At 73.7% G+C, this 205,209-nt stretch carries 171 protein-coding genes, 2 tRNA genes and 2 pseudogenes; 93 read left to right on the forward strand and 82 right to left on the reverse strand.

Annotated elements, in window-relative coordinates; translation table 11 throughout:
- The first annotated feature begins 151 nt into the window (after positions 1-151).
- The 4 genes from tal (at position 152) to pgl (ending at position 4,806) form a co-directional block, all read left to right on the forward strand.
- Positions 152-1,294 carry a transaldolase gene (gene tal / locus ACFVU7_RS18690; protein ID WP_074001674.1) on the forward strand — a complete coding sequence of 381 codons (1,143 nt, stop codon included), beginning with the start codon at positions 152-154 and terminating at the stop codon, positions 1,292-1,294.
- A 61-nt stretch (positions 1,295-1,355) separates the two neighbouring features.
- A complete protein-coding gene (zwf, locus tag ACFVU7_RS18695) occupies positions 1,356-2,912 on the forward strand; it encodes a glucose-6-phosphate dehydrogenase (protein ID WP_049649618.1) in 1,557 nt (518 codons plus the stop codon).
- Positions 2,909-4,021: a glucose-6-phosphate dehydrogenase assembly protein OpcA gene (gene opcA, locus ACFVU7_RS18700; RefSeq protein ID WP_049649617.1), complete on the forward strand. Its 1,113-nt coding sequence runs from the start codon at positions 2,909-2,911 to the stop codon at positions 4,019-4,021. Before zwf ends, opcA begins: the two co-directional genes overlap by 4 nt.
- Positions 4,018-4,806: a 6-phosphogluconolactonase gene (gene pgl, locus ACFVU7_RS18705; RefSeq protein WP_049649616.1), complete on the forward strand. Its 789-nt coding sequence runs from the start codon at positions 4,018-4,020 to the stop codon at positions 4,804-4,806. Before opcA ends, pgl begins: the two co-directional genes overlap by 4 nt.
- A gap of 96 nt (positions 4,807-4,902) precedes the next feature.
- On the opposite strand, the gene ACFVU7_RS18710 is transcribed toward pgl, so the two are convergent.
- The 11 genes from ACFVU7_RS18710 to uvrA form a co-directional block, all read right to left on the reverse strand.
- A complete protein-coding gene (locus ACFVU7_RS18710) occupies positions 4,903-5,190 on the reverse strand; it encodes an RNA polymerase-binding protein RbpA (protein WP_030238413.1) in 288 nt (95 codons plus the stop codon).
- Positions 5,191-5,395: 205 nt separating this feature from the next.
- Positions 5,396-5,632, reverse strand: coding sequence for a preprotein translocase subunit SecG (gene secG / locus ACFVU7_RS18715; protein ID WP_049649615.1), 237 nt, complete (start codon positions 5,630-5,632; stop codon positions 5,396-5,398).
- 87 nt (positions 5,633-5,719) lie between these two features.
- Positions 5,720-6,505, reverse strand: a complete 786-nt coding sequence (tpiA, locus tag ACFVU7_RS18720; protein ID WP_049649614.1) for a triose-phosphate isomerase — start codon at positions 6,503-6,505, stop codon at positions 5,720-5,722.
- Positions 6,506-6,511: 6 nt separating this feature from the next.
- Positions 6,512-7,723 (reverse strand): phosphoglycerate kinase, encoded by a 1,212-nt coding sequence (locus ACFVU7_RS18725; RefSeq protein WP_049649613.1) that lies wholly within the window; start codon positions 7,721-7,723, stop codon positions 6,512-6,514.
- 154 nt (positions 7,724-7,877) lie between these two features.
- On the reverse strand, positions 7,878-8,885 hold the full coding sequence (gene gap / locus ACFVU7_RS18730; RefSeq protein ID WP_049649612.1) for a type I glyceraldehyde-3-phosphate dehydrogenase: 1,008 nt from the start codon (positions 8,883-8,885) through the stop codon (positions 7,878-7,880).
- Positions 8,886-9,191: 306 nt separating this feature from the next.
- A complete protein-coding gene (gene whiA, locus ACFVU7_RS18735; RefSeq protein ID WP_049649611.1) occupies positions 9,192-10,172 on the reverse strand; it encodes a DNA-binding protein WhiA in 981 nt (326 codons plus the stop codon).
- Positions 10,163-11,260, reverse strand: coding sequence for a uridine diphosphate-N-acetylglucosamine-binding protein YvcK (gene yvcK, locus ACFVU7_RS18740; RefSeq protein ID WP_079271949.1), 1,098 nt, complete (start codon positions 11,258-11,260; stop codon positions 10,163-10,165). Before yvcK ends, whiA begins: the two co-directional genes overlap by 10 nt.
- 63 nt (positions 11,261-11,323) lie before the next feature.
- Positions 11,324-12,208, reverse strand: coding sequence for an RNase adapter RapZ (gene rapZ / locus ACFVU7_RS18745; RefSeq protein ID WP_234348205.1), 885 nt, complete (start codon positions 12,206-12,208; stop codon positions 11,324-11,326).
- Between the two features lie 118 nt (positions 12,209-12,326).
- Positions 12,327-14,366 (reverse strand): excinuclease ABC subunit UvrC, encoded by a 2,040-nt coding sequence (uvrC, locus tag ACFVU7_RS18750; RefSeq protein WP_049649609.1) that lies wholly within the window; start codon positions 14,364-14,366, stop codon positions 12,327-12,329.
- Between the two features lie 84 nt (positions 14,367-14,450).
- Positions 14,451-14,885 carry a Rieske (2Fe-2S) protein gene (locus ACFVU7_RS18755; protein WP_380744579.1) on the reverse strand — a complete coding sequence of 145 codons (435 nt, stop codon included), beginning with the start codon at positions 14,883-14,885 and terminating at the stop codon, positions 14,451-14,453.
- A gap of 107 nt (positions 14,886-14,992) precedes the next feature.
- Positions 14,993-17,905 carry an excinuclease ABC subunit UvrA gene (uvrA, locus tag ACFVU7_RS18760; RefSeq protein WP_049649607.1) on the reverse strand — a complete coding sequence of 971 codons (2,913 nt, stop codon included), beginning with the start codon at positions 17,903-17,905 and terminating at the stop codon, positions 14,993-14,995.
- 279 nt (positions 17,906-18,184) lie between these two features.
- Between uvrA and ACFVU7_RS18765 the strand changes: the two genes are divergently transcribed.
- Entirely contained in the window at positions 18,185-18,913 is a 729-nt protein-coding gene (locus tag ACFVU7_RS18765) for a maleylpyruvate isomerase family mycothiol-dependent enzyme (RefSeq protein ID WP_074001679.1), read from the forward strand.
- Between the two features lie 48 nt (positions 18,914-18,961).
- Positions 18,962-19,615: an MBL fold metallo-hydrolase gene (locus ACFVU7_RS18770; protein ID WP_388046006.1), complete on the forward strand. Its 654-nt coding sequence runs from the start codon at positions 18,962-18,964 to the stop codon at positions 19,613-19,615.
- Between the two features lie 110 nt (positions 19,616-19,725).
- Here the strand turns inward: ACFVU7_RS18770 and ACFVU7_RS18775 are convergent, their stop codons facing one another.
- The 4 genes from ACFVU7_RS18775 to zapE all read right to left on the reverse strand — a co-directional run bounded on the left by ACFVU7_RS18775 (position 19,726) and on the right by zapE (position 24,962).
- Positions 19,726-20,706 carry a TerC family protein gene (locus ACFVU7_RS18775; protein ID WP_049649604.1) on the reverse strand — a complete coding sequence of 327 codons (981 nt, stop codon included), beginning with the start codon at positions 20,704-20,706 and terminating at the stop codon, positions 19,726-19,728.
- Between the two features lie 226 nt (positions 20,707-20,932).
- Positions 20,933-21,511, reverse strand: a complete 579-nt coding sequence (locus ACFVU7_RS18780) for a TerD family protein (RefSeq protein WP_049649603.1) — start codon at positions 21,509-21,511, stop codon at positions 20,933-20,935.
- Between the two features lie 280 nt (positions 21,512-21,791).
- Positions 21,792-23,882 (reverse strand): excinuclease ABC subunit UvrB, encoded by a 2,091-nt coding sequence (uvrB, locus tag ACFVU7_RS18785; protein ID WP_049649602.1) that lies wholly within the window; start codon positions 23,880-23,882, stop codon positions 21,792-21,794.
- A 36-nt stretch (positions 23,883-23,918) separates the two neighbouring features.
- Positions 23,919-24,962, reverse strand: a complete 1,044-nt coding sequence (zapE, locus tag ACFVU7_RS18790) for a cell division protein ZapE (protein ID WP_380780948.1) — start codon at positions 24,960-24,962, stop codon at positions 23,919-23,921.
- A 148-nt stretch (positions 24,963-25,110) separates the two neighbouring features.
- Between zapE and ACFVU7_RS18795 the strand changes: the two genes are divergently transcribed.
- The 4 genes from ACFVU7_RS18795 to msrB all read left to right on the forward strand — a co-directional run bounded on the left by ACFVU7_RS18795 (position 25,111) and on the right by msrB (position 28,390).
- Complete coding sequence (locus tag ACFVU7_RS18795; RefSeq protein ID WP_074001682.1) at positions 25,111-25,896, forward strand: pyrimidine reductase family protein; 786 nt, start codon at positions 25,111-25,113, stop codon at positions 25,894-25,896.
- A 57-nt stretch (positions 25,897-25,953) separates the two neighbouring features.
- Positions 25,954-26,415 carry an indole-3-glycerol phosphate synthase gene (locus ACFVU7_RS18800; RefSeq protein ID WP_388046007.1) on the forward strand — a complete coding sequence of 154 codons (462 nt, stop codon included), beginning with the start codon at positions 25,954-25,956 and terminating at the stop codon, positions 26,413-26,415.
- Positions 26,416-26,535: 120 nt separating this feature from the next.
- Complete coding sequence (gene murC, locus ACFVU7_RS18805) at positions 26,536-27,945, forward strand: UDP-N-acetylmuramate--L-alanine ligase (protein ID WP_074001683.1); 1,410 nt, start codon at positions 26,536-26,538, stop codon at positions 27,943-27,945.
- 40 nt (positions 27,946-27,985) lie between these two features.
- Complete coding sequence (gene msrB, locus ACFVU7_RS18810; RefSeq protein ID WP_049649595.1) at positions 27,986-28,390, forward strand: peptide-methionine (R)-S-oxide reductase MsrB; 405 nt, start codon at positions 27,986-27,988, stop codon at positions 28,388-28,390.
- 72 nt (positions 28,391-28,462) lie between these two features.
- On the opposite strand, the gene ACFVU7_RS18815 is transcribed toward msrB, so the two are convergent.
- The 7 genes from ACFVU7_RS18815 to ACFVU7_RS18845 all read right to left on the reverse strand — a co-directional run bounded on the left by ACFVU7_RS18815 (position 28,463) and on the right by ACFVU7_RS18845 (position 35,342).
- Positions 28,463-29,656 carry a cytochrome P450 gene (locus ACFVU7_RS18815; protein WP_049649594.1) on the reverse strand — a complete coding sequence of 398 codons (1,194 nt, stop codon included), beginning with the start codon at positions 29,654-29,656 and terminating at the stop codon, positions 28,463-28,465.
- Complete coding sequence (locus ACFVU7_RS18820) at positions 29,653-30,285, reverse strand: ATP/GTP-binding protein (RefSeq protein ID WP_388046138.1); 633 nt, start codon at positions 30,283-30,285, stop codon at positions 29,653-29,655. Before ACFVU7_RS18820 ends, ACFVU7_RS18815 begins: the two co-directional genes overlap by 4 nt.
- A gap of 70 nt (positions 30,286-30,355) precedes the next feature.
- Positions 30,356-30,709 carry a DUF742 domain-containing protein gene (locus ACFVU7_RS18825; RefSeq protein WP_049649592.1) on the reverse strand — a complete coding sequence of 118 codons (354 nt, stop codon included), beginning with the start codon at positions 30,707-30,709 and terminating at the stop codon, positions 30,356-30,358.
- The gene (locus tag ACFVU7_RS18830; protein WP_049649591.1) at positions 30,706-31,137 is read right to left on the reverse strand and encodes a roadblock/LC7 domain-containing protein; all 432 of its coding nucleotides are present in this window, start codon (positions 31,135-31,137) and stop codon (positions 30,706-30,708) included. The genes ACFVU7_RS18825 and ACFVU7_RS18830 overlap by 4 nt, the downstream gene beginning before the upstream one ends.
- Entirely contained in the window at positions 31,134-33,044 is a 1,911-nt protein-coding gene (locus tag ACFVU7_RS18835) for an ATP-binding protein (RefSeq protein ID WP_388046009.1), read from the reverse strand. The genes ACFVU7_RS18830 and ACFVU7_RS18835 overlap by 4 nt, the downstream gene beginning before the upstream one ends.
- Before the next feature lie 107 nt (positions 33,045-33,151).
- Positions 33,152-34,162: an MBL fold metallo-hydrolase gene (locus ACFVU7_RS18840; RefSeq protein ID WP_380780175.1), complete on the reverse strand. Its 1,011-nt coding sequence runs from the start codon at positions 34,160-34,162 to the stop codon at positions 33,152-33,154.
- Between the two features lie 220 nt (positions 34,163-34,382).
- Positions 34,383-35,342 carry a GNAT family N-acetyltransferase gene (locus tag ACFVU7_RS18845; protein WP_388046012.1) on the reverse strand — a complete coding sequence of 320 codons (960 nt, stop codon included), beginning with the start codon at positions 35,340-35,342 and terminating at the stop codon, positions 34,383-34,385.
- A gap of 327 nt (positions 35,343-35,669) precedes the next feature.
- Here ACFVU7_RS18845 and ACFVU7_RS18850 point away from each other — a divergent pair.
- The 4 genes and pseudogenes from ACFVU7_RS18850 (at position 35,670) to ACFVU7_RS18865 (ending at position 39,673) form a co-directional block, all read left to right on the forward strand.
- Positions 35,670-36,958: pseudogene (locus tag ACFVU7_RS18850) on the forward strand (DUF692 domain-containing protein).
- 110 nt (positions 36,959-37,068) lie between these two features.
- Entirely contained in the window at positions 37,069-38,148 is a 1,080-nt protein-coding gene (locus ACFVU7_RS18855) for a TIGR04222 domain-containing membrane protein (protein ID WP_388046014.1), read from the forward strand.
- A gap of 89 nt (positions 38,149-38,237) precedes the next feature.
- Positions 38,238-39,020, forward strand: a complete 783-nt coding sequence (locus ACFVU7_RS18860; RefSeq protein ID WP_074001688.1) for a TIGR04222 domain-containing membrane protein — start codon at positions 38,238-38,240, stop codon at positions 39,018-39,020.
- Between the two features lie 65 nt (positions 39,021-39,085).
- The gene (locus ACFVU7_RS18865; RefSeq protein ID WP_388046016.1) at positions 39,086-39,673 is read left to right on the forward strand and encodes a hypothetical protein; all 588 of its coding nucleotides are present in this window, start codon (positions 39,086-39,088) and stop codon (positions 39,671-39,673) included.
- A gap of 66 nt (positions 39,674-39,739) precedes the next feature.
- On the opposite strand, the gene hemQ is transcribed toward ACFVU7_RS18865, so the two are convergent.
- The gene (gene hemQ / locus ACFVU7_RS18870) at positions 39,740-40,465 is read right to left on the reverse strand and encodes a hydrogen peroxide-dependent heme synthase (RefSeq protein ID WP_117489931.1); all 726 of its coding nucleotides are present in this window, start codon (positions 40,463-40,465) and stop codon (positions 39,740-39,742) included.
- A complete protein-coding gene (gene hemG, locus ACFVU7_RS18875) occupies positions 40,462-41,892 on the reverse strand; it encodes a protoporphyrinogen oxidase (protein WP_074001690.1) in 1,431 nt (476 codons plus the stop codon). The genes hemQ and hemG overlap by 4 nt, the downstream gene beginning before the upstream one ends.
- A gap of 113 nt (positions 41,893-42,005) precedes the next feature.
- Here hemG and ACFVU7_RS18880 point away from each other — a divergent pair, with 113 nt between their 5' ends.
- Together ACFVU7_RS18880 and ACFVU7_RS18885 are read left to right on the forward strand one after the other, a co-directional pair.
- Positions 42,006-42,341, forward strand: coding sequence for a hypothetical protein (locus tag ACFVU7_RS18880; protein WP_074005622.1), 336 nt, complete (start codon positions 42,006-42,008; stop codon positions 42,339-42,341).
- A gap of 24 nt (positions 42,342-42,365) precedes the next feature.
- Entirely contained in the window at positions 42,366-42,806 is a 441-nt protein-coding gene (locus ACFVU7_RS18885; protein ID WP_388046017.1) for a DUF523 domain-containing protein, read from the forward strand.
- A gap of 36 nt (positions 42,807-42,842) precedes the next feature.
- Here ACFVU7_RS18885 and hemE read toward each other — a convergent pair whose 3' ends face one another.
- Positions 42,843-43,856 (reverse strand): uroporphyrinogen decarboxylase, encoded by a 1,014-nt coding sequence (hemE, locus tag ACFVU7_RS18890; RefSeq protein ID WP_234348351.1) that lies wholly within the window; start codon positions 43,854-43,856, stop codon positions 42,843-42,845.
- A gap of 235 nt (positions 43,857-44,091) precedes the next feature.
- Between hemE and ACFVU7_RS18895 the strand changes: the two genes are divergently transcribed.
- From ACFVU7_RS18895 to ACFVU7_RS18915, 5 genes are all read left to right on the forward strand, one after another.
- Positions 44,092-44,754, forward strand: a complete 663-nt coding sequence (locus ACFVU7_RS18895; protein WP_074005620.1) for a DUF3000 domain-containing protein — start codon at positions 44,092-44,094, stop codon at positions 44,752-44,754.
- 320 nt (positions 44,755-45,074) lie between these two features.
- Positions 45,075-45,791, forward strand: coding sequence for a LuxR C-terminal-related transcriptional regulator (locus ACFVU7_RS18900; RefSeq protein ID WP_388046019.1), 717 nt, complete (start codon positions 45,075-45,077; stop codon positions 45,789-45,791).
- Positions 45,792-46,036: 245 nt separating this feature from the next.
- Positions 46,037-47,284, forward strand: coding sequence for a ribonuclease D (locus ACFVU7_RS18905; protein WP_388046021.1), 1,248 nt, complete (start codon positions 46,037-46,039; stop codon positions 47,282-47,284).
- Between the two features lie 299 nt (positions 47,285-47,583).
- Entirely contained in the window at positions 47,584-48,828 is a 1,245-nt protein-coding gene (locus tag ACFVU7_RS18910; protein ID WP_049651277.1) for an acetyl-CoA C-acyltransferase, read from the forward strand.
- 2 nt (positions 48,829-48,830) lie between these two features.
- Positions 48,831-50,978 carry a 3-hydroxyacyl-CoA dehydrogenase NAD-binding domain-containing protein gene (locus tag ACFVU7_RS18915; protein ID WP_375873232.1) on the forward strand — a complete coding sequence of 716 codons (2,148 nt, stop codon included), beginning with the start codon at positions 48,831-48,833 and terminating at the stop codon, positions 50,976-50,978.
- 179 nt (positions 50,979-51,157) lie between these two features.
- On the opposite strand, the gene ACFVU7_RS18920 is transcribed toward ACFVU7_RS18915, so the two are convergent.
- The 3 genes from ACFVU7_RS18920 to ACFVU7_RS18930 form a co-directional block, all read right to left on the reverse strand.
- Positions 51,158-52,684 (reverse strand): glycosyltransferase family 39 protein, encoded by a 1,527-nt coding sequence (locus tag ACFVU7_RS18920; RefSeq protein ID WP_234348350.1) that lies wholly within the window; start codon positions 52,682-52,684, stop codon positions 51,158-51,160.
- A gap of 150 nt (positions 52,685-52,834) precedes the next feature.
- Entirely contained in the window at positions 52,835-54,742 is a 1,908-nt protein-coding gene (gene dxs, locus ACFVU7_RS18925) for a 1-deoxy-D-xylulose-5-phosphate synthase (protein ID WP_388046022.1), read from the reverse strand.
- Positions 54,743-54,988: 246 nt separating this feature from the next.
- Positions 54,989-56,167: an ROK family transcriptional regulator gene (locus ACFVU7_RS18930; protein WP_049651274.1), complete on the reverse strand. Its 1,179-nt coding sequence runs from the start codon at positions 56,165-56,167 to the stop codon at positions 54,989-54,991.
- 472 nt (positions 56,168-56,639) lie between these two features.
- Here ACFVU7_RS18930 and ACFVU7_RS18935 point away from each other — a divergent pair, with 472 nt between their 5' ends.
- A complete protein-coding gene (locus ACFVU7_RS18935; RefSeq protein WP_388046024.1) occupies positions 56,640-58,319 on the forward strand; it encodes a PQQ-binding-like beta-propeller repeat protein in 1,680 nt (559 codons plus the stop codon).
- 185 nt (positions 58,320-58,504) lie between these two features.
- Positions 58,505-61,084 carry an aminopeptidase N gene (gene pepN, locus ACFVU7_RS18940; RefSeq protein ID WP_388046026.1) on the forward strand — a complete coding sequence of 860 codons (2,580 nt, stop codon included), beginning with the start codon at positions 58,505-58,507 and terminating at the stop codon, positions 61,082-61,084.
- A gap of 153 nt (positions 61,085-61,237) precedes the next feature.
- On the opposite strand, the gene ACFVU7_RS18945 is transcribed toward pepN, so the two are convergent.
- A complete protein-coding gene (locus ACFVU7_RS18945) occupies positions 61,238-61,465 on the reverse strand; it encodes a hypothetical protein (RefSeq protein WP_030238515.1) in 228 nt (75 codons plus the stop codon).
- A 9-nt stretch (positions 61,466-61,474) separates the two neighbouring features.
- Entirely contained in the window at positions 61,475-63,658 is a 2,184-nt protein-coding gene (gene malQ, locus ACFVU7_RS18950; protein ID WP_388046027.1) for a 4-alpha-glucanotransferase, read from the reverse strand.
- A 548-nt stretch (positions 63,659-64,206) separates the two neighbouring features.
- Between malQ and ACFVU7_RS18955 the strand changes: the two genes are divergently transcribed.
- Positions 64,207-68,115, forward strand: coding sequence for a beta-N-acetylglucosaminidase domain-containing protein (locus tag ACFVU7_RS18955; RefSeq protein ID WP_388046140.1), 3,909 nt, complete (start codon positions 64,207-64,209; stop codon positions 68,113-68,115).
- 284 nt (positions 68,116-68,399) lie between these two features.
- Here the strand turns inward: ACFVU7_RS18955 and ACFVU7_RS18960 are convergent.
- Positions 68,400-68,909, reverse strand: a pseudogene (locus ACFVU7_RS18960) (HNH endonuclease); the annotation flags it as partial.
- 494 nt (positions 68,910-69,403) lie between these two features.
- Between ACFVU7_RS18960 and ACFVU7_RS18965 the strand changes: the two are divergent.
- On the forward strand, positions 69,404-70,573 hold the full coding sequence (locus tag ACFVU7_RS18965; protein WP_388046029.1) for a mechanosensitive ion channel family protein: 1,170 nt from the start codon (positions 69,404-69,406) through the stop codon (positions 70,571-70,573).
- 239 nt (positions 70,574-70,812) lie between these two features.
- Positions 70,813-72,003 carry a glycosyltransferase gene (locus tag ACFVU7_RS18970; RefSeq protein ID WP_388046031.1) on the forward strand — a complete coding sequence of 397 codons (1,191 nt, stop codon included), beginning with the start codon at positions 70,813-70,815 and terminating at the stop codon, positions 72,001-72,003.
- Here ACFVU7_RS18970 and ACFVU7_RS18975 read toward each other — a convergent pair.
- Genes ACFVU7_RS18975 through ACFVU7_RS18990 form a run of 4 tightly spaced genes read right to left on the reverse strand, consistent with a single transcriptional unit; the run spans position 72,000 to position 75,655 of the window.
- A complete protein-coding gene (locus ACFVU7_RS18975) occupies positions 72,000-72,461 on the reverse strand; it encodes a low molecular weight phosphotyrosine protein phosphatase (protein ID WP_241853162.1) in 462 nt (153 codons plus the stop codon). The genes ACFVU7_RS18970 and ACFVU7_RS18975 overlap by 4 nt on opposite strands.
- Before the next feature lie 20 nt (positions 72,462-72,481).
- A complete protein-coding gene (locus tag ACFVU7_RS18980; RefSeq protein WP_380779337.1) occupies positions 72,482-73,624 on the reverse strand; it encodes a DegT/DnrJ/EryC1/StrS family aminotransferase in 1,143 nt (380 codons plus the stop codon).
- A 16-nt stretch (positions 73,625-73,640) separates the two neighbouring features.
- Positions 73,641-74,639, reverse strand: coding sequence for an ATP-grasp domain-containing protein (locus ACFVU7_RS18985; protein WP_388046034.1), 999 nt, complete (start codon positions 74,637-74,639; stop codon positions 73,641-73,643).
- Between the two features lie 11 nt (positions 74,640-74,650).
- Entirely contained in the window at positions 74,651-75,655 is a 1,005-nt protein-coding gene (locus ACFVU7_RS18990; protein ID WP_388046036.1) for a dTDP-glucose 4,6-dehydratase, read from the reverse strand.
- 51 nt (positions 75,656-75,706) lie between these two features.
- Between ACFVU7_RS18990 and ACFVU7_RS18995 the strand changes: the two genes are divergently transcribed.
- From ACFVU7_RS18995 to ACFVU7_RS19035, 9 genes are all read left to right on the forward strand, one after another.
- Complete coding sequence (locus tag ACFVU7_RS18995) at positions 75,707-76,291, forward strand: hypothetical protein (protein ID WP_388046037.1); 585 nt, start codon at positions 75,707-75,709, stop codon at positions 76,289-76,291.
- An 866-nt stretch (positions 76,292-77,157) separates the two neighbouring features.
- Complete coding sequence (locus tag ACFVU7_RS19000) at positions 77,158-78,348, forward strand: ROK family transcriptional regulator (RefSeq protein WP_049651468.1); 1,191 nt, start codon at positions 77,158-77,160, stop codon at positions 78,346-78,348.
- Positions 78,349-78,486: 138 nt separating this feature from the next.
- Complete coding sequence (locus ACFVU7_RS19005) at positions 78,487-79,842, forward strand: ABC transporter substrate-binding protein (RefSeq protein ID WP_380742134.1); 1,356 nt, start codon at positions 78,487-78,489, stop codon at positions 79,840-79,842.
- A 26-nt stretch (positions 79,843-79,868) separates the two neighbouring features.
- On the forward strand, positions 79,869-80,882 hold the full coding sequence (locus ACFVU7_RS19010) for a carbohydrate ABC transporter permease (RefSeq protein WP_082345686.1): 1,014 nt from the start codon (positions 79,869-79,871) through the stop codon (positions 80,880-80,882).
- Positions 80,883-80,902: 20 nt separating this feature from the next.
- Positions 80,903-81,811: a carbohydrate ABC transporter permease gene (locus ACFVU7_RS19015; protein WP_049651466.1), complete on the forward strand. Its 909-nt coding sequence runs from the start codon at positions 80,903-80,905 to the stop codon at positions 81,809-81,811.
- Positions 81,811-83,100: a 6-phospho-beta-glucosidase gene (locus ACFVU7_RS19020; RefSeq protein ID WP_388046039.1), complete on the forward strand. Its 1,290-nt coding sequence runs from the start codon at positions 81,811-81,813 to the stop codon at positions 83,098-83,100. Before ACFVU7_RS19015 ends, ACFVU7_RS19020 begins: the two co-directional genes overlap by 1 nt.
- A gap of 172 nt (positions 83,101-83,272) precedes the next feature.
- Positions 83,273-84,292: an N-acetylglucosamine kinase gene (locus ACFVU7_RS19025; protein WP_388046041.1), complete on the forward strand. Its 1,020-nt coding sequence runs from the start codon at positions 83,273-83,275 to the stop codon at positions 84,290-84,292.
- A gap of 168 nt (positions 84,293-84,460) precedes the next feature.
- On the forward strand, positions 84,461-85,162 hold the full coding sequence (locus tag ACFVU7_RS19030) for a hypothetical protein (RefSeq protein WP_388046042.1): 702 nt from the start codon (positions 84,461-84,463) through the stop codon (positions 85,160-85,162).
- Between the two features lie 358 nt (positions 85,163-85,520).
- Positions 85,521-86,621 carry a hypothetical protein gene (locus tag ACFVU7_RS19035; RefSeq protein WP_053112158.1) on the forward strand — a complete coding sequence of 367 codons (1,101 nt, stop codon included), beginning with the start codon at positions 85,521-85,523 and terminating at the stop codon, positions 86,619-86,621.
- Positions 86,622-86,743: 122 nt separating this feature from the next.
- On the opposite strand, the gene ACFVU7_RS19040 is transcribed toward ACFVU7_RS19035, so the two are convergent.
- Positions 86,744-87,406 (reverse strand): response regulator, encoded by a 663-nt coding sequence (locus ACFVU7_RS19040; RefSeq protein ID WP_380777551.1) that lies wholly within the window; start codon positions 87,404-87,406, stop codon positions 86,744-86,746.
- Positions 87,403-88,668 (reverse strand): sensor histidine kinase, encoded by a 1,266-nt coding sequence (locus ACFVU7_RS19045; protein WP_388046044.1) that lies wholly within the window; start codon positions 88,666-88,668, stop codon positions 87,403-87,405. The genes ACFVU7_RS19040 and ACFVU7_RS19045 overlap by 4 nt, the downstream gene beginning before the upstream one ends.
- A 134-nt stretch (positions 88,669-88,802) precedes the next feature.
- Here ACFVU7_RS19045 and ACFVU7_RS19050 point away from each other — a divergent pair, with 134 nt between their 5' ends.
- The gene (locus ACFVU7_RS19050; RefSeq protein WP_074005608.1) at positions 88,803-89,714 is read left to right on the forward strand and encodes an ABC transporter ATP-binding protein; all 912 of its coding nucleotides are present in this window, start codon (positions 88,803-88,805) and stop codon (positions 89,712-89,714) included.
- Entirely contained in the window at positions 89,711-90,610 is a 900-nt protein-coding gene (locus ACFVU7_RS19055; protein ID WP_388046047.1) for an ABC transporter permease, read from the forward strand. The genes ACFVU7_RS19050 and ACFVU7_RS19055 overlap by 4 nt, the downstream gene beginning before the upstream one ends.
- 61 nt (positions 90,611-90,671) lie before the next feature.
- On the opposite strand, the gene ACFVU7_RS19060 is transcribed toward ACFVU7_RS19055, so the two are convergent.
- The 3 genes from ACFVU7_RS19060 to ACFVU7_RS19070 form a co-directional block, all read right to left on the reverse strand.
- On the reverse strand, positions 90,672-91,235 hold the full coding sequence (locus ACFVU7_RS19060) for a DUF4291 domain-containing protein (RefSeq protein WP_117489895.1): 564 nt from the start codon (positions 91,233-91,235) through the stop codon (positions 90,672-90,674).
- 116 nt (positions 91,236-91,351) lie between these two features.
- Entirely contained in the window at positions 91,352-91,906 is a 555-nt protein-coding gene (locus tag ACFVU7_RS19065) for a hypothetical protein (protein ID WP_388046049.1), read from the reverse strand.
- A 38-nt stretch (positions 91,907-91,944) separates the two neighbouring features.
- Positions 91,945-92,703, reverse strand: coding sequence for a tyrosine-protein phosphatase (locus ACFVU7_RS19070; protein ID WP_388046052.1), 759 nt, complete (start codon positions 92,701-92,703; stop codon positions 91,945-91,947).
- A gap of 366 nt (positions 92,704-93,069) precedes the next feature.
- Between ACFVU7_RS19070 and ACFVU7_RS19075 the strand changes: the two genes are divergently transcribed.
- From ACFVU7_RS19075 to ACFVU7_RS19110, 8 genes are all read left to right on the forward strand, one after another.
- A complete protein-coding gene (locus ACFVU7_RS19075; RefSeq protein WP_074005604.1) occupies positions 93,070-93,846 on the forward strand; it encodes a GntR family transcriptional regulator in 777 nt (258 codons plus the stop codon).
- A gap of 144 nt (positions 93,847-93,990) precedes the next feature.
- Positions 93,991-95,112, forward strand: coding sequence for a CdaR family transcriptional regulator (locus ACFVU7_RS19080; protein ID WP_241853159.1), 1,122 nt, complete (start codon positions 93,991-93,993; stop codon positions 95,110-95,112).
- Positions 95,113-95,483: 371 nt separating this feature from the next.
- Positions 95,484-96,197: a hypothetical protein gene (locus tag ACFVU7_RS19085; RefSeq protein WP_388046054.1), complete on the forward strand. Its 714-nt coding sequence runs from the start codon at positions 95,484-95,486 to the stop codon at positions 96,195-96,197.
- Between the two features lie 124 nt (positions 96,198-96,321).
- Entirely contained in the window at positions 96,322-98,352 is a 2,031-nt protein-coding gene (locus ACFVU7_RS19090) for a flotillin family protein (RefSeq protein WP_388046056.1), read from the forward strand.
- Positions 98,353-98,445: 93 nt separating this feature from the next.
- Entirely contained in the window at positions 98,446-103,203 is a 4,758-nt protein-coding gene (locus tag ACFVU7_RS19095) for a DNA repair ATPase (RefSeq protein ID WP_388046058.1), read from the forward strand.
- Positions 103,204-103,237: 34 nt separating this feature from the next.
- Complete coding sequence (locus tag ACFVU7_RS19100) at positions 103,238-103,648, forward strand: PPOX class F420-dependent oxidoreductase (protein WP_074005601.1); 411 nt, start codon at positions 103,238-103,240, stop codon at positions 103,646-103,648.
- Positions 103,649-103,785: 137 nt separating this feature from the next.
- Positions 103,786-104,640 carry a class I SAM-dependent methyltransferase gene (locus ACFVU7_RS19105; RefSeq protein WP_388046060.1) on the forward strand — a complete coding sequence of 285 codons (855 nt, stop codon included), beginning with the start codon at positions 103,786-103,788 and terminating at the stop codon, positions 104,638-104,640.
- A 7-nt stretch (positions 104,641-104,647) separates the two neighbouring features.
- Entirely contained in the window at positions 104,648-105,700 is a 1,053-nt protein-coding gene (locus ACFVU7_RS19110; RefSeq protein ID WP_388046062.1) for an aromatic ring-hydroxylating dioxygenase subunit alpha, read from the forward strand.
- Between the two features lie 386 nt (positions 105,701-106,086).
- Here the strand turns inward: ACFVU7_RS19110 and ACFVU7_RS19115 are convergent, their stop codons facing one another.
- The 8 genes from ACFVU7_RS19115 to ACFVU7_RS19150 all read right to left on the reverse strand — a co-directional run bounded on the left by ACFVU7_RS19115 (position 106,087) and on the right by ACFVU7_RS19150 (position 115,315).
- Positions 106,087-107,781 carry a 4Fe-4S binding protein gene (locus tag ACFVU7_RS19115; RefSeq protein WP_388046064.1) on the reverse strand — a complete coding sequence of 565 codons (1,695 nt, stop codon included), beginning with the start codon at positions 107,779-107,781 and terminating at the stop codon, positions 106,087-106,089.
- 58 nt (positions 107,782-107,839) lie between these two features.
- Positions 107,840-108,751 carry a diiron oxygenase gene (locus ACFVU7_RS19120; RefSeq protein WP_049656586.1) on the reverse strand — a complete coding sequence of 304 codons (912 nt, stop codon included), beginning with the start codon at positions 108,749-108,751 and terminating at the stop codon, positions 107,840-107,842.
- Positions 108,752-109,060: 309 nt separating this feature from the next.
- Complete coding sequence (locus ACFVU7_RS19125) at positions 109,061-110,110, reverse strand: alpha/beta hydrolase (protein ID WP_388046066.1); 1,050 nt, start codon at positions 110,108-110,110, stop codon at positions 109,061-109,063.
- A 143-nt stretch (positions 110,111-110,253) separates the two neighbouring features.
- Positions 110,254-111,531, reverse strand: coding sequence for an RNA polymerase sigma factor (locus ACFVU7_RS19130; RefSeq protein WP_388046068.1), 1,278 nt, complete (start codon positions 111,529-111,531; stop codon positions 110,254-110,256).
- A complete protein-coding gene (locus ACFVU7_RS19135) occupies positions 111,528-111,905 on the reverse strand; it encodes a YciI family protein (RefSeq protein WP_049656579.1) in 378 nt (125 codons plus the stop codon). The genes ACFVU7_RS19130 and ACFVU7_RS19135 overlap by 4 nt, the downstream gene beginning before the upstream one ends.
- Positions 111,906-112,071: 166 nt before the next feature.
- The gene (locus tag ACFVU7_RS19140) at positions 112,072-113,097 is read right to left on the reverse strand and encodes an RNA ligase family protein (protein ID WP_388046069.1); all 1,026 of its coding nucleotides are present in this window, start codon (positions 113,095-113,097) and stop codon (positions 112,072-112,074) included.
- Between the two features lie 102 nt (positions 113,098-113,199).
- A complete protein-coding gene (aroA, locus tag ACFVU7_RS19145) occupies positions 113,200-114,447 on the reverse strand; it encodes a 3-phosphoshikimate 1-carboxyvinyltransferase (RefSeq protein WP_049656576.1) in 1,248 nt (415 codons plus the stop codon).
- Positions 114,448-114,607: 160 nt separating this feature from the next.
- A complete protein-coding gene (locus tag ACFVU7_RS19150) occupies positions 114,608-115,315 on the reverse strand; it encodes a TetR/AcrR family transcriptional regulator (RefSeq protein WP_388046072.1) in 708 nt (235 codons plus the stop codon).
- A 135-nt stretch (positions 115,316-115,450) separates the two neighbouring features.
- Between ACFVU7_RS19150 and ACFVU7_RS19155 the strand changes: the two genes are divergently transcribed.
- The gene (locus ACFVU7_RS19155) at positions 115,451-116,863 is read left to right on the forward strand and encodes an amidase (RefSeq protein WP_388046073.1); all 1,413 of its coding nucleotides are present in this window, start codon (positions 115,451-115,453) and stop codon (positions 116,861-116,863) included.
- A 110-nt stretch (positions 116,864-116,973) separates the two neighbouring features.
- Here ACFVU7_RS19155 and ACFVU7_RS19160 read toward each other — a convergent pair whose 3' ends face one another.
- Complete coding sequence (locus ACFVU7_RS19160) at positions 116,974-117,681, reverse strand: response regulator (RefSeq protein WP_380744044.1); 708 nt, start codon at positions 117,679-117,681, stop codon at positions 116,974-116,976.
- Entirely contained in the window at positions 117,678-118,892 is a 1,215-nt protein-coding gene (locus ACFVU7_RS19165; RefSeq protein WP_380778239.1) for a histidine kinase, read from the reverse strand. The genes ACFVU7_RS19160 and ACFVU7_RS19165 overlap by 4 nt, the downstream gene beginning before the upstream one ends.
- Before the next feature lie 310 nt (positions 118,893-119,202).
- On the opposite strand from ACFVU7_RS19165, the gene ACFVU7_RS19170 reads away from it, so the two are divergent.
- The 3 genes from ACFVU7_RS19170 (at position 119,203) to ACFVU7_RS19180 (ending at position 122,320) form a co-directional block, all read left to right on the forward strand.
- Positions 119,203-119,571, forward strand: a complete 369-nt coding sequence (locus ACFVU7_RS19170) for a hypothetical protein (RefSeq protein ID WP_388046075.1) — start codon at positions 119,203-119,205, stop codon at positions 119,569-119,571.
- Positions 119,572-119,849: 278 nt separating this feature from the next.
- Positions 119,850-121,058 carry a hypothetical protein gene (locus ACFVU7_RS19175; protein ID WP_388046076.1) on the forward strand — a complete coding sequence of 403 codons (1,209 nt, stop codon included), beginning with the start codon at positions 119,850-119,852 and terminating at the stop codon, positions 121,056-121,058.
- Positions 121,059-121,102: 44 nt separating this feature from the next.
- Positions 121,103-122,320, forward strand: a complete 1,218-nt coding sequence (locus ACFVU7_RS19180) for a hypothetical protein (RefSeq protein ID WP_380778233.1) — start codon at positions 121,103-121,105, stop codon at positions 122,318-122,320.
- Positions 122,321-122,376: 56 nt separating this feature from the next.
- On the opposite strand, the gene ACFVU7_RS19185 is transcribed toward ACFVU7_RS19180, so the two are convergent.
- Entirely contained in the window at positions 122,377-122,970 is a 594-nt protein-coding gene (locus ACFVU7_RS19185) for a LuxR C-terminal-related transcriptional regulator (RefSeq protein WP_380778231.1), read from the reverse strand.
- A 161-nt stretch (positions 122,971-123,131) separates the two neighbouring features.
- On the opposite strand from ACFVU7_RS19185, the gene ACFVU7_RS19190 reads away from it, so the two are divergent.
- The 5 genes from ACFVU7_RS19190 to ACFVU7_RS19210 all read left to right on the forward strand — a co-directional run bounded on the left by ACFVU7_RS19190 (position 123,132) and on the right by ACFVU7_RS19210 (position 126,241).
- Complete coding sequence (locus ACFVU7_RS19190) at positions 123,132-123,419, forward strand: hypothetical protein (protein ID WP_380778229.1); 288 nt, start codon at positions 123,132-123,134, stop codon at positions 123,417-123,419.
- 350 nt (positions 123,420-123,769) lie between these two features.
- Entirely contained in the window at positions 123,770-124,039 is a 270-nt protein-coding gene (locus ACFVU7_RS19195) for a hypothetical protein (protein WP_388046079.1), read from the forward strand.
- 133 nt (positions 124,040-124,172) lie between these two features.
- Positions 124,173-125,129, forward strand: a complete 957-nt coding sequence (locus tag ACFVU7_RS19200; RefSeq protein ID WP_388046080.1) for a hypothetical protein — start codon at positions 124,173-124,175, stop codon at positions 125,127-125,129.
- A gap of 133 nt (positions 125,130-125,262) precedes the next feature.
- Positions 125,263-125,721 carry a hypothetical protein gene (locus tag ACFVU7_RS19205; RefSeq protein WP_380745376.1) on the forward strand — a complete coding sequence of 153 codons (459 nt, stop codon included), beginning with the start codon at positions 125,263-125,265 and terminating at the stop codon, positions 125,719-125,721.
- 112 nt (positions 125,722-125,833) lie between these two features.
- Positions 125,834-126,241: a hypothetical protein gene (locus ACFVU7_RS19210; protein ID WP_380745374.1), complete on the forward strand. Its 408-nt coding sequence runs from the start codon at positions 125,834-125,836 to the stop codon at positions 126,239-126,241.
- A gap of 14 nt (positions 126,242-126,255) precedes the next feature.
- Here ACFVU7_RS19210 and ACFVU7_RS19215 read toward each other — a convergent pair whose 3' ends face one another.
- Both ACFVU7_RS19215 and ACFVU7_RS19220 read right to left on the reverse strand, forming a co-directional pair.
- Positions 126,256-126,612: a peptidase inhibitor family I36 protein gene (locus tag ACFVU7_RS19215; RefSeq protein ID WP_380782804.1), complete on the reverse strand. Its 357-nt coding sequence runs from the start codon at positions 126,610-126,612 to the stop codon at positions 126,256-126,258.
- 242 nt (positions 126,613-126,854) lie between these two features.
- On the reverse strand, positions 126,855-127,244 hold the full coding sequence (locus tag ACFVU7_RS19220) for a peptidoglycan-binding protein (RefSeq protein WP_049649394.1): 390 nt from the start codon (positions 127,242-127,244) through the stop codon (positions 126,855-126,857).
- 308 nt (positions 127,245-127,552) lie between these two features.
- Here ACFVU7_RS19220 and ACFVU7_RS19225 point away from each other — a divergent pair, with 308 nt between their 5' ends.
- Positions 127,553-131,062 (forward strand): hypothetical protein, encoded by a 3,510-nt coding sequence (locus ACFVU7_RS19225; RefSeq protein WP_388046083.1) that lies wholly within the window; start codon positions 127,553-127,555, stop codon positions 131,060-131,062.
- Positions 131,063-131,126: 64 nt separating this feature from the next.
- On the opposite strand, the gene ACFVU7_RS19230 is transcribed toward ACFVU7_RS19225, so the two are convergent.
- The 4 genes from ACFVU7_RS19230 to ACFVU7_RS19245 form a co-directional block, all read right to left on the reverse strand.
- Positions 131,127-131,210: transfer RNA gene (locus ACFVU7_RS19230), tRNA-Leu, on the reverse strand.
- Between the two features lie 312 nt (positions 131,211-131,522).
- On the reverse strand, positions 131,523-131,720 hold the full coding sequence (locus ACFVU7_RS19235) for a hypothetical protein (protein WP_049649391.1): 198 nt from the start codon (positions 131,718-131,720) through the stop codon (positions 131,523-131,525).
- Positions 131,721-132,023: 303 nt separating this feature from the next.
- The gene (locus ACFVU7_RS19240) at positions 132,024-133,025 is read right to left on the reverse strand and encodes an alpha/beta hydrolase (protein ID WP_387826078.1); all 1,002 of its coding nucleotides are present in this window, start codon (positions 133,023-133,025) and stop codon (positions 132,024-132,026) included.
- A gap of 24 nt (positions 133,026-133,049) precedes the next feature.
- Positions 133,050-134,117 (reverse strand): alcohol dehydrogenase catalytic domain-containing protein, encoded by a 1,068-nt coding sequence (locus ACFVU7_RS19245; protein WP_387826081.1) that lies wholly within the window; start codon positions 134,115-134,117, stop codon positions 133,050-133,052.
- Between the two features lie 97 nt (positions 134,118-134,214).
- Here ACFVU7_RS19245 and ACFVU7_RS19250 point away from each other — a divergent pair, with 97 nt between their 5' ends.
- A complete protein-coding gene (locus tag ACFVU7_RS19250) occupies positions 134,215-134,808 on the forward strand; it encodes a CGNR zinc finger domain-containing protein (RefSeq protein ID WP_388046084.1) in 594 nt (197 codons plus the stop codon).
- 74 nt (positions 134,809-134,882) lie between these two features.
- Here ACFVU7_RS19250 and ACFVU7_RS19255 read toward each other — a convergent pair whose 3' ends face one another.
- Both ACFVU7_RS19255 and ACFVU7_RS19260 read right to left on the reverse strand, forming a co-directional pair.
- Complete coding sequence (locus tag ACFVU7_RS19255) at positions 134,883-135,023, reverse strand: DUF397 domain-containing protein (protein ID WP_369808254.1); 141 nt, start codon at positions 135,021-135,023, stop codon at positions 134,883-134,885.
- Positions 134,983-135,936 (reverse strand): helix-turn-helix domain-containing protein, encoded by a 954-nt coding sequence (locus ACFVU7_RS19260; protein ID WP_380739186.1) that lies wholly within the window; start codon positions 135,934-135,936, stop codon positions 134,983-134,985. The genes ACFVU7_RS19255 and ACFVU7_RS19260 overlap by 41 nt, the downstream gene beginning before the upstream one ends.
- Positions 135,937-136,096: 160 nt before the next feature.
- Between ACFVU7_RS19260 and ACFVU7_RS19265 the strand changes: the two genes are divergently transcribed.
- The gene (locus ACFVU7_RS19265; protein ID WP_388046086.1) at positions 136,097-136,525 is read left to right on the forward strand and encodes an ATP-binding protein; all 429 of its coding nucleotides are present in this window, start codon (positions 136,097-136,099) and stop codon (positions 136,523-136,525) included.
- A 14-nt stretch (positions 136,526-136,539) separates the two neighbouring features.
- Complete coding sequence (locus ACFVU7_RS19270) at positions 136,540-137,091, forward strand: hypothetical protein (protein ID WP_388046088.1); 552 nt, start codon at positions 136,540-136,542, stop codon at positions 137,089-137,091.
- A 117-nt stretch (positions 137,092-137,208) separates the two neighbouring features.
- On the opposite strand, the gene ACFVU7_RS19275 is transcribed toward ACFVU7_RS19270, so the two are convergent.
- Together ACFVU7_RS19275 and ACFVU7_RS19280 are read right to left on the reverse strand one after the other, a co-directional pair.
- On the reverse strand, positions 137,209-137,775 hold the full coding sequence (locus ACFVU7_RS19275; RefSeq protein WP_049649385.1) for a LysM peptidoglycan-binding domain-containing protein: 567 nt from the start codon (positions 137,773-137,775) through the stop codon (positions 137,209-137,211).
- A gap of 308 nt (positions 137,776-138,083) precedes the next feature.
- Positions 138,084-139,448 (reverse strand): alpha/beta fold hydrolase, encoded by a 1,365-nt coding sequence (locus ACFVU7_RS19280; RefSeq protein WP_388046090.1) that lies wholly within the window; start codon positions 139,446-139,448, stop codon positions 138,084-138,086.
- Between the two features lie 68 nt (positions 139,449-139,516).
- Here ACFVU7_RS19280 and ACFVU7_RS19285 point away from each other — a divergent pair, with 68 nt between their 5' ends.
- From ACFVU7_RS19285 to ACFVU7_RS19300, 4 genes are all read left to right on the forward strand, one after another.
- Entirely contained in the window at positions 139,517-140,134 is a 618-nt protein-coding gene (locus ACFVU7_RS19285; protein WP_388046092.1) for a TetR-like C-terminal domain-containing protein, read from the forward strand.
- Between the two features lie 152 nt (positions 140,135-140,286).
- Positions 140,287-141,648: a tetratricopeptide repeat protein gene (locus ACFVU7_RS19290; protein WP_388046093.1), complete on the forward strand. Its 1,362-nt coding sequence runs from the start codon at positions 140,287-140,289 to the stop codon at positions 141,646-141,648.
- A 31-nt stretch (positions 141,649-141,679) separates the two neighbouring features.
- Entirely contained in the window at positions 141,680-142,711 is a 1,032-nt protein-coding gene (locus ACFVU7_RS19295) for an LD-carboxypeptidase (protein ID WP_388046095.1), read from the forward strand.
- Between the two features lie 105 nt (positions 142,712-142,816).
- On the forward strand, positions 142,817-144,031 hold the full coding sequence (locus tag ACFVU7_RS19300) for an alpha/beta hydrolase family protein (RefSeq protein ID WP_388046097.1): 1,215 nt from the start codon (positions 142,817-142,819) through the stop codon (positions 144,029-144,031).
- Between the two features lie 18 nt (positions 144,032-144,049).
- Here the strand turns inward: ACFVU7_RS19300 and ACFVU7_RS19305 are convergent, their stop codons facing one another.
- Positions 144,050-144,229: a hypothetical protein gene (locus ACFVU7_RS19305; RefSeq protein WP_143204706.1), complete on the reverse strand. Its 180-nt coding sequence runs from the start codon at positions 144,227-144,229 to the stop codon at positions 144,050-144,052.
- 216 nt (positions 144,230-144,445) lie between these two features.
- On the opposite strand from ACFVU7_RS19305, the gene ACFVU7_RS19310 reads away from it, so the two are divergent.
- Positions 144,446-145,645, forward strand: a complete 1,200-nt coding sequence (locus tag ACFVU7_RS19310; protein WP_388046099.1) for a pentapeptide repeat-containing protein — start codon at positions 144,446-144,448, stop codon at positions 145,643-145,645.
- Between the two features lie 60 nt (positions 145,646-145,705).
- On the opposite strand, the gene ACFVU7_RS19315 is transcribed toward ACFVU7_RS19310, so the two are convergent.
- On the reverse strand, positions 145,706-146,428 hold the full coding sequence (locus tag ACFVU7_RS19315) for an alpha/beta fold hydrolase (RefSeq protein ID WP_388046100.1): 723 nt from the start codon (positions 146,426-146,428) through the stop codon (positions 145,706-145,708).
- A gap of 165 nt (positions 146,429-146,593) precedes the next feature.
- A complete protein-coding gene (locus ACFVU7_RS19320) occupies positions 146,594-147,979 on the reverse strand; it encodes an aspartate aminotransferase family protein (RefSeq protein ID WP_388046101.1) in 1,386 nt (461 codons plus the stop codon).
- 118 nt (positions 147,980-148,097) lie between these two features.
- Here ACFVU7_RS19320 and ACFVU7_RS19325 point away from each other — a divergent pair, with 118 nt between their 5' ends.
- From ACFVU7_RS19325 to ACFVU7_RS19335, 3 genes are all read left to right on the forward strand, one after another.
- Positions 148,098-148,847, forward strand: coding sequence for an SDR family oxidoreductase (locus ACFVU7_RS19325; RefSeq protein WP_074005568.1), 750 nt, complete (start codon positions 148,098-148,100; stop codon positions 148,845-148,847).
- 304 nt (positions 148,848-149,151) lie between these two features.
- The gene (locus ACFVU7_RS19330; protein ID WP_147409167.1) at positions 149,152-149,679 is read left to right on the forward strand and encodes a hypothetical protein; all 528 of its coding nucleotides are present in this window, start codon (positions 149,152-149,154) and stop codon (positions 149,677-149,679) included.
- A 188-nt stretch (positions 149,680-149,867) separates the two neighbouring features.
- Positions 149,868-151,418: an AMP-binding protein gene (locus ACFVU7_RS19335; RefSeq protein WP_388046103.1), complete on the forward strand. Its 1,551-nt coding sequence runs from the start codon at positions 149,868-149,870 to the stop codon at positions 151,416-151,418.
- 228 nt (positions 151,419-151,646) lie between these two features.
- Here the strand turns inward: ACFVU7_RS19335 and ACFVU7_RS19340 are convergent, their stop codons facing one another.
- Positions 151,647-152,498, reverse strand: coding sequence for a helix-turn-helix domain-containing protein (locus tag ACFVU7_RS19340; RefSeq protein ID WP_388046104.1), 852 nt, complete (start codon positions 152,496-152,498; stop codon positions 151,647-151,649).
- Between the two features lie 162 nt (positions 152,499-152,660).
- Between ACFVU7_RS19340 and ACFVU7_RS19345 the strand changes: the two genes are divergently transcribed.
- Positions 152,661-153,869: an MFS transporter gene (locus tag ACFVU7_RS19345; RefSeq protein ID WP_388046106.1), complete on the forward strand. Its 1,209-nt coding sequence runs from the start codon at positions 152,661-152,663 to the stop codon at positions 153,867-153,869.
- Positions 153,870-153,898: 29 nt separating this feature from the next.
- Here the strand turns inward: ACFVU7_RS19345 and ACFVU7_RS19350 are convergent, their stop codons facing one another.
- Complete coding sequence (locus tag ACFVU7_RS19350; RefSeq protein ID WP_380739222.1) at positions 153,899-154,861, reverse strand: GlxA family transcriptional regulator; 963 nt, start codon at positions 154,859-154,861, stop codon at positions 153,899-153,901.
- A gap of 15 nt (positions 154,862-154,876) precedes the next feature.
- On the opposite strand from ACFVU7_RS19350, the gene ACFVU7_RS19355 reads away from it, so the two are divergent.
- A complete protein-coding gene (locus ACFVU7_RS19355; protein ID WP_338016376.1) occupies positions 154,877-155,527 on the forward strand; it encodes a cysteine hydrolase family protein in 651 nt (216 codons plus the stop codon).
- A 225-nt stretch (positions 155,528-155,752) separates the two neighbouring features.
- Here ACFVU7_RS19355 and ACFVU7_RS19360 read toward each other — a convergent pair whose 3' ends face one another.
- Complete coding sequence (locus ACFVU7_RS19360) at positions 155,753-156,535, reverse strand: SDR family oxidoreductase (RefSeq protein WP_074005562.1); 783 nt, start codon at positions 156,533-156,535, stop codon at positions 155,753-155,755.
- Between the two features lie 103 nt (positions 156,536-156,638).
- On the opposite strand from ACFVU7_RS19360, the gene ACFVU7_RS19365 reads away from it, so the two are divergent.
- The gene (locus ACFVU7_RS19365; RefSeq protein WP_388046108.1) at positions 156,639-157,571 is read left to right on the forward strand and encodes a sigma-70 family RNA polymerase sigma factor; all 933 of its coding nucleotides are present in this window, start codon (positions 156,639-156,641) and stop codon (positions 157,569-157,571) included.
- Positions 157,572-157,678: 107 nt separating this feature from the next.
- Here ACFVU7_RS19365 and ACFVU7_RS19370 read toward each other — a convergent pair whose 3' ends face one another.
- Positions 157,679-158,254 (reverse strand): nucleosidase, encoded by a 576-nt coding sequence (locus ACFVU7_RS19370; protein WP_049649370.1) that lies wholly within the window; start codon positions 158,252-158,254, stop codon positions 157,679-157,681.
- 370 nt (positions 158,255-158,624) lie between these two features.
- Here ACFVU7_RS19370 and ACFVU7_RS19375 point away from each other — a divergent pair, with 370 nt between their 5' ends.
- The 10 genes from ACFVU7_RS19375 (at position 158,625) to ACFVU7_RS19420 (ending at position 172,305) form a co-directional block, all read left to right on the forward strand.
- Positions 158,625-160,166 carry a hypothetical protein gene (locus tag ACFVU7_RS19375; protein WP_387826134.1) on the forward strand — a complete coding sequence of 514 codons (1,542 nt, stop codon included), beginning with the start codon at positions 158,625-158,627 and terminating at the stop codon, positions 160,164-160,166.
- A 22-nt stretch (positions 160,167-160,188) separates the two neighbouring features.
- Positions 160,189-161,184 carry a glutamate ABC transporter substrate-binding protein gene (locus ACFVU7_RS19380; protein ID WP_387826137.1) on the forward strand — a complete coding sequence of 332 codons (996 nt, stop codon included), beginning with the start codon at positions 160,189-160,191 and terminating at the stop codon, positions 161,182-161,184.
- Positions 161,185-161,477: 293 nt separating this feature from the next.
- Positions 161,478-162,839 (forward strand): hypothetical protein, encoded by a 1,362-nt coding sequence (locus ACFVU7_RS19385; RefSeq protein WP_234348701.1) that lies wholly within the window; start codon positions 161,478-161,480, stop codon positions 162,837-162,839.
- 5 nt (positions 162,840-162,844) lie between these two features.
- On the forward strand, positions 162,845-165,379 hold the full coding sequence (locus ACFVU7_RS19390; protein ID WP_387826140.1) for a tetratricopeptide repeat protein: 2,535 nt from the start codon (positions 162,845-162,847) through the stop codon (positions 165,377-165,379).
- Between the two features lie 3 nt (positions 165,380-165,382).
- Positions 165,383-166,693 carry a PP2C family serine/threonine-protein phosphatase gene (locus tag ACFVU7_RS19395; RefSeq protein WP_117489804.1) on the forward strand — a complete coding sequence of 437 codons (1,311 nt, stop codon included), beginning with the start codon at positions 165,383-165,385 and terminating at the stop codon, positions 166,691-166,693.
- Positions 166,694-166,803: 110 nt separating this feature from the next.
- Positions 166,804-168,159: a VWA domain-containing protein gene (locus ACFVU7_RS19400; protein WP_049660919.1), complete on the forward strand. Its 1,356-nt coding sequence runs from the start codon at positions 166,804-166,806 to the stop codon at positions 168,157-168,159.
- Between the two features lie 73 nt (positions 168,160-168,232).
- Complete coding sequence (locus ACFVU7_RS19405) at positions 168,233-169,540, forward strand: FHA domain-containing protein (protein ID WP_388046110.1); 1,308 nt, start codon at positions 168,233-168,235, stop codon at positions 169,538-169,540.
- A gap of 201 nt (positions 169,541-169,741) precedes the next feature.
- Complete coding sequence (locus ACFVU7_RS19410; RefSeq protein WP_049657872.1) at positions 169,742-170,659, forward strand: ABC transporter ATP-binding protein; 918 nt, start codon at positions 169,742-169,744, stop codon at positions 170,657-170,659.
- On the forward strand, positions 170,656-171,792 hold the full coding sequence (locus ACFVU7_RS19415) for an ABC transporter permease (RefSeq protein ID WP_079272765.1): 1,137 nt from the start codon (positions 170,656-170,658) through the stop codon (positions 171,790-171,792). Before ACFVU7_RS19410 ends, ACFVU7_RS19415 begins: the two co-directional genes overlap by 4 nt.
- 108 nt (positions 171,793-171,900) lie before the next feature.
- Positions 171,901-172,305: a globin gene (locus ACFVU7_RS19420; RefSeq protein ID WP_049657871.1), complete on the forward strand. Its 405-nt coding sequence runs from the start codon at positions 171,901-171,903 to the stop codon at positions 172,303-172,305.
- Between the two features lie 45 nt (positions 172,306-172,350).
- On the opposite strand, the gene ACFVU7_RS19425 is transcribed toward ACFVU7_RS19420, so the two are convergent.
- The 5 genes from ACFVU7_RS19425 to ACFVU7_RS19445 all read right to left on the reverse strand — a co-directional run bounded on the left by ACFVU7_RS19425 (position 172,351) and on the right by ACFVU7_RS19445 (position 178,099).
- The gene (locus tag ACFVU7_RS19425; protein WP_074005626.1) at positions 172,351-173,037 is read right to left on the reverse strand and encodes a hypothetical protein; all 687 of its coding nucleotides are present in this window, start codon (positions 173,035-173,037) and stop codon (positions 172,351-172,353) included.
- 35 nt (positions 173,038-173,072) lie between these two features.
- Positions 173,073-173,516 carry an acyl-CoA thioesterase gene (locus ACFVU7_RS19430; RefSeq protein ID WP_387974798.1) on the reverse strand — a complete coding sequence of 148 codons (444 nt, stop codon included), beginning with the start codon at positions 173,514-173,516 and terminating at the stop codon, positions 173,073-173,075.
- 128 nt (positions 173,517-173,644) lie between these two features.
- Positions 173,645-175,309, reverse strand: a complete 1,665-nt coding sequence (ettA, locus tag ACFVU7_RS19435; RefSeq protein ID WP_049657863.1) for an energy-dependent translational throttle protein EttA — start codon at positions 175,307-175,309, stop codon at positions 173,645-173,647.
- Positions 175,310-175,711: 402 nt separating this feature from the next.
- On the reverse strand, positions 175,712-177,148 hold the full coding sequence (locus ACFVU7_RS19440; RefSeq protein WP_181970694.1) for a Cys-Gln thioester bond-forming surface protein: 1,437 nt from the start codon (positions 177,146-177,148) through the stop codon (positions 175,712-175,714).
- A 354-nt stretch (positions 177,149-177,502) separates the two neighbouring features.
- Positions 177,503-178,099, reverse strand: a complete 597-nt coding sequence (locus ACFVU7_RS19445; protein WP_388046112.1) for a single-stranded DNA-binding protein — start codon at positions 178,097-178,099, stop codon at positions 177,503-177,505.
- A gap of 654 nt (positions 178,100-178,753) precedes the next feature.
- Here ACFVU7_RS19445 and ACFVU7_RS19450 point away from each other — a divergent pair.
- A tRNA-Arg gene (locus ACFVU7_RS19450) sits at positions 178,754-178,829 on the forward strand.
- A gap of 260 nt (positions 178,830-179,089) precedes the next feature.
- Here ACFVU7_RS19450 and ACFVU7_RS19455 read toward each other — a convergent pair.
- Complete coding sequence (locus tag ACFVU7_RS19455) at positions 179,090-179,707, reverse strand: TetR/AcrR family transcriptional regulator (protein ID WP_380739237.1); 618 nt, start codon at positions 179,705-179,707, stop codon at positions 179,090-179,092.
- Between the two features lie 75 nt (positions 179,708-179,782).
- Here ACFVU7_RS19455 and ACFVU7_RS19460 point away from each other — a divergent pair, with 75 nt between their 5' ends.
- Positions 179,783-180,331 carry a GNAT family N-acetyltransferase gene (locus ACFVU7_RS19460; RefSeq protein WP_388046114.1) on the forward strand — a complete coding sequence of 183 codons (549 nt, stop codon included), beginning with the start codon at positions 179,783-179,785 and terminating at the stop codon, positions 180,329-180,331.
- A 115-nt stretch (positions 180,332-180,446) separates the two neighbouring features.
- Here the strand turns inward: ACFVU7_RS19460 and ACFVU7_RS19465 are convergent, their stop codons facing one another.
- Complete coding sequence (locus ACFVU7_RS19465; protein WP_388046115.1) at positions 180,447-181,982, reverse strand: MFS transporter; 1,536 nt, start codon at positions 181,980-181,982, stop codon at positions 180,447-180,449.
- A gap of 152 nt (positions 181,983-182,134) precedes the next feature.
- On the opposite strand from ACFVU7_RS19465, the gene ACFVU7_RS19470 reads away from it, so the two are divergent.
- The 3 genes from ACFVU7_RS19470 to ACFVU7_RS19480 all read left to right on the forward strand — a co-directional run bounded on the left by ACFVU7_RS19470 (position 182,135) and on the right by ACFVU7_RS19480 (position 184,421).
- Positions 182,135-182,824, forward strand: a complete 690-nt coding sequence (locus tag ACFVU7_RS19470; protein ID WP_241853153.1) for a TetR family transcriptional regulator — start codon at positions 182,135-182,137, stop codon at positions 182,822-182,824.
- Positions 182,825-182,859: 35 nt separating this feature from the next.
- Positions 182,860-183,669 (forward strand): enoyl-CoA hydratase/isomerase family protein, encoded by an 810-nt coding sequence (locus ACFVU7_RS19475; protein ID WP_079272763.1) that lies wholly within the window; start codon positions 182,860-182,862, stop codon positions 183,667-183,669.
- A gap of 134 nt (positions 183,670-183,803) precedes the next feature.
- Entirely contained in the window at positions 183,804-184,421 is a 618-nt protein-coding gene (locus ACFVU7_RS19480; protein ID WP_388046116.1) for a hypothetical protein, read from the forward strand.
- A 52-nt stretch (positions 184,422-184,473) separates the two neighbouring features.
- Here ACFVU7_RS19480 and ACFVU7_RS19485 read toward each other — a convergent pair whose 3' ends face one another.
- Positions 184,474-185,700, reverse strand: coding sequence for an acyl-CoA dehydrogenase family protein (locus tag ACFVU7_RS19485; protein ID WP_049655719.1), 1,227 nt, complete (start codon positions 185,698-185,700; stop codon positions 184,474-184,476).
- Positions 185,701-185,825: 125 nt separating this feature from the next.
- Here ACFVU7_RS19485 and ACFVU7_RS19490 point away from each other — a divergent pair, with 125 nt between their 5' ends.
- On the forward strand, positions 185,826-186,449 hold the full coding sequence (locus ACFVU7_RS19490; RefSeq protein WP_049655722.1) for a TetR family transcriptional regulator: 624 nt from the start codon (positions 185,826-185,828) through the stop codon (positions 186,447-186,449).
- A gap of 88 nt (positions 186,450-186,537) precedes the next feature.
- Positions 186,538-187,995, forward strand: coding sequence for a cellulase family glycosylhydrolase (locus ACFVU7_RS19495; RefSeq protein WP_388046118.1), 1,458 nt, complete (start codon positions 186,538-186,540; stop codon positions 187,993-187,995).
- A gap of 9 nt (positions 187,996-188,004) precedes the next feature.
- Here the strand turns inward: ACFVU7_RS19495 and ACFVU7_RS19500 are convergent, their stop codons facing one another.
- Entirely contained in the window at positions 188,005-190,029 is a 2,025-nt protein-coding gene (locus ACFVU7_RS19500) for a M3 family metallopeptidase (protein ID WP_388046120.1), read from the reverse strand.
- Between the two features lie 206 nt (positions 190,030-190,235).
- Between ACFVU7_RS19500 and ACFVU7_RS19505 the strand changes: the two genes are divergently transcribed.
- Positions 190,236-191,948, forward strand: a complete 1,713-nt coding sequence (locus tag ACFVU7_RS19505; protein WP_074005551.1) for a bifunctional 3'-5' exonuclease/DNA polymerase — start codon at positions 190,236-190,238, stop codon at positions 191,946-191,948.
- Between the two features lie 39 nt (positions 191,949-191,987).
- Here ACFVU7_RS19505 and dhaM read toward each other — a convergent pair whose 3' ends face one another.
- Positions 191,988-192,380 (reverse strand): dihydroxyacetone kinase phosphoryl donor subunit DhaM, encoded by a 393-nt coding sequence (gene dhaM / locus ACFVU7_RS19510; protein ID WP_049659695.1) that lies wholly within the window; start codon positions 192,378-192,380, stop codon positions 191,988-191,990.
- A 166-nt stretch (positions 192,381-192,546) separates the two neighbouring features.
- On the opposite strand from dhaM, the gene dhaK reads away from it, so the two are divergent.
- Both dhaK and dhaL read left to right on the forward strand, forming a co-directional pair.
- A complete protein-coding gene (gene dhaK / locus ACFVU7_RS19515) occupies positions 192,547-193,542 on the forward strand; it encodes a dihydroxyacetone kinase subunit DhaK (RefSeq protein WP_049659693.1) in 996 nt (331 codons plus the stop codon).
- Between the two features lie 12 nt (positions 193,543-193,554).
- Positions 193,555-194,181 carry a dihydroxyacetone kinase subunit DhaL gene (gene dhaL, locus ACFVU7_RS19520; protein WP_375873161.1) on the forward strand — a complete coding sequence of 209 codons (627 nt, stop codon included), beginning with the start codon at positions 193,555-193,557 and terminating at the stop codon, positions 194,179-194,181.
- 350 nt (positions 194,182-194,531) lie between these two features.
- Here the strand turns inward: dhaL and ACFVU7_RS19525 are convergent, their stop codons facing one another.
- On the reverse strand, positions 194,532-195,704 hold the full coding sequence (locus ACFVU7_RS19525) for a PP2C family protein-serine/threonine phosphatase (protein ID WP_053112039.1): 1,173 nt from the start codon (positions 195,702-195,704) through the stop codon (positions 194,532-194,534).
- 193 nt (positions 195,705-195,897) lie between these two features.
- Here ACFVU7_RS19525 and ACFVU7_RS19530 point away from each other — a divergent pair, with 193 nt between their 5' ends.
- Together ACFVU7_RS19530 and ACFVU7_RS19535 are read left to right on the forward strand one after the other, a co-directional pair.
- Positions 195,898-196,116 (forward strand): heavy-metal-associated domain-containing protein, encoded by a 219-nt coding sequence (locus ACFVU7_RS19530; protein ID WP_049651134.1) that lies wholly within the window; start codon positions 195,898-195,900, stop codon positions 196,114-196,116.
- A 65-nt stretch (positions 196,117-196,181) separates the two neighbouring features.
- A complete protein-coding gene (locus ACFVU7_RS19535; protein WP_388046123.1) occupies positions 196,182-198,428 on the forward strand; it encodes a heavy metal translocating P-type ATPase in 2,247 nt (748 codons plus the stop codon).
- Between the two features lie 94 nt (positions 198,429-198,522).
- Here the strand turns inward: ACFVU7_RS19535 and ACFVU7_RS19540 are convergent, their stop codons facing one another.
- The 3 genes from ACFVU7_RS19540 to ACFVU7_RS19550 all read right to left on the reverse strand — a co-directional run bounded on the left by ACFVU7_RS19540 (position 198,523) and on the right by ACFVU7_RS19550 (position 203,551).
- Entirely contained in the window at positions 198,523-199,242 is a 720-nt protein-coding gene (locus ACFVU7_RS19540) for an SDR family NAD(P)-dependent oxidoreductase (protein WP_049651142.1), read from the reverse strand.
- Between the two features lie 556 nt (positions 199,243-199,798).
- Complete coding sequence (locus ACFVU7_RS19545) at positions 199,799-201,088, reverse strand: citrate synthase (RefSeq protein ID WP_049651143.1); 1,290 nt, start codon at positions 201,086-201,088, stop codon at positions 199,799-199,801.
- Between the two features lie 225 nt (positions 201,089-201,313).
- Complete coding sequence (locus tag ACFVU7_RS19550; RefSeq protein WP_388046125.1) at positions 201,314-203,551, reverse strand: ATP-dependent RecD-like DNA helicase; 2,238 nt, start codon at positions 203,549-203,551, stop codon at positions 201,314-201,316.
- A gap of 191 nt (positions 203,552-203,742) precedes the next feature.
- Between ACFVU7_RS19550 and ACFVU7_RS19555 the strand changes: the two genes are divergently transcribed.
- Positions 203,743-204,534 (forward strand): VOC family protein, encoded by a 792-nt coding sequence (locus ACFVU7_RS19555; protein ID WP_388046126.1) that lies wholly within the window; start codon positions 203,743-203,745, stop codon positions 204,532-204,534.
- Between the two features lie 99 nt (positions 204,535-204,633).
- Positions 204,634-205,095, forward strand: coding sequence for a GNAT family N-acetyltransferase (locus ACFVU7_RS19560; RefSeq protein WP_380745001.1), 462 nt, complete (start codon positions 204,634-204,636; stop codon positions 205,093-205,095).
- The last annotated feature ends 114 nt before the right edge of the window (positions 205,096-205,209 follow it).

Here is a 205,209-nt window from a genome sequence, read left to right on the forward strand (position 1 = left end):
CCCGACGGCTTGGGGCGCGGTGCCCACCACCCCCGGCCGACCCGGGGGGGCCGTAACGCGCCCGCGCCCCCGCGGCGGCGTGGCGGCCCCCGCTCGGCCCCGCGGCCCCTCCCGACCACCCCACGAAGCAAGAACAAGGGACTGAAGCACCATGACTGACGCACTGAAGCGCCTCAGCGACGAAGGCGTTGCGATCTGGCTGGACGACCTCAGCCGCAAGCGGCTGAACTCCGGCAACCTGGCCGAACTGGTGCAGAACAAGCACGTGGTGGGCGTGACCACCAACCCGACCATCTTCCAGAAGGCCATCGCCGGCTCCGGCGACGACTCCTACGACGGCCAGCTGCGCGACCTCGCCGTCCGCAAGGTCACCACCGACGAGGCGATCCGCATGATCACCACCTCGGACGTGCGCGACGCGGCCGACGTGCTGCGCCCGGTCTACGACGCCTCCAACGGCCGCGACGGCCGGGTGTCCATCGAGGTCGACCCGCGCCTGGCGCACGAGACCGCCACCACCGTGGCCGAGGCCAAGCAGCTGTGGTGGCTGGTCGACCGCCCGAACGTCTTCATCAAGATCCCCGCCACCAAGGCCGGCCTGCCCGCGATCGCCGAGGTCATCGGCAAGGGCATCAGCGTCAACGTCACGCTGATCTTCTCGCTGGAGCGCTACAAGGCCGTCATCGACGCCTACCTGACCGGCCTGGAGACCGCCAAGGCCAAGGGCCTGGACCTCTCCCAGATCGAGTCGGTCGCCTCCTTCTTCGTCTCCCGCGTGGACACCGAGATCGACAAGCGCCTGGACAAGATCGGCGGCGAGGCCAAGGACCTGCGCTCCAAGGCCGCGCTGGCCAACGCCCGCCTCGCCTACCAGGCGTACGAGGAGGTCTTCGGCAGCGTCGACGGCAAGACCGCCGGCAGCGCCCGCTGGGCCGCCCTGGAGGCCGCCGGCGCCAAGCCGCAGCGCCCGCTGTGGGCCTCCACCGGCGTCAAGGACCCGGCCCTGCCGGACACCCTGTACGTCACCGAGCTGGTCGCCCCCGGCACCGTCAACACGATGCCCGAGGCCACCCTGGAGGCCACCGGCGACCACGGCGTGGTCACCGGCAACACGATCGTCCCCAACTACGCCGACGCCAAGGCCGTGCTGGACGCGATCGCCGCCGCCGGCGTGGACTACGACGACGTCGTCCAGCTCCTGGAGGACGAGGGCGTCGAGAAGTTCGAGCAGTCCTGGAACGAGCTGCTCGACACCGTCACCGCCTCGCTCGCCTCCTTCGCCGACGAGAAGTGACCCCTGCTCACAGCCAGCGCACGAAAGCGGAGCCCATCAAGTGAGCACTGATTTCCCCGAGTTGACTCCGGAATCGGACGCGGACGACCTCCCGCCCGCCCCCGTCAACCCGCTTCGTGACCCCTCCGACCGACGGCTCCCGCGCATCGCGGGGCCGTCCGGTCTGGTCATCTTCGGGGTCACCGGCGACCTGTCCCGCAAGAAGCTGATGCCGGCCATCTACGACCTGGCCAATCGCGGTCTGCTTCCGCCGGGCTTCTCCCTCGTCGGCTTCGCCCGCCGCGAGTGGGACGACGAGGACTTCGCCAAGGAGGTCCACGACGCCGTCCGGGACCACGCCCGCACCCCGTTCCGGGAGGAGGTCTGGCAGCAGCTCGCCAAGGGCATGCGGTTCGTCCACGGAACCTTCGACGACGACGAGGCCTTCGACAAGCTGCGCGAGACCATCGAGGAACTGGACAAGGCCCAGGGCACCGGCGGCAACTTCGCCTTCTACCTGTCCGTCCCGCCGAAGTTCTTCCCCACCGTCGTCCAGCAGCTCAAGAAGCACGGCCTGGCCGACCCGCCGCAGGGCTCCTGGCGCCGCGCGGTCATCGAGAAGCCCTTCGGCCACGACCTGGAGAGCGCTCAGGAGCTCAACAAGGTCGTCCACGAGGTCTTCCCCCGGGACGAGGTCTTCCGGATCGACCACTACCTGGGCAAGGAGACGGTCCAGAACATCCTGGCGCTGCGCTTCGCCAACCAGATGTTCGAGCCGATCTGGAACCGGTCGTACGTCGACCACGTGCAGATCACCATGGCCGAGGACATCGGCATCGGCGGCCGGGCCGGCTACTACGACGGCATCGGCTCCGCCCGTGACGTGATCCAGAACCACCTGCTCCAGCTGATGGCGCTCACCGCCATCGAGGAGCCCGCCTCCTTCCACCCGAAGGCGCTGGTGGCCGAGAAGCTCAAGGTGCTCAGCGCCGTCAAGCTCCCGGCCGACCTCGGCCGGCACACCGTGCGCGGCCAGTACGCGGCCGGCTGGCAGGGCGGCGAGGAGGTCGTCGGCTACCTGGACGAGGACGGCATCGACCCCGACTCCAAGACCGACACCTACGCGGCCATCAAGCTGGAGATCAACAACCGCCGCTGGGCGGGCGTCCCGTTCTACCTGCGCACCGGCAAGCGCCTGGGCCGCCGGGTCACCGAGATCGCGGTCGTCTTCCAGCGCGCCCCGTACCTGCCCTTCGACTCCTACGCGACCGAGGAGCTGGGGCAGAACGCCCTGGTCATCCGGGTCCAGCCGGACGAGGGCGTGACGGTGCGGTTCGGCTCCAAGGTGCCGGGCACCTCCTTCGAGGTGCGGGACGTCACGATGGACTTCGCCTACGGCGAGTCCTTCACCGAGTCCAGCCCGGAGGCGTACGAGCGGCTCATCCTCGACGTGCTGCTCGGCGACGCCAACCTGTTCCCGCGCCACCAGGAGGTCGAGCTCTCCTGGCAGATCCTCGACCCGATCGAGAAGTACTGGGACACCCACGGCAAGCCCGCCCAGTACGCGGCGGGGACCTGGGGTCCCGTCGAGGCGGACGAGATGCTCGCACGAGACGGCAGGAGCTGGCGCCGGCCATGAAGATCGACCTCACCAACACGACGTCCAGCAAGATCAACGCCGCCCTGATGGAGGCGCGCCGGGCCCGCGGCTCGGGCGCCGCCGGCATGGTGCTCACCCTGGTGATCGTGACCGACGAGGGCAGCGCCTACGACGCCCTCAAGGCCGCCAACGACGCCTCCCGCGAGCACCCGATGCGCACCCTCGCGGTGATCAAGCGCGCCGGGCGCTCGCCCCGGGCCCGCGCCGAGACCCGGCTGGACGCCGAGATCCTGGTCGGCTCCGACGCCGGCTCCGGCGAGACGGTCGTCCTGCGGATGCACGGCGAACTCGCCGCGCACGCCCAGTCGGTGGTCCTGCCGCTGCTGCTGCCGGACGCCCCGACCGTGGTCTGGTGGCCGGACAACGCTCCGCACCACCCGGCGCAGGACCCGCTGGGCTCGATCGCCCAGCGCCGGATCACCGACGCCGTCACCGCCGAGTCCCCGGTCGGCCAGCTCGCCCAGCGCGCGCAGAGCTACACCCCGGGCGACACCGACCTGGCCTGGACCCGGGTCACCGGCTGGCGCTCGATGCTGGCCGCCGCACTGGACCAGCGGCCGTCCACGATCGTCTCCGCGGTGGTCGAGGGCGAGTCCTACAACCCCAGCGTCGAGCTGCTCGGCCTCTGGCTGACCAACCGGCTCCAGGTGCCCGTCGAGCGGGTCGTCACCAACGGCCCCGGCATCACCGCGGTGCACCTGCGCACCAAGGACGGGGACATCACCCTGGACCGCCCGGACGGCCTGCTGGGCACGCTCTCCATGCCCGGCTCGCCGGACCGCCAGGTGGCGCTCAAGCGGCGCGAGACCTCGGAGCTGATCGCCGAGGAGCTGCGCCGCCTGGACCCGGACGACATCTACGCGACGGCCGTGCGCACGCCCGTCGACCGGCTGCACGAGCCGTCCAACGCCGAGACCGCGGCGGCCGAGCAGGTCGCCCGCGAGGTCGCGGAGGAGGCCGTCGAGGAGGCCGCCGAGGCCGCCGTGGAGCAGGCCGTGGCCAACCCCGAGCGGGTGACCGCCGGGACGGCGGAGAAGAAGCCCGCCCGCAAGGCCGCCGGCAAGCGCACCGGCAAGGACGGCGCATGACCAACGCGACCCCGCAGCTGGTCGTCCACCGGGACAAGGAGCTGATGGCCCAGGCGGCCGCGGCCCGGCTGATCACCCGGATCGTGGACGCCCAGGCCGCCCGCGGCAGCGCCTCGGTGGTGCTCACCGGCGGGCGCAACGGCAACGCCCTGCTGGCCGCGATCGCCGCCTCCCCGGCGCGCGACGCGGTCGACTGGGGCCGGCTGGACCTCTGGTGGGGCGACGAGCGCTTCCTGCCCGCCGCCGACCCGGAGCGCAACGCCGTCCAGGCCCGCGCCGAGCTGCTGGACGCCGTCCCGCTCGACCCGGCGCGGGTGCACGAGATGCCCGCCTCGGACGGGGTGGACGGCTCGGACGTGGAGGCCGCCGCCGCCCGCTACGCCGAGGAGCTGGCGAAGGCGGCCGGGCCGGGCGACCGGCTCGGCGTCCCGGCCTTCGACGTGCTGCTGCTCGGCGTCGGCCCGGACACCCACGTCGCCTCGCTCTTCCCCGAGCACCCGGGCGTCCGGGAGACCGAGCTGACCGTGGTCGGCGTGCGCGGGGCCCCCAAGCCCCCGCCGACCCGGGTCTCGCTCACCCTCCCGGCGATCCGCACCGCCCGCGAGGTCTGGCTGCTGGCCGCCGGCGAGGACAAGGCGGGCGCGGTCGCGCTGGCCCTGTCCGGCCCCGGCGAGCTCCAGGCGCCCGCCTCCGGCGCGTACGGCCGCAGCCGCACCCTGTGGCTGCTGGACCGCGCCGCCGCGGAGCGGATCCCGCCGCAGCTCTACCCGCCGGCCTCGGCCTGACCGGATCCGGCAACGCCGAAGGGCGCCACCGTCACCGACGGGGGCGCCCTTCGCGCTGTTCTGTCCGGACCGCTGCGTTCCGCTCCGGCGCTCCGCTCAGATCTCGCCGCGGAGCTTCGCCAGCGCCTCGGCCAGGATCGCCTCGCCGTCGGCGTCGGTGCGCCGCTCGCGGACGTAGGCGAGGTGGGTCTTGTACGGCTCGTTGCGCGAGGGCGCCGGCGGGTTGTGCTGGTCCTGGCCGGCCGGGAAACCGCAGCGCGGGCAGTCCCAGGTGTCCGGGATCGCCGCTTCGGCCGCGAAGCTGGGACGGGTCTCGTGCTTGTTCGCGCACCAGAAGGAGATCCGGTTGCGCGGGGCGGACTCGCCGCGCTCCGCCTCGCCCATCGGGCCGGCCCCGACCCTGCTGCCACGGATGGCATTGCCACTTGCCACGGTCTGACTCCCTGCGTACTGGTGCGCCGACCCGCCGCGGTGCGCGTCGGTGGCGAAAGTCGTCCTAGTGTAAGCAGGAGTTAAGCCTCCGCCACCACCGCCTCCGCACCCGACCGTCCCAGGATAGGCGCTCGGGCGACGGGGCGTCAGGGTTACGTCAGACCGAGGACTTCATCAGCAGGCCGAGGACGATGATGGAGGCGAACCAGCCCAGGCCGACCACGATGGTGATGCGGTCCAGGTTGCGCTCGGCCACCGCCGAACCGCCGCCGGTGGACATCGAGCCACCGCCGAACATGTCGGACAGGCCGCCGCCCTTCCCCTTGTGCAGCAGCACCAGAAGGATCATCAGCAGACTGAAGATGATCAGGGCAATCGAGAACCCGAGAACCACGACGGGACCAACTCTCTCGTATCTTCGGCGAAGGGGCCGGGCCGCGTACGGCGGTCCGGCCCCAAAGCCTACGTTGCTGCGGCGGCGTTAGCCTACTGCCTGCTCACGGTAGCGCACGATCTTGACGAACTCGTCGGCGTCCAGCGAGGCACCGCCGACCAGGCCGCCGTCGATGTCGGGCTTGGCCATCAGGCCGGCCGCGCTCGACGACTTCACCGAACCGCCGTACAGCACCCGGACCTTGCCGGCCAGCTCGGCGTCGTACAGCTCGGCGATCCGCCCGCGGATGGCGGCGCAGACCTCCTGCGCGTCCTCCGGGGTGGCCACCTCGCCGGTGCCGATCGCCCAGACCGGCTCGTAGGCGACCACGATCGACTCGGCCTGGTGGGCCGGGACGTCGGCCAGGCCGCCGTCCAGCTGGGCCAGGGTGTACTCGACGTGGGTGCCGGCCTTGCGGATCTCCAGCGGCTCGCCGACGCACAGGATCGGGGTGACCCCGGCGCGGTAGGCGGCCTTCACCTTGGCGTTGACGATCTCCTCGTTCTCGCCGTGGTACTGGCGGCGCTCGGAGTGGCCGATCACCGCGTAGGTGCACTGGAGCTTGGCCAGCATCGGGCCGGAGACCTCGCCGGTGTAGGCCCCGCCGTCGTGCTGCGAGATGTCCTGCGAGCCGTACTTGATCTTCAGCTTGTCGCCGAAGACCAGGGTCTGCACCGAGCGCAGGTCGGTGAACGGCACCAGGACGGCGACCTCGACGGCCGCGTAGTCCTTGTCGGCCAGCGCGAAGGCCAGCTTCTGGGTGTGCTGGATGGCCTCAAGGTGGTTGAGGTTCATCTTCCAGTTGCCCGCCATCAGCGGGAGACGGTCGGTCATGTGCTGTCAGTCCTCCAGAGCGGCGAGACCGGGGAGGGTCTTGCCCTCCAGGTACTCGAGGCTGGCGCCGCCGCCGGTCGAAATGTGCCCGAACTTCGTCTCGTCGAAGCCCAGGATGCGGACGGCCGCGGCGGAGTCGCCGCCACCGACCACGGTGAACGCGTCGCTGTCGAGCAGGGCCTGCGCGACAGCCTTGGTGCCGTTCGCGTAGTCCGGGTGCTCGAAGACGCCCATCGGGCCGTTCCAGAACACGGTGCCCGCGTCGGCCAGCTTGGCCGCGTACAGCTCGCGGGTCCCGGGGCCGATGTCCAGGCCCTCCTGGTCGGCCGGGATGGCGTCCGCGGCGACGGTCGAGGGGTTCGCCGGGGCCTTGGTCTTGAGGTCCGGGAACTCGGCGGAGACCAGGACGTCGACCGGCAGCACGAACTCGACGCCGCGCGCCTCGGCCCGGGCCAGGTACTCCAGGACGGTCGGGATCTGGTCCGCCTGGAGCAGCGAGATGCCGACCTCGTGGCCCTTGGCCTTGAGGAAGGTGTACGCCATGCCGCCGCCGATCAGGATCCGGTCGGCCTTCTCCAGCAGGTTGTCGATCACGCCGAGCTTGTCGGAGACCTTGGCGCCGCCGAGCACCACCACGTACGGGCGGGCCACGTCCTCGGTGAGCTTCTTCAGCACGCCGACCTCGGTGGCGATCAGGTCGCCCGCGGCGTGCGGCAGCAGGGCCGGCAGGTCGAAGACCGAGGCGTGCTTGCGGTGCACGGCGCCGAAGCCGTCGCCCACGTACAGGTCGGCCAGCGCGGCCAGCTGCTCGGCGAAGGCCTTGCGCTCGGCGTCGTCCTTGCTGGTCTCGCCCGCGTTGAAGCGCAGGTTCTCCAGCAGCGCGACCTCGCCGTCCGCCAGCGCGGCGACGGTGGCCGCGGCGCTGTCACCGACGGTGTCGGTGGCGAAGGCGACGCCCTTGCCGAGGATCTCGCCGAGGCGCTCGGCCGCCGGGGCGAGCGAGAACTGCGGGTCCGGCGCGCCCTTGGGACGGCCGAGGTGCGAGGCGACGACCACCTTCGCGCCGGCCGCGGCCAGCTTGGCGATGGTCGGCGCGACGGCGCGGATGCGGCCGTCGTCGGTGATCGTGCGGCCGTCCAGCGGCACGTTCAGGTCGGCGCGCACGAAGACGCGCTTGCCTTCGACACCGGCTTCGATGAGCTCTTCGATGGTCTTCACGGGGATTCGGATTCTCCTGGGGAGATGGTTGATGCGCAGTGAGGCGGCACGGCGCAGGGGCCGCCTGAGAAGTCCTTGAGCGCGGAACGAGGGCCCGGTCGGCACCGTACGCCGACCAGGCCCTCGCCCCTACATCACGTCAGCTCCCGCGAGGTCAGAGCTGCCCGCCGACGAGGCCGACCAGGTCGACCACGCGGTTCGAGTAGCCCCACTCGTTGTCGTACCAGCCGAGCACCTTGACCTGGTTGCCCTGGACCATGGTCAGCTGCGAGTCGAAGATGCAGGAGTGCGGGTCGTTCACGATGTCCGAGGAGACGATCGGGTCCTCGGTGTAGGCCAGGATGCCCTTGAGCGGGCCCTCCTGGGCGGCCTTCTGGAAGGCCGCGTTGACCTCGTCCTTGGTGACCTCGCGCTCGAGGGTCACGACCAGGTCGGTGATGGAGCCGGTCGGGACCGGGACGCGCAGCGAGGTGCCGTCCAGCTTGCCCTTCAGCTCCGGCAGGACCAGGGCGGTCGCCTTGGCGGCACCGGTCGAGGTCGGGATGATGTTCTGCGAGGCCGCACGAGCACGGCGCAGGTCCTTGTGCGGGAAGTCCAGGGTCACCTGGTCGTTGGTGAACGCGTGGACGGTGGTCATCAGACCCTTGACGATGCCGAAGCTCTCGTTCAGGACCTTCGCCATCGGCGCCACGCAGTTGGTGGTGCACGAGGCGTTGGAGATGACGTGGTGGTTGGCGGCGTCGTACTTCTCGTCGTTGACACCCAGGACGATGGTGACGTCCTCGTCGGTGGCGGGCGCCGAGATGATGACCTTCTTCGCGCCGGCGGCGAGGTGCTTCTTCGCGGCCTCGGCCTTGGTGAAGATGCCGGTGGACTCGACGACGATGTCGGCGCCCAGGGCGGCCCACGGGAGGTTCGCGGGGTCACGCTCGGCGGTCACCTTGAAGGTGTGGCCGTCGACGGTGATGCTGTCCTCGGTGTGCGAGACCTCGGCCTGGAGGGTGCCCAGGGTGGTGTCGTACTTGAGCAGGTGAGCCAGGGTCTTCGTGTCGGTGAGGTCGTTGACACCGACGATCTCGATGTCCGCGCCCTGAGCCTTGACCGCGCGGAAGAAGTTGCGGCCGATGCGGCCGAAGCCGTTGATGCCTACCCGGATCGTCACGAACCGATCTCCTCGTTAGGTACGCCGGGCGCGAGGCCCGGCGGGGGTGAGATTTGGGAAGTCCCCGACCGCCTACGACCCTACCCCTCCGGGGCCTGGGACGGCACATCGCGCCGCCTGGTGAGACCGGGCGTGGCGTGCCCCAAACCCCATTTCAGGCCGTCCGGCCCTGGCCCGCCGGGCAGTTGGTCCCAGCTCAGTGGTCTCTACCAATTCGGGAGTGTCGCGGCTGTCCGGAAACGACCGCGGCCGGCGCCCGGGGGTCCGGGCGCCGGCCTTCGTGATCACGGGGTGTGACCGTGGGCGTCAGTTCATCGCCATCTCGTCGGTGAGGCTCGCCTCGGTGCTGGGCAGGCCCAGCTCGGAGGCCCGCTTGTCGGCCATCGCCAGCAGGCGGCGGATCCGGCCGGCCACCGCGTCCTTGGTCAGCGGCGGGTCGGCGAGCGCGCCCAGCTCCTCCAGCGAGGCCTGCTTGTGCTGCATCCGCAGCTGGCCGGCCGCGGCCAGGTGCTCGGGCACCTCGTCGCCGAGGATCTCCAGCGCGCGGGCCACCCGGGCGCCGGCCGCCACCGCGGCGCGGGCCGAGCGGCGCAGGTTGGCGTCGTCGAAGTTGGCCAGCCGGTTGGCGGTGGCGCGCACCTCGCGCCGCATCCGGCGCTCCTCCCAGGCGAGCACCGACTCGTGCGCGCCGAGCCGGGTCAGCAGGGCGCCGATCGCGTCGCCGTCGCGGATCACCACCCGGTCCACGCCGCGCACCTCGCGGGCCTTGGCCGGGATGCCGAGCCGGCGGGCGGCGCCGACCAGGGCGAGGGCGGCCTCGGAGCCGGGGCAGGTGATCTCCAGCGAGGAGGAGCGGCCCGGCTCGGTGAGCGAGCCGTGCGCCAGGAAGGCCCCGCGCCAGGCCGCCTCGGCGTCGCAGGTGGCCCCGGAGACGACTGCCGGGGGCAGGCCCCGGATCGGGCGTCCGCGGCCGTCCACGAGCCCGGTCTGGCGCGCGAGCAGCTCGCCGTCCTTGACGACCCTGACCACGAAGCGGCTGCCTCGGCGCAGCCCGCCGGGGGCCATCACCACCAGGTCGGAGGAGTGCCCGAAGATCTCCAGCAGGTCCTTGCGCAGCCGCCGTGCCGCCGCTCCGGTGTCGAGCTCCGCCTCGATCACGATGCGGCCGCTCACGATGTGCAGCCCGCCCGCGAACCGCAGGATCGCCGACACCTCCGCCTTGCGACAGCAGGCCCGGGTGACCGGGAGCCGGCTGATCTCGTCCTTCACCGCTGGAGTCATCGCCATGGCCCGATCCTTCCATGTGTCCGGAAAATCCGGTCGTACGCTGCCGCCAACAGCTCGGGGTCGTGTCGCGGCGTCCCGTCGGTGCGGGCCACCGAGCCGAGCACCAGAGCCGCGCCCATCCGTTCGGCGGCCTTCGCCAGGCCGTCCAGGTCGGCCTGGCCGAAGGCCCCGCCGGTGACGGCGCGCTCGTCCACCAGGATCGCATCCACCGCGAGGTTCGGAGCGTGGTCGGCGATGACCTCCAGGTGGCGCTGCGGGGTGAAGCCCTCGGTCTCCCCGGGCTGGGGGGCCAGGTTCAGGGTGAGCAGGCGGCGGGCGCGGGTCTCGGTGAGCGCCGCGGCCAGCTCGGGCACCAGCAGGTGCGGCAGCACGCTGGTGAACCAGGAGCCGGGGCCGAGCACCACCCAGTCCGCCTCCCGGACGGCGGTGACCGCCTCCGGGACGGCGGGCGGCTCGTCCGGCAGCAGCCGGATCGACTGCACGGTGCCCGGGGTGACCGCGACGTCGGCCTGGCCGCGGACGGCCGTGACCTCGCCGGGGCGCGCCGGGTCGTGGCCGCGGACGGTCGCCTCGATGTCCAGCGGCACCGCCGACATCGGCAGCACCCGGCCCTGCACGTTGAGCAGCCGGCCGACCCAGTCCAGCGCCGCGACCGGGTCGCCCAGCTTCTCCCAGAGCGCGACGATCAGCAGGTTGCCGACGGCGTGGCCGCCGAGCTCGCCGTTGCCGGTGAAGCGCTGCTGGATCACCTCGGACCAGGTGCGGCCCCAGTCGTCGTCCCCGCACAGCGCGGCCAGCGCCTTGCGCAGGTCGCCCGGAGGCAGCACGCCCAGCTCCTCGCGCAGCCGGCCGCTGGAGCCGCCGTCGTCGGCGACGGTGACCACGGCGGTGAGGTCGCTGGTGAGCCGGCGCAGCGCGGACAGCGAGGCCGACAGGCCCTGCCCGCCGCCGAGCGCGGTGATCCTCGGGGCCGGGTTGGCGCGGGCGGGACTGCTGCGCGGACGGCCCGGCGCCGTGGGCCGGGCCGGGCTGCCCGCCCGGTCACCGGTCCTGCTCTGCGGCTGCCGCCCGGGCACGTATCCCGCCACACTCACCTCGCGTTCCTCGGCCCGCCGACCACTCCGCCGGCGGGCCCGGCAGGGCGGCGGCGGTTACTCCCGTCCCATGTCACGGTGGACGAGCACCGTCTCGACTCCGTCGGCGATGAGACGCTTGGTCAGACGCTCGGACATGGCGACGCTTCGGTGCTTGCCACCGGTGCAGCCTACGGCAAGCGTCATGTAGCGCTTCCCCTCGCGGCGGTATCCCTCGGTGATGATGCGCAGCAGCTGGGCGTAGCCGTCCAGGAACTCGTTGGCTCCGGGCTGCTGGAAGACGTAGCCGGCGACGTCCGCGTCGGTGCCGGTACGGGCCCGCAGTTCGGGCACCCAGTGCGGGTTGGGCAGGAAGCGGCAGTCCACCACGAGGTCGGCGTCGACCGGCAGGCCGTACTTGAAGCCGAAGGACATCACGGTGGCGCGCAGCTCGGGCTCGTCGTGGTCGGCGAACTGGGCGTCCAGCTTGGCGCGCAGCTGGTGCACGTTGAGGTTGGAGGTGTCGATCACCAGGTCGGCCTCGCCGCGCAGGTCGCGCAGCAGGTCGCGCTCCAGGGCGATGCCGTCCACGATCCGGCCGTCGGCCTGCAGCGGGTGCGGGCGGCGGACGCTCTCGAAGCGGCGCACCAGCGCCTCGTCGGAGGAGTCCAGGAAGACGACCCGCAGCCGGACGCCGCGCTTCTCCAGCTCGTCCAGCGAGGTGAGCAGGTCGTCGAAGAACTGCCGGCCGCGGACGTCCACGACCACGCCGATCCGGGCGACGTTGCCCTGGGAACGGGCGCCCAGGTCGACCATGGTCGGGATCAGGGCCGGCGGCAGGTTGTCCACCACGAACCAGCCGAGGTCCTCCAGGCACTTGGCGGCGGTGGAGCGGCCGGCTCCGGACATACCGGAGATGATCACCAGCTCCGGCGCGTTCTCGGCCACGTCTGACACGGTCACTTCGGTTCCCCGCTCTCGGTCTTTCTGCTGGGGAGTACGCGTACGGCTCGGCCGCCCTTCCCCGGCCCGGGCAGGCGGGCGGGGCCGGGGCACACCGGCTGACGGGCGGCGTCGGCCGTCATGGCGTCTCCTGGGATGGTGCGGTCTGGGGTGCTGCGGCCACCGGCCCGGCGGCCTGCTCGGCCCCGTCCTCGATGATCTCGCCGGTCGCGGTGTTGACCGCGGGTGCGGCGGGTGTACGGGACGACAACGCCTCCGCAACAGTCTGCGCGGTGCGGCGTCCGATGCCGGGTACCTCGCAGAGCTCGTCCACGGTGGCGGCCCGGAGCTTCTTCAGCGAACCGAAGTGCTTGAGCAGCGCCCGGCGGCGAGTCTCGCCGAGGCCCGGGACGGAGTCCAGTTCCCCGGCGGTGAGTCGCTTGGAACGCTTGTTGCGCTGATAGCTGATCGCGAAGCGGTGCGCCTCGTCGCGGACCCGCTGGAGCAGGTAGAGGCCCTCGCTGGAGCGGGGCAGCACCACCGGGTCGTCCTCGCCGGGCAGCCAGACCTCCTCCAGGCGCTTGGCCAGGCCGCACAGCGCGACGTCGTCGATGCCGAGTTCGTCCAGGGCGCGCCTGGCGGCGGCGACCTGCGGCTGGCCGCCGTCGACGACCAGCAGCTGGGGCGGGTAGGCGAAGCGCTTGGGGCGGCCCTCCTCGTCCCGGGTGCCGCCGGCGCCGGTGTCGGGGTCGTCCTCCTCGGGGACGGCCCACTCGCCGGTCTGCTCGCGCTCCTGGAGGTAGCGGCGGAAGCGGCGGCTGATCACCTCGTGCATCGAGCGGACGTCGTCCTGGCCCTCGAAGCCCCTGATCTGGAAGCGCCGGTACTCGCTCTTGCGGGCCAGGCCGTCCTCGAAGACGACCATCGAGGCGACCACGTCCTCGCCCTGGAGGTGGGAGATGTCGTAGCACTCGATGCGCAGCGGGACGGAGTCCAGCTCCAGCGCGTCGGCGATCTCCTGGAGGGCGCGGCTGCGGGTGGTGAGGTCGGAGGCGCGCTTGGTCTTGTGCAGCGCCAGCGCCTGCTGGGCGTTGCGCTGCACGGTGGCCATCAGGTCCTTCTTGTCCCCGCGCTGGGGCACGCGCAGGTCGACCTGGCTGCCGCGCAGGCCGCCGAGCCACTCGCGGACCGGCTCCGCCGGCTCCGGCAGGGCCGGGACGAGCACCTCGCGCGGGACGGACTCGCCGCCGCCGTAGAGCTGCTGGAGGGCGTGCTCGACCAGGCCCGCGGTGTCGACGTCCTCGACCTTGTCGGTGACCCAGCCGCGCTGGCCGCGCACCCGGCCGCCGCGGACGTGGAAGATCTGCACGGCGGCCTCGAGTTCGTCCTCGGCCAGGGCCAGCAGGTCGGCGTCGGTGGCGTCGGCGAGCACGATGGCGTTCTTCTCCATCGCGCGCTTGAGGGCGCCGATGTCGTCCCGCAGCCGGGCCGCCTTCTCGTACTCCAGCTCGGCCGCGGCCTCCTGCATCTCGTCTTCCAGCCGGCGCAGGTAGTTGCCGGTGCGCCCGGCCATGAAGTCGCAGAAGTCCTCGGCCAGCGCGCGGTGTTCGTCCGCCGAGACCTTGCCGACGCAGGGCGCGGCGCACTTGCCGATGTAGCCGAGCAGGCAGGGCCGGCCGACCTGGCGGGCGCGCTTGAAGACGCCGTTGGAGCAGGTGCGGACGGGGAAGACGCGCAGCAGCAGGTCGACCGTCTCGCGGATCGCCCAGGCGTGCCCGTACGGGCCGAAGTAGCGCACGCCCTTCTTGTGCGCCCCGCGCATCACCTGGACCCGCGGGTACTCCTCGTTCAGGGTGACGGCGAGCTCCGGATAGCTCTTGTCGTCGCGGTACTTGACGTTGAACCGCGGGTCGTACTCCTTGATCCAGGAGTACTCCAGCTGGAGCGCCTCGACCTCGGTGGCGACCACCGTCCACTCCACCGAGGCGGCGGTGGTGACCATGGTCGCGGTGCGCGGGTGCAGGCCGGCCAGGTCCTGGAAGTAGGACGACAGGCGCGGCCGCAGGCTCTTGGCCTTGCCGACGTAGATGACCCGGCCGTGGGCGTCGCGGAACTTGTAGACGCCGGGGGAGGTCGGGATCGCACCGGGCGCCGGGCGGTAGGTGCTCGGGTCAGCCATGGGTCCACCGTACCGAGTGGGGCCGGGGCCGCGGGGCGGAGATCGTCAGGGGGGACCGTGGCGGTCGGGAGGCGCTCAACTCGGTCAGCTCGGGGTCACCTTGAGGTTGCCGGCCTCGACCGTGACGGTGTAGGCGGGCAGCGGGGAGGAGGCCGGTCCGTCCTGCACGGCGCCGTCGGTGATGGCGAACCGGCTCCCGTGGCAGGGGCACTGGATCTGGTTGTTCTTGACCTGGTCCACGAGGCAGCCGGCGTGGGTGCACCGGGCGTTGAACGCCTTGTACTGGCCGGCGGTGGGCTGGGTCACCACGATCTTCTGCTCGCGGAAGACCTTGCCGCCGCCCTCCGGCACGGCCGAGGCCGGGCCGAGGTCGACCGGGCCCTTGGGGGCGCTGCCACCGGAGGACGAGGAGCTGCACCCGGTGACCGCCACGGTGCCGCCGGCCGCCAGGACGGCCGCGGCCCCGCAGAGCACGGTGCGGCGGGAGGCGGTGGGGCTGGTCTCGGGGGCCTCGGACATCGGTGCGCTCCTACGGGTACGGCTGTTGCGGGGACCACGGAAGTCTATGTCGCGCCCACCCCGCCGCTCCCGGGAGTCCCCGGGTGCGGCGGGGTGGGCGGACGGGGCTACTTCTTCGCGGCGGCCGCGCGCTTGCGCGGCGCCTTCTTCGCCGGGGCGGCGGCCGGGGCGTCCGCGAAACCGGCCGGCAGGATGTCCCGCAGGAACTTGCCGGTGTGGCTCTCCGGGACGGCGGCGATCTGCTCCGGGGTGCCCTCGGCGACCACCGTGCCGCCGCCGGAGCCGCCCTCGGGGCCCATGTCGACGATCCAGTCGGCGGTCTTGATCACATCGAGGTTGTGCTCGATGACGATCACCGTGTTGCCCTTCTCCACCAGCCCGCTGAGCACCTTGATCAGCTTGCTGATGTCCTCGAAGTGCAGGCCGGTGGTGGGCTCGTCCAGCACGTAGACCGTCCGCCCGGTGGAGCGCTTCTGGAGCTCCGAGGCGAGCTTGACGCGCTGCGCCTCTCCGCCGGAGAGCGTCGGCGCCGACTGGCCGAGCCGGACGTAGCCGAGGCCGACGTCGTTGAGCGTCCGCAGGTGCCGGGCGATCGCCGGGACGGCCTCGAAGAAGCCCAGCGCCTCCTCGATCGGCATGTCCAGCACCTCGGCGATGGACTTGCCCTTGTAGTGGACCTCCAGCGTCTCCCGGTTGTACCGGGCGCCGTGGCAGACCTCGCACGGCACGTAGACGTCCGGCAGGAAGTTCATCTCGATCTTGATGGTGCCGTCGCCCGAGCAGTTCTCGCAGCGGCCGCCCTTGACGTTGAAGGAGAACCGGCCGGGCAGGTAGCCGCGGACCTTGGCCTCCTGCGTCTCCGCGAAGAGTCGGCGGACGTGGTCGAACACCCCGGTGTAGGTGGCCGGGTTGGAGCGCGGGGTGCGGCCGATCGGCGACTGGTCGACGTGCACCACCTTGTCCACCTGGTCGGTGCCGGTGATCCGGGTGTGCCGGCCGGGCACGCTGCGGGCGCCGTTCAGCTCCCGGGCGAGGTGGGTGTACAGGATGTCGTTGACCAGCGTCGACTTGCCGGAGCCGGAGACACCGGTGATCGCGGTGAAGGTGCCGAGCGGGAAGCCGACCGTGACGTCCTTGAGGTTGTGCTCGCGGGCGCCGTGGACCGTCAGCTGGCGCTTCTTGTCCCGCTCGCGGCGGGTGGCCGGGATCGGGATGGACCGCTTGCCGGAGAGGTACTGGCCGGTCAGCGACTCCTTGTTGGTGAGCAGCTGCTTCAGCGAACCGGAGTGCACCACCTTGCCGCCGTGCTCGCCGGCGCCCGGGCCGATGTCGACCACCCAGTCCGCCGTCTTGATGGTGTCCTCGTCGTGCTCGACGACGATCAGGGTGTTGCCGATGTCGCGCAGCCGCACCAGCGTCTCGATCAGCCGGTGGTTGTCCCGCTGGTGCAGGCCGATGGACGGCTCGTCCAGCACGTACAGCACGCCGACCAGGCCGGAGCCGATCTGGGTGGCCAGCCGGATGCGCTGGGCCTCGCCGCCGGACAGGGTGCCGGCCGCGCGGTCGAGCGAGAGGTAGTCCAGGCCGACGTCGACCAGGAAGCGCAGCCGCTCGTTGACCTCCTTGAGGACCCGCTCGGCGATCTGCTTGTCCCGGGCGTTGAGCCTCATCGCGCCGAGGAACTCGGAGCAGTCGCTGATCGACATCGAGGAGACGTCGGCGATCGACCTGCCCTCGACGGTGACCGCGAGGACGACCGGCTTGAGCCGGGTGCCCTGGCACGTCGGGCAGGGCACCTCGCGCATGTAGCCCTCGAAGCGCTCGCGGCTGCTGTCGCTCTCCGCCTCGGTGTGCCGGCGCTGGATGAACGGGATCGCGCCCTCGAAGCCGGTGCTGTACGAGCGCTCGCGGCCGAAGCGGTTGCGGTAGCGGACCTCCACCTGGTGCTTGTGCCCGTACAGCAGCGCCTTCTTCGCGCGGGCGGGCAGCCCGGCCCAGGGGATGTCGGTGCGGAAGCCGAGCTCCCCGGCCAGCGCGTCGATCAGGCGCTGGAAGTACTCCTTGGCGTGCCCGGCCGACCACGGGTGGATCGCGCCCTCGTCCAGCGAGCGCTCGACGTCGGGCACCACCAGCTCCGGGTCGACCTCCATCCGGTTGCCCAGGCCCGAGCAGTCCGGGCAGGCGCCGAACGGCGAGTTGAAGGAGAACGAGCGCGGCTCCAGCTCCTCGAACGACACGTCGTCGTACGGGCAGTAGAGGTGCTCGGAGTACATCCGCTCGCGCTCCGGGTCGTCCTCGGGGAGGTCGACGAAGTCGAGCACGACCATGCCGCCGGACAGCCGCAGGGCCGTCTCCACCGAGTCGGTGAGCCGCCGCTTGGCGCTGTCCTTCACGGTCAGGCGGTCGATGACCACCTCGATGGTGTGCTTCTCCTGCTTCTTGAGCTTGGGCGGCTCGGCGAGCTGGATCGTCCCGCCGTCGACCCGGGCGCGGGAGTAGCCCTTGGACTGGAGGTCGGCGAAGAGGTCGACGAACTCGCCCTTGCGCTCGCGCACCACCGGGCTGAGCACCTGGAACCGGGTGCCCTCGGCGAGCTCCAGCACCTTGTCCACGATCGCCTGCGGCGACTGCTTGGCGATCGGGCGGCCGCAGTGCGGACAGTGCGGCTTGCCGATCCGGGCGAACAGCAGGCGCAGGTAGTCGTAGACCTCGGTGATGGTGCCGACGGTCGAACGGGGGTTGCGGTTGGTGGACTTCTGGTCGATCGAGACGGCCGGGGAGAGGCCCTCGATGAAGTCCACGTCGGGCTTGTCCATCTGCCCGAGGAACTGACGGGCGTAGGAGGACAGCGACTCGACGTAGCGGCGCTGGCCCTCGGCGAAGATCGTGTCGAAGGCGAGCGAGGACTTGCCGGAGCCGGAGAGGCCCGTGAAGACGATGAGGGAGTCGCGGGGCAGGTCGAGCGAGACGTTCTTGAGGTTGTGCTCGCGAGCACCGCGGACGATGAGGCGGTCGGCCACTGCTTCTGGCGCCTTTCTCCGGGGCGAGAGGGCTTGCGTTGGGATGTGCTGCTTCTTCCAGGATGCGGCAGCCAGCCTATAGCTCAGACGTTCGAATATCGACCTTGTCCAGCCGGGACCACCCGAACGAGTGAGGCCACCCCCCGGGCCGTCCGTACCCGCACGGTGCGCGTACCCGAAAACCCCCTGCTCAGGGCCCGGATTCGGCGGTAGCGTCACCTGGTCAACGAGCGAAGCCCGCTCCGGGCAACGCCCCGTTCCGCACGGAAGGCAGATTCGATGACCGACCCGAGGTCCGCCGCCGACTCCTGGCTCGGCCAGGTCGAGGAGAGCACCGGGCGCCTGCTGCGCACCGTCGCCGGGCTGAAGCCCGACGCCGTCGCCGAGCCCTCCGCCCTCCCCGGCTGGACGAAGGGCCACGTGCTGGCCCACCTCGCCCGCAACGCCGACTCCCTGGTCAACCTGCTGACCGGCGCCCGCACCGGCACCGACGTCCCGCAGTACGCCAGCCACGAGGCCCGCGACCAGGACATCGAGCGCGACGCGCCCCGCCCGCTCGACGCCCACCTCGCCGACCTGCGCGCGTCCCACGAGCGCTTCCTGGCCGCCGCCGCGCAGCTGACCGACGACGCCTGGGCGGCGTCCGTCAAGCACCGCTTCGGCTACGTCTTCCCGGCCCACCAGATCCCGCACAAGCGCCTGCTGGAGCTGGAGTACCACCACGTCGACCTGGCCGCCGGCCACACCCCGGCGGACTGGCCGGAGGACTTCGCCGCCGCCCAGTTCCGCAAGCTCGCCGCCGGCCTGGCCGGGGAGGCCGGCCTGCCCGCCGTCGAGCTGGTCGCCGACGACACCGACGACCGCGCCGTCATCGGCACCGGCGAGCCCGCCCTCACCGTCCGGGGCCCCGTCCGCGCCCTCACCGCCTGGCTCTCCGGCCGCTCCGCCGGCGACGCCCTGCACCGCACCCCCGACACCGCCCTGCCCCCGCTTCCCCCCATGGGCTGACGGCGCGAGGATGATGCCAGGGAGATCCACACGACGAGGAGCAGACGGATGACGTACCACGGAGCGGTCAAGGTCGGCGGACCGCCGGACGTGCGGGAACTGGCCCACCTGATCATCACCAAGGTGGCCGTCGGCCCGTACGACAACAACGCCTACCTGCTGCGCTGCCGGGCCACCGACGAACAGCTCCTGATCGACGCGGCCGCCGACGCGCCGGTGCTGCTGGAGACCGTCGGGGACGACCTCGAGACGGTGGTCACCACCCACCGCCACCACGACCACTGGGGCGCGCTGGCCGAGGTGGTCGCCACCACCGGTGCCCGGACGGCCGCCGGCGAGCACGACGCCGAGGGCATCGACGTCCCCACCGAGCTGCTGCTCGCGGACGGCGACACGCTCCGGGTCGGCGAGGTGGGGCTCACCGTCCGGCACCTGGTCGGCCACACCCCGGGCGCCATCGTGCTCGTCTACGACGACCCGCAGGGCCACCAGCACGTCTTCACCGGCGACTGCCTCTTCCCGGGCGGCGTCGGCAATACCTGGGGCGACCCGGAGGCCTTCCGGACCCTCTACCGGGACGTCACCGAGAAGATCTTCGACGCCCTCCCCGACGAGGCCTGGGTCTACCCCGGCCACGGCTCCGACACCACCGTCGGCGCCGAGCGCCCGCACCTCGACGAGTGGCGCGAGCGCGGCTGGTAGCCCCTCCCCCGCCGCACGGCCGAGGCCCCCGTGACCGTCTCCGGTCGCGGGGGCCTCGGCGGTGCCCGGCGCCGTACGGCGCAGGAACGTCAGGCATCAGGCGTCAGGCGTCAGGCGTCGAGCTTCTCGTGCTCGGCGGACTCGGCCTTCTTCGCGGCCCGCAGGCTGGTGAAGGTGGTGACCGCCAGGACGACCACGATGAAGCCCAGCGAGAACGGGATGCCGATCTCCGGGGCCCAGGTCGCGCCCGCCTCGTGCGCGGCGTGCAGCACCAGCTTCACGCCGATGAAGCCGAGGATCACCGACAGGCCGTACGACAGGTGGACCAGCTTCTTCAGCAGGCCGCCGATCAGGAAGTACAGCTGGCGCAGCCCCATCAGGGCGAAGGCGTTGGCGGTGAAGACGATGTACGGGTCCTGGGTCAGGCCGAAGATCGCCGGGATCGAGTCCAGCGCGAACAGCACGTCGGTGGTGCCGATCGCCAGCATGACGACCAGCATCGGGGTGATCAGCCGGCGGCCGTTCTCCCGGACGAACAGCTTGGTGCCGCGGTAGTCCTCGGTGGCCGGGAAGCGGCGGGTGATCGACTTGAGGACGCGGTTCTCCTCGAACTCCTCGTCGCCCTCGTCCTCGGCGCGGGCTTCCTTGATCAGCTTCCAGGCCGTCCAGATCAGGAAGGCGCCGAAGATGAAGAACACCCAGGAGAACTCGGCGACCAGCGCGGCGCCGCCGGCGATGAACACCGCCCGGAGCACCAGCGCGATGATCACACCGAACATCAGCACGCGCTGCTGGTAGATCCTGGGCACCGCGAACTTGCCCATGATCAGGATGAACACGAAGAGGTTGTCGACACTGAGCGACTTCTCGGTGATGTAGCCGGCGAAGAACTCGCCCGCCGGCTCCCCACCGGAGTGCCACCAGAGGAAGCCGCCGAAGAGCACCGCCAGGGCGACCCAGACGGCCGTCCAGATCCCGGCCTCCTTGATCGAGACCTCGTGCGGCTTGCGCCCTCCGATGAAGAAGTCCGCCACGACCAGTGCGATCAGCACCAGGATCGTGGAAACCCACATGGTTACGGAAACGTCCACTACTGCTCCTCCGGCAGGTAGGCGAGACAGTCATCGTCACTGCCGGAGGTCTCTTCCGCCCGTCGGGCCAGCGCCCCGGGGTGCCACGACGGGCACCCGTGATGACGGGGTCGGCTGTCGAGGAATACTCCCCTCCGCTGCCAACGAGAGTAACAGCAATCCCAAGGGAAGGTAAAGAAGGTAAAGAATCGCGCGGAGCGGGCTACTGGAACGGCTACGCGGCCGGCTACAGGAACGGCTCGATCGCCGGCAGCAGGTCCTGGAAGGTGCGCCCCTTCGCCGGCGCGCCGATCGCCTGCATCTCCCAGCCGCCGTCGCCGTCCCGGACCACCTTGGCCATGATCTGCCCGGTGTGCGGCCCGCCGCCCGCCAGCTCGTAGCGGGCCAGCTCCAGCCCGGTGGCCTCGTCCACCAGCCGGCAGTGCGCCCGCTGCACCTCGGCGAAGGTCTGCCCGGTGTACGAGCTCACCGTGAACACCACCTGGGTGATGTTCACGGGCACGTGCACCAGGTCGACCAGGATCGCCTCGTCGTCCTCGGCCCCGGAGCCGCCCTCCAGGTTGTCGCCGGTGTGCCGCACGGAGCCGTCGTTGCTCTCCAGGTGTGAGAAGAACACCACGTCGGACGGGGTCCGCTCGGCGTACAGCAGCGCCGAGGCGTCCAGGTCGATCTTCCGGGTGCGGCTGCCGAACAGCCCGCGCTTGGGGGCGGCCTGCCAGCCGAGGCCCATCCGGACCACGGTCAGGGCGCCGCCCTGCCCCTTCTGGAGGCTGACCCGCTGCCCCTTGGCCAGGTTCACCGACACGACGTTGTCCTCTCTGCCGGCCGCGCGGTCACAGCCGAGCGGCTCCACGGTGGAACACCCCGTCGCCGTCCCCCGGCTGAGGCCCCCTCTGCGTACGGCCCGCAAACCCCGTCCCGAGGGCACGATGCCGCAGGCCAGCCTAGGGCCTGCGGCACCCCGGGCTCCCCCGGGTCTGCCCGTTTGTGGCAAGGCTGAGACACCCGCGGACTTGACCGGTGTCATTCCGGCCAGGCCCGGCGCCGTACGGGTGCGCCCCGCGGGTGCGCCCCCGCGGGTGCGGCTACGCCACTCCGGCCTCGCGCATCTGCCGCAGTTCCCGCTTCAGCTCCTTGACCTCGTCGCGCAGCCGGGCCGCGACCTCGAACTGGAGGTCGGCGGCGGCCGTGTGCATCCGGTCGGTCATCTCCTGGATCAGGTCCGCCAGTTCGGCGGCCGGCAGGGACTTGGCCGGCTTGCGCTCCGCCCCCAGCGCCGGGACCGGGGCCTTGCCCTTGCCCTGGTTCCGGTAGCCGGTGGAGAGCAGCTCGTCGGTGTCCACGTCCTCGCGGGCGAGGGTGTCCAGGATGTCGCCGATCTTCTTGCGCAGCGGCTGCGGGTCGATCCCGTGCTCCTTGTTGTAGGCCTGCTGCACGGCCCGGCGGCGGTTGGTCTCGTCGATGGCCTTCTCCATCGCGGGGGTGATCTTGTCCGCGTACATGTGGACCTGGCCGGAGACGTTGCGGGCCGCGCGGCCGATCGTCTGGATCAGCGAGGTACCGGAGCGCAGGAAGCCCTCCTTGTCGGCGTCCAGGATCGCCACCAGCGACACCTCGGGCAGGTCCAGGCCCTCGCGCAGCAGGTTGATGCCGACCAGCACGTCGTACCGGCCCGCCCGCAGCTCGCGCAGCAGCTCCACCCGGCGCAGGGTGTCCACGTCGCTGTGCAGGTACCGGACCCGGATGTCCAGGCCGAGCATGTAGTCGGTGAGGTCCTCGGCCATCTTCTTGGTCAGCGTGGTGACCAGGACGCGCTCGTCCCGCTCGACCCGCTTGCGGACCTCGTGCACCAGGTCGTCGATCTGGCCCTCGGTCGGCTTGACGATCACCTCGGGGTCGATCAGGCCGGTCGGGCGGATGATCTGCTCGACCTGGCCGTCCCCGCGCGACAGCTCGTACGGGCCGGGCGTCGCCGACAGGTAGACCGTCTGGTCCGTCCGCTCCAGGAACTCCTCCCACTTCAGCGGGCGGTTGTCCATCGCGGACGGCAGCCGGAAGCCGTGCTCGACCAGGGTGCGCTTGCGCGAGGCGTCGCCCTCGTACATCGCGCCGATCTGCGGGACGGTGACGTGCGACTCGTCGATGACCAGGAGGAAGTCCTCCGGGAAGTAGTCGAGCAGGGTGTTCGGCGGGGAGCCGGGCTCGCGGCCGTCGAAGTGCATCGAGTAGTTCTCGACGCCCGAGCAGGTGCCGATCTGGCGCAGCATCTCGATGTCGTAGGTGGTGCGCATCCGCAGCCGCTGGGCCTCCAGCAGCTTGCCCTGCTTCTCCAGCTTCGCGAGCGTCAGCGCCAGCTCCGCCTCGATGCCGTTGACCGCGCGCTCCATCCGCTCGGGGCCGGCCACGTAGTGCGAGGCGGGGAAGACGTGGACCGAGTCGTCCTGGCTGATGATCTCGCCGGTGAGCGGGTGCAGGGTGTACAGCGCCTCGATCTCGTCGCCGAACATCTCGATCCGGACGGCGAGCTCCTCATAGACCGGGAAGATCTCGATGGTGTCGCCGCGGACCCGGAAGGTGCCGCGGGTGAAGGCCACGTCGTTGCGGGCGTACTGGATGTCGACGAAGCGGCGCAGCAGCTCGTCCCGGTCGATCTCCTCGCCGACCTTGAGCCGCACCATCCGGTCCACGTACTCCTGCGGGGTGCCGAGGCCGTAGATGCAGGAGACCGAGGCCACCACCACCACGTCCCGGCGGGTGAGCAGCGAGTTCGTCGCCGAGTGGCGCAGCCGCTCGACCTCCTCGTTGATCGAGGAGTCCTTCTCGATGTAGGTGTCCGTCTGCGGGACGTACGCCTCGGGCTGGTAGTAGTCGTAGTACGAGACGAAGTACTCGACCGCGTTGTTCGGCAGCAGCTCGCGGAACTCGTTCGCCAGCTGCGCGGCCAGCGTCTTGTTCGGCGCCATCACCAGGGTGGGCCGCTGCAGCTTCTCGATCATCCAGGCCGTGGTGGCCGACTTGCCGGTGCCGGTGGCACCGAGCAGCACGACGTCCTTCTCCCCTCCCCTGATCCGCCGTTCCAGCTCGGCGATCGCCGCCGGCTGGTCACCGTTCGGCTGGAAGGGGCTGACGACCTCGAAAGGCGCCACGGACCGCTCAATACTCGTGATGGGACGCACCACTCAACGGTACGACCCACCACCGACAAGCGAGGCCTACTTGGCGCTGTCCCGGGCGAGGGCGACCAGGCGGGAGATGGCGCGCAGGTACTTCTTGCGGTAGCCGCCGCGCAGCATCTCCTCCGGGAAGACCTGGTCGAAGGGGAGGCCGGAGGCGGTGATCGGCAGCTCGCGGTCGTACATCCGGTCGGCCAGCACGACCAGGCGCAGCGCGGTGGACTGGTCGTCGATCTGGCGGACGCCGCGCAGGCAGACCGCGGCGACGTCGTCCAGCAGCGCGCCGTAGCGGCTGGGGTGGACGGCGGAGAGGTGGGCGAGCAGGGCGTCGAAGTCGTCCAGCGAGGCGCCGGGGGTGCGGGCCGCGGCGGCCGTGACGGCCTCGTCGGTGTACGGCGGCGGGGCGTCCGGCAGGCCGCGGTGGCGGTAGTCCTGGCCGTCGATCCGCATCGGGCGGAAGTGCGCGGACAGGCCCTGGATCTCGCGCAGGAAGTCGGCGGCGGCGAAGCGGCCCTCGCCGAGCTTCTCCGGCAGGGTGTTCGAGGTGGCGCACAGCTTCACGCCGTTGTCGACCAGCCGGCCGAGCAGGGTGGAGACCAGCACGGTGTCGCCCGGGTCGTCGAGCTCGAACTCGTCGATGCAGAGCAGCGTGTGTCCGGAGAGGGTCCGCACGGCCTGCTGGAAGCCGAGCGCGCCGACCAGGTTGGTCAGCTCGACGAAGGTGCCGAAGGCCTTGGGGCCGGGGGCGGCGTGCCAGAGCGAGGCGAGCAGGTGGGTCTTGCCGACGCCGTAGCCGCCGTCGAGGTAGACCCCGGCCGGGCCGGCGGGTGCGGGGGCGGAGCGGCGGAACCAGCTGCGCTTGGGCGCGGAACCGTTTCCTCCGCCGAGGGTCGCCGCGAACTGCTCCAGGACCTGGACGGCCTCGTACTGGCTCGGCTGGGTCGGGTCCGGAATGTACGTCCCGAAGCTCACGTCGGCGAACCGGGGCGGCGGGACCATCTCGGCGACCAGCCGCTCGGCGGGCACGACGGGTCGGCGGTCGGTGAGCGCGATCGGGGAGCCGGAGGCGTGTGCGGCTGCTATCGGCTCGGTCGCGGTTGCGGAGTGGGAGGCTGCGGGCACATCAGTAGAGGGTACGCCTGCCCCGTACGCCGTCCGAACGACCCGCGGCCCCGAGCCGGTCGGCCCGCGGCCCCGAACGGCCCACGGCCCGCGGTGGAAGACTGGGGACATGCAACAGTTGATCAGCCCGCTGGGCGGGCGGCTCGCCGATCCGGCCGCACTGGAATCGCTCGCCGCCGTCTACGCGTACCCCGAACAGGTGAATCAGGGGCGCCCCTGGCTGCGCGCCAACATGGTGTCCGGCCTGGACGGCGGGGCCAAGCTGGACGGGCTGTCCGAGGGTCTCTCCGGCGATGCCGACAAGCGGATCTTCGGGGTGCTGCGGGCACTGTCGGACGTGGTAGTGGTGGGCGCGGAGACGGTCCGCGCCGAGGGCTACCGGCCGGCCCGGGCCCGCAAGGAGTTCGCGGCGGCCCGGGCGGCGGCGGGGCAGGCGCCCGCCCCGGCGATCGCCGTGGTGAGCCGCTCGCTGGAGCTGGACCTGACCGCGCCGCTGTTCACCGAGCCGCTGGTCAGGACGGTGGTCGTCACCACCGAGGACGCCCCCGCGGAGCGCCGCCGGGCGGTCGCCGGGGTGGCCGACCTGGTGCTCGCCGGCACCGGTTCGGTGGACCTGCGGGCGGGCGTGGCGGCCCTGGCCGAACGGGGCTGGACCAGGCTGCTGACCGAGGGCGGCCCGCGCCTGCTGGGGCAGCTGGCGGCGGCCGGCCTGCTGGACGAGCTGTGCCTGTCGCTGGCTCCGCTGCTCACCGGCGGCGACGCGCCGCGCATCCTGCACGATGCCCGAATGCCGGACGTGCAGCGGATGCGGCTGGTCTCATTGATCGAGCAGAAAGGATTCCTCTTCACCCGCTACCTGCGTCACCCCGGTTCGGACAACCCCGTGACCCCCTGATCGTGATCCCGTTATGGGATGCCGGGGCCCGGGGGCCGGCCACTGGAAGGGACTCACGTGTTCAAGACGGTACTGATGATCGAAAAGGCTCTCTCCGACGCGGACGTGGAGCTCGTCACCACGCTCCACGGCGAGGAGAAGGTGTCCTTCGTCGTCCTGATGCAGCCGCGCGGCCGGCAGGACGAACTGCTGCGGGCGCTCGACGACGTCGCCCTCGGCCACCTCGACAAGGTGGTGCACGAGCACGACGAGTCCGAGAGCGGTCCGACCGTGGCCGGCGAGTCGCTGGAGCACAGCCTGCGCCACCTGCGCTCGGCCGGGGCCGAGGCGGTCGGCGAGCTGGTCGGGGAGAAGCCGCTGGAGCGGCTGCGCGCGGTCGTCGGGGAGCAGGGGGCGGACGAGGTCGTGGTGCTCACCTCACCGCACTTCGTGGAGGAGTTCTTCCACCGCGACTGGGCCTCCCAGGCCCGGCACAAGGTGGGCGTCCCCGTGCTCAGGCTCTTCGCCAGCGACTCCTGACCCGACCGGCCCGGCACGCCGGTGGTGCAGAATCGTCCTTGCGGTCCGCCCGCGAGGACGATTCCGTCTTCCCGACCCGTCCGCCCGCCCTGTCTGCCCCCGCCCCTACGGAGCCACGCCTTGAACGACGCCGCGCACGACCTGCACGCCCCGCACTTCATCGGCATCGGCGGCGCCGGGATGTCCGGCCTGGCGAAGATCCTCGCCGTGCGCGGGGCCAGCGTCTCGGGCAGCGACTCCAAGGAGTCCGAGACCGTCCTCGCGCTGCGCGCCCTCGGCGCCACCGTGCACGTCGGCCACGCCGCCGAGCACGTGCCGGACGGCACCAGCAGCGTGGTCGTCTCCAGCGCGATCCGGGCCGACAACCCGGAGCTGGTGGCCGCCCACGAGCGCGGCATCCCGGTGGTGCACCGCTCCGACGCGCTGGCGGCGCTGATGGGCGGGCGCCGGGCGCTGGCGGTGGCCGGCACCCACGGCAAGACCACCACCACCAGCATGCTCGCCGTCGCCCTCGGCGAGCTGGGCCTGGACCCGTCCTACGCGATCGGCGGCGACCTCGACGCGCCCGGCTCCAACGCCCACCACGGCACCGGCGAGATCTTCGTCGCCGAGGCGGACGAGAGCGACCGCAGCTTCCACAAGTACGCGCCCGAGGTGGCGATCGTGCTCAACGTGGAGCTGGACCACCACGCCAACTACGCCTCGATCGAGGAGATCTACGAGTCCTTCGAGACCTTCGTCGGCCGGATCGTCCCCGGCGGCACCCTGGTGGTCTCGGCCGACCACGACGGCGCCCGCGAGCTCACCTCCCGGGTGGCCGGCCGCGAGGGCCTGAACGTGGTGACGGTCGGCTCCGCCGAGGATGCCGACCTGCGGGTGCTCTCGGTGGTCGCCCACGGCATGACCAGCGAGGTCACCGTCCTGCTGGACGGCGCCGAGCTGAGCTTCACCGTCTCGGTGCCCGGCCGCCACTACGCCCACAACGCGGTGTCCGCGCTGGCCGCCGGCGTCGCGCTGGGCGTCCCGGCCGCCGACCTGGCCAAGGCGCTCGGCGCCTACACCGGCGTGCGCCGCCGCCTCCAGCTCAAGGGCGAGGCCGGCGGAGTCCAGGTGATCGACTCCTACGCCCACCACCCCACCGAGATGACCGCCGACCTGGAGGCCATCCGCGAGGGCCTGACCGGCGGGGGCCGGGTGCTGGTGGTCTTCCAGCCGCACCTGTTCAGCCGCACCCAGCAGCTCTCCGAGGAGATGGGCCAGGCGCTGGCGCTGGCCGACGCCTCGGTGGTGCTGGACATCTACCCGGCCCGCGAGGACCCGATCCCCGGCGTGACCAGCGAGCTGATCATCGACGCGGCCCGCCGGGCCGGCGCCGAGGTCACCGCGGAGCACTCCTTCGCCGCCGCCCCCGCCCTGCTGGCCGGCCTCGCCCGCCCGGGCGACCTGCTGCTCACCATGGGCGCCGGTGACGTCACCAACCTCGGCCCGGAAATCCTGCGGCACCTCGCGAACGTTGCTTCCAACGTCTGACGTACGTCCGTCCGACGTCCACCGCGACCGGGAGCCCGTGATGAGCTACGAGATCGAGAAGACCGAGGCCGAGTGGCGCGCCCAGCTCAGCCCCGAGGAGTACCACGTGCTCCGCGAGGCGGGCACCGAACGGCCGTTCACCGGTGAGTACACCGACTCCAAGACCGTCGGCGTCTACGGCTGCCGGGCCTGCGGGGCCGAACTGTTCAGCTCCGAGACCAAGTTCGACAGCCACTGCGGCTGGCCGTCCTACTACGCGCCGCTGGCCGGGGACCGGGTCCAGTACATCGAGGACACCTCGCTCGGCATGCGCCGGGTCGAGGTGCGCTGCGCCCGCTGCGGCGGGCACCTCGGGCACGTCTTCGAGGGCGAGGGCTACGGCACGCCGACGGACCAGCGGTACTGCATCAACAGCGTCTCGCTGACGCTGAAGCCGGCCGAGTAGGGCCGGACCCGCGCGCGGAGGCCCGGACACGTACGGTGTCCGGGCCTCCGCGCCGTCCGGGCCCGTCCGGGCCTACCCCTCGACCGGTGCGAAGCGGACCGGGAGGTGCGTCAGGGCCCGGTGGAACGGGCCCGGGCGCCAGAGCAGGTCCTCGGCGGGGGTGGACAGTTCGAGGTCGCTGAGGCGGCTGCCCAGCTGCTCGATGGCGGTGATCGCGATCAGCAGGGCCGGGTCCCGGGCCGGGCAGGCGTGCGGGCCGGCCGCCCAGGCCAGGTGGGCGCTCTCGCCGCTGCGCAGCCCGCCGCCGTCGGTGGGCGGCGCGGCCTGGGAGTTGGCGGCCGCGTACGAGACCAGCACCAGCGTGCCCGCCTTGATCTCGCGGCCGTGGAAGGTGATGTCGTACCGCGGGTAGTGGGCCGAGAGGTTGGCCATCGGCGGCTCGTGCCAGAGCACCTCGTCGATCGCCTGGTGGGCGGTCATCGCGCCGCCGAACAGCGAGCCGGCGTAGCGGGCGTCGGTGAGCAGGCGCAGCAGGGCGTTGCCGATCAGATTGGTGGTCGGCTCGTGCCCGGCGATCAGGGTCAGGGTGATCTGCCGGATCACCTCGTCGTCGTCCAGCCCGACCGGGTGGGTGACGTACATCGAGGTGAGGTCGTGCCGGGGGCGCTCGCGGCGCTCGGCGACCATCGCGGTGACCACCGCCAGGAGCTTCCCGTACGAGGCGCCGGCCCGGGCGGTGGACTCGATCAGCCCGGTGATCGCGTCCACCACCTCCTCGCGCTGCTCCTGCGGCACGCCGAACCAGGTGGTGAGCGCGAAGGCGGGCAGCCGGCGGGCGTACTCGGCGATCAGGTCGGCGTGCCCGACGGCGGCGAAGCGGTCGATCAGCCGGTGCGCGGTCTCGGCGACCTGGCGCTGGAGCCGGTGCGGTTCGAACAGCGCGAGGGCGTCGGTGATCACCGCCCGGTAGCGCGCGTGGGTCTCGCCGTCGCTGAACAGCGCGGTCGGGCGGTAGCCGAGCACCGGCAGCAGCGGGGAGTCCGGCGGGACGGTCCGCTGCCAGGCCCGGGAGTCCTTGGAGAAGGTGTCGGTGTCGCGCAGCAGGTCCAGCGCGGCCTGGTAGTCGGTGACCAGCAGGGCCTCGACGCCGGGCGCGATCTCCACCGGGGCGACCGCGCCGTGCCGCCGCAGCCGCTCGTAGACCAGCTGGGGGTCGGCGGCGAAGACCGGGCCGTGGATCGGGGTCGGGCGGGACTCGACGGTCACGGCTGCTCCGGGGTGGCGGGGTCCGAGGTGGCGGGGTCCGAGGTGGCTGGGTCCGGGCCGTCGGGGTCCGGGCCGGCGGGGTCCGGGCCGGCGGGGGCGGCGGGCAGGGCCTCCAGGACGTGCTCGGCCAGCGCGATCAGCGCGTCCAGGCTGCTGTCGCGCTCGCGCGCGTCGCAGAGCAGCAGCGGGGTGGCGGCGTGCAGGTCCAGGTGGGTGCGCAGCACCTCGACCGGGTGGTCCGGCGCGTCCGGGAAGCGGTTGACGGCGACGGCGTACGGCAGGCCCTGCTCCTCGACCATGTCCATGATCTCGAAGGAGTCGGCCAGCCGGCGGGTGTCGGCGAGCACCAGGGCGCCCACCGCGCCGCGGGCGATGTCCTGCCAGAGCGGGAAGAAGCGGCGCTGGCCGGGGGTGCCGAACATGTAGAGCACCACGTTGCCGGGCAGGGTGAGCCGGCCGAAGTCGACGGCGACGGTGGTGGTGGACTTCCCGGGTACGCCCGCCAGGTCGTCCACCGGGCGGCCGGTCTCGGTCATCGCCTCCTCGGTGTGCAGGGTGGCGATCTCGGAGAGGGTCCGGATGAGGGTGGTCTTGCCGACCCCGAACGGGCCGGCCACCACCAGTTTCATCAGCGTCTGGTCCTGGTCGGGCAGGTAGCCCACCCGGCTCTGGTCTTCCGGTTCCGGCCGGGCGGCCGGGTCACCGGAGCGCACGGAGTCCAACGAGGAGCCTCTCGACGATGGAGCGGTCGGTCTGCTGGGCGCGCGGGATCGGCGCGCGGGCGTGCAGGCAGCCCGCCTCGACCAGGTCCGCCGCGAGGAAGACGGTGGCGCTGACCGGCAGGCTCAGGTGCGCGGCGGCCTCCACCACGGTCAGCGCACCGGGGCGCAGCAGTTCCCAGAGCCGGCGGTGTTCGGGGTCGAGCGCCTCCGGCGGGTCCGCACGGTCGGCGAACAGCACGGTCAGCCGCTCGAAGCCCTTGGTGCCGGGGCGGCTGCGGCCGCCGGTGGCCAGGTAGGCGGGCACCATCCGCCTGCGGGGGACGGCGGTCATGACCGGACGTCGTCGTCCTGCCGCCGGGTCGGGCTCGCGAGCGCGCGACCGAGGGCGGCGACCTGCAGCTGCATCTGGTAGGCGACGTTGCCGAGTTGGGCGTCCGGCGAGGTGAAGACGGCGAGCGAGGTGTTCTCCCCGGCGGGCACCACGACGGCGTAGCCGAGGTCGGACTCCACCACGGTCTGGGCCAGCCGGGGCCGCTCGACGTCGGTGAACGCGGCGGTGAAGGCCCGGGCGGCGGCGTGCACGGTGGCGGTCATCGCGGCGACCCGCTCGGCCGAGGCGCGCTCCAGGCCGTCCGAGGCGCCCTCGACCAGGCCGTCCCCGGTGGCGATGACGGCGTGCAGCACCCCCGGGAGCTCCAGCAGCGGGGTCAGCACCCACGAGATCTCGTCGGTGGCGGTCGGGCTGGGCGTGCTGCTCACTGCTCGGCTCCTTCTGAGGTCGGACCGGTGCTCGGGTCACCGGGGTCGCGGTCGGCGGTGGTGTCGCCGGGGGTGGTGCCGGTCGTACCGGTGGTGCTGTCGCTGTTTCCGGGGGCGGTCCGGCCGGGGGCGGCCCCGGCGGCCTCCTCGCGCTCGGCCCGGGCCACGGCGGCCCGGCCGGAGTCGGTGCCCTGCTGCAGCGCCTGCCAGTGGGCGGCGGCCTGCTCGGGGGTGCGCGCGGCGGCGCGGGCGGGGGCGGGTTTCGCGGCGGCCGGCCGTACGGCGGCGGGCTGCTCGGCGGCCAGCGGACGGCGGCGGCGCCGGGTCGGCAGGCCGGTGCCGTCGTCGGCCGCGGACGCGTCCGTCGCGGAGGCGTCCGTCACGGGGGCGTCCGGACCGGGCTCGGCCGGGACGGACGCACCCGCCTGGCTCTCCCCCGCCGGGCCGTCCGCGACCGGGCCCTCCGCGACCGGGTCGGGCACCACGCGGATGGCCGGGGCCGGGTGCGGGCCCGGCTGGTTGTGGCGGTCGGCGAGCCGCGGGCCATCCTGCTCGTCCGCGTCGCGCATCGGCGGGACGGCCGCGACGGTGGGCGCCGGGGCCGGGCCGGAGCCGGCCCGCAGCGGCAGCGGGGTGAGCACCGACAGCGGCTGCTCGTCGTCCACGACGGTCACCAGCGCGGCCGGGATGCGCAGGATGGTCCGCATGCCGCCGTACGGCGAGGGCTCGATGTGACAGGAGAAGCCGTACTGGCGGGCCAGCTTGCCGATCACCGCGAAGCCGGTCTTGGGCGGGTTGCCGAGCTCGGTGAGCAGCATGTCGGGCGGGCCGGCCAGCAACCGGCGGGCGCGGCGCAGCTGGTCCTCGTCCATGCCGATGCCGCTGTCGTCGATGATCACCAGCGCGCCGCGGCCGCCCTGCTGGACGGTGACCGGGACGTCGGTCTCCGGGTGGGAGCAGGCGGTGGCGTTGGCGAGCAGTTCGGCGATGGTGACGGCGATCGGCTCGGCGGCCCGGGCGACCACGGCGAGGCGCTGCTCGCGCAGGTGGTTGGCGACCTTGATCCGGGCGTAGCCGGGCACCCGGGAGAGCGCGCCGACGACCACCTCGGCCAGCGGCGAGTCGGTGCGGGCCAGGCCCGGCCAGGCCTCGCAGAGCACCGCGATGGTCTGGATCCGGCGCAGCGCGACCTCGTTGCGGAAGTCGACCTCCAGCAGCCGGGGGTCGTCGTTCTCGTGCTGGAGCTGCTGGACCAGGCTCTGGATCTGGTACAGCAGGGTCTGGATCCGGGAGGTGGCGCCGCGCATGGCGGCACGGGCGGCGGCGTCCACCCGCTCGCGCTCGTCGGCGAGGGCGGCCTGGGCGGCGTCCAGGACGCCCTGCAGCGCCCGGACCGCCTCCGGGCCGACGGCCTGCGGGTCCAGCGGGCCGACCAGCGGGGCGTTGCCGTGGGTGAGCCGTACGGCGGTGGCGGCGACCCGCTCCTGGGCGAGGTGGCCGATCTCGGCGAGCAGCGCGGTGCCGCGCGCCTCGGCCTCGGCGAGCGCGCGCTCGGCCTGCTCGGCCCGGGCGGTCGCGGCGGAGCCCTGCTGCATGGCGTCCCGGACGGTGTCCTGCGCCTGCCGGGCCGCCTCCTGCGCCTCGCGGACGCTGTCCTCGGCGGCCCGGGTGCGCTCCTCAGCCCGCCGGGCCTCCTCGGCGGAGCGCCGGGCGGCCTCCTGCGCGTCGCGCTGCTGCTGCTCCGCGCGGGCGAGCCGGCCCTCGGCGGTCCGGGCGCGCTCCTCGCCCCGGCCGAGCGCGGTCTCGGCGGCCGTCGCCCGGGTGACGGCGACGGCCCGGCCGCGGGCGAGCACGGCCGCGGCCGCGGCGGCGACCAGCGCCAGGACGATCAGCGCGATCTGCGTCATCGAAGTCCTCGGGGGTGCTTGCGGGGTGGACCGGGTGGTGCGGCCGGGACGACCGGGCGACGGGGCCGGACGGGATCAGGATCGGGCGGTGCCGGGCCCTGGCGGGGTCAGGGCCGGGCGGTGCGCGGGCGCTGGGCGCGGGCCTCGTCCTCGGCCAGTTCCCGGGCCACCAGGGCGACCTGGCCCAGGGCCTCCAGGGCGCCGGGGGCCGCCGAGCCGTCCAGGTGCCGGTACTCGGCCGCGACGGTGATCACCAGCCGCTCGGGCAGGCCGAGTTCGGGGTGGCGCTGCTCGGCTATCACCCGCCGGGCGGCGTCCAGCGCGGGTATCCCGGCGGCGTGCAGGGCGTGGGCGCGCTCGCGCACGTAGGCGAGGTAGCCGATGTGCTCGCGGACGCCGTCGCGGTCGAGCACCGGGCCGTGGCCGGGGACGAAGATCTCCGCGCCGGTGGCCAGGGCCTGCTCGCAGGCGCCGATGACGTTCTCCAACGGTCCGGCCCAGTGCGAGGGGTGGTCGCCGGGCTGCTCGGGCGTCGAGGAGAAGATCACGTCGCCGGTGAACACCGCGCGCTGGTGCGGGAGGTGGACCAGCAGGTCGCCGCCGGTGTGGGCGGCGGGCAGGCTGGTGATCCGCACCGGGTAGCGGCCGACGGTCAGTTCCAGCTCGCCGGTGAAGACGGTGTCGGGGCGCACCGGCTCGGTGCCGGACCAGTCGAACTGCCCGAAGTGCTCCTTCAGGTAGCCGCCGAGCGGCGAGTCCGGGTCGCTGTTGGTGACCAGCGCGTGCTGCTGCTGCGGGGTGGGCTCCCAGTGGATGTGCTCCAGCGCCTCGCGGGTGGCGATCACCTCGGCGTCCGGCAGCACCCCGGCGCCCCACAGGTGGTCCCCGTTGGCGTGGGTGACGACCACCCGGTCGACCCCGACCCCGGCCGGCAGCAGCCGCCGGCTCGCGGCGAGGAACTCCCCGGCCATCGAGGGGTCGTACGGCGTGTCGATCCAGAGCGCGGTGGTCTCCGAGGCCAGCAGGCCGCAGTTGGCCAGGCCCCACCCCCGCTTCGGCGGGAGCCACACGTACAGGTCCTCGGCAATCGCGCTCACGTTCGCACGGCTGATCGTCATGTGCGCGATTATGCCCAGGTCGTGACAGGAGTGGAGCAAAACCATTACAGTTCAAGCCACTTCGCGCCCGAAGCAGCCCGGGCTGTCCCGATTCGTCCCACGTGGTCTGGACCACATCTGGCCGAAGTGGCCCGGCCCCCGCCACTGCGAAACCGGGGGCGAAACGGGCACGGCTACAGGTACGGGCGCGGGCCGCGTCCGGGGACGCGGCCCGGCGGCGTCAGGCGTCCTGCTCCGACGGCCGCCCCAGCCGCTTGATACCCTTGCGCTCCGCCGCGCAGCGCTCGTAGCCCAGCCAGGCGTTGATCGCCAACATCGGCCCGTTGGTCGTGTCGTTGCTGGTGTACGCGTGCCGGAGGCCCGCCTCGGCGGCGAGCCGCAGGGACTCCAGCTTGGCCGACTTGGTCAGCCCGCGGCCGCGGAACTCCCGGTGGCAGGCGGTGAACGCGGACCAGTAGCGGTCCACCCCGTCGGTCTGCGCCATGCTGAACGCGGCCGGCCGGCCGTCCACCACGGCGACGACGCTCAGGGCCAGGTCCCGGTCCGGCCGGTTCCAGTCGTCGCGCAGCCAGTCCTCGTACTCCAGGGCGTCCATCGGCACCTCGCTGCCGGGCTCGTCCAGGATGGCGTCCGCCTCGACCAGGAACACCGGATGCGGGTCGGCCGCCCAGTCCGCGGCCGGGCGCAGCTCGACGCCGGGCGGCAGTACGGGCGCCGGCGGCAGCGGCAGCGCCAGGTCCCGTCCGGCGAACTGCATGGTGCGCCCGAGCCGGTACCCCCGGGCGGTGGCGAAGGCCACCGAGGCGGGCTCGTCGTCCATCCAGGTGTGCAGTTCCGTCACCCCGTGCCCGACCAGGTGCCGTTCGGCCGCGGCCAGCAGCGCGGTGGCCGCGCCGCGCCGCCGGAACCCGGGCAGCACACTGCCGTTGGCGTAGCCGACACCCGCGACCGACGTCCCGAGCACCACCCCGCAGCGCACCGCGCCGACCACCCGGCCGTCCAGCTCGGCGACGAAGGTGCGGAAGTGCTCCTCGGGGCTCGGCCGGCCGTTCAGCCAGAGCAGGGTCTCGGCGGAGAGCACCAGGTGCTCGCGCCCGGCCCGGTGGGCCGCGGCCACGGCCTCGGCGTCCTCGGGGCGGAAGTCCCGGATCGTCAGGGGGGAGGAATTCGAAGAAGCCATGGATTCCCACGCTAGTCGCGCCCACCCGCCCGGCGCCTCCGATTTATCCGCCGGAGGGCACCCCCACCTGCGGGGGACGGCCCGGGCTCGGGACCCAAGTCCCTCACGACCGGAACGACATGCTCAAATAATGCTCTGAGAAGACCGGGTGAGGCTTGGCAGCCACCCCACCCGGGGACATCCTCAGCAACACGGCCGCACGGGTCCGGCGACGACGCCGCACCGGTCGACGGCCCTCCCACCCGGCCCTCCGAAGGGGGCGAACCGATGACTTCCCCTGCCCTGGCCACCGCACCCCGGGACACCGCGCCCCAGGACGCCGCACCGCTGGCGACCGCGCCCCGGGACACCGCCTCCCGGGACGCCGCGCCCCGCCTGGGCGTCGGCCTCGGCTGGCGCGGCGAGATCGACACCGTGGTCGAGCGCCAGCCCGGCCTGGACTGGGTCGAGGTGGTCGCCGAGAACATCTGCGCCGACCACCTGCCCGACTCCCTGACCGTCCTGCGCGGACGCGGCGTCACCGTCGTCCCGCACGGCGTCGGCCTCGGCCTCGGCGGCGCCGACCTGCCCGACCCCGCCCGGCTCGCCCGGCTCGCCGAGGCCGCGCTGGCGCTCGGCTCCCCGTTGGTCACCGAGCACCTGGCGTTCGTCCGGGCCGGCGGCCTGGAGGCCGGCCACCTGCTGCCCGCCCCCCGCACCCGGGACTCGCTGCGGGTGATCGCCGAGAACGTCCGGATCGCCCAGGACCAGCTGCCGGTACCGCTCGCCCTGGAGAACATCGCCGCCCAGCTCGCCTGGCCGGACGACGAGTTCACCGAGGGGCAGTTCCTCGCCGAGCTGGTCGAGCGCACCGGCGTCCGGCTGCTGATCGACGTCGCCAACCTGCACACCAACCGGGTCAACCTCGGCATCGACCCGGCCGCCGAGCTCGACCGCCTGCCGCTGGAGGCGCTCGCCTACGTCCACGTCGCGGGCGGCACCCTGGTCGACGGCGTCTGGCACGACACCCACGCCCACCCCGTCACCGAGCCGGTGCTGGAGGTGCTGGCCGAGCTGTGCGCGCGGACCGCCCCGCCCGGGGTCCTGCTGGAGCGGGACGCCAACTTCCCGCCGCCCAGCGAGCTGGCCGGTGAACTGGACGCCATCCGCCGGGTGCTGGAGGGGAGCACCCGGCGATGACCGACCTGACCGGGACCGCGCGGGACACCGCCGACCAGGACCTCGCCGCCGCCCGGCGGCGCCTGGCCCGGCGCCAGGAGGAGCTGCTGGCCGCCCTGGTGGCCGGCGGCCCCGTCCCGCCCGGCTTCGACGAACGCCAGGTCCGCGCCCAGTCCACCGGCCTGGCCGCCAAGCGGCGGGACACCACCGCCAAGGTGGCCCCCGACCTGCCCCGTACGCTCGGGGCGGGGTACGGGCCGCTCTTCCTCGACTACGCCCGCTCCCACCCGCAGACCGGCGGCTACCGGGCCGACGCCCGGGCCTTCGCGCAGTGGGTGCTCACCGACGGCGGCCCGCTCGCCGCCGACCACCGCCGGGCCCTGGAGCGGTGGCTCCACCCGGCCCCCGTACGACCGCCGGGCCCGCTCACCCGCCTGCGCCGGGCCCTGCGCCGGTAACCGGTAGCCGGCTGCCGGCAGCCGTCGACTGTCGGACACCGGGCCGGCCGTCGGCGACCGCGGGGCCACCGGGCCCTGACGAACCATCACCACCTCGGGGGGAACCGCCCATGTGGCACAACAGCTACTTCATCGTCCCGGCCGTCCTGCTGGCGGCCGCCGCGGTCCACGCGGTCCGGACCCGGCAGCGCATCGGCCAGGTCCAGTACGCCAAGGGCCTGCCCGGCCGCGGCCTGCCGCTGCTCGACACCGCGTTCCTGTCCGGCGGGCCGGCGCGGGTGTTCGACACCGCCCTGGTCCGGATGCACATGAGCGAGCAGGCCGTGGTCAGCCGCTCCGGCCTGGTCACGCTCACCGGCGCCAAGCCGTACGACGCCGTCGACAAGGCCGTCCAGGACGCCGTCGGACCGACCGGGAGCCGTCAGCTCGGCCCGCTGCGCCGCACCGTGATGCGCTCCACCGCCGTCCAGGAGATCGGCGACCGGCTCGCCGACCGCGGCCTGATGCGCCGCCCCGAGCGGCTGCGGCGGGCCCGCACTGCCCGCCGGCTGCTCTGGCTCGCGCTGCTCCTGGTGGCGGCCTCCATGGTGGCCGCCCCGCTGCTCGACGACGGCGCCGCCGGCCACGAGCGCCCGAAGCTCTGGATCCCGGTCATCCTGCTGATCGTGGGCGTCGTCTCGCTGCTCGTCACCCCGCTCGTCAAGAGCCGGATCACCCCGGCCGGTCAGCGCCAGCTGTCCCTGATGCAGGGGCCGTGGAAGCCCAATGCCGGGGTGTCGCCGCGGCTGGCCGGCGGCGCGCTGCTGGGCGCGCTCGCGCTCGGCGGCCTGGCCGCCGCCGGGCTGGGGGAGCCGGAGCTGGAGGCCGCGATGCTGGCCGCGTCGACCGACGACGAGGAGTTCTTCCGGCAGGCCACCGCCGCGAACGGCTCCGCGACCTCGTCCTCGTCCTCCTCGTCGTCCTCCTCCTGCTCCTCCGGCTCCGACGGCGGCTCCGCCGCCTGGTGCGGCTCCTCCGACTCCGGTTCCTCCGGCTCCTCCGGGTCCGGCTGCGGCTCGTCCGGCTGCGGGTCCTCCTCGGCGAGCTGCGGCTCCTCTTCCTCCAGCTGCGGCTCCAGCTCGTCGAGTTGCGGCTCCTCGTCGTCCTCCAGCTGCGGGTCGAGCTGCGGCGGTGGCGGCTGCGGCTCCTGACTCCGGCGGCACCCGGCGGATGTCACAGTTCGGTATCGCGAACCGGGAAGGCGTTCCGCGCGCAGTCGGCACAGGCATACAACAAGCCCATGTGGTTGCTGTTCCTCATACCGGCCTGTGTCGCGGCTGTCCTGTCCTGCGTCCGACTGGTCCGGATGACCGCCACCGCCGACGCCCTCGCCGACCAGAACGGCCTGCGGCCCCCCGAAGCCGTGGGCATCGGCCTGTACGAGACCGCCTACCTGGCCGGCGGCCCGGGCCGGGTGGTCGAACTCGCCCTCGTCCTGATGGCCGGCCGCGGACGGCTCCACCTGGCGCACACCGGCTGGACCACCGTGGTCGACCCCAGGGGCCGCAGCCGCCTGGAGCGGGCGGTCATCGCCACCGTCGGCCCCGAGGGCCAGTGCCGCACCGACGAGCTGCGCCAGGCGGTCGCCGAGCACCCCAACGTGCTGGAGATCGGCGCCCGGCTCGCCCTGGCCGGCCTGGCCACCCCGGCCCTGGTGCAGCGCAACACCGTGGTGGTGATCCGGCAGGTCCGGCACGCGCTGCTGCTGTCCCTGCTCCTGCTGGCCGCCTCGCTGGCCCTCGACGGCTTCACCGGCGGTGACACCCTCGCCCCGCTCGCCTGGTTCTCGCTGCCGCTGGTGCTCACCTCCGGCACCCTGCTGATGGCCCGCGTCGACGTCTACCCGTACACCCGCTGGGCCTCCCCGATCGGGCAGGAGGTGCTGCGCGAGGTCCGCCCGGCCCGCCAGCGCGGCCTGGCCGACGACGAGGAACGCGAACTGCTCACCGCCGTCGCCATGAACGGCCCCGCCGCCCTGCCCGACGCCCGGCTCCGCGCCGCCCTGCGCCCGCACCGCGGCTAGGGCGGCGGCCAACAGCCGGGAAAACCGGCTGCGCCGACCCCTCCCACCAGGGCAGACTCCCGCCCATGGACCAGCGCCACCACGCCGTACTCGACCGCGCCCGGGCCGAGGGCCGGCTCGTCCGACTGCACCGGACCCTCCCCGGCGCGGACCCGCTGGAGGGCTTCGTCCTCGGCACCGGCCCCGTCTGGACCCTGCTCGCCACCTGCACGGACCACCGCCTCGACGGCTGGAGCGCCGTCCGCACCGCCGACCTGCGCAAGGTCCGCGACCGGGGCGGCGAGGAGGGCCTGACCGTACGGGCGCTGCGCCGCCGCGGCCTGTGGCCGGTCCGCCCGCCCGACGCCGACCTGCCGCTGGACGACCTGCCCGGGCTGCTCACCGCCGCCTGCGCCGAGTACGGCCTGATCACCCTGCACACCGAACACCTGGATCCGGACGTCTGCCGGGTCGGCACCGTCACCGGGCTGCGCCCCCGCTCACTGCGGCTGCACGAGGTCGACACCGAGGCGCGCTGGTACCCGGAGCCGACCAAGTACCGGCTCCGCGACGTCACCCGGGTCGGCCTCGGCGACCACTACACCTCCGTGCTGCGCGAGTTCGCCGGTCCGCGACCGGACCGCGACGGCACGGAGGCCGGCTCCCCCGTGTGACAGGGGGGAACCGGCCTCCGGGAGCCGTGGGCCGCTCCGGCCGGGCCGCTCAGACCAGGCCGTTCATCAGACCAGGCCGTTCAGCAGCTCGCTCACCGGCTTGCGGCGCCCGGTGAAGAACGGCACCTCCTCGCGGACGTGCAGCCGGGCCCGGGAGGGGCGCAGGTCGCGCATCAGGTCGACGATCCGGTGCAGCTCGTCCGCCTCGAAGGCGAGCAGCCACTCGTAGTCGCCGAGCGCGAACGAGGCCACCGTGTTGGCCCGCACGTCCGGGTAGCCGCGCGCCATCTGGCCGTGCTCGGCGAGCATCGCGCGCCGCTCGGCGTCCGGCAGCAGGTACCACTCGTAGGAGCGGACGAACGGGTACACGCAGACGTAGTCGCGCGGGCGCTCGTCGGCCAGGAAGGCCGGGATGTGCGACTTGTTGAACTCGGCCGGGCGGTGCAGCGCCATGTTCGACCAGACCGGCTCCAGCAGCCGGCCGAGGCCGGTGCGGCGGAAGCGGTTGTACGCCTCCTGGAGGTCGTCCGAGTCTTCGGCGTGCCACCAGACCAGGATGTCGGCGTCCGCACGCAGACCGGAGACGTCGTACGTACCGCGCACGGTCACGTCCTTGGCGTCCAGCTGCGCGAACAGCTCGTCCACCTCGGCGGCCAGGGCGGTGCGGTCCTCGGGCAGGCCGCCCTTGAGCTTGAACACCGACCACATGGTGTAGCGGATGACCTGGTTCAGGTCGCGCGCCTTCTTCTTCTCGGGCCGCTGCTCCGGCTCCCGCTCAACGCTCTCAGTCATGCGCCCATTGTCCTCTCCGTGGAACCTTCCCCGGTCGCCGGGGTCAGCAGTCTGTCGACGGCGGCCGCAGCGGCGGCCGCCGAACCGATGCACGCCGGAATGCCCACCCCGTCGTACGCGGCGCCGCACAGCGCCAGCTTCCCCACCCGCCCCGCCGCCGCCCGCACCCGGGCCACCCGGTCCAGGTGCCCCACCGGGTACTGCGGCAGACCGGCCGAGAACCGCGAGACGAAGGTGTCGTACGGCCGGGCGGTCAGCCCGATCGCCTCCCTGAGGTCCGCCAGCGACCGCGCCACCAACTCCTCGTCCGGCAGCCCCAGCGCCTCCTCCTCGCGGTACCGGCCCAGCGAGGTGCGCAGCAGGAACGCGTCCGGCGCGGAGCGCTCCAGCCAGCCCCACTTGTTCGAGGAGAAGGTCGACGCCTTGATCTGCCGCCCGTCCACCGGCGGCACCAGGAAGCCGCTGCCGCTCGGCGGCTCGGCCAGGTCGGCGCGGCGGAAGGCCAGGGTGACCAGGGCCATGCCCGCGTACTCGACGGCGTCCAGCTCGGTGGCGGCCGCCGGGGCGTCCTCGCGCAGCAGCCGGGCCGCGGCGGGCGCCGGGACGGCCAGCACCACGGCGTCCGCGTGCAGCACCTCGCCGCCGGTCACCACCCGCCAGCCGTCGGGGGTGCGGCGCAGCTCGTCCACCGGGGCGTCGGTGCGCAGGTCCACCCCCGCCCGGACACAGGCCGCGGCGACCGCGCCGGGCAGCGTACCGAGACCGCCGCGCAGGCCCTGGAACACCGGGGTGCCGACCACCTTCGGCCGCGAGGCCAGCTCGTGCACCCCCGCGACCAGCGAGCCGCCGTCACGCGCGATCGACAGCAGCTGCGGCACGGCGGCGCGCAGCGAGATCTCCTCGGCGCGGCCCGCGTAGACGCCGCCGAGCAGCGGCTCGACCAGCCGGTCCACCACCTCCTGGCCCAGCCGGTCGGCGACGTAGCGGCCGATCGCGACGTCGTCGCCGACCTCGGTGCTCCGCTCGTGCCGGGCCCGCTCCAGGCCCTCGTCGGTCAGCACCCCGGAGGCGGCCAGCGCCTCCAGATCACCGGGAACGCCCATCACCTGCCCGCCGGGCAGCGGCCGCAGCGCGCCGCGGGTCCAGATCGCGGCCTTCGCGGTGGTCGGCGGCTCCAGCTCCCCGCCGAGCCCGACCGCCCGCGCCAGCTCCACCGCCTCCGGCCGCCGGGCCAGCACCGACTCGGCCCCGAGGTCCACCCGGACCCCGCCGACCTCCCCGCCCCACAGCTTCCCGCCGACCCGCCCGGACGCCTCCAGCACCGTCACCCGCGCCCGCGCCGGCCCCCCGGCCGCCCCGCTCAGGAAGGCGGCCGCAGCCAGCCCCGCGATCCCACCACCGACGACGACGACCTGTGCATCCGACATGCTCCGCAGTCTCGCAGACCCTTACACCGGACCCTCAATCCGCTGCACACCCGAAAAGAGCAGGCCGGTGACCGTCGCTCCCGGTACGGTCCCGACCGAGAGGAGGGTGCCCTGTGGTGTACCTGTGGGGCGAGGCGGTCCGGTGGGTAGACGACGAGCCGCAGCCCGGGGTGGTGGAGGTCTGTTTCACGGACGCGGACGGCCGACGGTGGTCGATCATCGGGAAGACCGCGATGTTCGGGACGGACCAGGCCCTCGGGCCCGGCGCGTGGATCGAAGCGGACTCGCCGTTCCCGTTCCCGGCCGACATCGACTGCACCGTGCTGGGCCCGGCCGCCGGGCGCGCGGACGAGGTCGTCACGGTGTCCATCTGGCAGCCGCATCATCTCCAAACCGTGTGCGGGCGGCGGGAGTTCACGATGCGAAGGGACCAGCTCTTCGAGGAGTGAGCCGGCCGCCGTAGGCTCCACCGCATGGAACCGATCGTGGTGAGTGCGTGTCTGGCCGGGATTCCCTGTCGGTACGACGGGCGGGCGAAGACCTCCGACGGCGCCGTGCGGCTGGTCGAGGAGGGGCGGGCCGTGGTGGTGTGCCCGGAGGGGGCGGGCGGGCTGCCGACGCCGCGGCCGCCGGCGGAGATCGTGGGCGGGGACGGCGCGGACGTGCTGGACGGGCGGGCCCGGGTGGTGGACGCGACGGGCGCGGACTGCACCGCGGAGTTCCTGGCCGGTGCCCGGGCGGCGCTGTCCGCCGCCGAGGGGGCGGGGGCCCGGCGGGCGGTGCTGATGGCGCGCAGCCCGTCCTGCGGCTGCGGTCAGGTGTACGACGGGACGTTCTCCGGGGAGCTGCGCCCGGGTGACGGGGTGACGGCGGCGCTGCTGCGCCGGGCCGGGATCGAGGTCACGGCCGGGTAGTGGACCCCCGGAGTCCGGGGGCCCACCGCCCTGAGGTCAGCGTGCGCTGGCCTCGTGGACGAAGGCGACGAGGCGGCTGAGCGCGTCCGGGTCCATGGACGGCAGCACGCCGTGGCCGAGGTTGAAGATGTGGCCGCTGGTGCCGAGCGCCTGGGCGGCGTGCAGCACCTCGCGGGCCTTGGTCTCGACGACCTTGGTGGGCGCGTACAGCACCGCCGGGTCGAGGTTGCCCTGGAGGCCCTTGCCCTGGCCGACCCGCTCGGCGGCGACGTTCAGCGGGACCCGCCAGTCGACGCCGACGATGTCGGCGCCGGCCTGGCCCATCAGGCCGAGCAGCTCGCCGGTACCGACGCCGAAGTGGATCCGCGGCACGCCGTACCCGGCGACGGCGTCGAAGACCTTGGTGCTGGACGGCATCACCGAGCGGCGGTAGTCGTCCGGCGCGAGGGCGCCGACCCAGGAGTCGAACAGCTGGACCGCGGAGGCGCCGGCCTCGATCTGCACCTTGAGGAAGGCCGAGGTGATGTCCGCGAGCCGGTCCACCAGGGCGGCCCACAGCTCGGGCTGCCCGTACATCATGGCCTTGGTGTTCTCGTGGTTCTTGGACGGGCCGCCCTCGATCAGGTAGCTGGCCAGCGTGTACGGCGCGCCGGCGAAGCCGATCAGCGGGGTCTCGCCGAGCTCGTCCACCAGCAGGCCGACGGCCTCGGTGATGTAGGGGACGTCGTCGGGCTCCAGCGGGCGCAGCCGCTTCAGGTCCTCGGCGGTGCGGATCGGGTCGGCGATGACCGGGCCGATGCCGGGCTTGATGTCGACGTCGATGCCGACGGCCTTGAGCGGCACCACGATGTCGCTGAAGAAGATCGCGGCGTCCACCTTGTGCCGGCGCACCGGCTGGAGGGTGATCTCCTTGACCAGCTCGGGCCGCATGCAGGACTCCAGCATGGGGATGCCCTCGCGGACCTTCAGGTACTCGGGCAGCGAGCGGCCGGCCTGGCGCATGAACCACACCGGGGTGTGCGGCACGGGCTCGTGCCGGCAGGCGCGCAGGAACGCCGAGTCGTGCGCGGCGCCGCGGCGCCCGGGGGTGGTCGGGCCGTCGTGGGTGGCCGCCGTGCTGTCTGCCGTAGTCTCGCTCACCGTCAAATCTTCGCACGCGTGCCGGGCCCGGTTTCCCGGCCGGTCTCGTCGGTTCCTCCAAGATCTGTCCGGGTTTGCCGTTCCGGCACGCCGCTGGGAGAGAAGTTGCGGCGATAACCCCGTTCTTCGACCTAGTCTTCGGGACATGGCAGCGGTCGGAGGGCACCCCGCACAGGGTGGCGGAGCAGGTGGCGGAGCGGGTCGCGAGGGGGCGCCGAGCGAGTTCCGGGCGGCCGTGGCGGCCCTGGACGGGGCCCGGTTGCGGCCCGAGGTGCAGCTCTCCCCCGCGCCGGCGCCGCGCCGGCTCGCCCCGTACTCGTTCGCGGTGACCGCCTCGGTCGAGGTGGACGGCGAGGAGCTGGCGGACGGCCGGCTGGTGCTGCTGTACGACCCGGCCGGGCAGGAGGCCTGGAACGGCGAGTTCCGGGTGGTCACGATGACCCGGGCCGAGCTGGAGCCGGAGATGGCCGGGGACCCGATGCTCTCCGAGGTGGGCTGGGCCTGGCTGCTGGACTCCCTGCAGGCGCACGCCGCCGGGTTCGCGGAGCCGTCCGGCACGGTGACGCTGGCCTCCTCCCAGTACTTCGGGGGTCTGGCGGACCGCCCGTCCTCGACGGAGATCGAGATCCGGGCCTCCTGGACCCCGGCCGACGGCCGCTTCGAGCGGCACCTGGCGGCCTGGGGGGACCTGCTGTGCGTCAGCGCCGGCCTGCCGCCGGCCGCCCCGGCTCCGCAGGGTCCCGCCGAGGTTCCTTCACTCGGTGGAGTGGTCCCGATGCCGGCCCGGCGACGCCCGCGGTCGCACTGACGGGTGGTGTGCGGCTCCGGCGGCACCCGGGGGCCGGACGCCACCCCCAGGGCTGACGGAGTGTGACTTCGGACCCGCTCTGCGTCAATTCATCGGTCGATACCGACTGATCGGCACCAAATCTGATCGATTTTGTGCGAATACCAGGCATGTCGCATCAATCATTTGCGCGATTTGTCCGTATTGTTACTCACTAGATCGTGATCTTTCGCTAAAGCCGGGCACGGATGCTGCCGAAGCAGTCTGTGACCCTTTCCCAACGCGGAACACTCCGACCGCCCCCATCGGGGTTCCGTCCGCCACTCCCCGCAGGAGGCCTGGTGTCGGTCCTTCTTGAGCACCCCGCAAACGTGGTCGCCTACCGGCCGACCAAGCCCACCGCCATGGTGGTCATCGCCGATCCCCGTGTCCGAAACACCGTCACCCGCCACCTGTGGGCCCTCGGTGTCCGGGACGTGATCGAGGTGTCCTCCATCGCCGAGGCCCGCCCACGGGTCTCCACCCCCCGCGACATCTGCGTCGCCGACGTCCACCTCCCGGACGGATCCGGGCTGACCATCCTCGCCGAGACCCGCGCCGCGGGCTGGCCCAACGGCCTGGCACTGTCCGCCGCCGACGACATCGGCGCGGTCCGCAGCGCGCTGGCCGGCGGCGTCAAGGGATACGTGGTGACCGGCACCCGGACGAACGTCGCGATGCCGGGCCGCCCCGGGATGCCGCTCGGCGCCGCCGGGCTGGCCGGCCGGATGCGCCGCCCCGGGATGCCGGGCATGCCGGGCACGGCCGGAGCGCCGGGCGCCCCCGGAGCCCCTGGTGCGCCCGGCGCGCAGCAGGCCGCCTACCGCGAGCTTTCCGGCCGCGAGGTCGAGGTGCTGCGGCTGGTCGCCGAGGGCCAGTCCAACAAGGCGATCGGCGTGGCGATGGGCCTGTCGGCGCTCACCGTGAAGAGCCACCTCGCCCGGATCGCCCGCAAGCTGGGCACCGGCGACCGCGCCGGCATGGTCGCGGTCGCGCTGCGCACCGGCATCATCCACTGAGCCGGACGCTCCGGACCGCTGCGGCGGCCGAGGAGGAACGTTTCCTCCTCGGCCGCCGCGGCGCTGTTCCGGGGCCCGCCGTCGAACTCCCGACGTCAACCTCCCGCCGCCGAACTCCCGTCACCCCCGGAGGGCCCGCGGCGGGTGAACCGCGCCCCGGAGCGGGGCGGGCCGCCCCCGGGCGATCAACAGTCTGACCAGTCCGACAACACTCCCGGCCGCGAGGACCGTCGTACCCTTGGGGGGTGACCGACGCCGTAGCAGCCATCCCAGAAGAAGCAGCCCCGGTCCCGCTCCTTGAGCCGAGGGAGGGGATCCCGCCCGTCGTGGCGGACGAACAGGCGCTGGGCGCCGTCGTCGCCGCCTTCGCCGCGGGCACCGGACCGGTGGCCGTCGATGCCGAACGGGCCTCCGGCTACCGCTACGGGCAGCGCGCCTACCTCATCCAGCTGCGCCGCGCGGGTTCCGGCTCCGCCCTGATCGACCCGATCGCCTGCCCGGACCTCAGTGCGCTCGGCAAGGCCGTCGAGGACGCCGAGTGGGTCGTCCACGCGGCCAGCCAGGACCTGCCCTGCCTGTCCGACGTCGGCATGAGACCCCAGCGCCTGTTCGACACCGAGCTGGCCGGGCGGATCGCCGGCTTCGCCCGGGTCGGCCTCGGGCCGATGACCGAGAACGTGCTCGGACTGAGCCTGTCCAAGGAGCACTCCGCGGTCGACTGGTCCACCCGCCCGCTGCCCGAGCCGTGGCTGCGCTACGCCGCTCTGGACGTCGAGGTGCTGGTCGAGCTGCGCGACGCACTCGAACAGGAGCTGGACGCCCAGGGCAAGCTCGGCTGGGCGATGGAGGAGTTCGCCTCGATCGCCGCCGCGCCCCGCCCGGGCCCGCGCAACGACCCGTGGCGCCGCACCTCGCAGCTGCACAAGATCCGCCGCCGCCGTCAGCTGGCCGTGGTGCGCGAGCTGTGGCTGGTCCGCGACCGGATGGCGCAGGACCGCGACGTCTCCCCCGGCCGGGTGCTCGCCGACGCGGCGATCGTCAACGCCGCGCTGGCCATGCCGCTGAACATCGCCGCCCTGCAGGCCGTCCAGGGCTTCGGCCCGCGGGTGCACCGGCGCCAGCTGGAGCAGTGGCTGGCGGCCGTGCAGCGCGCCCGGGAGATCCCGGAGAACATGCTGCCGCCGGCCACCGCGCCGCACGACGGACCGCCGCCGCCGCGGGCCTGGGCCGAGAAGGACCCGGTGGCCGCCGCCCGGCTGTCCGGCGCGCGCGCCGCGATCAGCGAGCTGGCCGAGCGGTACCACGTGCCGGCCGAGAACCTGATGACCCCGGACACCGTCCGCCGGGTCTGCTGGCACCCGCCGACCGAGCCGGGCCCCGAGGCCGTGGCCGCCGCCCTGCGCGGGTTCGGCGCCCGGCAGTGGCAGGTGGACCTGGTGGCGCCGGCGGTGGCCGCCGCGTTCGCCGCGGCCGCGGCCGCGGCCGCGGACTGATCACGCTCCAGGACCGATCACGGCAACACGTGGAAGGGGATGTCATCCGTACGGGTGGCATCCCCTTCGTCGTACCCGTCCGTCGTGCCCGCCCGTCGTACCCGTTCGTCGCACCCGGGAACGACGCTCCTGGTCGGACGGGCCGGGGAACGTGTCGGGGGACACATGGTCGGATCCCTCCGAGGGGCCTGGGCAGGTTGGTTACCGGCGGGTAGCATGGCGGTGATGCGGCGCCGCTCGGGTCTTCGACGGCGGCAGCCCGCCCAATCGTCATGTTGGTCCCTGGGAGGAGAGCCCCCGTGCCTCGTACCGCGAGGGACGTCGTCTTCGTCGATGGCGTCCGCACCCCGTTCGGCAAGGCAGGCCCGAAGGGCATCTACCACGAGACGCGCGCCGACGACCTCGTCGTCAAGTGCATCCGGGAGCTCGTGCGCCGTAACCCGAACCTGCCCGTCGAGCGCATCGACGAGGTCGCCGTCGCGGCCACCACGCAGATCGGCGACCAGGGCCTGACCATCGGGCGCACCGCCGCCCTGCTGTCCGGCCTGCCGAAGTCCGTCCCCGGCTACGCGATCGACCGCATGTGCGCCGGTGCGCTGACCGCCGTGACCACCACCGCCGGCGGCATCGCCTTCGGCGCGTACGACGTGGTCGTGGCCGGCGGTGTCGAGCACATGGGCCGCCACCCGATGGGCGAGGGCGTCGACCCGAACCCGCGCTTCGTCTCCGAGAAGCTGGTCGACGAGTCCGCCCTGTTCATGGGCATGACCGCGGAGAACCTGCACGACCGGTTCCCGCACCTGACCAAGGAGCGCTGCGACGCCTACGCCGTGCGCTCCCAGGAGAAGGCCGCCAAGGCGTACGCCAACGGCGACATCCAGCCCGACCTGGTGCCGATCTCGATCCGCAACACCAACCCCGAGGTCGGCGAGACCGGCTGGGGCCTGGCCACCGTGGACGAGCCGCTGCGCCCGGGCACCACGATGGAGTCGCTGGCCGGCCTGAAGACCCCGTTCCGCCCGCACGGCAACATCACCGCGGGCAACTCGGCCGGTCTGAACGACGGCGCCACCGCCTCGCTGCTGGCCGCCGAGGACGTCGCCGAGGAGCTCGGCCTCCCGGTCAAGATGCGCCTGGTCTCCTTCGCCTTCGCGGGCGTCGAGCCCGAGGTCATGGGCATCGGCCCGGTGCCGGCCACCGAGAAGGCGCTGGCCAAGGCCGGCCTGACCATCGACGACATCCAGGCCTTCGAGATCAACGAGGCCTTCGCCGTCCAGGTCCTGTCCTTCCTGGACCACTACGGCATCGCGGACGACGACGAGCGGGTCAACCCGTACGGCGGCGCGATCGCCTTCGGCCACCCGCTGGCCTCCTCCGGCGTGCGCCTGATGAACCAGCTGGCCCGCCGCTTCGAGCAGCGCCCGGACGTCCGCTACGGCCTCACCACGATGTGCATCGGCTTCGGCATGGGCGGCACCATCATCTGGGAGAACCCGCACTGGAGCGGAGCGACCCAGAACACCGAGCTCGAGGGTGGTAAGTGACCATGACGAACACCACCGAGCTGCTGACCCGCGGCGCCGAGCTCTTCCCGGGCGAGGTCGTCACGACCGCGCACGTCCGCCACCTCGACCTGCCGCTGCAGGCCGGCCGGCTGGCCCTGATCACCCTGGACAACGGCTTCGACCACACCAAGCCGACCACCTTCGGCCCGGGCTCGCTGCTCAAGCTGAACGAGGCGCTGGACCAGGTCGCGGCCGAGGCCGCCGAGGGCACGATCGTCGGTGCCGCGATCACCGGCAAGCCGTTCATCTTCGCGGTCGGCGCCGACCTCAAGGGCGTCGAGCTGCTCAAGGAGCACGCGGACGCGCTGGCCATCGGCAAGGGCGGCCACGACGTCTTCCAGCGGATCGCCACGCTGCCCGTCCCCACCTTCGCCTTCTACAACGGCGCGGCGATGGGCGGCGGCGTCGAGGTCGGCCTGCACTGCGACTACCGCACGGTGTCGGCGGGCGTCCCGGCCTTCTCGCTGCCCGAGGTCTTCCTCGGCCTCGTCCCCGGCTGGGGCGGCTGCACCATCCTGCCGAACCTGGTGGGTGCCGGTAAGGCCGTCAAGGTCATCGTCGAGAACTCGATGAACCAGAACAAGCAGCTCAAGGGCAAGGACGTGTTCGAGCTGGGGATCGCCGACGCGATCTTCGAGCCGGCCGACTTCCTGGAGCAGTCGCTGCTCTGGGCCGCCAAGGTCGTCAAGGGCGACGTCGTCGTCGAGCGCGAGGCGATCGACCGCGGCAAGGCCTGGGACGACGCCGTCCTCTGGGGCCGCATGGTCGCCGACGCCAAGGTGCACGGCGCCGCTCCGGCCGCCTACAGGGCGCTGGACATCATCGCCGCCGCCAAGGACTTCGACCTCGCGGACAAGGCCAGCCTGCAGGCCGGCTTCGACGCCGAGGACGCGGCCCTGGCCGACCTCATCATGAGCGGCGAGCTGCGCAGCGGCATCTACGCCTTCAACCTGGTGCAGCGCCGGGCCAAGCGCCCGGTCGGCGCGCCGGACAAGTCGCTGGCCCGCCCGGTCACCAAGGTCGGCGTCGTCGGCGCCGGTCTGATGGCCTCGCAGCTGGCGCTGCTGTTCGCCCGCCGTCTGGAGGTGCCGGTGGTCCTCACCGACATCGACCAGGCGCGCGTGGACAAGGGCGTCGGCTACGTCCACGCCGAGATCGACAAGCTGCTCGGCAAGGGCCGGATCGGCCAGGACAAGGCCAACCGTCTCAAGGGCCTGGTCTCCGGCTCGCTGGACAAGGCCGCCGCCTTCGGCGACGCGGACTTCGTCATCGAGGCCGTGTTCGAGGAGATGGGCGTCAAGCAGGCCGTCTTCGCGGACCTGGAGAACGTGGTCTCGCCGACCTGCGTGCTGGCGACCAACACCTCCTCGCTGTCGGTCACCGAGATGGCCTCGAAGCTGAAGCACCCCGAGCGGGTCGTCGGCTTCCACTTCTTCAACCCGGTCGCGATCCTGCCGCTGCTGGAGATCGTCCGCGGCGACTCGACGGACGACGCCTCGCTGGCCACCGCCTTCGCGGTGTCCAAGAAGCTGAAGAAGACCTCGGTGCTCTGCAAGGACCGCCCCGCGTTCGTGGTGAACCGGATCCTGACCCGCTTCATGGGCGAGATCCAGGGCATCATCGACGAGGGCACCCCGATCGCCGACGTCGAGAAGGCCGTCGAGCCGCTCGGCCTGCCGATGTCCCCGATCGTGCTGCTGGAGCTGGTCGGCCCGGCCATCGCCCTGCACGTCTCGGAGACCCTGCACGGCGCCTTCCCGGAGCGGTTCACCGTCTCCGAGAACCTCGCCAAGGTGGTCAAGGCCGGCAAGCGCGGCTTCTACACCTGGACGGACGGCCAGCAGGTCCTCGACCCCGAGGTGCTGGAGCTGCTGACCTTCGGCGACTCGGTGCTCACCGGGGAGCAGGTCCGCGCCCGCGCCCTGGAGGCCGTGGCGCAGGAGATCGGCCTGATGCTGGAGGAGGGTGTCGTCGCCGAGGCGCAGGACATCGACCTCTGCATGATCACCGGTGCCGGCTGGCCCTTCCACCTGGGCGGGATCACCCCGTACCTGGACCGTGAGGGCGTCTCGGAGCGGGTGAACGGCAAGGCGTTCCTCGCCCCCGGCGTGGCCTCGGTGCCCGCGTAACGCAGCACCCGAACACGGAGCCCCGGTGACCGCCTGGTCACCGGGGCTCCTCCGTGTGTACGGGGCTGCCGCCCGGACGCGGCGTGTACGGCGTTTCCGCCCGAGGTCCTGTGTACGGCGCTGCCGCCGGGAACCCGGCGTGTACGGCGTTGCCGCGAGGAAACCGGGTACGGGCCGCCTCAGTGCTTGAGGCGGTACACCACGGTGTCGGCGAAGACGCCGACCATCTCGTAGTGGGTGTCCAGCAGGTTCTCGATCCGGGGGACCATGACCGGCTGGTACGGGGCGATGCCGGAGTCGTCGACCACGACCTCGGGCAGGCCGTTGGCCAGCTCCTTGTCGAAGGTCTGCCAGGCGTTGGAGACGCTGAACTGCTCGCCGACGTTCTGGTTGCCGTCCTTGCCGCCGCTGTAGTTGGTGAGGAAGCCGGCGGTCAGGTAGCGGGTGGCGGGCTTGCGGTCGGCCAGCCAGTACAGCTCGGGGTGCATGCCCCAGACCAGCACGGTGTCCTTGGGGGTGGTCTGGGCGGCGACGGCGGTGGCGACCTCGGTGGTGCGGTTGAGCCGCTCCCCCGGCCAGGCCAGCGCCAGGCTCCAGAACACCGTGGCGGCGGCCGTGGTGTACAGCAGGACGGGCTTCCAGCGGATCGCCGAGGTGGCGACCGCCCCGGTGCCCAGCAGCACCAGCGGCGGGATCAGCTGGAGGTAGTAGTGGCCGAAGAAGTGGAAGCCCACGCTGACCGCGACGACCGAGGAGAGCAGCCAGACCCACAGGTCCGTGGTCGAGCCGTGCTCCTCACCGGCCACCGGCAGCGGGCGGTGGCGGTGCTTGAGCCAGAGCCGGCGCCCGACCGGGAGCAGGAAGCCCAGGCCGGCCGCGGCCAGGATGGCCGAGTTGCCGAAGGCCCGGCCGAGCATCTGGAGCCAGGCGCCGCCGAAGGAGGCGTAGTCGCCGCTGCCGGTGACCACCCAGAAGAGGAAGCCCTTGGGCTTGGTGAGGATCACCGCGACCAGCGCTATCGGCAGGGTGAAACCGAACCCGATCTTGAACAGCGCGGGCGGCCAGCGCACCCCGCGCCGGCGGGCGTCCTGGAACAGCATCCAGAGCACCGGCAGCAGCACCGCGCCGCCGGTCTGCTTGGTCAGTGAGCAGAGGGCGACCGCGATGCCCGCGGCCAGCCAGCGGCGCCGTTCGGCGTACCGGAAGGCGGCCACCATGGCGGGCAGCATGAAGACCTCGAAGGTCGCCGCCTGGGTGTCCTCCGGGGAGAGCCCGATGGAGACCAGCAGGTAGAGCAGTCCGGCCCCGGCCCCGGCCCGGTTGCCCCAGCGGCCGCGGGCGATCGAGGCCAGCAGGATCGCGGTGACCAGGTGGGCCACCACCGCCAGGGTGCGCAGCGGCCAGAGCGAGGCGGAGCCGAAGACCGCGAAGCAGGCCTGGTAGAGCCAGGGCAGCAGCGGTGGTTTGCGGTCCACCACGGTGTCGTACAGCACCCCGCCGTCCGCCAGCATCCGGGCCTGGGTGGCCAGGAAGCCCTCGTCCGGGCTCCAGACGGGCCGGGCGAAGGAGGGGATGTGGGTGAGCAGCGCGACCAGCGCGAGCACCGGCACCAGCCTGGTCCAGTACCCGGTGAGAACACGGGTACGGACGCGCTCGGGCAGGCGCTCGGCCAGTCCGGTGAGGCGGAGGCGGGTGGGGGTCGGCACGGGTGACAACCTACCGGGCGGGATCGGCGCCGGTGGCGCCGGTCCCGCCTTTCAGTGCGATTGTCAGCTTGTTCCGTGACGAACTGTTACGGAGTTACGACAAACGGTCGTCTGCGGAACGGGTGACCGCTCCCCCCGGACGGCCTCCGGTCAGGCCTTGACCGGCGCCGCGTCCAGCTTGGCGACCAGAGCCGTCACCTTTCGGGCGATGTCCGGGGCGTTCAGGCCGATCTCGGCCAGGATCTCGGCCCGGCTGGCGTGGTCCAGGAACTCCTGCGGGATGCCGAAGTCGCGCACCGGCAGGTCCACGTCCGCGTCCCGCAGCGCCTGCGCCACGGCGGCGCCGACGCCGCCCACCCGGCCGTTGTCCTCGATCGTGACGACCACCCGGTGCTCGGCCGCCAGGCCCGGCAGGGCCGCGTCCACCGGCTTGACCCAGCGCGGGTCCACCACGGTGGCGGTGACGCCCTGGGCGGCCAGCAGGTCGGCGACCTCCAGGCTGGTGGGGGCCATCGCGCCGACCGAGACGATCAGCACGTCGGCGCGGTGGGCGCCGGAGGGCTCATCGGCGGCGCGCAGCACGTCCATGCCGCCGATCCGGCCGACCGCGGGGACGGCCGGGCCGACCGTGCCCTTGGAGTAGCGGACCACGGTCGGGGCGTCCTTGACCTCGACGGCCTCGCGCAGCTGCGCGCGGACCTGGTCGGCGTCGCGCGGGGCGGCCAGCCGCAGGGTCGGGATGATCTGCAGCATCGACATGTCCCACATGCCGTTGTGCGAGGCGCCGTCGTCGCCGGTGACGCCGGCCCGGTCCAGGACGAAGGTGACGCCCAGCTTGTGCAGGGCGACGTCCATCAGGACCTGGTCGAAGGCCCGGTTGAGGAAGGTCGCGTAGACCGCGAACACCGGGTGCAGGCCGTTGGTGGCCAGGCCGGCCGCGCTGGTGACGGCGTGCTGCTCGGCGATGCCGACGTCGAAGATCCGGTCCGGGAAGGCCTCGGCGAACGGGGCCAGGCCCACCGGGTGGAGCATCGCGGCGGTGATGCCGACGATGTCCTCGCGCTCGTGGCCGAGCGCGACCATCTCCTCGGCGAAGACCGAGGTCCAGCTCCGGCCGCCGCCGCTCGTGATCGGCAGGCCGGTCTCCGGGTGGATCTTGCCGACCGCGTGGAAGCGGTCCTCGTCGTTGTTCTCGGCGGCGTGGTAGCCGCGGCCCTTCTCGGTGAGGCAGTGCACGATCACCGGGCCGCCGAAGCCGCGCGCCTTGGTCAGCGCGGACTCCAGGGCGGCCATGTCGTGGCCGTCGATCGGGCCGATGTACTTGAGGCCGAGGTCCTCGAACATGCCCTGCGGGGCGATGAAGTCCTTGAGGCCCTTCTTGGCGCCGTGCAGCGTCTCGAACAGCTGCTGGCCGACCACCGGGGTGCGCTGGAGCGCGTCCTTGCCCCAGGACAGGAAGCGCTCGTAGCCCTGGGTGGTGCGCAGGGTGGCGAGGTGGTTGGCCAGGCCGCCGATGGTCGGGGAGTACGAGCGCTCGTTGTCGTTCACGACGATGACGAGCGGACGGTCCTTGGCGTCGGCGATGTTGTTGAGCGCCTCCCAGGCCATGCCGCCGGTGAGCGCGCCGTCGCCGATCACCGCGACGACCGGGTCGTTCTTGCCCAGGATCTGGTTGGCCTTGGCCAGGCCGTCGGCGTACGAGAGGACCGTGGAGGCGTGCGAGTTCTCGATCACGTCGTGCTCGGACTCGGCCCGGGACGGGTAGCCGGACAGGCCGCCCTTCATCCGCAGCCGGGAGAAGTCCTGGCGGCCGGTGAGCAGCTTGTGGACGTAGCTCTGGTGGCCGGTGTCGAAGAGGATGCGGTCGCGCGGGGAGTCGAAGACCCGGTGCAGCGCGATGGTGAGCTCCACCACGCCGAGGTTGGGCCCGAGGTGGCCACCCGTCTTGGAGACCTCGGTCACCAGGAAGGTCCGGATCTCCTGGGCCAGTGCGGCCAGCTGTCCGGGCGTGAGCCGGTCGAGATCGCGCGGTCCCCGAATGCGGGTCAGCAGGGCCACCCGTTCCTCCTCGTTCAGTGTTCGCGGACCACGGACGGTCCGACGGGCGTCGCTGCCCGGCCCGGCGGCAGTCCGACGGTCCGGCCGGTGGCGACCGGTCGAGTCTAATGTCCGCCTGCCGGACACCAAGCGGCGCGCCCGGTGCCACCGTTCGGTTACCGCCATTCCGGGAGGTCGGGCCGGGAAGCCGGGTCACCTCAGGTTGACGTACAGGCGTTTGAATACGCGGGCGGCCGGACGGCGGCGTCAGGCGCGGCCCAGCGCGCCGGACTCCCCCATCTCGCTCATCACCAGGGCCAGCGCGCCGAGCACCTCGGCCCGGCCGCCGAGGGTGCCGGGGACGACCGAGAGCTGACGGGCGGCGCTCGGGATCGCGTAGCGGGCCACCGAGTCCCGGATCGGGGCGAGCACCAGCTCACCGGCCTCGGCGAGGTCCCCGCCGAGGATCACCCGGCGGGGGTTCAGCAGGTTGCACAGGGTGGCGACGCCGGTGCCGATCTGCCGGCCCGCGTCGGCGATCACCCGGCGGCAGCCGAGGTCGCCCTGCTGGGCCAGCTCGACCACCCGGGGCAGGCTGAGGTCCTGGCCGAGGGTGGGGGCGAGCAGCGAGAGCAGGTAGCGGGAGCCGACGAACGTCTCCAGGCAGCCGCGGTTGCCGCAGCGGCAGACCGGCCCCGCCTCGTCCAGGGTGATGTGCCCGATCTCACCCGCGGTACCGCCCGGGCCGCGGTAGATCTGGCCGTTCACCACCAGCCCGGCGCCGACCCCGCTGGCGACCTTGATGTAGGCGAGGTCGCTCAGCCCGCGGCCGGCACCCCAGACCAGCTCGCCGAGCGCACCCAGGTTGGCGTCGTTGTCCACGTGCACCGGCATGCCGAGCCGCTCGGCCAGCTCCCGGCCCGGGGCGATGCCCGTCCAGCCGGGCAGGATCGCGGTGGAGCCGAGCGCGCCGGTCTCCACGTCGATCGGGCCGGGCACGCCGAGGCCGACGCCGATCACCTTGTCGGAACGGAAGCCCGCCTGCGTCAGCAGCCGCTCGACCATCGCCTCGGCGCGGTCGAAGCCCTGCTGGGCGGAGACGTCGACGTCGATCGGGGCGCTCTCCTCGGCCAGCACCCGGTGGGCCAGGTTGCCGACCGCGACGCGCAGGTGGGTGTGGCCGAAGTCGATGCCGACCACGATGCCGGCGTCCCCGCTGAGCGAGACGCTGCGGGCGCGGCGGCCGCCGGAGGAGGTGTCGGCGACCACGACGGTGCCGCTCTCCTTCAACTCCCGCACGATGTTGGACACGGTGGCCGCGGACAGTCCGGTGCCGCGGGCGATCTCGGCCTGGGTCAGCGAGCCGGCCATCCGCACCGCGCGGAGCACCCGTTCCAGGTTCGCCCGGTGCAGCGACGACTGCGAGCCCGGTGTGTCCGTCGACATGATCCACCCTCCCAGGGCGGGGATCCCTCCGCCGGGCGTCCCCTTCAACTCCTGAAGGGTACGGCCCGGGGGCCCGGGCGGGGATCCCGGCTGCGGCGGGCGGGCGCGCAGGGGGGCGCGGACGGCAGCCGCCCGGCGCGGGCCGGCGAGCGGGGGCGCGGGCGTGGGGGCGGGGTGATCGGGGGGTGAAGGTGTTGCGCGGCCCGGGCCTGCGGGGACGGGGAACCGCTGTCCTGGCGACGGCCGAAAACCACGCACCACTAACATGGTGCCACTTCTCACCCGTCCCATCGGGGCCGTGGACGGCACCGCCAGGGGGACGCATCCAGACATGACGGGGAATCAGATGGCAGGGGATCACCCTACGCCGGGTGCAGGCGAAACGCCCGGCAGCGGTCCGCAGGACAACCGGGGCGTCTCGTTCGGGCGCCCGCCGGGCGGCGGTGTCGATCCGGCCGCCGTCGCGGACCAGATGACGCAGCTCGACGGCGCCGCCGTCCCGGGGCAGGTCACCCCGGGCCCGGTCGCGCCCGCGGGCCCGCCGCCCGTCCAGCCGCCGGCACCGCCCGTGCAGCCGCCCGCGCAGCCGTCGGTCGGCAGCCCGGAGTACGCGGCGTACGCGCCGACCGCGCCCGGGTTCCCCAGCCAGGCCCCGCCGCCGCCCGGTGCCGCGCCGGTCGGCCCGTACGACCCGGTCCCCGGTGCCCCGTACGGTGCCCCGGACGCCGGGCAGGCCTACAACCCGGGCGGCTACAACTACCCGCAGCAGCCCGGGTACGGCTACCCCGTCGCGCCGGTCGCGCCCAAGCAGCGCAACCCGGTGATGCTGTGGGGAGGGATCATCGGCGGCGTGCTGGCGATCTCGATCGTGGTCGCCCTGGTCGTCCTGCTCAAGGACCCCAAGCCCGCCCCCGACCCGGGCCCGGACCCGGTCAGCACCGGCACCACCGACAACGGCGGGACCAGCAACGGCCCCACCCCCGGCCCCGCTCCCAAGGGCGCCACCTTCAACGTCGCCTGGAGCGCCCCCAAGCCGGCCAACGCGGACAGCTCGAACCAGATGCTCGGCGTCTGGGGCACCGACAAGCTCGCGGTGCGCGTCGACAGCTCCGGGATCAGGGCCTTCAACCTGACCGACGGCAAGGAGGCGTGGACCATCGCCGCCCCGGCCGGCAGCAAGGAGCTGTGCACCGCCTCGTACGCCGCCAACTCCAAGGGCGTCGCCGCCGTCTCCTTCAACACCGGTGACAGCGACTGCTCCACCGTCGGCGCCATCGACCTGACTCAGGGCAAGCTGCTCTGGAGCGTCAAGGTCTCGGCCGACCGGATGTCCTCGCCGACCCTCAGCGTCACCGAGAACGTCGTCGCCGTCGGCGGCAACGCCGTCGCCGCCCTGAACATCGCCAACGGCCAGCCCGCCTGGCAGTACCAGCCGCGCGACAAGGACTGCGTCCTGCGCGGCAAGGCGGCCGGCGCCCAGATCGCGGTCAGCGACCGCTGCTACGGCACCAGCGGCCCGAAGTCGCAGCTGGTCATCGTCAACGCCGAGACCGGCAAGCCGGCCAGCACCCCGATCACCCTCACCGGCAACATCGAGGAGGTCGACTCGGTCGTCCAGGACAAGCCGCTGGTGCTGCTGATGGGCAACGGCCCGCAGGGCGACTACGTCCTGCCGTTCGACAAGGACAACAAGCCGGGCACCCAGATGTCCGTCAAGGAGCCCGGCGCGGACAGCCTGCGCCTCTCCGGCCAGAACGAGGCCCTCACCCGCAACGTGGTCAGCGGCACCACGCTGTACGTCCAGGTCAGCGGCGGCAAGCCGGGCATCAACGCCTACGACCTGAACACCGGCAAGCGGCTGTGGTCGGCCAACTCCGGTTCGACGAGCAACGACATGCGCCTGGTGGCCGGGACCGACAAGGACGGCAAGGTCCGCGCGATCGTCGACCAGGGCTACAACAAGCCGGCCCGGCTGGTGACGCTCTCGCCGACCGACGGCTCGATGTCCGACCTCGGCACCATGACGATGCCGAGCAGCATGGGCATCGGCAGCAGCACCTCCGAGTACCTGGTCTCGGACGACGGCGCCGCCGTCTACGCGTTCCGCCGCTACAGCGCCAGCGACGGGCCGCTGACCAAGTGGAAGAAGTGACGCCGGGGCGCCTCCGGGGCTGATCCCGGGGGCGTGACCCCTCGTCGCGGGCCGCGCGGCGACCGACACAGGCGGGGCGGGCACGGGCTGATCGCCCGTGCCCGCCCCGCCTGTGATTTTTCGGCCGCCCCGTCCGTTGGACGTGCGAGGATTCGGACCATCAGTCTGACAAAGGAGTGCAGCGAGTGCCCGGCACAAACCTGACCCGTGAGGAGGCCCGCACCCGGGCCGACCTCCTCCACGTGGACGCGTACGACATCGAGCTCGACCTCGGTTCGGCCCGCGAGGGCGGTACCTTCCGGTCCACCACCGTGGTCCGGTTCACCGCCACCACCCCGGGGGCGGAGACCTTCATCGACCTGGTCGCCCCGAGCGTCGAGGAGATCACCCTCAACGGCGTGCGGCTCGACCCGGCGACCTTCGCCGACAGCCGCATCCCGCTGCCGGGCCTCGCCGCCGAGAACGAGCTGCGGGTCGTCGCGAACTGCGAGTACACCAACACCGGTGAGGGCCTGCACCGGTTCGTCGACCCGGTCGACGGCGAGACCTACCTGTACACCCAGTTCGAGGTGCCGGACGCCCGCCGGGTCTTCGCCAACTTCGAGCAGCCCGACCTGAAGGCCGCGTTCGCGTTCACCGTGACCGCGCCGGAGGGCTGGGTCGTGGTCTCCAACTCGCCGACCCCGGAGCCGGTCGGCGAGGGCGACACCCGGGTCTGGACGTTCGAGCCCACCGGCCGGATCTCCACCTACATCACCGCGCTCGTCGCCGGCCCGTACGTCGGGGTCTTCGACACCTACGAGAACGGCGAGCAGAAGGTGCCGCTGGGCGTCTACTGCCGGCCCTCGCTGCGCGAGTTCCTGGACCCGGAGGCCGTCTTCGAGGTCACCAAGCAGGGCTTCGACTACTTCCAGGAGAAGTTCGACTTCCCGTACCCGTTCGCCAAGTACGACCAGCTCTTCGTCCCGGAGTTCAACGCCGGCGCGATGGAGAACGCGGGCGCCGTCACCCTGCGCGACCAGTACGTGTTCCGCTCCAAGGTCACCGACGCCGCGTACGAGGCCCGGGCCGCGACGATCCTGCACGAGCTCGCCCACATGTGGTTCGGCGACCTCGTCACCATGGAGTGGTGGAACGACCTCTGGCTCAACGAGTCCTTCGCGACCTACGCCGAGGCGGTCTGCCAGGCCGAGGCCCCCGGCTCCAAGTGGCCGCACTCCTGGACCACCTTCGCCAACCAGATGAAGACCTGGGCGTACCGGCAGGACCAGCTGCCGTCCACCCACCCGATCATGGCGGACATCAACGACCTGGAGGACGTCCAGGTCAACTTCGACGGCATCACCTACGCCAAGGGCGCCTCGGTGCTCAAGCAGCTGGTGGCGTACGTCGGCCAGGACGCCTTCTTCCAGGGCGTGCAGGCGTACTTCAAGCGCCACGCCTGGGGCAACACCCGGCTCAGCGACCTGCTCGGCGCCCTGGAGGAGGCCAGCGGCCGCGACCTCAAGGCCTGGTCCAAGGCCTGGCTGGAGACCGCCGGCATCAACGTGCTGCGGCCGTCGATCGTACTCAACACCGACGGCGAGATCGAGTCCTTCGCGGTGCTCCAGGAGGCCCCCGCGCTGCCCGCCGGCGCCAAGGGCGAGGCCGTGCTGCGGCCGCACCGCATCGCGATCGGCCTGTACGAGCTGAACGGCGACGCGCTGGTGCGCACCGACCGGATCGAGCTGGACGTCGACGGCCCGCGCACCGAGGTGCCCGAGCTGGTCGGCCGGCACCGCCCGGCCGTCGTGCTGCTGAACGACGACGACCTCTCGTACGCCAAGATCCGGCTGGACGAGGACTCGCTGGCCGTCGTCACCGAGCACCTCGGCGGCTTCACCGAGTCGCTGCCGCGCGCGCTGTGCTGGGCCTCCGCCTGGGACATGACCCGCGACGGCGAGCTGGCCGCCCGCGACTACCTGGCGCTGGCGCTGTCCGGCATCGGGCGCGAGAGCGACATCGGCGTGGTGCAGTCCGTGCACCGCCAGGTCAAGCTCGCCCTCGACGCCTACACCGACCCGCAGTGGCGCGAGCAGGGCCTCGACCGCTGGGCCGCCGCCGCGGAGGAGCACCTGCGCGCCGCCGAGCCCGGCAGCGACCACCAGCTGGCCTGGGCCCGCGCCCTCGCCTCGGTCGCCCGTACCGACGGTCAGCTGGGCCTGCTCGCCGGGCTGCTGGACGGCTCGGTCGAGATCAAGGGCCTCGCGGTGGACACCGAGCTGCGCTGGACCCTGCTGGTGCGCCTCGCCGCCACCGGCCGGGCCGACGAGGCCGCCATCGCCGCCGAGCTGGAGCGGGACAACACCGCGGCCGGCCAGGAGCACGCGGCCACCTGCCGCGCCGCCCGGCCGACCGCCGGGGCCAAGGCGGAGGCCTGGGCGTCGGTGGTGGAGTCCGACAAGCTGACGAACTATGTGCAGGAGGCCGTCATCGCCGGCTTCCAGCAGTCCGACCAGCGCGAGCTGCTCGCGCCGTACGCGGCGAAGTACTTCGCGGCGGTCAAGGGCATCTGGGAGACCCGCAGCCACGAGATCTCGCAGCAGATCATCGTCGGGCTGTACCCGGCCCTCCAGGTGACGGCCGCGACCCTGGAGGCCACCGACGCGTGGCTGGCCTCGGCCGAGCCGGCCCCGGCGCTGCGGCGCCAGGTCGTCGAGGCCCGGGCGGGCGTCGAGCGCGCGCTCAAGGCCCAGGCGGCCGACCGTGCGGCGGGCGGCCGCTGACGGTCTCCTCGCAACCGCGAAGGGGCGCCGGACGGGATCGTCCGGCGCCCCTTCGGGGTCTTGCGGGCCTTGCGGGTGGTGCGGGCTCTGCAGGTCGTACGGGACCTGCGAGCCCTGCGGGTCGTGCGAGTCCTGGGGACGTCTGCGCGGGTGTTACTTCTTCTTGCCCTTGCCGTAGGGCAGGCCCGCCAGACCGGCGATCACCGCGAAGGCGACCAGCGGGAGAAACACGTACAGGCCGAGGGTCTGGCCCACACTCAGGCCGGAACCGGGGTCATCACCGTCGTCCCTGGTGAAGGCCATGGCGGGCGACGACAGCAGCATCATCAGCGTGACCGTTGCGGAGACCGCGCCGGCTCGCAAAGCGTTCCTCTTGTCCACGTTTCCAACTTACCCGCCGCTTACGGGGGCGCGCTCGTCGGGGTCGGTCGGGCGGGACGGGAGGACGTGCCTCGGGGCCGACCCGGCGGAACCGCGCGGGGCCAGGAGCCGGGCGAGCAGGCCTGCGGCGGGGGCGGTGGCCAGCCGTTCGAGGGTGACCGGGTCGCCGGAGCCGTCCGCGACCGGCAGGCGCCAGTTCGGGTACTGGTCCCAGGTGCCGGGCAGGTTCTGCGGGCGCGGGTCCCCGACCAGGTCCGGCAGCCAGACCCCGACCAGCTCCGCCGGGGTGGCCCGCAGGAAGCGGTACAGCACCGGCATCGTCAGCAGCTCGCCCTCGGCCAGCAGCCCGAGCCGGCCCAGCTCGGCCCGCCAGTCCGCCAGCTCCGCCGCCGCCTGCCCCTGCTCCTCCCCCAGCGGCCGGGCCAGCAGGCCCAGCCGGTGCCGCAGCTCGACGTGCTCACCGGAGAGCCGGGCCGCGGTGCTGGGCAGGTCGTGGGTGGTGAGGGTGGCCAGGCAGCCGGACCGCCAGCGGTCCGGGCCGAGGATCGCGCCGTCGCCCCGCCAGTCCCGCTCGAACCAGAGCACGGACGTGCCGAGCACCCCGCGCGCCGCCAGCTCTTCCCGCACCCCCGGCTCCACCGTGCCGAGGTCCTCGCCGATCACCGCCGTCCCGGCCCGGTGCGCCTCCAGCGCCAGCACGCCGAGCATCGCCTCGGCGTCGTAGCGCACGTACGCGCCCTCGGTCGGCGGGTGCCCCTGCGGCACCCACCAGAGCCGGAACAGGCCCATCACGTGGTCGATCCGCAGGGCCCCCGCGTGCCGGGCGGTGGCCCGCAGCAGCTCCGCGTACGGGGCGTAGCCGGCCTCGGCGAGCGCGTCCGGGCGCCAGGGCGGCAGGCCCCAGTCCTGGCCGTGGGCGTTGAAGGCGTCCGGCGGGGCGCCGACCGAGATGCCGCCGGCCAGCACGTCCCGCAGCGCCCAGGCGTCCGCGCCGTCCGGGTGGACGCCGACGGCCAGGTCGTGGATCAGGCCGACCGGCATGCCCGCCTCGCGGGCCGCCCGCTGGGCGTGGGCGAGCTGCTGGTCGACCTGCCAGGCGAGCCAGCGGTGGAACTCGACCCGCTCCTCCAGTTCCTTGGCGGCGTGCTCGACCTGTGGGCCGTCCGGGTGACGCAGCCCCTTCGGCCAGTGGTGCCAGTCGGTGCCGTGCTCCTCGGCCAGGGCGTTCCACAGCGCGTGCCGGTACAGCCACTCGCCCTCGCGGAGCCGGTACGCGTCGTACTCGGCCTGCCGCCCGGGGCCGCGCGGCACCTCGTGCAGCAGCTCCAGGGCCTCGCGCTTGAGCAGCCAGACGGCGTCCCGGTCGATCAGGGCGTCGTGGACCAGCACCTCGTCGCGCAGCCGGGCGGCCCGCCGGGTCAGCTCCTCGGCCTGCTCGCGCCCGGCGCCGGTCAGGTAGGCGTACTCGGGGACGGCCTCGATCCGCAGGTGCACCGGGTCGGCGAAGCGGCGCGAGGACGGGCGGTACGGGGACGGGTCGGAGGGGGCGCCGGGCAGGGCCTGGTGCAACGGGTTGATCTGCACGAAGCCCGCGCCGAGGCCGGCCCCCGCCCACCGGGCCAGCTCGACGAGGTCCCCGAGGTCGCCCATGCCCCACGAGCGTTCGGAGAGCACGGAGTACAGCTGGGCGAGGAACCCCCAGCTGCGGCCGGGGAGTTGCGGCAGCCGCTCGGGGGCGACCACCAGCGCGGCCCGCGCGGTCCTCGTGCCGGTTTCCGCCGTGAGCACGTGGCGCCCCAGCGGCAGGTCCCCCGGCACCCAGTGCGAGTGCCCCCGGGGCAGCTCCCAACTCCCGCCGTCCTCCAGCTCCACCCGCAACCGGGCGTCCGCCGGCACGTCCAGCGCCGTCCGCCGCCCCTGCCGGACCACCACGCACGGCGGCAGCAACCGGGCCCGCTGCTCGGCCCGGTGACGCTCCAGCGCCTCCCCCACCTCCTGCGGCGACCCGGCCGCCACCCCCATCGCCCCCAGCACCGCCACCAGCGTCCGCGCCCCCACCGCCTGCCCGCCCGGCCCCGGATACCGGACGTCCACCCCGTACGCCCGCGCCAGCGCCACCAGTTCGGCGGGCGGCGGCGGGGCATCCTGCGCCGGTACCTGCTCGGCTCCGTCACTGTCGTGGTAAGCGGCCACTCGCGGCTCCTGCGATGTCTCGGCAACGCCCGTTCAGGACAGCCACAGTCCTACCCGCGTGACACCACGATCACCCAGCGCGACACGACGCCGGCGGGCGGACCCTCGGGGGTGGGGGCGGGTCGGCAGGACTTCAGGGCGTCGGTGTGGAAAAGGTGTCGGCGTTCGTCGTGGTCGTGTCGCCGCCCTCCTTGTCCATAGGTGAGGACCTCGCCGCCCTTCAGCTGCTCCGGGTCTGGAGCAGGGCCGCGGTGGCAGGCGACGGGGGGTCAGCGCGGGGGCCGACCGTACAGGCTGGGGACGGCCGCCGCCCGGGATGTGCCGTGAAGCCCGGCGCCCGCGGGTGTTTCCGGGCTGGTCCGACATGCAATGAAACGGCGCAAAACGGTCATAGCAGTCGGCGGCGTTGACACCGGATCGGCCAGCTGGTGGGGTTGCGGACGATGTGGTCGTGGCCTGGCGAGGAGGCTCCTGTGCAAGCCCGAGTGTCCGTAGCGGCCGGGCGGCGGCTCAGGTCGCAACTGGAGCAGAGTCCGGCGTTGCGGGAGGTGCTGCAGCACCCCGCGGCGGAGGCGGCGCGGCGGGCCACGGCGCGGACGTGCCGTCAGTTGGCGCCGCGGACGGCGGACCGGCTGATCGCCGATCTCAAGGGCACCGAGCCGCTGTTGGCGTCGGTGCGCGAGGAGCGCGCGGACCGGGCGGACCGGGCCGGGCGGCCGGGGCGGCGGGCGATGCAGATCGCGGCCGGGGTCGCGGCCGCGGCGGTGGTCGGCGGGCTGCTGGCCGGTTCGCTGCCGTCGGCGGCGTACGCGGCGGCCACGGCCGCCTCGACGGCCTCGGACGTGGTGAGCACCGCGCCGCAGACGCCGCTGGGCAGCGTGACCGACCCGAAGGTGTTCCCGAAGCCGCAGCAGCAGACCGTGGCGGGCAAGCCCGTCGCGGTGCCGTCCGCCGTGACGCTGGTGAGCGCGCCCAAGGCGGACATCGGCGCGGTGCGGGCCGTCCAGGAGGTGCTGGAGGTTGCCGGGGCGGGCGAGGTGACGCCGCGTCCGGACGGCGGGACGCCGGCCGCCGGGTCGCTGGTGGTGTACGTCGGCGGGCCCGCCGAGGGCGCCGGCGGCGAGGTGGACCGGGTGCTGCGGCAGCTGTCCGCCGCCGCGGGCGGCAAGGACGGCGCCGGGCCGACGACCGCGGGGATGCCGGCCGGCGGGTACGTGCTGTCGGCCGGTCAGCTGCCCGCCCAGGGCGGCGGGACGTACGGCGCCGTGGTGCTGGCCGGCGTGGACGCCACCGGCACCTTCTACGCCGCGCAGAGCCTGCGTCAGCTGCTCGCCGCCGTACCGGCCGGGCAGGGGCAGGCGCCGGGTGCGGCCGGGCTCGGCCTGCCCGGGATCACGCTGCGGGACTGGCCGACCGGCGCTCCGGTGCGCGGCGTCACGGAGGGCTTCTACGGCACCCCGTGGACCGCGCAGCAGCGGCTGGAGCAGGTCGACTTCCTGGGCCGCTCCAAGCAGAACTTCTACCTCTACGCGCCCGGTGACGACCCGTACCGGCTCTCCCGCTGGCGCACCGCCTACCCCGCGGCCCAGGCCGAGGAGCTGCGCGAACTGGGCTTCCGGGCACGGCAGAACCACGTCACGCTCGGCTACGCGATCGACCCGGGGCAGTCCCTCTGCTTCAGCTCCGGCAAGGACGTGGACGCCCTGGTGAACAAGCTGGACGGGCTGCGCAAGCTCGGCTTCACCGCCTTCCAGCTGCAGTTCCTGGACGTCAGCTACGACGAGTGGCACTGCGGCGACGACCGCGACGAGTACGGCACCGGGCCCGCCGCGGCCGCCAAGGCCCAGGCCGAGCTGGTGAAGAAGGTGCAGGACCGGCTGATCGCGAGGAACCCGGGCCTGGCGCCGCTGTCCGTCGTCCCCACCGAGTACCACCAGCAGGGCTCCACCCCGTACCGCAAGGCGCTGGCGGCGGCCCTGCCGGAGGGCGTGCAGGTGGCCTGGAGCGGGGTCGGGGTGATCCCGGAGAAGATCACCGGCGCCCAGGCCTCGGACACCGCCGGGTTGTACGGGCACCCGCTGCTCACCATGGACAACTACCCGGTCAACGACGCCACCCCGGACCGGCTCTTCCTCGGCGCCTACACCGGGCGCGACCCGGAGGTGGCCACCCGCTCGGCGGCGCTGCTGACCGGCGCGATGCAGCAGCCGGTGGCCTCCCGGATCGCCGTGTCGACGGCCGGCGACTTCGCCTGGAACCCGGCCGGCTACAAGCCGGACGAGTCCTGGCAGGCCGCCGTGCGCTCGCTGGCCGGGCCGACCGGCGCCGCCCCGACGCCCGTCGGGACGGCGCTGTCCGCCGTCACCGCGCTGGCCGGGAACAGCACCTCCTCGCCGCTGTCCAAGCAGGAGTCCGGCTACCTGGCACCGCTGCTGGACCGGTTCTGGGCGGCCGCCGAGCCGACCTCCGGCGCCGCCCCCGACCTCGCCCGGCTGATCGAGGCCGCCGCCCCGCTGCGGGACGCCTTCGCCACCATGGCCACCGCCCAGCAGACCCTGGCCGGCACCCCGGCCACCACCCAGCTGGCCGGCGAGGCCGCGCCCTGGCTGGGCCCGCTGCGCGACTACGGGCTGGCCGGGCAGTCCGCCCTCGACATGCTGCTGGCGCAGCACGGCGGCGACGGCGCGGCGGCCTGGAAGGCCCGGGTCGAGCTCAACCGGCTGCGCGAGCAGCTGGACCGGGCCCCGGCCACCGTCGGCGCCGGGGTGCTCGGCCCGTTCCTGGACCGCGCCGTGCGCGCCGCCGACAACTGGTCGGGCGTGGGCGGCGGCGCCGCCACCCCGACCACCACCCTGGGCACCGCCCAGGACCACCTGCCCGCGCTGATGACCGACGGCGTGGCCGACACCTTCTACTGGAGCTCCGCTCCCCCGCAGCCCGGCGACGCCGTCGGCCTGGACCTCGGCGCGGGCCGCCCGGTCAGCGGCGTGACCGTGCTGATGGGCGGCTGGGGCAACGGCCCGGACGCCCGGACCGCCGCCGACGACTACATCCGCGACGGCGTGCTGGAGTACTCCACCGGCGAGGGCGGCTGGAAGCAGCTCGCCACCGTCAAGAACCAGAAGACGGTCAGCGCCCAGCTCCCGCCGGGCACCGTGGTCCGGGCGGTGCGGCTGCGGGCCACCGCCGCGCAGAAGACCGCCGTCGCGGTGCGCGAGTTCACCGTCACCGCGCCGGACGATTCCCCGGCCAGCGTCAGCGGCGGCCCCGACGCGGTGCCCGGCTCCTCCGCCGCCGCCGTGCTGGACGGCAACCCGGACACCGCGTACCGGGCCGCCAAGGCGCCGACCGCGATGGACGAGCCGCTCACCGTCGAGCTCGGCGCGGCCCGCCCGCTGGACCGGCTCACCGTGCTGACCGACCCGTCCGTGCGCGCCACCGCCACCCTCGCGGTGCGCCGGGCCGACGGCACCTGGGCCGACATCGGCACCGTGCAGCCCGGCTACAACGAGCTGTCGGCCGGCGGCCAGCCCGCCGACGCGTTCCGGCTGACCTGGAAGCCCGGCGGCGACCCTCCGGTGGTCAACCAGGTGATCCCCTGGTACGCGGACGCCCCGGCGGCCCGGCTCAGCCTCTCCGACCCGGCCCTGGACGTGGTCACCGGCGCCTCCGCGCCCGTGACCACCCGGGCCACCGTGGAGGCCGGCCGCCCCGAGGGCACCACCGGCGAGCTGCGCACCGAGGTGCCGGCCGCCGCCAAGGGCCTGACCGTTGCCCCGGCCGGCCCGGTGACCGTGCCGCGCGGCGGCCGGGTGGGCGTGCCGCTGCTGGTCAGCGCCACCGCGGAGACGCCGTCCGGGACGTACCGGGTGCCGGTGCAGTTCGTGGCCGACGGCACCACCGTCCGGCAGGTGCTCCAGGTGCACGTGGTGCCGCCCACCGGCGGCCCGGACCTGGCGCTCGGCGCCAAGGCCACCTCCTCGGGCGACGAGACGGCGAACTTCCCGGCCTCGGCGGTCACCGACGGCGACCCGAAGACCCGCTGGTCCTCCCCGGCCAAGGACGACGCCTGGGTGCGGCTGGAGCTGCCGCAGGCGACCAGGCTGGGCTCGGCGGTGCTGCACTGGCAGGCCGCGTACGCCGCCTCGTACAAGATCCAGGTCTCGGCGGACGGGAACACCTGGACCGACGCCGCGACGGTGGACAACGGCAAGGGCGGCGACGAGACGGTGCGCTTCGACGCGCCCAACGTCCGGTACCTCCGGGTGCAGGGCGTGGCGCGGGCGACCAAGTACGGCTACTCGCTGTGGGGCGTCGAGCTGTACGCGGTGACCCCGCCGGCCGCACCGCAGCCCCCGGCCGGCCAGGGCGGCGGCCAGACCGGCCAGCCCGGCGGCGCGCCCGGGACGCCCGCGACACCTCCGGCGGCGGCGGGCGGGACCGCGCCCAAGCCGTAGCCGTGGCCGTAGCCGTGGTGGCCGTCGCCGGGCCCGGTCACGGGTGGGCGGAAACGCGGCGGGCCGCCGGCTCCCCGGTGCGGGGGCTCGGCGGCCCATGAGGCGCGTACCGACGGTGTGACGGGCGGGCCCTTGTGGAGCTGTGGTCAGGCGGAGAGCGGTTCGGGCTGCTCACCGCGGCGGACGGGGGCGGGGTGGCCCGAGTGGGCCCGGCCGAGCGGGACCGGGTGGACCGGCTGCTCGGTGCGGTCGTGGTGCTCGTACTCGCCCCACTGCGGGGCGCGCAGCTGGTCCGCGCCGCCGTAGGGCTCCAGGTAGGGCCGCCACCGCGGGTCCTTGATCCCGGTGCCGATGATGCGCCAGGCCAGACCGCTGGGCGGCGCGGGTGGTCGTTTCATCCGCCAGCCGAGCTCGGTGAGGTGGCGGTCGGCCTTGGTGTGGTTGCAGCGGCGGCAGGCCGCCACCACGTTGTCCCACCGGTGCTGGCCACCGCGGCTGCGCGGGATGACGTGGTCGACGCTGGTGGCGGCGGCCCCGCAGTAGACGCAGCGGCCGTGGTCGCGGGCGAACAGGGCCCGGCGGGTGAGCGGGACGGGCCCGCAGAACGGGACCCGGACGAAGCGGGTCAGACGGACGACGGACGGCGCCGGAAGGGCGCTGGTGGCGCTGTGCAGAGTGACTTCCGAGTCCTCCAGGCTGACCGCCTTGTGGTTGAGGACCAGGATGAGTGCGCGGCGCATCGATACGACGCCGAGTGGCTCGTAGGACGCGTTGAGGACCAGGACATGCGGCACGGATGCCTCCTTGGACGCCTGCGGCGCGTGGCTCGCGCCGGGACGAGCGGTTGGATCGCGCCACTCGTGCGCGATCTCCCCCAGTGTCGCCTTACGCCTTTGTACGGCGCCACCACTCCTGTGTAACGGACCTGACGCGAACTCCGGGTGTGGTCTCTGTCATAGCCGGTATGCCCGGGGGAAGGTCGGGTTGCACCCGGGTGGCGGTGCGACGGGTCCCGGTGACTCCGGCGGGTCGCCCGCCGGGGGCACGGTTCGGCCGTCCGGAGCAGCGCCCCTCCTGCCCCGGACGGCCCCGGAGCCCCGGTTCGGGGGGAGCGTACGGGGGCGTTGACGGGGCGTTCGACACGCTCCGTACGCCCTTGGGTACGCCCGTGCGGGGTTCCGGCGTGTCCGGGCGGGCCCGCGGTGGCGGATAGGCTGACGCCCACGGTCCGCGGGCCGCTTGCCGGCGGTGCGGGCCCACCACGCACCCCAGCCAGGAAGGTCCGCACGTGTTCAGCTCCGGTGCCACCGGTCCGTCCGACGCGTCCTCGACGCTCGCCAACCCGACCCCGGCCCCCAGCCCCACCGCGCAGCTGCCCGAGCTCGACCTGCGGATCCCGACCAGCGCGCAGGAGGTCTCGGACACCACCCGGCAGGCCGCCAGCTGGTTCGACACCCACTGGCAGGGCTGGGTGGCCTCCGGGCTGCGGATCGTCTTCATCATCGTGCTCGCGCTGGTGCTCCGGGCCGTCGTGCGCAAGCTCATCACCCAGCTGATAGGGCGGATGGCGCGCACCTCCGAGCACCAGGAGGAGAGCCGCCTGGGCGGGCTGCTGGCCAACACCGGGGTGGTGAACACCGAACGGCGCCAGCAGCGATCGGAGGCGATCGGCTCGGTGCTGCGCAGCGTCGCCTCCTTCAGCATCCTGGGCACGGCGGCGCTGATGGTGCTCTCCGCGCTGGGCGTGAACCTGGCGCCGCTGCTGGCGAGCGCCGGTGTGGCCGGTGTGGCGATCGGTTTCGGCGCCCGGAACCTGGTCACCGACTTCCTCTCCGGGGTCTTCATGATCATGGAGGACCAGTACGGCGTCGGCGACGAGATCGACACCGGGGTCGCCACCGGCACGGTGCTGGAGGTCGGCCTGCGGGTCACCAAGCTGCGCGGCGGGAACGGCGAGATCTGGTACATCCGCAACGGCGAGGTGAAGCGGATCGCCAACATGAGCCAGGGCTGGGCGACCGCCTCGGTGGACGTCCAGGTCGGGTACAAGGAGGACCTGATCCGGGTCGAGGACCTGATCCTGGCGACGGCCGAGGAGATGGCCAAGGAGGCCCCGTACGACGAGCTGATCTGGGCTCCGGTGTCGATCCTGGGCGTGGAGTCGGTCGCCTCGGACTCGGTGGTGCTGCGGGTCGAGGCCAGGACCGCCCCGGGCAAGGCGGCCTCCGTCTCCCGGGCGCTGCGCCAGCGGCTGAAGGCGGCCTTCGACGGGGCCGGGATCAAGGTCAAGGAGGAGGTCGCCGCGGTGGCCGCCGGGGCGACCGGCGTGGTGATCGCCCCCTCCCCGGTCCCGGCCGCCGAACAGGCCGCACCCGCCGACCGGGTGGCCGAGCCCGTTCCGGCCCAGGCCCCGGTCCCGGCGGCGGCCCGGGCGGCGGACGACGCGTCGAAGCCGTAGCGGTTCGGCCGCACGGACACGGACGAAGCCCCGCTCCCACCACGGTGGGGGCGGGGCTTCGTGGTGTCCGGCCAGAGCCCTCCTCGCACTCTCGACACCGGACCGGAGCCGCTGGACTCCGACCGCCGACGCCCTCGGTCTGCCGTACCCGCGATCGGGCAGCCGCGGGTACGTCTGGCTCTGATCGGACGTCAGATCGAGTGGGCGGACGGCTCCGTCGGCGCTGGTATGTTCCAGGCGTGAACCGCGACACCAGCGATCTCGTCTCCCGCCTTGGCCGGCCTCTTCGACTGATCGTCACCGGCGGTGGAACGGGCGGCCACACCTATCCGGCCCTCACCGCGATCCGCGCCCTGCGCTCGCGTCTCGCCGGGGTCGACGGCGCCCTGGACGTGCTGTGGATCGGCACCGCCACCGGCCTTGAGGCCAAGGTCACCGCCGCCGAGGACATCCCGTTCAGGACCGTCGCCACCGGGAAGATCCGGCGCTCCGCCAACCCGCTCAAGCTGGTGTCGCCCGCCAACGTCAAGGACATGGGCCGCGTCCCCCTGGGCGTCGCGCAGGCCCGTTCCGCGATCGCCGGGTTCGGCCCGGACGTGGTGCTCGGCACGGGCGGCTACGTCGCCGTGCCGGTCGGGATGGCCGCCCGGATGTGCCACCGGCCGCTGGTGGTCCACGAGCAGACCGTCCGACTCGGCCTGGGCAACCGGGCCCTGGCCCGGATGGCGACCCGGGTCGCGGTCTCCTCCGAGTCGACGCTCCGGTACCTGCCCGAATCCGCCCGTGCCACCGCCGTGGTGACCGGCAACCCGGTCCGCCCGGAGGTGCTGACCGGGCAGGGTGAGAAGGCGATCCAGGCGCTCGGACTGTGGGGCTTCGACCGCTCCCTGCCGACCGTGTACGTCACCGGCGGCGCGCAGGGCTCCCAGCAGATCAACGAGTTGGTGAGCGAGATCCTGCCGTGGCTGCTCGGCCACGCCAACGTGGTCCACCAGTGCGGGCCCAGCCACGAGGCGGGGCTTCGGGAGCGGGCTGCGGCGCTGCCGGAACACCTGCGCGCCCGGTACGTGGTGACCGGCTTCGTCGGCCCGGAACTGCCGGACGTGCTCGCCCTCGCGGACGTGGTCGTCTCCCGCAGCGGCGCGGGAACACTGGCCGAACTGACCGCGCTGGGGCGGGCCGCGGTGTTCATCCCGCTGGCGACGTCGGCCGGGAACGAGCAGGAGCACAACGCCCGCCACCTGGCCGATGCCGGCGCGGCGGTGGCCCTCCTCGGCCGGGCCGCCCCGGACACCCTCCAGCCGGCGATCGCCCCGCTGCTGACGGACCCGGCCCGCCGCGCGGACATCGCGCGACGGGCCGCCGAGCACGGCCGGCCGGACGCCGCCGACCGCCTCGTGGACGTACTGCTGTCGGTCGTGGGCCGCTAGTTCTCCAGGTCCGGCAGGTGCCGGACGGCGCCGGCCTGGATGGTGTCCACGCACACCTGGTAGGCGGCGTAGTCGCTCTCCCAGGGGTCGGGCACGTCCTCGCCGCTGACGTAGAGGTCGAGCTTGCCTGCGGCCGGGGTTCCGTCCGCCATGGTCCTGAGTTCGGCGAGGACGGCGTGGTCCATGGCCAGCACGGCGTCCGCCCAGTCGAGCATGCGGTGGCTGACCTTGACCGCGCGGTGGTCACGGATGTCGTACCCGGCGTCCTCGGCGGCGCGGATCGCGTTGCTGTGCGCCGGACCGCCGACGTGGCGCTCGCGCAGCCCGGCCGAGCGGACCTCGACCTTCTCCCCGCCGGTGTGGGCGAGGACCGCGGCGGCGAGCGGCGAGCGGTTGTGGTTGCCCAGGCAGACCACCAGGATGCGGTGGCGCTTCGGGTGGCGGAACATCTCACTCATCTTCGGCTCCTTGGTGTCGGTCACGCGGCGGCCTTGATCGCGTCGGCGAGCGCGGCGACCGTGTAGCGGACGCTGTCGTGGGTCATGGCGGGGTGGAACGGCAGGCCGAGGATCCGGCCGGCGACCTGTTCGGTGACCGGCAGGTCCCGGTGCCAGGCCGAGAACGCGGCTTGGGTGTGGTTGGGCGGGTAGTGCACGGCGACGCCGATGCCGTGCTCCCGCAGGTGGCGGAAGACCTCGTCGCGGTGGTGGTCGAGGACCACCACGCAGTTGAACGGCACGGTGTTCACCACGTCCACGTCGACCAGGCGGGCGCCGTCCAGGCCGGCCAGTTCGGCCTGGTACGTGCGCCACAGGTGCTGGCGGTGTGCGGCGGTCTGCGGGAAGTGCTTCAGCTGGGCGACGCCGATGGCGGCATTCAGCTGGGACATGTCGAAGCGCATCCCGGGGCCCTGGACCTCGTAGGAGGTCATGGCGGCTCGGGCGTCATTGGACTGGACGATTCCGAACAGGCGCAGGCTGCGGAGGGTGTCGGCTTCCTCACGGGTGCGGGGAATGATCGTGCCGCCCTGGCCGGTGGTGAGGTTCTTGATCGGGTCGTGGGAGAAGCAGGTCAGCACGGCGGGGTCGGCGCCGACCATGGTTCCGTCCGGGCGGCGGGAGCCGAAGGCGTGGGCGGCGTCCTCGATGATCTGGATGCCCCGGTCGGCCAGGTGGTCGCGGATCGGGGTGAGGTCCACGGCCCGGCCGCCGTACAGCACGGGCATGACGGCGCGGGTGTTCGGAGTGAGGGCTTCGAGCACGGTGTCCGGGGTGACGGCCAGCATGCGGGGGTCGATCTCGGCGAAGCGGGGTGCGGCGCCGCTCCAGGTGATGGCCTGGACGCTGGCACAGAAGGTGAGGGAGGGCAGGACGACGTCGTCACCGGGGCCGATGCCGATCGAGCGCAGAGCGAGGTGGAGTGCCGTGGTGCCGGAGTTCACGGCGACGGTGTGGGTGACGCCGATCAGGTCGGCGACTCCGGCTTCGAACTGGTCGGTGGCCGGGCCGTGGCCCCACTGGCCGCCGGGGAGGACGGCGGCCAGTGCGGCGGCTTCGGTGCCGTGCAGCAGCGGCGCGGCGTTGCGCTCGACGCCCGGGGGCCGCGTGGTGGTCGAGGCCAAGGCGGGTACTCCTTCGTCAGAGCGTGCCGGAGACGGCACGGGACTCGGTGGACATCACGGCGACGTACTTGGTGAGGAAGACGCCGCCGCGGTAGGTGAGCCGCCGATGGTCGACGGGCTGCCGGAAGAGGCCGTTCAGGGTCTGGCGGACCAGGTCGGCTCCGGCTTCCTCGGCGAGCAGGAATCCGGCGGCGAACCGGGCGTTGATCTCGGTGATGACCACGCGCGGGTCGGCGCCGTCGGTGATGAAGCCCTGGACGTCCACCGGGCCGACGGCGCCGATCGCCCGGATCGCCTCGGCGACCCGCTTGGTGGCCTCCGGGTCGTCGATCGTGACAGCGACCATCGACATGCCGGCCTGGACCATCAAGCGCCGTCGCAGGATCGCGGAGGTGCGACCGTTGCGGTCCGTCAGGCAGTCGGCGGAGAACTCCACGCCCCGGACGCGCTGCTGGACGATCGGGGCGGGCACGAGCTCGCACAGCACGCGGGCCTGTTCGCGGGTCCGACAGAAGTGCACGTCCTTGGAGCCCTGGCCGCGGCGCCGCTTGACGACCAGCTCGGTGCCGTCGGGGGTCTGGCCGATCCGGTCGGGCAGCCAGGTCTGCGGGGTGGGCACCCTCGCGGCGCGCATCGCCTGGTGGAACTCCCACTTGTCGCCCGCGGTGGTGACGCTGGCCGCGGGCGGCAGCCAGGTTCGTACTCCGGCACGTTCCAGATGGCCGCGCAGGTGGACCAGCTGCGGAAGCTCGTTCTCGACGCAGCAGATCAGGGCGTCCGGCTTGAGGTCGTGCACCAGCTCCATCAGGTCCGCGGCGAACAGCGGGCTGTCGGCGCGGGCGATGGTGCGGGTGGTGATGCCGGGGGCGAGCAGGCCCGGCGCGAGGGGGTTGGAGTCGGTGCCGATGACCTCGTGGCCGAGCTTGAGGAGGGTGAGCGCGAGGTCGAGGCCAGGGGCCCCGCCGATGCCGGTCACCAGGATGCGGCGGAGCTCCGCCGGGTCAGGGGTGTTCACCTCGCGGCCTTTCACGCGGCGGCCCGCGCGGTGGCGGTCTGCCACCAGTCGGGGTTGCTGCGGTACCAGTCGACGGTCTCGGCGATGCCGGCCGCCAGGTCCTGCCGGGGCTGGTAGCCGAGCTGGGCGAGCTTGCCCCAGTCCATGGAGTACCGGATGTCGTTGGCGGCCCGGTCGGGCACGTAGGTGACCTGGTTCCAGGTGGCGCCGGTGGCACGCAGGAGCATGCCGGTCAGCTCGATGGTGGTCAGGTCGGTTCCGCCGCCGATGTTGTACGCCTGCCCGGGGATGCCCTTGTGGAGGACCAGCTCCACTCCGGCGCAGTTGTCGGTGACGTGCAGCCAGTTGCGGACGTGCTCGCCGTTGCCGTGGACGGTGGCCTTCTCCCCGGCCAGCAACCTGGTGACGAACAGCGGGATCAGCTTCTCCGGGTACTGGCGGGGCCCGTAGTTGTTGGAGGAGCGGGTCACGCACACCGGCACGCCGTAGCTGGAGTGGTAGGCCAGGGCGATCATGTCGGAGGCGGCCTTGGACGCCGAGTACGGCACGGTGGGGTTCAGCGGATCGGATTCGAAGGCGGTTCCGGTGGGCAAGGAGCCGTACACCTCGTCGGTCGAGATGTGGACGAACTTGCGCGTGCCGATGCGGCGGGCGGAGTCGAGGAGCGTCTGCGTGCCGAGCACGTTGGTGGAGACGAAGTTCCCGGCGTCGGTGAGGGAGCGGTCGACGTGGGACTCGGCGGCGAAGTGGACCACGGCGTCGTGGGTCTCCATCAGGGCGTCGACCAGGGTGCGGTCGAGGATGTTGCCCTGGACGAAGGTGAACTTCTTGGAGTCGGTGATGCCGTCGAGGTTGCCGAGGTTTCCCGCGTAGGTGAGGGCGTCCAGGACGGTCACCTTGGCGATGTCGTCGGCGTCGACGAGGCGGCGGGCGAAGACCTCGCGCGCACGGCGGCCGGCATCACCGGGCTGGTCGCGATCATCCAACACGACCGCGGCGACCAGCGCGACGCGCACGGCTGGTTCGCCACCGCCGAGCAGGCCGCCCGTGAATCCGGTGACAAGCAGATGCTCGCCTGGGTGCTCGCCCGCCACGCCATGGTCCCCCTGAACTACGGCGCTTCGAACGCCGCAGCCAACCTCGCCGCCCGCGCGCGGGCCGTAAGCGGCGACGCACCGACCGCCTCGGCGGCCCTGGCCGCCGCCGTCACCGCCCGCGCCCTCGCCTCCGCCGGTGATCACCAGGGCGCCCTGCGAGCCGTCGCAGACGCCCGTACCATCGCCGAGCGTCTGGACGGAACCCAGGCTGCCGACACCTGGTTCGGCTACCCGATGCAGAAGCACCACGTGCACCTGAGCCAAGCCTTCACCCTCATGGGCCACACCCGCGACGCCTACGCCGAGCAGGAAGCCGCACTCGCACTCACCCATTCCCCGTCGATCATGGTCCGGGCGCTCCTGGAGATGGACGCCGCCACGTGCCTGTGCTCCGACGGCGACCCCACCAGTGCCGTGGACAAGGCCGTCGACGTCTGGGAGAAGCTGCCTCCCGCGTACCGCGGCGGACTGATCCGCACCCGCGCCGAAGCCCTGCGGCAAGTCCTGCCCGGGGCGGCACATGACCACCTCGAGGAGGCCCTGGCCACTCCGTAGTTTCCGCCGTGCCGCGCCGACCGGCTCGTCGGCACTTGGAACGGTCAGCCGCTGCGGTCTCGCACCGGGACCAGGACGCCCCATTCCTCATCTGTTCCCTGTTCACCCCGCATTGGTTCCGTTCCGCCGCGATCGTGATCGCGGCGGAACGGCACAAGAAACTGCGGTCTTCTCACGCTTTCTTGCCTTCTGCACAGGAAGTCGATCGGGCCGACTTCCTGTGCAGAAGGCAAGAAATACCGCCACCCCGGCCCTGTTGTGCCACCCCTATCCAGCACTTTCTCCGGGTTCCGCTCCTCGACATGTCGAGGAGCGGAACCCGGATTCTCATCTTCATTCCTCAAGGAATCCGCAGGCCACACCTCATCGAGGCAAGCCACCGCACCTGTTCTCAATAGCCGGCATGCCTTTTGTGTTGCCCGCCTCGCCGCCCAAGCGAGGCGGGCAACACAAAAATCCTTCTCTTCCCCGATCTTGTTGAAGCATTTCCCTTCTGGTATGGCCCCTCGACTCATCGAGGGGCCACACCAGAATCCCCACTGCTTTCAATCCTGATTCATTGGCGCGTCACCCTCCTCTTCCGGGGAGGGTGACGCGCTTGTTCTTCTTCCTCATACGGATTTCCGTGTGGGGCCGGGTGGGCGTCGGCGCCGCTCCCACCACGGTGGGGGCGGGGCTTCGTGGTGTCGGGTAACGCTTCGGCATCCTCCGCTCCGCCCACCATTGACACCCCTACGACAGGGCGCTTACGGTCCTTCCCTAGCGACTGGAAAGTTTCCTAACAGTTCGTCCGAAACCCGCCCGCTCCCCACGCCGGGGACACCCGCGGGACGTCGACGACCAGCCGGAAGAGGAGGATGCCGGGCATGACCAAGAGCACCGCCAAGGCCCCCCTCGCCGGCACCCCCAGTCTGCTGCGCGCCATCAACGACCGCGCCGCCCTCGAACTGCTGCTGGAGAACGGGCCGCTCTCCCGTACCCAGATCGGCACCCTCACCGGGCTGTCCAAGCCCACCGCCTCCCAGCTGCTGGCCCGGCTGGAGGCGGCCGGGCTGGTCCTGCCGGTCGGCACCACGGCGGGCGGGCCCGGTCCCAACGCCCGGCTGTACCAGGTGAATCCGGCCGCCGGATACGTCGCCGGACTGGACGTCACCAACAGCGGTATCGAGGTCGCCGTCGCCGACATCACCGGCACCACGCTGGCCGGGCACACCGTGCCGACCAAGGGCGTCCCGGCGGCCGCGACCGTGCCCACCGTCGCCGCCGCGGTGGCCGAGGCGGTCCGGGCCGCCGGTCTGCCCGAGGGCGCCCTGCGCACCGTCGCGATCGGGGTCGGCGGCGCCCCCGACCCGGTCACCGGCAAGCTGCGCTACGCCTCCCACCTGCCGGGCTGGCACTCGCCGCGACTGGTCGAGGAGCTGACCGAGGCGATCGGCGCGCCGGTGTCGATCGAGAACGACGTGAACCTGGCCGCCGTCGCCGAGCGCTCCTCGGGCGCCGCGGCCGGCTTCGAGGACTTCGTCCTGCTCTGGGCCGGGGCCGGGGTCGGCGCGGCGATCGTGATCGCCGGGCGGCTGCACCGCGGCTTCACCGGCGGCGCCGGGGAGGTCGGCTACATGCCGCTGCCCGACTCCCCGGTCGAGTGGGACGCCCGCCGCCGCAAGTTCGGCGGGTTCCAGGCGCTGGTCGGCGCGCCCGCCGTCCGGTCGCTGGCCCGTGAGCACGGGCTCGGCGCGGCCACCGCGCAGGAGTCCATCGCCAGGGCGCTGGCCACCCCCGGCGCCGGCGACGCCTTCCTCGCCGAGCTGGCCGGGCGGCTCGCCGTCGGGCTGGCGGTGATCGTCGCCGTCGTCGACCCCCAGCTGGTGGTCCTCTCCGGTGTGGTGCCGAGCGCGGGCGGCGAACGGCTGCGCGCGCTGGTCGAGGACGAACTGGCGCGGATCTCCATCGCCCGGCCGGAGGTCCGCAGCACCGCCCTGTCCGGCTCGCCGGTCCTGCTCGGCGCCCTGCAACGTGCCCTGTCCGACGCCCGCGAGGCGGTCTTCTCCACCCACTGACGTCCGCCCCCGATCGACTCGACGCCCCCACTGACGCTCCCCCTGTCACCTCGCCACCTGCACCCACCTCTCCCCAACCCCCGAACGCGGGACCCGAGGCAACGAGGCCTGCCCGCGCACCCCCAGGAGGATCCCGAAGTGCACGCCACCACCTCCCGCAGAGGCCGCCGCACGATCGCCGCCGTCGCCGGCAGCGCCGTCCTGGCCCTGCTCGCCTCCGCCTGCACCGGTTCCAGCGACTCGGGCGGCTCCGACGACTCGGCCAGCGGCAAGGACGTCACCATCACCTTCTGGCACGGCTGGAGCCAGGAGAACGAGAAGAAGGCGATCAACGACAACATCGCCGCCTTCGAGAAGGCCCACCCCAACATCCACGTCAAGGCCGTGGACAGCCTGGAGGACGACAAGGTCAACCAGGCCCTGCGGGCGGGCGGCTCGGACGCGCCGGACGTGGTCTCCTCGTTCACCACCAACAACGTCGGCATGTTCTGCTCGACCAAGGCCTTCGTCGACCTCAAGCCGATGCTCCAGAAGAGCGGCATCGACCCGGCCAAGACCTTCCCGGCCACGATGCTCAACTACACGCAGTTCCAGGGCAACCAGTGCTCGCTGCCGCTGCTCGGCGACGCGTACGGCCTGTACTACAACAAGAAGGCCTTCGCCGACGCCGGCATCGCCAACCCGCCGAAGACCTTCAGCGAGTTCGCCGAGGACGCCGCCAAGCTGACCGTCGCCGACGGCGACTCGTACAAGCAGCTCGGCTACATGCCGCTGTACCACGGCTACGAGTCCACCACCGAGCACTTCCTCGGCCAGTACGGCGCGACCTACTTCGGCGCCGACGGCAAGTCGAACATCGCCACCGACCCGAAGGTCGCCGCGATGTTCAAGTGGCAGAAGGGCCTGGTCGACCAGCTCGGCGGCTACGACAAGCTGGAGAAGTACCGCGCGACCTTCGGCGAGGAGTTCAGCGCCAAGAACCCCTTCCACACCGGCCAGGTCGCGATGGCCCTCGACGGCGAGTGGCGCACCGCCTCGCTCGCCAAGGACAAGCCCGACTTCGAGTGGGCCACCGCCGCCTTCCCCGTCCCGGACGACCAGGCCGACACCTACGGCCGCGGCTACCAGACCGGCACCATCATCGGCATCGCCAGCACCAGCAAGAAGCAGGCCGCCGCCTGGGAGTTCGTCAAGTACCTGACCACGGACACCGACGCGGTGGTGAACTTCTCCAACGCGATCCACAACGTGCCGAGCACCTTCGAGGCGCTGGACTCGCCGAAGCTGGTGAGCGACCGGAACTTCAAGACCTTCCTGGACGTCGCCAAGAACGCCCACTCCGGCACCACCCCGCCGGCCGTCAACGGCGGCAGCTACATCATCACCCTGCAGAACCTCGGCTACGACTACGAGTCCGGCAAGCAGGGCGACCTCCAGGCGGGTCTGGCCGCCACGGCCAAGCAGATCGACACCGACATCGCCCAGGCCAAGTAGGCCGGGGAACGGTCCACGGAGCTCCCATGTCACTCGCGTTCGGCACCCGCAAGGGAAGCGACGAGGCCGACGCGGGACCGACCGGCCCGGCGGCGCCCTCCACGCAGCACCTGCTGCGCCGGAAGCGCCGCCGGGAGGCGGCCCGCACCCTCGCCTTCCTCTCCCCCTGGCTGATCGGGTTCGGCGTCTTCTTCGCCTACCCGCTCGTCTCCACCGCCTACTTCTCCTTCACCTCGTACAACGGCTTCGGCGCCCCGACCTTCAGCGGCCTGAAGAACTGGGACTACGTCTTCAACCACCTGCCGACCTTCTGGCAGGGCCTGCGCAACACCCTGTGGCTGGTCGTCGTGATGGTGACCCTGCGGGTCGTCTTCGGCCTGGGCATCGGGATGCTCATCACCAAGGTGAAGACCGGCGCCGGCTTCTTCCGCACCGCCTTCTACCTGCCCTACCTGGCCCCGCCGGTGGCCGCCACCGTCGCCTTCGCCTTCCTGTTCAACCCCGGCACCGGGCCGGTCAACCACCTGCTGGGCGAGCTCGGCCTGCCGCAGCCCGGCTGGTTCGCCTCCGCGGACTGGTCCAAGCCCGCGCTCACCCTGCTCGCCATGTGGGGCGTCGGCGACCTGATGGTCATCTTCATGGCCTCGCTGCTGGACGTCCCCCGGGAGCAGTACGAGGCGGCCTCGCTGGACGGCGCCGGCCCGTTCCAGCGGTTCCGGTACGTCACCCTGCCGAACATCTCGCCGATCATCATGTTCGCGGTGGTCACCGGGGTGATCCAGACCATGCAGTACTACACCCAGGCGATCGTCGCCGGGAAGGTCGCCAGCGGCATCGCGGGCGGCTCCGGCCAGCCCTTCGAGCCCGGCTTCCCGAACGGCTCCACCTGGACCCTGCCGCAGATGGTCTACAAGCTCGGCTTCCAGAGCTTCAACTACGGCGCGGCCTGCGTCGTCGCCCTGGTGCTGTTCGCCATCTCGATGGCCGTCACCTCGATCCTGCTCCGCCGCCGGTCCGGCTTCATGGCGAGCGACGACTAGCGGCCCGTGAGGACCTGATCATGACTCTTGGCTCCACGCTCACGAGGGCCCCGGCCGCGGCCGGCCCCTCCCGCCCCGGCGGACCCGCCGCCCGGGCCGCCCGCCGCCGCGCGGCCCTCAACTGGGTCGCCGTGCACGCGCTGGCCATCGCCGCCGCGCTGTTCTTCCTGCTGCCCTTCGTGTTCGTCTTCCTCACCTCGGTGATGTCGGACCGGCAGGCGCTCACCACCGACTACTGGCCGACCAGCTGGAACTGGGGCAACTACGGCAAGGTCTGGGACACCCCCGGCTTCCTCACCTGGTGGCGCAACACCCTGCTGTACGCCGTGGCCGGCACCGTGCTGACCGTGGTCTCCAGCCTGCCGGTGGCCTACGCACTCGCCAAGTTCCGCTTCCGCGGCCGCAACCTGGCGCTGATGGCGGTCATCGCGATGATGATGCTGCCGCCGCAGGTCACCGTCATCCCGATGTACCTGTTCTGGTCCAAGCAGATGGGCCTGAGCAGCTCGCTCTGGCCGCTGATCATCCCGATGGCCTTCGGCGACGCGTTCACCATCTTCCTGCTGCGCCAGTTCCTGATGACCATCCCCAGGGAGTACATCGAGGCCGCCCGGATCGACGGCTGCGGCGACCTGCGCACCCTGCTGCGGGTGGTCCTGCCGATGGCCAAGCCGGCCATCGCCGCGGTCGCGCTGTTCCAGTTCTTCTACTGCTGGAACGACTACTTCGGCCCGCAGATCTACGCCAGCAACAACCACGACTCCTGGACGCTCAGTTACGGGCTGGAGTCCTTCAAGGCCGCCCACCACACCAACTGGAACCTCACCATGGCCGCCACCATGATGGTGATGGCCCCGGTGATCGTCCTCTTCTTCTTCGCTCAGAAGGCCTTCATCGAAGGCGTGACACTGACAGGGGTCAAGGGCTGATGTCCGCACTGAAGTTGGCAATCGTCGGCGGGGGTTCGACGTACACTCCGGAGCTGATCGACGGCTTCGCCCGGCTGCGCGACACCCTGCCGGTCGGCGAGCTGGTGCTGATCGACCCGGCCGCCGAGCGGCTGGAGCTGATCGGCGGCCTGGCCCGGCGGATCTTCGCCCGGCAGGGCCACCCCGCGGTCGTCACGGTGACCACCGACCTGGCGGCGGGCGTCGCGGACGCCGACGCCGTGCTGCTCCAGCTGCGCGTCGGCGGGCAGACGGCCCGCAACCAGGACGAGACCTGGCCGCTGGAGTGCGGCTGCGTCGGGCAGGAGACCACCGGCGCCGGCGGGCTCGCCAAGGCGCTGCGCACCGTCCCGGTGGTGCTGGACATCGCCGAGCAGGTGCGCCGGACCAACCCGGACGCCTGGATCGTGGACTTCACCAACCCGGTCGGCATCGTCACCCGGGCGCTGCAGACCGCCGGCCACAAGGCCGTCGGGCTGTGCAACGTCGCGATCGGCTTCCAGCGCAAGTTCGCCGGGCACCTGGGCGTGGACCCGGAGCTGGTCCGGCTGGACCACGTCGGGCTCAACCACCTGACCTGGGAGCGCGGGGTGACCCTGCTGGACGCCCCGGGCGCCACGACCGGGCGCGAGGTGCTCCCCGAGCTGCTCTCCTCGCACGGCAAGGAGATCGCCGAGGACCTGCACCTGCCGCAGGCCGTCATCGAGCGGCTCGGCGTCGTGCCGTCCTACTACCTGCGGTACTTCTACCAGCACGACGCCGTGGTGGCGGAGCTGAGGGAGCAGGGCTCGCGGGCCGCGCAGGTCGCCGAGATCGAGCGGCAGCTGCTGGAGCTGTACGCCGACCCGGCCCTGGACACCAAGCCCGAGCTGCTCGGCAAGCGCGGCGGCGCCTTCTACTCGGAGGCGGCCGTCCAGCTGATCGCCGCGCTGCTCGGCACCGGCGGCGGCACGTCCGTCCAGGTGGTGAACACCCGCAACGACGGCGTGCTGCCGTTCCTGCCGGACGACGCCGTCATCGAGGTGCCGGCCGAGGTGGACGCGCGGGGCGTGCGCCCGCTGCCGCAGCGGCCCGTCGAGCCGCTGTACGCCGGACTGGTCGCCGCCGTCACCTCGTACGAGCACCTCGCCCTCGACGCCGCCCTGCGCGGCGGCCGCGACCGGGTCTTCGACGCCCTGCTCGCCCACCCGCTGGTCGGCCAGATCGAGCTCGCCGACCAGCTCACGGACCGCCTGCTCGCCCACAACCGCGAGCACCTCGCCTGGGCCTGACCCGGCCCGCTCCGCGCCGTCCGGCGACCGCCCCCGGTCGCCGGACGGGCACCGCGAGGAGACCGTCCACCCCCGGCCGGGGACCTTTCGGCCGGGCCACCCGGCCGGGACCACCGCCGGGCACCCGGCCGACGACCAACGGCCCGGGCCACGTACGAGCCGCGGGGACCTGATGACCCACCAGCCCGAACCACTCCTGCCCGGCGTCCTCGCCATCGACGCGGGGAACTCCAAGACCGACGTCGCCCTGATCGGCACCGACGGCAGCATCCTCGGCACCGCCCGCGGCGGCGGCTTCGAACCGCAGAAGATCGGCGGCGCGGCGGCCGTCGCCGGCCTCGCCCCGCTGGTCGAGCAGGCCGCCGCCGAGGCCGGCTACCCGTCCTGGAGCGGCGTGCTCACCGGCCACGTCAGCGCCTGCCTGGCCAACGCCGACCTGCCGGTCGAGGAGGAGGCGCTGCGGGTGGCGCTGGAGTCCCACCCCTGGGGCGCCGGCAACACCGTCGTCAACGACACCTTCGGCCTGCTGCGGGCCGGCACCGACGGCCCGCGCGGGGTCGCGGTGGTCTGCGGCGCCGGGATCAACTGCGTCGGCCTGCTCCCGGACGGCCGCACCGCCCGCTTCCCCGCCCTCGGCGAGCTCACCGGCGACTGGGGCGGCGGGTCCGGACTCGCCGTCGCCAGCATGTGGCACGCCGTCCGCGCGGAGGACGGGCGCGGCGGGCCGACCGGGCTCGCCCGCGCCATCGCCGAGCACTTCGGCCTGCCCGGCGCCGGCGCCGTCGCCGAGGCCGTCCACCTCGGGCACCTGCCGAACGCGCGGCTGCACGAGATCGTCCGGGTGCTGTTCGCCGTCGCGGACGAGGGCGACGAGGTGGCGCGGGGGCTGATCGACCGCCAGGCCGACGAGATCGTCCGGCTCGCGGTGGTGGCGCTCCGCCGCCTGGACCTGCTGGACACCCCGACCCCGGTGGTGCTGGGCGGCGGCGTGCTCGCCTCCCGGCATCCGCTGCTGCTGGACAACGTGACCGCCCGGCTCGCCGAGGCCGCGCCGCTGGCCGAGCCGCGCGTCGTCGTCGCCCCGCCGGTGCTGGGCGCGGCGCTGCTCGGCCTCGACCACCTGGCGGCGGGCGCGCGGGCGCAGGCCCGGGTGCGCGAGGCGTACGAGGCGGGCCGACCGGTGGCCGCCTGACGGCCGCCACCTGCTCCCCTGCCGCCGCCTGACGGCCGCTCATCGGCTCCTCTCCCCCGCCGGATCCGCACATCCGGCGGGGGAGGGGCCCTGGCGGGAACCACGGGCCGGGCTCCGGTCGTGTTAAGCGGGTACCGCCAACCGCCGCCGCCCGGGGAGACTTGTGTCATGGCCACCCCCCGCATGCTCCTCGCCGCCGCCCTGCTGGCCTGCGGCGCCGCCGCCGCCCTCACCGGCTGCACGCCCGCCGACTCCGGCCCCACCGTGGCCGCCGCCTCCGCCGCCGCGCTGGCCGACGAGGGCGCGGACGACCTGCTGGACGAGGACGACGGCCTCTTCTACGAGGAGGAGGAGTACTACTCCGGCTCGACCGAGCCGTCCGCCGCCTTCTCCTCCGCCTCGCCCGACTCGTCCGCTTCGCCCGACGTGCCCGCCCCGGTGGACTCGCCGGACGCGCCCGCGTCTCCCGACGAGCCCTCCGCCGAGCCCTCCACGGGGTCTTCCACCGGACCCGGGTGCGCCGTTCCCACCGGCCGCCCCGGCCACGAGTTCCTCGTTGTGGTCTCCGCCGGACCGGCCGAACTCACCGCCCGGTCCGCCCGCTTCAGCTGCGGCTCCGCCCGCTACGAGCCCGTCGGCAGCCCCGTCCACTACGGCTTCGCGGGGGCGGGCGTGGCGGCGACCCTGGTCGACGTCACCCACGACGAACCGGCCAGGACCGTCCGCCTCGACGAGCTGATCGCCCACATCGACGACTGCCTGGCCGAGCGCGAACCGGCCGACCCGTACGGCTGCCACGGCAACGCCTACGACGTGGTGCTGGACTCGCACGGCCGGATCATGCGGATCGGCGAGGTCGAGGGCCCCTGAGTCGGCCTTCGGCGACGACCTGACGGCGCATACGGTGTAGAAGCGCCTCTCAACTGTTGGCATTCGGCTGCGCTACGCGCATCAACCCACGTCCAGCTGCGGGCTTTTGACGTTCGCTACGTCCGCCCGGGCGTTCCTTGGGGCGGGTCTTACCCTTTGCGTGCTTGAAGCGGTTTCGGCGGCGGTGCTTTGCTTCCGGCGGTCGACGGTGAACCGGTCCCCCATCCCACCCCGCTGGTCGTCCCTGACGGGCCGCCGGCAGGTCCGGCTCGCCGTCGTCGCGCTCCTCCCCCTTCGTCCCCCACCGTGCCGCCGCGCCGTACCCGGTCGCGGCCGGCACCAGAGAGGAACCCTCACGATGGGCATCTCCCCCACCTCCCGCCGGATGCGACTGCGGGCCCTGACCGGGCTCAGCGCCCTGGCGCTGGCCGCCGCCGGCTTCGCGGCCGCCCCGGCCGCCCAGGCGGCCCAGGACAACCGGCCGGCCGGCGAGTTCGCCGGACAGCCGCACCCCTACCGGCACGGCGCGCACCCGACCAAGGAGGCCGGCAACTCCGCGAAGGCCGCGGGCAACAACCTCAGCTACGGCGGCGGCGTCGACGGCATCGGCGTCACCACCGGCGCGCCGAAGGTCTACCTGGTCTTCTGGGGCTCCCAGTGGGGCACCCAGGGCACCAACTCCAGCGGCTACACCACCCTGACCGGCGACCCGAAGGGCGAGGCCGTCCGGGCGCAGCAGCTGTTCAAGGGCCTCGGCACCAACAGCGAGACCTGGTCCGGCGTCATGACCCAGTACTGCGAGGGCGTCGCCGCGGGCGCGACCAGCTGCCCGACCGGTTCGACGCACGTCGGCTACCCGACCGGCGGCGCGCTGGCCGGCGTCTGGGTCGACGGGTCCGCCGCCGCGCCGGGCCAGGCCAGCGGCAACCAGCTGGCCGCCGAGGCCGTGAAGGCGGCCGGGCACTTCGGCAACACCACCGCCGCGTCCAACCGCAACGTGCAGTACGTGGTGCTGTCGCCGACCGGCACCCACCCGGACGGCTTCAACACCCCGAACGGGGGCTTCTGCGCCTGGCACGACTGGAACGGCGACACCACCCTGAGCGGCGGCGCGGCCTCCTCCCCGTACGGCGACGTGGCGTTCACCAACGACCCGTACGTGACCGACATGGGCAGCTCCTGCGGCCAGAACTACGTCAACAGCGGCAGCGCGGGCACCCTGGACGGCGTGACCATCGTGTACGGCCACGAGTACTCGGAGACCATCACCGACCAGAACCCGGCGGGCGGCTGGACCGACTCGACCGGGTACGAGAACGCCGACAAGTGCTCCTGGAACGGGGTCGGCGGGACGGGCGGCGCGCAGAACGTGGCGTTCGCGACGGGCTCGTTCGCCATGCAGGGCACCTGGTCGAACGGCGTGAGCGGCTGCCAGATCTCGCACGCGGTCGTCCACTGACGACCGGGTGAGGCGAGCGCCGGAGTGGGCCGTGCGGGCCCGCTCCGGCGCTCTCGCGTGACGCGCTCCACATGCTTTTCGCGCCTTACGCGCCTTACGCGCCTTGCGAGCTTTACACGCTTTTACGCGCTGACCAGCCCGAACTCGTAGGCCTGGATGACCAGGTGGACCCGGTCGCGGGCGTCGAGCTTGGTGAACAGCCGGGCGACGTGGGCCTTGGCGGTGGCCACGCTGATGGTGAGCTCCGCGGCGATCTCGGCGTTGGACAGGCCCCGGCCGACCAGGGTGAGCACCTCCCGCTCGCGCTCGGTGACGGCCTCGGCGACCGGCCTGCGGGGCCTGGCCGCGGCGTCGGCCTCCGGGCGGGCGGCGAACTCGCCGATCAGCCGGCGGGTGATGCCCGGGGCCAGCAGGGCGTCCCCGGCGGCGACCACCCGGACGCCGTCCAGGATGGTCTCCAGGGCGAGGTCCTTGACCAGGAACCCGCTCGCCCCGGCCCGCAGCGCGCCGTAGACGTAGTCGTCGTCGTCGAAGGTGGTGAGGACGAGGACGTGGGTGGGCAGGTCCGGGTCGGCGGTGATCCGGCGGGTGGCCTCGATGCCGTCCATGCCGGGCATCCGGATGTCCATCACGGCGACGTCGGGGCGCAGCCGGGCGACCAGTTCGACGGCCTCGGCGCCGTTGCCGGCCTCGCCGACCACCTCCAGGTCGGGGGCGTCGGCGATCAGCACGCGCAGGCCGGTGCGGATGAGCGGCTGGTCGTCGACCAGGACGACACGGATCACGGTCCCACCTCCACGGGGGTCTCGACGGCGGTCCCGACGGCGGTTCCGACACCGGGCTCGCCGGGGGTCTGCACGGCCGGGGTCCGCACGGCCGGGGCCTCGGGGAGCGGCAGCCGCGCGGCGACCCGGAAGCCGCCCTCGGGGCGCGGGCCGGCCGCGAACTCGCCGTCCAGCAGGGCGACCCGCTCGCGCATGCCGGCCAGCCCGTAGCCGGTGCCGGGGGTGCCGGTCGCCGCGCCCGCGCCCAGGTCGACGACGGTGACGTCGAGCTCCCGCGGCCCGTACCCGACGGTGACGTGGCAGTCCCGGGTGCCGGAGTGCTTGACCACGTTGGTGACCGCCTCCTGGACGATCCGGTAGGCGGCGAGGTCCACCTCGGACGGCAGCGGACGGGCTTCGCCGCGGCGGGTGAGCGCCACCCGCACCCCGGCGCCCGCCGCCTTCTCCACCAGCCGGTCCAACTCGCCCAGTCCGGGCATCACTTCGAGCGGCGCCGGCTCCCCCTCGCCCTGCCGCAGCGCGCCGAGCATCCGGCGCAGCCCGGCCAGGGTCTCCCGGCTGGTGGCCTCGATCGCCTCCAGGGCGGCCCGGGTCTCGGCGGGCTGGGTGTCCATGACCCGGCTGCCCATGCCGGCCTGGATCGCGATGATGCCGATGTTGTGGGCCACCATGTCGTGCAACTCGCGGGCGATGCGCAGCCGTTCGGCGGTGATGGCCTGCTCGGAGGCCCGGCCGCGCAGCGCCTCGGTGTGGGCCCGGCCCTGGTGCACGGTGTTGCCGATCAGCCAGGCGATCAGCACGGTGGCCGCGAAACCCCCGTAGGCGAGCGGATTGACGGGGTAGTCGTTGACGGCGCCCCAGAGCAGCAGCCCGGCGAGGGTGGCGAGCGGCAGCGCCAGGGCGGTGAGCGAGACCCGGCGGGAGCGGGTGGCCGCGCAGTAGCCGACCACCGCGTCGGCGATCAGGAACTGGAGCGGCGCCGCCTCCGGGACGCCCCACATCCCGAGCGCGAACATCCCGCCCCCGAGAGCCACCACGACGGCGAGCAGCGGCAGCCGGACCAGCAGCGTCGCGACCAGGGTGGTGACCACCGCGGTGACCACCATCGGCATGTCCTCGGGATTGCCGTGGTAGTTCAGCAGGTGGTGCAGCTCGTTCTCGCGCGTGAAGAAGCGGAACACGACCAGGGCCGTCCACAGCGCCCCCACCCACACGCCCGCGGGCAGGCGCCTGAGCAGCGGCGGACGGGGTTCGGTGATCATGACGCGATGGTAGCGGCGGCCCGGACGGCGGCACATTGGCCCGGGGGCGTAATCCCCGGGGCCAGTGCGGCCGCCCGCGGTTGTGGCCCGCGGCCCGATGCCCGGGCGGGGGCCCGACCGGCAGCGTTGTCCCCGTGATCGAGATCGAGCGACTGACCAAGCGGTACGGCGCCACCACGGCCGTCGACCAGTTGACCTTCACCGTCCGGCCCGGCACCGTGACCGGCTTCCTCGGCCCCAACGGGGCGGGCAAGTCCACCACGCTGCGGATGATCCTGGGCCTCGACACCCCCACCGGGGGGAGTGCCACCGTGGCCGGGGTGCCCTTCGCGAACCGGCCGCGCGGCCTGCGGCACGTCGGCGCCCTGCTGGACGCGGGCGACGTGCACGGCGGGCGCAGCGCCCGGGCCCACCTGTCGGCCCTGGCCCGGAGCAACCGCATCCCGCTCCGGCGGGTGGACGAGGTGCTGGCCGAGGTCGGGCTCGGCAAGGCCGCCGGGCGCCGGATCGGCGGCTACTCGCTGGGCATGAAGCAGCGGCTCGGCATCGCGGGCGCGCTGCTCGGCGACCCGCCGGTGCTGCTCTTCGACGAGCCGCTCAACGGACTGGACCCGGAGGGCGTGCTCTGGGTGCGCGGGCTGTTCCGCCGGCTCGCCGCCGAGGGGCGGACGGTCTTCGTCTCCAGCCACATGATGGCCGAGATGGAGCACACCGCCGACCGGCTGGTGGTGATCGGGCGCGGCCGGCTGATCGCGGACGAGAGCCTCGCCGAGTTCTCGGCCCGCAACGCGGTCTCCTCGGTGGCCGTCCGGGGGCCCGAACTCGCCTCGCTGGCCGGGGTCCTGCGCGCGGAGGGGGCCGAAGTACGGCTGACGGAGCCGGGGTTCGGGACCGTCACCGGGATGCCGGCCGAACGGATCGGCGAACTCGCGCTGCGGCACGGCGTGGTGCTGCACGAACTGGCCGCCCGGACGTCGTCGCTGGAGTCGGCGTTCATGTCCCTGACCGCCGACAGCGTCGAGTACCTGGCAGGAGAAGCCCGATGAGCAGCATGGCCCTTGGTTCCACCGGTTCCACCGGTTCCACCGGTTCCACCGGTTCCGGCGGTTCCGGCGGTTCCGTCGCCGAGCCGGCCCCCCGGTTCCTCGACCTGCTCGCCGCCGAGTGGATCAAACTGCGCTCGCTGCGCTCCACCTACTGGGTGCTGGCGCTGGCCTCGCTGGTGGCGATCGCGGTCAACGTGAACGCCGTCCACACCGACCTGACGTACATCGACCACCCGCCCGCGCCGATGCCCGGGCGCTCCCCGTACACCTACGACCCGCTGTTCCACGGCCTCGGCAGCATCGCGAGCGACCTGATGGCGGTCGCGGCCGGCAGCCTCGGGGCGATCACCGTCTTCGGCGAGTACACCACCGGCCTGATCCGCACCACCTTCGCCGCCGTCCCGGACCGGCGCGGCGTGATCGCGGCCAAGGTGCTGCTGATCGGCGGGATCACCGCGCTCGCCGGGCTCGCCGTCTCGGCGGTCTCCTTCCTCACCATCAACGCGATGCTGGACTCCCGGCACGTCGGGCTCTCCATCACCGACGAGGGCTGCCTGCGGGCCGTGCTCGCCTACGCGGCGATCGTGCCGGTCTGCGCGCTGATCGGGATGGCGCTGGGCGCGCTGCTGCGGCACGCCACCGCCTCGATCGTGTCGCTGGTGATGCTGATGTTCATCCTGCCGATGATGTTCGGCGGGGACCGCTACCGGTGGCTGAAGGAGATCGGCACCCATCTGCCGCTGGCCACCGTGCAGCGGCTCACCATCACACCGAACTCCAGGACCACGATGGGGAAGTACGCGCCGAGCGTGCTGGACTCGTGGATCACCATGGGGGTGTGGGGCGCGGTGGCGGTGGCGGTGACGGTGGTCGTGGTGCGGCGGCGGGACGTGTGAGGCCCCGGGTCGCCCCGGGCCTCGGGGCATCCCAGGCGGCGGGTCGCCCCGGGGCCTCGGGTCACCCCAGGCCGAGGCGCCGCGCCGTCGCGGCGGGCAGCGGGTACGGGCGCTCGGGCGGCAGCAGCCGCTGCGCCTTCGCCGCCTGCCCGCCGCGGACCAGCGCGGCGATCCGCTGCACCTGCGGGGTGAGGTCGGTGAGCCCGACGACCCACTCCTCGGCGTAGCGGCGGACCAGCGACCGGCCGACGCCCACCTGGATGCTGTAGTGGTTCAGCGCCGCCCCGCGCAGCGACCGCTCCGGGTCCCACTGCACGTGGACCTCGGCGCGGGCCACCTCGTCCGGGTGCGCGGTGGTCAGGACGGCGCGGGCGAGCGCCTCCTCCCAGCCCTCCCGGGTGATCCGGACCGCCAGCACCCTGGTCTGGCCGGGCTTCTGCGCCCAGTTGCTGCGGTGCATCAGCCAGCGGAACGAGGGCTTGATCCACGTCATCCGGTGGAAGCCGAACGGCGCCGTGAACCGGCCCGCCGCCAGCGCCGCGTCGGCGATCGCCGGCGGGTAGGCCTGGTAGAGCACGATCGTCCGCCCGTCGTGGTCGGCCCGGATCTCGCGCAGAGCGGTCATCCCGCGCCACCCCCTTCCGCCCCGGCACGCTGCCCGCCCGGCCACGCTGCCAGCACCGACGGCACGGTGCAACGGGATTAGGGCACGCCTACGGGCGCGGCGCCAGGGGCGCACCGCTATGGGACGAACTGCGCGCCGATCAGCCCGTGACCGGCCTCGGCTGCGGCCCGCCAGACCGGGAGGGCGGCGTCAAAGAGGCCGGAGAGGTCGTCCGTCCGCAGGGCGTCGAGGGCCCGCCGCTCGGCCGCCCGCCGCTCGGCCCCGTCCAGGTCGAACACCGCCTCGACGGCCGGGAGGGCGGCCCGCACCTCCTCCGGCCCGACAACCACGTCCCCGAACCAGCCGGGCAGCCCGGCCGTCCGCTCCGGGCCGAGGCCGTGCGCCAGCCCCAGCACCGGGTAGCGGTTGCGGGCCTGGACGGCGGCGCACGGGCCGGCCGTCCCGCAGTCCTCCCAGACCGCGTACAGGCCGTCCGGGTCCTCCCCGAGCGGACCGACGGCCAGCTCCTCCAACTCCTCCGGCGCCAGCCCCTCCCGCTCCCAACGACGGCGCAGCGCCCGGTTGCCCGGGTCCGCGGCATGCGCGTCGAGCAGCGCCCGCAGCCGCGGCCCGTGCCGCTCGACGACGTCGGCGGGCGCGGGGATCAGGAACCACATCGCCTGGTAGCTCATCGCCCGCCAGCGTAGGCGCGGGCTCCGACAGGTCGGGCTCAGGCGGCGGCGCCCGCCTTGGTGCGGAAGGCGCCGAGGGTGGCCGACGGGACGCCGCAGGAGGGGAGGAAGGAGGCGGCGCCGCCGTGGTGGGTGCGGACGCGGTCGAGGAAGACGGACATGGCCTCGGCCGGGGCCTCCAGGAGGGGCGCGGGGATGGTCAGGTTGCGGCCCCGGGAGTCCGTGACGCGGGAGGTGGTGCGGTCGTTGAGGGCGGTGCGGTGGCGCTCGGCGAGGCCCGCGAAGATCTGCGGGAGGGCGTCGGCGGTGCGGGTGTAGTCGGCGACGATGTGCTCGGCGGGGACGCCGAGGAGGTCCAGCAGGAGGGCGGTCAGCAGGCCGGTGCGGTCCTTGCCGGCGGCGCAGTGCAGCAGGACGGCGCCGGGGCGGACGGTGGCGTCGACGGCGGCGGCCACCGCGTCGGGCGCGGACTCGGCCAGCAGGACGTAGAAGTCGCCCAGGTCGGCGGCGGTGGCCATGGTGCCCATCCGCGCGGTGAGGGCGTCGGTGGCGGGGTTCACCGGGGCGGCGACGACGGATATCCCGGCGGCCTCGGCGGCGGCCCAGTCGGCGGGGTCGGTCTCGCGCGGGTCGCGCAGGTCCACGATGGTGCGGATGTCGCAGCCGCGCAGCTGGGCGACGGTGGCCTCGTCGGCGGCCGGGAACGGCTGGGCGGAGCGGTACAGCACACCGGGGCGGACCCGCCGGCCCTCGGGGTCGCCGAGGGCGGCGGCGTCGCGGAAGTTGACCAGGGACATGCGGGAGGCCTTTCGGTGGGGCCGCACCCGGGAGGAGACGGGGAGATCCGGAGGCGGAGACATCTAGACGTCTAGATGTGTAACCCCTCGGGGGGCCGCCGGGCAAGCCTCGGTGGCGCGGGTCTCGCCGACGCGGGCCTCGATCGGTACATCCTTCTATCCCACGCCCATCGCCCGCCCACGGCGACCCGGGGGCCGCGATGTCCCGTACGGCACGGCGCCCGGGCGGCACGGGCGGTGACGAGGGGCACAGGCGACACAGGCGGCCCGAGCGGCGCAGGCGGCCCGGGCGGCCCGAGCGGCGCAGGCGGCCCGGGCGGCCCGAGCGGCGCAGGCGGCCCGGGCGGGCTCCGTAGGATCGGGCCCGTGGCGACGAACCCCCCGGACACCCCGAGCTCCCCGAACACCCCGGTGTACCGCCGCCTGGCCCGCCGGCTCCAGGAGCGCGTCGACACCGGCGCCTACCCGCCCGGCACCCGGCTGCCCAGCGAGCCCGAGCTGAGCGCCGAGTTCGGCGTGAACCGGCTGACCGTACGGCAGGCGGTGGCGGAGCTGGAGCGGGCCGCCGTGGTGGAGATCCGCCGGGGCGTGGGCACCTTCGTCCGCCCGCCCGCCGTCCGGGTGTCGATCGCCGTGGACCCGCGCAGCCAGCGCTTCGACCTCGGCAGCGTGCCCACCGCGCTGCCGAACGACGAGTCCACGGACGGGGAGTTCGTGGTGGCCGCCCCGCCCGTCACCGGCTCGGCGCAGGATGCGGAGGCGGCCCGCCAGCTGGGCCGCACTCCCGCGGAGCTGTCCCGGGTGGACTCGGTGATCCGGCTGGGCGGGCGGGCCCGGGCGGCGTGCAGCTACTGGGTGCCGTTCGGCCCGCTGCCCGCCGAGCTGGTCCGGCCGGGCCGCCCCGGGAACCTGGTGCCGGACCTGGCGCGGGCCGCCGGGGTGGAGCTGGAGTACGACTGGCGGGCCTTCGGCGCCGTCGGCGCGGACCTCGCGGACGCCGAGCTGCTGGGCGTCCCGCCGGGCACCGCGCTGCTGGTGCGCGAGGGGGTCAGCTGCACCCCGGACGGCGCTCCGGCGCTGTACGTGCGGCGGCGGATCGACGGCAGCAGCGCCCGCTTCGTCCTGCACTTCCGGGACCGGTAGCGGGGGCCGCCGCGGCAGGCGGCAGCGGCCGGTGGCCGGGGCCTCCCCGGCCGGTGGCGGGGCCGCCGCGCCCGTTCCCGGCCGGAGCGCCCCTGATAAATTCAGCGCCGAAATACCGGGCCGCACGGGGGTTGGCAGGACAGGGTGACCGAGGAGATCGACTACGACATACCGACCGAGCTGGCCGAGGTCTACCTCGTGCTGCTCGCCGACGTCTCCCGCACCGGCCGGCTGCTGCGCCGCGAGGAGCTGGAACGCCTGCGAAGGCTCGGCGAGCACTGCGCCGAGGCCGGGCACGGGCTGCGCGAGGTGGTCGCGCACTGCCTGGCCGCGGCCCGGCGGGCCTGGCAGACCCTGCCCGGGACGACCTCCGCGAGCAGCGTCACCGAACTGCGCCGGACCGGCGACGCGGTGCTGGCCGCCACCGACGCCGCGCTGGCCGCGCTGGGCGAGGGCCACGAGCGGGCCCAGCGCCTGGCCGTCCGCCAGGAGGAGGCCGCCCGGCGGGAGTTCATCGACGACCTGCTGTTCGGTCGCAGCGACCTCGGGCTGCTCGCCGAGCGCGCGGAGCGGTTCGGGCTGCGGCTGGCGGGCGCGTACACGGTGGCGGTCGCGGTGGGCGACGAGCCGTTCGCGGACGTCCATCCGATGGTGCACCGGGTGGAGCGGGAGCTGGCCGGGCGGTTCGGCGAGCGGGACGTGCTGCTGGCCAGCAAGGACGGCCGGCTGGTGTGCATCGCCCCGGACTCCGAGCGGGCCGTGCTGGAGGCCTTCGCCGAGCTGACGCTGCGCCCTGGGAGCGGCCGCGGCTACCAACCGGTCCGGCGGGTGGCCACCGGCCGCCGGCACTCGGGGCCGAGCGGGGTGCTGCGCAGCTACGAGGAGGCGCTGGACGCCCTGGACTACGCGCAGCGGCTGGGCCTGCCGGCCCGGCAGCTGCGGGCCGAGGAGCTGCTGGTCTTCCCGGTGCTGATGCGCGACCGGTCGGCCATGGCCGACCTGGTGCGCACCGTGCTCGGCCCGCTGACCGAGGCGCGCGGCGGCGCCCGTCCGCTGCTGGACACCATCGCGGTGCAGGCGGAGGCCGCGTACGTGAACGCGGAGGCGGCGCGCCGACTGGGCCTGAGCGTGCGCACCCTGGGCTACCGGCTGGAGCGGATCAAGGCGCTCACCGGGTACGACCCGGCGGACGCGCTCCAGCGTTTCACCCTGGAGACGGCGGCCATGGGGGCGCGGCTGCTGAACTGGCCGGAACAACCGCTGTAGTGCGTGGGACTACCGCTGTAGTGCTCGGAACAACCGTTGTAGTGCGCGGAACTACCGCTGCGGTGCGCGGCGTTACCGCCGTGGTGCGCTGGACTACCGCCGTAGTGCGCGGCACGACGGCCGTAGTCCCCGCCGCCCAGGGAAGGGCCGCCGCGGTCCCGCCGCGCGAAACCCGCGCGGCGCCGCTGCGACCGTCCGGCGGCCGTCCTGTTGCCTGGTTGTTGCAGTGTCACGCGGGCCGCGTGTACCAGGGTGTCAAGAGGGCGTAAAGATTGCCGGATCCTGGCAATGTGCGACGGGCCCCGGCGCTGTCATGATCTCCCCGGTGCCGAAGCGCGGCGCCGGTGGAGAGGCGGGGGAGGGTGGCCGGGATGGGGGGATTCTTCGCGGCCGCGCTGGCCTTTCCGACGGCGCTGTTCAGCTTCGCGCTGGTGGTGGTGGTCGGGTACTGGTTGCTGATGCTATTCGGCGGCCTCGTTCCCGGCGCCGTGCACGGGGGGCACGACGCCGGGCACCACATGGACGTCGGGCACGCGGGGCACCACCTCGGTGCCGAGCACGGGGGGCACGTCGGACACGGGGGGCACGGTGCCGACGGGGGACCCGACCGGCCCGCCGAGGGCCACCACACGGGCGTGCTGGACGCGCTGGGACTGGGCGGGGTTCCCGTGACGGTGGCGGTGTCGCTGCTGGTCGCGCTCGCCTGGTTCGTCAGCCTGGCCGGCACCGTCCTCACCTCGGGGGCGCCGGCGCGCGGCGGCGTGTTCGTCGTCGCGCTGGCCGCCTCCTGGGCGGGCACCCGGGTGCTCGTCCGGCCGCTGTCGCGGCTGTTCCCGCAGGACCGGCCGGCCACCCGGGGGGACTTCGTCGGCCGGGTGTGCGTGATCCGGACCGGCCGGGTGACGGCCGACTTCGGGCAGGCCGAGGTCACCGCGGAGGACGGCTCCACCGCGACCGTCCAGGTCCGCACGGCGGAGCCCGAACCGGGCCTGACGGCCGGGCGGACCGCCCTGATCTTCGACTACGACGCCGTGGGCGAGCACTTCCTGGTGGCGCCCTTCGAGCCGCCGTCCACCGGCGTCTGATCCCCGGCCTCCCGTTCCCCGGCCGGCCCTCCGCCACCGCACGTCCCTTTCGCACCACCTCTTCCCATCGACTCCTCGCACCACCTCTTCGCTCCAACTCGCCATCTCGTCAAAGGACTCCGTGATGGACACCATCGCCGTGGGTTTCGGCGTGCTCGTCGCCGTCGTGCTGCTCATCCTGCTCGCCATGCTGCTGTTCGTGGGCCGCCTGTTCCAGAAGGTCGAGCAGGGCAAGGCACTGATCGTCTCCCGGACGAAGAAGGTGGACGTGACCTTCACCGGCGCGATCGTCCTCCCGGTGCTCCACAAGGCGGAGTTGATGGACATCACCGCCAAGACGGTGGAGATCCACCGGGCCGGCCGGGACGGTCTGATCTGCCGGGACAACATCCGCGCGGACATCCGGATCTCGTTCTTCGTCCGGGTCAACAAGACCGTCGAGGACGTCATCAAGGTCGCGCAGTCGATCGGCACCGCCCGGGCCAGCGATCCGCAGGCGATCCAGGAGTTCTTCGCCGTCAAGTTCGCCGAGGCGCTCAAGACCGTCGGCAAGCAGCTGGACTTCACCGACCTGTACACCCACCGGCACGAGTTCCGGGACCAGATCATCGCGGTCATCGGCACCGACCTCAACGGCTACACCCTTGAGGACGCGGCGATCGACCACCTGGAACAGACCCCGATGAACCAGCTGGACGCCGACAACATCCTGGACGCCCAGGGCATCCGCAAGATCACCGAGCTGACCGCGATCGAGCACGTGCGCACCAACGAGTACCAGCGCACCGAGGAGAAGGAGATCACCCGGCAGAACGTGGACGCCCGGGAGGCCGTCCTGGAGCTGGAGCGCCGGCAGGCCGACGCCGAGATCCGCCAGCGCCGCGAGATCGAGACCCTGCGGGCCAAGGAGGACGCGGTGATCGCCCGGGTGCAGGAGGAGGAGCGGCTCAACGCCCAGACCGCCTTCCTGCGCACCGAGGAGCTACTCGGGGTGCAACGGGAGAACCAGGCCCGCGAGGTCGCGGTGGCGCAGAAGAACCGCGAGCGGGTGATCGCGGTGGAGAACGAGCGGATCGAGAAGGACCGCCTGCTGGAGGTCGTCGGCCGCGAGCGGGAGACCCAGCTCGCCACGATCGCCAAGGAGAAGGAGCTCGAGTCCGCCAAGCGCGAGGTCGCCGACGTGGTCCGCGAGCGGGTCGCGGTGGACCGCACCGTCGCCGAGCAGGAGGAGGCCGTCAAGACCCTGCGCGCCACCGAGGAAGCCGAGCGCGTCCGCAAGGCCGTCGTGATCCAGGCCGAGGCCGAGGCGCAGGAGAAGCTCGTCAAGGACATCAAGGCCGCGGAGGCCGCCGAGCAGGCCGCCACCCACAAGGCCCGCGAGGCGCTGGTGCTGGCCGAGGCCCGGCAGCAGGCCGCCGAGCTGGACGCGGCCGCCAAGATCCGGATGGCCGAGGGCGTCCGGGCGGAGGCCGCGGCCGAGGGCCTGGCCCGGGTCCAGGTCCGCGAGCAGGAGGCCGCGGCGGTGGAGAAGGTCGGCCGTGCCGAGGCCGTCGTCCAGGCGGAGAAGGCCAAGGCCGCCGCGCTGGAGATCGGCGGCCGGCTGAAGGCCGAGGCCGAGGGCCTGACCGAGAAGGCCGCGGCGATGGCCAAGCTGGACGAGGCCTCGCGCGGGCACGAGGAGTACCGGCTGCGGCTGGCCGCCGAGAAGGACGTCCGGCTGGCCGGGCTGGACACCCAGCGGCAGATCGCCGAGGCCCAGGCGGCGCTGGTCGCGGCCGGGCTGGAGAAGGCGAAGATCGACATCGTCGGCGGGGACTCGGTGTTCTTCGACCGGCTGGTGCAGTCGGTGTCGGCCGGCAAGAGCGTGGACGCCTTCGTCGCCCACTCGCAGACCGCGCAGACCCTGGCCGGGCCCTGGCTGGACGGGCGGGCGAGCTTCACGGAGGACATCACCCGGGTGCTCTCCTCGGTCTCCACGGCCGACGTGCAGAACCTGACGGTGTCCGCCCTGCTGATGAAGCTGATCGGCTCGGGGGCCGGCGACCAGGCCGGTCAGCTGCGCCAACTGCTGGAGTCGGCACGGAAGCTGGGCGTCGCGGAGACCCCGATCGGGGCGCTGGCCGGCGGGCTCGCCTCGGCCAACGGCTCCAAGTGATCCGCTGAGCGGGCACGCCGACCGCGCTGACCGCGGCTACCGATCCAACCGCATCGATCGCGGCAACCGATTCGACCGAGTCAACTGAGGAACGTGACCGTGACCGTGGACGCCCTCGACGCCCGGCTCGACGCCGGCACCTACGAGGTCCTGCGCGACCGGCTCGCCCGAGCCGCCGCCGAACTCGCCGACCGGGCCCAGGCGTTGAACGCCCGCCGGGTCGCCGAGTTCGGCGGCGGGGAGCTGCGGCTGGCCGGCACCGGACGGCTCACCACCGACCGGGCCTGCCTGCCGCAGGACCTCACCGCCGCCGGCGGGCTGCTGCTGCTCGCCACCCGTCCGACCGAATCCGCCGACGGCGCCGGGGACTTCACCGACGTCCTCGGCCTGCACCACCCCGACCTCTCCCCCGCGCCCGCCGAGGGCACCCTGCTGGACGACCCGCGGCTGCGCCAGGACCTCGCCGACCTGCGGCGCTACTTCCGCGACGCCCGGCTGGAGCGGCTGCGCGCGGTGGACGGCCGGCTGCTCGCCGTCTTCCGCACCGGCCCGACCGCCGCCGACGTCCGGGTGCTGCGCTGGCGCCTGGACGACGGCCTCGCCGACGACGCCCAGCCGTCCTACCTGGACGGGCGCGGCGAACGCGACCACACCCCCGCCGACGGGCAGCAGCTGCCCTGGACCGCCCTCACCCGGGACGACCAGCTGCCCGCCGGCCCCGGCCGCCCGCCCCGCGCCGACCTGGCCGGCGAACTGCTCGTCGGCGTCGACGGCGGCCGGCTGACCATCACCGCCCCGGACGGCCGGGAGCTGCACCACGAGCCGCTGGCCGAGGCCCTGCAGACGCTCGCCGACGCCCGGATCGCCCACACCCGGCTCGGCACCCTGCTGCTGGTGCGCGTGCGCCCGTACCAGGAGGAGACCGAGCGGCACCTGGTGGTGCACCTGCCCACCGGCACCGTCACCCGGATCGACGCGCTCGGCCAGGCCTGCCTGCGGCTGCCCGCCGACCAGGGCGTGGCCTTCCCCGGCGGCTGCCACCTGGTGGACGGCACCGTGCGTACCTTCGACCAGCCGGTCGACGGCCTGCGCTACGAGCGCACCCTCCTCTCGCCCAACGGCGAGGACGTGCTGTACGAGTTCCGCTCCCCCGCTGACGGCCGCGCCCTGCTCCAGCCGTACAACAGCGTCCGCCAGGAGGCCGCCGCCCCGCTGCCCTGCCAGGGCTACGCGCTGCTCGCCGACGGCACCCTGATCGCGCTGCGCCCGGCCGAGGACGGACCGACCCGGCTGCACCCCGTCCAGCTCTGGCAGACCCCGTTCACCAGCGAGCGCTTCGCCGCCGAACAGCCTTCCGGCAGCGGGCCGTTGGCCCGGATCGGCAACGCCGACCTGGTCCGCGGCCTGGCCGACTGCCTGGCCCTGGCCCGGCTGGCCGCGGCCGGCGCCGACACCCCGGCCGGCCACCAGGCCGTCCTCGCCGCCTGCACCCGCACCGCCGACCGGCACCACTGGCTCGGCCAGGACGGCCTCGGCGACCTCGCCGCGCCGCTCGCCGAGATCCGCGACACCGCCCGGCAGGTCGTCGCCGAGTACGAGGCCGTCGCCCAGCTCACCGCGCACGCCGCCCGGCAGACCGACGAGGCCGCCGAGCACGTCGAGGGCCTGCTGCGCACCGCCCGCGGCGAGACCCTGGCCGACGCCGCCGAGTGGGTCGACCGGCTGGCCGGACTGCGCCGCGCCCAGGGCCGCGTCGAGGCGCTGCGCGACCTGCCGCGCGCCGACCCGGAGCGGATCGACGGGCTCGCCGCGCACCTCGCCGAGGGCCTGGCCGAGGCCGCCGACCGCGCCGTCGGCCAGCTCGCCGAGCCGACCGCCTTCGAGCCCCACCGGCAGCGGGCCGGCGAGCTGGCCGAGCGCTGCGCCGCCATCGCCACCGCCGCCGAGGCCGAGCCGCTGGGCCTCGAACTGGGCGGCCAGAGCGAGGCCCTGCAGACCGTCTCGGAGCTGGTCGGCACCCTCGACCTGGCCGACGCCACCACCCGCACCGCGATCCTCGACCGGCTCGCCGACGTGCTCGGGCTGCTCAACCGGGCCCGGTCCGCGCTGACCGTGCGCCGCCGGGAGCTGCGCACCCGCGAGGCCGCCGCCGAGTTCGCCGCCGAGACCGCCCTGCTCGGCCAGGCCACCACCGCCGCGCTCGCCGCCGCCGACACCCCCGAGGCCTGCGACGAGCAGCTCGGCCGGCTGCTGCTGCGGATCGAGCAGCTGGAGACCCGCTTCGCCGACGCCGACCCGGCGCTCGGCGAGCAGCTCACCGCCCGCCGCACCGAGGTCCACGACGCGCTCACCGCCCGCCGCCAGCACCTGCTGGAGGAGCGGGCCCGGCGCGCCGACCGGCTGGCCGCCTCCGCCGGGCGCGTCCTCGACACCCTGCACCGCCGGCTGGCCGGTCTTGACACCGCCGCCGAGATCGACGCCGCCCTCGCCGCCGACCCGACCGCCGTCAAACTCCGCGACCTGGCCGGGCAGTTGACCGCGCTCGGCGACCGGGTCCGGGCCGAGGAGCTGACCGGACGGCTGCGCGCCGCCCGCGGCCGCGCCCACCGGGCCCTGCGCGACCGCGCCGAGCTCGCCGGGGACGGGCCCGGCACCCTGCGGCTGGGCCGGCACCTGTTCGCCGTCACCACCCAGCGCCCCGAACTCGCCCTGGCACCCTGGCGCGGACGCCCCGCCTTCACCCTCACCGGCACCGACTACCGCTCCCCCGTCACCGACCCGGCCTTCGCCGCCACCGAGCGGTACTGGGACCGCCCGCTGCCCTCGGAGACCGCGCGGCTGTACCGCGCCGAGTACCTCGCGGCGAGCCTGCTGCCGGCCGTCGAGGCGGCGGCGCCGCTCACCGACGCCGAGCTGCTGGAGTACGTCCGGCGGGCCGCCGAGCAGCGCCCGGACGAGGGCTACCAGCGCGGCGTGCACGACCACGACGCCGCGCTGCTGCTCCGCGCCCTGCTCCGACTCGACGCCGAGGCCGGGCTGTTGCGCCACCCGGCGGGCGCCCGGGCGGCCGCGCAGCTGTACTGGGCGCACGGCGCCGACGAGCGGCAGCGGCTGCTCTGGCACACCCGGGCCCGCTCGCTGGGCCTCGCCCGGGACGCCTTCGGGGGCGCCCCGGCGCAGGCCGCGCTGGACGCCCTCGCCCGCGAACTCTCCTCCGCCGTCGCCGACTTCGTGCCGGGAGCGGAGCCCGCCGGGCCCTACCTGGTGGCCGAACTGGCCGCCGCCGCACCCAGCTTCGCCCACTCGACGGGCGCCGCCGCACTGCTCGACAAGTTCCGCGCCGCCCCCGAGTCGGCCGGTCTCACCGAGGCGCTGGCCGCACTGCCCGAGGAGCCCGAGCTGCTGCCGGTACGGCGCCAACTCGCCGCCGCCTGGCTGGAGTCGGGCGCCGTCGACGCCGATCCGGCGGACCTCGCCGAGGCCGCCGCCGCGCTGCTCTGCCCGTCCCTGCCGCGCCGCCCCGCCGAGGGGGCCGTGGGCGCCAGGATCACCGGGCTGCTCGGCGACCACCCGCGGCTCGCGGGCGGCGCGCTCGACCTCCGGCTGGACGAACTGCTCGCCCGGGTGGCGGAGTTCGAGCAGGTCGAGGTGCCCGGTTACCGGGCCTACCAGCGGCTGCGCGGCGAACTGCTGGCCGCCGAGCACGCCCGGCTGCGGCTCGACCAGTACCGGCCCGCCCCGCTCAACGGCTTCGTCCGCAACCGGCTGATCGACCAGGTGTACCTGCCGCTGGTCGGCGACAACCTCGCCAAGCAGCTCGGCACCGCCGGGCCCGGCGGACCGGTCGACCGCAGCGGCCTGCTGCTGCTGGTCTCCCCGCCCGGCTACGGCAAGACCACCCTGGTCGAGTACCTCGCCGAGCGGCTCGGCCTGCTGCTGGTCTCCGTCAGCGGCCCCGCGCTCGGCCACCGGGTCACCTCGCTGGACCCGGCCGAGGCCCCCGACGCGACCTCCCGGCGCGAGGTCGAGAAGCTCAACTTCGCCCTGCACGCGGGCGACAACGTGCTGCTCTACCTGGACGACGTCCAGCACACCTCGCCCGAGTTCCTCCAGCGCTTCATCCCGCTGTGCGACGCCCAGCGCCGGATCGACGGCGTCTGGGACGGCGAGGCCCGTGAGTGGGACCTGCGCGGCAAGCGCTTCGCCGTCGTCATGGCCGCCAACCCGTACACCGAGTCCGGCCGCCTCTTCCGGCTGCCCGACATGCTCGCCAACCGCGCCGACGTGTGGAACCTCGGCGACGCCGTCGCCGGGCGCGAGGACCTGTTCGCGCTCAGCTTCGTCGAGAACGCCCTGCCCGCCAGCCCCCACCTGGCCCCGCTCGCCACCGCCGAGCGCGCCGACCTGGACACCCTGCTCGCCCGCGCCGGCGGCCTGCCCGGCGGCACCCTGGCCGGCGCCTGGCCCGCCGCCGAGACCGAGCGGATGACCGCCGTCCTCGCCGGCCTGCTCCACCTGCGCTCCACCGTCCTGGCCGTCAACCGCGCCTACCTGGCCTCCGCCGCACAGGACGACCGCACCCGCACCGAGCCCCCCTTCCTGCTCCAGGGCTCCTACCGCAACATGGCCAAGCTCGCCCAGCGCCTCGACCCCGCCCTCACCCGCCCCGAACTCGACGCCCTGCTCACCGACCACTACCGCGCCGAGGCCCAACCCCTGGGCGCCGACGCCGAGGCCCAGCTCCTCAAACTCGCCGAACTCCGTGGCACCCTGACGGAGGATCAGTCAGCCCGCTGGGCGGAGCTGAAGCGCTCCTGGTCGGAGCGCGGACGGCCCGGCGAGCGTCCTTGACCTGAAGGGCGCTTGAGCTCCTACCGTCGTCCGCATGACCTTCACCGCGCGCGAACGCGCCTACCTCACCGGCCAACCGCTGGCCCGCCTGGCCACCACCGGCCCGGACGGCTCCCCGCAGGTCCGGCCGGTGGGGTTCCGGCTCAACGAGGACGGCACCATCGACATCGGCGGACCGGACAACGCCCGCAGCCGCAAGTACCGCAACGCCCGGGACCGCCCCGAGGTGTCCGTCCTGGTCGACGACATGGCGCCCGCCGACGATCCGGTCGCGCCCGGCTGGGGCCGCGGCGTGGAGATCCGCGGCCGGGCGGAGGTGCTCGCCGTCGACGTCCCGCCGGTGGCGCCAGACCGGTTCAGCCGGGACGTCATCCGGGTGCACCCCCGGCGGATCGTCACCTGGAACCTGGAGGCCCTGGGCTCCACCGCCCGGGACGTCGACTGACACCTCGGCGGGCCCGACTCCCCCGCTGCCCGCCCTCCCCCGCCCCACCGATGGAACGATGACCGCACGATTCACTCCATCGGGGTATCCGCGGGCGGCGGGGGTAGGCGGCGCCGCGAGCCGGGTAACCCGCTGGCATGAGCGCTCAGGGACTCGATCTGGCCGGGCTGCGCAGGGTGTACGGGCGGGCGGGGAGCCGGTGGTTCTACACCCGGGTGGCGCGCAACGCGCGGCACTGGGGGTGGACGGAGCCGGGGCAGTCGAAGTGGCGGTTGTGGCGGGCGCAGCGGCAGTTGGAGGACGTGCTGGGGCGCAAGCTGGCGCTGCCGGCGGGGGCGCGGGTGCTGGACGCCGGGTGCGGGGCCGGGGTGGTGGCCCGGGCGATGGCCCTGCGCTTCGGGCTGGCGGTGACGGGGGTCGACGTCCTGGACTTCCACCTCGCCGAGGCGGCCCGGCTCAGCGCCCGGGCCCGGGTGGGCGACCGGACGGTGTTCCGCTTCGGGGACTTCCACCGGCTCCCCTTCGACGACGGGGAGTTCGACGGCGCGTACTCGATGGAGACGCTGGTCCACTCCTACGACCCGCCCCGGGCGCTGGCCGAGCTCCACCGGGTGCTGCGCCCGGGCGGCCGGCTGGTGCTGCTCGGCCCGATGAGCACCGGACCGCTGGACGAAATGGAGCCGGGCGCACGGGCGTTGATCGAACCGTACCTGGACGCGATGACGATGACCGGCTCCAAGGTCTACCACGCCGGCAACCTGTCGCGGCTGCTCGCCGAGGCCGGCTTCGAGGTCGAGGAGGCGCTGGACGCGACGCCGTACTACCTGCCGACCTCGGAGGCCGTGTACGCGTACTTCCGGCTGCCGTGGGAGATACTGCGGCGCTTCGGCGATCCGGCCAAGTGGCTCAATCTCCGGTCCACGGTGGAGATGTACGGCGTTCGGGAGCACGTCGCCTGGTACGTTCACACGGCTGTCAAGCCATCGAGGTGAACTCCGCGTGGACGAGCGCTCCGCCCCCCTGCCGTACCCCAGTGGCTGGTTCTGCGTCGGCCGGTCCCGGGACCTGCCGCCCGGGCGGGTGCGCACGGTCCGGCTGATGGGCGAGGACGTGGTGCTGTACCGGACCCGCCGGGGCGCGGTGCGCGCGGTCGGCCCGCACTGCCCGCACCTGGGCGCGCACTTCGGGGCGGGCGGGAAGGTCCGGGGCGAGGAGCTGGTCTGCCCGTTCCACGGCTTCGCCTTCGGCCCGGACGGCTCGTGCACCGGTTCGCCGGACGGCATCCGGTTCCGGGGCGCCCTGGCCGGGCGCCGGCTGTGCGAGCGGGACGGCGCGCTGTTCGTCTGGTGCGGCCCCGGCGGCGGCCCGGGCAACGGTTCGGGCGGCGGTCCGGACGGCTGCGCACCGGCCTGGGAGCTGCCGCCGGCTCTCGGGGTACGGCCGCTGGCGTGGTGGAGCGGGGACGTGCTCTCCCACCCGCAGGAGGTGATGGAGAACAGCGTCGACTTCCGGCACACCCGGGTGCTGCACGGCCTGGACACCCGGGAGACCGCCCCGCCCGAGGTGGCCGGGCCGCTGTTCACCGTCCACCAGCGCACCACGACCCGGTTCCCCGGGCTGGGCACGGTGAGTCTGGAGCAGCCGGTGACGCTGTTCGGCCTCGGGCTGATGCGCATGGAGGTCGAACTGCCGCAGGTGGGCGGCACCTTGCGGGTGTGGGTGCTGCCGACGCCGGTCGCGCCGTGGCGGACCAGGGTGCGCTTCGCGGTGACCGCCACGGTGCCGGTGCCGGGGGTCGGCGCGGCGCGGGCCGTCGACCGGGCGGCCTCCTGGGCGGCGCTCCAGGCCTCGGTGCGGATCATCAAGCAGGACCGCCCGGTCCTGGACCACAAGCGGTACCTGGCGCAGCCCCGGCTCGTCCCCGGGGAGCGCTCGATCGGGCTGTTCCGCCGGTGGGCGCGGCAGTTCTACCCCGGGTTCCACCCCGAGCCGGCCCCCGGGTTCCACCCCGACGCCCGCGCCGGGCTCCAGCCGGAGCCGGACGCCTCCTGAGCCCCGGTCGGCGCGGCCGGCGGCTCCCCGTCCGGGCCGGGCAGCCCGGGGACGGCCCGCCCCTCGGCCTGCCAGCGCCGGGCCAGTTCGGCGTAGATGGGCGTCTCCGGACCGGGTTCCGCCACGGGCGCCGCCCACGGCTGCTCCGGCGGCCGCTCCGGCGGTCTGTCCGGAGCGCCGTGCAGGATCGTTTCCTCAGCCAGCGGCCGCTCCGGTTCCGGCAGCCTCCCAAAACCACTCACACCCGGCCAACGCGCCCCGCCCGTACCGGGACACGGCCACGTCAACCCGGCTCCCCGCAGGTCAACCCCCTGCGGGGAGCCGCTGGTGCGCAGGAAGTCGGCCCACCCGACTTCCTGCGCACGTCCTGTGCGAGGGCCGGGGCCCTACCGCCGCAGCCCCGCCGCCAGCAGCTCCGCGACGGTGGCGAGCTTCACCCGGGGCCGCCCCTCGGCCTCGCCCCGCTCGCGTTCCGCGCGGTCCACCGCCCGCAGCTCCCGCAGCCCGACCGCGTCCGGCCGCCGCTTGCGCACCAGCCGTTCGAAGTCGCCGCGCCCCGCCTCCGGGACGGGCAGCGCGCGGGCGGTCGCGTCGTCCAGCAGCGCGCCCACCGTCTCCCGGGCGCAGGCCCGGTTGGCGCCGATCCCGCCGGACGGCCCGCGCTTGGCCCAGCCCACCACGTACGTCCCCGGCAGCGGCCGTCCGGTCGCCGGGTCGACGACCCGCCCCGCCCGGTGCGCGACCGTCCCGGTCCGCTCGTCGAACGGCAGCCCGGGCAGCGGGACGCCCCGGTGCCCGATGGAGCGCACCACCAGCCCGGCCCGCAGCACGTCCCGCACGCCGGTGCCCTCGACCCGGCCGTCCGCCCCCGGGGCGGTCCGCTCGACGGTCAGCGCCTCGACCCGCCCCTCCCCGGACAGCTCGACCGGCGCCGACAGGAACCGCAGCACGATCCGCCGCCCCGGCCCGGGCGCCGCGTCACCGTCGTGCGGCACCAGCGGCAGCCCGGCGAGCAGCGCCGCCCCCGACGCCGTACCCGACCCCGCTTCCGCCCCCCGTTCCGCCCCCGCCTCCGCCGCCGCCTCGATGGCCGCCCGGACCTCCGGGTGGTCGGCCACCACCACCTCGACGCCCGGCAGCCGCCGCAGCGCCAGGAACTCCGCCCTGCTCCACGCCGCCTGCCCGGGGCCGCGCCGGGCGAGCAGCACGACCTCCCGGACCCGGCTGCGGCGCAGCGCGGCCAGGGCGTGGTCGGCGATGTCGGTGGCGGCGAGCCGGTCGGGGTCGGTGAGCAGGATGCGGGCGACGTCCACCGCGACGTTGCCGTTGCCGACCACCACCACGCGCTCCGCCGACAGCTCCACCGCGTCGGCGGGCACGGTCGGTTCGGCGTTGTACCAGCCGACGAAGGCGGTGGCGGGCAGGCTGCCCGGCAGGTCCTCGCCGGGTATGCCGAGCCGGCGGTCGGCGGCCGCGCCGACCGCGTACACCACCGCGTGGTGGTGGGCGGCGAGCTCCTGGTGGGTGAGGTCCGTGCCGATCTCCACGTTGAGGTGCATCCGCAGCCGCGGGTCGTGGAAGACGCTCGCGAAGCTCTCCGCGATCCGCTTGGTGGACTGGTGGTCGGGCGCGACGCCGTGGCGCAGCAGGCCGCCGGTGACCGGCAGCCGGTCGATCATGGTGATCTCGGCGCTGGTGCCGCGCAGCAGTTCCTGCGCGGTGTACCCGGCGGACGGGCCGGTGCCGACGACGGCGATCCGCAGCGCGCCGACCTCGGCCGGCAGGCTGCGCGGGAAGCTGGGCGCGCCCCAGGCGTGGTCGTTGGGGTGGTCGCGGAACCAGTCGCGGTTGAGGTCGCCGAACACGGTGTCGGGTCCGCGCAGCCGGTCGACCGGGAACACCGCGTCCACCGGGCAGGCGTCCGCGCAGGCGCCGCAGTCGATGCACGCCCGCGGGTCGATGTAGAGCGTGTCGGTGGTGCCGAACTCCGGTTCGTCCGGGGTCGGGTGGATGCAGTTGACCGGGCAGACGGACACGCACGAGGCGTCGTTGCAGCAGGTCTGGGTGATCGCGTAGGCCATGGCCGGGGTGGGTCCTCGCTGCGCGTGGGGGATGGGGCGACTCGGTGGTGACGGACCGTCAGAGCATGTGCACCCGGCGGTAGACGGCCGCCGAGCGACTGGTGAGCAGGCCGGTCTCGGCGAGGAAGGCCATCAGGTGCCGGGAGCTGGTGCGCATCATCGCCTTGCGGTGCTCGCTGGCCCGCACCTCGGCGAGCGCCCGCTGCACGTCGAGCCCGGCGGCCTTGTACACGCCCGGGTGCACCATGCTGGTGACGATGACGTACGCGCCCACGGCGATGCCGGTGGCCGAGGCGCGCCGGCGGGCCGGACTCGCGTGGCGCATCCGCTCGCGGATCTCCTGCCGGGCGAACTTCATGTGCCGGGACTCCTCGACCACGTGGATCCGGGAGGTGCCGCGGACGATCTCCAGCACCTTCTCGCCGCGCATCCAGTCGCGCTGCATGACGTCGAGCACCTCTTCGGCCACCAGGATGCCGCCGTAGGCGAGTTCGCCCTTGGCGAGCGCCTTGAAGGCGCGCCCGGCCTGGGCGATCACCTTGTTCGGGCGGTAGGCGGGGACGCCCATCTTGGCGCAGGCGCGGGCGAACATGATCGAGTGGCGGCACTCGTCGGCGATCTCGGTGAGCGCGAACTGGAACTCGGCGGTGGCGGGGTTCTTGAGGTACTGGTCGCGCAGCACCATCTGCTGGAGGATCATCTCGAACCAGATGCCGGTGTTCATGATCGAGCAGACCTCGTGCCGGGTGAGCGTGACCCGCTGGCGCTCGGTCATCTCGTCCCACAGCCGGGTGCCGTAGAGGGTGCTCCACTCCGGGTTGAGGCCGTAGTGGTCGTCCGGGAGGGGGGCGTCCCAGTCGATCTCGGTCGAGGGGTCGTAGGAGAGGGTGGCGGCCGACTCCAGCAGCCGCTTCGAGACGTCGTCGTCGGCCGTGGTGTGGCCGTGCCCCGTCTGCCAGGTGAGAGCCATGGCTGCCTCCAGGTGCCTGTTCCGCGGGTTCCCGCTCACCCGCTTATTAGACGGACAGTACAATAAGAGCCGGTCGCCGAGAACCCCCTGCGCGACAGCGATCCGGCGCGTGACCGTACGGCTCACGCCCCCCTTCCGCCTCCGGGCACGCCCCCTTCCGTCTCACGATCACGCCCCTCTTCCGCCTCCGGCCCCGTCCCCCTTCCGCCTCCGGCCCCGCCCCGCCTTCCGCCTCACGGCACGGCGAAGGGCGGGACCCGCCCGCCGCGGGGTCCCGCCCTTCGCCGCAAGCCCTCCGGCACGCTGCCGCTACCCGCCGATCGCCTGCCGCAGCGCCTCCGCCGCCTCGGCCGTCGCCTCCCGGAAGCGGTGGCCGACGCCGATGTAGCTGGCGTACCCGTGGATGAGGTCCGACTGCCGGCTCAGCCGCACCGCGACCCCGGCCTCCTCCAGCGCCCGCGCGTACGCCTCGCCCTCGTCGCGCAGCGGGTCGAAGCCCGCGGTGCCGATGTACGCGGGCGGCAGGCCGGTCAGGTCCTCGGCGAGCAGCGGCGACAGCCGCGGGTCGGTGCGGTCGGCGGGCGCGGGCGCGTACCGGTCGGCGAACCAGTCCATGTCGGCGCTGGTCAGGAAGAACCCGTCGGCGAACAGTGCGCGCGAGGGGCGCCGGGTCGAGGCGTCGGTCGCCGGGTACAGCAGCAGCTGGAACACCGGCGCGGGGCCGCCCCGCCGGACCGCCTGCTGGGCGGCGACGGCGGCCAGGTTGCCGCCCGCGCTGTCCCCGCCGACCGCGATCCGCTCCGGGTCCGCGCCCAGGTCGGCGGCCTTGGCGTAGGCGTAGTCGAACGCGGCCAGCGCGTCATCGGCCGCCGCCGGGAACGCGTGCTCGGGCGCCAGCCGGTACTCCACCGACAGCACCCGCACCCGCGCCCGCTGGGCGAGGAAGCGGGCGACGTGGTCGTGGCTGGCCCGGCTGCCGACCACCCAGCCCCCGCCGTGCAGGAGGACCAGCAGGCCGGAGCCGGCCGCCAGCCCCTCCGGGGTGTACAGCGTCGCGGCCAGTTCGCCGTGCTCCTGCGGGATGCCGACGCTCCGCGCGGCCACCGTACGGTTGCGCGGCCCGCCCACCAGGTGCCGCGCGTGCTCCATCGCGGCGCGCGACGGCCCGACCCCGCCCGACATCACCAGGGACGCCCCGGACAGCCGTTGGAGCTTGAGTATCAACTGCGCGTCCAGCGCGAGCGTCTGCCCGTCGAGGACCACCGGCTTGCCCGCGACGGCCCGCCGCAGGCCCTCGGGCAGCGCGTACGCGGCGCGGACGACGGCGGCCTGGATCCGAACGGGCGGTGGGATCGTCATCTCTTCTGCCTCCTGACGGCGGCCCTGGAACGGTGTCGGGGCGGTTCTGCCGGGGCCGGGAGCCCATGATGGGCCCCTCCCACCGGACGCGGAAGCCCCCTGGACGCCGTCTGAACCCGCCCTCGACCCTGCCGCCCGCCCGCTCACCCCGTACTCGAGGCCCCCTCCAACCGCCGTGCCCGGGAGGCCAGATGGCGCCGCTCCGGGGCGCTCGCCGTCCGGGCCGCCGCCTCCCGGTAGGCGCGGGCGGCGGCCGCCGGGTCGGTGCCGAGCCGGTCGAGCAGGTGCGCCCGGACGGCGAGCAGCCGGTGGTGCCGGGCCAGGCGCCGGTCCCCGGCCAGCTCCGCCACCAGTGCCAGCCCGGCCTCCGGCCCGTGCACCATCGCGACCGCGACCACCCGGTTGAGCGCGACCACCGGGTTCGGGTCGAGGCGCAGCAGCAGGTCGTACAGCGCCAGGACCTGCGGCCAGTCGGTCTCCCGCGCCGTCGCCGCCTCCCCGTGCACCGCGGCGATCGCGGCCTGCACCTGGTACGGCCCGGCGTGCCCGCGCGGCAGCACCGAGGCGATCAACTCCAGCCCCTCGTCCAGCAGTTCACGGTCCCACCGGCCGCGGTCCTGCTCGTCCAGCGGCACCACCGCGCCGTGCGCCCCGGTACGGGCCGGCCGGCGGGCGTCGGTCAGCAGCATCAGCGCGAGCAGCCCCGCCGTCTCGGCGTCCCCGGGGGTGAGCCGCCGCAGCAGCCGGGTCAGCCGGATCGCCTCCTCGGACAGCCGCGGCGCGGTCAGCTCCTCGCCGCCGCTCGCCGTGTAGCCCTCGTTGAAGACCAGGTACAGCACGTGCCGGACCTCGCCCAGCCGCCCCGCCCCGCCCTCCGGGAGGGACTCTCCCCCGCCGAGGGACAGTCCCCCGCCCACGCTCCTCAGCGTCTGCTTCGCCCGGCTGATCCGCTGCGCCATCGTCGCCTCGGGCACCAGGAACGCGGCCGCGATCTGCGCGGTGGTCAGGCCGCCGACCGCGCGCAGGGTCAGCGCGATCCGGCTCGGCACGGACAGCGCCGGGTGGCAGCAGAGGAACAGCAGCGCGAGCGAGTCGTCCGCCGCCGGGTCGGGCGCGTCGGCCGCGGGGGCGAGCAGCGCCGACTGCGGCGTGGCCAGCGCCAGCGCCTCCTCCCGGCGGCGGCGCGCCGAATCGCTGCGCACCCGGTCCACCAGACGCCGCTCCGCGACCGTCACCAGCCAGCCCCTCGGGTTGGCCGGCACCCCACCCTCCGGCCACTGCGTCGCGGCGGCCAGCAGCGCTTCCTGCACCGCGTCCTCGCACGCGTCGAACGCCCCGCCGTGCCGCCGCACCAGCACGCCGAGGACCTGCGGCGCCAGTTCGCGCAGCAGGCCCTCGACGGCACCGGTCGTTCCGCTCACTCGCACACGGGGAGGTCGCCCGCCACGGACTCGTGCAGGACCGGCCACAGCTCCACCGGCTCCACGTCCGCGAACGGCATGTCCGCCGCGATCTGCTGGGCCCGCTCCAGGCTCTCGCAGTCCAGCAGGTAGAAGCTGGCCACGTACTCCTTGGTCTCCAGGTACGGCCCGTCGGTGACCACCGGCACCCCCTCCGCCCGCCGCACCAGCTGCGCCGCCGCCGCGTCCGCCAGCCCGTACGCGCCGACCAGCTCCCCGCTCTCCCGGTACCGCGCGTTGAACGCCTCCTGCCTGGCGATCGCCTCCGGCCACGCCTCGGCCGGGAAGGAGTCCCACTTGGCCTGGTTGCCGTAGATCATCGCGACGTACTTCATTCCGGGTGTCCCCTCCGTCTCACGCGCCCCGTCGGCGCGCCGTCACCTCTCAGTCGGAGCGGCGGAACCCGGCCTCTACATCGGCCGACGACTTTTCCGAGGAATCTTTCTCGCGCCCATGACCCCACAGACGATCAAGGTACGGCAGCCGCCGGCCACCCGGCGCTCAGGAGTTGCGCCGGTCCTCCGCGTCGAAGGACGTGAGGGCCCGGGCCCCCGGTTCGAGGGCCTGGCGCAGGGCGGCTAGGACGGTCGGGTCCAACCCTCCCACGGCGTCGGCGAGTTCCTCGGCCACGTCCGCCGCGATCTCCGCGGCCACGGCCTGCGCGGGCGTGCGGGGGCCGAGCTTGCTGACGGCGGCGGCGGCGCGGGTGGGGGTGAGCAGGGCCGAGGCCTGGACGAGGAGCCAGGCGGGGACGCCGGCCGCGCCCTCCGGCGGGGGGAGGTACGGGCGGGCGCCGTCGTAGCGGTCGTCCTCGGCGAAGGCCTGCTGCTTCACCTTCACAAGCGGACGGGCGGTGGCGGACTCGTGCCATTCGCCGGCCGGTTTGAGGACGTACCCCTCGGCGAGGTTGTCCGGCAGCTCGGGCAGGCCGAGCAGGGCGGGCACCCGGCTGGGGTAGCGGACCGGCAGGTCGTGCAGGGTGTTCAGCGGGCCGTGGCCGAGCAGGGGGACGCAGGTGAGTCCGGCGGCCCGCGCGGCCGTACGCAGGGTCCGGTCGGCGACCCACCAGCGGCCCTCAGGTGTCTCGACGGTGGCGTCGAAGGGCAGCCAGCGCAGGCCGGGGGCGTACCAGACGCCGGTCTGGACCGGGTCGACGCCGGGGACGGCGGGCACCCCGGGGTGCGGGTAGCGGCCGCCGGCCAGTTCGCCGTAGACCGTCACCACGGCGGCGGCGCCCCACGGTTCGCGCACCGCGGCGGCGAACCGGGCGGCCGCGACAGACAGTTCGGGCCAGATCCGGCTCACCCCGAAGAAGCCGTCCAGCCCCTCGTCGTCCAGCAGTTCACGCCGTTTCGCGGCCCGTACGGAGCCGCCTTCGCAGACCACGGCGAAGTGCGCCCCGTGCACCTTCTCGGCCGCGGTCCACTCGCGGCTGCCGGGCCCGCCGGAGCGGCCCCGGGCGGGGATCTTGGGGTAGGGCCGCAGCCCGGGCCCGTCGGACACCGTCTCGAACACCGTCTCGGACACGAACGGAATCCTCGCCGCCGGGGCCGCCGCCTGGCAACCGGGATTTCCCGGCCCGGACGACGACCCGGGTCGGACCGACGACCCGGGTCGGAGCGGCGCGGGTCAGACCCCCCACTCCGCGCGCAGCGCCGCGAAGGCCTCGTGGAACCCCGGGAAGGTCTTCCGCACGCAGCCCGGGTCGTCGAAGGTGATGCCGGGGGTGCGCAGCGAGGTGACGGCGAAGGACATGACGATCCGGTGGTCGGAGTGGGTGGTGACCTCGGCCGGGCGGGGCGTGCCGGGCCGGATCTCGATCCAGTCGTCCCCGGTGGCCACGGTGACGCCCATCGCGCGCAGGTTGTCGGCGCAGGCCTCCAGGCGATCGCACTCCTTGACCCGGGTGTTGTGGACGTCCTCGATCCGCACCGGCCCGGTGGCGAACGGGGCGATGGCCGCGAGGGTGGGCATGGTGTCGGAGATGTCCCGCATGTTGACGGTGATCCCGCCGAGCGGGCCCTCGCCGGCCACCGTGGTGCGGTCGGCGCCGACGTCCACCCGGGCGCCCATCCGCCGCAGCACGTCGACGAAGCGCAGGTCGCCCTGGAGCGCGTCCCGGCCGAGGCCGGGGACGGTGACCTCCCGGCCGGCCAGGGCCGCGGCGGCGAAGAAGTAGCTGGCCGTGGAGGCGTCCGGCTCGATCGGGTAGTCGGCGGCCCGGTAGCCGCCGGGGGGCACCTCGAACAGCTCGCCCGCGGGCGTCCGTTCCCGCTTCACCTCGACCCCGAAGTCGCGCATCATCGCCAGGGTGATGCCGATGTACGGCGCGGAGACCAGCCGGGTGACGGTGATCCGCAGGCCGTCCCGGGTGAGCGGGCCGAGCAGCAGCAGCGCGGTCAGGTACTGCGAGGACTGCCCGGCGTCCAGGGTGAGTTCACCGCCGCGGACGCCGTCGGCGAGGACCGTCAGCGGGTGGTGCCCCTCGGCCTCCTCGTGCCGCAGGTCCACGCCCAGGTCGCGCAGCGCCCGGGTGAGCGGGGCGACCGGGCGGCGGCGCATCTGGGCGGAGGCGTCGAAGCGGTACGTGCCGTGGCCGGCGGCGGCGAGGGTGGGCAGGAAGCGCGCGGTGGTGGCGCCGTCGCGGCAGTACACCTCGGCCTCCGGGACGGCGGGACCGGCCGGGCGGCCCTCCACCCGCCATGCCGCGGCCGTCCGCTCGATCCGGTACCCGAGGGTGTCCAGCCCCTGCGCGAAGCCCTCGGTGTCGTCCGAGGACAGCGGCCGGCGCAGGGTGGTCACGCCCTCGGCAGCGGCGGCCAGGAACAGCGCCCGGGCGGTGATGGACTTGGACCCGGGGATCTCCACAGCAGTCACGGCAGGCTCTCCCAACACGAGTGTCCGACAGGTGTCTCCGGTGACGTCGGGCCCGATCCTGCCCGACCCGGCCACCGCCGTGGCCGACCATCCACGGACTGGACGGTGACGGGGGCGACAACAGTGGGCGAAGGCTTCAGCCGCGTGCCGAGGGGCCGTTTCAGCAGCGCGCCCAGAGCCCGGCCAGGTGCGCGTGCAGGACCTCCTCCGCCTCCGCCACCGTCCGGTGCCCGACCAGTACGTGCGCGGTGAGCCCGTCGGCGAGGGCGAGCAGCGTACGGGCCTCGGTCCGCGCGTCCACCGCCCCGGCGGTGTCCGCCCCGCCCAGCGCCGATCCCCCGGCCGCCGGCCCGCCCGGCGTCGCCCCGCCCAGCGCCGATCCCCCGGCCGCAGGCCCACCCGCCGCCGCCCCGCCCAGCGCCGATCCCCCGCCCGCCGCCTCCGCGACCAGCCGCACCACCAGCTCCTCAAGCGCCGCGTAACTGCTCCGCAGGGTGGCCGCCAGCGCCGGGTTGACGGCGGCCCCGGCGACGAAGGCGAGCCAGATCCGCGCCTCGGCCCGGTGTTCCTCGCGCAGCAGCGCCACTTCGCCCGCCACCAGCCCGAGTTCGGTGGCCGCCGACTGCGCCGGGCCGGCCGTGAGCCGGTTCCGCACCCGCGCGGTGACCCGCTCGCCGACGTGCGCGAGCGCGGCCAGCAGCATCTCCTCCTTGGTGCGGAAGCAGCGCTGGACGGCCCCCATCGAGACCTCCGCCCGGGTGGCGACGTCCCGCAGGGTGACGCCCTCCAGCCCGTGCTCGTCCACCAGCAGGCAGACGGCCTCGGCGATCCGCCGGCGCCGGCCCTCGTGGTCCACCTGTTTCGGCATGCCCGTGCTCCTCGTCCGCCGTGCTCTCCGAACTTCGATATTCCGATGCAAGCGTATCGGTTCCGGGCTAGGGTTCGTTCCGTTCCGATGCGACCGCATCGGAACGAGCCCGACGACCCGCCGAGGAGCGCCCCCATGTCCCTGTGGAGCAAGCCCGCCACCGAACTCGCCGCCGCCGTGCGCGGCGGCGAGGTGTCGGCCCTGGAGGTGATGGACAGCCACCTGGCCCGGATCGACGAGGTCAACACCCGTCTGAACGCCGTCACCCAGCTCCTCGCCGACCGGGCCCGCGCGGCCGCGCGGGACACCGACCGCCGCCGGGCCGCCGGCGAGCCCCTCGGGCCGCTCGCGGGCGTGCCGTTCACCGTGAAGGAGTGCACCCCGATCGCCGGCGTGGCCACCACCTTCGGCACCCCGCGCTTCCGCGACCACGTCGCCACCGACGACGCCGTCCCGGTGGCCCGGCTGCGCGCGGCCGGGGCGATCCCGATCGGCCACAGCAACCTGCCGACCCTGATCCTCGCCGGGATGCACACCCGCAGCGAGCTGTACGGCGACACCTACAACCCCTGGGACCGGCGCCGCACCCCGGGCGGCACCAGCGGCGGGGACGGCGTGGCCGTCGCCGCCGGGATGGCCCCGCTCGGGCTCGGCAACGACTCCGGCGGCTCGGTCCGCATCCCCGCCTCCTTCTGCGGGGTCGCCGCCCTCGATCCGACCACCGGCCGCTTCCCCGCCGACCAGCGCCTGATCGGCCCGGACGACCCCGGCCCGGCCTCCCAGGTCCTGGTCACCGACGGCCCGTTGGCCCGTACGGTCGCCGACCTGCGGCTCGCCTACGAGACGCTGGCGGGCACCGACCCGCGCGACCCGCGCGCCGTGCCCGTCCCGCTGTACGGCGAGCCGCTCGCCGCCCCCGTCCGGGTCGCCGTCGTCGCCGACCCGGGCGGCCACGGCGTCCACCCCACCGTCCGCCGCGCCGTCGAGACCGCCGCCGACGCGCTGCGCGACGCCGGGTACGACGTCCAGGAGGTCCCCGACGTCCCGCGGCTGGACGAGGCGCTCGACACCTACCACCGCCTGACCGGCACCGAGTTCGCGCCGAACTGGCCCGCCGTCCGGCAGCTGCTGGGCGAGGGCGGCGACCGCTTCATCGAGCTGACGATGCGCAGCTCCCCGCCCGTGGACGGCCCCGGCCTGATCCGGCTGCTGGGCACCTGGATGAACATCCGCCGCTCCTGGGCGGAGTTCCTGCACGCGTACCCGCTGCTGCTGGGCCCGGTGTTCACCGAGCCGCCGGTCGAACCGGGCCTGGAGTCGCGGGACCAGGCGGGCCGGGACCGGGTCGCCTCGGCCATGCGGCTCTGCTCGGTGACCAGCTTCGTCGGCGTCCCGTCCGTCGCCGTCCCGACCGGTCTCGCCGCGGACGGCCTCCCCACCGGTGTGCAGCTCGTCGGCCGGGCCTTCCGGGAGGACCTCTGCCTGGCCGCCGCCCAGGCCGTCGAGGACCGCCTCGGCACCCTCGCCCCGATCGACCCGAGGCCGTAAGCCGCAGGCCGTAAGCCACAGGCCGCACGCCCACACACCGCAGGCCGCAGGCCGCACCGACCGCCGGGGCTGCTCCCGCCGTGGCCACATCACCGTGGCCGCACCGCCGCTCAGGCGCCGGGCAGCCCCGGCACCACCAGCCCGCTCTCGTACGCGATCACCACCGCGTGGGTCCGGTTCTGCGCGCCGAGCTTGCCCAGCACGTTCCCGACGTGCGTCTTCACCGTCTCCTGGCTCACCGCGAGGGCCTGCGCGATCTCCGGGTTGGAGAGCCCGGTCGCCATCAGCCGCAGCACCCCCTCCTCCCGGCCGGTCAGCGCCGCCCTGGGCAGCGCCTCGGCCGACTCCAGCGGCCGGGCCGCGACCATCCGGCGCAGCGCGGCGGGGAACAGCACCGCCTCCCCGGCGGCCACCACCCGCACCGCCTCGGCGATCTGCGGGACGGGCCGCCGCTTCAGCACGAAGCCGCTGGCGCCGGCGCTCAGCGCGGCGGTGACGTAGCCGTCGTTCTCGAAGGTGGTGATCACCACGACCTTGGGCGGGTCGGCGTCCTTCAGCAGTTCGCGGGTCGCCTCGATCCCGTTGCGACGCGGCATCCGCACGTCCATCAGCACCACGTCCGGGCGCAACATCCGGACCTGCTGGACCACTTCGACGCCGTCGGCGGCCCGCCCGACCACCGTGATGCCCTGCTGGGCACCCAGCAGGGTGCTCAGGCCGCTGCGGGTGACGGGGTCGTCGTCGGCGATCAGGAGGGTGACGTCGGGCGCCGCCCCAGCGGCGGGGTCGGCCGCCCTGTCCTCACCGCTCCCGCTCACGCCGACCACCGCATCGGCAGCCGGACCGCCAGCCGCCACTGCCCCTCGCCGTACGGGCCGGCCTCGAACTCGCCGTGCAGCAGCCGCACCCGCTCGGCCAGCCCGGGCAGGCCGTGCCCGGAGGTCGGGAAGCCGCCCGCCCCGGCCCCGTCCGCCACCCCGTTGACCACGCTCAGCTCCAGCTCGTCCGCCCCCGCCGCCACCCGCAGCTCGATCGTCCCGCCCGAGCCGTGCCGCAGCGCGTTGGTCAGCCCCTCCTGGACGATCCGGTACGCGGCCCGGGAGAGCGTGCCCTGCACCTGCGCCAGGTCCCCGGTGGTGCGCGGCGCCACGACGGCGCCCGCGTGCCGGAGCCGGTCGATCAGTTCGGGCAGGTCGGTGAGGGTGCGGGTCGGCGCGGTGCCGGACTGCTCCTCGCGCAGCGCGCCGAGCACGTAGTCGAGGTCCTCCAGCGCGGCCCGGGTCGACTCCTCGATGCTGCGCATGGCGGCCCGCGCCGCGACCGGGTCGTCGGCCAGCACCTCGCCCGCGACGGCGGCCTGGATGGTGGCGGCGGTCAGGGTGTGCCCGATGGAGTCGTGCAGTTCGTGGGCCAGCCGGTTGCGTTCGGCCAGCAGCCGCTCCCGCTCGGCGGCCATCGCGAGCCGCTCGGCCGGCGAGGGCCCGAGCAGCCGGGGCGCCAGCCACCGCAGCGCGCCCGACACGGCCACGAACAGTGCCACCGCGAGCACCAGGGCGAGCACTCCCACGATCCAGGCCCAGACGCCCGTCACGTCCGTGGCCCAGCCGAGGAGGCTGACCCGCGCCGTGCCCTCCGCCCAGCGCCCGGGCAGCGCCACGGCCGTCACCAGCAGCGTGCTGCCGCCGATCAGCACCGTCCAGCCCAGCGCCACGTGCGCCACCACGAACGCCGGCGTCCGCCACCACTCCGCCGCGGCGGCCCCCTTCACCGGGGCGGGCACCGCGACGCCCAGCGTCCTGCGCGCCCCCGCCGCCAGCACCCGGCGCACCAGCCGGGGCAGCCCGCACAGCCCGAGCAGCACCGCCCACAGGGGCAGCGCCACCCAGACCGAGTCCGGGCGGCCGGACAGCCCCAGCGTCACCCCGAGCGCCACCATCGCCACCGGCAGCGCGGCCACTGCCCCGACCACCGCGAACAGCACACCCGTATACGTCGACCCGCGCAGCAGCGGCTTCAGTCCCTTGATCATGTCCGCCAGTATCACCGGCCTTCGCACCCTCGCCCTCCCCCGATCGAGGGAGGATCTCCGCAGGTCCGCGCCGTGCCCCCGCGCCGTCCGCCACCCGCCGGCTCCGCCGACTCCGCCGAGCGCGACGCGGCTCCCCGCGGCGGGGCCCCGGGCGCGGTCCCGCGCCGCCCGTCCGAGGGCCGCCCGTCCGAGGGCCGCCGACCTTCACCGACGAGGGCCCCGTCGAACTCGGCCGGAACGCGACCACTCGTTCGCGTGATTCGGGGTCGAAGCCACCGCCGGGGCCGCCGGAGATCAGACCATCGCAAGGATGACGATCAATCAAAAGCTCTTCCGGCAAGGCCTGTTGGCGACCGCCTCCACTGCCACGGCGCTGGCCGTCACGACCGGCACCACGACGACCGCCCCGGCCGCACCCGCCCAGCGGGACGGCGGCCCGCAGGCCTACCGGGTGTCCGTCCGGGCCGGTGGGGCCTGGGAACTGCCCCCCGGCCTGACCTCCTTCACGGTGTACGTCCGGGGTTCCGGCGGCGGCTCCGGTGGCGGCTCCGGTGGCGGCTCCGGTGGCGGCTCCGGCGGCGGCGGCTCCGGAAGCGGCTGGAGCGGCAGCCGGGACGCCGCCGAGGGCACCACCGAGGGCACCACCGGCAGCGGCGGCCCGGCGATCGCACCCGGCTGACGCAGCCGGGCGGAGGCGGAACGACGCCCGCCCCGGCACCCCCACCGCCCCGCACGGCCGAACCACGGGAAACCGGCCGCCGCCCCGGATCCGCACCCCTCCCGACCTGCCCGATGCGGATCCGGGGGTGCGGATTCCGGCCGTTTCGGTGATCGGCCTGCCAACGAACGGACGGTGGCCGAGACTTGGCCACCGGACCGGGCACCCGACCAGCCTGACTCCGACGGAACGTCAATTCGCTTGATCCACAAGGTCATTGAAGAGACAGGAGTTTCCGGATGGCTGGTTCATCCACCCCGCGCACGGCCGCCCTCGCCGCCGCCGCGACGGCCGTCGCCCTGCTCCTCGGCCCGGTACCCGCCGCAACGGCCGACCCAGGCGCACCGCTCCCGACCCCCTATCTCCTACCGCTGCCCGCCAACGCCGGCCCGCTCAGCACCGCGTACAGCCTGAACAACGCGGGCGACGTCCTCGGCGAGTGCTACCTGGACATCCCCGGCCGGTTCGCCCCGCGCGCCCTCCGCTGGAACACCGGCAACCTCGGCCTCACCACCCTGGAACCACTGCCCGGCGAGACCGGTACCCGCCCGGGCGCCATGAACGAGGCCGGCACCGCGGTCGGGGTCTCCTTCGCGTCGCTGACCGACAACCACCCGGTCCGCTGGGCCCTCGACGGCACCCCGACCGCCCTGGAACTGCCGGCCGGAGCCCGGGGCGGCGGCGCGTCCGGGATCAACAACGCCGGTGTCGCGATCGGCAGTTCGTACGACGCGGTGTTCCGCCCCGTGCCCGTGAAGTGGCGGGCCGACGGCACCCGGGTCGCCCTGCCCCTGCTGGACGGCGACGACACCGGCTCGACCACGGCCGTCAACGACGCGGGCTTCGTCATCGGCTGGTCCGAACGGCGCCTCAGCGGCGAACCCCGGACGCGTACGGTGGTCTGGAGCCCGTCGGGCACCGTGACCGAACTGCCGCCCCCACCGGGGATCGACGTGGTCGGGGCCCGCCGGATCACCAACTCCGGCGTGATCCTCGGCAGCGGACGGCGCGAGGGGGGCACCGAGCTCGACCGGCTGGTGGTCTGGGCGGCGGACGGCACCGTCCGGGACATCGGCGAGGGCCGGCCGAGCTCGATCACCGACACCGGCACCGTCGTCGGGGTGGCCTTCGGCGCCGCCCGCCCCCTGCAGGCCGCGTACTGGCGGCCGGACGGCACCCGGACCCTGCTCGACGGCCCGGCGGGCTGGCAGACCACGGCGAACGCGATCAACAGCGCGGGCACCGCCGTCGGCACCGCGACGAGTTCGGACTGGTACCACGGCACGGCACTGCTGTGGAAGCGCGACGGGACGGCCGTCACGCTCCCGCCGTCCTCGCTCAGCCCGTACGCCTCGGCCTCCGTCATCAACGAGTCCGGGGTGATCGTCGGGCACGCCACCCTGCCGGACGCGCAGTCGCTGCCGCGCGCGATGGTCTGGAAGCCCTGATGGCCACGACCCAAAGTCGCCCCGACGAGACAGGAGTTCTCCGCATGACCGGTTCACGCACCCCTCGTACGGCCGCCCTCGCCGCCGCCGCGACGGCCGCCGCCCTGCTCCTCGGCCCGATACCCGCGGCGGCTGCCACCCCCGCCCGGTACCTGGCCTCCCCGCAGTTCCTGCCGACCCCGCCGGACACCGCCTACAGCACGGTGTGGGGCCTGAGCCGCGACGGCGCCGTCGTCGGCGAGTACTTCGCGAAGACCCCCGGCCAGTCCGGTCCGCGCGCGATCCGCTGGAGCCCCGACCACCTCGGCTACACCGTCCTGGCGCCGCTGCCCGGCGACCTGTCCAGCCGGCCGGCCGGGCACAACGACACGGGCACCGTGGTCGGTCTCTCCTTCGTGTCGCTGAGTGACAACCACCCGGTCCGCTGGACCCCGGACGGCACCCCGACCGCGCTGGAGCTGCCGGCCGGAGTCCGCGGCGGCGGCGCGGGAGCGGTCAACGACGCCGGTGTCGTGGTGGGCGGCTCGTACGACGAGGTCTACCAGCCCAAGCCCTTGAAGTGGCGGGCCGACGGCACCCGGGTCGACCTGCCGCTGCTGCCCGGCGACACCATGGGCTCGACCACCTCCGTCACCAACGCGGGCATCGTCGCCGGCATCTCCAAGCGGCGCCTCGGCAACGGCGACTACCAGGAGACCCCGGTGCTCTGGAGCCCGACGGACACGGTGACCGCGCTCCCGCTCCCGCCGGGCGTCGACGGCGCCCGGGTGGACCGGATGACCGACGACGGCGTGGTGCTCGGCCACGGGCGGCGGGCCGGCGGCACGGAGTTCGACCGGGTGCTGGTCTGGACGGCCGACGGCACCGTCCGCGACGCCGGCTACGGCCGGACACGGGCCGTCAACAGCGCGGGCACCGTCGTCGGGGCCACGTTCGACGCGGCGCACTCCACGTTCGCCGCCCGCTGGAACCCGGACGGCAGCCAGACCCTGCTCGGCGGCCCGGCGGGCCGGCAGAGCGAGGCCATGGCGGTCAACAGCGCGGGTACCGCCGTCGGCAGCGCCCAGGGCCCGGACTGGACCCGCAGCACCGCCCTGCTGTGGCAGCCCGACGGAACGACCGTCACGCTCCCGCCGTCCCCGCTCAGCCCGTACGCCCAGGCCAGGTACATCAACGACGCCGGACTGGTCGCCGGTCACGCCGTCGAGCTGAACGCGGCCGGCCAGCCGGTCGCGTCCCACCCCGTGGTCTGGAAGCCCTGACGCGGAACGGCCGGTCGGCCCTTGGAACGGCCGGTCCCCTCTCGGACCGGCCGTTCTCAGCCCCGCTCCGGCGCGGGCCCGAGGGCGTCGCGCAGCATGGTGCGGGAGGTGATGCCGAGCCGCTCGTAGATCTGGTACCGGTGCGCGCCGACGGTCCGGTGCGAGAGGAACAGCCGTTCGGCGATCTGCTTGTTGGTGAGTCCGGAGGCGGCGAGGCGGGCGATCTCCAGCTTCTGGACGCTCAGGCCGTGGGTGTTCGAGGCGTCGGCCCCCGGCCTGCTCGCGCCCGTCGCCCGCAGTTCGTTCCGCGCCCGCTCGGCCCACGGCCGGGCGTCCGGCTCCTCGAACACCTCCAGGGCGGCGGCGAGTTGGGCCCGGGCCCGGACCGTCGCCCGGGCCCGGCGGAGCCGTTCGCCGTGGGCGAGCCGGACCCGGGCATGGTCGAAGCGCCACCGGTCGGCTCCGGGGGTGTCCAGCGCGAGGGCGAAGCGGCGCAGGGCGTCCCGGTCGTCCTCGGCGCAGAGGGCGGCCGACGCCTCCAGCAGCATGGCGTGCCGGGAGGACACCGCGCCGAGGCGGTCGAGGTAGAGGGCCCCGGTGCCGACCCGGGTGACCAGGACGGGGTCGGGCTCGTCCGCCAACGAGGCCAACCGCAATCCACGGCCCCGTGCGCCCGGCGGCCGGTCGGTCCTCGGATCGGCCGGCCGCCGCAGCTGTCTCCTGACGCACCGCCTGCTCCGCCCGGACGACCTCGGCGATCGACCGCCCGACCGGCCGTTTCCGCAGGTCGGCGCGGCGCGCCTGACGCACCGTGGGCACCGCTCGGCTGGCGACCCCGCTTGCGCGGGGAGGCGGCACGTGTCCCGCTGGTTCCGGCGGGCCGATCGGCACCGCAGGCATCGCCTCGGCCCAGGAGGGCCTGGACGCGAACTTCGGCAAAGGTCAGTTCGTCGTCAACCAGAACGGCGCCGGCGTCGCGGATACGAACTCCACCGTCAACTCCGACGGCCTCCAGCACACCGACTTCTGGATCTGGTCCGACGACACCGGCGTCTCCGGCGCGTTCACCGGCTCGGGTGCCACCTGGAACCAAGGCTGACGAACCCCGCACCACCGGACGTACGGACCCCCGGAGCGGGGACACCGCTGAACCGGATCCCGGAATGAGGGAACGGCCGGTCGACCACGAAGGTCGACCGGCCGTTCCCATGAGCCTGCCCGGAGAGGAACCCCATGCCGCGGGCCCGCAGGGCTGCTCCGCCCGAACGACGTCGGCGGATGATCGCCCGATCGGCCATTTCCGCAGGTCGGCGCGGCGCGTCTGACGAACCGTTAGGCCTGTTCGGATGGCGGCCTCGCTTGCGGGGGCTGGCGGTGCGTGTCTGGCTGGTTCCGGCGGGCCGATCGGCGCCGCCGCTCATGATCTCGAACCCCACGGAGGAAACCACCATGCGTGCTCTCAAGCGTGTCCTGGCCGTCAGCGCCCTCACCGTCCCGCTCGTGATCGGCACCGCCGGCCTGGCCTCGGCCCACGGAGGCATCGACGCGGCCTGGGGCCAGGGCTTCTTCACCGCCGGCCCGGACGGCGCCGGTGTCGCGGGCTCCGAGTCCTCGGTCAGCCCCGAGGGCGTCTCGCACGCCGACTTCGGGATCTGGTCCGACGACGAGGGCGTCACCGGTGGGTTCACCGGCTCGGGCGCCACCCTGGTGAACGGCTGACGGACCCCGCACCACCGGACGTACGGGGCCCCGGGACAGGGCCCCCGCTGAACCGGATCCCGGAATGACGAAACGGCCGGTCGACCACGAGGTCGACCGGCCGTTCCCGTGGCCCCACCCGGAAAGGAACCCCATGACCCGGGCCCCCAGGCCCTCGGAACTGGCGCGGCGGGCATGGGCGGCGAACCGGCCGCTGGCCGGGACGGCCGCCCTGATGGCCCTGATGCTGGCCGTCGCCCTGGTCGGCCTGCTCGCCGATCCCCGGTCGATCACCGGGCAGCCCGCCTGGGCGAAACCGGCCCGCTTCGCGGTCTCGATCGGCCTCTACACCCTCACCCTGCTCTGGCTGCTCACCTTCGTCCGCGGCCACGACCGCCTCGTCCGGGTCGTCTCCCGGGTGACGGCCGTGTCGCTGGTCGTCGAGATGGCCCTGATCGCCGCCGCGGCGGCGGCCGGCACGACCAGCCACTTCAACTTCGCCACCCCGGCGGCGACGGCGGTGTGGATGACGATGGCCGCCTTCATCGTCGCCACCTGGGCGATGGCCCTGGTGGTCGTCGTGCTGCTGCTGCGCCAGCGGGTGCGGCCGCCGGTGTTCGCGTGGGGGCTGCGGCTGGGCATGGCCGTGAGCGCCCTCGGCATGGCCGTCGCGTTCCTGATGACGCTGCCCACCTCCCCGCAGCGCGCGGCCGCCAGGCAGGGCCACGGCCTGCCCGTCGTCGGCGCGCACACCGTCGGGCTCGCCGACGGCGGCCCGGGAATGCCCGTCACCGACTGGAGCACCCTCGGGGGCGACCTGCGGATCCCCCACTTCCTCGGCCTCCACGCGCTCCAGGTGCTGCCGCTGCTCGGCTTCCTCCTCGCCACCCGGCCGCGCGGGTTGCCCGAGCGCCACCGGGTCGCACTGATGGGGATCGCCGGGTCCGCCTACCTGGGCCTGGTGCTCGTCCTGCTCTGGCAGGCGCTGCGCGGCCAGCCGGTCACCGCCCCCGACGCGGCGACCGTGGCCGCACTGCTCGCGCTCGCGGCCGTCGCGGGCGCGGCGGTCTTTGAGGTCCTCCGCCACGCCCGCCGCGTGGAGGGCCGGTAGCCGGAACGGCCGGTACGGGACGGCCGCCATTCGAACCAAATCCCGGTCACACGGTCTGCCCCGGGGCCTCCGATTGGTACGCAGGCAGACCGGGATCGGAGGGCGGTCCCGCGAACAAGGGAGAAGCGAGGACATGAAGAACCTCCGGGTCGCGGCGGCTTCCGTCTGTGTACTGGCCGGTGCTTTCGCGGGCACGGCGTCGGCAGCCCCGGCGCCCGCGGACACCGGCCCGAGGCCCGTCGCGGCCCACGTCCCGCCCGCCCCCTCGGGCGACCGGGGCGTCGTCCCCGGCGACCCCGAACTGCGCCCGCTGACCTGCGAGAACGGCCACATCTTCTACGGCTGGGACGGCGCCCCCCGCACCTCGTCCGACTTCGTCGGCCTCTACACCACGAAGCCCGACCCGGCCGACACGAGCAGGAACCGCCTCGCCTACGCCTTCGTCTCCTCCGCCGGCGCCGTCCGGCACTCGTTCGACTCCGAGTACCAGAGCGGCACCGGCCTGTGGGCCGCGTACTGGACCCGCGACGCGGACTCGGAGACGTACGTGATCGTCAGCGAGGAAGGCCCGACCAGCAAGTTCTGCAGCTGAGCCCTCTCGGCACCGGCCGGTCGACCGTCGGGTCGACCGGCCGTCACCCGTGGCGGGCCGGGAGGACCGGCCGGCCACGGCATTCGACCACCACAGGAAGGAAGGCGAGGCAATGAGGAACCCCTGGGTCGTGGCAGCCGGCGTGTGCGCGCTTGCGGGAACCTGCGCGAGCACCGCGTCGGCGGCCCCCTCGGACCGGACGGCCCATGTCCGCAGCGGCCCCGAGGTGCGCCCGCTGAGGTGCGAGAACGGCCGGATCCACTTCGGCTGGGACGGCGCCACCTACGACTGGACCGACTTCGTCACCCTCACCCGCGGCAGGCCCGACCCGGACTCCACCGTGAACCGCGTCGCCTTCCGCTACGTCACCTCCGAGGACGGCACGGCCGTCCGGCACTCCTTCGACTCCGAGCTCCAGAGCGGCATCGGCCTGTGGACCGCGTACTGGACCTACGACGTGGACCTGAACAGGAACGTGATCGTCAGCGAGGCCGGCCCGGAGGACAAGCTCTGCACCTGACCCGCATGGCCGCGTCATCCGCCGAGGCCGCCCTCCCCCACCGGCCGCGCGGACTGCACCGGGTACGGGAAGCTGGCGGCCCCACGGCCCGGTTCGAGGGTGACGGCGAGGCCGCCGTACGCGGGCGACTCGTAGAAGCACCAGGCGACGTGGCTGGTGTTGACCACGCTCTCGACGGGCGGCTCGATCAGCAGCCGCGGCTGCCGGATGTGCACCAGCAGGCCGTGGAAGTCGAGTTCGGTGAACGCGCACACCGTACGGCCCCGGGGCCGGGCGAGCTGCCGGGGCACGGACGGCGCGCCCGCCGCCGGGATCACGGCCGCGCTCGCGATGGCGGCGGCGGTCAGCGAGACGGCCGCCCGTCTCGGCACGGACCACTCCAACGCCAACTCCCTTCCGATGCACCGGTGATCGGCGGTATCGCCGTTCGGGAGGGGGATCCCACCCCGGAGGGGAGGGGTAAACGGCGCCGGGGAAAGTCGTAAGTACACACACCGGGCGGCGTGGTGGCGAATCCGTCATCCGACCATGGGGAAGGGCTCGGCGGCCTGGCCGCCGAGCCCCTCGTCAGTCACTCACCGGGCCGGGTGCACCCGGCCCGCCGCGGCCCGCGTCAGCCCGGGAGCTGGCCGCTGCAGTTGACCAGCCAGGCGCCGAGCTCCGGGGAGTGGTCGCCGCCGTGGTTCGAGGCGTTGTAGGCCCGGCTGACCGCGTTCTTGATGGAGCCGCCGGTGGCCGGGCCGACGACGCCGTCCGGGCTCAGGCTGTGGCCGCTCTGGTAGTGCACGACGGCGTTGTAGGTGAGGCCGCCGAAGTCGTTGTCGACCTGGAGACCGGCGCTGTCCACGTAGTCGAGGCCCTGCTGGAGGCAGCCGACGGCCGAGCCGGAGCTGCCCTTCGCGAGGGTGCTCGCGGCGCTGGCGGAACCGGCGGTCAGGGCGACGACGGCGGTCGCGCCCACGGCCAGGGCGGCGGCGCGGCGGGTCCAGGTGTTGATGCGCATGATCAGTGCCTCTCCTTGAGTTCCGGCTGGCGCCGGCCCCTCGCGGACGTCGTCCGTCGCGGGGCCGGCGTGGCTTCGCTGGAGACGACGATGCTCCGATCGGCGCGCCGGAGCCAGGAATTCGCCCCTGGTCGAAACCCTTGCCCCCGGCCCGCCGGTCTGCCCTGCGGGGACGGTCTCTGCCCGTCTTCCCTCCGGAAAGGGCTGTTGGTGGGAACGTCACCGTTCGCCGCACGGGCGCGCTCGCGGCCCGGGTACACAGTGCGCGAACCAAGCTGGTTCGCCTCCCAACCGAAATGGAGCCGCTCATGATGGCGCCGAGCGAGACCGACCGGCGGCTGCGCAGCCGCACAGCAGACCGGGTGGAGGTCACCCAAGTCCTCAGCCAGGACGTGGTCCTGGGCGGGCCGGTGATTGTGGACACCGCCCGCCGCAAGCCGGTCCTCGCGTTCCACAACCCCGGAGAGAAGGCGGGTTCGGACTCGGACGGGCACCAGGCCCTGGTGTTCTCCCCTCGATCGGGCCCGGTCCCCGACATCAAGCACGTGGCCCGTGCCCTGGGCACCCCCACCGGCTGGCGCGTCACCAGCCCGTTCGAGGACTGGCTCCAGGAGCAGGCCGAGCAGCCCGGCTGGGTGTTCAGGGACCTCACGGTGACCGTGACGCCCGGAAACGGCTCTCGGAGGGTGGTCGCGGAATTCCTCTTCGGGTCCACCAACCCTCAAGACCTCGTCAGCCAGGTCTTCACCGTGGAGCTGTCCCAGGACGGCACCCAGTGGGCGGAACCCGTTCCGCTCGACACCACCGGTCTGCCTCAGCGGAACTACGAAACTGTCGACACGACGTACACGACACAGGGGGATCCTGTGACGTACGCCGTACCGAAGGGGGCATCGGGACTCTGGATCAGATCCAAGGATCAGGGGGACGCCTACCTCCCCACAAGCACGCCCGGCCCGAACGGCGTCCCCGTGGCCGCTGCGCTTTCGGGCACCGAGGTCGTGCTGGCGAGCGTGGACTCGGGCACGGTGATCGCCTCGGGGGCAACTCTCGGTACGGGGTACTCCATCCAGACCGACACGCTCCCCTTCCAGGCCAAGCAGGTCGTCACCGGCTTCGCGACGGGCGAGGGTGTGACCTTCCTGGTGACCGACTCGGCCGACGGCCTGTGGACGGTGCTCGGTGACCGCGACGCGCTGAAGGTCGGCCAGAAGCTCCACGACAACGGCACCGTCCGGGTGGACTCCCATCCCACGGCTGACGGTGGCCGTGCCGTCTACGTCGTCGACACCGACCACGTCTGCTGGATCCACCGCCTGCCCGCCCAGGGAGCGGCACTGCCGGGAATCCCGCTCCAGAAGGACGTGGTCGCCGTCGCCACGCCGCCCTCGCCGCTGGAGACCTCGACCGTCTTCCTCGTCGAGGCGGGCACCGAGCCCGGCGACGAGACGAAGAACGAGCTCCGGCTCGACGTCCAGGACAGCGCCACCGGCCTGTGGCGGCGGGTGCACGTCCACGACCCCGCGGCGGGCGTCAAGGAGGTCAAGCGCTACCGGCTGGAGGCCACCCTCCTCGACCAGCTCGGTGCGCCCATGCCGGGGCAGCATGTGACCCTCGCCCGCGCCCCGGGCAACACCTCGGGCGAGGTCGCCTTCGACGGCCAGGTCACCGATATCACCGACCAGCCGACCCCCCTGAAAACCGACCTGTTCGGCAGGATCACCCTGACCTTCACCCCGACCGGCTTGTCCGCTCCCGACCTCATCCTCAAGGTCCCGGGAATCGACGACATCGCCCTGCGGCCCTCGCGGGACACCGAGGACTACCTGCGCGGCACCAAGAACAAGAAGCTCAACCTCACCAACCCCGCCGGCCCCCTGCCCGACTTCGGCAGCGGTGCCCTGGCCGGCGCGAAGGTCCCCGGCCAGGCAGGGCACCCGACCCACGACTCCCTGGCGCCCTGGGCTGCGAAGTCCAAGCTGGTCGCCGTGCCGGCAGCCAAGGCGATCACGGCCATGGCCGGCTACAAGGCCAGTCCGATGTCGCAGGACGCGCCCAGCTTCCGGCTGTCGGTGCGGCAAGGCACCGGCGCCCCGGAGCTCGTGTACGAGGAGCTCAAAGCGCCGGAGGCTCCCGACGACTCCTGGGAGGACTCCCCGATCGCCTTCGGGGACCTCCACGCGGGCCTGCACAGCGGGGTCGTCACACCCGTGAGCATCACCTTCGACACGAAGAACGGCATCCTCGCCGTGATCGCCCGGATCGGGAAGGAGCTCAAGACGTTCTGGACCTCGGCGAAGAAGGCGATCGAGGCGGTCTGGGGCTTCATCGGCAGCGTCTTCAACGTGATCGGCTCGAAACTCCTCAACGTCGTCGACTGGTTGGCCGCGTGGTTCGACTTCCCCGCGATCTGGCGCACCAAGAAGGTCTTCGAGGGCTCCGTCCTCAGCATGCTCGACAAGGCCGAGGCCGCCGTGGCCGAGGTCGGCAAGCTCGCCGACGACTTCATCAAGAAAGAGAGGGACAGCGTCCAGAGGACCTTCGACGGCGCCCGCGCCAAGCTCGGGGACACGACGGTCGGCAGCTTCGACACCTGGTCCGGGAAGGGCAAGCAGGACGTGCCCGTCATCGGGGACGCGAAACTCGCCGACCTCGGCGGGGGCAACGCCCACCTCAACTGGTTCCAGGACAAGGCGGCCGGGATGTCGGTCGCGTCGCAGGCCGGCGACAAGGAGATCGTCGACGACGACGCCTGGAACGCCTGCGCCCCCACGTTGAAGCAGGCCGGCGGGGAGTTCGTCAACGGCGTAAGTGACCTACTGGAAGGCTTCACGAAACTCGCCGCCAACCCCCAGGACCTCAAGGCCTCCACCCTCGCCAAGCTCCTCGAATCGTTCGAGCAACTGGCCCTGGCGGCCCTCGACTTCGGGGACGTCCTGGTCCACGCGATGGTCGACCTGGTCTCCAAGGCCGTCGGCAAGCTGAAGACGGCGCTGACCGCCGAACGCGACGCCGGAATCCTCGGGAAGCTCTGGAAGTGGATCGCCAAGCAGGCCGGCGATCCGGACGCGCCACTGACCGTCAACGGCGCGGTCTGCCTCCTCGGCGCGCTCCCGGTGACACTGGTCTACCGGCTGATCAAGGGCAAGGGCGCCGAGCCCTTCCCCGAGAAGTCCACCCCGCTGAAGGCCCTGAGGCACGGGTCCGCCCCCAGGGACACGCTCACCCCCACGGACAAGACGTGGCTGCTGGTCGCGGCGATCCTGCAGACCATGCAGTTCGCCTTCTACGCGGCGGGCGACCTCCTCGCCTACGAGAGCGCGCAGGGCCTCGACTGGCCCTACCTCGGCCCGCTCGTCCAGGTCGCCAACCTGCTGTTCACCCTCGTGGTCTTCGACATCGCGACCACCGTGCTGAAAACGACCACGACGCCGGGCTGGGCCATCGCCCTCGTCGCCACCCTGTTCGCCCTGGCGTTCGCGGTCCTGGCCGTGGTCTACCGGACCGCGTTCAAGGGGTGGCTCTCGAAACTGGCGGACGCCGGGGACCCGATCCCCGTCCTCCTGATGCTCAAGGGCTGCTTCTGGAACCTGCGCGGGGCCGTGGCCCGGATCGTCGACGGCACGACGGAGGACGCCGACGAGGGCGCGGCACAGGTCCTGCTCGCGATCTCCCCCGCGACGGCCCTGCTGAACAACCGGATCATGCTCAAGGAACCGGACTCCGGCTTCGTGATCGCGACGGTCAAGGCCGGCCTCGACACCTTCTTCACCGTCCTCGGCGGCGTCCTGCTCTGCCGCCATTACGACAAGCACTGAACCCCGCGCGCCCGGACAACAAAGAACGGCCGGTTGATCCGAAGATCAACCGGCCGTTCATCTGTGCGCGAGGGGGGAGTTGAACCCCCACGCCCTTTCGGGCACTGGAACCTGAATCCAGCGCGTCTGCCTATTCCGCCACCCGCGCATCTGGGTGATGAGGAAAACTATAGACCATCCGGAGGGGTACCTCCGACCACCTCCGGGCAGACGGCCGGGGGCTACTCCGCTCCCAGGATTCGGAGGCCGTGCTCCTCCTGGAAGTACGCGTAGTCCTTCAGGTTCAGCGTCGCCAGCGGAAGGTCGTAGGTGAGACAGCAGGCCGCGATCCACATGTCGTTGACGGGACGCGGAAGACCGGCCTTCAGGCCGGCCGCCGAGAGCCTGCCCCCGCCAACCTGCGCTTGTGCGTCAGGGACGTGACGTCGGTGTCAAGAATGACAGGCTGCACCTTGCTCCCTCAGGCCACGTTCCGCTGGCGTTCGGCGCGGACGAACGCCAGGAACTCGTCGAGCTCTTCGTCCGACTCGAAAGTGTCGGCCTGGAGCTCATCGAGGGACCGTATGGGCTGCGTGTTCTTGGCTGCCAGCAGTTCCTCGACCGTGACTCGGGGGCGCGCGGGCGGGTAGATCGGGCGTTCAACTTCCGAGGCGCTCATGAGTGGCCTCCCGCAAGTGATCGGCTAGGGCTTACGAAAGCCATGATAGAGCCCGATCACACCGGGTGATGCCTTCGCTACCCGTCCGCCGCCGCTGGGCTCCGCAGGCGGGGAGCGGCCATGGCGGTGTCTCCTTCCGCGGCCGCTCAGGCCTGGAACTCGTCGATGACGACGGCACCGGTCGGGCCGTACGTCTCCAGGGACTCCAGCACGTCGCCCGCCTCGTGGAGGCTGACGATGCGGGTATAGACCATCCGGAGGGGCACTTCCGACCACCTCCGGGCAGACGGCGGGAGACCGGGTCTACGCCGGGGGCCGGGGGTGCTGGGGCGCGGGGGTACGGAAGTGGCGGGTGAGGTAGCCGAGCCAGGCCTGCTCGAAGCTCTCGGCGAGCTGTGACTCGGGGGCGAACAGGTCGAAGGCGTGGTACGCGCCGGGGTAGAGGTGGAGTTCGACGGGGACGCCGTGGGCGCGCAGGCGCATGGCGTAGTCGAGGTCCTCGTCGCGGAAGGAGTCGAGTTCGCCGACGGCGACGAAGGTGGGCGGCAGGCCGCCGAGGTCCTCCGCGCGGGCGGGGGCGGCGTACGGGCTGACCTGGTCGGTTCCGGCGCGGTCGCCCAGGATCGCCCGCCAGGCGAGGAGGTTGGTGGCGCGGTCCCAGATGCCGAGGTCGGTGATCTCGTGGCTGGACGCGGTCCGGTTCCGGTCGTCGAGCATGGGGTACATCAGCGCCTGGAACAGCGGCGTGGGGCCGCCGTGGTCGCGGACCAGCAGGGCGGTGGCCGCCGCGACTCCCCCGCCGCCGCTCTGGCCGGCGATGCCGATCCGGGCGCCGTCCAGGCCGAGTGCCCGCGCCTCGTGGAGGAGCCACCGGTGGGCGGTGTGCCCGTCCTCGGCGGCGCCGGGGGCGGGGGTCTCCGGGGCGAGCCGGTAGTCGACGGCGGCGACGGCGCAGCCGAGCCGTGTGCTGAGCCGCTTGAGCCAGGGGTCGTCCTGAGCGGCGAAGCCGAGTACCTGCCCGCCGCCGTGGAACCAGAGCAGGACCGGCAGCGGGCCGGGCCCGGCGGTGGTGGGCCGCAGCAGGCGGATCGGTACGTCCGGGCCGTCGGGCCGGGTCGCGCGGTGTTCGGTCACGGTGACCGACGGGTCGTCGGGGGTGGAGTCGGCGACGGCCGCGGCGAAGGCGCGGAGGGTCTCGCGGGTGGCGGGGATGTCGGTCAGGTCGAACGCGCCGTTGGGGGTCATCGGGACGGCGTCGAGGGCCCGGCGCAGTTCCGGGTCGACCAGCAGGCGGGGAACGGGCATGGTCGTGCTTCCTTCCACCGGTGCTCAGGCCCGGAACTCGTCGATGACGACGACGCCGGTCGGCCCGTACGTCTCCAGGGACTCCAGCACGCCACTCGCCTCGTGGAGGCCGACGGTGCGGGTGACGATCCGGCCGGGGTTGAGGCGGCCGGCCTCGATCATGTTGAGCATGGTGCCGAAGCGCTGGCCCTGCATGCCGAAGGCGCCCAGGAACTCCAGTTCCTTGACCATCATCACGTCGATCGGTAGCCCGACGTCGCCCTTCTCCGCACCGGTGGTGTGCCCGAGTTGGAGGTGGCGGCCGCGCGTGCGCAGGGAGAGGACGGAGTTGCGGCAGGCCTCGGCGATGCCGACGGCGTCGACGGACACGTGGGCGCCGCCCCGGGTGAGGGTCCTGACCGCCTCGGCCGGGTCGTCGGTGGCGGCGTTGACGGTGTGGACGGCGCCCAGGGCGCGGGCGGCCTCCAGCTTCTCCTCGGAGATGTCGACGGCGATGACGTTGGCGCCGGTGGCGGCCGCGATCTCCACCGTGGACAGGCCCATGCCGCCGCCGGCCCCGTACACGGCGACCCACTCCCCGCCGCGCACGCGGGCCTGGTCGACGACGCCGTGGAAGGCGGTCATGTAGCGGCAGGCGAGGGCCGCGACATCGACGAATCCGACGGTCTCCGGCACCCGGACGAGGTTGACGTCGGCGAAGCGGACCATGACGTACTCGGCGAAGGCACCCCAGTAGGAGACGCCGGGGACGAGCGAGTCCACGTGCTCGCACACGTGCTGGTTGCCGCTGCGGCACATCTCGCAGGAGCCCTCGCCGGGGTTCATCGGGAAGATGACCCGGTCGCCGTCCCGCCAGTCCCGAACGTCCCGGCCGACCTCCACGACGGTGCCGGCGAACTCGTGGCCGAGGACGAACGGGGGCTTGACCTGCGGCCCTCCCGTCCAGAAGTCCCCGGCCCACAGGGCCCAGTCGGTGCGGCAGATCCCGTTGGCGCCGACGCGCACGATGGCGCCGTCGGGCGGGCAGACGGGGTCGGGCACGTCACGGATGACGAGGGGCTGGTGGAGTTCTTCGATGACTGCGGCGCGCATGGACGCGACCTCCTCGGGGAAAGTCCACCGGTTCAAGTGGTGGACCTTGAAGCTATGCGCCCGCTTCGCCGCGTGTCAACCGCTTAGAGTGGTGGACATGAGTGACGAAGACGGCCGACGAGAAGGGCGCCAGCGCGCCAAGACCGACTTCCGGTTCGACGACGCACGGCTGTGCTTCGCCTTCGCCGGCACGCTCGCCGATCGCGGCAAGGAGCTGCACGTCGAGCGGCTGGCGCTGCCGGAGGACCTGAGCCGGTGGAGCGTGGAGAGCGGCTGCACGACGGTGGCGCCGAGGTGCGACGAGGCAGAGCTGGAGGGAGCGAGGCGGCTGCGCGAGGCGATCCAGCGGACGGGCGTCGCGCTGGCGGAGGGGGCGCCGCCCGCGCCCGAGGACGTCGCGGTGGTCAACAGGGCGGCAGCAGAAGCGACTTCGGTGCCCGTGCTCTCGGCGGACGGGGCGTCCGTGCGGTGGGACGGGGACGGGATCGCGGCCGTGCTGTCGATGGTCGCGCGGGACCTGATCGCGCTCTGCGCGTCCGAGGAGCAGCGGACGCGCGTGCGCATCTGCGGAAACCCCGACTGCGGAACGCCGTTCGTGGACACGTCGAGGGCGGGCGCGCGGCGCTGGTGCTCGATGAAGACCTGCGGCGCACTCGCGAAGAAGCGCGCCTACCGGGCGAAGGCGAAGTAGTCAGGGGCGGGGAACGCCTCGGGGCGGGGCGCCAGTTGGCGCCCCGCCCCGAGGGAGGGATGTGGAGGGGTGACTCAGCCCTCGATCGGCAACTCGCCGGCCCGGACCGCCGCGACGAAGGCGTTCCAGGAGGAGTCGGGGAAGAGGAGGGAGGGGCCGCCGGGGTCCTTGGAGTCACGCACCGGGACGGCGCCGGGGAGGAAGCCAAGGGCCACCTCGATGCACTCGCCCGCGTCGCCCGTGCTGTAGCTGCTCTTGCTCCAAGCAGCCTTTCTCAGATCGACGTTCTGCAAAACGGTACTCCTCCATCGCATCGGCGATCAGGGCCCTGGTTTCTCCTGGCGAGAGTACACCGCCGCGCATCATGTCGAAGTCCCGCCTGGACTGCTCGACAACCGACGGGGCGTCGCTGAAGTGCCCGCGATACAGGCTCTCCGAGTACACCCACTCCCTGCCGTCCGGCATCAGCATCAGCACCAGCGAGGCAGATGGCGCAACTGGCATCGCACTGCCGAACGGCATCACCTCGACCACGATGTTCGACTGTTCCGTCACCGCGAGCAGATGCTCCATCTGCCGCCTCATCACACCCGGCCCTCCGAAGACCGTACGAATGGCAGCCTCATCCAGCACCACCATGAGGGTCGGCCCATCAGCGACCAGGAAGCGGTGCTGCCGCATCAGCCGGGTCTCAATCCGCTCGGCTAGCAACTTCGGATTGTTGCGCGCGTTTCCAGTCGCGAACATCGCGCGGACGTACTCCTCGCACTGCAACAAGCCATTGATCCGAGAGTACTGAAGCACCCGAATCGCCAGCGCTTCGTCCTCCAGTTCCATGAACTTCTCGAACCAGTCCGCGCTTTCGATATCCGCCTGCCAGTCCACCCGCTCCCACAGCCGGACCAGCAAGCCCCCCATGGCCAGGATTTCGTCAGCCCTCTCGACGGTCTCCCGGTCCATCGATCTCCTCCCACCCTCGAACCGGGTGATCACCGTGCGGGAGAAGCTCAGGAGCTTCCCCAACTGCTCCTGGGTGTAGCCGGCTCGCTCACGCGCGAAGCGGAGCGCTTCGCCGAACATCTCCGCCGGGTTCGCCGTCGGCTCGAGCCCAAGGCGCCGATGTGCCACGTGTTTCCCCCTTAGGTGCTACGGATCTCCGTACTCCGTTTTGGTCGCAACCGTAACTCCGACACCCTCATCATTGATGCCGGAATGCAATCTTTTGCATGCATAGCGTTACATCGCGCGCCCCCTTCACACCCCCTCCGCCCCCGTGAGGTGCTCCCCCATGCTCTCGCCCCGTCGGCCCCGCGCGTTCGTCGCGCACCTCGACTCCCGCGCCGAGTCCACGCCCCTGGCGCGCTACCTGCTCCGCGCCTACCTCTCCGGACTGCCCTCCGGCGACCGCTACGCGGACACCGCCGAACTTCTCCTCGGCGAGCTGTTCGCCAACGCCGTCCAGCACTCCGACGCGCCGGACGACCGCCACATCGAGATCCGCATCGCCCTGATCAACTCCCGCCTGCGGCTGGAGGTCCACGACGCCGGCAGCGGCCTGCCGTCCCTCCACAACCCCACCGCCTGCGACGAGCACGGGCGCGGCCTGTTCCTCGTCAACAAGCTCGCCGAGCGCTGGGGCTGCACCTCCCGTCCCGACGGCATCGGCAAGTTCGTCTGGGTCCTCGTCGCCCCCGCGCCCGCCCCCGCCCTCGCCTGAAAGCCCGAACCCCCATGCACCTCACGACCCTGGCCCGGCACGCCCTCTCCCGGGGTGCCACCCCGGCCGCGGCCTTCGCCCTGATCGCCCGCCTGGGCCACCCGTCCCTGCCCGTCGCGCGCGCCGTCTGCCTCGCCCTCGACATCCCCCTCGCCGAGACCACCCGCCGCCTGGCCGAGTGCTACGACGCCCTGCTCTCGAACCCCCGCCCGGACTCCGAGAACGACACCGGTGAACTCCTCGAAGCCCTCGGCGTCTTCGACGTCCCCAAGTCGCTCACCGACACCGAACTCGCCGTCGTCGAACACTTCCTGGCCGCCATCGACGCCCACGGCAGCCTCCGCCCCGGCCACCGTCACGGCCTCCAGCGCTGGTTCACCACCGGCAACCTCACCACGGCCTACCTCTCCCTGGCCGCCGCCCATCCCATGCCCCGCACCGGCGACCCCGCCCTGTACTGGGCCACGCTCGTCACCGCCGGCGAACTCCTCACCACTGCCCCCGGCCCCGACAGCCGCATCAAGTACGCCCTCGCCCACTGCCGCGACCGCGCAGCCCGCACCTGAACGCCCTGCGTGGGAAGTCGGCGGGGCCGACTTCCCACGAGCCGGTCACCGGCACACCGGATCGACGATCCGGTGATCAGGGCGAGGTGCCCGGACGCGGGCGCCCGGACCGCACGACTACGGAATCGTCAGCACCTGACCGACGTTCACCAGGTCCGGGTCGTCGATGCCGTTGGCCTGCGCGATCTCCAGGTAGCGGCTGCCGTCACCGTAGAAGCGCTCGGCCACGGCCCACAGGGAGTCCCCGGGCTCGACGGTGTAGGTCTGCACCGCGACGGGCTCCGGGGTCGGGACCGGCTCCGGCTCCGCGACCGGAGCCGGGGCCGAGACCGGGGCCTCGGCGGCGAGGGGGAAATCGGTGTTGGTGTCCGTCGCCCACCGCGCCCCGCCGTCCCGGGCGTACAGCACCACGTTGCGGTCGGCCTGCACGACCAGGCGGTCGACGTCCTGGCCGTCGGTCCCGGTGGACCACGCCGCACCGTCGCCCTTGTAGAGCACGAAGTTGCCGTCCTCCTGGAGCACGGCCCGCTCGACGCCCTGGTTCTGGGTCTCGGTCGCCCACACGACGGCGCCCGGCTCGGAGAGCACCAGGTTTCCGTCCCCCTGAAGGGTCAGCGTGTAGGCACCGCCGGTCAGGGACTGGCCGAGACCGAGTTCATTGCCAGCGTACAGAGTGTCACTCATGGATATTCCTTTCGGATAAGGGACTTGGCGTCGTCGAGCCGGGCTAGCGGCACGTCAGAGACAGGCAGCCTCACCCGCCGCCGGCGCACGAACACCAGTCCTTGGACTCTAGGTGCCATCGGGGTTTGCACACAATTCACCGCATCGGGTGACATCCCCGGCACGACGGCCGCGCCCTGGCGGCCGCCCGCAGCTGCCCCCCGGCAATCCCGCCCCGCACGAGAAGTCGACCCCGCCGACTTCCTGTGCAGAGCAGTCTCCCCCGGCCCGGCCGCCGGCGGTCCACCCCGTACGCGACTGCCGGGCCTTCACTCGTGGTCGCGCAGGAAGGCCGGAATCCCCTCGCGGGTCGGGGAGTTCGGCAGGGGCGCCGACTGGTCCTGGAGGAACGCGCCGATCACGGCCGCGGCCCGGTCGTTGTTGCCGTCGAGGCCGTTCCACATGTGGTGCCCGACCCCCGGCATGAACTGGGTGCGCTGGATCGCGGGGTCGGCGGCGAGGACGGCGGTCGCCCATTGGCGGACCTGCGAGGAGCACTCGGCGATCATCAGCATCGCGGGGGTCCGGGACCGCCCCAACTGCGGTGCGATGGACGCCGAGTCCCTGACCGTCCGCTGGACGCGGAGGCTGGCGGCGGGGCTGAAGGAGAAGTTCCGCGCGCTGTCCTCGACGGGGATGCGGTGCGCGTCGCGCGCGCAGTAGGCGGATGCCGTGTCGCCGCCCAGGTCGGCGGCGGTGAAGGCGTTGTCGCCCTCGGCCTGGCCGATCAACCCGGTGCCGGGGCTGAGGAGTCCGAGCCGCAGCAGGCCGAACGCCACCGCGTAGCGGGGGACGTGCGTCGATCGCGGCCCGGTCGGGTCCGGGGCGAGGCCGCGCGCGGATTCGCGGCCCTGGTGCCCGGCGGTGCGTGCGGTGGGGCCGTCCATCGGGCCGGGTTCGGCGATGACCGCCCGGTGCACGCGCGCGGCGGTTCCGGGATCGGCCAGGGCCCGGGTGAGCACGACCGCGCCCGACGAGAACCCGAGGACGTCGACCGCGCCCGCACCCAGGCGGTCGAGGAAGGCGCCGAGGTCGCGGACCGACCGGTCGGCCGTGTACTGGTCCATGGGGAGCAGACCGCTGCGTCCGCCGCCGGGCTGCTCGTAGGCGTAGACGTCGTAGCCCTGCCCCGCCAGAAGCCGCAGGAACCGGTGGTCGAGCAGCGAAATGCCGCGCACCGGACCGCCGTTGAGGTACACGAGCGGGACGGGGTGCCGGGGGCCGGGCCCGGCGGGCGGGTAGTGGTACACCGCGACGCTGCTGCCGGTGTCCAGGCTCCAGTGCTCCGTGGCCACGAACGGCAGGTCCGGCGGGTACTGCCGGGCCGTGGGCACGGTCGGGACGCAGACCGGCGCCGTCAGCGCCGCCGCGACGACCACCGGCAGGAACGGCACGAGCCGGGCCGCCCGGGTGCGGCTCCGGCTCCGGTCCCGGCTCCGGCTCCGGCTCCGCCACAGTGCGAGGGCGGTCCCGGCCGCGAGGACCGGCAGCCAGGCGGCGAGCCCCGAGCCCGCGCCGTCCGTGAGGACGACCAGGGCGAGGAAGGCGAGGACCGACGCCAGGACGGCGGCCAGGGCCGACAGCGAGCGGGCGGCGCGGCGTAAGACCGTCGCGGGCAGGGCGAACGTGGACAAGGTGGAGCCCTCCTTGTTTCGTAACGCTGTTTCAAAACGACGTTATCAAAGGCGGTAGGCTCCCCGTCATGGGAAGGCCGAAGACGAACGACGAGACCGTCGGAGAGCGCCTCGTGGCGTGCGCGACCGAATGGCTCGCCACCCGCCCGCAGGAGACCGTCACGGTCCGGGCCGTCGCCGCGGCCGCCGGGACCTCGACGACGGCGGTGTACTCCCTCTTCGGCAGCAAGGACGGACTGATCTCGGCCGTCCGCGACCAGGCCGTCGCCGGCCTGTTCCGCGCCGTCGCGGACGTACCCACCTCCGCGGACCCCCTCGCCGACATCTACGCCCTCGCCACGGCCTACCGGCACTGGGGGCTCGAACACCGCCACCTGTACACGGTGCTGTTCGGCGGGGTGCAGTCCTTCGAACCGTCGGACACGGTCGGCACCAGCGACCCCGTCCGACCGCTCACCGCCGCGATCGACCGGGCCGTCGCGGAGTCCGTCCTCGACGGCCCGGCACCCTCGATCGCCCTCTCGCTCTGGGTGACCCTGCACGGGCTCGTCACCCTCGAACTCGCCGGGGCCCTCGACGCCCCCACCGCACGGGCCGCGTTCAAGTCGACGATCCACGCCGCACTGCGCGGCTGGACGACCCCCGCGGTGTTCCGCGGACTCCGCGAAGCCGAACCCACCCCCTGACGGGCCAGCCCCTTGCGCGAGAAGTCGGACCGGCCGACTTCTCGCGCAAGGGCGGTGGGCGCCGAGGGCTTCCCCGTACGGTCCGGCCCCGGTCCACCCCTGGACGGGGCGAGCCCAGGACCGCTGTCAGTGGCGGTTCGTACGCTCCCCGCGTGACCATCGACGACCTCTCCTGGCAAGCGCACAACCTCGGCGGCGTCCACCCGCGCATGGCGCAGACCCTCCTCGACCTGGGCCAGGTGGAGCTGCTCGCCCGGGCGGCGCAGGAGCGCGGGGACTGGAACTGCGCGAGGGCGGCGGCACTGGAGCTGGGCGCGGCCGGGGAGTTCGAGCGGGCGCTGGCACTCCTGGACCCGTTCACGGACATCGGCTGGCGGGCCGCCGAGTGGGTCACCGCCGAGATCATGATCCGGCAGGGCGAGGCCGACGAGGCCCTCGCGATGGTGCGCCCGGACGCGGCCGAACTGGACGACGCCCACGTGTGCGTGCGCTACGCCGAGTTGTCGGCGAAGGCCGGGCGGATCGACGAGGCCATCGAGGTGCTCACGCCCCACCTCGGGGCGTCCTGGCCGCTGTCGTGCCTGGTCGAGGCGACCGAGGGCCAGGGGGCGGACGACCAGGTCCTCGACGTGCTCGCCCAGGCCGCGGAGCGCGCGGGGACCGAGCCGACGGGCTCGCTGGAGCGGTGGCAGGTGCTGCTCCTGACCGCCCGCGTCCTGGAACGCGCCGGGCGTACCGACGCGGCCGTCCAGACCCTGCGCACCGAAGCGGCCGCCGGCCGGCACCACCCCGTCAACTTCCCCGAGTACCAAGCGGAACTCCTCGCCCGGCAGGGCCTGATCGAGGAGCTGGCATCCCTCGCCGCCGACCAGCCCTACGCCGCCTTCGACGCGTACGCGAAGGCACTGGAGGACGCGGGGCGCGCACCCGAGGCCGAGACCCTGCTGCGCGAACGCATCGAGGCCCACGACCTCTCGAACGACCGCGCGGCGCTGATGGACCTCCTCGTCCGCCAGGGCAGGATCGACGAAGCCGTCGAGACCGGCCGGCCCACGTTCGACTACCACGACTGCGGGAACCTCCTCCACCGGACACTGGACCTGCTCGTCGACGACGGCCGCCCCGACCGCGCGCTCGAACTCGTGGAAGGGCTCACCGGCCCGTACGCCGAAGGGCACCCGGACGACGTCCTCCAGCTGCGGCTCCGGCTGCTCGGCGAGGCCGGCCGCTGCCCGCAGGGCATCGCGGAGGCCACCGCCCTCAACGAACGGCAGCCCGGCGCGTGGGACACCTCGCTGGCACGGCTGCTGGAGCTGGACGGCCGACTGGAGGAGGCCGTCGCACTCCTCCGCGCGTCCACCCACGACCGGGCCACCCTCGACCTGGCCGACATGCTGCTCCGGAACGGCCGCCCGGCCGAGGCCCTCGCCGCCATCCCCACCATCGCCGAGGAACGCGCGGCCGCCGAACGCAGGGGGTGCGACGACAGAACCCTTCCGGCGAAAGTCGGGTGACCCCGCCGACGGCAACGGCGACACTGACGCCATGACTGGTTCCGCACCGCCTCGACTGCTTCGACCGCGTGCCCTGGCGCCCGGAGACCTCGTCGTCATCGCCGCGCTGTCCGGTCCGCTGCCGCCCGCGTACGAGCCCAACGTCGAGCGGACGGTGGCCGTGCTGGAGCGGATGGGATTCCGGGTGCGCCGGGCTCCGCTCCTCGAAGCGGGCCGCCGCCACTGGTGGAGCGCGGCCACCCCGGCGGAGATCGCCGGGGTGCTCAACGCCCTCCTGCGCGATCCCGAGGTGCGCGCGATCGTCGCCAGTGACGGCGGCCAGACGGCGCTCGGCTACCTCGACCTGATCGACGTCGAGGCGATCAGGGCCGACCCCAAGCCGATCCTCGGCTACAGCGACATCTCCCTGCTGCACCTGGTGCTCCACGCGCGCACGGGCCTGGTCGGGTTCCACGCCGACATGGCCGTCCCCGGCTTCGGCGGACACTGGCGGTCCGCGCCCGCGGCGCGCCAGGCTGAACTCGAGGCGCTCTACGCCAGGTTGCTGACCGGCACCGAGGCGATCGGCGCACTGCCCGCGAGCCCGTCGTGGGAGTGCTGGCGTCCCGGCCGTGTCGAAGGGCCGCTGATCGGCGGGTTGATCAACCGGATCGTGCTGGCGCAGGCGACGCCCTTCGCGCTGCCGCTCGAACGGTTCGACGGTGCGGTGCTGTTCTGGGAGGAGATGGGCGGCCTGGCCTCGTACGTGTGGAGCTACCTGCACGTGATGCGGCACAGCGGCATCCTCGACCGGATCGCCGGCATGGTCGTGGGCGTCCCGCGCGAGATCGACGGCCTCGGACCCGGCGCGTCCCCGACCCTGCGCGAGATCGTCCTCGACGTCCTCGGGGACCGTGACATCCCGGTCCTGGGCAACGTCGACTTCGGGCACGCCGGCCCGAACCTGCCGATGCCGGTCGGCATCCGCGTCGGCCTCGACGCGCGGCAGCGGACGCTCGCCCTGCTCGAACCGGCGGTGGAGCCCCACGAGCCGACCAAGGGAGCCCCGCGCCGCACGACGTAGCCCCGGCGTATGACCCGGTACCCCGTGGGGGCTACGAACGACAACAGGACGGTTACCTCGACGGGTTGATCCGACACGGAGCCGCAGGACCATAGCGTCTGTCCCATGAAACGCAATCGCCGTATCAGCGCAGTCGCGGTGCTGACGCTCGCCGCCCTCGCCACCGGAACCGGCGCCGGGTTCGCCGCCACGGCCGGACCGTCGGCCGCACCGGTGGCCGCACCGGTGGCCACGCACGCGTTCGACACCGCACCGGCCGCGGCCGCCGCACCCGCGCGGACCTTCCAGGGCGCGCTCCCCGCGCCGACCGGCCCCTACGCCGCCGGCGAGGACGTCATCCACCTCACCGACACGAGCCGCCTCGACCCGTGGGTGCCGTCATCCGGCCCCCGCCAACTGGCCGTCACCATGGTCTACCCGGCCGTCCCCGGGACGGGGACCCCGGCCCCCTACATGTCCCTCGGCGAGGCAACCGGAATCGTCCAGCGGCAGAACCTGCCGGCGAGCTCCGGCATCACCCCACAGACCATCGCCGGCGTCACCACGCACGCCTTCGACGGCGCGCGGCCGCAGCCCGGCAAGTACCCGCTGGTGGTCCTCTCACCCGCGTACGAGGACCCGCGCGTCACGCTCACCGCGCTCGCGACCGACCTGGCCAGTCACGGCTACGTCGTCGCGCTCGTCGGCGACACCTATGAGGACAGCGGCGAGACGCTGGCGGACGGCCAGACGACGCCGTGCGCGATCTGCGGCGACCCGTCGCGGATCGACTCCATCCCCACCAACCGCGCGCTGGACGTGTCCTTCCTGATCGACCAGTTGACGCACGGCAACACCGCGTGGCGCCTGGCACACCTCATCGACAAGCACGAGATCGGCATGGCCGGACACTCCATCGGCGGAGCGGCGGCCTCCGCCGCGATGGTCGCCGACCCGCGCGTACGGGCCGGCGTGAACATGGACGGCGCCTTCAAGCCGGTCCCGACGCCCGGCCAGATCAACCGGCCGTTCCTCATGCTGGGTTCGCCCGACAACCACCCGGCCGGTGGCGGCGACACCACGTGGGGGCAGGCCTGGGACGCCCTCGGCGGCTACAAGAAGTGGCTGACGGTCGCCGGCGCCGACCACTTCAGCTTCAGCGACCTGGACCTGCTGCACGAGCAGGCCGGGTTCCCGGCGCCGCCCCTCTCCCCGGCACGCGGGGTGGAGATCACCCGCGAGTACGTGACGGCGTTCTTCGACCGGACGCTGAAGGGGATCGACGGTCCGCTGCTGGACGGACCCTCGCCGGACAATCCGGAAGTGGTCTTCCAGCGCTAGCGCGGTAGGGCCTGTCTCCTAGCCCCGCTGGGCGACCAGCCAGGCGAGCAGGCCGGTCACGGTGGCACCGCCCGCCGCCGTGGCCATGCCCCGGACGAAGTACAGGGCGACGGTGCGCCGGACGACCCGCCACCGACGGCGCCGTCCGGCCACCTCGCCACTCCGTCCCACCCCACCGGGCCGACCGTGCTCGAACATCGCGCTCCTCCTCATCCCTCGGGACAGCCGCTTCTCACGGCCTGGATCAACCCTGGCGGCGGACGGAGGCAGCACCGCGCCCGGTCGATGAGACCGGATGAAACCGGAGGCCTGCCGCCAGGAACCCGCGTTCAACTGACAGAACCGCCCCGCCACTTCATGATGGACCGACAGTTACGGACGAAATCTGACAGTCCATCGAGGGGTAGCGCGGCCTTGGCGGGAATCGTCGTTCCGACCAGTGAGAAGCTCCCGCCCGGGCCACGCAGGGACCTGGTCGAAGCGCTGCACGGGCTGTACCGGGGCGCGGGCAAACCCAGCCTCCGCGAGATCTCCCTCGGCATCAAGCAGCGCGACGAGCTGCCGACGACGGTGAGCCACGACACCGCGAGCCAACTGCTGCACGGCGTGGCCGTACCCGCCTGGGCGCGGGTGGAGTCCATGGTCCGGTACCTGGCCGGCACCGCCGTCGGGCGGCAGAAGCCGGACCCGGAGGACGAGGTCGAACGCTTCCACCGGCTCTGGCTGGCCGCCGACGACGCGGAACGGGACGCTCCGGCGCCGCCCCCCAGGGCGGATACGACGGATGCGGCGCTACGGGAGGAGCTCCGGTCCACCGACCCGGAGCGCCGCATCGCCGCCCTCTACCGCCTGGAACGGCTCGCCTGGCGCACCCCGCCGCAGGACCAGGAGGCCACCGAGCCGTCCTGGCCGTCGATGCTGGGCAACTTCCTCCGGGAGGCCCGCCCACTCGGGGGTTCCACCAGCCCGGAGCCGGATCCGGCCGAGGACGTCCAGGTGGCGGTGCTGATCCTGGGCCGTCTGCCCGAGCGGTATTCCGGCGGCCACTTCAACCTTTCGCGGCTCGATCTCCGGAACCTGGTCTGGGACGGGGCCCGGTTGTGGCGGGCCAACCTGAGTTCGAGCCTGTTGTCGGGCAGTTCCCTGGAGTACGCGCAGCTGGGAGACGCCCGACTCGTGGAGGCGACCCTCACCGGTGTCGACCTGGACTCCGCCGATCTCACCTCGGCCGACCTCACCCGGTGCGATCTCTCCGGCACGACCATGGTGGACACCAGGATCCCGGACGCGAACCTGTCCGGCGCCGTCCTCACGGGAACGGAGCTGGTGGGCGCCTCGGCCCCCCAGGCCAGGCTGCGGGGATGCAAGGCCTCGGGCGCCGACTTCCGCCACGCCGACCTGAGCGAGACCAGCTTCAAGTGGGCCGTCCTGACGAACTGCCACTTCGACCACGCCAAGCTCGCCAGCGCGGACCTCACCGGCGCGGTGCTGAGCGGCTGTTCCTTCGCCGGCGCCGACCTCTCCCGCGCGCGCTTCACCAAGCGCGGCCTCACCGAGGCCCAACTGACGCCGGCCCAGCTGCAGTCCATCAAGGTCGTACAGAACCCCGACTGACCGAACGCCCCCGACTGACGGCGTTCACGCGCCGCCGACCTTCCGCGCGGTGCGGGCCCGCTACAGCGCCGCCAGGTAGGCCTCCAGCCGCTCGGCCAGTTCTTCCGGGTGGCCGAGCATCGGGAGGTGGTCGCCCGGCATCTCGTCCGGCCGGAGGCCGAGCCGGTCCTGGACGAGTCGGCGCAGGAAGGCGGGCGGGAAGAAGCGGTCGCCGGTGGCCAGCAGGAACCTGGTCGGCACCTGCGGCCAGGCCTCCAGGGGCCACGGTGTCCCGAACGGCGTGGCCGACTGGCGTCGCCCGTGCTCGGTGAGGAGTTCCTCGGCCAGGGCGGGCGGGGTGTCGTGCAGGAAGAGGGCGCGCTCGTCCTCCTCCGCGCCCTCTGCCACGCCCCTGGCGCGGTCGGATTCGCGGCGGGCCTCCGGGTAGCCGGTGTTCTCCCACCACGCGCCCGGCGTCTCCCCTGGCGCCGGCACCTGGGCCTGGAGCATGACCAGCAGGTCCACCGGCAGCCGGGCGCACACCAGCGGGCCGGTGAAGCCGCCGAAGGAGTGCGCGACGACCACGCGCGGGCCCGTCCGGTCGCCGGCCGGCCGTTCAGAAGCCGCCGCCGCCACCACCGCCGACACCGCCGCGTCCGCGTACTCGGCCAGCCCGGCCGTGTCGTCCTCGCACGGCAGGTCCGGCGCGACCACCTCGTGGCCCCGCCCCCGCAGCTCGGCCGCCAGCGGCTCCCAGCACCAGGAATCGGCAGCCGCGCCGTGGATCAGCACGAACGTCGCCATGGAACAGTCCCCCTCGCACGCCGGTCAACTCCGGTATCCCGGAACTCCCTTGCCGCGCGCGAGTGTACGACCCGCCTCCGACAGTCACCGGTGCACCCGCCCGCCTCCGCCCGGCCGCGCGCGGGAAGTCGGACCCGCCGACTTCCCGCGCACAACAGCTCCGGCTCACAGGGTGCGGAACGCGCCCTCCACGGCCTCGCAGGTCTCGTCCAGGTCGTCCTCCGTCACGGCGGCCGAGACGAACCAGCAGGCCATCCCGTACGCGTTGACGTGGATCCCCCGGCGGAGCAGCTCGTGGCGGAACGCGTGGTGGCGGGCCTGGTCGCTGCGGAGCAGGTCCCGGTAGTGCCGGGTCGGCTCGCCGTCGGCGGTGAACACCACCTGGAACATCGCCCCCACTCCCTGGACCGCGCAGGGGACGCCCCGGTCCCGGGCGGCCCGCCGGACGGCCTCCATGATCCGTCGGCCGCTCTCCTCGATGTGCTTCACGGTGTCCGGCCGGTTCAGCCTGCGCAGCGTCACCAGGGAGGCCGTCGCGGACAGCGGCGAGGCGTTGTACGTGCCGCCGTGCTTCACCCGTCCCTCGGCCACCGGCTCCATCACTTCGCGCCGCCCCGCGAAGGCCGCGATCGGCAGGCCCCCGCCGAGCGCCTTGGCGTAGACGGCGAGGTCCGGCACGACCCCGAACAGCGCCTGGGCGCCGCCGGGGCCGGTGCGGAAGCCGGTGCAGACCTCGTCGAAGACCAGCACGATGCCGCGTGCCGTGCACTCCTCCCGCAGCAGCGCCAGGTATCCCGGCGCGGGCATGGTGCAGGCGTTGTTGGCGACGATCGGTTCGCAGACGACGGCGGCGAGTTCGCCCCGGTGGGCGTCCAGGACCGCGCGCAGCGCCCCCGGGTCGTTCCACGGGCAGACCACGACGTCGCCGACGACACCGGCCGGGATGCCAGCCGAGTGGGGCACGGAGCGCGGCGCGCCGTACGGCCCGGCCTCGACGGGGTCTGGCCGGTTGGAGACGGCCAGGGTGTCCGACCAACCGTGGTAGTGACCCTCGAACTTGAGCACCTTGGACCGCCCGGTGTACCCGCGGGCGGCCCGCACCGCCCCCTGCACCGCCTCGCTGCCCGAGTTGGCGAACCGGACCAGTTCCGCGCAGGGCACCATCTCCCGGATCAGCTCGGCGAGTTCGACCTCCACCGTGTTGCAGGTGCCGAACATCGTGCCGGCGCCCAGGACGGCGCCGAGCGCCTCGGCGAGCTGCCGGTCGGCGTGGCCCAGCACCGCGCTCCCGTAGCCGGCGAGGTAGTCCACGTACGTGTTGCCGTCGACGTCCCGGACCCGCGCGCCCGAACCGCCCACCAGGTAGAGCGGGTAGGGGTCGGGGCCGGTCGAGGTCAGCCGGGCGGAGGAGCTGACGCCGCCCGCCAGTGACTCCTTGGCCCGCTCGAACCACTGCCGGCTGCCGTCGGTCCGGCCCGGTACCGGGTCGGGGACATCCACGTGCGCCGGGCTGCGGCCGTTCGACTGCGCCGCCGGGTTACGGCCATTCATGTGCGACTCCTGTTTGGTCGAGGGTTGTCCGGGCACGCTCGGGGTGCCCTTCGTCGGGACGGGTTCCTGCCGGACGGCATCGCGAGCAGAGCAGGGCAGAGCAGAGGGGACGTGGGGCATGGCGGAGCGGACGGCGGTCGTCACCGGGGCGGGGCGCGGCATCGGGCGGGCGAGCGCGCTGGGCCTGCTGGCGGACGGCTGGACGGTGGTCCTGGTCGGCCGCCGCAAGGAGCCGCTCGCGGAGACGGCCGGGCTCGCCGCCCCCGCCGACCGGGACCGCGCCGTCCCCTTCCCCGCCGACATCACCGACCCGGTGGCCGTGGACGGCCTGTTCGAGTTCGTCGAGGAACGGTTCGGACGGCTGGACCTCCTGTTCAACAACGCCGCCGACGTCATGCCGTACACCCCGACCGAGGACGTGGCCGTCGAGGACTGGCACCGCGTGATGGACTCCATCGCCACCGGCACCTTCCTCTGCTCGCGCGCGGCCTTCCGGATCATGAAGCGTCAGACCCCGCGCGGCGGACGGATCATCAACAACGGCGCGCCTTCCGCACAGACGCCCCGCCCGGACTCCGCCGCCTTCACCGCCGCCAAGCACGCGGTGGCCGGGCTGACCCGCTCGCTGTCCCTGGACGGCCGCCGCCACGACATCTCCTGCGGCCAGATCGACATCGGGAACGTGACCCCGCCCGACCACCCCCAGCCGGCCGTCCTCCAGGCCGACGGCTCACGTCGGGTCGAACCGACCATGGACGTGCGGCACGTGGTCGACATGGTGCGGACCATGGCCGGGCTGCCGCTCGGGGTGAACATCCAGTCCGTCCTGGTCATGCCCAGCGCCATGCCGTACGTGGGCCGCGGCTAGGGCTGCTCCTCCGGGACCGACCGGGCGCCGCGCCGCCCCCGCACGGAACGTCGCGGCACCGCCCTGACCCATGTCCCGTCCCCCGTCCGGTTGCCGCTGCCGTTCGACCGGCGTCGACCGCGGTTCACCGGGTTGTTGCCCGGATGTCCCCGCGACGCCGCCGAAGCCGACGCCCCGAAGCTTCTGTCCCACCCCGGCCCGAAGCAATCCGCCGACGCGGCGAACGGCCGAAAAGTCGTCTCCCCCTCCCGCGGTGCCCCTCGCGGCGCGATCATCGTGCCGACGCCCGGTCACCACCAGCCCGTTGGGGGAGCCCTTGTTCCGCGACACCCGCCCGCACGGCATCCGCATACCGACGCACCGCGAGACCGCCGAGGAGTGGGGCGAGCAGATCGCCGTGCTCCGCGACGCCCCGCGCGGGTGGCGCTTCCTGCTGGGGCGGCTGTCCTCCGACGGCTACCTCTGCCACCTCGACCTCAACTACCACCTGGACGGCGAACTCGTCGCCGTCGTCCAGACCTCGCGCCCCGTCCCGTCCGGCCACCGGGTGGGCTCCCTCACCACCCCGCGGTCCCAACTCTCCACCTTCCTGGCGAATTCGGACCGCCTCGACCCCCGCATCCACCTCGCCCCGCCGGACGGCCCGCCCACCCCCGGCGAGGTCCGGCTCCACGGCGTCCCCGTCCCCGTCGAGGTCCACCGCAGCCACGGCTGCCGCAGCGCCCTGATCTCCCGGCTCCCCTCTCAGCCCGGCTACGCGATCGTCACCGCCGCGACCGAGCACTGGGCCGCCGCCACCGACCTCGCCCTCCGGCCCCCGGCGGCGTTCTGACCGCGCGGGCCCCGCAACGGGCGTGCGCCGGAACGGGTGTGCGCCCCGAAACAGGCGCGCGCCCACGATCATTCCCCTGTCCGGGTGACGGACGATCACATTCGGCCCTCCTCGGCAGTTCCCGGACCAGGGGCGGAGGTTGGGGTTAGCCTGTGGACATGGTTGCAAACTACAAGGAAGAAGTAGCCATGCCCGACGCGGAGTTCGTCAGCGGTCCCGCTCTGATCCTCCAGACCCTCGCCGCCGATCCCGACCGGCAGGCCGTCGTCACCGCCGACGGCGCCGAGATCACCGCCGGCGAATTCGCCGCCGCCGGCTACCGCCTCGCCCACGAGCTGATCGCCCGGGGCGCCGCCCGCGGCACCACCGTGACCCTGCTGACCGGCAACACCCCCGAGGCCCTGAGCGCCCGGTACGCGGCGGGCCTCGCCGGCGCCCGGGTGGTGAACCTGTACGACGGCATGAGCACCCCGGTCCTGGCCGAGATCACGGCGAGCGTCGACACCACCGTGCTGCTCGTGGACGCCGAACGGTACGCCGAAGCCGCCGAGTTGCTCCCACTGATCGACGTTCCGACCGTCCTCACCCTCGGCCCCGGGCCCGGCGGCGACCCCGCCGCCCTCGGCGAGGACGTCATCGCCGCCTCCGCCCACCGCCCCGCCGAACCCCCGGCCGTCCGGGTCGGGCCGGAGGACGACCTCAGCATCCGCCACACCGGCGGCACCACCGGCATCCCCAAGGGCATCCTCAGCCTGCACGGACCGTACCGCCGCATCTTCGACGCCCCGATCGGCAGCGACCCCGCCGCCGGCGCGCCCCGCCTCCTCGCCGCCACCCCGCTCGCCCACCTGGCCGGCATCTTCGCCGACCTGACCCTCCAGCACGGCGGCACGGTGGTCCTCCAGCGCTCCTTCGAGCCCGGCGCGGTCCTGGCCGCCATCGAGCGCGAGCACATCACCGACCTCTGGGTGCTGCCGCCGCTGCTCCACCAGCTGCTCGACCACCCGGCGATCGGCCGCACCGACCTGTCCAGCCTGCGGTACCTCTCCTACGGGGGCAGCGCCGCCTCACCGACCCGGATCCGCGAGGCGCTCAAGGTCTTCGGGCCGGTCCTGGTCGGCCTCTACGGGATGTCGGAGGCCCAGCTGATCTCCTTCCTCACCCCGCAGGAGCACGACCGGATCGGCCCCGGCGGCCAGGTGCCGGTCGGCCGGCCCGTCCCGGGCGTCGAGGTGGCGATCCGCTCCGACGACGGCACCGACCTGCCGACCGGCGAACAGGGCGGGATCCACCTGCGCTCCGACGCCGTCATGGCCGGGTACTGGAAGCGGCCCGACCTCACCGCCGCGGTGCTCCGGGACGGCTGGCTGAACACCGGGGACGTCGGCTACTTCGACGAGGACGGCTACCTCTACCTCTCCGACCGGGTCAAGGACCTGATCATCGTGGTCGGCGGCCACGTCTACCCCTCCGAGGTGGAGGACCTCCTGCTCACCCACCCGGCGGTCGCCCGCTGCGCCGTCTTCGGCGTCCGCGACGACCAGGAGGCGGAGCACGTCCACGTCGCCGTCGTCCCCGCCCCGGGGCAGCGGCCCGACCTGGACACCCTCCGCGCGTTCGTCACCGAGCGCAAGGGGCGGATCTTCGCCCCCGAGGTGCTGCACCTCGTCGACGAGATCCCGCTGACGCCCGTCGGCAAGCCGGACAAGAAGCGGCTGCGCGCGGCCGCCACGGCCTGAAGGCCCGCACCCGCCGGACCGCACCCGCCGGACCGCAGCGGGCGCGGCCGGGGCGGCGGCCGGAGTGGCGGCCGCACACCGAACCGGCACCGGTCCCCACGGGAATCCCCACCCGGCTTCACCCCAAGGTGGGGTTTGGCTCAACACGCCACGGGCCCCGTGCCGAGAAGCCAACGGGGTGGCGGCGCTGAGGGCCGCCACCCCGTCGGCTTCCCCCCCGCTCCCCCGCTACGGCTGCCGCGACCGCGCCAGCGCGTCGAGCGCCGCCGCGGCGGCCGGGTCCGGGCCGGGGGTGTAGACCTCCAACCGGTGGTCCGGCCGGTCGGGTTGGAGCCACACCTGGTACGTCACCTCCAGCGGCCCGACCGCCGGATGGTCCAGCGTCCTGCTGCCGAAGGTGCACTCCCGCACGTTCCCGCCCGCCCACCAGGCGGCGAACTCCGGGCTCTTCATGCTGAGTTCGCCGATCAGCCGGGCCAGCTCGCGGTCCTCCCCGTACCGCCCGGCGACCAGCCGCAGGTAGCCGACGTGGGTCCGGGCGTAGTGCTCCCAGTCCCGTTCGAGCGCGCGGGTGCGCGGGTCCAGGAACAGCAGCCGGCTCATCGACGGCCGGGTGGCCGGATCGTCCGGCGCCCCGTACGGGAGGTGTCCGGCGAGCAGCGCGTGGCCGAGGCGGTTCCAGGCGAGCACGTCGTTGCGGCGGCCGAGCAGCAGGGCGGGCACGTGGTCCAGCGAGGCGAGGAGGTGCACCGAGCGCGGGTCCGGCTGCTCGGCCGGAGGGCGGCTCCGTACGGCCCGGGGCGGGCGGCGGGCGAGGTCGCCCAGGTGGGTGCGCTGGGTCGCGTCCAGGCGCAGGACGCGGGCGATCGCGTCGAGCACCTGGTCCGAGGCGTTGGTGCTGCGCCCCTGCTCCAGCCGGGTGTAGTAGGCGACGCTGATGCCCGCCAGCCCGGCCAGCTCCTCCCGGCGCAGCCCGGCCACCCTCCGGTGCTCGGCCGGCACGCGCAGGTCCAGCTCGGCCGGGGTGACGGCGGCGCGGCACAGGCGCAGGAACTCGCCCAGCTCGCTGTTGGCTCCCATGCCCACCGAGGCTACGGCGGAAGGTTTCCGCAGGCCAGCGCCGTGGGTGACCCTCCGAGGAGTAGGAACGGCAGGTGGCTGGCCGGGGGCGCGCGGGGCGCCGGAGCATGGCCCCGTCCGGCCGCGCCCCGGCCCCGCCCCAGCCAAGGACCCTCCACCGCCATGCCCCCCGCCCTGCTCGCGCTCGCCGTCAGCGCCTTCGCCGTCGGCACCACCGAGTTCGTCACGAACGGCCTGCTGACCGCCCTCGCCACCGACTTCGACGTCACCGTCGCCCGCGCCGGGCTGGTCACCACCGCCTACGCCGTCGGCCAGGCCTGCGGTCCGGCGCTCGCCCTGCTCACCCTGCGGATGCCCCGCCGGCGCCTGCTCGTCCTGCTGATGCTGCTGTTCACGGCGGGCAACCTCGCCTCGGCCCTCGCGCCGACCTTCGGCCTGCTCCTGGCCACCCGCTTCCTCACCGCGTGCACCCACACCGCCTTCTTCGGCGTCGCCTCCGTCGTGGCCTCCCGGCTCGTCCCGACGGCTCGGCGGGGAGCCGCGATCGCCCTGGTGTTCACCGGGCTGAGCCTGGCCAACGTGCTCGGCCTGCCGATCGGCACCCTGGCCGGGCAGGCCTGGGGCTGGCGCGGGGCGTTCGTGCTGGTCGCCGTGTTCGGCGCGGCGGGACTGCTCGGCCTGCTGCGGCTCCTCCCCCGTACGGACACCGCCCCCACCGACGCCCCCGCCTCCGCCGCGCCCTCGCTCCGCGCCGAACTGGCCGTCTTCGCAGGCCTCCGCCTCTGGCTGGCCCTCGCCGCGACGGCCGTCGGCTTCGGCGGGCTGTTCGCCTCCTTCACCTTCGTCCAGCCGATGCTGACCGCCGTCACCGGCTTCGGAACGGGCGACGTCGTCTGGCTGCTGGCCGTCTACGGCGCCGGGCTGGTCGCGGGCAACTGGCTGGCCGGCCGGGCCGCCGACCGCGCCCTCGTCCCGACGACGGCGGCCCTGTTCGCGGCCCTCGCCCTCACCCTCGCCCTCTTCACCGCCACCGTCCACCACAAGGGCGCCGCCGTGGCCACCCTCTTCCTGCTCGGCTTCTGCGGCTTCGGCCTGCTCACCCCGACCCAGGCCTACGTCCTGCGGGTCGCGGGCCGCGACTCCGCCCTGGTCGGCACCGCCAACACCGCCGCCTTCGGCGTGGGCATCACCCTCGGCTCCCTGCTCGGCGCCGCCGTCATCGAACACGGCGGCCCCCACCCCGACACCGCCCTCCCCCTCACCAACCTCGCCGGCGCCGCCATGACGGCCCTCGGCCTGCTGGTCTTCGCCCTCTCCGCCGCGACCGGCCCCCGCCGCCCCGCCACCGCCGCTCCATCAACTCCCGGATGAAGTCCACCGGTTCAGCCGGTCCGAACCGCTCAGCCGTCCTCGCGGCCGCGGAAGGCCCGACGGTACTCGCGGGGGGCGACGCCGACCCGGTCCACGAAGACCGGCCGCAGGGAGACCGCGGAGGCGAAGCCGCAGTGGGTGGCGACGGTGTCGACGGGCAGGTCGGTCTCCTCCAGGAGGCGCTGGGCGGTGAGGACGCGCTGGTCGAGGAGCCAGCGCATCGGGGTGGTGCCGGTGGTGGCGGTGAAACGACGGGCGAAGGTGCGTTCGGACATCAGGGCGGCGGCGGCCATCCGGCGCACCGTCCAGGGGGTGTCGAGGGAGGCCAGGACCTCGGCGCGGAGGCGGGCCAGCGGGTCGTCGCCGACGGCGGCGTCCGGGACCGGGGAGGGCAGGAACTGGTTCTGGCCGCCCGCCCGGAAGGGCGCGGTGACCATGGCGCGGGCGATGGTGGCGGCGGCCCGCTGGCCGTGGGCGGTGCGGACGAGGTGCAGGCAGAGGTCGATGCCCGCCGCGACGCCGGCCGAGGTCCACAGGCCGTCGCCGCCGGTGAAGAGCACCTCGGGCCGGACCGTCACCGCCGGGAAGCGGCGGGCGAGTTCGGGGGCGAGCGCCCAGTGGGTGGTGGCCTCGCGGCCGTCCAGCAGGCCGGCCTCGGCGAGGACGAAGGCGCCCGCGCAGAGCGAGGCGATCGGGACGCCCGCCGCGGCGACGGCCCGCAGGGCGCCCAGGACCTCCGGGGTGTGCCGGGCCCCCGGGTCCTCGACGCCCGGCACCACCACCAGGTCGCAGTCGGTGAGCGCGCCCAGGGCGTGGTCGGGGAGCCGCTCCAGCCCGCCGCCCAGCCGCACCCGGGCGCCCTCCGGCCCGCAGACCCGCAGGTCGAAGAGGGGCTGGCCGGGCCGGATGGCCCGGTTCGCCCACACCTCGCCGATCACGGCGTAGTCGAAGGCCCGGACACCGTCGAAGATCAGGCAACCCACCGTACGCATGGCAGGAATCTATCGATGGTCGGCATCTCCGCCCATCACGCCTCCCCGGCCCCGCCGACCACCATGGACGGCATGACGAACCTCGACGCCTTCGACGCCCCCCTCGCCCTCGACCCCGACGCCGTCCTGCTGCTCATCGACGTCCAGAAGGGCTTCGAGGCCCCCGCCTTCGGCCCCCGCGACAACCCGCAGGCCGAGCAGCGGATGGCCGAGCTGATCACCGCCTGGCAGGACACCGACCGCCCGATCGTCACCGTGCAGCACGACGGCCCGGGCACGCCGCTGGCCGGGGGCACCCCGGGGCACGACCTGAAGGACTTCGTCGCCGGGCTCACCCCGGCGCTGCACGTCACCAAGACCGTCAACAGCGCCTTCTACGGCACCCCCGACCTGCACGCCTGGCTGCAGGAGCGCGGCGCCCGGCAGGTGGTGGTCACCGGGATCATCACCAACGTGTGCTGCGAGACCACCGCCCGGATGGCCGGCAACCTCGGCTACGACGCGATCTTCCCCACCGACGCCATGCACTCCTTCGACATGGCCGGCCCGGACGGCACCACCATCCCGGCCGCCGACCTCGCCCGCGCCACGGCCGCCACCCTGCACGCGATGCGCTTCGCCAAGGTGGTGACCACCGAGGACGTCACCGGAGCCGCCCGGGCCTGAACAGCGGCTCGTAGGCGTTGCCCTCCTCGGCATTGAGCAGCACGTACGACGCCCCGGGGCCCAGCGCGAGCTCCCGCAGCCGCGCCAGGGCCCCGAAGGCCGGGGGACGTCGGGCCCGAGCACGGCGGCCGGGGGGCCGCTGAGCCCAAGCGCGGCGGCGGAGTCGGCGCGGACGGCGTCGAGGAGGGGCACGGCGGCCACCCCACGGACCACGACGGGCAGCCGTCAGGCCGCCAGCCGCTCCGCCAGGTACTCCTCCCAGGTCCGCCGCCCGTGGTCGGCGCCCGCCGGGGCCAGGTTCTCCCCCGCCCGGTACGCCCGCCCGACCTTGCCCGGCACCCGGAGCGGCAGCCGCCGGCGGCTGCGGCCGCGCGCCGCGAGGTAGCCGCGGGTCAGCTCCTCCATCGCGTACACCGTCGGACCGGCCAGGTCGGGCACCGCCCCGGCCGGCTCGCCCAGCGCCAACTCCACCAGCCGGGCGGCGACTTCCCGTACGTCCACGGGCTGCCAACGGACCCCGCCGGGGGCCGGGACGAGCGGCAGCCGGGCCGTCTTCTCCGCCACCGTGAACGCCAGGTCGTGGAACTGCGCGGCCCGCAGGACCGTGTACGGCAGGCCCGAGTCGGCCACCGCCCGCTCGGCGGCGTGCTTGGCCCGGAAGTAGCCGAGCGGCAGCCGGTCCGCGCCGATCACCGAGATGTACACCAGGTGCCGCACCCCGGCCCGCCGGGCGGCGGCGACCAGCAGCCGGGTGGCGACGTCGTCGCCCTTGGGGCCGCCCGCCAGGTGCAGCACGGTGTCCACGCCCGCCAGCGCCCCGTCCAGCCGGGCGGCCGCCGTCGCCGGGTCGCCGAGCAGGTCGCCGCGCACGTACGCGACGCCGTCGGCGTCCGGGCGCTCCCGCCGGCTGAGCACCCGCACCGGCAGCCCGGCCGCGCGCAGCAGCGGGACCACCTGCCGGCCCAGGGTCCCGGTACCTCCGGTGACCAGCACCGTGTTCTTCGTCATGACCGTCTCCGATTCGTCCCGGGAGGGGAGTTGATCTCCCCGCCGCGGCCGTTGTTGGGTGACTCCTGCTGCCCTGACCCCCGGCGACGAAGGAATGTGACACGTGGACGAGAAGGTGGACGGGGAATCCGCCCGGACCGCGCTCTTCGAGGAGCACCGCCCGCACCTGCGCGCGGTCGCGTACCGGATGCTCGGCTCGATCAGCGAGGCCGAGGACGCCCTCCAGGAGGCCTGGCTCCGCTACGACCGCACCGACACCGCCGGGGTGGACAACCTCGGCGGCTGGCTGACCACGGTGGTCTCCCGGGTCTGCCTGAACCTGCTGCGCACCCGCGCCCAGCGCCGCGAGGAGCCGCTGGAGCCCGCCGGGCCGGGCGGCGAGCCGGGCCCGCCGCGCATCCCGGACCCTCTGCTGCGGCGCGAGGGCGTGGTGGACCCGGAGCAGGAGGTGATGCTCGCGGACTCGGTCGGGCTGGCGCTGATGGTGGTGATGGAGTCGCTGTCACCGGCCGAGCGGGTCGCCTTCGTGCTGCACGACCTGTTCGCGGTGCCGTTCGAGGAGATCGCCCCGCTGATCGAGAAGACCGCCGCCGCCACCCGCCAGCTGGCCAGCCGGGCCCGCCGCAAGGTGCAGGGGCAGGCGCCCGCGCCCGACCCGGACCTCGGCCGGCAGCGGGCGGCCGTGGACGCGTTCTTCGCCGCCGCCCGCAACGGCGACCTGGACGCGCTGCTCGCCGTGCTCGACCCGGACGTGGTGCTGCGCTCGGACGGCGGCGCGCTGCTGGCCCGGCACACCGTGGTGCTCTCGGGCGCCGGCACGGTGGCCGGCCAGGCCGTCCTGTGGGGCACGCTGTCGCCGTTCGCCCGCCCGGCGCTGGTCAACGGCACCGCGGGCGCGGTGGTCATCGGCGACAACGGCCGGCCGCTGTCGGTCATGGCGTTCACCGTGGTGGACGGCGCGATCGTCGCGATCGACGTGCTCACCGACCCGGAGCGGCTGGCGGGCCTGGACCTCACCGACTTCCGGAACGGCTGACCCGGGAGGCGGGGCGGGGAGGGCGGCCGCGCCCTCCCCGGTCAAGCCCGGTCGGCCCTGCGTTCCCCCCGGTCACCGCGCCACCCTGACCAGCCCCTGAGAGGACGTCACCAGCCCTGCGCGACCACCCAGTCGGCCAGCTTCCGGGCGCAGTCGTCCACCGCCTCCTTCCAGCTGTGCTCCGCACCGTCCCCGGCCTGGTCGCTGACGTGCTTGACCAGCCGCACCGGCAGCCCGGCGCGGTGGGCGACGGTGGCGACGGCGTAGCCCTCCATGTCCACCAGGTCGGCGTGCTCGGCGAGCCGGTCGCGGGCGTCCGTGTCGGAGACGAAGAGGTCGCCGGTGGCCAGCACCGGGCCGTCGCCCTTGCCGATCACCAGCGGGGCCCCGTACTCACGCCCGGTGAGCGCGTGCAGGGCGGCGGTGTCGAGGTCGTGCTGGATCACCTGGACCACGTGGTGGGTGCCCTCCCAGCCGGGGCGCAGCGCGCCGGCCGTACCGAGGTTGATCACCTCGGACGGCTTCTCGCCCTGCGCGAGGACGGTGGCCAGCGCGACGGCGGCGTTGACCTTCCCTATCCCGGTGAGCAGCACGGGCAGGCGGTCGTCCAGGTGGGCGGCCTCCTCGCGCACGGCGACGACGAGCAGCGGACGGTCGGGCGAGATCGTTCCAAGCAGGCGCATACCTCCATCGTACGGAGCGAGGGGTCGCCGCACCCGGGAAAGCCCGCCCGCAACCGGACCCCCGCGCTCCGCCCGGCCGGGGGAACCGCGTAGGGTGCGGCCCGCGTCGGACGGTTCGCCACCTCTCGGGACGACCGGCAGGAGACGACCGGCGGGAGCGGCACGAACCGTACGGGCCATACGGGACCGTACGGGCCGCACCGGCGGCGCCGACGGCACCGGCCGCGCCGGTGCCACGGGCCGTCCGGGGGACGTGCACGACATGCTCAAGATCGGCGCAAGTCAGGTGTGGTCGGGGGGAGTCACGGCCATACTGCTGCCATCGGTCGGGCCCCGGGGACGGGCCCGGCCCCAGGGGAGGATGAGGCGGGTGGCAACACCAGTAGGCAACGGCGCGTCCGGCGCCGCGTTCCCGGCACGGCCGAACCAGCTGCCGGGGGCGCCGGGCGCCGCGGTGGCGACGGCCGTGCCGGTGGCGGCGGCCGCACCGGGGGCACCGGCCGTCCCCGGATCGGCACCGCTCGCGAAGTCCGGCGGGGCGCCCCCGGCGGCCAGACCCGGTGGGGCGCCCGAGAAGCGCCCTCCGGCGGCCGTCGCCACCGGCGTGCGCGCCCGGCTCGCACAGGCCACCCGCACGCCCCCAGGGCGGCTGCGACTGGCCGGCGTGGTGCTCGCGGTGCTCACCGTCGCCTTCGGCGGGCTCACCGCCTGGCAGCTGGAGACCAGGGCGCAGGCCGCCGACCGGGTGGTCTCGTACAGCCAGCCGCTCAGCCGGGACGCCGCCGAGATCCACCGCAGCCTGGCCGACGCCGCCACCACCGCGGCGAGCGGCTTCCTGCTGGCCGGCGCCGAGCCCGACGCGGTCCGCACCCGCTACGAGCAGGACATCGCCACCGCCGCCAAGCTGATCGCCCAGGCTGCCGCCCGGACCACCGCGACCTCGCCCGCCCAGGGCTCGCTCTCCCGGCTGAACCAGCAACTCCCCGCCTACGCCGGCCTGGTGGAGACCGCGCGGGCCGACAACCGGCAGGGCATCCCGCTCGGCGGCGCCTACCTGCGGTACGCCTCCGAGCAGATGCAGACCGTGCTGCTGCCGGCCGCCGCCGAACTGGCCGCGGCCGAGAACCAGGAGCTGGCCGACGACTACGCCGAGGCCAAGGCGGTGCCGTGGGGGGCGTACGGCCTGGCGCTGGTCACCCTGGCCGCGCTGGCCTGGGTGCAGCTCACGCTGTTCCGCCGCACCAACCGGGTGTTCAACATCGGGCTGCTGGGCGCCACCGCCGCCGTCCTGGCCGGCGGGCTGTGGCTGGCCGTCACCGGTCTGACCACCAGCGCGGCGCTCAAGCGGAGCGTCCACGAAGGCGCGGCCCCGCTGAAGGCGCTCAACACCGCCCGGGCGGACGTACTGACCGCCCGGCTGGCGGAGAACCTCCACTTCGTCGCCCGCGGCTCGACCACCAAGTACGCCGACCAGTGGACGAAGGCCGTCGGAGACCTCGCCGGAACCACCGACGTCCCGGCGGACCGGTCCGCCGGCTCGCTGCCGGAGGCCCTCCGCCTGGCCCCCTCGGCCGCCCAGCCGGGCGTCCGGGAGGCCGCCAAGCAGTTCGACGAGTGGCGCAAACGGCACGATGAGGCCCGGAAGCGGGAGGTGTTCGAGGCCGACTACCAGGGCGCGCTGGAGGCCACCGTGACGGCCAAGGGCGACGCGGCCACCGCCGACGCCTCCTTCAACGCCACCGACAAGGCGCTCGCCCAGGCCGCCGACATCGAGCAGGACCGCTTCAAGCAGGCCGCCGAGGGCACCGGCGGGGACCTGCGCACCGCCGCCGTCGCCGCCGCGCTGCTCGGCCTGGTGGCCGCGGCCGCCGCGCTGCGCGGCCTGGGCCGGCGACTGGCCGAGTACCGGTAACGGGCAAGGGGGAGAGCGACCGATGCGCACCAGGGGTTTCAGGAGCTTCAGAGGTTCCAGTGGTTCCGGCCGTTCCGGCGGTTCCGGGAGGAGGACCAGGCCCGCCGTCGCGGTGGCCCTGCTGGCGGCCGGCGCGGCCGTGCTCGCCGGGGGCGGCCCGGTCGGCGCCGCGCCGGCGGCCCTGCACCGGACGAAGCAGGACCAGCAGGAGCAGCAGGAGCAGGCCGACGGCTGCGACGTCACGAAGAGCGTGCCGCCGAGCACCGACGACGGCCCGGCCGTGAAGGCCATCAAGGCCAGGCGCAGCCTGGTGATCGGCGTGGACCAGAACAGCTACCGCTGGGGCGCCCGCAACCCGAACACCGGCCAGATCGAGGGCTTCGACATCGACCTCGCCCGGGCGATCGGCGCGGCCGTCATGGGCGACCCGGAGAAGGTGGTGCTCAAGCCGGTGGCCACGGCCGACCGGATCGACGCCATCAAGAAGGGCCGGGTCGACCTGATCGTCCGCACCATGACGATCAACTGCAAGCGGATGGAGGACGTCGCCTTCTCCAAGCCGTACTTCAACATCACCCAGCGCGTCCTGGTGCCGACGGCCTCGCCGGCGAAGAACATCGACGACGCCGTCAAGGACCAGCGGGTCTGCGCCGCCGCCGGCTCCACCGCGCTGACCGTGGTCACGGAGAAGAAGACCGCCCGGCAGGTCGTCACGGTGGAGAACCAGCTGGACTGCCTGGTCCTGATGCAGCTCGGCAAGGTCGACGCGACCATGACCGACAACGGCCTGGCGGCCGGTCAGGCCGCGCAGGACCAGACCGTGCGGATCGTGGACGGCGAGGCCCAGCCGGAGGTGGTCGGCGTCGCCATGCTGAAGGACAGCACCGACCTGACCGCCCGCGTCAACCAGGTCCTGGCCGACTACTACGCGCGCGGCGACTGGGCCCGTTCGTACGAGCACTGGCTCAAGCCGTACATGCTCAACGAGGCCGACCGCTACTGGCCGGGCACCCGCTGAGCCGGAGTCGGGGCCGCCCCGGGGTCCGCCCCGGGCCGGTCCGGGGGCGACGCGGGGGACGGCGCGGGGGAGGTAGCGCGCGGGCCGTCAGCGGGGCGTTGACGGTGCCTTGACGCCCCGCGCCCGCTCCGCCCGAACGGCCACCGGCTAGGGTTCGGGACGATCACCACGGGGAGACCGGTGGTGGACACGGGGGTTGTCGTGGGACCGCACGTCCGGTACGTCCAGCACGTCAGGTACGTCAGGAACGTCAGGCACGTCGGGATCGCACGCGAGGAAGGAAGGACACCGCGGTGGCGGCATCGGCTGGCCCGGTACTGAACCGGGAGGAGGTCGACCGCGCGCTCGCCCGCCTCGGCGCGGAGCGGGACGCGGTCGAGTCGGCGCTGCTCGCCCTCCAGGACCACTCGGGCCTGCGGCTGCTGGACGGCGCCGAGCTGTCCGGACGCACCCTGGAGCGCTGGTCCGTCGCCGGCAAGGGCCTGCCCCTGCTCTGGGCGCTGTTCGACCGCTACTCCGAGGCGCTGGCCTCGGCGCGCGCCGTCCGGGCCCGCAAGGCCAAGCCCGGCGCACCCGAACTGGCCGAGCTGAGCGAACTGCTGACCGGCGACGCGGTGACCGTCCCCGGCGGGGTGGTGCCGGACGGCCCGCAGGTGCTCGGCGCGCCGGCCAGGCTGGTCGAGCGGATCAGCCTGGACGCGCTGATGGTCCGGATGAACTCCTGGTACGCCACCGTGCTGGAGGTGGTCAGCGCCGCCGACGCCGTCTGGTCGGCGCTGCCCGCCCGGATCGACCTGCTGCTGGCCGAGCTCCAGCGGGTGCGCACCCTCGCCGCCTCGCTCGGCGTGCGCACCGGGAGCCACCCGCTGGGCGACGACCTGGCCGGGATCGAGCAGGACCTCACCGGGCTGCGCGCCGAGGTCCACGGGGACCCGCTGGCGCTGTGGCGCCCGGCCCGGGTGCCCGCCCAGCGCGGCACCGTCCCGGAGGGCTCGGCCTTCGCCGGCCCGGCCGGGGTGGTCGACACCGAGCGGTTCGACCGGGCCGGGCGGGCGCTGGACGGCGTCCGGCTGGAGCTGGAGGACCTGCTGCGGCTGCGCGACGAGGCCGAGGAGCGCCTCCAGGGCGTCGGCGACCTCCTCCAGCGGGCCGACGCCACCCTGGCCGAGGCCCGCCGGGCGCGCGGCGAGGTGCTGGCGAAGATAGCGTCCAGCGACGTCCCGGCGGTGCCCGGACCGGCCTCGGCGCTGCGCGAACGGATCGTCGCGGCCCTGGACCTGCGCCAGGCCGGGCAGTGGGGCCGGCTGGCGCCGCTGCTGGACACGCTGGAGGACGCCGCCGCCAAGGAGCTGGGCCGGGCCCGGCAGTCGCTCACCGAGGTGACCCAGCCGCTGGCTGTCCGGGCCGAGCTGCGCGGCCGGCTGGACGCCTACAAGGCGATGGCGGCCCGGCTGCGGGTCTCCGAGGACCCGGAAGTGATCGAACGGTACGAGAAGGCGCGCTGGCTGCTGTGGAGCGCGCCCTGCGACCTGCGGGCGGCGGCCGCCGCGGTGGCCCGGTTCCAGCAGTCGCTGCGCCCGGCCCAGACCGAGGCCGGGCAGGCACAGGAGGCGGCCGGCCAGGAGCCGGCCGACGGACAGGTCCAGGGGGGCTGAGGGTGATGGGCGGGACGTGCGAACGGCCGGAGTGCTCCGGCAGCGGCAGGATCGACGCCGACGGCTACTGCGACGAGTGCGGGCTCGCCCCGGCGGGCGGGACCACCGCGACGACCGGAGCGGCGGGGGCACCGGGCGCGGGGGCGACGGGGACACCGGCGGCTGGGGCACCGGCGGCCGCCGGCCCCGGCGCGCCCTGCCCGCGCGACTGCTCCGGCACCATCGACCCGGACGGCTACTGCGACGAGTGCGGCCTGACCCCGCCCGGCGGCGACACCGGCGCCACCCAGCCCCACGTCCCCTCCGCCCGGGTCTCCCCCGGCCGCGGCCACGACGGCTCCGCCCGCTCGCTGTCGGTCCGCACCGGCTCGGCCCGCTCAATGTCCGGCCGCTCCCGCTCGCACCGCTCGACCCGCACCGGCAGCAGCCGCTCCCTCTCGGTCCGCTCCACCCGGGGCGGCTCCACCGCCGGCACCCGCAACCGGCTGGGCGCCGGCCTGGTCACCGTGCCGACCGTCGAGGCGGCCGACCCGTCCCAGGCGGTGCTGGCCGACCCCGAGGTGCCCGAGCGCAAGCGGTTCTGCTCCAAGTGCGAGACCCCGGTGGGCCGGGAGAAGAACGGCCGCCCCGGCCGCCCGGACGGCTTCTGCACCAAGTGCGGCACGCCGTACTCGTTCACGCCCAAGCTGCGCCGCGGCGACCTGGTCGGCGGGCAGTACGAGGTGGTGGGCTGCCTGGCGCACGGCGGGCTCGGCTGGATCTACCTGGCGGTGGACCGGCGGGTCCACGACAAGTGGGTGGTGCTCAAGGGCCTGCTGGACACCGGGGACGAGGACGCGCTCGCGGCGGCCGTCGCCGAGCGGCGCTTCCTGGCCGAGGTGGACCACCCGAACATCGTCCGGATCATCAACTTCGCCGAGCACCCGGACCTGCGCACCGGCTCCACCGACGGCTACATCGTGATGGAGTACGTCGGCGGGAAGTCGCTCAAGGACATCGCCAACGAGCGCCGCACCGCGGACGGCCGGCGCGAACCGCTGCCCGTCGAGCAGGGGATCGCCTACGCGCTGGAGGCGCTGCCGGCCCTGGGCTACCTGCACGGCCGGGGCCTGGTGTACTGCGACTTCAAGATCGACAACGTGATCCAGAGCGGCGACACGCTCAAGGTCATAGACATGGGCGCGGTCCGCCGCTTCGACGACGACGGCCCGATCTACGGCACCATCGGCTACCAGGCCCCGGAGATCGCCACCGACGGCCCCTCCGTCGCCTCCGACCTGTACACCGTGGCCCGCACCCTCGCGGTGCTCACCTTCGACTTCCAGGGCTACAGCGGCACCTACCGCGACTCGCTGCCCGGCCCGGAACAGGTCGAGGTCTTCGCCAGGTACGAGTCGTACTACCGCTTCCTGGTCCGCGCCACCGACCCGGACCCGGCCCGCCGCTTCGCCTCCGCCGAGGAGATGGCCGACCAGCTCACCGGCGTGCTGCGGGAGGTCCTGGCCCTCCAGGACGACCGGCCCCGGCCCGCGCCATCCACCCTGTTCGGCCCCGAACTGCGCGTCGTGGACACCGAGTTGGTCCTGCCCACCGAACAGGCCGGGCAGCTCCGGGTGGCCCCCCTGGACCCGGCCGCCGCCGCCCTCGCACTGCCCGTCCCCCGGGTCGACCCCGGCGACCCGAACGCGGGCTTCCTCGCTGTCCTGGTCACCCCCGACCCCGAGGAGACGCTCGCCGCACTGGCCGCCGCGCCCGCCGTCTCGGTCGAGAGCCGGCTGCGCGAACTGCGCGCCCTGCTCGAACTCGGCCGCCACGACGACGCGGTGAACCGCCTCACCGAGCTGGAGCGGGACCAGCCGGACGACTGGCGGGTGGTCTGGTACCGCGGGCTGACCGCCCTCGTCGACGGCTCCTCCACCGCCCTGCGGGCTGCTGCGGAGGCCTTCGACGCCGTCTACGACGCCTTCCCCGGCGAGGCCGCCCCCAAGCTGGCCCTCGCCATCTGCGCCGAGCTGCTCGGCGACGGCGGCGACGCGGCCGAGTTCTACCGGCTGGTGTGGGCCACCGACCACGCCTACCTGAGCGCCGCCTTCGGGCTGGCCCGGGTCCGGCTGGCCGAGGAGGACCGGACCGCCGCGGTCCGCGTCCTGGAGACCGTCCCGGCCACCTCCAGCCACTACACCGCCGCCCGGATCGCCGCCGTCCGGGCCCGGCTGCGCGAGCGCCGGACCACCGACGACCTGGCCGCCGACCTCGGCGCGAGCTCCGCCCAGCTGACCGCGCTGCGGCTGGACGCCCGCCGCCGCGAGGAGCTCGCCGTCGAGGTGCTCGACACGGCCCTCGGCTGGGTCGGCGCCGAGGAGGCGGCCGGCCGGCGCACCACCGACCTGGTGGTACTGGGACGTCCCGCACAGGAGCGGGAACTGCGCTTCGCCCTGGAACAGTCCTACCGGGTACTCGCCCGGTTGGCCGACCGGGCGGAGACCAGGATCGAGATGGTGGAACGGGCCAACCGTGCCCGTCCCAGGACGTGGGTGTAGCAGATGCCGCAGCAGACCGAGTGCCCGAGCTGTTCGGAGCCGATGGACCAGGAGGACGCCTACTGCGGCTCCTGCGGGACCGGCCGGGACGGCCGGGCGGCCCCCGGCTCGATGCCCACGAGCTGGGCCGCCGCCCGCGGCGAGGCCGTACCGTCGCCGCGCGGGCAGGTCTGCGTGCACTGCGGGCAGCCGCAGGTCGCCCCGGACGGCTACTGCGAGGGCTGCGGCAGCGCCCAGCCGCGCCCGCGCGACCACATGGAGAAGGCGCTCGGGGGCGTCGCCGGGGTCAGCGACCGCGGCGTGCGCCACCACCGCAACGAGGACTCCTTCACCGTCGCCGCGACCTCGCTGCCCGGCGGCGAGCCGGTCGTGGTCGCCGTGGTGTGCGACGGCGTCTCCTCCTCCGACCGCCCGGACGAGGCCTCGGAGACCGCCGTGGACGCCGCCTCCGAGTCGCTGCTGACCGCCCTGGAAGCCGGCCGGGACCCGAACTCGGCGATGCGCCAGGCCGTCGCCGACGCCGCCGACGCGGTCGCCGGCCTCGCCACCGACGGCGCCGGCCCCACCCGGCCCGACCTCAACGCGCCCGCCTGCACCTTCGTCAGCGCGATAGCCGCGGGCGGCCGGGTCACCATCGGGTGGGTCGGCGACACCCGGGCGTACTGGATCCCGGACGACCGCGCCGCCGCCGAGCCGTTCCGGCTCACCCAGGACGACTCCTGGGCGGCCCGGATGGTCGAGGCCGGGCTGATGAGCGAGGCCGAGGCCTACGCCGACCCCCGCGCGCACGCGATCACCGGCTGGCTCGGCGCCGACGCCGAGGAGGTCGTGCCGCACACCCTCGACTTCACCCCGCACGTCCCCGGGGTGGTGCTGATCTGCACCGACGGGCTGTGGAACTACGCCGAGGCGGCCACCGACCTGGCGTACTACGTGCGCCCGGACGCCCGCACCGAACCGCTCGCCACGGCGCAGACCCTGGTGAAGTTCGCGGTCGCGGCCGGCGGCCACGACAACATCACCGTCGCCGTGCTGCCGATCGACCCGCCGGCCGCCGCCCTCGAGGCGGCCGAGGAGACCCCCACCGCGTTCGACCTGCCGGTGATCGCTCCGCGCGCGGCCGCCCGGCCGGCCCCGGAGGAGGACGAGGACTACGAGCCGACCCTGCCGGACCTCCCGGTGATCGGCTCCGCCGCCGCCCCGCTGCCCCCGGCCCCGCCCGTACCCCCGGTCCCCCCGGCGCCGTCCGTCCCGCCGACCGCGCCCGCCGTTCCGCCCGTCCCGCCGCAGCCGCCGCACCCGCCGACGGCCTGACCCGACCACCCGCCGGACGCTCCGGCGGCACGGCCCGCCGGCCCCGCCCGGCGGGCCGCCCCACCGTCCTGAGCACGTCCACCCCTCACCCGACGGGAGCCGACCGCCCCATGGCAACACTGGCGAAGCCGAACCTGCCCAGGTTCAACGTGGAGATCTTCCAGAACGAGTACCTGGCCGACGGCGCCCGCGAGGTCAACGCCATCGTCACCGTCACGGCGACCGGCGGCGGCACCTCGGGCGGCCGGCCCCTCGGCTTCGCCGACGCCACCGCGGCGGGCGCCGGCACCGCGGCGGCCGTGGTCGTCCTGGTGGACTGCTCGGGCTCGATGGACTACCCCAAGACCAAGATCAACGGCGCCCGCGAGGCCACCGCCGCCGCCATCGACGCGCTGCGCGACGGCACCGCCTTCGCGGTCGTCGCCGGCACCCACGAGGCCCGCGACATCTACCCCGGCGACGGCACCCTCGCCACCGCCTCCGCCACCACCCGCGCGCAGGCCAAGGAGTCGCTGCGCCGGCTCACCGCGGCCGGCGGCACCGCGATGGGCACCTGGCTGGCCAAGGCCGACCAGCTCTTCCTCACCCGCCGCGACATCGCCATCCGGCACGCCGTCCTGCTCACCGACGGCAACAACGAGCACGAGTCGGCCGAGGACCTGGCCCGCACCGTCGAACGGGTGACCGGCCACTTCACCGCCGACTGCCGCGGCGTGGGCACCGACTGGCGGATCGACGAGCTGCGCCGCATCTCCTCGGCGCTGCTCGGCACCACCGACATCGTCGCCGAGCCCTCCGGCCTGGCCGAGGACTTCCGCTCGATGATGGCCGGCGCGATGGGCAAGCAGGTCGCCGACGTCGCGCTGCGGATCTGGACCCCGGCCAACGCCAGGGTCCGGTTCGTCAAGCAGGTCGCCCCCGCGGTCGAGGACCTGAGCTCCCGCCGCACCGAGGCCGGCCCCCGGGCCGGCGACTACCCCACCGGCTCCTGGGGCGACGAGAGCCGCGACTACCACGTCTGCGTCGAGGTGCCGGCCGCCTCGGTCGGCAACGAGATGCTGGCCGCCCGGATCAGCCTGGTGCTGCCCGAGCAGGTCGCCGGCGGCACCCCCGAGGTGCTCACCCAGGGCCTGGTCAAGGCGGTCTGGACCGACGACCTGGCCTCCTCCACCCGGATCAGCCCGCAGGTCGCCCACTACACCGGGCAGGCCGAGCTCGCCTCCTCCATCCAGGAGGGCCTGGAGGCCCACCGGGCCGGGGACGTCGACCGGGCGACCGCCAAGCTGGGCGCCGCCGTCCGGATCGCCCACGCGACCGGGAACGAGGGCACCTACAAGCTGCTCCAGAAGGTGGTGGACGTGGTGGACCCGAAGGAGGGTACGGTTCGGTTCCGTAAGAACGTGAGCGAGGCCGACTCGATGACCCTTGAGACCCGGTCGACCAAGACGGTACGTGTGAAGAAGTGACCGCTGAAGACGTGACCGGGCCGGCACCCCGGCGCGACGCCGCACGGAGCCGGCCCGAAACGAGGGGGACCTGATGCCGATCTGCCCGAGGGGCCACGAGTCGCAGGCCGAGGACTGGTGCGACTTCTGCGGCTTCCCGATGACTCCGCCGGCCCCTGCGCCGGGGGCGCACGGAGGCTACCCGGGGGCGCACGGGGGCGACTCCGCGCCCGGCGCGCACTCCGGACACCCGGGGTACGGCGGCGCCTCCTTCGGCGCTCCGCCGCCTCCGCCGCCGATGCCGCCGGGGGCCGTCCCGCCGCACGGGGCACCCCTGCCGCCGCCCGGCCTGGTGCCCCCGGGCCGGCACGGGGCCGTACCCCCGCACGGGGCCGTCCCGCCGCAGGCCGGACCGCAGGGCCTCACCGCGGGCCTGGCCGTCTGCCCGATCTGCCGCAGCCCGCAGACCGGACGGTTCTGCGAGGAGTGCGGCTACGACTACGAGCTCTCCACGCCCTCGCGCCGCCAGGTGCCCGGCGCGGCACAGCAGCAGCAACAGCCGCCGCAGCAGCCGCCGCTGAACATCCCGGCCTCCTACGGCGGCCCGCCGCAGCAGGCCCAACACGGCCACGCCCCGGCCGGTCAGCCGCCGCACGGCCACGCCCCGGCGGGACAACCGCCGCACGGCCAGCCGCCGTTCGGCCAGCAGCCGCTCGGGCAGTCCCCGCTCGGCCAGCCGCCGGCGGCCCAGCAGGCCGTCGCCCCGCCCGTCCCCCAGCAGCCCCAGGCCCCGGCGCACCAGCACACCTACGGCTACCCGCCGCCGGAGGGCGCGTTCCCCGACACCTCGGTGCGCGAGGACTCCGGCCCGGTGTACGCCCAGCCGACCGGCCCCGGCCCGAACAGCCGCGGCGGCGACTTCGGCACCTCGTTCAACCTGGCCCCGCCCGTCCCCCAGCAGCCCCAGGAGACCGCCCCGGCCGAGCCGGTGCGGACCAACTGGATCGCCGTGGTCTCGGCCGACCGGGACTACTTCACCGACATGATGGCCCGCAGCGGCCCCGAGGCGGCCGGCCTGTTCTTCCCGCCGTACTGCCCCGAGCGCCGGATCCCGCTGACCGGCCGCGGCCAGCTGCGGATCGGGCGGCGCAGCCAGCACCGCGGCACGGTGCCGGAGATCGACCTGTCCGTCCCGCCGGAGGACCCGGGCGCCTCGCACCAGCACGCGCTGCTCGCCGAACAGGCGGACGGCAGCTGGGTCCTGGTGGACCAGGACTCGACCAACGGCACCACCATGAACGGCGGCGCGGAGCCCGTCCCGCCGCACACCGCCGTGCCGCTGAACGACGGCGACCGGATCCACATCGGCGCCTGGACCACCATCACCGTGCACCGCGGTTGACCGGCCGTCGGTCGGAGGGGATTCTCCGACTGAAAACCCGTCAAATCGTTACCTGACCACACGTCGGTGACAACTCCGGCCGGGCCGGGCGGAATTCGACATCCGCCCGGCCCGGATTTGTTTGGGCCATCCTCAAAATATCCGCAAATTCGCCGCCGCGGGCGTGCGCCGGAGCCTTCCCTGCCCCTAGGCTCAGGCCACATGACTGCTGCTATATCCGCTGACGGCATCCGCCAGCGGTACGGGGATGTGCAGGCCGTCGACGGGGTGTCGTTCACCGTCGAGGCCGGCGAGTTCTACGGGATCCTGGGCCCGAACGGCGCCGGGAAGACCACCACGATGGAGATCCTGGAGGGCGTCCGGAAACCGGACGAGGGCCGGGTCGAGCTGCTGGGCATGGCGCCCTGGCCGCGAAATCCGAAACTGCTGCCGCGAATCGGCGTGCAGTTCCAGGCCTCCGCTTTCTTCCGGAAACTGACGGCCCGGGAGACCATCCGCACCTTCGCGTCGTTCTACGGGGTCGGCCCCAAGCGGGCCGACGCGATGCTGGAGCGGGTCGGCCTCTCGGACAAGGCCGAGACCCTGACCGACCAGATGTCCGGCGGCCAGGCCCAGCGCCTGTCGATCGCCTGCGCGCTGGCCCACGACCCGGAGCTCGTCTTCCTGGACGAGCCCACCACCGGGCTGGACCCGCAGGCCCGGCGCAACCTCTGGGACCTCCTGCGGGACATCAACGCCGAGGGCCGAACGGTCGTGCTGACCACGCACTACCTCGACGAGGCCGAGGTGCTCTGCGACCGGGTCTCGATCATGGACCACGGCAAGATCCTGCACACCGGCGCCCCGGCGGCGCTGATCCGCGAGATCGACGACACCGTCCGGATCAGCGTGGCCTCCGGCCAGCTCCCGCTCGAGCGCGCCCGGGAGCTGCTGACCGCGGCCGGCGCGGAGATCGCCACCCTGGAGGACGACAGCGTCTCGCTCTCCGTCTCCACCCGCCTCCCGGCTCCGGTGCTCAGCGTCCTCGCCGAGCAGAACGCGCTGCGCGGCCTGGAAGTGCGCGGCGCCACCCTGGAGGACGTCTTCCTCCAGCTGACCGGACGGGAGTTCCGCGCATGACCGCCACCACCCCCACCGAGCCGCAGGCCCCCGCCCGGCGCGGCGGCCCGGCCGCCGGCGAGCGGGAGCGGGTCAGCGCGTTCTGGAGCCTGTCCCGCGCCATGCTGCTCGGGATGAAGCGCGACCGCACCGCGGCCTTCTTCATCCTGCTGTTCCCGCTGGTGTTCCTGGTCTTCTTCGGCTCCGTGACCAAGGGCTCCGGCAGCCCGCACGCCAAGGTGGCGCAGGTCGGCGCGGTGAAGCTGTTCGACTCGATCCAGGGCGAGGACCGGGCCGGGCTGGACAAGGTCCTCACCATCACGAAGACCGACGACGAGGCCGGCACGCTGGAGAAGGTCCGCAAGGGCGACTACGACGCGCTGATCAAGCAGGGCCCGAACGGCACGGTCGAGCTGCGCTACACCGCCGCCGACCAGGTCCGGGCCGGCGCGCTCCAGGGCATCCTCAACTCGGTGGTCCAGAGCGCCAACCAGGCCGCCACCGGGCAGAAGCCGGCCTTCGTGCTGGACTCCCAGCAGGTCGAGGACAAGTCGCTCAAGCCGATCCAGTTCCTCACCCCCGGCCTGCTCGGCTGGGCCGTCGCCACCGGCGCGGTGTTCGGCGCCGCGCTGACCCTGGTCAACTGGCGCAAGACCAAGGTGCTGCGCCGGCTGCGGCTGGCCCCGCTCAGCGCCGGAACCGTGATCAGCTCCCGGATCCTGGTCTCGCTGCTGACCGCGTTCCTGCAGACCGCCGTCTTCCTGGTGGTCGCGACCGGCTTCTTCGGGCTCAAACTCACCGGCAACTGGTGGCTGGTCATCCCGCTGGTGGCCTGCGCGACGCTCGCCTTCATGTCGATCGGCCTGCTGGCCGGCTCGGTCGCCAAGACCGAGGAGGCGGCCAACGGCATCTCGCAGATCATCGTGCTGCCGATGTCCTTCCTGTCCGGCTCGTTCTTCCCGCTGGACGGCGCCCCGGAGTGGCTGAAGGCCGTCTCCAAGGTCATGCCGCTGCACTACCTGGTCGAATCCGCCCAGTCGGTGCTCACCCGCGGCGGCGGCGTCATGGACGCCGTGCCGACCATGGGCGGCCTGCTGCTCTTCGCGGCCGTGCTGACCGGCATCTCCTGGAAGCTGTTCCGCTGGGAGGACTGACCGTCCGGCGCTGATCTGCTACGCCGACGTCCGCCGGTCCCCTCCCGACGGGGTCGTACGCCTTTGGTCCCGGTGTACGACCCCGTCGGCGTCTGCGACCATGGTCGGGTGAGAGAGATCCGGCGAGGCACGTTGAGCGAGGAGACCTTCTACGACCAGGTCGGCGGTGAGCCGACCTTCCGGCGGCTGGCCCACCGGTTCTACGAAGGCATCGCCGAGGACGAGTTGCTGCGGCCGATGTACCCCGAGGAGGACCTCGGGCCCGCCGAGGAGCGGATGGCCCTCTTCCTGATGCAGTACTGGGGCGGCCCGCGCACCTACAGCGAGCGGCGCGGCCACCCGCGGCTGCGGATGCGGCACGCGCCGTTCAAGGTCGACAAGGCCGCGCACGACGCCTGGCTCACCCACATGCGGGCGGCCGTCGCGGACCTGGAGCTGCCGGCCGAGCACGAGCAGCAGCTGCTCGAGTACCTGGTCTACGCCGCCGCCTCGATGATCAACACCCCGGGCTGAGCCCGGACCGCTCCTCGGCGGGGCGGGCCGGGCCCCGGACCTCCGTTACCGGAGCGGGCTGAGGCCCAGCCCCGCGCCCGGCGCGGCCGCGGTCCGCACCACCACCGAGCCCACCGGGGAGCTCAACCGCAGCCAGCCGCCCGCCCGGTGCACCGAGAGCGGCGCCTCGGGGCTCAGGAAGCCGATCCGGTAGGAGGCGTGGACGGCGCGCAGCGGCAGCTCCGGCAGCACCGAGACCGGGCGGGACCACACCTCGTCCGCCAGCCGGTCCAGCACCGCGCGGGTGCGGTGGTGCTCCGGGACGGCCTCGCTGCGCTCGCGGAACTCCCCGACCGCCGCCATCAGTTCGCGGCACACCTCGGCCGCCGGCGGGGTGCCGACCGGGCGCCAGCCGGTGCGCGGCGGCAGCAGCCCGGCCCAGGCCGGACCGGTCACCGGCGCGGGCAGCGCGACGGCGCCCGACCCGGCGTCCACGCCGTCCAGCAGCTGGCCCGCGGAGACGGTCAGGTCCACCGGCTCGTCCAGACCGTCCAGCCGGGCCGTGCGGATCGCCAGCACGCCCGAGTCGCCCAGCGGCAGCCGTCCGAAGACCGCCAGCACGCCGTCTCCCTCGCCCGGGCCCACCGCCTGGATCCGGACGGCCGCCGCCCGGTCGAAGCGCAGCAGGCGCAGCAGGAAGGCGGAGAGGTCGGCGGCCTCCCCGGTGTCGGTCAGGGCGAGACGGGCGGTGATGGTCACAGTGGTTCAGCTCGAATCGTCGGGTGCGGTCAGACGGCGGCGACTACCGGCTCTTCGTCCATGAAGCGGCCGAGGAACTCCCGCTCCACCGGCGAGATCCGGCGCGGCCGGCCCTCGGCCAGGTCGTAGGGGACGACCACGGTGGACGCCCGGACGTACACGATGTCGCTGCCGTCCTCGGCGACGTCCTTGATCTCGTACGAGACGGTCAGCGAGGCGCCGCCGATCTTCGTCACCCAGGTCTCGATGGTGACCGGCTCGGGCCGGTGCACCAGCGGACGCTTGTAGTCGATCTCGTGGCGGGCCACCACCGAGCCGCCCGCGAACTCCCCGGCACCGGCCGCGGCGGCCTGGGTGAACATGAAGTCGATCCGGGCCTCCTCCAGGTAGCGCAGGAAGACCACGTTGTTGACGTGCCCGAAGGCGTCCATGTCGGACCAGCGCAGCGGGCAGGCGTAGATGTGGCGAGCCACGGGAGTTCTCCTCGGTGTCCGGTCGCCCGCCGCCGTCCACCGCCGGGGCGGCGGGCGGTCGGCGACGGGCCGCGGCCCGGCAGGCCGCCCCGGAGGGCAGTCTGCCGGGCCGTTGTGACGGCTGGGTGTCAGCCTCGGGTCAGCTTCTTGTACGTGGCCCGGTGCGGACGGGCGGCGTCGGCGCCGAGCCGCTCGATCTTGTTCTTCTCGTACGACTCGAAGTTGCCCTCGAACCAGAACCACTTGCTCTCGCCCTCGTAGGCGAGGATGTGGGTGGCCACCCGGTCCAGGAACCAGCGGTCGTGGGAGATGACCACGGCGCAGCCGGGGAACTCCAGCAGGGCGTTCTCCAGCGAGGAGAGCGTCTCGACGTCGAGGTCGTTGGTGGGCTCGTCGAGGAGCAGCAGGTTGCCGCCCTGCTTGAGGGTCAGCGCCAGGTTCAGGCGGTTGCGCTCACCACCGGAGAGCACGCCGGCCGGCTTCTGCTGGTCCGGGCCCTTGAAGCCGAAGGCCGACACGTAGGCGCGGGACGGCATCTCGACCTGGCCGACGTTGATCCAGTCCAGACCGTCGGAGACGACCTCCCAGAGGGTCTTCTTCGGGTCGATGTTGGCGCGGGTCTGGTCGACGTAGCTGATCTTGACCGTCTCGCCGACCTTGACCGTGCCGCTGTCCGGGGTCTCCAGGTCCTGGAGCATCTTGAACAGGGTGGTCTTGCCGGCGCCGTTCGGGCCGATGATGCCGACGATGCCGTTGCGCGGCAGGGTGAAGCTCAGGTCGTCGATCAGGACCTTCTCACCGAAGGCCTTGTTGAGGTTCTCGACCTCGATGACGATGCTGCCCAGGCGCGGGCCCGGCGGGATCTGGATCTCCTCGAAGTCCAGCTTCCGCATCTTGTCCGCCTCGGCCGCCATCTCCTCGTAGCGGGCCAGACGGGCCTTGGACTTCGCCTGGCGGCCCTTGGCGTTGGAGCGGACCCACTCCAGCTCCTCCTTGAGGCGCTTGGCGCGCTTGGCGTCCTTCTGCCCCTCGACCTTCAGGCGGGACTGCTTGGACTCCAGGTAGGTGGAGTAGTTGCCCTCGTAGCCGATCGCGCGGCCGCGGTCGAGCTCCAGGATCCAGCCGGCCACGTTGTCCAGGAAGTACCGGTCGTGGGTGACGGCGACGACGGTGCCGGGGTACTTGGCCAGGTGCTGCTCCAGCCAGTTCACCGACTCGGCGTCCAGGTGGTTGGTGGGCTCGTCGAGCAGCAGCAGGTCGGGGGACTCCAGCAGCAGCTTGCAGAGCGCCACGCGGCGCTTCTCGCCACCGGAGAGCTTGGTGACCGGCCAGTCGCCGGGCGGGCAGCCCAGGGCGTCCATGGCCTGCTCCAGCTGGGCCTCCAGGTCCCACGCGTTGGCGTGGTCCAGCTCCTCCTGGAGCTTGCCCATCTCGTCCAGCAGGGCGTCCGAGTAGTCGGTCGCCATCAGCTCGGCGATCTCGTTGAAGCGGTCGAGCTTCCCCTTGATCTCCTTGACGCCGTCCTCGACGTTCTCCAGGACGGTCTTGGTCTCGTCCAGCGGCGGCTCCTGGAGCAGCATGCCGACGGTGAAACCGGGCGAGAGGAAGGCGTCGCCGTTGGAGGGGTGCTCCAGGCCGGCCATCATCTTCAGCACGGTGGACTTACCGGCGCCGTTGGGGCCCACGACGCCGATCTTCGCTCCGGGGAGGAAGCTGAGCGTCACGTCGTCAAGGATGACCTTGTCTCCGTGAGCCTTGCGCACCTTGCGCATCGTGTAGATGTATTCCGCCACGTGAGATCGCTCCGGCGTCGTCGGGAGTATTCGGCTTGCAGCCTTCCATTGTGCCGCACCCGGCCCTGAGGCCCGAATCGCCTGGATGACCCCACCGGGGTATCCGGAGGCGCTCCCGCCCGCCCCGGCCACGCCGCCCGGACCGCGGCCGCCCGGTGCCCCCGCTCCCGCCCTCCCGGCCGCCTCTCCCCGGCCGGCACCCCGCCCACCCCGGGCCCCGCCGCCCCGTGGCCGACGCCCCCGGAGGCCCGCCCGGGAAACGCGACGGCCCGGCTCCCCGCAGCGGGTGCGGGGAGCCGGGCCGGTGCCGCTCTCAGGGCCTCGGGAGGTCGGTGACCCCCGGCCCGCTCGGGCGGTTCCGTCGCTTCGGGCGCTTCGGGCGCCTCAGGCGGTTCGGACGGTTCAGGCGGTGGTGCGACCGTGGCGGCCGCGGCGGCGCAGGACGAAGACGGCGGCGCCACCGGCCACGACCAGGCCACCGGCGACGGCGGCGAGGATCGGGGTGGAGTCATTGGCACCGGTCTGGGCCAGGCCACCGGTGCCCGGGGCGGCGCTGGTGGTCGCCGGGGTCGGCTGGCCGGCGCCGGTGCTCGGGGTGCCCGACGGGGCCGCGCTCGGGGTGCCGGACGGCGTGCCGGTCGCGGCGGGGGTGGTCGGGGCCGGGGTCGGCGTCACGCCGACCTTGCAGTCCAGGACGCCGGTGAACTGCTTGGTGTAGCCGTTCGGGCCGGTCACGGTGAAGTCGTAGTGCGCCTTCTCCTCGACCTTGACGAGCACGCTCTCGGTCTTGCCCGGCTGGACGGCGACCTGCTGCTTGCCGACCGTGACGGTGGCGGCCTCGTCACCGCTGTTGGTGACGGACACCCGCACGCCGCCGGTGGCGCACTCCTCCTTGGCGGTGCTGTCGATCAGCGCGCCCTTGCCCTGCTTCCAGGTGGCCTTGGCGCCGCCGGCGACGTTCACCTTGGTGGAGCCGGCCAGGATCATGGTCTGGCTGTGGCGGCCGCGGGAGTCCACGCCGCTCATGAAGACCCGGCCGCTGAGCACGGTGGCCTCGGCGGTGGCGTTGATGGCGGCCTTGCCGTCCGGGGTGCCGGCCGGCACGTCCAGGAACAGCGGGGTGTCCTTGCCGATCGGACCGGCCAGGCTGCCGTTGACCGGCTTGCTGTCCTTGTCCAGCAGCTTGATCTTGTCCGCGGCGTCGCCGGTGACGGTCAGCTTGACCTCGTTCGCGCTGGAGTTCAGCAGGAACGGGCCGAGCTTGCCGCCCGACTTCCCGGAGACCGAGTCCGGGGAGAGGGTCAGCGAGGGCTTCGGCTCGGCCGCGACGCCCTTGTTGGCGTCGCCGACGAGGTAGTCGCGCAGCTTCTTGGCCTTGTCGTTGCGCGGGACGGCGTTCTTGTTGTCCGAGAACTTCCAGATCGCGGCCTGGGTGCCGGCGGCGGCGTCCGCGTCGGTCAGGCTGTCGACGCCGGCGGCCGTCGCGAGGGACGTCAGGCTGGCCTGCGGGTACGAGTTGTCCAGGATCCAGCGGATCTTGGGGGCGTTCGCGTTGCTGTTGAGCGAGCTCGACGCCCAGTCCGCCTCGTGGTACTTGGCGCCGCTGTCCAGGTAGACCGGGTTGTCGAAGTCGATGCAGTACGTCCGGAGCTTCTCCCCGGCAGCCGTCTTGAGGGTGAACAGACCGCCGTCGACGGTGCCCTTGCCCTCGACGTCGATCTTCTCGCCGAGCATCTCGTTCTGGACTTCCGCCGTCACGCCCGAGGTCGGGGCGCCGGCCGCGACCGCCGCACCGGCCGCGAACAGGCCTCCGCCAAGCGCCAAGCTGGTCGTGAGCATGACAGTGGTTATCCGGGACAGACTCCGCCCCTGCCTCTGGAACATCTGGGATCCCTCCGGGCCGGGCCGCACCGAGTGGGCGGCCCGCCGACTTGCCGTTCCGCGCGTGCCCCCTGTGGCACTGCTACGGGTATGAACCAGACGAATCCTATTGAGCCCCAGAGGCCCGGAAACCCCCATGCGAAATCAGGACGATTCCGTATCTGGATCGTTATCAATCCCCTCAGGTCCCACACAAGCTGACGGTCGGCCAGAAAGTCCCGGGCCGCTTTCTGTTATCCGGTCGGATTGCGCGTGCGGGCACAACGACGTTCTCGATCAACATATTTGTCGACAGGGAAGGTCACCGACCGATCAGGTCAGGGCATCCTCGGCGCCACCTCCCCGCTCCGCCCCGGACACCTCGCCCGACTCCCCCGCGGCCGGCCGCCCGCCCGGCGGCAGCGCCCGGACGACGGGTGCCGCGACCGCCGCCGGGGGCGCCCCGGAGCCCCTGCGCGCCTCCACCGCGCTGACGATCCACCCCGGCACGGCCTCGCCCCCGCCCTCCGCCCCGACCGGACCGGCGCCGCCCGGCGGCTGCCCGCGCACCCCCGCCGCCCACCGGAACGCCGTGGTACCACGGGCGAGGTCGTGTCCGACCGATCGGGCGTCGATCTCGGCCCGGCTCCGCTTCACCTCCCCCTCCGTCCATTCGCGCACCCGCAGCCGGCCGCTCACCAGCACCGGATCGCCCTTGGACAGCGAGCCGATCAGATTGACCGCCAGCGCCCGCCAGGCCGTCACCGCCACCCACTGCGTCTCGCCGTCCACCCAGCACTCGCGCTGCCGGTCGTACCGCCGCTCGGTACAGCCGAGCCGGAAGTTCGCCATCGGCACCCCGCCGCTGGTTTCGCCGTAGCTCACCTCCGTCGCCACATTGCCGATCACCGTCACATGCGTCTCGCTCACGGCACACCCTCCGTTCTCGCCGATGCACCGTACGGAATCGACCGGTGCGCCTTGAGCGTGCACTTCGGGGGAAATCCGGGCCACCGACTTCCGAAATCCTGTGGATAACTCGGGCCTGTGGAACTGTTGTCACCCGCAGGGGTGAATTTCAGCCTTCCGCCGCCGCTTCGACCCCGCTTCTTCGCGGCCATGACAACAAACTCGCTGCTCGCCGCCCGGCCGGCGCACCCCGGAACCCGCCCGGGAACGCGCCCCGGAAGGCGCCCCGACGGCCGTCCGCGCACGTCATACGACCGGCGCAACCGCGATTAAGGCCCCCACCCGCACCGTCGGCGCCGCATTCTCCGTGCCGAATCCATAACGGGTGAGGAGGCAGCCCCGTAACGACTGCACAACGTCCGGCGCGGAACACTCCCAGACCGCTGCACTCACGGCCTTCACCTGCGATTATCGGACCGCTCCACCGAACCGACACACCAACGGCGGTGTCGTCACACCCGGCCTGGGAACCGGTCACCCTTATCCTGTCCCCGACAGGGCGAGGGCCCACCACCCCCACCCCCACCCTCAGGTACGGGGCCGGACAGCGCGCGCCCCGGCGCTCGCCAGCCCGATCCCGGCCACGGTCGCGCCCGCCAGGGCACCGCCCGTCCCGCCCCCATAGCTCAGCGGATAGAGCACCCGCCTTCTAAGCGGTAGGTCGCAGGTTCGAATCCTGCTGGGGGCACCACCCCGCAATTCCGCAGGCCACCACTCCGGCGGACACTTTCCGTGTCCGCTCCGGACCAGTCGGTAATCCCGTACACCAACCGTTCCGCGCACTCATCGCACAGAACTCGTGACCATGCGTGTCGGGGCCGCCGCGAAAACGGGGCGAAAAACGGGTCCAACCGGAACAACCGGAATTCCCGGTGAATCCCCCACCCCGAACGCGCCGGAGCCCGCCCCGGGCCGGGCCGGCGCGCCCGGAAGCGCCCCGGCCTACCCCGCCTACCCCGCCAGCCCGGCCAGCCCGGCCAGGTAGGCGTCCAGCAGCTCCGTCTGCCGCTCCGCCGGGAACTCCTCCGGGGCGAACAGCGCCTGGACCACCAGGCCCAGCACGAAGGCCTGCGCCCCCGCCGCGAGCGCGGCCGGGTCGGCCCGCGCCGGGAGCTCCCCCAGCCGCTGGGCGTCCGCGACGTGCGCCGTGAGCGCGGTGCGCGAGCGCGCGTAGCGGCCCGCGTGGGCGGCCGCCAGCTCCGGGTCGGCCAGGGCGTGATCCCAGGAGCCGACCCAGATCCGGTTGTCGGCGGCGGCCTCGCCGTCCAGCGGCAGCACGTCCAGCAGCGACGCCCGCACCCGGGCCAGGCCGGCCGGCGGCGCGCTGCCGTCGGCGGGGGCGGTGCGCCGGGGCCGGGCCAGCGAGCGCCGGTCCAGCTCCTCCAGCGCGTGGCTCAGCAGCGCCCGCTTGTTCGGGAAGTAGTGCGTCAACAGCCCGGTGGAGGCGCCCAGTTCGGCGGCCACCGCGCGCAGGGTCAGCCCCTCGAAGCCCCGGGTGGAGAGCACCCGCCACACCCCCTCGGAGACTTCCGAGCGTCGGGCGTCATGGTCTCCACGGGCCGGTGTCATGGGGGCTATCTTACGTACCAAACGTTTGTTATGAATAGTCCAGCCAACCTCAGCACCACCCGTGAAAGGCCGCCCGTGTTTGCCGTACCGCTCACCGAGAACGCCGAACTGCGCCCGCTGGAGCCCTGGCAGGCGCCCGAGTTCCTGACCCACCTCGACCGCGCCCGCGCCCACACCGACCCGTGGATCCCCTGGGCCACCTTCTCCGTCGACCTGGAGTCCGCCCGCGCCACCCTCCAGCGCTACGCCGACGGCCTGGCCGCCGACCAGAAGCGGATCTACGGGATCTGGCTGGACGGCACCCTGGTCGGCGGCGTGATGTTCGTGAGCTTCGACGCCCGGTCCGGCGTCTGCGAGATCGGCGCCTGGACGGAGCCGGCCGGCGAGGGCCACGGGCTGATCACCGCCGCCGTCAAGCAGCTGCTCGACTACGCCTTCACCACCCGCGGCATGCACCGCGCCGAGTGGTGGTGCTCCTCCGTCAACGCCCGCAGCCGGGCGGTCGCCGAGCGGGTCGGCATGACCCGCGACGGCGTGCTGCGCGAGTGGTACCCGTACAACGGGGTCCGCTACGACAAGGAGATCTGGGCCGTGCTGGCCGACGAGTGGACCGGCCGGGCCTGAACCGGGAACGGCGCCGGGCCCGGTGGACTCCCCCGCCCACCGGGCCCCGCACCGAACCGAACCGCACCTCACCGCACCGTCCCGGCGGCCCACCAGCCCGCCGGCCGTCGACCCGTCAGGCGGCCGGCGCCACCCCCGCCGACCCGGCCGGCCCCGCCGGCTCGGCCGGCCGCAGCCGCAGCACGCACACCAGTGCCAGCGCCAGCACCCCGCCCGCCGACAGGAAGACCACGTCCACCGCGTCCGTGAAGCTGCGCACCGCGTGCTCGTGCGCCGCCCCGGTCAGCGCCCGGACCGCGCCGAGCGGCCGCCCCGGCTCGCCCGCCTCGAAGACCCGGGTCAGCACGGTGCCGAACAGCGCCGCGCCGAGCGCGCTGCCGAGGCTCTGGAAGAACCGGATCCCGGTGGTCGCCACCCCCAGCTGGTGCCGGGGCGCGGTCTCCTGCACCACCGTGACCAGCTGGCCGATCAGCTGCCCCAGCCCGCAGCCCAGCAGGGCGAGTTCGGCCAGCACCGCCCACAGCGCGGTGTCCGGCCCGCTGAGGCCGAGCAGGGCGAGGGCGAGCGTGGCGCAGGCCGCGCCGGCCGCCAGGAAGGTCCGGGGCGGGTGGCCGCGCCCGGTCAGCCGGCCGACCAGCAGGCCGGCCGCCGTCATCCCGGCCGCCATCGGGACCAGGTAGAGGCTGGCCGAGGTCGGGGCGACGCCCCGGGCGATCTGCAGGTAGAGCATCACGTACATGATCGAGCCGACCATGCCCATCCCGACCAGCCCCTGGATCGCGAAGCCCAGCCGCACCGCGCGGATCCGGAACAGCGACAGCGGCAGCACCGGCTCGGCGGCGGTGGCCTGACGCCACAGGAAGAGGCCGAGCGCGGCCAGGGTGGCGGCGGCGAGCCCGAGGATCACCGGGGAGGTCCAGGCGTGGTCCTTGCCGCCCCACTCGGTGACGAGCAGCAGCCCGGTCGCGAAGGCCGCCGCGAGGGCCGCGCCGACGAAGTCCAGGCTCCGGCGGCCGGTCGCCCGGGGCAGCCTGACCACCAGGGCGACGCCGACCAGCACCAGCAGGCCGAGCGGCAGGTTGACGTAGAAGACCCAGCGCCAGCCGAGGTGGTCGGTGAACAGCGCGCCGACCAGCGGGCCGACCGCCATGCCGAGGCCGGCGACGATCCCGCCCACGGCCCCGCCCTTGGCGCCGCCGCGCTCCTCCGGGTCCTTGAACTGGGCGATGACCACCATGGTGACGCTCATCAGCCCGCCGCCGCCGACGCCCTGCACCGCCCGGAAGGCGATCAGCTGGTCCATCGACCGCGCCGCCCCGCAGAGCGCCGAGCCGAGCAGGAAGGTGCCGACGGCCCCGAGCAGCACGCGCTTGGCGCCGTACACGTCGCAGAGCCTGCCGTACAGCGGCAGCAGCGCGGTGGCGGCCAGGGCGAACGCGCTGACCAGCCAGGGCAGCCGGTCCACGCCGTGGACGGGGTCGAGGTCGCGGACGATCGGCACGGTGGCGGCCGACACGATGTTCATGTCGAGCACCGCCAGCACGATCGTGACCAGGCAGAGCAGCATGCCCAGCTTGCGCTGGGCCGGGGTCATCAGCGCGGTGTCCGGCGGCGCGGGTGCGGCAGCGGGTACGGCGGCGGCGGTGGCCATGGTCGGGTCCCCCCAGGGTCCGTCGGGTTCGCGCCGGGGCCGGGGCGGCCGGCGGCACGACCTCACCATCGCAGCGTTTTTAGACTCGGTCAATTCTTCATCCCGACCAATCTTTCTGCCGGGTCAACATTTGATCCTGGTACAGTCCCCCCATGGCGATGCGACCCGCACAGGACTTCGGCCCCGACGTCGACCTCGACGCCCTCCCGCTGCGCGAGCGCAAGAAGTTCCAGACCGGCATGCGGATCTTCCGCACGGCCGTCGCGCTGTTCACCGAGCGCGGCTTCGACCAGGTCTCGGTCGCGGAGATCGCCGCCGCCGCCGAGGTGTCCAAGATGACCGTCTTCAACTACTTCCCCACCAAGGAAGACCTGGTCATGGGCCCGATGGAGCAGCACCTCGACGAGCCGGCCCAGGCGGTGCGCGACCGCGCCCCGGGCACCTCGGCGGTGACGGCGCTGCGCGAGCAGTTCCTCGCCGCACTGGAGCGCTTCGACCCGGCCGCCGGGCTGAACGACGACCGGATCGTGCTCGACGTGGTCCGGCTGATCCACCGCACCCCCGCGCTGACCGCCCGCGCCACCCACGGCTTCGACCGGCTGGCGCACGCCGCGCTCGCCGCCGAACTGCTCGCCCAGGACCCGGCCCACGACGAACTGACCGCCCGGGTCGCCACCGCCCAGCTGCTCGCCGTCCGGGTCGCGCTGATCGCCGCCAACCACCGGCGGATGCTGGCCGGCGAGCGCGCCGCCGACGCCCTGCCCGCCGTCCTGGAGGAGGCCCGCCGCGCCTTCGCCCTGCTCGAGCACGGCCTCGGCGACTACTGCACCCGCGCCGCCTGAGAGAGTTGGCGCACCACGACCGACCGGAGGTGCGCATGGACCAGCCGCTGCTCACGCGGGACCGCTCCGCCCTGCCCGCGCAGGCCGACGGCCTCAACGCGTACGTCGGCGAGGACGGCGTCGCCGTCCTGGAGTTCGCCCGCCCGCACCGCCGCAACGCGGTGACCCTGGCGGTCTGGCAGGCGCTGCCCAAGGTGCTGGAGCAGCTGGCCGGCCACCCGGGCGTGCGCGTCCTGCTGCTCACCGGCGCCGGCAACACCTTCAGCGCGGGCGCGGACATCGCCGAACTCTCCGAGGTGTACGGCGATCCGGACCGCGCCGAGGCCTACCACGCGACCAACGTCGCCGCCGAGGAGGCGCTGGCGGCCTTCCCGCACCCGACCCTCGCCGTGGTGCACGGCGCCTGCGTCGGCGGCGGCTGCCAACTGGCCGTCGCCTGCGACCTGCGGTTCGTCGCCGAGGACGCCCGGCTCGGGATCACCCCGGCCAAGCTCGGCGTGGTCTACCCGGCGGTGCCGACCGTACGGCTGGCCCGGCTGATCGGCCCGGCCCGGGCCAAGTACCTGCTGTTCTCCGGCGAGTTGGTGGCCGGCCGGGACGCGCTGCCGCTCGGCCTGGCCGAACGCGTCCTGCCGGACGCCGAACTGGACGCCGCCGCCCTGGACTTCGCCCGGCTGCTGACCCGTCGATCCGCCCAGACCGTCGGCGCGGCCAAGGCCGTCCTGGACGCCCCGCCCGAGCGGGCCGACGAGGTCCTGGCCCCCTGGCTGCTCCGCGCCCGGGAGGGCTCGGACGTCCGCGAGGGCCTGGCCGCCTTCCTGGAGGGCCGGCCCGCCCGGTTCTGAACGGGAACGGGTCCGAGCGGGAAGGCTTCCGAGCGGGAACGGTGCGGGCCCGGCGGAAGGGGTCGCAGCAGCACCCGTACGATCATCCGGCCGGAACCCGTCCACCCCTTCCCGCCCCCGGAGCACCCACCCCGATGACGACCGAGGCCCAGGCCGTGCCCGCCCCGCCCGCCCCCACCCGCCGGACGGCCCTGGCCCGCCGGATCACCGACGGCCTGGAGCCGAAGAACGTGATCCTCGTGCTGCTCCCGCTGCTGGGCGGCCTCCGCTACGGCTGGGCGGGCATCGGCTGGGCGCTGTTCGCCGCCCTGTTCGCCGCCGTCGTCCCGACCCTGATCATCGGCCACGGCATGCGCAAGGGCACCGTGGCGGACCGTCACGTCGGCCGACGGCAGCGCCGGCTGACCCTCTTCCCGCTCATCATGGGCTCGGTGCTGCTCAGCTTCGCGGTGATGATCGGACTGGACGCCCCGGCCGACCTGACCGCGCTGGTGCTGGCGATGTTCGCCTCGCTGGTCCCGATCCTGGTGATCACCGTCTGGTGGAAGGTCTCCGTGCACACCGCCGTGGCCACCGGCGCGGTGGTCTGCCTCGCCATCGCGCTCGGCCCGCTCTGGCTGCTGCTCGGCGCGCTGGTCCCGCTGATCGGGTGGTCCCGGGTGGTGCTGCGGGACCACACCGCCGCGCAGACGGCCGTCGGCGCGGTGGTGGGCGCGCTCTCCGCCGGCCTCACCTTCTGGGCCGCCCGCTGACGGGCCACCCGCTCTCGGGCCGCCCACCGGCCAGGGCGACCACGGCGACCGGTCAGCGGATCGGCACCCCCGAGATCGCCCGGGCGATCACCAGCCGCTGGATCTCGCTGGTCCCCTCGAAGATCGAGTAGATCGCGCTGTCCCGGTGCATCCGCTCCACCGGGTACTCCCGGGTGAAGCCGTTGCCGCCGAGGATCTGCATCGCCTGCGCGGTCACGTACTTGGCGGTCTCGCCCGCGTACAGCTTGGACATCGAGCCCTCGGCCGCCGTGAACGGCTGGTTGTTGACCGCCATCCAGGAGGCCCGCCACACCAGCAGCCGGGCCGCGTCGATCCGGGTCCTCATGTCGGCGAGCTGGAAGGCCACACCCTGGTTGTCGATGATCGGCCGGCCGAACTGCTCCCGGGTCCTCGCGTAGTCCAGCGCCACCTCGTACGCGGCCCGGGCGATGCCGATCGCCTGCGCGCCGACGGCCGGCCGGGAGGCCTCGAAGGTGGCCATCGCCGCGTTGCCCCTGCCGCCGGGGCGCTTGACGCCCTCGCGGGCCCGGGCGAGGCGCTCGTCCAGCTTCTCCTTGCCGCCGAGCAGGCAGCTGCCGGGCACCCGGACGCCGTCCAGTACCACCTCGGCGGTGTGCGAGGCGCGGATGCCGTGCTTCTTGAACTTCTGGCCCTGGCTCAGCCCCGGGGTGCCCGGCGGGACGACGAAGGAGGCCTGGCCCTTGGCGCCGAGCTCCGGGTCGACGGTGGCGACCACCACGTGGACGGCGGCGATCCCGCCGTTGGTGGCCCAGGTCTTGGTGCCGGTGAGCACCCACTCGTCCTTGGCCTCGTCGTACACCGCCCGGGTGCGCAGCGCCGAGACGTCGGAGCCGGCGTCCGGCTCGGAGGAGCAGAAGGCGGCCACCTTGACGTCCTCCGGGGTGCCGAACATCTGCGGGGTCCAGGTGCCGATCTGCTCGTCGGTGCCGTTGGCCAGCACCGCGACGGCGGCCAGGGTGGTGCCGACGATGGACAGCCCGATGCCCGCGTCGCCCCAGAACAGCTCCTCCATGGCGATCGGGATGCCGACGCCGGAGGGGTCGAAGTACTGCTGGGCGTAGAAGTCCAGCGAGTAGATGCCGAGTTTGGCGGCCTCCTGGATGACCGGCCAGGGGGTCTCCTCGCGCTCGTCCCACTCGGCCGCGGCGGGGCGCATCACGTCGGCGGCGAAGCCGTGCAGCCAGTCGCGTACGGCGAGCTGGTCCGCGCCCGGGTCCAGCGAGAACGTGCTGCTCATGGTGCGTGCCTCCGAAGACGTGTGCGGCCGACCGGGGTGTTACCTCGGGTAACATCGTCGGAGTCTGCTACTGATTGGTAACCGGTGTCAACGCCCAGACGGACCCCAACTCCGAGGAGCAGCGCATGTCCCGAGAGCCCCGCCGCGAGCAGCTGCTCAACGCCGCCGACCGGGTCGTCCAGCGCGAGGGGCCGGGCGCCAGCATGAACGCCATCGCCGCCGAGGCCGGCATCACCAAGCCGATCCTCTACCGCCACTTCGGCGACCGGAACGGCCTGATCAGAGCCCTGACCGAGCGCCACACCGGCGGACTGCTGGCCGCCGTCCGGGCCGCCCTCGCCGAGCCGCTGGAGCGCCGCGACCGGGTCGAGCACGTGCTGGACACCTACCTCGCCGGCATCGAGGCCCGCCCCCAGGTCTACCGGCTGCTCACCCACCCCGAGCCCGGCGACCCGAGCGGCGCCGGCAACGCCCTCGCCCCCGCGCTCCGGCAGATCGCCGAGGAGATCACCCGGGCCGTGCAGAGCCAGGTCGACCTCGGCGCCGACCGCGACCTGCTCGCCGAGGCCTGGGGCCGGGGCATCACCGGGATGGTGCTGGCCGCCGGGGACTGGTGGCTGGAGACCAGACCCTGCTCGCGCGCCCGGATGGTGCAGGCGCTGGCCGACCTGCTCTGGGGCCGGCTGGCCGCCGCCGCGGACCGGCCGACCGCCGTCCTGCCGACCGCGCCCGAACCGGCCGCGGACTGAGTCCTCCGTAGACCGAACTCTTGTGCGGCGCACGGAAGTCCGGGCATCATCGGGCCCCACCCCCACCCCCCGCCGTGCGAGGTCCCCGATGCGCCTGCGCCGCACCGCCGTCGCCCTGCTGCTCGCCGCCACCGCCGTCCTCACCGCCGTCCCGGCCTCGGCCCACGACGGCCCCCCGGACCGCTTCCCCACCGGAACGGCCACCGCCGCCGACGGCCGCACCGCCCTCACCGACGCCCAGGGCCGCCGACTCCTCCTGCGCGGCTTCAACCTCGACAAGTACGCCGAGGCCACCCCGGCCGACCTCGACTCCGTCGCCGCCCAGGGCTTCACCCTGGTCCGGCTGCCGGTCTCCTGGACCAGGCTGGAACCCCGGCGCGGCCGCCTCGACCCCACCGAACTGCACCGCGTCCAGCGGCTCCTCGACCGGGCCGACCGGCTGGGCCTGCTGGTCCTGGTCGACTTCCACCAGGACGTCTACGGGCCCGCGTTCGGCGGCGGCACCAACGGCGTCCCCGTCTGGGCCACCCGGGACGACGGCCTGCCGTTCACCCCGGACCCGGACGACTGGTTCGCCGGCTACTTCCAGCCCGCCGTCCAGGCCGCCTTCCGCCACCTCTACGACGACCCCGACCTGCGCGCCTGGCAGGCCGACTTCTACACCCGGCTCGCCCGCGAACTGCGCGGCCACCGCTCGCTGCTGGGCTACGACCTGTTCAACGAGCCGTTCGGCCCGGTGGACGGCGACCCGAGCGACCCGGCCGTGCTGGCCGCCGCCGCCTCCGCCCTGGAGCAGGGCCGGCTGGCCGACATGTACCGCCGCCTGATCGCCGCCGTGCGCCGGGCCGACTCCCGCGCCTGGCTGTTCGTCGAGCCGACCGTGCTGGTCGGCCAGGGCGTGCCCACCAGCCTGCCCGGCTTCGCCGACCCCCGCCCCGGCGCGGCCCGGCTCGGCTACGCGCCGCACTTCTACGACACCGCGGTCGAGGGCGGCGCCGACTGGAACCCCGCCGACGGCTTCGTGGAGCGGTACACCGCCGCGATCACCGGCTACCCGGCCGTCCACCGCCTGCCCGTCCTGGTCGGCGAGTGGGGCCCGCCGGACTCCCGCACCCCGGGCAACACCGAGCTGGTCCGCCGTCAGACCGCCGCGATGGACGGCTTCGCCGAGGGCTGGACGATGTGGTACTGGTGCCGGGGCAACGGCGGCTACTGCGCGCTCGACCCGGCCGGGCGCCCCGCCCCCGGCGACGAACCCGCCTTCGGCCCGTACCCGGTGGCCGTCGCGGGCACGGACGTCCGCACCGACGCCCGCGCCGACGGCGCCACCGTCCGCTGGCGCGCCGACGGCACCGGGCGCGGCAGCGAACTCCTGCTCCCCCCGGCCGCGTTCCCGCACGGGGCCCGGGTCGCCGTCTCCCCCGCCGGCGCCCGGGTCGAGGTCGACCAGCCGACCGGCGGGCGCGCGGGAACCGTCCGCGTCCGGCTCCCGCACACCCGCCGGGGCACAACCGTGACGGTCACGCTCACCGCGGCCCGACCGTGACGGTGACGGTCAGACCAGCCCCCGGCGGGCCAGCAGCGGCCCGGTCTCCGGAGCCCGGCCGACCACCGCGCGGAAGGACTCCAGCGGGTCCCGGCTGAACCCGCGCGCCAGCAGCTCGCGCCGGAACAGCTCACCGCTCTCCCGCACCGCGCGCCCGTTGGTCTCGAACCACTGCACGGTGTCGGCGTCCAGCACCTCCGACCAGATGTACGCGTAGTACGCGGCGCTGTAGCCGCTGGAGAAGATGTGCTGGAAGTACGTCGTCCGGTAGCGCGGCGGGATCGCGTCCACCGCGATCCCGGCCGCGGCGAGCGCCCGCGCCTCGAACTCCTCGGCGTCCGCGACCTCCTCGCCGCGCGGCACGGTGTGCCACGCCCAGTCCAGCAGCGTGGCCGCCAGGTACTCCACCGTCCGGAAGCCCTGCCCGAAGCCCTCGGCCGCCGTCATCCGCTCGACCAGCTCGGCCGGCAGCGGCTCCCCGGTCGCGTGGTGGCGGGCGTAGTTGGCCAGCACCTCCGGCCGGACCATCCACATCTCGTTGACCTGCGAGGGGAACTCGACGAAGTCCCGGGGCACCGAGGTGCCGGAGAACAGCGGGTAGCGCACGTCCGAGAACAGCCCGTGCAGCGCGTGCCCGAACTCGTGGAACAGCGTGCGCACCTCGTCCCAGTCCATCAGCACCGGCTCGCCGGGCGCCGGGCGCGGGATGTTGAGGTTGTTCAGCACCACCGGGCGCTGCCCGGTCAGCCCGGACTGGGCCACCATCGCGTCCATCCAGGCGCCGCCGCGCTTGGACGCCCGGGCGTGGAAGTCGCCGATGAACAGGCCCAGCGGGGTGCCGTCCTCCTCGAACACCTCGAAGACCCGGGCGTCCCGGTGGTGGGCCGTCAGCTCCGGCCGCTCGGTGAAGGTCACCCCGTACGCCAGGTTCGCGGCGAAGAACACGCCGTCCCGCAGCACCCGCTCCAGCTCGAAGTACGGGCGCAGCACGGCCGCGTCCACCTGGTAGGAGCTCTGCCGGACCTTCTCCGAGTAGTACGCCCAGTCGTGCGCGGCGATCTCCGTGATGCCGTCCGCGGCGGCCGCCCGGGCCAGCTCGGCGGCCTCCCGGCGGGCGTTGGCCACCGCCGGCTCCACCAGCCGGGCCAGCAGCGAGGAGACCGCCTCGACGGTGCCGGCCGTCTCGTCCGCCACCACGTACGCGGCGTGGCTCGGGTACCCGAGCAGCGCGGCCCGCTCGGCGCGCAGCCCGGCCATCCGGATCGCCAGCGGGCCGTTGGCCTCGACGCCCCGGCCGAGCGAGGCGGCCAGCAGCCGCTCGCGCACCGCGCGGTCGGTGAGCTGGGCCAGCTCGGGCTGGCCGGAGGTGTTCTTCAGGCTCAGCACGTACCGGCCGTCGTGGCCCAGCACCCGGGCGTTCTCGGCGGCCCCGGCGATCGCGCCCCCGGACAGCCCGGCGAGCTCCTCGGCGGAGTCCAGGACCAGCGCGGCGGCCCGGGTGGCGGCGTTCACGTTCTGCTGGAACGTGGTGCCGAGCGCGGCGAGTTCGGCGTTCAGCTCGCGCAGCCGGGCCTGCTCGGCCGCGCCCAGCCGGGCGCCGGAGCGCACGAAGGCGGTGTACCGGCGCTCCAGCAGGCGCAGCGACTCCGGGTCCAGGCCGAGCCCGGCGCGGTCCTCGTACAGCGCCTCGATCCGGGCGAACAGCGCGAGGTCCAGGTGGATCGCGTCGTGGTGGGCGGCGAGCAGCGGGCTCACCTTCGCCTCCACCTCGTCCAGCACGTCGGTGGTGTCCGAGGAGGACTGGTTGCGGAACACCGCGTCGACCCGGCGCAGCAGCTCCCCGGAGCGCTCCAGGGCCACCAGGGTGTTCTCGAAGGTCGGCAGGCCCCGGTCCGCGGTGATCACCGCGATCTCGGCCAGCTGCTCGGCCATCCCCCGCTCGTACGCGGGCAGGTAGTGCTCCTCGCGGATCTCGGCGAACGGCGGGAGCTCGTAGACCAGCGGGCTGGCCTGGAAGAACGGGTTCACGGTCATTTCGCGAACCCTACGCCGTGTCCCGAGCCGTGCCCATGTGCTTTTGCCGCCCCTCGCGGGGCCCGCGTGCCGCCCGTTGTCGTACCCACCCGTTAACGTCGACGCGCGGGCCCGTCGGTCGCGGGCCGCGGCGTGCCCGTCCGCGGGCCCGCGTCCCCGTACCCGTCCCCGCACGCCCGACCGCGCGCCGGAGAGGAGCAGCCCCCGTGGCACCCAGGACCGCCATCGCGCCCGATCCGCACGGCCCCGGCGGCCGGCTCCAGCCGCTGGACGACACGGGCCGGCCGCTCGGCCCGCCGGAGGCCGTCCGCGACCTCGCCACCGCCGTCGCCGCCCGGGAGGCCGCCGACCACCCGCGCTGGGTCTGGGCCGCCGCCGACTCCGGGTACGCCCCGCTGCTGCCGCGCCTGCCCGACCGGCTCGCCCGCTGCCACGACCTGCGGCTGGTCGAGGCGCTGCTGCTGGCGCACGAGGGCCGGTTCGGGGCGCCGCGCTCGCTCGGCGCCGCCTGGGCCCGGCTGCGGAACCTGCCCGTCCCGGCGGACCTGCCCGAGCCCGGCCTGGCCGACGCCGACGACGGCCAGGACACCCTGTTCGCCCCCGACCGGCTGCAACTGCCGCCCGGCGCCGACCCGTTGGAGGCCGTGGTCGCCGTCCACGCCGAACAGCAGCGCCGGATCGCCGCCATCGCCGACCCGGCCGCCCGGCAGCGCTTCCGGCTGCTGGTCGCCGCCGAGTCGGCCGGCGCCCTGGTGGCCGCCGAGACGGCCCACGACGGGCTGCCCTGGCGGGCCGACGTCCACGACCGGCTGCTGACCGAACTGCTCGGCCCCCGGCCGACCGTCCCCGGCACCCAGCCCAGGGTCCTCGCCGAGCTCGCCGTCGACCTCCAGCAGGCCCTCGGCGCCAAGCCGTTCAACCCCGACTCGCACACCCAGGTGCTGCGCGCCTTCGCCGAGGCGGGCATCCAGCTCGGCTCCACCCGCTCCTGGGAGCTCAAGGGCGTCGACCACCCGGCCGCGCAGCTGCTGGTCCGCTACAAGGAGCTGTCCCGGATCCACGTCGCGCACGGCTGGGCCTGGCAGGACGCCTGGGCCCGCGGCGGCCGGTTCCGGCCCGAGTACGTGGTCGGCGGCGTGGTCTCCGGCCGCTGGGCCAGCCGCGGCGGCGGCGCCCTGCAGATCCCGCGCATCCTGCGCCGCGCCGTGGTCGCCGACCCGGGCTGGCTGCTGGTCGTCGCCGACGCCGCCCAGCTGGAGCCCCGGGTGCTCGCCGCGCTCTCCCAGGACGCCGGGCTGGCCCGCACCGCCGCCGGCGGCGACCTGTACGAGGCGCTCGCCGCCCAGGCCTTCCAGGGCGACCGGGACAAGGCCAAGCTCGGCCTGCTCGGCGCCATGTACGGGCAGACCAGCGGCGACATCGGCCCGCTGCTGAACACCCTGCACCGCCGCTACCCGGCCGCGATGGGCTACGTCGAGGCCGCCGCCCGCACCGGCGAGGACGGCGGCGTGGTCGCCTCCCGGCTCGGCCGGGTCTGCCCGCCGGCCTCCGCCGACTTCCTCGACCTCACCGAGGGCGAGGGCGCGGGCGAGGCCGGCGGCCGCACCGCCCGCGCCCGCGGCCGCTTCACCCGCAACTTCGTCATCCAGGCCAGCGCCGCCGACTGGGCACTGGCCCTGCTCGCGGCCCTGCGCCGCCGACTGAACGAACTGCCCGCCGCGGGCCCGGAGGACCGCCCGCACCTGGTGTTCTTCCAGCACGACGAGGTGATCGTGCACACCCCGGCCAACCTCGCCGACGAGGTGGCCGCCGCCGTCGCCGAGGCGGCCGACGAGGCCCGCCGGCTGGTGTTCGGCGACACCCCGGTGCGCTTCCCGCTCAGCACGGCGGTGGTGGACTGCTACGCGGACGCCAAGTGAGCCGCGGGCACTGAACCAGGCGCAGAGGAGACCAGGCCGTCAGAGCTTCCGGAACCCGCGCGCGTCCTCGGCCGCCGCGACCACCTCGGCCAGGCCCGCCCCGGTCGAGGCGGTGACGGCGGCGGCCACCGCGCCCTCCACGAACGGCGCGTCCACCAGCTGCACGCCCGGGCGCGGCTCGTCCTCCAGCACCGTGACGGCGGTGAGCACCGAGCTGCCGAGGTCCGGCAGCACGACCACGCCCGCCCCGGCGTCGGCCCGCGCGATCGCCCCGGCGATCAGGTCGTAGCTGGTGCCGAGCCCGCCGTCCTCGGTGCCGCCCGCGACGACCACCCGCACGCCGTCCGAGGCGAGTTCGCCGAGCAGCTCGCGCAGCCCCTCCGCGAGCCGGGCGCTGTGCGAGACCAGAACAATGCCCACGTTCTCACTCATGCGGCCGACCCTACGGCCGGAACCAGGTACTCCGGGAGAGTGATCGGAATCCCGCGTGTCGCACCCCGTGCCCACCACCCCCGTCTGGCGTAGCGTCGGGGCTACGGCGTCGCCGGCCGTGGCGTCCTCACCCAGGTCACCCAGGTCACCAAGGGAGCGAAGAGCGTTGAAGAAGCTGATCAACACCCCGGAGAGCGTCCTGGAGGACGCGCTGGCCGGGATCGCCGCCGCCCATCCGGAGCTGACGGTGGACGTCCCCAACCGGGTGATCACCCGGGCCGCCCGCCCGGCCGGCCCGAAGGTCGCGCTGATCTCCGGCGGCGGCTCCGGCCACGAACCGCTGCACGGCGGCTTCGTCGGCCCCGGCATGCTCGACGCCGCCTGCCCCGGCGAGGTCTTCACCTCGCCCGTCCCGGACCAGATGCTGGCCGCCGCCAAGGCCGTGGAGACCGGCGCCGGCGTGGTCTTCGTCGTGAAGAACTACACCGGCGACGTGATGAACTTCGAGCTCGCCGCCGAACTCGCCGCCGAGGAGGGCCTGGAGGTCCGCACCGTCCTGGTCAACGACGACGTCGCGGTCGAGGACTCCACCTGGACGGCCGGCCGCCGGGGCACCGGCGCGACCGTCCTGGTCGAGAAGACCGCCGGCGCGCTGGCCGAGCGCGGCGCCCCGCTGGACGAGGTGGCCGCCCTGGGCGAGCGGGTCAACGCCGCCTCCCGCTCCTTCGCCGTCGCGCTCACCGCGGCCACCGTCCCGGCCGCCGGCAAGCCCGGCTTCGACCTGCCCGAGGACGAGATCGAGGTCGGCGTCGGCATCCACGGCGAGCCCGGCCGCCGCCGCGAGAAGCTCCGCCCGGCCCGCGAGCTGGCCGCCGAGGTGGTCGACACCATCCTGACCGACCACCACCTGACCCCGGGCGACGAGGTGATCGCCCTGCTCAACGGCCTCGGCGCGACCCCGCTGCTGGAGCTGTACGTGGTCTACGGCGAGGTCGCCGCCCGGCTCGCCGAGCGCGGCATCACGGTGGCCCGCAGCCTGGTCGGCAACTACGTCACCAGCCTGGACATGGCGGGCTTCTCGCTCACCCTCACCAAGGCCGACGCCGAGCTGCTGGAACTCTGGGACGCCCCGGTCGACACCCCCGCCCTCAAGCGGGCCTGAGGAGGACGCACGATGGACTTCGACACCCCGCTGGCCGAGGCCTGGGTCCGCGCGATCGCCGCGGCCGTCGAGAAGGAGCGGGCCCGGCTCACCGACCTGGACTCCGCGATCGGCGACGGCGACCACGGCAGCAACCTCCAACGCGGCTTCGCCGCCGCCCTGACCGCCCTGGACGGCCTCCAGCCCGCCGGCCCCGGCGCCGTCCTCACCAAGACCGGCACCACCCTCATCTCCAAGGTCGGCGGCGCCTCCGGCCCGCTCTACGGCAAGGCCTTCCGCGCCATCGGCGCCGCCCTGCCCGACCCTGCCGACCCGGCCGCCGTCGCCGAGGCCCTGTCCGCCGGCCTGGACGCCATCCGCCTCCTCGGCAAGGCCGCCCCCGGCGACAAAACCATCGTGGACGCCTGGACCCCGGCCGTCGCCGCCTTCCGCGCCACAGCCGCCACCGGCGCCGACCTCCCCACAGCGGCCGCAGCGGCCGCCGACGCCGCCGAACAGGGCGCCCGCGACACCATCCCCCTCCAGGCCCGCAAGGGCCGCGCCTCCTACCTCGGCGAACGCAGCATCGGCCACCAGGACCCGGGCGCCACCTCCACTGCCCTCGTCTTCCGCACCCTCGCCGACATCACCACCACCTGACCCCCACCCACCGCCCCCCACACCCACCCCACCCGCTTCACCCCCCACCTCCCGCACCAGGGCCACCTCCCCCACCCCCACCCACCCGCACCAGGGCCACCTCCCCCACCCCCACCCACCCGCCCCTCCCCCCAGCGAAAGGGACGCGCTGCGGGAGGGGGTGGCGCAGGGGGTGGCCGCGGAGAGGGGCGTGACGGGTGATTTTCAGACTGCCAACGGTCTGAACGCCCCACCTCCAGGGTTGGCAGTCTGAAAATCATCCAGCCCCCGGAGCGACCACCCCCGGAGCCACCCCCGGCCCCCCACCCTCCCGAAAGCCCACCCCCACAGAAGACCCCCGCAGAGCCCCCTCACCCATCCGTCCGCACGATCAGCAGCAACAACGCGTCGTCCCGCAACTCCCCACCCGTATGCGCCAGCAGGTCCGCGTACACCCGCCCGACCGCCGTCTCCAGCTCCCCCTCCGAGCGCGCGGCCCCCCGCACCAGCGGCCCGACCCGCTCCGCCAGCGGGTAGAACTCGCCGCTCGTCCGGTGCCGCGCCTCAATCACCCCGTCCGTGCAGAGCACCAGCACGTCCTCCGCCCCGAACGGCTGGGCCCAGGTGGTCGGCTCCCCCGCCGCCAGCCGGCCGAGGCCCAGCGGCACCCACGGGTCGGGCGCGTCCAGCACGTGCGCCCGCCCCTCGTGGTCCACCCGGATCGGCGGCACGTGCCCGTACTGCAGCAGCTCCATCGCCCCGGGCGTACGGAACTCCGCGAACAGCGCCGTGGTGAACTCCCCGTCCGGCACGTGCCGTTCGACACTGGCCTCGATCCGCGCCGCGACGCCCCGCAGTCCGGCCTCGTCGTACGCCGCCTCGCGGAAGGCGCCCAGCACCACGGCCGCGGTCTGCACGGCGGCCAGTCCCTTGCCCCGGACGTCCCCGACCGCGACCCGGGTGCCGTGCGGCGTCTCCAGCACGGAGTACAGGTCCCCGCCGATCCGTGAGGCGTCCGCCGCCGACACGTACCGCACCGCGAGCCGCAGCGGCCCGACGGTCGGCCCGGGCAACTGCAGCAGCGCCCGTTGGGCGGCTTCGGCGACGGAGCTGACGGCCGCGAAGGCCGCCGCGCGCCGCATCCGGATCTTGGCGACCCAGGCCGAGAACAGCGTCAGGACGACGTAGCTGACCATCGCCCCGTACAGGAAGCGGGCGTCGTTGATGTTGTCGACCTCGTCGTGGTGGCTGAGCCCGAACACCGTGAGCAGCCCGAGCGAGCAGACCAGCAGCAGTTCGCGGGGTTTCAGGGTCAGTGCCGCGACGGTCGGCACCACGGTCATCAGCGGGGCCAGGTAGCGGTCCTTGCCGGAGAGGAAGTCCGCGAGCCCGACGAGCAGGACGGCGATCAGCGCCGGGGTGGCGCGCCGCCAGAAGGGCACGTCCTGGAGGTCGGCGGCGAGCAGGGCGCCGCGCTGCCGGTCCGGCGGCAGTCCGGCTGCCGTGGGAGCCGAGGGAGACTGGGCGCGGCGGAGCGGAAACACATACCGAACATAAGGGACGATCACCGCGGAAGCCCGACCGGCCCTGGCCCCCGGCGTTCCCGGGCGTTCCCGGGCGCCCCACCCCCACCACTCCCGGAATACCCTGGAGGGGTATGGTGTTGTCACAAGAGTCGTTGCCAGCGCCGCGCCCCGGGCGAACACCCGGGCCGCCCGGACCTCCCGGAGGCCCCCGATGTCCAGCACCATCACCTACACCGTGTCCGGCATGAGCTGCGGCCACTGCGAGAAGGCGATCAGCGAGGAGGTCTCCGCCCTGGCCGGGGTCACCGGGGTCGCCGCCGACGCCACGGCCGGGACCGTGACGATCTCCTCCGCCGCCCCGTTGGACGACGAGCAGGTGCGCGCCGCGATCGACGAGGCCGGCTACGAGCTGGTCGGCCGCAGCGCCTGAGCCACCCGGCACGGCGGGGCCGCCGCGGCGCCCCGCCGGCCACCCGCACCGAGGAGCTGATCCGCATGAGCACGTCCACCCCGGACCTCGGGGCCCGGGACCGGGTCGAGCTGTCGATCGGCGGGATGACCTGCGCCTCCTGCGCGGCCCGGATCGAGAAGAAGCTCAACCGGATGGACGGCGTCGAGGCCACGGTCAACTTCGCCACCGAGAAGGCCCGGGTCGACTTCGGCCCCGGCACCACGGTCGAGGACCTGATCGCCACCGTCGAGCGCACCGGCTACACCGCCGAGCTCCCCCCGCCCCCGGCCGCCCCCGAACGCTCCACCCGGCCCGAGCCCGCCGACCCCCTGCGCGACCGGCTGCTGACCAGCGCCGTCCTCGCCCTCCCGGTGGTGCTGCTGTCGATGGTCCCGGCCCTCCAGTTCACCGACTGGCAGTGGCTGGCCTTCGCGCTCACCGGCCCGGTCGTGGTCTACGGCGGCCTGCCCTTCCACCGCGCCGCCTGGACCAACCTCCGGCACGGCGCCGCCACCATGGACACCCTGGTCTCGCTCGGCACCCTGGCCGCCTTCGGCTGGTCCTGCTGGGCGCTGTTCGGCGGCCACGCCGGCCGGCCCAGGACGCACCACGACTTCTCGCTCTCGGTCGGCGACACCGACGCCTCGGCCACGCTCTACCTGGAGACCGCCGCCGCCGTCACCGTGCTGATCCTGCTCGGCCGCTACCTGGAGGCCCGCTCCAAGCGCCGGGCCGGCGCCGCACTGCACGCCCTGCTCGACCTCGGCGCCAAGGACGTCGCGGTCCTGGAGCGGGCACGCGAGGTACGGCTGCCGGTGGACCGGCTGACGGTCGGCACCCGCTTCGTGGTCCGCCCGGGCGAGAAGATCGCCACCGACGGCACGGTGGTCGAGGGCGCCTCGGCGGTGGACGCCTCGATGCTGACCGGCGAGTCCGTCCCGGTCGAGGTCACCGTCGGCGACGCCGTCACCGGCGCCACCGTCAACGCGGGCGGCCGGCTGGTGGTCGAGGCCACCCGGGTCGGCGCGGACACCCGGCTGGCCCGGATGGCCCGGTTGGTCGAGGAGGCGCAGAACGGCAAGGCCGCCGCCCAGCGGCTGGCCGACCGGATCTCCGCGGTCTTCGTCCCGGCCGTCATCCTGATCGCCCTGGCCACCCTGGTGGTCTGGCTGCTGGCCACCGACAGCTCCACCGAGGCCTTCACCGCGGCCGTCGCCGTGCTGATCATCGCCTGCCCGTGCGCCCTGGGCCTGGCCACCCCGACCGCGCTCATGGTCGGCACCGGCCGCGGCGCCCAGCTGGGCATCCTGATCAAGGGCCCCGAGGTGCTGGAGACCACCCGCACGGTGGACACCGTCGTCCTGGACAAGACCGGCACCGTCACCACCGGCCGGATGGCCCTGGTCGCCGTGCACACCGCGGAGGGCGTGGACCGGGCCGAGGCGCTGCGCCTGGCGGGCGCCGTCGAGCACGCCTCCGAGCACCCGGTCGCCCGGGCGGTCGCCGAGGCCGCCGCCGAGGCCGGCGCCCTGCCCGCCGTCGCGGACTTCCGCAGCGTGCCCGGGCGGGGCGTGGAGGGGGTCGTGGCGGGGCGCGCGGTGGTCGCCGGGCGCGAGGCCCTGCTGGCCGACCGCGCGCAGCACCTGCCGCCCTCCCTGGCCCGCGCCAAGGCCGCCGCCGAGGCGGCCGGCCGCACCGCGATCGCGGTCGGCTGGGACGGCGAGGCCCGGGCCGTGCTGGAGGTCGCCGACGCGGTCAGGCCGACCAGCGCCGAGGCCGTCGGCAGGCTGCGCGCGCTCGGCCTGACCCCGGTGCTGCTCACCGGCGACAACCGGGCGGTGGCCGAGGCCGTCGCCGCCGAGGTCGGCATCGCACCGGAGCACGTGCTCGCCGAGGTGCTCCCGGAGGAGAAGGTCGCCACCGTCAAGCGGCTGCAGGCCGAGGGCAAGGTCGTGGCGATGGTCGGCGACGGCGTCAACGACGCGGCCGCGCTCGCCCAGGCCGACCTGGGCCTCGCCATGGGCACCGGCACCGACGCCGCGATCGAGGCCGGCGACCTCACCCTGGTCCGCGGCGACCTCCGCTCGGCGGCCGACGCGATCCGGCTCTCCCGCCGCACCCTGGCCACCATCAAGGGCAACCTGTTCTGGGCCTTCGGCTACAACGTGGCGGCGATCCCGCTGGCCGCCGCCGGCCTGCTCAACCCGATGGTCGCGGGGGCCGCGATGGCCTTCTCCTCGGTCTTCGTGGTCACCAACAGCCTGCGGCTGCGCCGCTTCCGGCCCGCCTGAGCCGGCCCGCGCGAAGGCCCCGGACCGATGTCGGTCCGGGGCCTTCGCGCGTACGGGGCGTCCCGGGGCCCTCGGGGCGTTCGGGGGCCGGGCCTCAACGCCCCAGCAGCTCGCCGCCGTTGCAGTGCAGGATCTCGCCGGTGATGAACCCGGCCTCGGGCGAGGCCAGGAAGTACACCGCCGCGGCCACCTCGCCGGTCTCGCCGATCCGCCCGAGCAGGGTGCGGGCGGCCCGGCGGGCGACCTCGGCCTCGTCCAACCGCGGCCCGAAGAACTCGGTGCCCGCGACGGTGCCCGGCGCGACGATGTTGGCGGTGATGCCCGAGGTGCCCAACTGGGCGGCCAGGAAGTGGTTCCAGGCGTGCAGCGAGGCCTTCGCCGCACCGAACGAGCCGGCCCCGCGCAGGGCGGCGATGGAGCTGATGGTGACCACCCGGCCGGAGCCCGGGGTGAGCCGGTCGCGGACCGACTCGGTGAGCAGCACCACGGTCAGCACGTTGCGCTCGAAGTCGCCGCGCCAGCGCGCCAGCAGGGCGTGCGGCCCGCCGCCGACCACGGTCTCGCGGCTGCCGGCGTTGTTGACCAGGACGTCGATCCGCTCGGGCAGGTCGGCGAGCGCGGCCTCGACGGCGTCCGGGTCGGCGAGGTCGCACACCAGCGGGGTGACGTTCGGCCCGAGTCCGGCCGCGGCCTTCTCCAGGACCTCCCGGCGGCGGCCCACGATCACCACGTGGTCGCCGGCCTCGACGAACCGCCGCGCGACCTCGTACCCGATTCCCGTGCCACCGCCGGTGACGACGACGTTCCTGGCCATCTGCGCACTCCCTCCCCAGTTCCGCCGTCGCGCGGCGAATGTGCGCGACGGTCCGTACCGGAATGCCACGATTCCTATCACGCTCGGTTGCCGTGACTGCGGGGAGGGTGACGTCCGGCGCGAGCGAAGGTGTGATATGAGCGTGGTACGACGCGCACACGGAGCGTGGCGAGAGGCAGCTCACACCCCCCGGGCGTAACTTCTCGCACCCTGATACGTCTTAGGTTGGTAGTGCGGCAGTTTTTCCGGTGGGCGGGGACACGCTGAACGGCAACGTGTCCCCGCGCTTCCAGCGGGCTGTCGCCGACGGGGCTCCGGCGGGCCCCGGGACGGTCGTCGACCCTGACGGCCTTCGCGCACGACGCCGGGGTTCTGGCGGGCCTGGGACGCTTTGAGCGGCCGTCCCCGGCTGCGGCCGACCCCGGAGTCGTGCGCCGTACGGTTCCGTCCCCGCGCGGGCCCTCGGGCGCGCCACCGGGACGCGAAGGGGCCCGGCCGCTCTCGCGGTCGGGCCCCTCTCAGCTTCCGTGCGGGCCGGTGGTCGGCGCCGCTGCGGTCAGCGGGCGTCCAGCGGGACGTAGTCGCGGATCGCGGTGCCGGTGTAGATCTGGCGCGGACGGCCGATCCGGCTGGTCGGGTCGTTGATCATCTCGTGCCAGTGGGCGATCCAGCCCGGCAGCCGGCCGAGGGCGAACAGCACGGTGAACATGCTGGTCGGGAAGCCCATGGCGCGGTAGATCAGGCCGGTGTAGAAGTCCACGTTCGGGTACAGCTTGCGCGAGATGAAGAAGTCGTCCTTGAGGGCGTGCTCCTCCAGCTTGAGCGCGATGTCCAGCAGCTCGTCGCTCTTGCCGAGCTGGCCGAGGACCTCGTGCGCGAGCAGCTTGACCTGGGCGGCACGCGGGTCGAACGCCTTGTAGACCCGGTGGCCGAAGCCCATCAGCTTGACGCCGGCTTCCTTGTTCTTCACCTTCGTGATGAAGGCGTCGACGTCGCCGCCGTCCTTCTGGATGCTCTCCAGCATCTCCAGCACGGCCTGGTTGGCGCCGCCGTGCAGCGGGCCCCACAGGGCCGAGATGCCGGCCGAGATCGAGGCGAACAGGTTGGCGTGGCTGGAGCCGACCAGGCGCACGGTGGAGGTCGAGCAGTTCTGCTCGTGGTCCGCGTGCAGGATGAGCAGCTTGTCCAGCGCGTTGACGACGACCGGGTTGAGCTCGTAGTCCTCGGCGGGGACGGCGAAGGTCATCCGCAGGAAGTTCTCGACGTAGCTCAGGTCGTTGCGCGGGTAGACGAAGGGCTGGCCCATCGCCTTCTTGTACGCGTACGCGGCGATCGTCGGCAGCTTGGCGAGCAGGCGGACCGTCGACAGGTGGCGCTGGGCCGCGTCGAACGGGTTGTGGCTCTCCGGGTAGAACGTGGACAGCGCGCCGACGACCGAGGACAGCATGGCCATCGGGTGGGCGTCCCGCGGGAAGCCCTGGAAGAAGCGCTTGACGTCCTCGTGCAGCAGGGTGTGCTGGGTGATCTCGCGGTTGAACTCGGCCAGCTGGTCCGCGTTGGGCAGCTCGCCGTTGATCAGGAGGTACGCGGTCTCGATGAACCCGCCATCGGAGGCGAGCTGCTCGATCGGGTAGCCGCGGTACCGCAGGATGCCGTTGTCGCCGTCCACGAAGGTGATCGCGGACTTGTACGCGGCGGTGTTACCGAAGCCGTTGTCCAGGGTGACCAGGCCGGTCTGCGGGAGCAGCTTCGAGATGTCGAAGCCGGCGTTGCCCGCAGTGCTCTCGACGACGGGGTACTCGTACTCGCCGTCCTGGTACCGCAGTACTACCGAGTTGTCGCTCACGTCTTCCTCACCGACGAAATGAATCCTCTTCCAAGGTGCCCTGACTGTCTCTACCATCCCCCATCCGGAGGACAGTCGCGCACCCGGGGTGGCCCGAAAGGGCCCGCCCCTACAAAACCTGCTGCCGCAGCCGGTACGAACCGGACAAGATCGGCACCACCCTAGGCTCTGCCGTAAATCTCTTCACGTCAAGAGAACATTAGAGGCAACCATCCCGTTGGATAATCATCCAGCTGCGAGCCGATGGTCGAGTCCGGTATGCCTCCGACCTGCACTGACGGCCCGGACGGCCTGTCCGATCGCCTTGCGTGACCCCACCAGCACCACGAGTTTCCGTGCCCTGGTCACAGCGGTGTAGAGCAGGTTCCGCTGGAGCATCGTCCAAGCGGACATGGTGACCGGAATCACCACGACCGGGTACTCGCTCCCCTGCGAGCGGTGGATCGTCACCGCGTACGCGTGGGCCAGCTCGTCCAGTTCGTCGAAGTCGTACGCCACCTCCTCGTCCTCGTCGGTGAGCACCGTCAGCCGCTGGTCGTCCACGCTCAGCGCGGTCACCACTCCCACTGTGCCGTTGAAGACGCCGTTCCGCCCCTTGTCGTAGTTGTTGCGGATCTGGGTGACCTTGTCCCCCACCCGGAACGTCCGGCCGCCGAACCGGCGTTCGGCCAGCCCCTCCCGGGCCGGCGTCACCGCCGCCTGGAGCAGGGTGTTCAGGTTCCCCGCGCCGGCCGGGCCGCGGTGCATCGGCGCCAGCACCTGCACGTCCCGGCGCGGGTCGAAGCCGAACTTCTGCGGGATCCGGCGCGCCACCACGTCCACCGTGAGCCCGGCCGCCCGCTCCGCGTCGTCCTCGGCGAACAGGAAGAAGTCCGCCAGGCCGTCCGTCAGCGGCGGCCTCCCCTCGTTGATCCGGTGCGCGTTGGTCACCACGCCGGACTGCTGCGCCTGCCGGAAGATCCTGGTCAGCCGCACCGACGGGATCGGCCCGCCCTCCGCCAGCAGGTCCCGCAGCACCTCCCCGGCGCCCACCGAGGGCAGCTGGTCCACGTCCCCCACGAACAGCAGGTGCGCGCCCGGCGGCACCGCCTTGACCAGCTTGTTCGCCAGGATCAGGTCCAGCATCGAGGCCTCGTCGACGACCACCAGGTCCGCGTCCAGCGGCCGGTCCCGGTCGTACGCGGCGTCCCCGCCCGGCTTCAGCTCCAGCAACCGGTGCACCGTCGAGGCCTCCACCCCGGTCAGCTCCGCCAGCCGCTTCGCCGCCCGGCCGGTCGGCGCCGCCAGCACCACCTTGGCCCGCTTCGCCAGCGCCAGCGTCACGATCGACTTCACCGTGAACGACTTGCCGCAGCCCGGACCGCCCGTCAGCACCGCGACCTTCTCGGTCAGCGCCAGCCGGACCGACTCCTCCTGCTCCGGCACCAGTTCGGCCCCGGTCCGCTTCGCCAGCCAGTCCAGGGCCACCGGCCAGTCCACGTTCCCGAACCACGGCATCCGGTCCGCGTCCGAACGCAGCAGCCGCACCAGCTGGTTGGCCAGCGAGATCTCCGCCCGGTGGAACGGCACCAGGTACACCGCGGTGACCGGCTCGCCGCCCTCCCCCGGGACCGCCTCGCGCACCACGCCCTCGGCCGCCACCAGCTCCGCCAGGCAGTCGATCACCAGCCCGACGTCCACCTGCAACAGCTTCACGCCGTCCGCGATCAGCCGCTCCTCCGGCAGGAAGCAGTGCCCCTGGTCGGTGCTCTGCGACAGCGCGTACTGCAGGCCGGCCTTCACCCGCTCCGGGCTGTCGTGCGGGATCCCCACCGCCTGGGCGATCCGGTCCGCCGTCAGGAAGCCGATGCCCCACACGTCCGAGGCCAGCCGGTACGGCTCGTTCCGCACCACACCGATCGAACCGTCGCCGTACTGCTTGTAGATTCGCACAGCCAACGAGGTGGACACCCCGACCCCCTGCAGGAAGACCATCACCTCCTTGATGGCCTTCTGCTCCTCCCAGGCCGCGGCGATCTTCTTCGTCCGCTTGGGCCCCAGCCCCGGCACCTCGATCAGCCGGCCCGGCTCGTTCTCGATCACCTCCAGGGTGTCCGCCCCGAAGCGCTCCACGATCCGCTCGGCGAACCGCGGCCCGATCCCCTTGATCAGCCCCGAGCCCAGGTACCGCTGGATCCCCTGGATCGTGGCGGGCAGCACCGTGGTGTAGTTCTCCACCGTGAACTGCCGCCCGTACTGCGGGTGCGAGCCCCACCGCCCGTGCAGCCGCAGCGACTCGCCGACCTGCGCCCCCAGCAGCGCACCCACCACCGTCAGCAGGTCGTTCGCGCCCCGGCCGGTGTCCACCCGGGCCACCGTGTAGCCGGTCTCCTCGTTGGCGTAGGTGATCCGCTCCAGCACGCCCTCGACCTGCGCGAGCTGGCGCGGCACCTGCTGCCCGGACTGCGCCGCCTGCTTGCTCACCGGACCCCCTTCGACCGGTACGGGTGGACGATTCCGCTACGCACCGTACCGCCCCGCCCCGACACCCCGCCCCCGCCGGTGCGGCGGCGGCTGCCGTGCACCGCCCCGGCCGAGGTGCCAGGCTGGGAGGGACCGAGGGGGACCGCCGTCGACCACGCCCGCCCGGGCCCCGTCCGAGGAGCAGTGCCGCCATGCTCAACACCGACTTCCGCCCCGGTTCCCCGGACTGGCTCGACCTGAGCAGCCCCGACACCCGCGCGTCCGTCGACTTCTACACCGCGCTGTTCGGCTGGACCTTCGACTCGGCCGGCCCCGAGGCCGGCGGCTACGGCTTCTTCCAGCTCGACGGCCGGACCGTCGCCGCCCTGGGCCCGCTCGCCGAGGAGGGCACGCCGCCCGGCTGGACGCTCTACTTCGCCACCGAGGACGCCGACCGCACCACCGCGCTGGTCGAACAGGCCGGCGGCCGCGTCCGGTTCGCCCCCTTCGACGTCTTCACCGCGGGCCGGATGGCCGCCTACACCGACCCGACCGGCGCCGACTTCGCCGTCTGGCAGCCGCACGGCACCCGCGGCCTGGACGTCGTCACCGAGGAGGGCAGCCTCTGCTGGGCCGAGTGCTACAGCGTCGACGCCGAACTCGACAAGTCCTTCTACCGCTCCGTCTTCGACTGGCAGGAGCAGGACGTCCCGCTCGGCGAGGTGATGTACACCGTCCTCACCCCGGCCGGCGGCGGCAGCGACGACGCCCACGGCGGCATCATGCAGCTCGGCCCCGAACACACCGCGCGCGGCACCACTTCGCACTGGCTCCCCTACTTCGAGGTCCCCAACACCGACGCCAGCCTCGCCATCGCCGACACCCTCGGCGCGACCGTACGGATCCCGGCCATGGACGTGCACGGCGTCGGCCGCCTGGCCCAGCTGGTCGACCCGCACGGCGCCGTCTTCGCCGTCATCACCAGTGCCAAGCCCGGGGACTGACGCCGAGAGGGTCCCACGGCCCTTCAGAAGGCCCGGGAAGGGGTGCTACGGGCGTAGACAAGGCGCGGTGCGCCAGACAGGGGCCTCTAGTCTCTGATCATGACTGAAACGGCTGTTCTGACGATCCGGCGGGCCACCGCCGACGACCTCCCGGCGATTGTGGCCATGCTCGCCGACGACCCGCTGGGCGCCACCCGTGAGAGCCCCGACGACCTCACCCCCTACCGCACCGCCTTCGCCCGCATCGACGGCGACCCGCACCAGCACCTGATCGTCGCCGACCGGGCCGGCCGCACCGTCGGCACCCTCCAACTCACCGTCGTCCCCGGCCTCTCCCGGGCCGGCGCCACCCGCACGATCATCGAGGGCGTCCGCATCCACGCCGACGAACGCGGCAGCGGCCTGGGCACCGAACTGATCCGGTGGGCCGTCGACCGCTCCCGCGAACTCGGCGCCGACCTCGTCCAGCTGACCTCCGACGCGACGCGCACGGACGCACACCGCTTCTACGAACGGCTGGGATTCGTGGCCTCGCACGTCGGGTTCAAGCTCAAGCTCTGAGAACGCGCTCAAAAGCCCGGAAAACGCGAAGAACCCCCATCCGGGACCCGGATGGGGGTTCTTCTGAAGAATTGTTCGGCGGCGTCCTACTCTCCCACAGGGTCCCCCCTGCAG

This window comes from Kitasatospora sp. NPDC058046 (genome assembly GCF_042885595.1).
Lineage (GTDB): Bacteria > Actinomycetota > Actinomycetes > Streptomycetales > Streptomycetaceae > Kitasatospora.

Bases quoted from the DNA above. Each gene is read 5' to 3' on its own strand.
- ACFVU7_RS19400 (WP_049660919.1), top strand. From the start codon at position 166,804: ATGGCAACACTGGCGAAGCCGAACCTGCCCAGGTTCAACGTGGAGATC.
- ACFVU7_RS19335 (WP_388046103.1), top strand. From the start codon at position 149,868: ATGCCCGACGCGGAGTTCGTCAGCGGTCCCGCTCTGATCCTCCAGACC.
- ACFVU7_RS19165 (WP_380778239.1), bottom strand. From the start codon at position 118,892: ATGATCAAGGGACTGAAGCCGCTGCTGCGCGGGTCGACGTATACGGGT.
- ACFVU7_RS19240 (WP_387826078.1), bottom strand. From the start codon at position 133,025: ATGCCCGTTCCCCGCCTGCTGGTCGACCCGGAACTGCGCCGGGCCCTC.
- ACFVU7_RS19205 (WP_380745376.1), top strand. From the start codon at position 125,263: ATGAAGAACCTCCGGGTCGCGGCGGCTTCCGTCTGTGTACTGGCCGGT.
- ACFVU7_RS18820 (WP_388046138.1), bottom strand. From the start codon at position 30,285: ATGAAACTGGTGGTGGCCGGCCCGTTCGGGGTCGGCAAGACCACCCTC.
- ACFVU7_RS18825 (WP_049649592.1), bottom strand. From the start codon at position 30,709: ATGACCGCCGTCCCCCGCAGGCGGATGGTGCCCGCCTACCTGGCCACC.
- ACFVU7_RS19305 (WP_143204706.1), bottom strand. From the start codon at position 144,229: ATGTTCGAGCACGGTCGGCCCGGTGGGGTGGGACGGAGTGGCGAGGTG.
- ACFVU7_RS18835 (WP_388046009.1), bottom strand. From the start codon at position 33,044: ATGACGCAGATCGCGCTGATCGTCCTGGCGCTGGTCGCCGCCGCGGCC.
- ACFVU7_RS18930 (WP_049651274.1), bottom strand. From the start codon at position 56,167: ATGTCGACGGACACACCGGGCTCGCAGTCGTCGCTGCACCGGGCGAAC.
- ACFVU7_RS19035 (WP_053112158.1), top strand. From the start codon at position 85,521: ATGGGCATCTCCCCCACCTCCCGCCGGATGCGACTGCGGGCCCTGACC.
- ACFVU7_RS18840 (WP_380780175.1), bottom strand. From the start codon at position 34,162: ATGACGATCAGCCGTGCGAACGTGAGCGCGATTGCCGAGGACCTGTAC.
- ACFVU7_RS19195 (WP_388046079.1), top strand. From the start codon at position 123,770: ATGCGTGCTCTCAAGCGTGTCCTGGCCGTCAGCGCCCTCACCGTCCCG.
- ACFVU7_RS19020 (WP_388046039.1), top strand. From the start codon at position 81,811: ATGTCCGCACTGAAGTTGGCAATCGTCGGCGGGGGTTCGACGTACACT.
- ACFVU7_RS19025 (WP_388046041.1), top strand. From the start codon at position 83,273: ATGACCCACCAGCCCGAACCACTCCTGCCCGGCGTCCTCGCCATCGAC.
- ACFVU7_RS19415 (WP_079272765.1), top strand. From the start codon at position 170,656: ATGACCGCCACCACCCCCACCGAGCCGCAGGCCCCCGCCCGGCGCGGC.
- ACFVU7_RS19225 (WP_388046083.1), top strand. From the start codon at position 127,553: ATGATGGCGCCGAGCGAGACCGACCGGCGGCTGCGCAGCCGCACAGCA.
- ACFVU7_RS19125 (WP_388046066.1), bottom strand. From the start codon at position 110,110: ATGACGATCCCACCGCCCGTTCGGATCCAGGCCGCCGTCGTCCGCGCC.
- ACFVU7_RS19120 (WP_049656586.1), bottom strand. From the start codon at position 108,751: ATGGCTCTCACCTGGCAGACGGGGCACGGCCACACCACGGCCGACGAC.
- ACFVU7_RS19175 (WP_388046076.1), top strand. From the start codon at position 119,850: ATGGCTGGTTCATCCACCCCGCGCACGGCCGCCCTCGCCGCCGCCGCG.
- ACFVU7_RS19275 (WP_049649385.1), bottom strand. From the start codon at position 137,775: ATGAGTGACACTCTGTACGCTGGCAATGAACTCGGTCTCGGCCAGTCC.
- ACFVU7_RS19555 (WP_388046126.1), top strand. From the start codon at position 203,743: ATGCTCAACACCGACTTCCGCCCCGGTTCCCCGGACTGGCTCGACCTG.
- ACFVU7_RS18885 (WP_388046017.1), top strand. From the start codon at position 42,366: ATGGAACCGATCGTGGTGAGTGCGTGTCTGGCCGGGATTCCCTGTCGG.
- ACFVU7_RS19490 (WP_049655722.1), top strand. From the start codon at position 185,826: ATGTCCCGAGAGCCCCGCCGCGAGCAGCTGCTCAACGCCGCCGACCGG.
- ACFVU7_RS19540 (WP_049651142.1), bottom strand. From the start codon at position 199,242: ATGGCCAGGAACGTCGTCGTCACCGGCGGTGGCACGGGAATCGGGTAC.
- ACFVU7_RS19235 (WP_049649391.1), bottom strand. From the start codon at position 131,720: ATGAGCGCCTCGGAAGTTGAACGCCCGATCTACCCGCCCGCGCGCCCC.
- hemQ (WP_117489931.1), bottom strand. From the start codon at position 40,465: ATGACTGAGAGCGTTGAGCGGGAGCCGGAGCAGCGGCCCGAGAAGAAG.
- ACFVU7_RS19060 (WP_117489895.1), bottom strand. From the start codon at position 91,235: ATGACCGCTCTGCGCGAGATCCGGGCCGACCACGACGGGCGGACGATC.
- dhaL (WP_375873161.1), top strand. From the start codon at position 193,555: ATGGACTTCGACACCCCGCTGGCCGAGGCCTGGGTCCGCGCGATCGCC.
- ACFVU7_RS19220 (WP_049649394.1), bottom strand. From the start codon at position 127,244: ATGCGCATCAACACCTGGACCCGCCGCGCCGCCGCCCTGGCCGTGGGC.
- ACFVU7_RS19530 (WP_049651134.1), top strand. From the start codon at position 195,898: ATGTCCAGCACCATCACCTACACCGTGTCCGGCATGAGCTGCGGCCAC.
- ACFVU7_RS19015 (WP_049651466.1), top strand. From the start codon at position 80,903: ATGACTCTTGGCTCCACGCTCACGAGGGCCCCGGCCGCGGCCGGCCCC.
- ACFVU7_RS19210 (WP_380745374.1), top strand. From the start codon at position 125,834: ATGAGGAACCCCTGGGTCGTGGCAGCCGGCGTGTGCGCGCTTGCGGGA.
- ACFVU7_RS19475 (WP_079272763.1), top strand. From the start codon at position 182,860: ATGGACCAGCCGCTGCTCACGCGGGACCGCTCCGCCCTGCCCGCGCAG.
- ACFVU7_RS19070 (WP_388046052.1), bottom strand. From the start codon at position 92,703: ATGTCCCTGGTCAACTTCCGCGACGCCGCCGCCCTCGGCGACCCCGAG.
- ACFVU7_RS19150 (WP_388046072.1), bottom strand. From the start codon at position 115,315: ATGCCGAAACAGGTGGACCACGAGGGCCGGCGCCGGCGGATCGCCGAG.
- ACFVU7_RS19245 (WP_387826081.1), bottom strand. From the start codon at position 134,117: ATGCGCGCCGCAGTCATCGAAGAACTCCACCAGCCCCTCGTCATCCGT.
- ACFVU7_RS19485 (WP_049655719.1), bottom strand. From the start codon at position 185,700: ATGAGCAGCACGTTCTCGCTGGACCCGGGCGCGGACCAGCTCGCCGTA.
- ACFVU7_RS19395 (WP_117489804.1), top strand. From the start codon at position 165,383: ATGCCGCAGCAGACCGAGTGCCCGAGCTGTTCGGAGCCGATGGACCAG.
- ACFVU7_RS19560 (WP_380745001.1), top strand. From the start codon at position 204,634: ATGACTGAAACGGCTGTTCTGACGATCCGGCGGGCCACCGCCGACGAC.
- ACFVU7_RS19000 (WP_049651468.1), top strand. From the start codon at position 77,158: ATGACCAAGAGCACCGCCAAGGCCCCCCTCGCCGGCACCCCCAGTCTG.
- ACFVU7_RS19325 (WP_074005568.1), top strand. From the start codon at position 148,098: ATGGCGGAGCGGACGGCGGTCGTCACCGGGGCGGGGCGCGGCATCGGG.
- ACFVU7_RS19030 (WP_388046042.1), top strand. From the start codon at position 84,461: ATGGCCACCCCCCGCATGCTCCTCGCCGCCGCCCTGCTGGCCTGCGGC.
- tpiA (WP_049649614.1), bottom strand. From the start codon at position 6,505: ATGACCGACCGTCTCCCGCTGATGGCGGGCAACTGGAAGATGAACCTC.
- ACFVU7_RS19065 (WP_388046049.1), bottom strand. From the start codon at position 91,906: ATGAGCTACCAGGCGATGTGGTTCCTGATCCCCGCGCCCGCCGACGTC.
- ACFVU7_RS19345 (WP_388046106.1), top strand. From the start codon at position 152,661: ATGCCCCCCGCCCTGCTCGCGCTCGCCGTCAGCGCCTTCGCCGTCGGC.
- ACFVU7_RS18860 (WP_074001688.1), top strand. From the start codon at position 38,238: ATGTGGTTGCTGTTCCTCATACCGGCCTGTGTCGCGGCTGTCCTGTCC.
- ACFVU7_RS19315 (WP_388046100.1), bottom strand. From the start codon at position 146,428: ATGGCGACGTTCGTGCTGATCCACGGCGCGGCTGCCGATTCCTGGTGC.
- pgl (WP_049649616.1), top strand. From the start codon at position 4,018: ATGACCAACGCGACCCCGCAGCTGGTCGTCCACCGGGACAAGGAGCTG.
- ACFVU7_RS19340 (WP_388046104.1), bottom strand. From the start codon at position 152,498: ATGGGAGCCAACAGCGAGCTGGGCGAGTTCCTGCGCCTGTGCCGCGCC.
- ACFVU7_RS18935 (WP_388046024.1), top strand. From the start codon at position 56,640: ATGACGCAGCTCGACGGCGCCGCCGTCCCGGGGCAGGTCACCCCGGGC.
- whiA (WP_049649611.1), bottom strand. From the start codon at position 10,172: ATGGCGATGACTCCAGCGGTGAAGGACGAGATCAGCCGGCTCCCGGTC.
- ACFVU7_RS19455 (WP_380739237.1), bottom strand. From the start codon at position 179,707: ATGACACCGGCCCGTGGAGACCATGACGCCCGACGCTCGGAAGTCTCC.
- ACFVU7_RS19320 (WP_388046101.1), bottom strand. From the start codon at position 147,979: ATGAATGGCCGTAACCCGGCGGCGCAGTCGAACGGCCGCAGCCCGGCG.
- msrB (WP_049649595.1), top strand. From the start codon at position 27,986: ATGAGCTACGAGATCGAGAAGACCGAGGCCGAGTGGCGCGCCCAGCTC.
- tal (WP_074001674.1), top strand. From the start codon at position 152: ATGACTGACGCACTGAAGCGCCTCAGCGACGAAGGCGTTGCGATCTGG.
- ACFVU7_RS19380 (WP_387826137.1), top strand. From the start codon at position 160,189: ATGCGCACCAGGGGTTTCAGGAGCTTCAGAGGTTCCAGTGGTTCCGGC.
- ACFVU7_RS19100 (WP_074005601.1), top strand. From the start codon at position 103,238: ATGACCTTCACCGCGCGCGAACGCGCCTACCTCACCGGCCAACCGCTG.
- ACFVU7_RS18915 (WP_375873232.1), top strand. From the start codon at position 48,831: ATGACGAACACCACCGAGCTGCTGACCCGCGGCGCCGAGCTCTTCCCG.
- ACFVU7_RS19370 (WP_049649370.1), bottom strand. From the start codon at position 158,254: ATGCGCCTGCTTGGAACGATCTCGCCCGACCGTCCGCTGCTCGTCGTC.
- ACFVU7_RS19360 (WP_074005562.1), bottom strand. From the start codon at position 156,535: ATGACGAAGAACACGGTGCTGGTCACCGGAGGTACCGGGACCCTGGGC.
- ACFVU7_RS19465 (WP_388046115.1), bottom strand. From the start codon at position 181,982: ATGGCCACCGCCGCCGCCGTACCCGCTGCCGCACCCGCGCCGCCGGAC.
- ACFVU7_RS19105 (WP_388046060.1), top strand. From the start codon at position 103,786: ATGAGCGCTCAGGGACTCGATCTGGCCGGGCTGCGCAGGGTGTACGGG.
- ACFVU7_RS18770 (WP_388046006.1), top strand. From the start codon at position 18,962: ATGACGTACCACGGAGCGGTCAAGGTCGGCGGACCGCCGGACGTGCGG.
- ACFVU7_RS18765 (WP_074001679.1), top strand. From the start codon at position 18,185: ATGACCGACCCGAGGTCCGCCGCCGACTCCTGGCTCGGCCAGGTCGAG.
- ACFVU7_RS19115 (WP_388046064.1), bottom strand. From the start codon at position 107,781: ATGGCCTACGCGATCACCCAGACCTGCTGCAACGACGCCTCGTGCGTG.
- ACFVU7_RS19045 (WP_388046044.1), bottom strand. From the start codon at position 88,668: ATGATCACCGAACCCCGTCCGCCGCTGCTCAGGCGCCTGCCCGCGGGC.
- ACFVU7_RS19090 (WP_388046056.1), top strand. From the start codon at position 96,322: ATGGACACCATCGCCGTGGGTTTCGGCGTGCTCGTCGCCGTCGTGCTG.
- ACFVU7_RS19535 (WP_388046123.1), top strand. From the start codon at position 196,182: ATGAGCACGTCCACCCCGGACCTCGGGGCCCGGGACCGGGTCGAGCTG.
- ACFVU7_RS18895 (WP_074005620.1), top strand. From the start codon at position 44,092: ATGGCAGCGGTCGGAGGGCACCCCGCACAGGGTGGCGGAGCAGGTGGC.
- ACFVU7_RS18855 (WP_388046014.1), top strand. From the start codon at position 37,069: ATGTGGCACAACAGCTACTTCATCGTCCCGGCCGTCCTGCTGGCGGCC.
- ACFVU7_RS19085 (WP_388046054.1), top strand. From the start codon at position 95,484: ATGGGGGGATTCTTCGCGGCCGCGCTGGCCTTTCCGACGGCGCTGTTC.
- ACFVU7_RS19500 (WP_388046120.1), bottom strand. From the start codon at position 190,029: ATGACCGTGAACCCGTTCTTCCAGGCCAGCCCGCTGGTCTACGAGCTC.
- ACFVU7_RS19170 (WP_388046075.1), top strand. From the start codon at position 119,203: ATGACGATCAATCAAAAGCTCTTCCGGCAAGGCCTGTTGGCGACCGCC.
- ACFVU7_RS18755 (WP_380744579.1), bottom strand. From the start codon at position 14,885: ATGTCCGAGGCCCCCGAGACCAGCCCCACCGCCTCCCGCCGCACCGTG.
- ACFVU7_RS19010 (WP_082345686.1), top strand. From the start codon at position 79,869: ATGTCACTCGCGTTCGGCACCCGCAAGGGAAGCGACGAGGCCGACGCG.
- ACFVU7_RS18795 (WP_074001682.1), top strand. From the start codon at position 25,111: ATGCAACAGTTGATCAGCCCGCTGGGCGGGCGGCTCGCCGATCCGGCC.
- ACFVU7_RS19495 (WP_388046118.1), top strand. From the start codon at position 186,538: ATGCGCCTGCGCCGCACCGCCGTCGCCCTGCTGCTCGCCGCCACCGCC.
- ACFVU7_RS18845 (WP_388046012.1), bottom strand. From the start codon at position 35,342: ATGGCTTCTTCGAATTCCTCCCCCCTGACGATCCGGGACTTCCGCCCC.
- ACFVU7_RS19470 (WP_241853153.1), top strand. From the start codon at position 182,135: ATGGCGATGCGACCCGCACAGGACTTCGGCCCCGACGTCGACCTCGAC.
- ACFVU7_RS18710 (WP_030238413.1), bottom strand. From the start codon at position 5,190: ATGGGCGAGGCGGAGCGCGGCGAGTCCGCCCCGCGCAACCGGATCTCC.
- ACFVU7_RS19180 (WP_380778233.1), top strand. From the start codon at position 121,103: ATGACCGGTTCACGCACCCCTCGTACGGCCGCCCTCGCCGCCGCCGCG.
- uvrC (WP_049649609.1), bottom strand. From the start codon at position 14,366: ATGGCTGACCCGAGCACCTACCGCCCGGCGCCCGGTGCGATCCCGACC.
- ACFVU7_RS19270 (WP_388046088.1), top strand. From the start codon at position 136,540: ATGCACCTCACGACCCTGGCCCGGCACGCCCTCTCCCGGGGTGCCACC.
- hemG (WP_074001690.1), bottom strand. From the start codon at position 41,892: ATGTCGGATGCACAGGTCGTCGTCGTCGGTGGTGGGATCGCGGGGCTG.
- ACFVU7_RS19300 (WP_388046097.1), top strand. From the start codon at position 142,817: ATGAAACGCAATCGCCGTATCAGCGCAGTCGCGGTGCTGACGCTCGCC.
- ACFVU7_RS19295 (WP_388046095.1), top strand. From the start codon at position 141,680: ATGACTGGTTCCGCACCGCCTCGACTGCTTCGACCGCGTGCCCTGGCG.
- ACFVU7_RS19480 (WP_388046116.1), top strand. From the start codon at position 183,804: ATGACGACCGAGGCCCAGGCCGTGCCCGCCCCGCCCGCCCCCACCCGC.
- ACFVU7_RS19390 (WP_387826140.1), top strand. From the start codon at position 162,845: ATGGGCGGGACGTGCGAACGGCCGGAGTGCTCCGGCAGCGGCAGGATC.
- ACFVU7_RS19440 (WP_181970694.1), bottom strand. From the start codon at position 177,148: ATGCTCACGACCAGCTTGGCGCTTGGCGGAGGCCTGTTCGCGGCCGGT.
- opcA (WP_049649617.1), top strand. From the start codon at position 2,909: ATGAAGATCGACCTCACCAACACGACGTCCAGCAAGATCAACGCCGCC.
- ACFVU7_RS19200 (WP_388046080.1), top strand. From the start codon at position 124,173: ATGACCCGGGCCCCCAGGCCCTCGGAACTGGCGCGGCGGGCATGGGCG.
- ACFVU7_RS19350 (WP_380739222.1), bottom strand. From the start codon at position 154,861: ATGCGTACGGTGGGTTGCCTGATCTTCGACGGTGTCCGGGCCTTCGAC.
- ACFVU7_RS19405 (WP_388046110.1), top strand. From the start codon at position 168,233: ATGCCGATCTGCCCGAGGGGCCACGAGTCGCAGGCCGAGGACTGGTGC.
- ACFVU7_RS19155 (WP_388046073.1), top strand. From the start codon at position 115,451: ATGTCCCTGTGGAGCAAGCCCGCCACCGAACTCGCCGCCGCCGTGCGC.
- ACFVU7_RS19410 (WP_049657872.1), top strand. From the start codon at position 169,742: ATGACTGCTGCTATATCCGCTGACGGCATCCGCCAGCGGTACGGGGAT.
- ACFVU7_RS18865 (WP_388046016.1), top strand. From the start codon at position 39,086: ATGGACCAGCGCCACCACGCCGTACTCGACCGCGCCCGGGCCGAGGGC.
- ACFVU7_RS19355 (WP_338016376.1), top strand. From the start codon at position 154,877: ATGGTCGGCATCTCCGCCCATCACGCCTCCCCGGCCCCGCCGACCACC.
- ACFVU7_RS18995 (WP_388046037.1), top strand. From the start codon at position 75,707: ATGCTCGCCTGGGTGCTCGCCCGCCACGCCATGGTCCCCCTGAACTAC.
- ACFVU7_RS19265 (WP_388046086.1), top strand. From the start codon at position 136,097: ATGCTCTCGCCCCGTCGGCCCCGCGCGTTCGTCGCGCACCTCGACTCC.
- ACFVU7_RS18975 (WP_241853162.1), bottom strand. From the start codon at position 72,461: ATGAGTGAGATGTTCCGCCACCCGAAGCGCCACCGCATCCTGGTGGTC.
- ACFVU7_RS19285 (WP_388046092.1), top strand. From the start codon at position 139,517: ATGGGAAGGCCGAAGACGAACGACGAGACCGTCGGAGAGCGCCTCGTG.
- dhaM (WP_049659695.1), bottom strand. From the start codon at position 192,380: ATGAGTGAGAACGTGGGCATTGTTCTGGTCTCGCACAGCGCCCGGCTC.
- ACFVU7_RS19250 (WP_388046084.1), top strand. From the start codon at position 134,215: ATGAGTGACGAAGACGGCCGACGAGAAGGGCGCCAGCGCGCCAAGACC.
- ACFVU7_RS19055 (WP_388046047.1), top strand. From the start codon at position 89,711: ATGAGCAGCATGGCCCTTGGTTCCACCGGTTCCACCGGTTCCACCGGT.
- ACFVU7_RS19135 (WP_049656579.1), bottom strand. From the start codon at position 111,905: ATGAAGTACGTCGCGATGATCTACGGCAACCAGGCCAAGTGGGACTCC.